Annotated in this window: 137 protein-coding genes (1 of these 137 only partly in view); 55 read left to right on the top strand and 82 right to left on the bottom strand. The window is 50.3% G+C overall.

Annotated features, from left to right (window positions below; translation table 11 throughout):
* Positions 1-221: 221 nt before the first annotated feature.
* The 5 genes from FPG75_RS24140 (at position 222) to FPG75_RS24120 (ending at position 8,403) form a co-directional block, all read left to right on the top strand.
* A complete protein-coding gene (locus tag FPG75_RS24140) occupies positions 222-2,309 on the top strand; it encodes a hypothetical protein (protein ID WP_201748005.1) in 2,088 nt (695 codons plus the stop codon).
* Between the two features lie 111 nt (positions 2,310-2,420).
* Positions 2,421-3,899: a cytochrome c family protein gene (locus FPG75_RS24135; protein WP_143310614.1), complete on the top strand. Its 1,479-nt coding sequence runs from the start codon at positions 2,421-2,423 to the stop codon at positions 3,897-3,899.
* A 196-nt stretch (positions 3,900-4,095) separates the two neighbouring features.
* A complete protein-coding gene (locus tag FPG75_RS24130; protein WP_143310613.1) occupies positions 4,096-4,596 on the top strand; it encodes a hypothetical protein in 501 nt (166 codons plus the stop codon).
* Positions 4,562-7,657, top strand: a complete 3,096-nt coding sequence (locus FPG75_RS24125; protein ID WP_161596912.1) for a ligand-binding sensor domain-containing protein — start codon at positions 4,562-4,564, stop codon at positions 7,655-7,657. The genes FPG75_RS24130 and FPG75_RS24125 overlap by 35 nt, the downstream gene beginning before the upstream one ends.
* On the top strand, positions 7,657-8,403 hold the full coding sequence (locus FPG75_RS24120; protein ID WP_161596911.1) for a LytR/AlgR family response regulator transcription factor: 747 nt from the start codon (positions 7,657-7,659) through the stop codon (positions 8,401-8,403). Before FPG75_RS24125 ends, FPG75_RS24120 begins: the two co-directional genes overlap by 1 nt.
* A 3-nt stretch (positions 8,404-8,406) precedes the next feature.
* Here FPG75_RS24120 and FPG75_RS24115 read toward each other — a convergent pair whose 3' ends face one another.
* Entirely contained in the window at positions 8,407-9,372 is a 966-nt protein-coding gene (locus tag FPG75_RS24115) for a peroxiredoxin family protein (protein ID WP_143310610.1), read from the bottom strand.
* A gap of 150 nt (positions 9,373-9,522) precedes the next feature.
* Here FPG75_RS24115 and FPG75_RS24110 point away from each other — a divergent pair, with 150 nt between their 5' ends.
* The 4 genes from FPG75_RS24110 (at position 9,523) to FPG75_RS24095 (ending at position 15,408) form a co-directional block, all read left to right on the top strand.
* Positions 9,523-11,577, top strand: a complete 2,055-nt coding sequence (locus FPG75_RS24110) for a TPR end-of-group domain-containing protein (RefSeq protein ID WP_161596910.1) — start codon at positions 9,523-9,525, stop codon at positions 11,575-11,577.
* Between the two features lie 39 nt (positions 11,578-11,616).
* On the top strand, positions 11,617-12,477 hold the full coding sequence (locus FPG75_RS24105) for a helix-turn-helix domain-containing protein (protein WP_143310608.1): 861 nt from the start codon (positions 11,617-11,619) through the stop codon (positions 12,475-12,477).
* Between the two features lie 95 nt (positions 12,478-12,572).
* Positions 12,573-13,349 carry an alpha/beta hydrolase gene (locus FPG75_RS24100; RefSeq protein WP_143310607.1) on the top strand — a complete coding sequence of 259 codons (777 nt, stop codon included), beginning with the start codon at positions 12,573-12,575 and terminating at the stop codon, positions 13,347-13,349.
* 607 nt (positions 13,350-13,956) lie between these two features.
* The gene (locus FPG75_RS24095) at positions 13,957-15,408 is read left to right on the top strand and encodes a LamG domain-containing protein (protein ID WP_143310606.1); all 1,452 of its coding nucleotides are present in this window, start codon (positions 13,957-13,959) and stop codon (positions 15,406-15,408) included.
* A gap of 75 nt (positions 15,409-15,483) precedes the next feature.
* Here the strand turns inward: FPG75_RS24095 and FPG75_RS24090 are convergent, their stop codons facing one another.
* From FPG75_RS24090 to FPG75_RS24045, 10 genes are all read right to left on the bottom strand, one after another.
* Positions 15,484-16,959 carry a S41 family peptidase gene (locus tag FPG75_RS24090; protein ID WP_143310605.1) on the bottom strand — a complete coding sequence of 492 codons (1,476 nt, stop codon included), beginning with the start codon at positions 16,957-16,959 and terminating at the stop codon, positions 15,484-15,486.
* Positions 16,960-16,988: 29 nt separating this feature from the next.
* Positions 16,989-18,305 carry a MutS-related protein gene (locus tag FPG75_RS24085; protein ID WP_143310604.1) on the bottom strand — a complete coding sequence of 439 codons (1,317 nt, stop codon included), beginning with the start codon at positions 18,303-18,305 and terminating at the stop codon, positions 16,989-16,991.
* A gap of 9 nt (positions 18,306-18,314) precedes the next feature.
* Entirely contained in the window at positions 18,315-19,622 is a 1,308-nt protein-coding gene (locus FPG75_RS24080; RefSeq protein ID WP_143310603.1) for a MutS-related protein, read from the bottom strand.
* Positions 19,623-19,633: 11 nt separating this feature from the next.
* Positions 19,634-21,955: a Gldg family protein gene (locus FPG75_RS24075; RefSeq protein WP_143310602.1), complete on the bottom strand. Its 2,322-nt coding sequence runs from the start codon at positions 21,953-21,955 to the stop codon at positions 19,634-19,636.
* Between the two features lie 9 nt (positions 21,956-21,964).
* The gene (locus FPG75_RS24070; RefSeq protein WP_143310601.1) at positions 21,965-22,891 is read right to left on the bottom strand and encodes an ABC transporter ATP-binding protein; all 927 of its coding nucleotides are present in this window, start codon (positions 22,889-22,891) and stop codon (positions 21,965-21,967) included.
* A 12-nt stretch (positions 22,892-22,903) separates the two neighbouring features.
* Positions 22,904-23,650, bottom strand: coding sequence for a DUF4397 domain-containing protein (locus FPG75_RS24065; protein WP_143310600.1), 747 nt, complete (start codon positions 23,648-23,650; stop codon positions 22,904-22,906).
* Position 23,651: 1 nt separating this feature from the next.
* Complete coding sequence (locus FPG75_RS24060) at positions 23,652-25,145, bottom strand: RagB/SusD family nutrient uptake outer membrane protein (RefSeq protein ID WP_161596909.1); 1,494 nt, start codon at positions 25,143-25,145, stop codon at positions 23,652-23,654.
* 10 nt (positions 25,146-25,155) lie between these two features.
* Complete coding sequence (locus FPG75_RS24055; RefSeq protein ID WP_143310598.1) at positions 25,156-28,488, bottom strand: SusC/RagA family TonB-linked outer membrane protein; 3,333 nt, start codon at positions 28,486-28,488, stop codon at positions 25,156-25,158.
* Between the two features lie 93 nt (positions 28,489-28,581).
* Positions 28,582-29,703 carry a FecR family protein gene (locus tag FPG75_RS24050; RefSeq protein ID WP_161596908.1) on the bottom strand — a complete coding sequence of 374 codons (1,122 nt, stop codon included), beginning with the start codon at positions 29,701-29,703 and terminating at the stop codon, positions 28,582-28,584.
* A 93-nt stretch (positions 29,704-29,796) separates the two neighbouring features.
* A complete protein-coding gene (locus FPG75_RS24045) occupies positions 29,797-30,375 on the bottom strand; it encodes an RNA polymerase sigma factor (RefSeq protein WP_143310596.1) in 579 nt (192 codons plus the stop codon).
* Between the two features lie 230 nt (positions 30,376-30,605).
* Here FPG75_RS24045 and FPG75_RS24040 point away from each other — a divergent pair, with 230 nt between their 5' ends.
* The 3 genes from FPG75_RS24040 to FPG75_RS24030 all read left to right on the top strand — a co-directional run bounded on the left by FPG75_RS24040 (position 30,606) and on the right by FPG75_RS24030 (position 34,634).
* Positions 30,606-32,585 (top strand): KUP/HAK/KT family potassium transporter, encoded by a 1,980-nt coding sequence (locus FPG75_RS24040; RefSeq protein ID WP_143310595.1) that lies wholly within the window; start codon positions 30,606-30,608, stop codon positions 32,583-32,585.
* Between the two features lie 135 nt (positions 32,586-32,720).
* Positions 32,721-33,614: a lysophospholipid acyltransferase family protein gene (locus FPG75_RS24035; protein ID WP_143310594.1), complete on the top strand. Its 894-nt coding sequence runs from the start codon at positions 32,721-32,723 to the stop codon at positions 33,612-33,614.
* A gap of 21 nt (positions 33,615-33,635) precedes the next feature.
* Positions 33,636-34,634, top strand: coding sequence for a fatty acid desaturase family protein (locus tag FPG75_RS24030; protein ID WP_143310593.1), 999 nt, complete (start codon positions 33,636-33,638; stop codon positions 34,632-34,634).
* Between the two features lie 229 nt (positions 34,635-34,863).
* Here the strand turns inward: FPG75_RS24030 and FPG75_RS24025 are convergent, their stop codons facing one another.
* Positions 34,864-35,616 (bottom strand): SDR family NAD(P)-dependent oxidoreductase, encoded by a 753-nt coding sequence (locus tag FPG75_RS24025; RefSeq protein ID WP_143310592.1) that lies wholly within the window; start codon positions 35,614-35,616, stop codon positions 34,864-34,866.
* Positions 35,617-35,798: 182 nt separating this feature from the next.
* On the opposite strand from FPG75_RS24025, the gene FPG75_RS24020 reads away from it, so the two are divergent.
* The 4 genes from FPG75_RS24020 to FPG75_RS24005 all read left to right on the top strand — a co-directional run bounded on the left by FPG75_RS24020 (position 35,799) and on the right by FPG75_RS24005 (position 39,783).
* A complete protein-coding gene (locus FPG75_RS24020; protein WP_143310591.1) occupies positions 35,799-36,179 on the top strand; it encodes a hypothetical protein in 381 nt (126 codons plus the stop codon).
* Between the two features lie 9 nt (positions 36,180-36,188).
* Positions 36,189-37,403, top strand: coding sequence for a hypothetical protein (locus FPG75_RS24015; RefSeq protein ID WP_143310590.1), 1,215 nt, complete (start codon positions 36,189-36,191; stop codon positions 37,401-37,403).
* 19 nt (positions 37,404-37,422) lie between these two features.
* On the top strand, positions 37,423-38,712 hold the full coding sequence (locus FPG75_RS24010; RefSeq protein ID WP_143310589.1) for a hypothetical protein: 1,290 nt from the start codon (positions 37,423-37,425) through the stop codon (positions 38,710-38,712).
* Between the two features lie 294 nt (positions 38,713-39,006).
* Entirely contained in the window at positions 39,007-39,783 is a 777-nt protein-coding gene (locus FPG75_RS24005; protein ID WP_161596906.1) for a matrixin family metalloprotease, read from the top strand.
* A 413-nt stretch (positions 39,784-40,196) separates the two neighbouring features.
* On the opposite strand, the gene FPG75_RS24000 is transcribed toward FPG75_RS24005, so the two are convergent.
* From FPG75_RS24000 to FPG75_RS23925, 17 genes are all read right to left on the bottom strand, one after another.
* On the bottom strand, positions 40,197-40,808 hold the full coding sequence (locus FPG75_RS24000; RefSeq protein ID WP_143310587.1) for a hypothetical protein: 612 nt from the start codon (positions 40,806-40,808) through the stop codon (positions 40,197-40,199).
* A gap of 18 nt (positions 40,809-40,826) precedes the next feature.
* Positions 40,827-41,441 carry a hypothetical protein gene (locus FPG75_RS23995; protein ID WP_143310586.1) on the bottom strand — a complete coding sequence of 205 codons (615 nt, stop codon included), beginning with the start codon at positions 41,439-41,441 and terminating at the stop codon, positions 40,827-40,829.
* Between the two features lie 21 nt (positions 41,442-41,462).
* The gene (locus FPG75_RS23990; protein WP_143310585.1) at positions 41,463-42,083 is read right to left on the bottom strand and encodes a hypothetical protein; all 621 of its coding nucleotides are present in this window, start codon (positions 42,081-42,083) and stop codon (positions 41,463-41,465) included.
* A 19-nt stretch (positions 42,084-42,102) separates the two neighbouring features.
* Positions 42,103-43,791, bottom strand: coding sequence for a gliding motility-associated C-terminal domain-containing protein (locus FPG75_RS23985; protein WP_143310584.1), 1,689 nt, complete (start codon positions 43,789-43,791; stop codon positions 42,103-42,105).
* Between the two features lie 17 nt (positions 43,792-43,808).
* Positions 43,809-50,123 carry a hypothetical protein gene (locus FPG75_RS23980; protein WP_143310583.1) on the bottom strand — a complete coding sequence of 2,105 codons (6,315 nt, stop codon included), beginning with the start codon at positions 50,121-50,123 and terminating at the stop codon, positions 43,809-43,811.
* A 32-nt stretch (positions 50,124-50,155) separates the two neighbouring features.
* Positions 50,156-52,282: an OmpA family protein gene (locus FPG75_RS23975; protein ID WP_143310582.1), complete on the bottom strand. Its 2,127-nt coding sequence runs from the start codon at positions 52,280-52,282 to the stop codon at positions 50,156-50,158.
* Positions 52,283-52,293: 11 nt separating this feature from the next.
* On the bottom strand, positions 52,294-53,253 hold the full coding sequence (locus FPG75_RS23970; protein ID WP_143310581.1) for a PorP/SprF family type IX secretion system membrane protein: 960 nt from the start codon (positions 53,251-53,253) through the stop codon (positions 52,294-52,296).
* A gap of 501 nt (positions 53,254-53,754) precedes the next feature.
* A complete protein-coding gene (locus FPG75_RS23965; RefSeq protein WP_143310580.1) occupies positions 53,755-54,597 on the bottom strand; it encodes a hypothetical protein in 843 nt (280 codons plus the stop codon).
* A gap of 31 nt (positions 54,598-54,628) precedes the next feature.
* Entirely contained in the window at positions 54,629-55,189 is a 561-nt protein-coding gene (locus tag FPG75_RS23960) for an RNA polymerase sigma-70 factor (RefSeq protein WP_143310579.1), read from the bottom strand.
* Between the two features lie 430 nt (positions 55,190-55,619).
* Complete coding sequence (locus FPG75_RS23955; protein ID WP_143310578.1) at positions 55,620-56,126, bottom strand: hypothetical protein; 507 nt, start codon at positions 56,124-56,126, stop codon at positions 55,620-55,622.
* Between the two features lie 6 nt (positions 56,127-56,132).
* Positions 56,133-58,328 carry a peptidase domain-containing ABC transporter gene (locus FPG75_RS23950; protein ID WP_143310577.1) on the bottom strand — a complete coding sequence of 732 codons (2,196 nt, stop codon included), beginning with the start codon at positions 58,326-58,328 and terminating at the stop codon, positions 56,133-56,135.
* A complete protein-coding gene (locus tag FPG75_RS23945) occupies positions 58,328-61,459 on the bottom strand; it encodes a lantibiotic dehydratase (protein WP_143310576.1) in 3,132 nt (1,043 codons plus the stop codon). The genes FPG75_RS23950 and FPG75_RS23945 overlap by 1 nt, the downstream gene beginning before the upstream one ends.
* 13 nt (positions 61,460-61,472) lie before the next feature.
* Positions 61,473-62,678, bottom strand: a complete 1,206-nt coding sequence (locus tag FPG75_RS23940) for a lanthionine synthetase LanC family protein (RefSeq protein ID WP_161596905.1) — start codon at positions 62,676-62,678, stop codon at positions 61,473-61,475.
* A 78-nt stretch (positions 62,679-62,756) separates the two neighbouring features.
* Positions 62,757-62,954 (bottom strand): class I lanthipeptide, encoded by a 198-nt coding sequence (locus FPG75_RS23935; RefSeq protein ID WP_143310574.1) that lies wholly within the window; start codon positions 62,952-62,954, stop codon positions 62,757-62,759.
* A 10-nt stretch (positions 62,955-62,964) separates the two neighbouring features.
* Positions 62,965-63,147 carry a class I lanthipeptide gene (locus FPG75_RS23930; RefSeq protein ID WP_143310573.1) on the bottom strand — a complete coding sequence of 61 codons (183 nt, stop codon included), beginning with the start codon at positions 63,145-63,147 and terminating at the stop codon, positions 62,965-62,967.
* A gap of 32 nt (positions 63,148-63,179) precedes the next feature.
* The gene (locus FPG75_RS26095) at positions 63,180-63,353 is read right to left on the bottom strand and encodes a class I lanthipeptide (protein WP_161596904.1); all 174 of its coding nucleotides are present in this window, start codon (positions 63,351-63,353) and stop codon (positions 63,180-63,182) included.
* Positions 63,354-64,095: 742 nt separating this feature from the next.
* A complete protein-coding gene (locus FPG75_RS23925) occupies positions 64,096-64,296 on the bottom strand; it encodes a class I lanthipeptide (RefSeq protein WP_143310572.1) in 201 nt (66 codons plus the stop codon).
* Positions 64,297-64,630: 334 nt separating this feature from the next.
* On the opposite strand from FPG75_RS23925, the gene FPG75_RS23920 reads away from it, so the two are divergent.
* Positions 64,631-67,060 carry an ABC transporter permease gene (locus FPG75_RS23920; RefSeq protein ID WP_143310571.1) on the top strand — a complete coding sequence of 810 codons (2,430 nt, stop codon included), beginning with the start codon at positions 64,631-64,633 and terminating at the stop codon, positions 67,058-67,060.
* 4 nt (positions 67,061-67,064) lie between these two features.
* Here FPG75_RS23920 and FPG75_RS23915 read toward each other — a convergent pair whose 3' ends face one another.
* The 4 genes from FPG75_RS23915 to FPG75_RS23900 all read right to left on the bottom strand — a co-directional run bounded on the left by FPG75_RS23915 (position 67,065) and on the right by FPG75_RS23900 (position 70,250).
* Positions 67,065-68,618, bottom strand: coding sequence for a DHA2 family efflux MFS transporter permease subunit (locus FPG75_RS23915; protein ID WP_143310570.1), 1,554 nt, complete (start codon positions 68,616-68,618; stop codon positions 67,065-67,067).
* Positions 68,619-68,770: 152 nt separating this feature from the next.
* A complete protein-coding gene (locus tag FPG75_RS23910; protein WP_143310569.1) occupies positions 68,771-69,361 on the bottom strand; it encodes a TetR/AcrR family transcriptional regulator in 591 nt (196 codons plus the stop codon).
* Between the two features lie 47 nt (positions 69,362-69,408).
* On the bottom strand, positions 69,409-69,696 hold the full coding sequence (locus FPG75_RS23905) for a DUF3175 domain-containing protein (protein WP_201748003.1): 288 nt from the start codon (positions 69,694-69,696) through the stop codon (positions 69,409-69,411).
* 281 nt (positions 69,697-69,977) lie between these two features.
* On the bottom strand, positions 69,978-70,250 hold the full coding sequence (locus tag FPG75_RS23900; RefSeq protein ID WP_143310567.1) for a hypothetical protein: 273 nt from the start codon (positions 70,248-70,250) through the stop codon (positions 69,978-69,980).
* Between the two features lie 97 nt (positions 70,251-70,347).
* On the opposite strand from FPG75_RS23900, the gene ligD reads away from it, so the two are divergent.
* A complete protein-coding gene (ligD, locus tag FPG75_RS23895; RefSeq protein ID WP_143310566.1) occupies positions 70,348-72,888 on the top strand; it encodes a DNA ligase D in 2,541 nt (846 codons plus the stop codon).
* 63 nt (positions 72,889-72,951) lie between these two features.
* Here the strand turns inward: ligD and FPG75_RS23890 are convergent, their stop codons facing one another.
* Together FPG75_RS23890 and FPG75_RS23885 are read right to left on the bottom strand one after the other, a co-directional pair.
* Positions 72,952-73,215, bottom strand: a complete 264-nt coding sequence (locus FPG75_RS23890) for a hypothetical protein (RefSeq protein WP_143310565.1) — start codon at positions 73,213-73,215, stop codon at positions 72,952-72,954.
* A 324-nt stretch (positions 73,216-73,539) separates the two neighbouring features.
* Positions 73,540-74,484 carry an endo-beta-N-acetylglucosaminidase H gene (locus FPG75_RS23885; protein ID WP_143310564.1) on the bottom strand — a complete coding sequence of 315 codons (945 nt, stop codon included), beginning with the start codon at positions 74,482-74,484 and terminating at the stop codon, positions 73,540-73,542.
* Positions 74,485-74,663: 179 nt separating this feature from the next.
* On the opposite strand from FPG75_RS23885, the gene FPG75_RS23880 reads away from it, so the two are divergent.
* Both FPG75_RS23880 and FPG75_RS23875 read left to right on the top strand, forming a co-directional pair.
* Positions 74,664-75,242 (top strand): Crp/Fnr family transcriptional regulator, encoded by a 579-nt coding sequence (locus tag FPG75_RS23880; protein WP_143310563.1) that lies wholly within the window; start codon positions 74,664-74,666, stop codon positions 75,240-75,242.
* Between the two features lie 72 nt (positions 75,243-75,314).
* Positions 75,315-75,746: an ester cyclase gene (locus tag FPG75_RS23875; RefSeq protein ID WP_143310562.1), complete on the top strand. Its 432-nt coding sequence runs from the start codon at positions 75,315-75,317 to the stop codon at positions 75,744-75,746.
* Between the two features lie 3 nt (positions 75,747-75,749).
* Here FPG75_RS23875 and FPG75_RS23870 read toward each other — a convergent pair whose 3' ends face one another.
* From FPG75_RS23870 to FPG75_RS23840, 7 genes are all read right to left on the bottom strand, one after another.
* A complete protein-coding gene (locus tag FPG75_RS23870; RefSeq protein WP_143310561.1) occupies positions 75,750-76,700 on the bottom strand; it encodes a glycoside hydrolase family 43 protein in 951 nt (316 codons plus the stop codon).
* 97 nt (positions 76,701-76,797) lie between these two features.
* Positions 76,798-77,439, bottom strand: coding sequence for an immunoglobulin-like domain-containing protein (locus FPG75_RS23865; RefSeq protein ID WP_161596903.1), 642 nt, complete (start codon positions 77,437-77,439; stop codon positions 76,798-76,800).
* Positions 77,440-77,468: 29 nt separating this feature from the next.
* A complete protein-coding gene (locus FPG75_RS23860) occupies positions 77,469-78,914 on the bottom strand; it encodes a SusD/RagB family nutrient-binding outer membrane lipoprotein (RefSeq protein ID WP_143310559.1) in 1,446 nt (481 codons plus the stop codon).
* A gap of 26 nt (positions 78,915-78,940) precedes the next feature.
* Complete coding sequence (locus tag FPG75_RS23855) at positions 78,941-82,135, bottom strand: SusC/RagA family TonB-linked outer membrane protein (RefSeq protein ID WP_143310558.1); 3,195 nt, start codon at positions 82,133-82,135, stop codon at positions 78,941-78,943.
* Positions 82,136-82,298: 163 nt separating this feature from the next.
* Positions 82,299-83,015: a LytR/AlgR family response regulator transcription factor gene (locus FPG75_RS23850; protein WP_143310557.1), complete on the bottom strand. Its 717-nt coding sequence runs from the start codon at positions 83,013-83,015 to the stop codon at positions 82,299-82,301.
* The gene (locus FPG75_RS23845) at positions 83,002-84,063 is read right to left on the bottom strand and encodes a sensor histidine kinase (RefSeq protein ID WP_143310556.1); all 1,062 of its coding nucleotides are present in this window, start codon (positions 84,061-84,063) and stop codon (positions 83,002-83,004) included. Before FPG75_RS23845 ends, FPG75_RS23850 begins: the two co-directional genes overlap by 14 nt.
* A 144-nt stretch (positions 84,064-84,207) precedes the next feature.
* Entirely contained in the window at positions 84,208-85,665 is a 1,458-nt protein-coding gene (locus tag FPG75_RS23840; RefSeq protein WP_143310555.1) for a hydrolase, read from the bottom strand.
* Between the two features lie 66 nt (positions 85,666-85,731).
* Here FPG75_RS23840 and FPG75_RS23835 point away from each other — a divergent pair, with 66 nt between their 5' ends.
* Positions 85,732-86,517 carry an acetolactate decarboxylase gene (locus FPG75_RS23835; protein WP_143310554.1) on the top strand — a complete coding sequence of 262 codons (786 nt, stop codon included), beginning with the start codon at positions 85,732-85,734 and terminating at the stop codon, positions 86,515-86,517.
* A gap of 2 nt (positions 86,518-86,519) precedes the next feature.
* Here the strand turns inward: FPG75_RS23835 and FPG75_RS23830 are convergent, their stop codons facing one another.
* Complete coding sequence (locus tag FPG75_RS23830; RefSeq protein WP_236652887.1) at positions 86,520-88,223, bottom strand: Na+/H+ antiporter; 1,704 nt, start codon at positions 88,221-88,223, stop codon at positions 86,520-86,522.
* Positions 88,224-88,329: 106 nt separating this feature from the next.
* The gene (locus tag FPG75_RS23825) at positions 88,330-89,346 is read right to left on the bottom strand and encodes an ATP-grasp domain-containing protein (protein WP_143310553.1); all 1,017 of its coding nucleotides are present in this window, start codon (positions 89,344-89,346) and stop codon (positions 88,330-88,332) included.
* A 297-nt stretch (positions 89,347-89,643) separates the two neighbouring features.
* On the opposite strand from FPG75_RS23825, the gene mgtE reads away from it, so the two are divergent.
* Complete coding sequence (gene mgtE, locus FPG75_RS23820; protein ID WP_143310552.1) at positions 89,644-91,023, top strand: magnesium transporter; 1,380 nt, start codon at positions 89,644-89,646, stop codon at positions 91,021-91,023.
* Positions 91,024-91,109: 86 nt separating this feature from the next.
* Complete coding sequence (locus tag FPG75_RS23815; protein ID WP_143310551.1) at positions 91,110-91,916, top strand: SDR family oxidoreductase; 807 nt, start codon at positions 91,110-91,112, stop codon at positions 91,914-91,916.
* A gap of 40 nt (positions 91,917-91,956) precedes the next feature.
* Here the strand turns inward: FPG75_RS23815 and FPG75_RS23810 are convergent, their stop codons facing one another.
* The 5 genes from FPG75_RS23810 to FPG75_RS23790 all read right to left on the bottom strand — a co-directional run bounded on the left by FPG75_RS23810 (position 91,957) and on the right by FPG75_RS23790 (position 94,811).
* Positions 91,957-92,766: a class I SAM-dependent methyltransferase gene (locus FPG75_RS23810; protein ID WP_143310550.1), complete on the bottom strand. Its 810-nt coding sequence runs from the start codon at positions 92,764-92,766 to the stop codon at positions 91,957-91,959.
* Between the two features lie 25 nt (positions 92,767-92,791).
* The gene (locus FPG75_RS23805) at positions 92,792-93,100 is read right to left on the bottom strand and encodes a DUF3817 domain-containing protein (protein ID WP_143310549.1); all 309 of its coding nucleotides are present in this window, start codon (positions 93,098-93,100) and stop codon (positions 92,792-92,794) included.
* A 2-nt stretch (positions 93,101-93,102) separates the two neighbouring features.
* Positions 93,103-93,567: a hypothetical protein gene (locus tag FPG75_RS23800; protein WP_143310548.1), complete on the bottom strand. Its 465-nt coding sequence runs from the start codon at positions 93,565-93,567 to the stop codon at positions 93,103-93,105.
* 73 nt (positions 93,568-93,640) lie between these two features.
* On the bottom strand, positions 93,641-94,228 hold the full coding sequence (locus FPG75_RS23795) for a TetR/AcrR family transcriptional regulator (protein ID WP_143310547.1): 588 nt from the start codon (positions 94,226-94,228) through the stop codon (positions 93,641-93,643).
* A 292-nt stretch (positions 94,229-94,520) separates the two neighbouring features.
* Positions 94,521-94,811, bottom strand: a complete 291-nt coding sequence (locus FPG75_RS23790) for a hypothetical protein (RefSeq protein WP_143310546.1) — start codon at positions 94,809-94,811, stop codon at positions 94,521-94,523.
* Between the two features lie 51 nt (positions 94,812-94,862).
* On the opposite strand from FPG75_RS23790, the gene FPG75_RS23785 reads away from it, so the two are divergent.
* From FPG75_RS23785 to FPG75_RS23770, 4 genes are all read left to right on the top strand, one after another.
* Positions 94,863-95,369 (top strand): GNAT family N-acetyltransferase, encoded by a 507-nt coding sequence (locus tag FPG75_RS23785; RefSeq protein ID WP_161596902.1) that lies wholly within the window; start codon positions 94,863-94,865, stop codon positions 95,367-95,369.
* Between the two features lie 149 nt (positions 95,370-95,518).
* On the top strand, positions 95,519-95,818 hold the full coding sequence (locus tag FPG75_RS23780; RefSeq protein WP_143310544.1) for a DUF2089 family protein: 300 nt from the start codon (positions 95,519-95,521) through the stop codon (positions 95,816-95,818).
* Complete coding sequence (locus FPG75_RS23775) at positions 95,815-96,360, top strand: hypothetical protein (RefSeq protein WP_143310543.1); 546 nt, start codon at positions 95,815-95,817, stop codon at positions 96,358-96,360. The genes FPG75_RS23780 and FPG75_RS23775 overlap by 4 nt, the downstream gene beginning before the upstream one ends.
* Positions 96,357-97,298: an alpha/beta hydrolase gene (locus FPG75_RS23770; protein ID WP_143310542.1), complete on the top strand. Its 942-nt coding sequence runs from the start codon at positions 96,357-96,359 to the stop codon at positions 97,296-97,298. Before FPG75_RS23775 ends, FPG75_RS23770 begins: the two co-directional genes overlap by 4 nt.
* A gap of 166 nt (positions 97,299-97,464) precedes the next feature.
* On the opposite strand, the gene FPG75_RS23765 is transcribed toward FPG75_RS23770, so the two are convergent.
* From FPG75_RS23765 to FPG75_RS23745, 5 genes are read right to left on the bottom strand one after another with little or no spacing between them, the layout of a single operon-like run.
* Complete coding sequence (locus FPG75_RS23765) at positions 97,465-98,721, bottom strand: MFS transporter (RefSeq protein ID WP_143310541.1); 1,257 nt, start codon at positions 98,719-98,721, stop codon at positions 97,465-97,467.
* 46 nt (positions 98,722-98,767) lie between these two features.
* On the bottom strand, positions 98,768-99,361 hold the full coding sequence (locus FPG75_RS23760) for a TetR/AcrR family transcriptional regulator (RefSeq protein WP_161596901.1): 594 nt from the start codon (positions 99,359-99,361) through the stop codon (positions 98,768-98,770).
* A 39-nt stretch (positions 99,362-99,400) separates the two neighbouring features.
* On the bottom strand, positions 99,401-100,570 hold the full coding sequence (locus FPG75_RS23755; RefSeq protein WP_143310539.1) for a glycoside hydrolase 100 family protein: 1,170 nt from the start codon (positions 100,568-100,570) through the stop codon (positions 99,401-99,403).
* Positions 100,567-101,688, bottom strand: a complete 1,122-nt coding sequence (locus FPG75_RS23750) for a glycosyltransferase family 4 protein (protein WP_143310538.1) — start codon at positions 101,686-101,688, stop codon at positions 100,567-100,569. The genes FPG75_RS23755 and FPG75_RS23750 overlap by 4 nt, the downstream gene beginning before the upstream one ends.
* Complete coding sequence (locus FPG75_RS23745; protein WP_143310537.1) at positions 101,685-102,323, bottom strand: PIG-L deacetylase family protein; 639 nt, start codon at positions 102,321-102,323, stop codon at positions 101,685-101,687. The genes FPG75_RS23750 and FPG75_RS23745 overlap by 4 nt, the downstream gene beginning before the upstream one ends.
* A gap of 154 nt (positions 102,324-102,477) precedes the next feature.
* On the opposite strand from FPG75_RS23745, the gene FPG75_RS23740 reads away from it, so the two are divergent.
* Together FPG75_RS23740 and FPG75_RS23735 are read left to right on the top strand one after the other, a co-directional pair.
* Positions 102,478-104,091, top strand: a complete 1,614-nt coding sequence (locus tag FPG75_RS23740) for a Na+/H+ antiporter (RefSeq protein ID WP_143310536.1) — start codon at positions 102,478-102,480, stop codon at positions 104,089-104,091.
* A gap of 72 nt (positions 104,092-104,163) precedes the next feature.
* On the top strand, positions 104,164-104,922 hold the full coding sequence (locus FPG75_RS23735; RefSeq protein ID WP_143310535.1) for an SDR family NAD(P)-dependent oxidoreductase: 759 nt from the start codon (positions 104,164-104,166) through the stop codon (positions 104,920-104,922).
* A 48-nt stretch (positions 104,923-104,970) separates the two neighbouring features.
* On the opposite strand, the gene FPG75_RS23730 is transcribed toward FPG75_RS23735, so the two are convergent.
* From FPG75_RS23730 to FPG75_RS23710, 5 genes are all read right to left on the bottom strand, one after another.
* A complete protein-coding gene (locus FPG75_RS23730) occupies positions 104,971-105,630 on the bottom strand; it encodes a hypothetical protein (RefSeq protein ID WP_143310534.1) in 660 nt (219 codons plus the stop codon).
* A 68-nt stretch (positions 105,631-105,698) separates the two neighbouring features.
* Positions 105,699-106,886 carry a M20 metallopeptidase family protein gene (locus tag FPG75_RS23725; protein WP_143310533.1) on the bottom strand — a complete coding sequence of 396 codons (1,188 nt, stop codon included), beginning with the start codon at positions 106,884-106,886 and terminating at the stop codon, positions 105,699-105,701.
* Between the two features lie 181 nt (positions 106,887-107,067).
* Complete coding sequence (locus tag FPG75_RS23720) at positions 107,068-108,594, bottom strand: RagB/SusD family nutrient uptake outer membrane protein (protein ID WP_201748002.1); 1,527 nt, start codon at positions 108,592-108,594, stop codon at positions 107,068-107,070.
* 12 nt (positions 108,595-108,606) lie between these two features.
* Entirely contained in the window at positions 108,607-111,978 is a 3,372-nt protein-coding gene (locus FPG75_RS23715; protein ID WP_143310531.1) for a SusC/RagA family TonB-linked outer membrane protein, read from the bottom strand.
* Positions 111,979-112,047: 69 nt separating this feature from the next.
* Positions 112,048-113,205, bottom strand: coding sequence for a FecR family protein (locus tag FPG75_RS23710; RefSeq protein ID WP_143310530.1), 1,158 nt, complete (start codon positions 113,203-113,205; stop codon positions 112,048-112,050).
* A gap of 434 nt (positions 113,206-113,639) precedes the next feature.
* Here FPG75_RS23710 and FPG75_RS23705 point away from each other — a divergent pair, with 434 nt between their 5' ends.
* Positions 113,640-114,203, top strand: a complete 564-nt coding sequence (locus tag FPG75_RS23705) for an RNA polymerase sigma-70 factor (RefSeq protein ID WP_143310529.1) — start codon at positions 113,640-113,642, stop codon at positions 114,201-114,203.
* On the opposite strand, the gene FPG75_RS23700 is transcribed toward FPG75_RS23705, so the two are convergent.
* A complete protein-coding gene (locus tag FPG75_RS23700) occupies positions 114,204-115,346 on the bottom strand; it encodes a sialidase family protein (protein ID WP_143310528.1) in 1,143 nt (380 codons plus the stop codon). It lies immediately after the preceding gene.
* 82 nt (positions 115,347-115,428) lie between these two features.
* Here FPG75_RS23700 and FPG75_RS23695 point away from each other — a divergent pair, with 82 nt between their 5' ends.
* A complete protein-coding gene (locus FPG75_RS23695; RefSeq protein ID WP_143310527.1) occupies positions 115,429-116,709 on the top strand; it encodes a cell division protein CrgA in 1,281 nt (426 codons plus the stop codon).
* On the opposite strand, the gene FPG75_RS23690 is transcribed toward FPG75_RS23695, so the two are convergent.
* From FPG75_RS23690 to FPG75_RS23675, 4 genes are all read right to left on the bottom strand, one after another.
* Entirely contained in the window at positions 116,706-118,133 is a 1,428-nt protein-coding gene (locus tag FPG75_RS23690; protein ID WP_143310526.1) for a DNA/RNA non-specific endonuclease, read from the bottom strand. The two genes, FPG75_RS23695 and FPG75_RS23690, sit on opposite strands and share 4 nt — an antisense overlap.
* 175 nt (positions 118,134-118,308) lie before the next feature.
* Positions 118,309-118,722, bottom strand: a complete 414-nt coding sequence (locus tag FPG75_RS23685) for a hypothetical protein (RefSeq protein ID WP_143310525.1) — start codon at positions 118,720-118,722, stop codon at positions 118,309-118,311.
* Positions 118,723-118,839: 117 nt separating this feature from the next.
* A complete protein-coding gene (locus FPG75_RS23680) occupies positions 118,840-119,304 on the bottom strand; it encodes a GNAT family N-acetyltransferase (protein ID WP_143310524.1) in 465 nt (154 codons plus the stop codon).
* A 140-nt stretch (positions 119,305-119,444) separates the two neighbouring features.
* The gene (locus tag FPG75_RS23675; protein ID WP_161596900.1) at positions 119,445-123,044 is read right to left on the bottom strand and encodes a T9SS type B sorting domain-containing protein; all 3,600 of its coding nucleotides are present in this window, start codon (positions 123,042-123,044) and stop codon (positions 119,445-119,447) included.
* A gap of 190 nt (positions 123,045-123,234) precedes the next feature.
* Here FPG75_RS23675 and FPG75_RS23670 point away from each other — a divergent pair, with 190 nt between their 5' ends.
* Both FPG75_RS23670 and FPG75_RS23665 read left to right on the top strand, forming a co-directional pair.
* Positions 123,235-124,473: a multidrug effflux MFS transporter gene (locus FPG75_RS23670; RefSeq protein ID WP_236652886.1), complete on the top strand. Its 1,239-nt coding sequence runs from the start codon at positions 123,235-123,237 to the stop codon at positions 124,471-124,473.
* A 133-nt stretch (positions 124,474-124,606) separates the two neighbouring features.
* On the top strand, positions 124,607-126,985 hold the full coding sequence (locus tag FPG75_RS23665; RefSeq protein WP_143310522.1) for an ABC transporter permease: 2,379 nt from the start codon (positions 124,607-124,609) through the stop codon (positions 126,983-126,985).
* On the opposite strand, the gene FPG75_RS23660 is transcribed toward FPG75_RS23665, so the two are convergent.
* A complete protein-coding gene (locus FPG75_RS23660) occupies positions 126,986-128,824 on the bottom strand; it encodes a glycoside hydrolase family 9 protein (RefSeq protein WP_143310521.1) in 1,839 nt (612 codons plus the stop codon).
* Between the two features lie 142 nt (positions 128,825-128,966).
* Here FPG75_RS23660 and FPG75_RS23655 point away from each other — a divergent pair, with 142 nt between their 5' ends.
* A complete protein-coding gene (locus FPG75_RS23655) occupies positions 128,967-130,199 on the top strand; it encodes a cation:proton antiporter (protein WP_143310520.1) in 1,233 nt (410 codons plus the stop codon).
* A 253-nt stretch (positions 130,200-130,452) separates the two neighbouring features.
* Here FPG75_RS23655 and FPG75_RS23650 read toward each other — a convergent pair whose 3' ends face one another.
* Complete coding sequence (locus FPG75_RS23650) at positions 130,453-132,609, bottom strand: glycoside hydrolase family 3 N-terminal domain-containing protein (RefSeq protein ID WP_143310519.1); 2,157 nt, start codon at positions 132,607-132,609, stop codon at positions 130,453-130,455.
* An 86-nt stretch (positions 132,610-132,695) separates the two neighbouring features.
* Between FPG75_RS23650 and FPG75_RS23645 the strand changes: the two genes are divergently transcribed.
* Entirely contained in the window at positions 132,696-133,826 is a 1,131-nt protein-coding gene (locus tag FPG75_RS23645) for an aminotransferase class V-fold PLP-dependent enzyme (RefSeq protein WP_143310518.1), read from the top strand.
* Between the two features lie 168 nt (positions 133,827-133,994).
* Here the strand turns inward: FPG75_RS23645 and FPG75_RS23640 are convergent, their stop codons facing one another.
* The 3 genes from FPG75_RS23640 to dusB form a co-directional block, all read right to left on the bottom strand.
* Positions 133,995-134,828 carry an aldo/keto reductase gene (locus FPG75_RS23640; protein WP_143310517.1) on the bottom strand — a complete coding sequence of 278 codons (834 nt, stop codon included), beginning with the start codon at positions 134,826-134,828 and terminating at the stop codon, positions 133,995-133,997.
* 27 nt (positions 134,829-134,855) lie between these two features.
* Positions 134,856-135,443 carry a nuclear transport factor 2 family protein gene (locus tag FPG75_RS23635; protein WP_143310516.1) on the bottom strand — a complete coding sequence of 196 codons (588 nt, stop codon included), beginning with the start codon at positions 135,441-135,443 and terminating at the stop codon, positions 134,856-134,858.
* 83 nt (positions 135,444-135,526) lie between these two features.
* The gene (gene dusB / locus FPG75_RS23630) at positions 135,527-136,564 is read right to left on the bottom strand and encodes a tRNA dihydrouridine synthase DusB (protein ID WP_143310515.1); all 1,038 of its coding nucleotides are present in this window, start codon (positions 136,562-136,564) and stop codon (positions 135,527-135,529) included.
* 136 nt (positions 136,565-136,700) lie between these two features.
* Here dusB and FPG75_RS23625 point away from each other — a divergent pair, with 136 nt between their 5' ends.
* Genes FPG75_RS23625 through egtD form a run of 5 tightly spaced genes read left to right on the top strand, consistent with a single transcriptional unit; the run spans position 136,701 to position 142,815 of the window.
* Positions 136,701-138,086 (top strand): mercuric reductase, encoded by a 1,386-nt coding sequence (locus FPG75_RS23625; protein WP_143310514.1) that lies wholly within the window; start codon positions 136,701-136,703, stop codon positions 138,084-138,086.
* 42 nt (positions 138,087-138,128) lie between these two features.
* Positions 138,129-139,070, top strand: a complete 942-nt coding sequence (locus FPG75_RS23620; protein ID WP_143310513.1) for an ABC transporter ATP-binding protein — start codon at positions 138,129-138,131, stop codon at positions 139,068-139,070.
* Positions 139,071-140,639, top strand: coding sequence for an ABC transporter permease/substrate-binding protein (locus FPG75_RS23615; RefSeq protein ID WP_143310512.1), 1,569 nt, complete (start codon positions 139,071-139,073; stop codon positions 140,637-140,639).
* Positions 140,640-140,643: 4 nt separating this feature from the next.
* Positions 140,644-141,795 (top strand): ergothioneine biosynthesis protein EgtB, encoded by a 1,152-nt coding sequence (gene egtB, locus FPG75_RS23610; RefSeq protein ID WP_143310511.1) that lies wholly within the window; start codon positions 140,644-140,646, stop codon positions 141,793-141,795.
* 24 nt (positions 141,796-141,819) lie between these two features.
* Entirely contained in the window at positions 141,820-142,815 is a 996-nt protein-coding gene (egtD, locus tag FPG75_RS23605; protein ID WP_143310510.1) for an L-histidine N(alpha)-methyltransferase, read from the top strand.
* Here egtD and FPG75_RS23600 read toward each other — a convergent pair.
* Positions 142,812-143,288: a DinB family protein gene (locus tag FPG75_RS23600; RefSeq protein ID WP_143310509.1), complete on the bottom strand. Its 477-nt coding sequence runs from the start codon at positions 143,286-143,288 to the stop codon at positions 142,812-142,814. The genes egtD and FPG75_RS23600 overlap by 4 nt on opposite strands.
* A 207-nt stretch (positions 143,289-143,495) precedes the next feature.
* On the opposite strand from FPG75_RS23600, the gene FPG75_RS23595 reads away from it, so the two are divergent.
* Positions 143,496-146,150: an outer membrane beta-barrel protein gene (locus FPG75_RS23595; RefSeq protein ID WP_143310508.1), complete on the top strand. Its 2,655-nt coding sequence runs from the start codon at positions 143,496-143,498 to the stop codon at positions 146,148-146,150.
* A 53-nt stretch (positions 146,151-146,203) separates the two neighbouring features.
* Here FPG75_RS23595 and FPG75_RS23590 read toward each other — a convergent pair whose 3' ends face one another.
* Together FPG75_RS23590 and FPG75_RS23585 are read right to left on the bottom strand one after the other, a co-directional pair.
* Complete coding sequence (locus tag FPG75_RS23590) at positions 146,204-147,064, bottom strand: OmpA/MotB family protein (RefSeq protein ID WP_143310507.1); 861 nt, start codon at positions 147,062-147,064, stop codon at positions 146,204-146,206.
* Between the two features lie 205 nt (positions 147,065-147,269).
* The gene (locus FPG75_RS23585; protein WP_143310506.1) at positions 147,270-147,476 is read right to left on the bottom strand and encodes a hypothetical protein; all 207 of its coding nucleotides are present in this window, start codon (positions 147,474-147,476) and stop codon (positions 147,270-147,272) included.
* A gap of 212 nt (positions 147,477-147,688) precedes the next feature.
* Here FPG75_RS23585 and FPG75_RS23580 point away from each other — a divergent pair, with 212 nt between their 5' ends.
* Positions 147,689-148,708 (top strand): LacI family DNA-binding transcriptional regulator, encoded by a 1,020-nt coding sequence (locus FPG75_RS23580; RefSeq protein WP_143310505.1) that lies wholly within the window; start codon positions 147,689-147,691, stop codon positions 148,706-148,708.
* Positions 148,709-148,932: 224 nt separating this feature from the next.
* Positions 148,933-149,586 carry a DUF1349 domain-containing protein gene (locus FPG75_RS23575; protein WP_143310504.1) on the top strand — a complete coding sequence of 218 codons (654 nt, stop codon included), beginning with the start codon at positions 148,933-148,935 and terminating at the stop codon, positions 149,584-149,586.
* 38 nt (positions 149,587-149,624) lie between these two features.
* On the opposite strand, the gene FPG75_RS23570 is transcribed toward FPG75_RS23575, so the two are convergent.
* A complete protein-coding gene (locus FPG75_RS23570) occupies positions 149,625-151,775 on the bottom strand; it encodes a S9 family peptidase (protein ID WP_143310503.1) in 2,151 nt (716 codons plus the stop codon).
* Positions 151,776-151,813: 38 nt separating this feature from the next.
* Positions 151,814-152,767 (bottom strand): HEAT repeat domain-containing protein, encoded by a 954-nt coding sequence (locus FPG75_RS23565; protein WP_143310502.1) that lies wholly within the window; start codon positions 152,765-152,767, stop codon positions 151,814-151,816.
* Between the two features lie 163 nt (positions 152,768-152,930).
* On the opposite strand from FPG75_RS23565, the gene FPG75_RS23560 reads away from it, so the two are divergent.
* From FPG75_RS23560 to FPG75_RS23520, 9 genes are all read left to right on the top strand, one after another.
* Positions 152,931-154,190 (top strand): dihydroorotase, encoded by a 1,260-nt coding sequence (locus FPG75_RS23560; RefSeq protein ID WP_143310501.1) that lies wholly within the window; start codon positions 152,931-152,933, stop codon positions 154,188-154,190.
* 48 nt (positions 154,191-154,238) lie between these two features.
* Entirely contained in the window at positions 154,239-154,739 is a 501-nt protein-coding gene (locus FPG75_RS23555) for a DUF4199 domain-containing protein (protein ID WP_143310500.1), read from the top strand.
* Between the two features lie 25 nt (positions 154,740-154,764).
* Complete coding sequence (locus FPG75_RS23550) at positions 154,765-155,718, top strand: glycosyltransferase family 2 protein (protein ID WP_143310499.1); 954 nt, start codon at positions 154,765-154,767, stop codon at positions 155,716-155,718.
* A gap of 65 nt (positions 155,719-155,783) precedes the next feature.
* Positions 155,784-156,917 (top strand): glycosyltransferase, encoded by a 1,134-nt coding sequence (locus FPG75_RS23545; protein ID WP_143310498.1) that lies wholly within the window; start codon positions 155,784-155,786, stop codon positions 156,915-156,917.
* Positions 156,918-156,961: 44 nt separating this feature from the next.
* Positions 156,962-157,984, top strand: coding sequence for a GHMP family kinase ATP-binding protein (locus FPG75_RS23540; protein WP_143310497.1), 1,023 nt, complete (start codon positions 156,962-156,964; stop codon positions 157,982-157,984).
* 14 nt (positions 157,985-157,998) lie between these two features.
* Positions 157,999-158,577 carry a D-sedoheptulose-7-phosphate isomerase gene (locus FPG75_RS23535; protein WP_143310496.1) on the top strand — a complete coding sequence of 193 codons (579 nt, stop codon included), beginning with the start codon at positions 157,999-158,001 and terminating at the stop codon, positions 158,575-158,577.
* On the top strand, positions 158,574-159,272 hold the full coding sequence (locus FPG75_RS23530) for a nucleotidyltransferase family protein (protein WP_143310495.1): 699 nt from the start codon (positions 158,574-158,576) through the stop codon (positions 159,270-159,272). The genes FPG75_RS23535 and FPG75_RS23530 overlap by 4 nt, the downstream gene beginning before the upstream one ends.
* A gap of 4 nt (positions 159,273-159,276) precedes the next feature.
* Positions 159,277-159,798 carry a D-glycero-alpha-D-manno-heptose-1,7-bisphosphate 7-phosphatase gene (locus FPG75_RS23525; RefSeq protein WP_143310494.1) on the top strand — a complete coding sequence of 174 codons (522 nt, stop codon included), beginning with the start codon at positions 159,277-159,279 and terminating at the stop codon, positions 159,796-159,798.
* 28 nt (positions 159,799-159,826) lie between these two features.
* Positions 159,827-160,789 (top strand): hypothetical protein, encoded by a 963-nt coding sequence (locus FPG75_RS23520; RefSeq protein ID WP_143310493.1) that lies wholly within the window; start codon positions 159,827-159,829, stop codon positions 160,787-160,789.
* 109 nt (positions 160,790-160,898) lie between these two features.
* On the opposite strand, the gene FPG75_RS23515 is transcribed toward FPG75_RS23520, so the two are convergent.
* The 4 genes from FPG75_RS23515 to FPG75_RS23500 all read right to left on the bottom strand — a co-directional run bounded on the left by FPG75_RS23515 (position 160,899) and on the right by FPG75_RS23500 (position 166,724).
* Positions 160,899-163,430: a DNA gyrase/topoisomerase IV subunit A gene (locus tag FPG75_RS23515; RefSeq protein WP_143310492.1), complete on the bottom strand. Its 2,532-nt coding sequence runs from the start codon at positions 163,428-163,430 to the stop codon at positions 160,899-160,901.
* A gap of 13 nt (positions 163,431-163,443) precedes the next feature.
* On the bottom strand, positions 163,444-163,848 hold the full coding sequence (locus tag FPG75_RS23510) for a cupin domain-containing protein (RefSeq protein WP_143310491.1): 405 nt from the start codon (positions 163,846-163,848) through the stop codon (positions 163,444-163,446).
* 1 nt (position 163,849) lies between these two features.
* Complete coding sequence (locus FPG75_RS23505; RefSeq protein WP_143310490.1) at positions 163,850-164,746, bottom strand: DUF1835 domain-containing protein; 897 nt, start codon at positions 164,744-164,746, stop codon at positions 163,850-163,852.
* Between the two features lie 70 nt (positions 164,747-164,816).
* Positions 164,817-166,724 carry a DNA topoisomerase IV subunit B gene (locus FPG75_RS23500; protein ID WP_143310489.1) on the bottom strand — a complete coding sequence of 636 codons (1,908 nt, stop codon included), beginning with the start codon at positions 166,722-166,724 and terminating at the stop codon, positions 164,817-164,819.
* A gap of 237 nt (positions 166,725-166,961) precedes the next feature.
* Here FPG75_RS23500 and FPG75_RS26090 point away from each other — a divergent pair, with 237 nt between their 5' ends.
* Positions 166,962-167,111, top strand: coding sequence for a hypothetical protein (locus FPG75_RS26090; RefSeq protein WP_161596899.1), 150 nt, complete (start codon positions 166,962-166,964; stop codon positions 167,109-167,111).
* 318 nt (positions 167,112-167,429) lie between these two features.
* Here FPG75_RS26090 and FPG75_RS23495 read toward each other — a convergent pair whose 3' ends face one another.
* Positions 167,430-168,098 (bottom strand): response regulator transcription factor, encoded by a 669-nt coding sequence (locus tag FPG75_RS23495; RefSeq protein ID WP_143310488.1) that lies wholly within the window; start codon positions 168,096-168,098, stop codon positions 167,430-167,432.
* Between the two features lie 48 nt (positions 168,099-168,146).
* On the bottom strand, positions 168,147-171,275 hold the full coding sequence (locus FPG75_RS23490) for a ligand-binding sensor domain-containing protein (RefSeq protein WP_143310487.1): 3,129 nt from the start codon (positions 171,273-171,275) through the stop codon (positions 168,147-168,149).
* A gap of 252 nt (positions 171,276-171,527) precedes the next feature.
* On the opposite strand from FPG75_RS23490, the gene FPG75_RS23485 reads away from it, so the two are divergent.
* Positions 171,528-172,514 carry a WD40/YVTN/BNR-like repeat-containing protein gene (locus FPG75_RS23485; protein WP_143310486.1) on the top strand — a complete coding sequence of 329 codons (987 nt, stop codon included), beginning with the start codon at positions 171,528-171,530 and terminating at the stop codon, positions 172,512-172,514.
* Positions 172,515-172,758: 244 nt separating this feature from the next.
* Positions 172,759-175,158 (top strand): glycoside hydrolase family 31 protein, encoded by a 2,400-nt coding sequence (locus FPG75_RS23480; RefSeq protein WP_143310485.1) that lies wholly within the window; start codon positions 172,759-172,761, stop codon positions 175,156-175,158.
* Between the two features lie 640 nt (positions 175,159-175,798).
* Here FPG75_RS23480 and FPG75_RS23475 read toward each other — a convergent pair.
* Positions 175,799-176,395, bottom strand: a complete 597-nt coding sequence (locus FPG75_RS23475) for a toxin-antitoxin system YwqK family antitoxin (RefSeq protein ID WP_143310484.1) — start codon at positions 176,393-176,395, stop codon at positions 175,799-175,801.
* Between the two features lie 109 nt (positions 176,396-176,504).
* Positions 176,505-176,777, bottom strand: the final stretch of a protein-coding gene (locus FPG75_RS23470; RefSeq protein WP_143310483.1) for a DUF4382 domain-containing protein. The gene runs 633 nt beyond the window's last position; 273 of the gene's 906 nt are visible here — the last part of the coding sequence; its start codon lies off the right edge, out of view; it ends in the stop codon at positions 176,505-176,507.

Here is a 176,777-nt window from a genome sequence, read left to right as displayed (position 1 = left end):
CGATATCGCGAGGCCTGCCCCTTTATACATTCTCCTAAGATACTAAAAATACACATCCCCAAAAAAGGTATTTTTCACCTTGTGATTAACCCGCCAATGCTACAACTTTGCAGCTACAGTTGCGTACCCTCAAACGCATCTTACCTCGATTAGTCGGAGCCCTAACATACGCACACCAGTTTCTCCCGCAATTTTGAATAACCATTTAAAACTTAAATGCAATGCAAACCGTAGAAAAAATTGCCCCGGACAAGAAAGCCCCTTCTACTGCTTCCAGGTTTCAATTCCGCACCCCTGCAAACATCCAGGATTTTTCAGGCGAGCCATCCAAACAGGAAATGATGAACAGCTTATGGAGCAACAATCTCGATGGATTCACACAACAGGGCATGTTGAACAATGCATGGAACTCTACCAACACGCCCCCTACCACTAATTACTACAATCCCGTCGACAGCAATCCGCCAAGTAGTACAGCTGTTATTCAATGGAAGGCTTTCCCGGGCAGGCTGGCATATAATTTCCCCGAGGCCAACCAAGATCAGCTGAACGAGATGGCCGATACAGGAGCCATATCCGGACAAATATCAAATGATCCCTGCGGTACAGGGCAAAATGTGCCTTACTTCCCTTATGGCCCCAGAGGATGGCAAGACGAATACTGCGAATGGGCCGTTACGCAGAATGCGGCAGGAAAAATCACACGTATTGACTTCACCTGCGAAAACCCGGAATACTGGAACACCCTGTGGCTGGTAGATCCTAACAAGGTGCTGGCATTGTATCAATCTATCCTGAATAAACCTCAGATCACCTTGCAGGACCTGTCGGTACCGGGGATCGTGAATCCTGTTACCAACCAGCCGATATACAACCCCTTGAACAAATGGAACAGCGGAACGGTATCCAACGACAGCGTTGGAGGCGCTATACATCTCACCAGTACACCCAATACACTACAAACCGAAATAGGTTTGGCCACCTCCTCCACCATCCAGCGTTTCAACCCGAATCCCCTTCCACCTCCCAATCCCCCTACGATGTGGTCATCCGGACAATTCAACGATTTAATTTGCGTGGGGCAGTTTGGTCAGCGCTACCGCAACAGCGATCCCAATATCGGAGGCAACGTCAATAATCTCGTTACAAATGGAAATATACTTACCCTCGCAGATCCGCCGGGGCTCTACATTCAAATGCCAGGCTTCTCCAGCTACGTGACGCCGGATGGCACTGATGCATCTACCTTCTGGACCATTACACGCGGCAGCGAAACACTGACTGATCAGGATGGCAACAACTTGCCCGGTAACTTCATTCTGCATGCCGTATTTGAAGTACCGGCCAGCAAGGGTTACACCGTGAGCGACATTACTATTGGAGGAGAAAATATCAAGTGGGGATCACAGGTGGCATCCACTTTCGATATGCAAATCGTAGCCAGCGCCTATGCGGGTTCCACTCCGGACGGATATGGACCGGTAGGCGATACCAGTCCTGAAAATACATTTGCACAACCGCTTCAACTCTTCTACCAGGACTATTTTGATACTTTGTATAACATCCAGGTGCCTAACCCGGTGAACCATCCGATCCCCTTGTTGAGCAACAGTACATATGTTCCTTCTTTCATCAATGTGGGCACCACGGCGGCTAATATGGTAGTGGTGGCGGCCACCTGCACCGCGAAAGAGAATCAGCCCGCCACCTATCCTACGGTCCTTTTTGATGATCCCAATATCAAGGCCAGGGTAACTGCTGTAAAAGAGAATGTTACCTATGCAATACCGGGTAACAGCCAACCCAGCGCCAATACAGCGTTATACATTACCGTGGCTGTTGGCGCCAATGCCACGCCGGGGCAGCATGGCGTGTACGTGATCAATGTAGGGCAGCAGCGCCAGGCCGCCATGCCCGCGCTGTTTATGGTGTCGCCCGTAACTGTACAGGCCAATATCGCATGGCAGAATACGGGCGTAGTGCTCACCGCAGCCAATACAGCTTCCATCAGTTATGTATCGGGCTTATGGACCGCTAACCCGCAGGATAATGGCGGACAGCTATACAATGCCGCAGGTAATCCCGTCTTCATTTCTGCCAAGCAAGGTTATGCAATGCCCAACCAGGACGAAGGTGCGCTCATCGGTAAAGTGGGCAATACTGTTTTCCTCGTAGGTATGGGCACTACTCTTCCGCCCAAGCTCAGCGGCGAAATACAATTATGCATCAATGATGACCTCACCGGACAATACGGCTCCGGCTTAGCTGATAACATAGGAGCGATCATCGTCAGCATTGACGTGCGCTGAATAACGCGAAACATCCGTTCGGGAGAATGTTGTTGTAGGAATCTATCACTCCGCAGGGGCGATAGATTCCTACAACAACATTCTTTCGAATGATCATTAAAATATTGTCACATGAACAGATCTGCTACCATCTTCATTATCTCCTGTACGGCTTTATTCCTCAATCAATTCATCATAACAGCGTTCAAGCCGGATAACAGGGATCATCAGTTGCCACGGTCAACAAACACCTGCGACTGTTACGCTGGCGCTGGTTCTTCTCTCTATAAAATCGTCATTCAATTCAACAATCAGGTACCGGGAGATCTCGCCAGCTTTAACGTTCAATCGCAGGCGGATTGCTTTGCCTGGCAGGAATTCATCAGTTTGAACTGGCCGGTTGATTCATCGGGGTATTTCGGGCCTCCCGGAGATTATACGCCTGTAAGCTGGGAAAACTATATGCCGATAGATGTGATGTTTCCTCCCGGCGGAGCGCGGCCGCCAGCCTGGGGCACGCTGGTTTCGCCGCAATTTGCAGCGAAGTTTAAAACACAAAAGCTGTTGATGAATCCAACTAAAACGAAGCTTTTAACTTTCACCACCAAGTTTGCCGCAGACACTACGTTTGGCATGATTCCTGACCAGGCGGCCCCTTTCGGCAAGCCCAACTGGCTTGGTGCGCAAAACAATACCAACGTGTGGTATGAGATCAAACTGAATAAAGACTACTATGATTTTGTAGTCAGGAACGGTTACTACAATGCCGTTACACAGCACGATTCAGTGAAAAACAATGTCCCGATCAGCTTTCCGCCAGGCGGGTATACCGGCCCGGTAGGCGCCATAGAAGTGAAAGCCGCATGGATGGAAGTTGATAATATCAACTCCCCAAAGTGGCAGCGCTACAAACTCTCCAGGGCTACTGTATTTGATTCTGCTTCCGGGAAACTGAGGGAAACTGCTGTGGCGCTGGTAGGTTTGCATATCCTGCATAAAACGCAAAATCAGCCCACCTGGGTATGGGCTACTTTTGAACAGGTAGATAATGTGCCAGACGCCAATAACGAAACGCCGCCATATGGATACAATTTTTACGGCGCTAATTGCACCTCGCGACAGGTAACGCTGAATGGAGGCGGTACCGTAACGGTAGGCTGCACGCCGAATACATCGCCACCATACAACTTGTCGCAGGCTGCGCCAGTGCCGATACAGGTTACCCGCCTAAACCTGCTTGATGCGTCAAATGCTGTACCGATCAACGACAGCATGCGCAATTATATCCGGAAATTTTATCCGCAATCTGTTTTCCAGTATTATGAACTGGTAGATGTGATCTGGTCGAACGGCTCGCAGCAGCATCCGACAAAGCCCATCCCGGTGCCGTTCCCGCTTAATACAGCCGGGATGGCGAGTGGTACGCCGATAGTGGCCAATACTACTTTGGAGAGCTATGTGCAAAATACCAACACCTGCTTCAGTTGTCATAAATTCAGCACCATTGCACCTCTCCCCAGCGATTCAGCCCGTAATAATATTTTCGGCGATTTCAGTTTCGCGATATCTGCGGCGCAATACCCGGCGTCAATGGTGAAGAAAAAAAGATGATGCCTGTTAATAGCACAGTACAACCAGGTTGCAGGAAACTAAAAAGACGGTATCAATGATACCGTCTTTTTAGTTTCCTGCAACCTGTAATTTTCTGCCATTGGCTCATCCATCTCTGTAAATAGCTCAACAGTGCTTGTCTCATCACATTTTATCCTGAAATTTTGTTGGAGAAATAACCTCGAAAATCACTCTTATGAAAAACTATCTTCTGGCGTGTATGCTGCTCGCCTTCGTCGCCTGCAAGAAGGGCGACATAGGCCCTCAGGGGCCACAAGGCAATGCAAATATCACGATGTACACTTTCGATTCGCAGACATTTACCGGGATGTTGAATCTTGTCCTGAATAATATTACATCCAATAAAATGGACTCCAGTCTTATCCTCGTGTATTACAACCCTGTTCCGGAAGATGGTACAAGCTGGTATGCCATACCGGGTGCAGGTCCCGGCAACCTGTACCAGACACGCTTTTTCACGTATCAGGTCAATGTCAATCCCAGTAACTACCTGTTGAGTATCAGAACCTTTAATTCAGACGGAAGCACCTACGGGAGCAAGCTGCTATTCAGGAGGATCAGGGTTATCATTGCACCTGCAACGGCGATCCTGTCGGGAGGAAGGATGAGCAGCCATCAACCAGTTGATTATAATGATTACCATGCGGTCATGCGGTATTATCATCTTCCTGAATAGTAGTAAATTCGGGAAAAGAACGGGTTTGAATGATATCTCCCGATATTGCCTGCTCCTGTTGATGGTATTGAGTTGTCGGTTAGCGGCCGCTCAATCCAGGGGACTATATTTCGAAAACTATACTTCACAGAACGGACTTTCTCAAAACAGTTGTTTTGCTATTGCGCAAGATGCCGATGGGTTCATGTGGTTTGGCACGCAGGACGGGCTTAACCGCTATGATGGCAAACAGTTCAAAATATTTTTACCACAAAATGAACGTGGTAAAAAATTACCATCCAACTATATTTCATCTCTTTTTTTTGACCCCTATAAAAAACTGTTGTGGGTGGGAACAGTCCGTGGCGCCTGTATCTATCATCCGGGAAAAGACTCGCTGCTGAAGGTTACAGACCTGTTCCCTTTCGCAGCCCAGCTGGAAAAAGTGCCGGTAAAGGAAATTGTCAGCTTCCGGGAAAATGAATACTGGATCATCACCTATAATAAAGGACTGTTGCTGCTCAATACACAAACGAAAAGTATACAATATTTTTTTGACGACGGAGAGAACCGGTCTGTAGTAAGCAGCATCGTTATGTATAAAGGAAGGATCATCGTAGCACTATTGCATCAGCTGTTCTACCTGCTGCCACACAATGGGCAGTACGCATTGCAGGCATTGCACATACAGCATTCATTTTCGGAGATAAGAACGCTGTTTCCTCATCAGGATGCCTTATGGATCGGCACTTCCACGGAAGGTTGTTTTTATGTAAACGATCCGCTGGATGCGGCCGGAAGCGTTCATTCATTTCCCGCTGCAAAGGGCGGTGTTGGCTGCTTTGCGGCAGACAGCGCCGGTAACCTGTGGATCGGCACCAGGGGCAATGGTATTGTACGCCAGGATGCCCGTTCATTACAAATACAAACAGCAGTTTACAACCGATATGATGACCGCACTCCCGGGAAAGACTTTGTATTATCCCTGTTCCACGACCGGCAAAATATGATGTGGTGCGGCCTTAGTGGCGGAGGCATTGCCAAATACGACCCGCTGAAATACCAGTTTGATAATTTCAGTAATGAACCGCTAAACGCCGCGTCGCTGCCGGATAACATGATCTTTGATCTCTATAAAAGTAAAGATGGTCAGCGCTATGCCGGTACGCAGAATAAGGGACTGGTTGCCTGGAATACAGCCACCAACCAGTTCTTCCGCCATCCTGCATTTGTCGCCTTTAATGCCGCCGGCAACACCGTTTATGATATGACTGAAGATGATGAGGGACGGCTCTGGATAGCCACCTGGGGCGGATTAATCTGTTCCGACCCTAAAAAACAACAGTTCACTTTTCAACGCAACGATCAATTACTAAGCACGCAAAAATTATATTGCGTACATAAACTTCAACATGCAGACAGCCTCTTTATCACCGGGGAAAATGGCCCGGTATTCTTTTCACTGAAAGATAAACGCTGGAAACCCTGTTCCGACAGCCTTCTCCAGTTAAACGCCTACATTGGCAGGTATATCTATGAAGATGAAAAAAATATCCTGTGGATCTGTACCACCGGCGGCGGCCTTGTAAAGTACGATTACCGGAAGGGACAGTTCTGCATCCAGGAGGCGGTGAAGCAATATTCTCCCTACACCAGGCATCTCCTGAAAGATGGCCGTCTGTTCTGGATTGCCACAGACAATGGCATTGTACAATATGATCCGGAAAAGAAGACAGTAACGCAACACATCACCATCAACCCGGCCAATAGCTCCGGTGTATGCTATGCCATTCAGAAAGACCGCAAAGGATGCCTGTGGGTAAGCACCAACACCGGCTTGTGCAAGATAGATCCCGGTAGCAGGCAGGTACAGCAATATGATCTGGGCGATGGCCTCGCCTTCCTGGAATACAATACCGCCTGCACCCTCACAGATGATGACAGCGCCCTGCTATTCGGCGGCGTGGGCGGCATTACAAGATTTGATCCTGCTGCATTGCAGACAAATACTTTCAGCCCCGATCCACTTATCACCGATATGCAGGTGAATGGAACGCCCCTGAATATTTCAGCAGGCAAGCGAAACGAGATCGTATTGCATTACAAAGAAAATTTCGTCCGGCTTTTATTCACCACGAATAACTTCTCCAATGAAGCCAGGAATCAGTATGCTTACCGTTTACTCGGATTAAGCGACAGCTGGGTAGACAGCCGCAATAACAATGAAGCCAGCTATACCAGCCTGCCGCCGGGTAAATACAGCTTCCAGCTGAGATCGGCCAATAGCGCCGGGCAATGGAGCAAAGGGATCACCACGCTGGCATTCACCATCTTGCCGCCCTGGTGGCAATCCTGGTGGCTTCGTATAGCCGGCATCGTTATTACAGCAGGTATTGTCCTGTTAGTGGTGCGCAGGCATATCAACAATATCCGTTACGATGCCGCCATGAAACAAAAGATCGCCGAAACAGAAATGATGGCGCTGAGAGCACAAATGAATCCTCATTTCATCTTCAATTGTATCAACAGCATCGATGCGCTGATACAAAGCAATGATAAATACTACGCCACCGTATACCTGAATAAATTTGCGAAATTGCTCCGCAATATTCTCGACAGCTCCAAACAAAATACCGTCACGCTGGCCAGAGACCTGGAAACATTACAACTGTATATCGACCTGGAAAAACTCCGTTATGAGAATAAGTTCACCGTAGAGATAAAGGCCGATGAAACATTGCTGCAAGATGATTACAAAGTGCCTCCCCTGATCGTACAGCCATATGTGGAAAATGCCATTTTACACGGGTTGAAGAACCGGCCCGACAACAACGGGAAACTGACCATCAGCGTGAGCAAACAGCAGGAGCATATTGAATATATCATTGAAGATAATGGCGTGGGCAGAGATGCGCTCAAAAACGGCGCTCCCAGAGGCGCCCATTCCTATGGTATGGAGATGAGCCAGGACAGAGTACGTTTCTTCAATAGCGAAGACAATGCCTCCGTGGTGGTCACCGACCTGAAACACAATGGCGAAGCGGCTGGCACCAAAATACAGGTACGTTTAAAAATACAATGATGCTAACAGCAATTATTATCGATGATGAAAAAAAAGGCCGCATTGCCCTCCGGGAAAAACTCCTGAATTACTGTCCCGAAGTAATGCTCACCGGCGAAGCAGTAGATGGGGCAGGCGGGCTGCAACTCATTAAAGAGCAGCAACCAGACATCGTTTTCCTGGATATAGAAATGCCGCGCATGGACGGTTTTGAAATGTTGAATCAATTACCGCATAAAAAATTCAGCCTCATTTTTACTACCGCCTATGATCAATATGCGATCAAAGCCATCAAGTATGCCGCTTTCGACTACCTGCTCAAACCCATCGATATTGAAGAATTGCGGTCTGCCGTAAAAAGGATCAACGAGCAATCGCAGGATACCACAGAAAAGAAACTGGAAGCATTACAGCAAAACCTCCAGGCCAAACCCCATCTGAGCAAGATCGCCATTCCTACCCTTGAGGGGCTCCTCTTCTTCAACACCACCGACATCATACACCTGGAAGCCCGCAGCAACTATACCTACATCTATTTTGCCAACTGTCCCGGATTGTTGGCCAGTCGTACCTTGAAAGATTTTGAAGAACTATTGCCCACCGATACTTTTTTCCGTACCCACCATTCCCATATCATCAACCTGAACTATATTAAACGCTATATTAAAGGCGACGGCGGACAGATTGAAATGCAGGATGGCAGCTGTGTGATGGTTTCCCGGCGCAAGAAAGAGGAATTTCTGAAAACGTTTGGTCATGGCGCATAAGGGTCAATGCGCTCCATCTTCCAGCAGTGATTTGATCTTTTGATCTATCTCTACATTCAGTATATCATCAATGCGCAGCAATATCTTCCCGTCTCTGTCCAGCAGGAATTTTGTTGGATAAGCGCTCACCAGGTAGGCATTTGCGATATCCCTGTCGCCGCTGCCTTCATCGTTGAGTACATGCACCCAGTTCACATCATCTTTTTTGATGGCCGCCAGCCAGGCTGCTTTGGCCTTGCTCAATGCCGTTTTCTCTCCATGAACATTTTCGTTTGCCACGGCAATGATCTCGAGGCCTTTATCTTTATAGGCTTCATAGAGTTCTTTTAAATGCGGATGGCTTTGCCGGCAGGCGCCGCACCAGCTGCCCCAGAAATCGAGGATCACCAGTTTGCCCCTGTAATCACTCAGTTTGATGGTTTCTCCATACTGATCTTTCCGGGTAAAGTCCGGCGCCAGCGTGCCTTTGGGGTCCGCCCGTTTCCAGATGGCGATGCTGTCGCGGATACGTTGAGCCGCATGCATCTTTTTCAGCCGGTTACTCAGTTTCGCATAGGCCGCCTCATAGCTGCCTGCACTGTACATGCCATGATTATCGTCCAACGCATACAGGCTGATATACGAATCCGGATGGGTAGCTACAAATTGTTGTTTCAGGATCAGCTTCTTCCGATAGATTGCCGCGGGTTTTGTAGTCACCAGCTTATAGTATGCAATGCTGTCTCTGACCATATCCAATGCGTTGAGCTCTTCCTTCATTGCTTTTTCTCCCACATCTTTTCGTAATATGGTATTTAAAGCGTTGAAGTCGCGCATCAATTCCGTTTTATTGACGCTGTCTTTTGAGAAGAAGGCCATCACCGCATCCAGGTGCAGGTCCCAGAAACCGGTAGTATCATTTGTTTCCTGTTGCTGACAGATCCCGGTTAGCGGGAATAAAAGCAGCGCGCATATTAATATCTTTTTCATGACATTATATAGGCATTCATGATCATGAAAAGGGTGAAGGCAAACATAATTAATATTACTATCTTCGGCGCTTCATTGTTTATCATCATGTCACAACCCGTAGCCATATTCGCGAAAATACCCCTCACTGAAAAATCATTCAAATCCTTCATGAGAACGGCGCCTGTAAAGCAGCTGGCCGCCTTCATCTTCGACACATTAAACCAGCCGGGCAAGAATTTTTATGTGTTCAGGTATTTAAAAAAAGAACAGGTATTGTTTGCCTATTTTTATTTTAACTATGGTCCTTTGCCTGCCGCTTCACCGGTAATGGCGGCTCTGCAGCGGGCGGTCACCTTTGCCGATCTGCCCGGTGTGGGTTATATTGCCGGTATGCATGATGCGCTCAATTTCGATCAGGCCGACCTGCGGGATATTTATCAGATCAACGGTCAGCAATGCATGCCGGTAAAAGAGATCCCGGCGGCCGACTGGCAGCAGCTGGAGAAAGATATCCGGCAGCAGTTCTTTAAAAAAGTTACAGGCGATTTCGCCAACGAATTTTATAAGGGGAAGATCGTAGACAGCGCCATCGTCAGGAAATGTAAGGCCCTGGCGGAAAAACACCGGCAGGAAGGAGTGCTGAAAAACCTGGATACTGCCAGCTTCTCACAGCCTCTCTTCTTTTTTGATGAGTATTTTTTTAATGGGCAATATATCTACCGTCCCGGCGGCCATGTATCCGTATTCAAACAGCTCGATGCAGCCCGGTTCCGGCAAACGCCCTATGGCGGCACAGATGGCCGCTATGTAGTGACAGGCGGCAAGATACTGCTGACGGATACCGCTTCTTTCAAAAAGATGCAACAGACAGAACTCATTTATTATAAATCCGCCATCGGCGTATACAACGAAGAGCTGCAACTGATACCCGAAGCCGATCCCGTTACTTTTAAAGTGGTAGACGATCATCATGCGGTAGATGCCAACAATATTTATTTCAATCATCTCGTAATTGCCAAAGCAAGTATCGGCGCTTACCAATTTGATACAAGGGGCTATTTCTGGCATTGCATCATTTTAACAGGCGAGCGGGCAGTATATGTAGGGAGAGAGCAGATAGCGGTAGATCCGGCCACGTTCAGGGTGCTGCGGTTCCCGGCCAACATTCATTACAACCATTGCCTGCTGGCCATTGCAGCCGACAAGAACGGTACCATGATCCTGTATAAACCATCGCCCTTCGATGGCCCCGTACAGATCATCCGCAACGAAGATCCGGACACTTTCATCCAAAAAATTGCAGCCGAAATCAATAACAGGCGCTTCGAAAATAACCAGCCTCCCACCCCCAGCGCATACGACCGGGCTTTCTATGAATCCTTTCAAACGTGGTTGCGTAGCCACTTTGACACCTACTACCCTGCCCATCAACTGAAGCGGGATTTTTATATCGCCATCAACAACTATATGCATGCCTGTTTTCAGGAACAGCAATACGAGGCCTTGCTGGATATCTATGAAAAAGTGAAAGGCTATGCCTGGCTTAATCCTTATATCTTCCATCATACGGCTTGCACGTATGTAAAGCTCGGCCAGCTGGATGCCGCCGTGGCAGAGGTGCGCAAAGCCCTGGTGTATGGCTACGACAAGCTAAAAGATATATGGACCGACACTGACCTGGAACCCATCTGGCAACATGCGCACTTTATTGAACTGCGGCGCTTCGCGGAAGCCAACACCTACCCTTTTGTGACCCTCGAAATGCTGGAAGCCATCGCGCAACTGGAGCCAGGTACAGCTACCACCGCCAACATCATCAGCCACGTTGCGGATATCATGTATTTCCCGGACCTGCCACAGGTCCCCGATTCCGTTGAGGATGCAGCGCTCGCCGCCCGATATGCCCGCTACCGGGAATTACTGGCACGGATATACGAAGATTATTTTATGCGCGGCCAGTCATTCGGCAAAGAGCGGCTCTACCGCGTTTACCGCCACCATACCGCGCTTTCGCCCCATGTACATGCCGATATGCTCCTTTATACGTTCAAAGATGCGCATATGTTTGGCCGGGTCGATGAAACCAAACTGACCGAATGCCTTAATATGGCTGCTGCGTTGAAGGATTCGCTTGCGCGTATCGCGGATGTGGATAAGCGGGAGGCGGTGCAGAAAGAACTGGAACGCAATACCTTTTTCTCATTTGTGCTGCATGATATCTAAAGGATTTATCATTAAATTAAGGTAACCAACAAACTACTCATGAAACTCCACCTCCGGGAAGAAAATACAGGCGGGGAAATATTCCTCTTCAAAGAAGATGCAGGCTTCGACCGGCTATGCTTCACGAAAGACCGCTTCAATAAATATTTTACCATCGCCTGGAACACCGGCCCCAATCAAACCGTTACCATCGATGGCGCGGAATATGAATTTCCTGCTGATTCCTTGCTCACCCTGCTGTTTAACCAGTCATTCAGTTTTGAAGATGCCGCCAGCATTGTGGCCTGGCAATTTAACCGGGAGTTCTATTGCATCATTGACCACGACAGTGAAGTGAGCTGCGTAGGTTTCCTGTTCAGCAGCACGGATCATTTGTTTGTGCGGCTGGACGAAGCATCCCGGCAGAAGTTGCAGTTGCTGTCCGACATTTTCATTGAAGAATTTAATACCTCGGATCATATCCAGAATGAGATGCTGCTGGTACTGTTGAAACGGCTCATCATCTATGTAACGCGACTGGCCAAGTCGGGCTATGTGCCTGCCAAAAAGCAGCAGGACGAGCGTTTCCATATTATCAGGAAATTCAATTTACTCGTAGAGGCCAATTTCAAGTCGGAGCACGCCGTCAGTTTCTACGCGCAGCAGCTTTGCAAATCACCCAAAACTTTATCCAACCTCTTCGCCCTCTTTAACCAGAAGCCGCCCTCACAGGTGATCCAGGAGCGGATAACGGTAGAGGCTAAACGACTTTTATATTATACCGATAAATCCATCAAGCATATCACCTTTGAGCTGGGCTTTGAAGATGTCGCTTATTTCTCCAGTTTCTTCAAGAAAAATGCGGGTTTGTCGCCATCAGAATTCAGGAATTCGCCTGCAACTGCCAAAGAAGGGAAATAACCACAAGTAACCGGGAAATATGCCCTGCCGCTACGCCTGCTTTTCGTAGCACCTTTGTATCGTTGATTCAAACAAACACTTCAACGACAAAAAATATGAAAAAGCAAACATTAAAGCACAGCGTCATTGCCCTGGCTACCGTTCTTTCCACTGCAGGCGCCGCCACCAGCGCCGATGCACAAGCCGTAAAAAATGTAGTATTGGTACATGGCGCCTTCGCCGATGGTTCCGGTTACAAAGGCGTTTATGAAGAACTGACCAAACAAGGCTATCATGTTACCGTTGTACAAAATCCGTTAACTTCCCTGGAAGATGATGTAACAGCTACCAAACTTGCACTGGATGCGCAGGATGGCCCGGCGATCCTGGCCGGCCACTCCTGGGGTGGCGCGGTGATCACAGAAGCGGGCAATCATCCGAAAGTAGCCGCACTGGTGTATATCGCCGCCTTCCAGCCCGACAATGGCGAAACAGCCCTGAAATGGTTCCAGACAGCTCCGCCAGCTCCGGAAAACGGCGTATTGCCCCCCGATGAAAAAGGGATCGTATACTACGATAAAGCAAAGTACCATGCCGGTTTCTGTGCGGATGTCAGCAAAGAAGAAGCCGAGTTTATGTATGCCTCACAGGGCGCCTTCTATGGCAAATGTTTCGTGAGCCCCATCACCAACGCCGCCTGGAGAAACAAGCCCACATTCGGTATCATCGCCACAGAAGATAAAAGTATCAACCCCGACATACAACGCAATATGTACAAACGCTCCAATACAAAAGTAACCGAGATCAAAGGCAGTCATGCCGTGTATATTTCCCAGCCAAAGAAAGTAGCCGCTGTGATTATGCAGGCAGCGCAGGAAGTATCGCATAGATAATTTTTGGATTTCTTGATTTACGGATTTCTTGATTTAAGAAATCCGTAAATTATTTCAAACTTTACAAGACATTTTTTTCTCTGCTTCTACCCGCACCGTTTCTATATCTTCACCGCCTTTTTTATTTTAAACTAAATAACCTAACTGAATTATCCTGCCATCTATGACCGTAACAAAAATGCTCAGAAACGTCAGCCTGTTTGGCCTGGCAGAATACTAAGGATTAGAAAGATTTTCCTGATTTAACGGGAAGATCAACAAGGCTCCAGCCCTTGAAGCGCTTTGAGCGCTTCAAGGGCTTCTTCGCTTAAATCTCCTATTTTTAAATCTTTCCAATCCGTTTAATTCTTGTCATAACGCTATCGGTTATACGAAAAAATAAACTTGTCATCCTCAACTTTCTTAATCCCCTGTCATCCACTGTACTTAGGGCCTGCGCGCTTATCAACCATCCTGCATTTCAACTTTGCATGTTACTTTTTTTCATCAGCAGCATGTATGCTTTCTTTATTTTTACAGCAGTTAATCTATCTGTTTATTGTTATTTCTGTACCAGTAAAAAACCCTCATCAATTCAGAAAACCCAAATTGAATTATCCCATTTATTATGAAAGCAACACAAATCCTGAAGAATGTTAGCCTCTGCGGCTTAACAATGGCAGCCCTGTTTTCCTGCTCGAAAACAGCGATCAACGAGCCTGCCATGGCTCCCAAAGCGCATACTGAACTGCTCAGCGATACCGCAGGCCTGATCGCCTGGTGGCCGCTGGACAGCCTCTCCTATGCCAACGACCGCTCCGGCCACTTCCACCACGGTGTTGCGTATAATACCGGCTTCACCACGGACAGGTTCGGCACCAAAAATGGCGCGTTCTACTTCAACGGAAGCAGCAGCTATATTTCCGTAGATGATCAGGCAGACCTGCGTTTAACGAATACCGATTTTACCATCAACGCATGGGTGAAACTGGATTCATACAACTCATCTTATGGCTCTGAAATCGTCACCAAGCGCGACAACGGGCCTGGTGGCTACTGCTACTCGATCAGAGGTTATGCCGCCAATCCTTATGGCGTAATAGGTTTCGGCCCTGGCGGTAACGATCCGAACGCATTCGGCTCCAAAACCGTTACCACCGGCGCCTGGCACATGACCACCACCGTGTACAACCTAGCGCAACAGAAAATTACTTTGTATGTAGACGGCGTACTGGATAACGTTACCACCGGCATATTGCCCGCTAATGCACCCGCCACCGCCAAACTGTACATCGGCCGTGATGAAGTTACTTCGCCTACCAACGGCTATTTCCTGCAAGGCGCACTGAATGATATCCGCATCTATAACAGGGCACTCAGCGCCGCTGAAATACAGAACCTCTACAATCCAAATACGCTGAACAATGGCCTGATCGCTTACTGGCCGCTGGACGGCGCCAGAGGCGCCACCGATATCTCCGGCAACAACCACAATGGCGTAGCTACCAGCATCTCCTATACAACGGACAGCCGCGGTAAAACAAATGGCGCTTCCTATTTCAATGGCAGCAGCAGCTTTATCGCAGTAAATGATTCTGCCGACCTTCGCCTCACCAATACCGATTTCACACTGAATGCCTGGGTGAAACTGGACGACTACAACGCCTCTTATGGCTCCGAAATCCTTACCAAACGTGACAACGGACCTGGTGGCTTCTGCTATGCCGTTAGAGGTTATGCCGCTTCTCCTTATGCCGTAGCAGGCTTCGGCCCCGGTGGCAATGATCCCAATGCTTTCGGCACCAAAATAATTGGTCTCAATGGCTGGCACATGGTTACCTGCATCTACAGCTATGCATTTCAGCAGGTTTCCTTCTACGTCGATGGTGTGCTCGACAACGTTACTTCCGGCATACTGCCTGCCAACGCGCCAGCTACAGTTAAAATGTACCTCGGCCGCGATGAGATCACTTCTCCTACCAATGGCTACTTCCTGAAAGGCGCCATGGAAGAAGTACGTATCTATGGCAGACAGATCACCGCTAACGAGGTACAGCAGCTGTACAACTACGGCAACTAATTTGATTATTTGTTTATTTAAATATTTAGCCCCCGTAGCATGCTGCGGGGGCTAAATATTTAAATAAACAAATAATCAAATAACCAAATATTCAAGGGTGTAGCTTAGTTCGGGATCCTTACCTGCCTGTATATACGAAACAAATTTATCCATCGGCACCTCTTTATCCGGCATAATGCCATGGCCTTCATCGGTGGCGGCATTAAAGAAATACAATTCCGACATCGGTACATTTAGCACAGATTTCGTACGTGGCAGCAGGTATTTCATGAACCATGCTGCCGTAGTAGCAGCCGCGCCACTACCCGTTTCCTTGCCAATCACCAGCCCGCGTTTGTTCTTCTGCACCAGGGATGCAAAATAAGTAGCGGCGGATACGGTTCCACCACCGGTGAGCACATATACCTTGCCATGAAAAGCATCTTTATCCGGCGGGAAATTTTCGAGCAGACCATCACGCAGACGGGCATTGCCTACGTAGAAACCGCTGCTATCGCGGTCGAAACGCTGATAAAGGAAATTCCTCTGGCTTTGCAGGTCTTCGTCAGATAATCTTCTGCCGTTGTCAGCTACCGCATATTCAGGGAAAGCAATACCGATGGTGCGGGTGCGGTAATTATAGACATTGCGGAATGGTGCATCCGTAAGGAAGGAATACAGCAGCGCCGAGATAGCCGGATTACCGCCACCATTGCTGCGTACATCGATCACCACCTGTTTGTATTGCCGCCTGTTCACCTCCCGGAAAAATTCGCTGAACTCTTTATAAGCATCCGATTCGTTGATGGCAAAGGTATTGACGGTTAGCACGCCTGTTTTCGTATCATCGTAATAGTTATTATAGATGTAATAGGCGCGCTGCAAGAGGTTTACCGGGAATACCGCCATCTTGCTGGCATGGAAGGCCGCAGTAGGATCTGCAAAAGGCAGCGTTACTTTCTTTGTTTCCTTACTGCCCGGCATCAGATAACTAACCTGGTAAGATGATTGATGCGGCGACAACAAACTATACATCACCTGGAAATTCGGATAGAGGCGGTCCATACCGCTGGTGATGTAACCATCGCTGTAAGCGGGCGTAGACAATGCCTGCAACAGGTCTTTCGCCGGCACACCGTTGATACTGATCACTTCCGCACCAAAAGGAATGCTGCCTCCCTTGATGTTGATGAGTATCTTGCCACGCTCTATCACCACCGGAAACGGGAAAAAGTTGATCATACTGTACAACTCTTTCGCATTGTCGTTGCTCACACTCAAACTGGTATGTACATCTCTCACGAGATAAACAGGAGAATATTGCAGACAGGAAAGCACATCGGGCGCTGTGGCCGCTTTTGTCATCAGCGAATCCACCTTGCGTTGAAAGGTAACGGAGTCGATGAACTTGTACGGATTCGGATGCTGCTGCTTCAATATCTCTACCGCGAGTTTGAAGTCTGCAATAAAATCTTCCCTGGTCAGATTAGCTAATTTTTTCTCCTGCGCCGAAACCCGCATGCTGCAAAGCGCGAGCAGGGCGGCGGCGCCGGAAATCATCCATCTCTTCATGTGGTTAGTTTTTGAAATTTTAAAAAACGTCAGGAACCGATCAGCTCCAGGATGCCTTCGTTACGGATGATCATCATCCCTTGCCTGTCTTCCGTAATACCTTCCTGCAAGCGGTAGGTATAACGCGGCCTTGTGCCTTCCATCACGGTAGGCAGGAACGCAAAGCGGATATTGTGATGGCCTTTCAATGCCTCTCCTACTTCAATGATGTGCGTGGATACGATAAAGAGACAGTCCTGGTATTCGGCAAAGGCAGATGTAACAGCCAATGTGCCATCATAAGCATCTTTCACATTGGTACCTTTGAACAGTTCATCAAACATCAGCAGGAGGCGATTGCCGCTAGCAGCCGCTTCTGCGGCCTGTTTCACGCGCACCACCTCTGCATAGAAATGGCTGTAGCCGAGATGAATATTATCAGCCACGTTGATGGAAGAATAGATGCCTTCCCTTACGGAGAAGGTCATGGCATCTGCTGCCACAGGGAATCCCATATGAGCGAGATACATGGAGATGCCTACAGACTTCATCAGCGTGGATTTACCAGCCATATTAGCACCGGTGAGAAAAAGCACGTTGCTGTTTTCCTGCATAATAACATCATTGCCTACAGCGCCCTGCAGACAAGGATGACGCATTGAGGTCAGCGATAAGATATTCTTTCCTTTCGGCAGCGCTGATGCATAAGCGAATTTTTTCTCGCGCGCCACATCGCTCACCGCGATGTTCACATCCAGTTCGTAGATGAATGTCAATACCTGCTCCATCGCCTCCCGCAGCGGTCCTTTCAGCAGATGATCATAGGAAGCCATCGTGCTCACAGAGAGCGGCTGGTAGATATCTATGTTCATGAGCTTGTCCACCTGGCTGTCTGCCAGTATACCCCTGATCAGCGCGATGCGCGCTGCATGCATACTGGTAGCAGGTTGCAGCGTTTGTAAAAACAGGTGGCAGCGTTTCAGCGTTACGATGGTAGCTTGTAAGCCCTGCACGGCGCGGCGGTATCTTTCATCGCGGGTGAGGGTAGCCAGTCCTTTTTTGATCAGCATGTCTATCATGATCACGGCAGCGCTGCGCTGAGCGCCGCCATCGAGGTATTCACGCATCAGGTGCAGCTGCGATACATCGAAAGGAAAGGCCAGCTTCGCCTGCTGGAAGGAACGGAAAATGGCGGCACGCTCGTTGATAGCGGTATCATCTTCGAGCGGATGGCGGAACATATCGTCCAGCAATTGCTCTCCTCCCCTCGTCTTCACCTGGTTGAACAGGTGGTATACAGAACCGTTCCGGTATTTACCCATCAGGTTCAGTTCATCTACGGTCTGTTTGTCGATATTGAAGCTCATAAAGTTCTTTTATTGTTCCTGTGCGCGTTTGCGGCCGTTTTTCAGGATATCGAGGATGCCTTCATTGCGGATGATGATCATACCATGACGGTCGTCCGTGATACCACGTTCAAGCCTATACGTATATTCCGGCATATGTCCTTTCATGCGGGTGGGCAGGTAAAGGAAGCCGGCGCCGGGATATTGCTGAAGGTCTTCACCCGCCTCCACAATATGGGAGGAGATGATAAAGAGACTGTCTTTCTTCCGTGTGAAAGCGCCGGTAATGGCCACGGTGGCCTCATGCGCGTCTTTTACATTGGTGCCGCGAAAAAGTTCGTCGAAGATCACGAGCAGCGATTTGCCGGCGTTCAGCTCCGCTGCGATCTTCTTCACCCTCAATACCTCTGCATAAAAATGGCTGGCGCCCATGCCGAGGTTATCGGGCAGGTTGATAGTAGTGTAGATGCCATCCAGCACTACGAACTCCATGCGCCTGGCCGCTACCGGAAATCCCATATGCGCCAGGTATACGGCCGTGCTCAGGGAGCGCAGGAAGGTGGATTTACCCGCCATATTTGCGCCGGTGAGGAAGATCACATGTTCGGCTGTATGCAGCCGGATATCGTTGCCCACAGCGTTTTTCAGGCCGGGATGATATACGCCCTCCAGCAGCAGCAGGTCATGGCCTTTTTCTAGTGCTTTGGGAAACACGAACTGTTGTTCGTTGGCCACTTTCGCAACCGAGAGGTACACATCGAGGTAATACACATGCTGCAACAGCTTTTCTATCCTGCTGCGTTCGCGGGTGCGGAACAGCAGGTCGAAAGCCGTTACCGCGGCGTACGACAGCTTGCCTTTGCCTGTTTCCTGGCGTACCGGCTCCAATGCCGGATCGCCCAGCAGCCAGGCGATATCCTGCCTTTCACGGGCATAGGCGGCAATGCTTTTTACGGCATCCTGCTGAATAAAGGCCGCCACCTGCTGGATCAGCGCTATCACGGCGGATACGCCGTTGTTTACATCCTTTTCGCTCAGCATCGCATTTCGGGTGGCATTCTTCGTTTGTGCGTCCGCGTTAGCGAGGTACTTTTCTGCCATATCGAAGAGCGAGGCATTGAAAGGGAAGCTCAGCTGCTGCCGCGCAAAGTGCTCAATGATGCTGCTTCTACGGTTGATCTCCTCCCGGTCCGACAAAGGGCGGCGGAACATATCTCCCAGTATCGCCTCGCCGCCACGGGTGCGGGTTTGGTTATACAGGTCGTAGATGCCGCTGCTATCGCGCTTTCCGAATATCCGGAGGTCTTCTATGGTCTGGTCATCTGTATGCAAGATCATGTTCATCAGTTTTATTTTCTTTTTCGCCTGATCAGTAATACGGTTCCTGTGAGCAATACCAGCCCGGGTAACACCCACACATATACGATTTTCAGGATGCCCGCGCCGGTGGTGCCGATAGTCAGCAAAGTATCCCTGGCCCTTACTTTGGGCGTATAGATCGGGAATTTGTTGTAGTCGAGCCAGGAGTAGAACGCACGGCTCAGGAAACTGCCGCCCTGCCTCATGTTACTCATAAAATCTGCATCTGCGCTGATGATGATACGCTGCTCCTTCTTGTTCACAACACGGGAAAGCGAGATGGCGGTAGTATAGCTGGCAGCGCGGGTATCGCCTTCGGCAGGACTGAACACCGGCGGCACAGAATCAGTAACCAGGGTACCGGCTTTCAGCCAGTCTTTGTTAGTGCCCGTAACGAGCAAAGGAGATACCGTATAGCCGCTACCGTTAGACCACTCCAAAGCGGTAACGCCAGGCATCAGCATGCTCATGCCGCTGCCGGGGTCTTCTTTTGCCAGTTGCAATACCGGATCCTGTGCCAGATCGCAAGCCTGCCGGGTAAGGAAGGGCTTCACCATATGCGGCATCTCATCTTTAGACAGCTCTATCAAAGTGCCATCTTTCATATGCACGCCCAACTGTTGCAGCAGGGGGTTGAGCATCTGTTGTTTGCCGGGCTCGCCGAGTATGAGCATGTTGCCGCCTTTGTTGATATAACGTTGCAACTTGTCCATCGTACTGGCGTCCAGCGCGGTTTTCGGATCGGCCAGCACCAGGGTGGCAATATCATCCGGGATATCCTGCGCAGTGGCAGAAAGTGTGTCGGAATCAAAGCCCATATTGATCAGGGCATAGCGGTTATCTTTCGCTATAGAATGATAATTATATTCCCGCTCTCCCTTCTTGTAAATATCACGTTCAAGATTTCCGGTGAGGAAGAGGTTTTTCGGCATCGTTGGTTGCAGCAGGCGTTTGAAAGCCGCGGCCACCTGCTCTTCTTCGGGCCAGAACACCGCATCATCGAAGGTGCGGAGGAAAGTGGTTTTGCCTTTGTATTTCAATTGCATCACCAGGCGGTAGTTTTCCGGCTGCAGATTGATCGTTTTGCGCACTGCTGTGCCAGGCACAAACAGCGATGGTTTGATATCGTATCCTTCGCACATCTTTTCCGCGATCTCTTTCGGCGGCTTGCCGCCCCATGCCTGGTAAAGCGAATGATCGTTATCGTCTACATCATAATAATACACGTAGTTGAATGTCACATCCGGTTTGAAACGCAGGTAGGGCTCCCACAGGTTCCACAGGTAATCATTGCGGTTCTCCGGTAAGCCGCGCGCCACGCCGCCTCCGAAGAGATTGCAGTAGAGCGTTATCTCCAATGGCGCTCCCTTCATCTCCCGGATGATCTCCTGCGTATGGGGATGCAGGGTGTTACTGTTGGCCGCGGTAGTATCCCAGTAGCCGATGTATCCCGGCCTGGAGCTGCAATAGCCGATCACCAGCGCGGTTGCCGCAATGGCCACATACCGTGCGGCCTTTACATACCAGGGCCTGGATTCACGGCCGGCCTTCAGTTTGATCAGCGTGAAACCAACAAACATGTACACGATCACGATGAAGTAGATGACATCTTTCGTGGTGATCAGCCCCTTCAGCATTTTGGTGGTGCGGCCGGAGAGCGACAGGAAATAGGTCAGGTCCCTTACAAAGTCATACTTCTGCCAGAGGCCACCAATGCGGCTCAGCACAAAGATGATGATGAAGCTGCCGATAGCTGATACAATCTGATAAGTGGTGAGGCTGGACATGAACAAACCGATGGCAGTATAGGCGCATACGAGCAGATAGAAGCCCAGTGAGGCTGACAGCAACACGCCATAATCTGCATGTTGGATATTGATAATTCCCGTAACGATGAAAACGCCTACGATCCCCAGCAGCAGCAGGTTGTAGATCATGATGGCCAGATATTTGCCCAGTACGATCTCACGGATTTTTACGGGAGAGGAATACAATAGTTTGATGGTGCCGTTATTGATCTCGCGGCTGATCAGGCCCATGGTGAGCAGTGGTACGAAGAGGTAGAGATTCTGCAATACATTGGAGAAAATACCATCTCCCGCCAGGAATACGCCGTTGGTGATAGAGATGCCAAAGTCCTTGAAGGCTGGCGAATTTTGCTGCAATACCTCCTGCCATTTGGCCATCGGATACAGTGCGCCTGTATAATATACGGCGCATTGCACCATAAAAGCAATCGTTAAAAACCACGCTACCGGAGAATAGAAGAGGTTACGCAATTCTGTTCTCGCGATCTTGAATATCATCTTCATGTAAGAATATTATTGGAGAGATTGAATGGATAATTGCTTGAAAATATCGTCCAGCAGGCCTTTATCGAGGTTGATCTCCCGCAGCCGCCAGCCTTGTTGTACGCTGGCGTTCACGATCCTTTCAGTAATGTCCTGGTCGCCATCAAAGTAGATCCTTATCTGGCGGTCGCTCAGAAATTCTACTTTGGTGGCCCCGGGGATCTTCATCAGTTCCGTGGCGGAAGGAGGATTCTCCATATGCGTTAGTACGCTATGCGGCTGTACGTAGTTGTTAAAGGCATCCATGGTATCGGAGAAGATCACGCGGCCGCCTTCGATCATCACTACTTCCCGGCAGAGCAGGTGCACTTCGGAGAGGATATGGGAAGAAAGCAATACGGTATGGTCCTGTCCTATTTCGCGGATCAGTTTCCTCGCTTCGATGAGCTGATTGGGATCGAGGCCGTTGGTGGGCTCGTCCATCACTACAAGGCGCGGCTGGTGGATGATGGCCTGCGCAATGCCTACACGCTGGCGGTAGCCGCCGGAGAGGTTACGTATCAGGCGGGTGCTGAAATGCGCGATGCCACAGCGTTCTTTGGCATCTTCCACCGATTTTTTAATCCTGCTTTTCTCTATCCTGCGCAATTGTGCGCAATAGATGAGATATTCATCTACGGTGAGGTCGGTATATACCGGCGGGTTTTGCGGGAGAAAGCCAATGGCTTTCTTGGCTTCTTCCGGCTGTTCTCTCAGGTTGATGCCGTTCACCCACACTTCGCCCTCTGTGGGATTCAGCACACCGCAAAGGATGTTCATGGTGGTGGATTTGCCGGCGCCGTTGGAGCCGAGCAGTCCTACCACGCCCGTCTGGCTGATCTCCAGGTTGATATCGCGTATCGCCCAGGCACTGCTATAGCGGTGCGAGAGCCGCTCAATTTTCAGTATCGTACTCATTGCTAGTTTTTATCAATATTGTATAGGCATCACTTTCTGCGCCCAGGCGCCGCTCTGGCCCGGCGCTCCTATCAGCGCCAGCGTTACGTTCTGATTGGGCCAGTTGACTGGGTCTATCGGATCAGGTACGTCGCTGACGGTATAAGTGGCGATCAATGCATCTGAAGCGGCATCGCGGAACTCGAACACAAAGTTTTTGTTGCCGCTTTTAAATGGATAGGCGATAAAACCGCTAGCTGTTTTATAGGCCATGCTGGCCACTTCCGGGCTGCTCTTGCCGCGCATCACTACTTTTATCGGCTGACTGCCAGGTGAAAGGTTCACGAACCTGATTCCGGTGGTACTGTCGCTCAATGCATGATAGGGCAGCTGATCTTGCGTGAGCAGACTGTCCGGCTTGGCCAGGGTGCCGGTTACAAACAGTGTTTGCATGGAACCTACGGGCATGTGCAGTTGCAGTTTGAGCAGGGGCTGGTCTTTGCTGGTAGTATCGGGATAGTTGTATATCCATAGTGGCTGCTCGCCGCGGAAAGAACTGTAATGACTGGAATTAGCAATGTAGTGGCCATATTCCGCCAGCAGCACGCGGTAAAAGTCATAAGAGGCACTGCCGCTGAAGTTGGGCGCCAGCTGGCTGCTGCCTACTACCGCATTCACGATATTGAGTGAAGCGGTACCGGAAGGCGGAGTGGATTCCTTGCCACAGGCGGCTAACAGGCATGATAACAGTAACGCGTATACGAAATTATATCGTTTCATTTTAGTAACCCGGATTTTGAATGAGGAAATGGTTGGTAGTGATCTCTGTTACCGGTATCGGGTATAATGCCTGGTAATCGCCGATCCATGGCTGCTTGAGCGGTATTGCGGAGAGCACGTCGTGCATCCGTTTGGTACGTTTCAGGTCCAGCCAGCGGTGGCCCCATTCTGCGAACAGCTCTATCTGCCGCTCTTTGGCTACAGCTGCCAGCAGCTGCTCTTTGCCGAGCGTAGCCGGCAGCGATGGCAGGCCGGCCCTGTTGCGGATCATGTTGAGATCAGCGATAGCGGTGGCGCTGCCGCCAGGACCGCCGTTGGCAGCGGCTTCTGCGCGGATGAGGTATACCTCTGCCAGGCGCAGCACTACGTAATATTCTGTTGGCGGCATGCCAGCCATGCCATTATCACTTCCTACTTTGTACTTCGCGGGATAATAGGTGATACCGGCACTACCGGCATTGCCATAAGAGTTGTCGGTGCTGTCGATCCATTTTTTCAGGCGTTGGTCGCCTGGCTCGAAAGCCGCCAGCAGCGCGGGCGTAAGGCAGAAAGGCGCACTGGCGACACGCCTGTTCAAAGGCAACAGTTCGTAACCTTCCGGCGTAGCATTTTTGCTGGAGAAGTCGTGCGAGGACTGCGACAGCTGCCAGATGGCTTCCCTGCTGCCGGTGAGGAATACGTTGTTAAGATCATTCTCCAGCGTATAGTCGGCAGCGTTATTGATCACCGTAGTGGCCGTGGCCGCCGCATTGGCATAATCGCCCATGTACAGGTACACTCTTGCCAACAAGGCGGCAGCGGCAAATTTGTTGGGCCTTGTCCTTTCATTGTTGGTGGTAGGATATGCGGCCGGCATGTTGGCCACCGCATCTTGCAGGTCCTGCAAGATCTGCTGATACACCTGTGCCTGCGGGGCGCGCGACAGGTGTGCGGTCTGGTTAAAATCTGCCGTCAGCGCCAGCGGTACATCGCCGAAAAAATTCACGAGATAGAAATAAGAAAAGGCGCGCACAAATTTTGCCTCTCCCGTCAAAGCTTTGCGTGCACTATCTTTGAGCATAGCTGATTTTGAACCGGCAATCCCTTCAATGATGGAATTGGCGGTGTAGATGGCATTGTAAGCGCTCCCCCAGGCGCCCCAGGCGACGGTGCTGTTATAGATCGTGAGCTTGTTGCTGGCGAGCGCGTAATAGGATTGCTCCTGTGTTCCGCGGTAGTTATACAATTCATCCGACGACAAGCCACCAAGAATGGTGGAGAGGCCGGCAGCAAAGTTACTTCTGCCTATGCCCGTTGCCATCGGGTTATCTCCGTTGATCATACGGCTGTAAATGCTCACCATGGCACTGTTGGCCTGTTTCTCTGTACTGAACACCTGCCCGGTTGAAATGGTATTGATCGGGTCGGGCACGGTCACCAGTTTTTTGCAGGCGCCGAAGATGCCCAACAGGAGGCAGCTGGCAGCCATTACAATATTTCTCTGATATCTCTGCATGATCATCGGTTTAAAAGTTGAAGGATAAGCCGCCGCTGATAGTCCTGGATGGCGGAACGCTGGAAAGGTCCTGTACCTCGGGATCGATACCGGGATAGTTGGTGATGGTGAACACATTCTGTGTTCTGATGAAAGCGCGGCAGGCTGTCATGTGCGCTTGCTGCACCAGTTTGTCCGACAAGCTATAGCTCAATGTAACGGTGCGCAGGCGCAGGTAAGATGCATTGACATACTGCGCATCCGAGCTGCCGATGGAAGTGCCGAGGTGAGTGGAATAGCCCGGATAAGTGGCGATATCGCCCGGCTTCTGCCAATGATCTTTCAATGCGTCTATGGGCAGGTTAGTGAGGCTGCCCGGCACTACTATGTAGGGGTTCAGCCCTATCTGCCGTTTGTAATCGAAGAACAGGCTGAGGCTCCAGCTTTTATAGGTGAGGTCCGTGCTGAAGCCGCCATAAAATTTCGGATTGGTATCCATGATGATGTAGCGATCATCGTCAGCTGTACCCGGCCGCACGCTGTTGTTCACATTGATGCGGCCATCCTTGTTACGGTCTTCAAATGCATAACGTCCTGTTTGCGGATCTACCCCGAGGTAATGCAGCAGGTACACGGTGCTGAGCGAGCGGCCCACCTGGTAAGTGGTGTAGTCGGGCGATTGCTCAATACCCGGATAAGATACCAGGCGGTTTTTATTGGTAGAGATATTGAAGTTGACGGACCAACGGAGATCTTTTTTCTCGATCAGTCGTGCGCGTATATCTGCCTCCCATCCGGTGTTTTCGATCACGGCATTCCAGTTGCCCACTACTGATGGAAAGCCGGTGTAAATCGGTGTAGGGATGCCCGTTACCTGGTTACCGGATCTGTATCTGTAATAAGCGCCTTCAACGTTGATGCGATCGTTGAGGAAGCTGATGCTCAGCGCTCCTTCATATTTTTTGTTAGACTCCCACTGGTATTGCTGGTTCACGGCATGTATCGGCATGAGCGGCCGTATTCCGCCATAGGAGAACAATCCGTAGCCCGGCATGCCGCTGCCCCATTGTGAGAGGTATTGATAGTCGCCAATGGAAGCATCGCCTCCCGTGATACCATAGCTGGTGCGGAGTTTCACGAAGCTGATCCATGAAGGCAACAGTTTTTTCATCCAGGGTTCTTCAGAAGCATTCCAGGCGAGACCCACAGAGCCGAAGTTACCGAACTGCCTGCCCGGCGCAAAGCGTGAAGAGCCGTCCCTTCTGGCGTTCAGGTTCAGGATATATTTATCTTTCCAGTTGTAGTTGATACGGCTAAATACCCCTGCATATTTGTAGTGGGCATTGTCTTCCGATGTCATCTGGAAAGATGCATTATTGATACTATGCAGGAGGTTATCATCGGTATAACCGCTGCCTATCGTTCTGATACCATCTGTGATGGCGGATTGCAGCGAGCCGCCCACCTGTATTTTCAGGTCGCCTTTTCCAATCAAACGGCTATAGGCCACTTGCGGTTCGATGATCCAGTTGGTGTTTTTGGTAGTACTGAAATAAGCAGTGCCGACAGGATTGAGTAGCGGATTCTGTGAGGCAATAGGCGTATAAAAATCGCTGGAGCCCTGCATATTCGTATAGCCGGCACTGGTAGATATGGTCAATCCTTTCAGCAGTTCATAGCTGATGCCTAAATGGCTGCTGAACTGGTTGGTCTGGATAACATTATTCTGTAAGAGGCCGCTGAAGGGAAAGAGATCGCCATTGTTACTAGCATTCCATTCCTCCCAGTTGAGCTCTCCTTTCTTGTTATAGATGCCTGGCGCATTGGGCGGCAGCATGAAGGTGCTGGTGGGCATAGAGATCGCATCTACATTCGTATAGGCGTAGGTGGTACCCAGTGAAACAGATAGCTTCTGGTTCCTGCTGCGGTGGCCGATGTTGGCGCTCAGGGTGGCTTGCTGGCTGGCGCCGCCTTTGCTGAGCACATCCACCTGCCGGCCATAGTTACCGCTGATACGGAAAGTGTTGTTGGCATCGCCACCGGAAAGGCTGGTATTAACCGTTGTTTGACTGCCGGTGCCCAGCAATACTTTTTGCCAGTCGGTATAACGGGTGGTATCCCATACCATCAGGTCGGGCGCATTGGCGGCGGTAGGCGTGATACCATCGTTCTTGAAGGCCTCACGGCGCATTTGCAGGTACTGCTGTGTGTTGAGCATCTGGCGGCGGTGTGGCACATCGATATATCCCTGGTTGATATCGAGCGAGAAATTTGTTTTACCTGGCTTACCTTTTTTAGTGGTGATGAGGATCACGCCATTGGCGGCGCGGGAGCCGTAAATAGCGGTGGCGTCGGCATCTTTCAGTATTTCGATGCTTTCGATATCGCGCGGGTTCATGCTGAACAGCGGGCTTTGACCGCCGGTGGCGGAGATGCCCTGCGCATAGCCGCCGGATACGCCGTTGGCGCGATAGGTGTTGGGAAGGTCCAGTACTGTCAGCGGCACGCCGTCGATCACATAAAGCGGATCGCCCACGAAGTTTGTGCCCAGTGAGTTACGGCCCCTGATCTCTACTTTCACCGGCGCGTTGGCATAGCCGCTCATCTGCGTGATCAGCAGGCCCGGCGCATGGCCTTGCAGCGCCAGCAGCGGGTTGAGCACGGGCTGCCTTTCGATTTCGGCAGCCGTTACTTTGGTGATGTTGCCGGTAGCGAGGCGTTTGCTGGTGATGCCGTAAGCCTGTACCACGGCCTGATCCAGCTCGCTGGTAGCGGCTTTCATCTTCACGTTGAAATTACTCAGCAGCCTGGATACGGGGATGGATAATTTCTGATAGCCGATGCAGGTGAAGATGGCGATATCATCATCGTTCACTTTCTTCAAAGTAAAAAATCCTTTCTCGTCGGTCTGTGCGCCTTTGCTGGTACCGTTGACCACTACGTTCACCGCGATGACGGGCGTATTGGTCCTTTCATCGGACACCACGCCCGAAACATCGCGCGTGGGCGCTTTGTTGTCGGGCGCAGCTTCCGGCTGATTGCCTGTTTTCCGGAATACGACAATGGTGGTGCCTACGATGGTATAGCTCACCGGCATGCCGGACAGGGCGCTCCTGAGGAACGCTTCTAATGGCTGTTTTTTGGCATTGACTGGAATAGTTACAGTGACATCTATTTGTTCCGGATTAAAGATCACGGTATAGTTTGTCTGTTTCTTGATCTCTGCAAATACCTGTTGCAGCGATACTTTCTTGCTGTTGTACGTGATCGTCTGCGCCCCTGCCATCGCGGATATTCCGAGGCAGAAGGCCATCAGCAGCACTACGCTCAACTTTTTAAAACTCGATGCTGGATTCATCATCATTCTGGTTGATTAAATAATTTGTTTTTGTCAGGACAAAGCTCCGCCTATAGCTTTCCAGCTTTGTTCGCGTAATCACATGACGGGCGGAATATATTATGGCATAATGATCAGTTTTCTGCCATCGACCTTGCAATGTACGCCCATGGTGCCTAGCACGGTGAGAGTCTGCGGAAGGTCGAGGTTTCTTTTAATTTCGCCGCTGAAAGCGATGTGTGGTACGCCTTGTTCATACACGATCTCTACGTTGTACCAGCGTGCCAGCTGTCGCAGCACTTCATCGAGCGGTGTGTGATCGAAGCGGAACAGTCCATCTTTCCAGGCGACGGCCATTTCGGTATCGGTGTTATCGGCTATTTGCAGCTGGTGGCGGCTGATCACAGCCTGTTGTCCGGGCCGCAGCACTGCGGAATTGCCCTGATGCGTCATCTTCACGCTGCCCTGCAGCAAGGTGGTACGGATGGTTGGTTCGTCCGTATAGGCGTTGACGTTAAATACCGTACCTAACACTTCTACTGCGGCTTTGCCGTCTATGTCTACCATAAACGGGTTGTTGGCCTGTTGTTTCACATCAAAATAAACTTCGCCGGTCATTTTCACCTGGCGGTATTTTCCATTGAAGGCGGTCGGGAAGGTGATGCTGGAGCCTGCATTGAGCCATGCTGCCGTGCCATCAGGCAGGAGCAGTTTGTATTGGCCGCCGGGAGGCGTGGTAAGGGTGTGGTATTCCGTGCTACCAGCCTTACCATTATAATCCAGCTCACCGCTGTTATTGTTCACTTGTAATCCGCCGCTTTGTATGATATTACCATGGGCGCTATCCAGTTGTATCTCACGGCCATTGGCCAGTGTGAGCATTGCATGGTTGCCTTGTTTCACCGTGGCGGCGATACCTGCCAGCGGCTTTTCTTTCGGATGGCGCAGCCATAAAAATGTGGCGCCCGCAGCGGCCAGCAACAAGGCCACAGCGGCGGCATAGCGGCGCCAGGGCCGGCGCAGCGACACAACAGGAGCAGCTGTACTCTCCATCAACCTGTTGAGGATGCGTGCACTGGCAGCCGGCGAAAGCGCCGGAGGCTCCCCGAAAGAACGGCGGTAGGCCGCTTCCAGCAAGGGTTCCAGGTCTGTATCTTCCCCTACAGGATTTTCCTTCAGCCATGCAAACAATACTTCTCCTTCTCCATCGGTAATGGTACCGTCCAGATACTTTTGAAGCAAGTCAGCAACAGGAAAATTTTTTGGCTCCATATCAATAAGACTAATGAATAAAACAAATGGGTGGATGCAACAGCAAAAAAATCTGAATTTTTTTTATTTCAGCGATACCAGCAGGATCAACAGAGAGATATTACCATGTTCGAGCAGGTATTCGCGGATCGATTTAACGGCGAGCGACAGGTGTTGTTTGAAAGTATTACGGGAGATGTTCATGATAGCTGCGGCCTCTTCGTAGCTCCTTCCCTGCTGGCGGCAGAGGATAAACGCTTCGCGGCGCTGCGGCGGCAGGTGGTTGATGGCCTTGTGCAGCAGCTCTTCGTATTGCCTGGCCTCTACAGCATTCATGAGCGACTGATCGCTGGCATCGAGGGAGATGCGGTGCATCACTTCATCGCGGATGGTATCGAACAGGGAGATGCGGTTCAGCTGCGTGAGCGCTGTATTACGCGCCAGCCGGTACAGGTAGGCGGCGAAAGAAGTCCTGATTTCCAGCTGCGCCCTGATCTCCCATATCTTCAGGAAAACGTCATGCACCAGGTCTTCCGTTAATACGGGGTTCTTGGTGAATTTGAGCAGATAGTTATAGATACCGCTGTGGTATTGCTGATATACAGTCGTAAACGCCTCGCGGTTGCCGAGGGCTAGTTGTTGTAGTAGTTCCTGTTCATTCATCCCTGTAATGCCCACAGCACTCCCTCCTGCTGCGGCAGGGGTAAATTTAATATTAATTGTCAGAATTTAATAGCGGGGGATTTTCAAGAGATTCATAACAGGACGGCTTAAAATACCCTTAAAATCCCTCATTTCCCTCCCCCTGCGCCAACAGCACACACCTGCTTATCGTAGCTTTGCGGAAAATATAGTCGGCGTGGTTACACCCCGGCACTTTTTCAACCTACGACATGGAGGCAAATCAACATCACCACCACTTTAAGAGGATCACTACCGCAGGTCTGCTCATTGCATTAGGAATCATTTATGGCGATATCGGTACCTCGCCTCTCTATACTTTCCAGACCATTATGAACGATGGCGGCGTGATCGACGAACAACTCGTTTTTGGCGCTATCTCCTGTATCTTCTGGACGCTGACCCTGCAAACCACCTTCAAATATGTGTTCATCACCTTACAGGCGGACAACAAAGGAGAAGGCGGCGTATTCTCGCTCTATGCGCTGGTACGGCGTTTCGGGCCCAAGCTGGTATTCCCGGCCATCATCGGTGCAGGCACTTTGCTCGCAGATGGTATCATCACACCTCCTATCACCGTTACCTCCGCTATTGAGGGCCTGAACATGGTGAAAGGGCTGGAAAATGTGATCGTGCCCGGCAACAGCCTGGTAGTGGAAATCGTGCTCGTCATATTACTGCTGCTCTTCATATTCCAGCGCTTCGGCACCAAAGTGGTGGGTGGCGCATTCGGTCCGGTGATGTTCCTCTGGTTCATGATGCTGGGCGTGCTCGGTATCAGCCAGATCATTCATTATCCGCATATCTTCCTGGCATTGAATCCAAAATATGCGATCTCCCTGCTCACCCAACACCCTAAAGGCTTCTGGCTCTTAGGCGCCGTATTCCTTTGTACCACCGGCGCAGAGGCACTGTATTCCGACCTCGGGCACTGCGGCAAAAAGAATATACAAACGACCTGGATATTTGTAAAGACCACGCTGATATTGAACTACCTGGGACAAGGCGCCTGGACCCTGCTGCAACACAAAAGCACGCTGGGAGGCGCCAATCCTTTCTTTGCGATCGTGCCTCACTGGTTCCTGCTGCCGGCGATCCTGATCGCTACCGCGGCCTCTATCATCGCCAGCCAGGCCTTGATCAGCGGCTCTTTCACACTGATCAGTGAAGCCATCAGCCTCAACTTCTGGCCCAAAGTAACGGTGAAGTTCCCAACCAATATCCGCGGCCAGATCTATATCCCGAGCATCAACTGGATATTATGTACCGGCTGCTTCATGGTGGTACTCTATTTCCGCACCAGCGAATCGATGACGGCCGCCTATGGCTTCTCCATCACCATCGCCATGCTGATGACCACCATCCTCATGTTCTACTTCCTCCGTTACGTAAAACATTATCCGCTGTGGATCGTATCACTGATCATGGTATTGTTCATCGCGGTGGAATCATCTTTCTTTGTCGCCAATGCGGTGAAGATCGTGAAACGCTTGTTCTTCCTGGTATTTGAAGTGGGCCTGATCTCCACCATGTACATCTGGTTCAATGCCCGCAAGATCACCAACCGCTTCCTGAGCTTCATCAACCTCAATAAACATCTCAACGAAATAACAGCGCTGAGCAAAGATACCACCACTCCCAAGATCGCGGCCAACCTCATCTATCTCACCAAAGCTGATCATCCCCACCAGATCGAGAAGCGGATACTCACCTCGATGTTCCAGCATACGCCCAAGCGGGCAGATATGTACTGGCTGGTCCATATCGAGCGCACAGACGAACCCTTTACCATGGAATATGGTGTAGAAGAAATAAGCGATAAGGTGATACGGATAGATTTCATGCTGGGCTTCCGCGTACAACCCAGGATAGGCCTCATGTTCCGCAATGTGGTAAAAGATATGCTGCACAACAAAGAGCTGAACATCCTGCAACGCTATCCCGCTATGGCAGCGGAAAATCTGCAAAATTACAAGTTCGTCATCTTTGAAAATGTATTGTCTTACGACAACGAGTTTTCCGTACAGGAAGGCTTTATCCTCAACAGTTATTTTGCCATCAACAAGCTCGCAACGTCCGACAGTAAAGCATTCGGGCTGGATGTAAACCAGACGCTGGTAGAAAAAATACCGCTGGTAGTGACACCCAAATCATGTGATGGCCTCAGGCAGGTCTTCTATAAAAAGATTTAGGGATTTCTTGATTTACGAATTTAGGGATTTAGTTTCCGGGAGAATTTTCCTGGAACCTAAATCCCTAAATCCGTAAATCAAAAAATCCCTAAATATTTAGTAGGGGTAAGCGCCAGCTTAGGTGTCATGTACTTGATGAAAAGAAAACTATCTGCCTTTGCTTATTATTTGCTGCTGCCGCTGATTTATGGGTTGTCATTGCTGCCGTTCCCGGTGCTTTATCTCGTGTCCGATACGATGTATGTATTATTATACTATGTTATCGGGTACCGGAGAAAGGTAGTATTGCAGAATCTGCGGAACGCCTTTCCGGGAAAAAGCGAACAGGATATCCGGCGTATCTGCAAAGATTTCTATCGTTATCTCTGTGATCTCTTCCTGGAGACCTTCAAAACGCTGACCATCAGCAAAAGCGCCATGGTGAAGCATTGCAGCTTTACGCCGGAAACGCTGGAACTGTTTATGCGACTGAAGGCCGAAGGCAAGAGCGTGATCCTGGTGATGGGACACAAAGGCAATTGGGAATGGGCCGGTAATACTTTCAGCATCCTTTGCCAACAACCGCTGTACGTAGTTTATCATCCGCTGGCCAATCCGCACTTCAATCAGCTGATGTATCACATGCGCACCCGCTTCGGCACCCGGCTGATCGCGATGCAGGATACGCTCCGCGAGATGCTGCGGCAACGCCAGGAAGTGAATGCCACCGCCTTTATCGCCGATCAGGCGCCCCCGCCCGGCAACGCACACTGGATGCCATTCCTGCAACAAGACACGCCTGTATTCAAAGGCGCTGAAAAAATCGCACAGAAGCTGAACTATCCGGTGGTATATGTCAGCGTTCAACGCCTGAAAAGAGGCTACTACGCGGTATCGGCAGCCCTGCTGACCACTACGCCTGTAACTGAAAAAGAGGGGGACATAACAGTTGCGCATACACGCAAACTGGAAGAAGACATCGTTGCGCAACCAGCCACCTGGCTCTGGTCGCACAAACGCTGGAAACACAAAAGGCCCGCCACTATTTAATCATCTTCACAAGACTTTATTATGCTGCAAGGAAAAGAACTGATCCTGGCTACGAAACCGTATGCATGCGAAAACAGGACCAAGAGCTGGCTGCTGGCCATTTCTACATTATTATTGCTGATGGCGGCGCTCAGTGGCGCCTTGCTCGCCCCCTGGCTCCTGTTGCGGCTCTGCTTCAGTATCCTCTCCGGCCTGCTCATCGTACGCATGTTCGTGATCTACCACGATCATCAACATCATACCATCCTGCATCGCTCCCCTGCCGCCGATGTGATCATGACCATTTTCGGCATCTATATACTGGCGCCTTCCAGTATCTGGAAACGTTCGCACGACCATCATCACAAGCACAATTCAAAATTGTTCAGCGCCAGTATTGGCTCCTATCCTATTATTACCAGAAAAAAATTTGCGGCCATTACGCCGGCAGAAAGGCGCCGCTACCTGTTCAGCCGCCACCCGCTTACGATTGCGGCCGGTTACCTGTCGATGTTCATGCTCGGTATGTGCGTACAATCCTTCCTCAGCAGCCCGCGCAAGCACATGGATGCCGCACTGGCGCTGCTGATACACCTCGGCGGCTCTGCCGTCATGATATATTTTCTCGGCTGGCAAAGCTGGCTGCTGTTCATCGGGCTGCCCTTCAGCATTGCATGCGGGCTGGGCGCCTATCTCTTTTATGCGCAACATAATTTCCCCGATGTTTCCTTCAACGTAAACCAGGAATGGTGCTATGATAAAGCGGCATTGCTATCGTCCAGCTATATGACCATGAACCCGGTGATGGCCTGGTTTACAGCCAATATCGGTTATCATCATATCCATCACCTGAATGCGCGCATACCTTTTTACCGGCTGCCGGAAGCCATGCAGCAGCTGCCTGAATTGCAAAGGCCGAAAACCACTTCCCTGCGCCTCCGCGATGTATGGGCCTGTTTGCGGCTCAAGGTATGGGACCCGGAAAAGAATTGTATGATTGGATTGAAGGAGGCGCGGAGGTTGTCTTACTCAGGATTATAATGATTGAAAGGATTACCAGGATTTTTTTTACAGGATTAATAAAGATTAAAAAAAGATTTGCGGAGAAGATTTTCGCGATAGAAGCCCTTGAAGCGCTCAAAGCGCTTCAAGGGCTGGAACCTTGTTGATCTTCCCGCAAATCTTTTTTTAATCTTTATTAATCCTGTAAAAAAAATCCTGGTAATCCTTTCAATCATTATAATCCTGAGTAAGACAACCTCCGCGCTTCTCAAAAGGCATGGTAACGCAAACCGCCGTCCACTACGGCTACGGAGCCGGTCACATAGCCTGCGCGCGGCGATGCCAGGAATACGGCCATGTTGGCGATATCCTGTGATACGCCGAAATCGCCGAGCGGGATTTGCGCAGCGGCAAAATCGGTACGTTGATCGGGCGTAAAAATACGGCGTGTATTTTCGGTGTCTATCAGTCCGGGCTGCAGCATATTCACCCGGATATTATAGCGGCCCAGCTCTCCTGCCAGTTGCTTGGACCAGGCCGCCAGCGCGGCTTTGTTTACTGCTGAAGCATTGATGGTACGCAATTCGTAAGTACTGCCTACATTGAGTATCACGCCTTCTTTGCGTTCTATCATCTGCGGCAGGAACTGTTGTGTGAGCTGGCGATGATGATCGAAGTCCAGTACAAAGGCAGCATGCCATTCTTCATCAGGGCCTGTTACCGACAGGGCGCGACTGCGGCCAGCATTGTTGACGAGAATATCGACATGACCCAGCGCGGCCAGTGCAGCTGCCGCAATTTTTTGCGGCCCTTCCGGCGCTACGAAATCATATGAGAAAGTGATGGGCGCCACGCCGCCGGCGGCAGCCACTTCTGCTTTCAAACTATCGAGTAATACTTCATTTCTTGCGGTCGCAAAAACCTGTACGCCTTCCAATGCCAGTTCTTTGGTGATGGCACGACCAAATCCTTGACTGGCGCCACTTACAACCGCTGTTTTTCCTTTCAGATGCAGATCCATAATATTGATTTTTGTTGTACAAATGTAGGCGGTGTTTTGATACGGCAACTCCGTTCAATCGATTGTGCGAAGCGTACAAAAATGTAAGTAAGGGATTGCCATTCCCGCATTTAAATGTTATCTTTACTATATGTGTTGTAGAACGTCCCTATTATGCTCAAATAACTTTTAACCCCAGAATTATGAAAGAAATATTTTTCAATCCCGACGGCGGAGCGCTGATTGCAAAAGCGATCTTTCCTCCCAGCGCTGCAGCTCCTGCCAGTTATGAATTGCTGTTACGCGAATCCGGCAGCAATATCACCACCAGCTTGCTGAAGGGCGACAACCTGAATCCACAGGATGATATCGTCACCTTGCCAATACCAGTGGATCAGAACAACGGCCGCCGCATCATCCTGGAAACAGGCTTCGTAGGTCTCGATATCACCCACACGCCCGACTATACCATCCAGCTGGAAATATGGCAGGATGGCGCCCGGCTGGGCTTTGAACAGGACAACGGCGCCTTTACCGGCAAGGCACAGTATTCCATTATCTTTATCCGGCTCACTGCCAATTAACCTGCTGAAATGATGAAACAATTATTTACAGGCCTCCTGTTGTTGCTCGCCATCGCAACATATGGCCAGGGCCTTGACTCTATAGCACTGAGCAAAATGAAGCTCAACTTCATTGTACCGGATATGCCGGCCTTCAAGAGTTTAGGCACGGAGCCTTCCAACCTGCTGCGCCCCTCTACCCCCATGCCATTGGCGGTAGCGATATCCGAATTTTACAAGGGCGATAAATTCATTATCCCGCGGGCCTTTGCGCTGGAGGTAACACCCGCGCAACTGCTGAATGCCAAAAGGAATATGGCTGATCCCAATTCACGCTATGTGAAAAACAAAGTGTGGAACAGTTTCCGGGTATCGCTGGGCAGTGCGCGCGACAGCGCCTTTGCTGCCGGCGGCCGCAAACTGGCGCTAGGCTTCCGTATCAACGTGATCAACAATGGCGAGATGGCCACCGATCCGGAAGCGCTCAAAGCCATCGTGGCCAAGCTCGCTGAATTCAGGGTGGCCACCCGCGGCCTGCGCCGCGCCTTCGCCACCAAATACCTGGAAACCGTGCGCAGCTGGGCCTTGCAGGCCAATCCCTCCGATTCTGTGCGGATACTTAAAGCCAGTCAGCTCGATGATATCACCGATTGGGACTTTATGCTCGATACCAAACTGAAATCCGATGCATCGGTACAGCAATCGTACAATACCTTCGCCGCCGCTTACCAGCAACCGGAATTTGATACCTGGTTCAGCGCCTTCAAAACTGCCTATAAAAAACAAAACTGGAATGCTACGAAACTGGATATCGCGCTGGCCATTATGGGCGCCGCGAAAGACAGCATGGTGGGCAATATCAAATTTGCGCAGGTAGCCTTCTGGGGCACCTATGCCCTCAAAACGGGCGACAACGGCCAGACGCTGATCGGCCTCAATGCAGGCATCGGCAAGGATACGATCAGTTTGACCAACGACAACAACTATTTCCGTTTATCCGTTCCCGTGAGGTACCTGATCGGCACCAACCGTGTGAAAGGATTTTGCGAACTGCAATATCAATATCTTGGCCAATACAAAACCCATAACGGTTTGCTCAATTTCGGCGCGGAACTCAATCCGCTTGATGGCGTGTGGCTTAACTTTTATGGCGGCGTGAACTATAATACCACGGCGGGTAACACTACTTTCGTGACCAGCCTGAATATCAAAGTGACCTTGCCGGAGAAATTTAGTTTCTTCTAAACGCTACATACCTGTATATATGCAAAAAACTCGTCCTTTACTATTCCCACTACTGCTGGTAGTGGCTGGTATTGCTACCTTTAAGTTTGCGTTCGAATTTATTCTTAACGGCAAGGATGAGAAAAAACAATTTCATGAGATCCGATGGGAGCCAAGAGAAGTGATCAACACGGTGATCGACAGCGCACTGATTGACACGGTTCCTATCCACCTGCTGGCCGAAGAGCGCCAGCACTTCGCCTTGATACCGGCCGGAAAAAAATCCATCGACAGTCTGCTGGTAAAACAACGAACTGCGTTGATACATGCCCGTGAGTATGTAGCCGCGATGAGCAATAGCGCTGTGGAGGCGTACGCCGATAAAAGTATACGCCTGGCGTCTTCCTTTAATCTCCGAGACCTGGTAAAGATTGATTCCAACCATAGCAGCTACAGACAACCAGTAGCAGTGATATATGCCGACAGCTCCCTCATTACCAAAAGCGTCACCTGTACTGTTTTGCTCCCGCTCAAAGATATGGACTCCGATCGTTTCTTCCTGAAATATCCCAACTTCGGCTTTTGGGCATTATCACTGCTGATACAGACAGTTCTCTACGTACTGCTGATACTTTTCCTTCTCTATAAAACCTTCTCTCACACAGAGAACTTTCCGCTGAAATGGAAAATACCATATGCAATATTGATTACCGTCGTATGTATTGCCTTCTATCGCTGGCTACTAAAATATAACGATGATACCGCTATTGTAAAACCCGAATTATTCATGAGTAATATGAATAGTATATTCAAGGTGATAAATCCGCTGGGATACATTACAGTTGCGCTTTGCTTCGCCGGCATGCTATTCTGTTCCGGTGCAGCTGCACGGATACTCAAAAACAATGCGATCGCCGCACACAAAGACGAATTATTGGAGATTAATAACAATTTCAAAATTTATTTTCTCATTGCCGCGCTTACGATGACCTTTGCGGTGATCGCCACCGGCCAGTTCTATACGGCTCTTAACTCACTCGATCTTGTGAAGGCTTATAACGCCACCATCGGCCACGATTACTTCCGCATGGAAATAGTATACCTCTATGGTATCCTGCATACATTTGTACTGATGGCATTCTACTTGCCCGCGCAATTACAGTTAAATGCTTCCAACCAGGCCATGCTGGCCGCTTTACCACCGGAAGAAGCAAAGGTAAAAGTGTTTGAGCCAGTGCCTATGATCAAGAAAGTGATGGACCTGCTGGTGATGGGCGCCCCTTTGCTCGCAGCTTTTGTGAAGTCGCTGATAGATGTACTGGCCGGGTAACAGCATTTCAAAGTGCCCGCCCATGGCGTAGTAGTGCTGAAGCTGGAAGGAACTATCCGCCCGCTCAATTCCTTCATGAAAGATATTACCCGCGGCTTTGATCAGCAAGTAATCCGTTAAAAATAGTCAGGACAGCGAATCATATCATCCATTGTTTTATTCTCCCCAAAAAATTATCCCGCTGCGATCTCCCGATAACATTTTCCTTTATCTTTGATGAAACCCAATATCTGCCTGAGCAAGGAAACCTATTTTGTACAACCCAAATCTATCACCCTTTTTAAAAAGCAGATCATGAAAACGAAGCACTTAACCTATTCTGTATGCCTGGCTGTGGCCATCATTACAGGATGCAACAAATCGTCTGAGGTACCCGCCCCCGCTGCTACCAGCGTATCCAAAGCAAAAGTATGTATCGACAAACCCGTGAACAAAGCCGGCAAACCCTTGACGGAAGGCGTTCTCGTAAAAGCCTCCCGCTGGGCCAATGGCAAAACGATCCGGGTGAAATTCCTCAATGGCAGCACTTTCCTGCGCAGCAAAGTACAAACGTATGCGAAGGTGTGGGAAAACTACGCCAACATCAAGTTCTCTTTCGTAGCCGACAACCAGGCCGCCGACCTCAAAGTGAACTTCGCCAGCGATAACAGCTCCTGGTCGTACATCGGAACTGATGCCCTGACCTACGCCCCGGGCAATGATGAATCTATTCACTTCGGCTGGTTCGACAGCAGCACTTCCGACTGGGAATTTTCCCGTACCGTTACCCACGAATTTGGCCATGCTATTGGCCTGGCGCATGAACAATCCAGTCCTGCCGCCAACATTCAATGGAACAAACCGGTAGTATATGCTTACTATGCGCAGCAAGGCTGGTCGCAATCAGATGTAGACTACAACGTATTCTACAAATACAGCGCACAGGTAACCCAATACAGCGCCTACGATCCGGCCTCCATCATGCAATACCCGATTGACGCCAGCTTCACCACCAACGGCTTCTCTGTTGGCTGGAACGCTGTATTATCCGCCACCGACAAAAGCTTCATAGCTTCCGTATATCCGAAATAGCGAAGGTTTTCCTTGCTCAGGATGATAATGATTTTCGGATTTTTTGATTTTGGGATTTTTTGATTTAATAGGAGATTGTCTGGACCAGGATTAAACGGATTAATAAGATTTTCCTGATTTAATGAGAAGATCAACGGTGGCGGATTTAAGCGAAGAAGCCCTTGAAGCGCTCAAAGCGCTTCAAGGGCTGGAACCTCGTTGATCTTCGCGTTAAATCATGAAAATCTTATTAATCCGTTTAATCCTGGTCCAGACAATCTCCCATTAAATCAAAAATCCCAAAATCAATAAATCCGAAAATAAAAAAATAACTCCGCCAGGAATGGCGGAGTAGCTGTTAAGTCCCCTTGAGTCTATCTACTAGACTTCAGCCTAAAGGACTTTGTATTTGGGGGTATCTGCCAATAAGTACTTTACATACCCGCGGGCGGCGAGGCCGAGCCTGTGGTGCCGCCGTTGAACGGTACGCTGATCAGCGGAAAAGCTGAGGCAATATTTTTACTGATGACCAACAATTGTATTTTCCAGTTGCCATTACCGCCATCGTCCGTAGTGGCGCCGCTGTAGTCCATATTCAGGTGCCAGGTGTTAGTGGATGTTGCAAAAACATTGGCGATGATGGGCGGCTCCACCATTGCGCCAGCCACTGTAGGCAGCCGCACATATTTACTGAATACCAATCCCACAATCGCGACAATGTATTTGGAGGTGTCGATCTTTGTATCATAATCGCGGATCCTGGCGCCTGCTACATTATTGAGGTTATAGGTGATGAGGCTGATGGTAGAAGCATTGTTCACTGTCGCGATCTTTACGATCTCTCCGGTAGAGAGCATGCCTAATGATCCAACGCTGCCGGTGGCCACCGGCATGCTATCAACATAAAATTTATTTTTCGTATATACGTTTCCGTTAACATCCCAGGTGCCGCGTGGCGTGCGGGCGCCTAGTCCCACTTTGGGCGCCTGCGCCCAGGCGGCGCTCATGGCGATACTCATCAAAAACAGTAATAATATCCTTTTCATCTGCAATACACTTTACATTCAAATACCACTGGGCGGCCCGGGGGCGCTACCTGAATTTCTTCCTCCCAGGTCTACCGACACCGGGCTGAGCATGCTGGCAACGATCTTGTTAACCGCCAGGATACTGATTTGCCAGGTGCCGTTACCTTCTGCCGAGCTGCCTCCTACATAATCGAGGTTGATATGCCAGGTGCTGCCGCTCGGGAACAGGCGTATCTTCAGCGGTGGTACTTTGTTATCGGTGGTGAGCGTGATCTTTTTGTTGAACGTATACCCGGCGATGGACAGTACGAAATCGGTAGTATCGATGCCGGTATCGAAGTCGGTGACGTTGTCTCCTTGTCCGCCGATATTCGATAAGGAATACGTCAGGAAGTTGAAGGAGGTGGTGTTGCCGCTGCGGGTCAATATCTTTACGATCTCGTTGTTCTGGCTGATGCCCAGCAAAGGCACACGGCTGTTGGTGGTAGCGATGCTGTCTATTTGTAAGATATCTTTGATATAGGTATCGCCGTTGATATCGAGTTCCTGCCGCGGGTTCATCTTGCCCACGCCCACCGCAGGCTTGCTTTGGGCCTGCAAACCATGAGTGATGGCAAGGAAGATGATCAATAGTATATAATATCTTTTCATATCGGTCAAGCGTTTTAATGATCAAAGGCCGCTGGGCGATGCCGCCGCGGTGAGGGTATCTTTGCCGTTAAAATTTTCTGTGATGGCGGGCAATGTTTTCGCGATGCTTTTGTTCATCACCAGCAGAAACAGTGTCCAGGTGCTGTTTACGGTAGGCGCCGTACCTACGTAATCGGCCGCCAGGTGCCAGGTGTTGGTATTATTATCCTGCCAGGTTTCAATACGGAGGGGCGCCATAGCCCTGCCATAAGCCAGTAATACAGGGTCTTTCAGATCATACGCTGCAATCGTTACCACGTAGTCCGTACTGGATATTTTTGTATCGAAATCATTCACCCAATCGAGGTTCACATTTTTCAGTTCATAAGAGACCATATTGATGGGCGTTACGTTACGGCCGCTTTGTGGCGCCACCTTTACGATCTGGTTATTGCTGGTGATACCGATCAATGGTGTTTGTCTGTCGGCGCTGCCCATGTTCTCTACGAACAGTTTACCTGAAATGAACAGGCTGCCGTTGATATCCATGGCGCCGCGTGCCGGCGTTTTCTTGCCAGTGGCCACTTTCACGTTGGCGGGCACTGGCGACTGTGCACGGAGTAGCACCGGTATCAACATAAACAGAAAAAAAATCGCTCTCATCTCTTCTATCATTTAAACATTAACGCATCAGTGTCAGGAAGCCTACGAAACGTTGTATCTTGTTAGACTGGGTTCTGTCGCTGATGGTGATCACGTAATAGTAAGTACCATCGGGCAGTTGGTCGCCAATGCGGAGCCCGCGGTTACAGCGGCCATCCCAGTCGTTTTGATAATCTGCATTTTCATATACTGCATCGCCCCAGCGGTTGAATATTTTCATATCCACTTTGGCATTGGGATCGAGGCCTTCGATCACGAAGCGGTCGTTGCGGCCATCACCGTTGGGCGAGATACCTTCCGGTATCTTCAGTTTCAAGGGTTGCAGGGTGATGGGCGTAGGATCGTTATAAGCCGTTGGGTCGCCGTTGTTATTCGGCGGCAGGATGGTTTTATCATTCGAAATATCTTTCACCACTACGTCGCCGTTTTTACCAGACACCTGTGCAGAACTGTAGAAGGTGCCATAGCGGCCTTCCGGCGAGATATTGAGCGTGAAGCTCACGGTATCCTGTTGTTGTGGCGCGATGGTACTAAGTGCTTTGAGTAGCTGTATATCTGCATTACCATCGAAGCCATCGTTCTGCACCAGGTCGCCGCTTTGGGAGATCTGCCCCGATCTTCTGAACTTCATCGGATATGGGAAGGTGTTAGCGAGATTATGGGTGAGCATCACGCTGTCCAGCGGCACATTGCCCATGTTACGTAGTATGAGCGTGATGGTGACGGTATACGTTTGATCCGGCTGCAATTGCGGTTCGCTGGCGATCTGCGCGAGGCCGATAAGCGCCTGGCGGAGCAGTTCGGAGAAAGTGAGCGGGCCTAGAGTGGCGAGTGCATGGCCGCTGTTGAGCGATCCGGCGCGTTCGTTGCCGCTCGCGTCTTTCCCGCCTTCGCTCACCCATTGTTGTCCGTCCCAGCGGGCCATCAGCAGTGCTGGCAGCGAGGTTACAATGGTATGTGTTTTATCTGCGTTCCAGGTGAGGGTAACGGTTACGGGCGTGCTGCCAGCTTCGCGGTCCATCACCCAATATTCCCCTATGTTCACTTTTCCGGTTTTACCATCGGTGATGCGGGGATCATAGGGAGAAAAATTACCATCCCGGTAGAAGTAAGCGGCAGCAATGGTTTCCGTGGCGCTGGCGGGCGCGCTGATGCCGGCAGGGCGATAGTACTGATCGTTACCAATCGGGTACATGAATGGCTCGTTACCGGTTTTCTTCACTTTACCGGAAACGTGGCTATTGTCTGATGCGCCGAGGGCGCGGGCGCCGTTGAAGAAGGTGACCCAGCCTTTGTCGGTCGTTTTTACCACGCCATTATTAAAATACATATTCTTGCGGATGCCCATCTCATCATCCAGTTCGTAGGATATGCCCTGCATGCTGTTGCTCATCCACGCATTGAAAAGGGATACCGGCGCGGCGCCGTTGATCAGTTGCAGGTTCTTGCCCCTGAAGAAGGTGGTGCCGGTATCGGCAGTTGACATACTTCCGTTGTTGGTAAGATTGGCAGAGAAGGTGACCTGGCCATCGTTATAGTAATTACCATCATTCGAGAAATGATCCCCGAAATACACGATGGTATTCGGGTTCACGTGCAACGTGCCTTTGTTGACAGCAGTCTGGGCAGAAGCGCTGAGCGCTCCTGCCAGTAATGCGACTGCTGTTATTGTGTGCCTGCGTTGCCTGCTGAATAATAGTTTGATCATGTTCATGCTTTTCCTTGTTAGAACGTGTAGCTTACAACATACCAGGTGGTACCGTCGGATACCAGCGTTACTTTGAGTGCGCCGCCGGTGGCTCCTCCCGCGAACGACGAGAGCAGCGAATTGGATTGCGTACCGTCCGAGTACTGGATGTTCTGGTCGAACTGCAATGTTTGCGACGGCGAGAACTGGTTGATGATAAGCATTCGGTTCGTGCTGGATGCTACCGGTGGCAGCGTGATCGTACGGGTGGCGGTCATGCCTTTGACGATGATGATATAGTCATTGCTGGCTACGGTGTAGTTTTGATCCGTGATCACTTTCAGGTTGGTGAATACCGGGTTATTTCTCACGATGGAGAGGATGGTATCTTTCACCGGTGTAGTGACCAGGGTTTGGGCCAGCGTTTGCCTTACCTGCTGGCTGCCGAGGCTGTCGATGATCACTTGTTTGGTACTGTCGCGATAGGTTTTGCTGTTCACACCGATCTTGAAATGCTTGAACACGCTGCTATCGGCTTTGGACAGGACGTTACCATTGATATCATAGAGATCGATGAAACCGCGCTTGCCAACACTATCCGCTTTACCTCGGAGGTTATTGAAGATACTATCGCGAATGACTTTATTGTTTGTCACCATGTTGATGATGCTATCTCTCACGCGGCCTTTGTTGAGGCTGTCCAGCACTACGGTGCTTACGCTATCACGGAAAGCTTTGCTGTTCACTCCGATTTTGAAGTGCTTGAATACACTGCTATCGGACTTCGCCAGTACATTACCATTGATATCATAGAGATCAATGAAGCCGCGTTTACCAACGCTATCCGCTTTGCCACGGAGGTTATTGAAGATGCTATCGCGGATGACTTTATTATTGGTCACCATGTTGATGATGCTATCTCTCACGCGGCCTTTGTTGAGGCTGTCCAGTACTACGGTGCTTACGCTATCACGGAAAGCAAGCGAGTTCACACCGATCTTAAAGTGCTTAAATACACTACTATCGGATTTTGCCAATACGTTGCCATTGATATCATAGAGATCAATGAAACCGCGCTTGCCAACGCTATCCGCTTTACCTCGGAGGTTATTGAAGATGCTATCGCGGATCACTTTATTATTGGTCACCATGTTAACGATGCTATCTCTCACACGGCCTTTGTTAAGGCTGTCCAGCACTACGGTGCTTACACTATCGCGGAAAGCAAGGGAATTCACACCAATCTTGAAATGCTTAAATACACTACTATCAGACTTCGCCAGCACATTACCATTGATATCATAGAGATCAATGAAACCGCGCTTGCCAACACTATCCGCCTTACTGCGAAGGTTTACAAACATGCTATCACGGAACGTGGTGCTTTTGATCAAGCTATCTTTAATGCTACGGCTGGTCATCTGCAATACACTATCTCTCACACGGCCTTTGTTAAGACTATCCAGCACTACGGTACTTACGCTATCACGGAAAGCAAGGGAATTCACACCAATCTTGAAATGCTTGAACACACTGCTATCGGACTTCGCCAGCACATTACCATTAAGATCATAGAGATCAATGAAGCCACGCTTACCAACGCTATCCGCTTTACCTCGGAGGTTATTGAAGATACTATCGCGGATCACTTTATTATTGGTCACCATGTTAACGATACTATCTCTCACGCGGCCTTTATTGAGGCTGTCCAGTACTACGGTGCTTACACTATCACGGAAAGCAAGGGAGTTTACGCCTATCTTGAAGTGTTTAAATACACTGCTATCAGACTTCGCCAGCACATTACCATTGATATCATAGAGATCAATGAAACCACGTTTGCCAACGCTATCCGCCTTGCTGCGAAGGTTTACAAACATGCTATCACGGAACGTGGTGCTTTTGATCAAACTATCTTTAATGCTACGGCTGGTCATCTGCAATACGCTATCTCTCACGCGGCCTTTGTTGAGACTGTCCAGCACTACGGTGCTTACGCTATCGCGGAAAGCCAAAGAGTTCACACCGATCTTGAAGTGCTTGAACACACTACTATCAGACTTCGCCAACACATTACCATTGATATCATAGAGATCAATGAAGCCACGTTTCCCAACGCTATCCGCCTTGCTGCGGAGGTTTACAAACATGCTATCTCGGAACGTGGTGCTTTTGATCAAACTATCTTTAATGCTACGACTGGTCATCTGCAATACACTATCTCTCACGCGGCCTTTATTGAGGCTGTCCAGCACTACCGTGCTTACGCTGTCACGGAAGCCTTGGGAGTTCACACCGATCTTAAAGTGCTTAAATACACTACTATCGGACTTCGCCAGTACATTACCATTGATATCATAAAGATCAATGAAACCACGTTTGCCAACGCTGTCCGCCTTACCTCGGAGGTTATTGAAGATACTATCGCGGATGACTTTATTGTTGGTCACCATGTTGATGATGCTATCTCTCACGCGGCCTTTGTTGAGGCTATCCAGCACTACGGTGCTTACGCTGTCGCGGAAAGCAAGGGAGTTCACACCGATCTTGAAGTGCTTAAACACGCTGCTATCGGATTTCGCCAGCACATTGCCATTGATATCATAGAGATCAATGAAGCCACGCTTACCAACACTATCCGCTTTACCTCGGAGGTTTACAAACATGCTATCTCGGAACGTGGTGCTTTTGATCAAGCTATCTTTAATACTACGGCTGGTCATCTGTAATACACTATCTCTTACACGACCTTTGTTAAGACTATCCAATACTACGGTGCTTACGCTATCACGGAAAGCAAGGGAGTTCACACCGATTTTGAAGTGCTTAAATACACTACTATCGGACTTCGCCAGCACATTACCATTGATATCATAGAGATCAATGAAGCCACGTTTGCCAACGCTATCCGCTTTGCTGCGAAGGTTTACAAACATACTATCACGGAACGTGGTGCTCTTGATCAAACTATCCTTAATACTACGGCTGGTCATCTGTAATACACTATCTCTCACACGGCCTTTGTTTAGGCTGTCCAGCACTACGGTGCTTACGCTATCACGGAAAGCTAGGGAGTTTACGCCGATCTTGAAGTGCTTAAACACGCTGCTATCGGACTTCGCCAGCACATTACCATTGATATCATAAAGATCAATGAAACCACGTTTGCCAACGCTATCCGCCTTGCTGCGAAGGTTTACAAACATGCTATCACGGAACGTGGTGCTTTTGATCAAACTATCTTTAATGCTACGACTGGTCATCTGTAATACACTATCTCTCACGCGGCCTCTATTCAAACTATCCAGCACTACGGTACTTACGCTATCACGGAAGCCTTGGGAGTTCACACCAATCTTAAAGTGCTTGAATACACTGCTATCGGACTTCGCCAGCACATTACCATTAATATCATAGAGATCAATGAAACCACGTTTACCAACGCTATCCGCTTTACCTCGGAGATTATTGAAGATGCTATCGCGAATGACTTTATTATTGGTCACCATGTTCACGATACTGTCTCTCACACGGCCTTTGTTAAGGCTATCCAGCACTACGGTGCTTACGCTATCACGGAAGCCTTGGGAATTCACACCAATCTTGAAATGCTTGAACACACTGCTATCAGACTTCGCCAGCACATTACCATTGATATCATAGAGATCAATGAAGCCACGTTTACCTACACTATCCGCTTTTCCTCGGAGGTTATTGAAAATGCTATCACGGATCACTTTATTATTGGTCACCATGTTCACGATACTATCTCTCACACGACCTTTGTTGAGGCTATCTAGCACTACGGTGCTTACGCTATCACGGAAGCCTTGGGAATTCACACCAATCTTGAAATGCTTGAACACACTACTGTCAGACTTCGCCAGCACATTGCCATTGATATCATAGAGATCAATGAAACCACGTTTACCAACGCTATCCGCTTTGCCTCGGAGGTTTACAAACATGCTATCACGGAACGTGGTGCTTTTGATCAAACTATCTTTAATGCTACGGCTGGTCATCTGCAATACACTATCTCTCACACGGCCTCTATTCAAACTATCCAGCACTACGGTGCTTACGCTATCACGGAAAGCAAGGGAATTCACACCAATCTTGAAATGCTTGAAAACACTACTATCAGACTTCGCCAGCACATTGCCATTGATGTCATAGAGATCAATGAAGCCACGTTTACCAACACTATCCGCTTTTCCTCGGAGGTTATTGAAGATACTATCGCGGATGACTTTATTATTGGTCACCATGTTAACGATACTATCTCTCACACGGCCTTTGTTGAGGCTATCCAGCACGACGGTACTTACACTATCACGGAAAGCAAGTGAATTCACACCGATTTTAAAGTGCTTGAACACACTGCTATCAGACTTCGCCAGCACATTACCATTGATATCATAGAGATCAATGAAGCCACGCTTCCCAACGCTATCCGCCTTGCTGCGGAGGTTTACAAACATGCTATCACGGAACGTGGTGCTTTTGATCAAACTATCTTTAATGCTACGGCTGGTCATCTGCAATACACTATCTCTCACACGGCCTCTATTCAAACTATCTAGCACCACTGTACTCACGCTATCACGGAAGCCTTGGGAGTTCACACCAATCTTAAAGTGCTTGAACACACTACTATCAGACTTCGCCAGCACATTGCCATTGATGTCATAGAGATCAATGAAGCCACGTTTGCCAACACTATCCGCTTTGCCGCGAAGGTTTACAAACATGCTATCACGGAACGTGTTGCTTTTGATCAAGCTATCTTTAATACTACGGCTGGTCATCTGCAAGACGCTATCTCTCACACGGCCTCTATTCAAACTATCCAGCACTACGGTGCTTACACTGTCCCGGAAGCCTTGGGAATTCACACCAATCTTAAAGTGTTTAAATACACTACTATCAGACTTCGCCAGCACATTACCATTGATATCATAGAGATCAATGAAACCGCGCTTCCCAACGCTATCCGCTTTGCCACGGAGGTTTACAAACATGCTATCTCGGAACGTGTTGCTTTTGATCAAGCTATCTTTAATACTACGGCTGGTCATCTGCAAGACACTATCTCTCACGCGGCCTTTGTTGAGGCTATCCAGCACTACAGTGCTTACGCTATCACGGAAAGCAAGCGAGTTCACACCGATCTTAAAGTGCTTAAATACACTGCTATCGGACTTCGCCAACACATTACCATTGATATCATAGAGATCAATGAAACCTCGTTTACCAACACTATCCGCCTTGCCGCGAAGGTTTACAAACATACTATCACGGAACGTGTTGCTTTTGATCAAACTATCTTTAATATTACGGCTGGTCATCTGCAAGACGCTATCTCTCACACGGCCCTTATTCAAACTATCCAACACTACGGTGCTTACGCTGTCACGGAAACCCTGGGAATTCACACCGATTTTAAAATGCTTGAATACACTACTGTCCGCCCGCGACAGCACATTGCCATTGGCATCATACAAATCAATGAAGCCACGTTTGCCAACGCTATCCGCTTTGCCACGAAGGTTTACAAACATACTATCACGGAACGTGGTGCTCTTGATCAAACTATCTTTAATATTACGGCTGGTCATCTGCAATACACTATCTCTCACACGGCCTCTATTCAAACTATCCAGCACCACAGTGCTCACACTATCGCGCAACCCGCGGGAGTTCACCCCTATCCTGAAATATTTCAATACACTGCTATCGGCCCTCGACAACACATTGCCATTGCTATCATACAAGTCAATAAACCCGGACTTACCTACGCTGTCTTTCCTGATATCCCGGCTGCGGATCAGGCTGATCACCGTATCCCGGAAAAGCGAATCCGTCAGCAAGGCCTTCATATCAATATCCAGCCATACCGGCTTCAGCACGCTGCTATCTCCGCCAGCTATCACCAGCTTGTTGCTTTTCGAGCGCATATTCTGCCCGGAACTTTTGATGAGGTTGATGATAGAATCACGCAATACCTTGTTATTGGTGATCTCCGTAAGAAAATCACCGCCAACATAGATCCATTTGTTAGCCGGATTGCCATCAGCGCCGCTCCAATAATAGAAGCCGGCTCCGTTGCCGCCCTTTACGCCCGCAGCTGTGTTGAATACCAGCAAACCCTTTGCCGGCGCCACCGCCACGGGATAAGGATCCATTACATCCCGCAGCGCTATCCGCGGCACCAACACCCCCTTGTCGGCCGCCGTCACATCCAGGGCTGCCGAAGCATCAGGCGTAGTGGTACCAACGCCCACCTGCGCCTTAGCCGTCAGCGCAAGTAAAAAGAAGCAAGTCAGTAACAGGTAAAGTTTCCGTATCATATAGCGATCTTTATTCAGTAATCAGTAATTTTTTATTGATGCACACATTCCTGTGTAATATTGATGCCGTCTTTCACGAAATAAAATTCCGACCGGCGGTTCTGCTGATGCAGGTATTCCGGACAAGGCACATTATCCTTACACCCATTCCGCAAACGCGTTTCCCCGAAATATTGAACCGTCAGGCGCGCGGGCGCTATGCCCGCGTTTTCCAGCCAGGCGGCGACCGACCTCGAACGGCGCTCGGATAAACGGTTATTGTAAGCCACACTCGCACGCGCATCGGTATAAGAGGCAATCACGAGCGACAAAGCCGTATCCTGACGCAGCATCGCCGCCAACTTATTCAGCACCGGCAAAGCATCCGGCCGGATGGCATAGCTGTCGAGATCGAAGAAGATATCCGGCATCGCATACAGGCGCCTGAGCGAATCACAGTTCTTTGGCCAGCGCAAAGCGCCATCCGGCAAAGGTTCCAGGAAAAGGTCATGATGTATCAGGCTGTCTGTGTCGATACCCTTGGTAGAAAAAGGCAGCACCACTTTCTTCATCCCCTTCATCTCTGCCCTGATCTCATAATCCGTATTGGGCAACAAAGGCCATCCGAAATTGCCCGTAAGAGAGGTAAGCGTATCCCTGCTTTCTCCATTTCGTATAAGCGACACCGTTACCCCCTGCTGCCGCAGGCTGGTGATACGGTTGAACACCGTGCCGCTTAGTCGCAGCTGCAGCGGATTTGAACGGAAACGGAACACATCATCATCTCCATACCTGTTGGAACTGAAGAAGCCATGCAGCCCGCTCTCGTCTTCCGTACACCAGATACCAAAATCATCTTTGGAAGTATTCATGGGATAACCCAGATTCTCCGCCACGCCGCTGGCGGCGCCCTGCGCCCAGCGTACCCGGTAGATATCAAGGCCGCCCAGGCCCATGCGGCCATTGGAAGAGAAGTAAAGGTTGTTGCGCGCATCGATGAAAGGAAAAAGCTCATCGCCGCTGGTATTTACCTGCGGGCCCGCATTCACCGGCTTGTTCCAGCTGCCGTCTGCTGCTTTGGTAACATAGTAGATGTCTTTGCCGCCATAACCGCCAGGCATGTCCGACACAAAGAAGAGCGTGCTGCCGTCTTTCGACAAGGCAGGATGCGCAGTGGAATAATCGTCGCTGTCGAAAGGAAACTCTTTGATCTGCTCCCAGCCACCACTGCGGTATACGGCGCTGTACACCTTCAGGCGGTTGATGCCCTGCTTGTCGGTCCGGTACCTGCCCGGCACATAATTGTTACGCGTAAAGTAAAGGGTATCAAACAAGGATGAGAAGGTTACAGGGCCTTCATGATATTTTGTATTTACATGATTGTCGAAAACATTGACGCCATTATTCCATCCCGGACGTTTCACACCTTTCCAGTCCTGGTAACGGAAACGGTATAAACCCGCTACCTTGCTGTCGTTGCTGGTGGGATAAGTATCATCGTCGTTGAACACATAACGGAACACCACATCGTCGTTACGTATAAAACTCATTTTTCGTATATCCGTATACTTTATACCGGCGGTATCAGTGACCATGCGCAATTGCAGGAAAGGTTTTTCATCGCGTGCATATACTCGTTTGATACCGGTAGACAAATACTGGTTAGTCACAAACACCAGGTTATGGCCGAATAGCGCCGGGGAAAACTCGTCCAGCGTGGAATTGAGCGATGCATATTGTATCTGCCATTGCGACGAATCACGGAACAACTGATCTACCTGTGAGAAATTGTAGGGCGCCTCCTGCTGTGTTCTCATGCGGTACACGCGCAGGCAGCTGTCGGCGCGCTCATACTGCTCATTGCTGGAAAGCGCCTGTACGTATAGCAACAGCCATGATGGCGCTTCTTTGTCGTAATTGATCTGCGCAAACCAGGGCAGGCATTCTTTATAATGTTGCAGTTCCTGCTCCAGCAAGGCGATGTGTTTGATCGTATGCGGATCGCCGCCTTGTTGTGCATTGGCCTGGTGGTACAGTTCCAATGCGGCCGCAAACCGGAGCTGCGCATAGGCACGATCTGCCTGCTTCACCAGTTTGGCGGCCGATTGAGCAATAGCCGGGATTCCGGGGGATAAAACGAGATACAGTAAAAAGATAAAGACGTAAAATTTCCGCTTCATTGGCTGCTGCTTTAGAAATACCGGGGTGATAATATCTTCCCTTTCTCAAAACCAAACTCGTACCGCAGCATGATCTCATGCGATCCGCGGTTATATGCAGCCAGGGACTTATTCGAAAAATCATAGGAGTAGCCCAGCCGGAACTGAGGCGTACATTGTATTTCCGTGAGGAGTGCGCCGCTCTTGTCGGTACGGTAGGAACCGCCGAGGCTCACTACATCTTTCAACCATACCTGCGCATTGATATCAGCCTGTATGGGCGCGCCCTTCACGTATTTCACGAGAAAAGAAGGTTTCAGTTTTACATCGTTATTCATATCAAACACATAGCCTGCCATGAAGAACATATGTTCAAACTTCTGCGCAATCAGCTCGGAAGAATACAAGTACACATCCTTGCGCAGATAACTCTTGATAATATTTGGTGCAGAAAAACCAACATAGAATTTATCCGTGTTATAATACACGCCCGCGCCGAAGGTGGGCAGGAAAGAATTGATGTTGTTGGCAAACACATGATCATTCTGATCGATCAGGCTCACCTGCGTGAGATCGGCTTTATAGTTGGTAACGCCTCCTTGCAGGCCGATGGCCAGCGTGCCGCTGTTGGAAAAGCGGATACGATAGGTATACACGCCGAAAAAGCCGGTGGATTTGGTAACGCCGATCTGATCGTTGAATGCCATGATACCCAGTCCCAGCTTATTATTCCAGGTAGGCATATCCGCAGAGAAAGTAAAAGTTTTAGGTGCTCCCTTCAAACCTACCCATTGATCACGGTATAGTGCTGTAAGGCTCAGTACATTGCGACTACCTGCATATGCCGGGTTCACGGCAAGCGGGTTAAACATGTACTGGGTAAACATGGCATCCTGCTGCGCGTTGACGACAACGGGGCGCAGCAGCGGTATACACAGAATGGTTAACAGACGAAGGAATAAAGTTGATTTTTGTAAAATTTTACACTCCATATCCGCAACGTTTTAAGACACAAAAGGCATGGCAGGTCCGGTCCGCCATTGGCAGACAGTTTCCGGACAAGAAGTTTTTCATCTATTAATTATACTTGATAAGGACTCCTGACGATTAAAACAAACAACACTTTTTACTGGCGATAAAAGTCCCTCTGCCAGATAGTTAGGAACCACTGGTCAAGTCATAATAAAGAGGATATGGGCAAAATCTCCGTTTTACGGAAGGTACGTTGGCTTAGCTGGCACTGTAAAAAGAAATCTAATGACTCTCTGATAACCGCTGTAAATATGGGCAACGACCCTGAAAAAACGTTTAGTTACACAAACATATTCGTACTTAAGTCGGCGGCTATATGAAAAAGGGTGAACCAATTTTTAATTTTTTTTCGGGTCGCACCCTTTTAGCATAGCCTTAAACTATTATACAATATTAAGTATCGCAAATAACGCGAAGGGGTGAATGAAGAACAGATTTTTTTAAAGAGAAGAAAAGCAAGATTATTTATGAGAGATGAATACGGTATCACTGCACATCCTCAGTTTCAGTCCTGTGGCCTGCTCCAGCGGATGCAACAATGCATGCGGCGCCGGTGTGAGCGTAACAATACCATTGAGTAATATTCTTTTGCTATCATCGTCGAGGAAGTGATAATTGAGATCGTAGTGCATAGCGAAAGCTTTCATTACATCTTCCAGGCTGGAATGTGTGAACAGTAATTTATCTTTTTTCCTGGTAACGGGGCGACAGGAAGCCAGGCGGATGCAGCTGTTTGTTTCCCTGATGAAACAATTGGGAACGGTGATCACGCTACTGTCGTCGCCATCGCCATCCAGCAGGATATGATCCATGAGGTTACCTCTCTGTGGGCAGGAGGGAGCACAACAGCAGTTGCAAGGCAATTCGGAACCGTCTGCGTGAATATGATCGAAGCTGGCATTGGTGTTGTACAGCAGGGAAGGATCGGATTCCGGCCTCAGGGCGGGCCTGGCTTCTCTCCTTCCGAGCAACCAAACGGCCATAGCTCCCGCTGCTATCATCACTAGCAGCACGGCGGCCTTAAGGCGGGCCAATTTCAGCAAAGGGATAAATCTGCCTGTTGTGTTTTCCGGTTTCTTTTCAACAGCCGGGGCTTGTAATCCGGCCCTGGCCGCCACTTTCCAGAAATCTTCTTCAACTGGTAACAACAACGACTCGGTAAGAAAGGGCGTTTGTCCTAATTCCCGGAACGTCTCCACCCAACGTGCTTCTTCCTCTGTCAGCGGTATCTCCGCACCACTCTCCTCGTTCTCCAATGCTGCTAAAATTGCGTCCCAATTGATATGGCTATTTTCAGACGACATTGAGTTATTTCAATATTAAGTTGGTCTATCGCTAAAAAGGGGTGAATATAATCATAATAATTTTTAAATTTTCCCTTAAAATGCGATACGCCAGTTTCAAGTGCGTTTTAACGGTATTCTTGCTCACGCCCATTTTATCGGCGATCTCGGTATATTTCATTTTGCCAAACTGGTGCAGGATAAGGATCTTGCGCCTTTGGGCGGGTAAACTGCCAATGGCATCAAACAGCTTGCTGCTGCGCGCCTCATACTCCCGCTCCGCATGCCGTTGCCCGAAGCTGTCTTCCCATTCGTCCGAAGGTAATTGCGAATAATGCTGTTCCCGGGTACGGTCTTTCCGCACATACGATGCAGCCAGGTTCAATACCGCCCGCGTAGCATACGATTTAAAAGTGCCGGTGATCCTGATCTGTTCACGATTGGCCCAATAATACACAAAAAAATCCTGTACCAGGTCCCTCGCAATATCCATATCACGTGTCACCCTTGCTGCACAATAACATAACCAACTGTATTGCTGAGTAAAAAGATCTTTAAAAGAAATGCTGCTCAGCTCATTTCCTTCACTGTCATTTGTAGCATTCACATTCATGCAATCAAAGTTCAAAACATACAATCAATATCCCTTGGCACAATGGGCCGCTCCCTCCATTGGCATAACAATAACATCCCGTCCGCATCGCGGGAATACAAACTACCTAAAGGCTGGTGTAAAACGTTTTAGCGGAATCATCAGTGGTAAACGGGTTACTGGGAATGACAACGTCTCTTGGCATCGATACAATATTTATTTTTTAAATGAATCTGCATCTCCTCGTCATTACAAACAATCAGGGTCTGTTGTAATTAAAGCATGTTCACTTTTTTCAAATTGGGATATGGAAAAATTTGCGCAAAGGTAATACATCTCAGCAGATGTTTATCATATGTTTCGTTTTTCCTGATTAGTCTGGACAGATATTACGCTCTCTATTATTACTCAAGTTAGTAAATCATTTATGATTCTGCATCCTTACCGTTTGTTAATTACTGGTTAAGAAATGCCTTGATAAGCGGTACAACAAGCTCTTTTCACTGATTACAATCTCCGCATCAGCCACCAGCAAGGGTTGCAGAGGGATCACCTTTCCCGTAGCCGTAGTCCTCCCCTGTTTCAATTTTATCCTGCAGGTGAAAGTAGTATCAGAAATTGCGAATGGAATCGTTTGCACCATCCCCTGTAATACGCCATACTGCTCATATGGATAGGCATCCAACCGGATCACCACCGCCTGGCCCGGACGTACTTTCCATACATCTTTTGACGGCACCACCGCCTGCACCTCACTACCTCTCACGGATACACGCACCGCCACCACCTCCGGGAAACGCAGGCAGGCGGCCATCACCAGAGTACATAACAATACAATACCGATCATCGTAATACCGCTGCGCACAATCCACGGCGGCATCTTGCCCATGAGCTCCTGCACCTCTTCACTGCGCACCTCTTCCAGCGAGGCATGTGTAAATGTTTTTTGTTCCGGCATATTTTATCAGGCGCCCAGCTCCAGCTGGTTTTTTACAAGTTCAAAATAATTACCACGATTGGCCGTGAGCGCGGCATGCGTGCCCCGCTCCACAATACGGCCCTTATCCAGCACAATGATCTGGTCCGCATGCCGCACCGTACTTAAACGATGCGCAATCACCACCACCGTCTTCCCCCGGAAGAAATGTTCCAGGTTATGCATGATCACCCGCTCATTATTGGCATCCAGCGCGCTCGTCGCCTCATCAAAGAAAAGATAAGATGGATCCTTATAGATCGCCCGCGCGATCTGGATACGTTGCCGCTGCCCTGCACTGATGCCATTGCCAGCCGTACCAATACGCGTTTGATACCCCGCCGGCAAAGCCTCGATGAAATCCCTGATATTGGCCGCTTCCGCCGCTTTTATCAACTTCTCCTGATCGATCTTTTCATCGCTGATCGCAATATTCTTTGCAATACTGGCCGAAAAAATAAATCCATCCTGCATCACATTGCCGCATTGCCTCCTCCACCACTTCGGTGAAATGCTTTGCAGTGGCTGACCGCCAACGGTGATAGTGCCTTCATCCGGCGCATAGAATTGCAACAACAATTTCATCAGGGTAGTTTTACCACTGCCACTGGTACCCACAATAGCGGTCACCTTGCCTTCCGGAATGGTAAGGTTGATATCCTGCAACACATAGGCGGATTGCCGCGCGCCATAACGGAAGGATACATGATGCAGATGAATATCCCCGCCACTCAGCCGGGAAGGCACGCCCGGCGCGCGTTCCGGCGCCTCCTCTTCTTCCCGCTCATGGATCTCCCCCAATCTGTCTAAACTGATCTTGGCGTCCTGCGCAGATTGAATGAAGGTCAGCAACTGATCCAGCGGACTATTCATCTGCCCGATAATGTAACTCACGGATAACATCATCCCCAGCGTTAGATGCCCGTTCATCACTTCTGTTGCGGTGATAAACGAGATAAGGATATTTTTAAGCTGATGAAAAAAAACCGCCCCCAGCTGCTGATACTGCCCCAGGGCCAGGCCCTTCACATTGATGCGGTACAGGCCCGCCTGCACATGCTCCCACTCCCAGCGGCGCGCTGTTTCACAATTATTCAGTTTAATCTCCTGCATACCGGTGATCATTTCGAACAGCACGTTCTCATTTTCGCTCATCCGCTGAAAACGTTTGTAGTCGAGCGCCTTGCGGCGGCGCAGGAAAAACAATATCCACGTAATAGCCGCCGCACTGAAAAATACAAACACCAATAATATCTTCCAGCTGTATACCGCCAGCACCGCGGCAAATACGAGGAGGTTCACAAATGAAAAAAGTGTAGACAAAGTAGTACCGGTTAAAAAAGCTTGTATGCGGGTATGATCGTTGATGCGCTGACGGATATCACCGATCATCTTCGTATCAAAAAAACGGATCGGCAATTTCATCAGCTTGATGAGAAAATCAGAGATGATGTTAATATTGATACGGCTGTTCATATGCAACAATATCCAGCTGCGGATCATTTCGATAGCGGTAGCACCGGCAAACAGCAATAGCTGCGAAAACAGCACCAGGTATACAAAACCGATATGATGCCGGTTGATGCCATCATCCACCAGGCTCTGTGTGAGAAAGGGCGCGATGAGCGATAACAAACTGGCGAGCAGCAGGCTAAGCATCAGTTGCACTACCTGCCTGCGGTAAGGTTTCAGGTAGCGGAACAGGAAGCGAAAGCCGCTACGGGCGGGCTTCTCCGACTTCAGGGCAAAAAAATTTTCGCCGGGCTCCAACATCAGCGCCACCCCGCGGTTCCGGTTACCTTGCCAGCAACGCTGAAAGGTGGCCCTGTCTACCTTTACCATGCCATGTGCAGGATCTGCCACAAGTATCTTGTCATTTTTTTTATGCCGGTCGTAATTCTGTGGGGGCAGCACCACGAAATGCTGCTGGTTCCAATGCAGGATGCAAGGCAGTTCCACCAGCTCGTCCAGCTCTTCAAAGGTGACCTGCACGGCGTTGGTGCGCATACCGATCTTCTCCGCCGCCTCACTGATGCCGAGCAGGGTAACGCCTTCGCGCGTAATGCCCGACTGCTGCCGCAGATATTCCAGCGGATAGTCGCGGCCGTGATATTTTGCTATCATCTTCAGGCAGGTAGGGCCGCAGTCCATCGCATCCAGCTGTTTGAAAAAAGTGAATCCCATCATCGTATAGTAGCGGCCATGGCCAGTTGTGACAAATAGTATTTTTCGAGGAAGAAGTAAATGACCAGTTCGTGCTTGCGTTGTTTAGCCACGAAGATGCGGTTGAGGAACATATGAAGATGACTGGCTACGATATCGCGATAGCGGTTTTCATCTCTGCAAAGCGATTGTATCTTCTCCGCCAAAGGTGCCGTCACGGCGCTTCTCGCCTGGAACATTTCAATTGCTTCTGTGATCTCGTTCTTCTCATCATCCGCTGCCTGCATAAATGATTGTATCTCCTGCTGATGCTTGCGGTATTTATCGTTGAGTGCTTTGTGCTGCAATTTAGCGCCGCCAAATTCGGTGATGAAGCTCTCCCGCAGCGCGGCCAGCAGGTTTTTGCGTTCGGAGATGCTCAGCCCGAAATCTTCCAGCAGCATGCCCGCGCCGCGCAGGGCCAGTTTCCAGCGGAAGGCCTCGCCCTCGGCGCCATCCAGCATGCTGATGATGCCCAATACCGCCTGGCTGTCGGCCATGAACAATTGCTCGCAATACATTATGGTCTCCGCGCCATATCTTTCTATCTCCCTTACGTAAGTATCGCATTGCACCTTGCTCACCTGCCCCGACGCAATGAAAGGCTGCATGGCGGCGGCGATGCGGTGCAGTATCACATCATTGTTCGCCGGATGCGCGCTGTTCAGAAAACGGATGCGGATATGCGGCTGCGGATCGCCGAAGCGCAGAAAGAAAAACTGCTCAAAGAGGCCATCCTCCTGCCATTCCGGAAGCTGCGCGGCAAAATAACCGGCCAGCAATTCTTCTCCAGTTTTAAATCCACAATAGATCTTTACAAATAGCCATTCGCTGCCGGGCGTAAAAGAACGCATGGGTCCATCCAGGATCATGCGCCGCGGAGCAGCCATCGTAGCCGTTTTGGCGGCAGCAGGCATGCAGGTGAGCGGCAGTAATAACTCGTGCGCATATACGTTGTTTTGCGCATCGCGCACCAGGCCTTCTGTTTCGCCATTGATAAATTCTTTCAGCTTTGCATGGCCTTTACTCCGCAGATGTTCCATCAACACCTGTATAGACGCGGGTTGTGTGAGATCGATCAGTAGTTCATTATCTGCTTCTGCCAGCAATACCAGCGCCGGCATGGCATGCCGTGAACGGTATTCCGTGAAAAAGGACAGTAGTGCGGCCTCTGCTTCTCCCAGCTGCTCTACCTCTTTAAAAGTAAGCGTCCATCCTGCCCTGGCGAGGATAATATTTTTATACACTACACGCGGCAATCGCTGCCGGGAAGCCAGCACGCCCCAGTCCCAGGACAGATGCGATACCACCGACTGATGTTGCAGATCGCAGAGGAACTTATACACCGGCAGGCTATTGAAACTGTAATTATGCGCAGAGCTGAGGCGCGGCATCACGCGCTTGTTGAGCCTTTTGCTGCGGAGGATCACATCATTGCCCCGCACGCTCACCAGCAGGTCGGATACCGGTATCTGATGATCTGCCGTGGCGGCAGGCACGCTGATATACGGTATTTCATAAGGCCGCAAAGCGGGCCTGATCAATACATTGGCGGCACGCGCTTCAGGATAATGCACTACCTCCGCGAGTATGGCATCGGGATGCGCAGCAGCCTCCTCTTCCAGTGTGGCAGCCAGTTTGGCGGCCAACACGGGATCGCCGCTACAGAAGCGGCCGAGCAGGTTGGCGGCGGAAGGGCCGCCCATCGACTGCATCGCAAACTGGTAGTCGCCATTATCTGCCGCCTCCGCAGATGCGGCCAGCACCGTACCAAAGAGATAGCAGCTGTTGGCCATGTTCACCGTTTCCGGGTCGCCCAGTTTTTGAAGGTCTTCATCGGTGATGTACACCGTACCTCCTCCTTCCTTCAGGAATGTTTCGTATTTATCCAGGCATAACTGTTGCAGGGCAGACCAGCTCACCGTCGCGTTTTCTGTAGCGGGGCCATTGGACACGTCTTCCACGAAAGGCGTATGTACCGTTTGTTCCGTAGCGCCGCCATAGCCGATGCCGGTTTCCGCGTCCAGCACAAAGCTGAGCGGCATCTCCCGCGATTCATATTGCTCACGGAAACGGGCCGCAAAGTTGCTCATCTCCGATTGTGATTTCGTATAGCCGTGGCAGATAGATAACAAACGGTTCACCTGCGTGGTAATATCGCTCACGAGTTTTTCGCTCAGGGTGCAGGTATGGGCCGTTTTAAAAAGATCTACCTGCAGCAGGTCTTTCGGCGCTTCCAAAGGAAAAAGCGTTTCGCACATTTGCTGGATGCTATTGAGCCGCGTGCGCGCAAAGTCTTGCTGGCGCAACAATTGCTGCAGGCCGCATAAAGACTGGTACAGGACCTCCGCCTCTGCCACCGACGACAAACGGCTGATCAGCGCCTGTAGCTGATCGGGGCCTGTGATCTGCGGTGAAATATCCGGTATCAGCAATTGTGATTGTATCAGTTCTTCCACAAAAGCTTCCGCCTCTTCCTGCGCGATGGTATCATCTTCCGACAATATCATTTGAACGATCTCCGCTACAGTTGATCCCGCGCGGGTTTCCCCTAATATCTTCTCCATAAATACAGAGTCCTCCACGGAAGTAAGCAGGTACTTGCGGTAGTTATGCTGAATAGTATATTCTGCATAACGGTATTTGTTGCCCGCCGGGTATATGCTGTTGTTCGGGCTGTAACGCAGTACCGGCTTCACTTCCGGGAGTTGCTGTATGTGGTCGCAGATTTTGGTGAAATAATCCATGTCCAGTCGCACATGCTGATGTGCGGCGGTAATATCTTGCAATTGTATCACTGTGTTGCCGGCGATGGCGCCGGTGGTGCATCCGGCGAAAATGCCGTAGGGCGTGCTGCGCGTGCAGGCGCGTACCCAATATTTATAAAGAGAGCGGCGTAATTTATCGAGCTTCTTCTGGTTAAACGCCGCAGGATCGGCGATGGCGCGTTCCAGTTCCCGCAGCAGGTCTTTGGAAGCAATGCACAGCGCATACAGGAACAGCGGATGTGCGGCGGCCAGCTCAGACAGGCTGTCCTGTAACACCTCCCTGTAGCGGGTTACAGGGTATAGCGGAGTTCTCAACAGGAAAAACCCTTTATGCGAAAGTGCCATTTTCAATTATTTTTTATGACAACAAGAAACATTCATCCCAGGCCAGTGGCGTATCATGCAGGTGCGACAACATCGACAATCCCACGCCGGCCCCGCCATCCAGCAGGTCCCAGGCATAGTCCCATTGTTTGTCTTTTCCCTGCCATACTTTGATGCCGTGTTTGCGGCCTTCTTCATCAAAAGAAATTTTCTCCACCGCTTGCCGCTGCCAGTGGCTGGCGCAGTGGTAGAAAGCAATATCTCCCGTCTCGAACCAGAACTTCCGGTAAAAGGCGGCGATGCCGCCAGAACCATGACAGATACAATTATCGAGGATACCTGCCGCTTCATCCGTATTGCGGCAAATATTATAATGCATGATCGCTTTGGCTTCTTCCTGCCAGGCAGGCATGTTGATAGCCTGGCCACAACGCCAGAGCGCCAGCGCTACGTTGAGATCACCATAGCACCATGAAAGACGACTGTTGATCGAATGACCGTCCAGTATGGCTGGAAACAGCGCCTGGAAGCTGCCTTCCGCCGGTGTATTTTTATGATGGAGGATGAAAGGAAAACTTTCGAGCAGCAGTTGCCGGCATTGCTCCTGCGCGATGCCCGCCTGGTAGATCTTTGCCAGTATAATGAGGATGGAGCAGGAACCATGAGCCAGACTGAAAGCATCCACGAAAGTGCCCACCGGCTTTTCATGCGTATAGAAGAGCGGCAGACTGCGGCCGTGGGCGGTCATTTTGCTGTGGAGCATCATCGCATTTACAAACTCCTGCAAGTGTGCCGCTACATCGGGGCGGGCACTGTAATGCAGCAGGAAATTGCACATGCCGGAGCTGCCATGCAGGAAATCGAAATTGAGATGATCGAGATGATCACGGCTTTGTACAATCGTAGCTGTCACGAAATCATCCGCGAGGTATTGCATATCCATCTCCAGGAACCCATGCCTGTTGAGATGATCCAACAGCCAGAAAGGGCCGGTATGGCCGGAACAGAAGGCATAGCTGCTATCTTCCTCGATCGAGTATTGCTCGTATATCTTTTCCAGCAGGGCGGTGGCATTATCTGCCGTAGGATCGGCATACTGCTCATAGTAGAACATAAACAGGAGCGCTCCCCAGGGCCCTTTAAAGAGGCTGTTGGCGTAGTCCGCATCAAAACGCTCTTCGCGGAGCAGCTGGACCAGGTCGTGATAAAGTTGTTGCAGCGGTAATGGAACAGGATTCATTTGCCAGGAGGTTGATGATATACAACCGGGAAAACAGGACATCTTCCCGGTTGTAAAAAAATAAACAGTCCGGTGCTATCAAGGTATCTGGCAGCAGGGACGGCCAGTGCCAGGGCTGGTAGCGCGGCAGCTGGAGATCTGACGGGTGTCGTCTGTACAGAGCACAGATACGCCGAAACCACCCAGCAATTGCTGCTGTTGGTCGGTGTTCAAGGAAGCCACTGTTGATTTGTTCAACAGCAGTTTTTTGCTGAGGTCAATTTTTTTCTTTTTCATAAATGGTGTTTTAAAAGTGAGTTCTTACGCAGTCATCGGGGCAGGTAGCCTCATTGGTTTTTACGCAGCAGACGCTCCAGGTGGTAACAGGCATACCACCAGCGATGCTGGCTTGTTGCGCTTCATTCAGGTTAGCGATGGCATCTTTTTTCAGCAGGAGTTTCTTGCTGAGTAAAGGCTTTTTCTTTTTCATGTGGGTGGAATGAAGGTGAATAATGGGAGAACTTATCTGTGACAGCCAGCAGGGCAGGTCACCTCATCAGTTTCAACACAGCAAGCGCTCCACCAGGTGATAGGCGCGCCGCCATTGATTTTGGCTTGTTCCTGTGCGTTCAGGTTAACAATGGCTTCTTTTTTCAGCACGAGTTTTTTGCTGAGGGATACTTTTTTCTTTTTCATAAACTGGGTTTTAATAGACATACCTTTCCCTCTGGCTGGTGTGACAGCGGGGATAAAGCGGGTCTGGGTTAAGAAATAAAAATAATAGCCGGTTTCATGTTGCCCATATGGCGGCTACCAATATGGCGCCCCTACGGGGCGCAGGAAGCGTAGGTATATCATTTGAGCTACCAATATGCCGCCCCTGCGGGGCGCATGGCGGGGATACATATTGTGCGATCTACCTGTTCATCGCTCCGGAGGAGCGCTATATTGGTAGCCATACAATGCAATCTACCCGTACATCGCTCCGGAGGAGCGTTATATTGGTAGCCATACAACGCAATCTACCCATACATCGCTCCTCCGGAGCGCAATATTGGTATCCATACAATGTGGTCTACCCTACATCGCTCCGAAGGAGCGCAATATTGGTAGCCCTGCGATGCAATCTACCCGTACGCTCCGCAGGAGCGTTATATTGGTAGCCATACAATGCAATCTACCCATACATCTCCGCAGGACCGCAATATTGGTATCCATACAATGTGGTCTACCCATACATCGCTCCGGAGGAGCGCAATATTGGTAGCCATACAATGCAATCTACCCGTACATCGCTCCGGAGGAGCGTTATATTGGTAGCCGTGCAATGCAATCTACCCGTACATCGCTCCGGAGGAGCGTTAATTGGTAGCCATACAATGCAATCTACCCGTACGCTCCGGAGGAGCGCTATATTGGTAGCGTTATATGGATGCGCCTAGCAGGCAACGCATAGATCTTGACCAGGAGGAATGGTTGAACAGGTTTCTACCGCAGTTTGAGTAGTAGTGCAAATGGTAAAGCGGGTAAGGAAGGCTGCGCCACCATTTATGGCTGATTGTTGTTGTGTGTTCAAAGAAGCGATGTGCGCTTTTCCCAGGAAAAGCTTTTTCTCTAAAGGCAGTCTTTTCTTTTTCATAATGAGGGTTTACGGGTTAAATTAAAAGGAGGTAACCATTATCGTTGTAACTGTGCCGTCGATCGTCGGGAAAAGCCAGCGCTGGCCCTCACTGACACATCGTTTCATAGCACAAGGGTTATATTGAGTATTTGTTATTTTGAAGATAAGTATTTTATTAAAAAAAAAAAATTGTTTTTGGCGCCCCTTGCCGATTGTCCGCCTTCGGACAGATACGTATCAAAAGCGGACGTTTGGCGATCGCAGCAACCCGTGAAAAGCCCGCCCGTATTGATCGCTGGATTATGGCATCCCTTTGGCGCTCCTCCTGGCAGCCACTTCTAAATCATTGCTCATGTCAGGTAACTACATTAAAATAGCCATACGTAACCTGCTTAAAAGTCCGGCCTTTTCATTGATCAATATATGCGGACTGGCAGCAGGTCTTACTGCCTGTATTTTACTGGCGCTGTATGTCCGCAGCGAACTATCGTACGACCAGCACCAGCAACATGCCGCCAGCCTGTACCTGGTGAACAGCGAAGCGATGATCGCTTCCGGCGCTAAAGAAGAATATCCGATGCTCTCGGCATCTTACGGGCCGGCTCTCAGCAACGCCTTGCCGGAAGTGCAACAGAGCGCACGCCTTTTTGTGACGGAAGATAAAACGCTGTTGCAGGTACAGCCCGCAGGACAAGCGCCACGCGCCTTTTACGAAACAAGAGGCTGCCAGGCCGATCCCTCCTTCTTCCAGTTGTTCAGCTATCATTTCCTGGAAGGCGACAGCACACATGCCTTGCAGGAAACCAATTCCATTGTGATCACCGATATCCTCGCCAAAAAACTGTTTGGCGAAAATGCAGCGCTCAACCAGGTGATCACCCTTGGCGGTAACAGCGCTTTCAAAGTCACGGGGGTGGTGCGCGATGAAAGCTATCACTCACATATCGACGCGCATTTCTTCCTGCCGCTCAATGCAGGATGGCTGGGCGATTTCCTCCGTACGTCCACATCTTTCGCCACCAACAATATGTTCTATACCTATGTGCGCCTGCAACCCGGCGCTGATCCAAAATTGGTGGACCGCAAGCTGGCAGTATTCATGAAAGACGTGGCAGGCAAGGATTTGCAGCAGGCGGGCTTCAGCAAAAGGATCTTCCTCGTGCCGGTTACAGATCTGCATCTTTATGACGGTCTCAATACGATCGTAACCGCCGTGAGCAGCCGCTCCTATCTTTATATCATGGCTTCTATCGCTTTGTTCATACTCGTGATCGGCTGTGTGAACTTCATGAATCTCTCCACCGCACGCTCTATTCGGAGGGCAACGGAAGTGGGTATACGAAAAGCGCTGGGCGCACGTAAACAGGAGCTGATCCGTCAGTTCCTCGGCGAATCCTTTATCCTTACTTTCTTTGCACTGCTGCTGGCCGCTGGCCTCACGGCCTTGCTACTGCCGCTTTTCAGCCGTCTTAGCGGAAAAGATATGAACAGTCTCCTGCCGTCGCTCCCCTATCTCGCGGCCGCTTTCATCGGGCTGGCGCTGGTCACCGGTTTTGTGGCAGGCAGCTATCCCGCCTTCTACCTGGCCGCCTTCAAACCGCTCGATACGCTCAAAGGCCGCTTCAACAACAGCATTCCCGCCATTGCCTTGCGTAAAGGACTGGTAGTGTTCCAGTTTGTGATCGCCTGCACATTGATACTGGCTACCCTCACGGTACGCCATCAGCTGGATTTCCTGCGCAAACAACCCCTGGGATTTGAACAGGAGCAACAGATCGTGATACCGCTGCGCAGCAATGCCGCACAACATGCCTATACGGTTCTTTGCGAAAATTTCATGCATAACAGCCAGGTGAAAAGCGCCGCCGGCACTACGTTCTATCCAGGCATACCTAACCCCACTACGTTTAGCCTTTACCGTGCCGATCAAACCGTGAACGATATTCAACAGGTAAATGTGAATTGGGTAGCGCCCGGCTTCCTCGAGTCTATGGACTTCAAACTGGCTGCAGGCCGCTTCTTCCGGGCAGGCAGCAGTGATACCAGCAACCGCCTGGTGGTGAATGAAGCCACCCTGCGGAAGTTCGGCGTGCCGCTCAGCAAAGCTGTTGGCCAACAGCTCCATTTTAATTTCCAGGGAAAATTACGGGTGTATGAGATCACCGGCGTGGTGAAAGATTTTCATTTTGAAGACCTGCGCAAACCAATTGCCCCCTATGCCTTCCTGTTGAATGCCAGTACTGCTTACAGTTACATCGTGGTACATGCCAATACCGCCGATATGCGGCAAACCATTGCTGCGCTGGAAAGCAAGTGGAAAGCGCAACTGCCGGGCGAACCCTTTGAATATACTTTTCTGAGCGATGATTTCCAGCGTAACTATAATGCGGAACAACGCACCTTCAGCATATTGAATTACTTCACGCTCATCGCCATCCTGATCTCTGTATTAGGCCTCTTCGGCCTCGCTACTTTCGATGTACAGCAACGCACCAGGGAAATCGGTATCCGGAAAACGCTGGGCGCTACTACGATGCACATCGCCGGGCAGCTATCGGGTAATTTTATCCGGCTGGTGTTGCTGGCCTTTGTGATGGCAGGACCGCTCGCCTATTTCGCTATGCAGCAATGGCTGCAACATTTTGCCTATCACACGCAGATGAGCTGGCAGCTGTTTGCAGCAGCAGGCATTGGCGCATTGTTGCTGGCCCTCGCGGCCACCGGCTACCAGGCATTGAAGGCGGCAGCAGCCAACCCGGTAAAATGCCTGCGTACGGAATAGTGTATCAGTGATCCGACATCACCCGCGCAGGCGCCAGCGCACCTTTCTTTTTGCGCCGTACCAACAGCAATAAAGGGATCATGACCACAAACAGTGCCCCTATCATCAGGAAGGCATCCAGGTAACTGAGCATCATGGATTGCTTTCCCACCGCATATTCCAGCGCGGCAAGCGACCGCTGTTTGGCAACAGGCAGCGTAGCGCCATGTTGCATAAAATAACGTGTGTATTGCTGCAAACGTTCGGCGATGAGCGGATCGCTCTTGTTCAGATGACTCACCAGGTCCACACGATGTACCGCCATGCGCCGCGCCGTATAGGTGTTGACGATAGAAATACCGAAAGAACCACCGAGCTGCCGCATCATGTTATTGAGCGCCGCCCCTTGCGGAATATCTTTCACATCCAATGACGATACCGCCAGCATGGTAAGCGGCGCGGTGAGCAAAGCCACGCCCAGCGCACGATACACGAGATAAGTGCTCAAGGTTCCTGCAGACACATCTCCATTAATGCGCGACATACACCAGCAGAAATAAATGAACAACAGGTAACCACCAACGGTGATGATCACCGGCGATACGCCTCTTTGCAGCATCGCGCCGGAAATGACCAATGCCAGTACCGCGAAGAGCGCGCCGGGCAATAGTAACAGCCCCGTTTGCGTAGGCGTGAAATTTAACAGTCGCTGCGCCAATACCGGCGTAAGGAATACCGATGTGTACAATCCCAACCCCGTCACAAAAGTGAGTGCAGCCGATATCATGAGCGTACGGCTTTTCAGCACCCGCAGGTTCACCACCGGATCAGGGATCGATAGCTCCCACATCACAAACATGAGAAGCGCCAGCACCGCGATCACTGTAAACACTGTGATGTAGCGCGTTTCGAACCAGTCTTCCGTTTGCCCGCGCTCCAACACGGTTTGCAGGGTGCTGACGCCGATCACCAGCAAGGCAATGCCCGTCCAGTCGATCTTGTTCGCCCGCTGTTTGATCAAAGGTTCCTGCAAAAGGAAATAGCAGGAAATAACCGCGGCAATACCAATCGGTATGTTGATATAAAATATCCAGGGCCAGTTATAATTCTCTGTAATAATACCGCCAAGAGTAGGGCCGATCGTAGGCCCTATGAATACGCCGATACCAAATATCGCGCTGGCTACTCCCTGCTTCTCTTTCGGGAATAGTTCAAACATGATCGCCTGTGATACCGACAGCAGCGAGCCCCCGCCGATGCCTTGCAAAAAACGGAATGCTACCAGCTCCCAGATGTTGCCGGCATTGCCGCACATAAAAGAACAAACGGTGAAGAGCACAATGGAGCCGATATAATAATTGCGGCGCCCCAGTTTGTTGCTGAGAAAACTGGTGATCGGTATCACGATCACGTTAGCGATGGCGTATGAAGTGACCACCCAGCTGATGTCTTCCAATGTGGCGCCCAGGTTGCCACTCATCTGCGATAAGGCTACGTTTACGATAGAGGTATCTATCAATTCCATGATGGCGGCCGCGATGACCGTGATGATCAGGAGCTGTCGTTTTAACGGATGCATAGGTGAGCATAATGGAAGATGAGAAAAAGAAGGGCGCCATTGCTGTCGCGGGCAACGGCCCTCCCTTCATCGCAAATCAAAAAAACAGGAAAGCTAAATCAGGTTCTTCTTAAAAAGACCGATCGGTCTTTTTTATCGCAAAAAAAAGGGCGCTATGCGCAGAAGCTTTCAATTTCTGTTTTGAGCGCCCGGGCAATGACTTTCATCTGCCTGGTGTTGCCTTGTACGCGGCCGATCAGGATACTGCCTTCTATCATGGCGAACATTTTTATGGCAAACGTTTGTTCATCTATATCTGCTATAAATTCTCCGGTCTCCTTACCTTTCTGCACGATCTGGCTGATACGTTTCTCAAAGCGGGTAATGGTTTCCGCTACCCTCGCACGCATGGCAGGATTGGTATCATCCGCCTCAATGCCGAAATTGAGGATCGGGCATCCGCCTTTGTCGTGCAAGGCATGCGAGCTCATATAAAAATCCAGCAAGGCAAAGAGCTTGCCTTTCGCGGTTTGCTGGGCGGCCAGCAATTGTCCTATTTGCGCTGTGAGTACGCCGATCAGGTGCGTGAACGCCTCGCTACAAATGGCTTCCTTGCTTTCAAAATTGCCATAGATGCCGCCTTTGGCCATATCGGTCGCCTCCATGATATCACTGATCGCCGTGCCGGCCATCCCCTTCCGGTTGATGATCGGCGCCGCACGCTCAATAATGAATTGTTTCGTTCTCTCCGACTTCGATAGCATAGCCCAAAACTAGACCGATCGGTCGAAATAAACAAATTTATTTTTTATTACGCGTGGTGAAACACTTCTTTCAGTTTCACCTTGGCTTCTTCGAGCGTATGCTTTTTACTGGCCGACAGGTTCTTCCCTGCCCGGTTGATATAGAAATTCAGCATAGACATGGCAGACTGATACGGCGTGCCTTTTCTGTTATGACTCTTGCTGGACGAGCGTTTCAACGATCTCGCAATCTCCTCCGGATCATCTGATCTGAAGATATCTTTTTTCAGGTCCATCGCATGACTGGTAGCCGTCACCTTTGCAGACCATTTCTTTTTTCCGTTTGTCTTCTTCATCACACATGTTTTTTTAATGAAATCTCCAAAGAATATACCGCAGCAAATGAAAAGAGAGAAGACAGGCAATGCACGCCACCAATAGTTGAAGAATGACGGCATAATGATGATAAAAGACCACAGTGCCGGTGGAGAGATCATATACAATAAAAACGGAAAGGATTTTGATCAGGTTCATAAGGGGAAATATTTCACATCATTTGTGAATGTTCAAAGCACACCGTGCCGGACGGCGTTTCCGGTTTAATAAAGAAAAGGGCCGCTTCATTCTCGCGGCCCTTTTATTCTTTTTGATGATAGATCCCGAACAATAGTAAAGGCGCTACCAACTGGCCGGTAAAAAGCCCCAGGTGTTTTTTACCTGCGCAAAACAAAATAGCGGATACGCCCAAGAGGCCCATCGCTGCCAACATGCAGCTGTCTGCTATTTTCTTTGTCTTCACAGCCTCTGTAGTGCCGGGGCTGGTAAAAGAGCCTTCCAGTTCGGCTGGTTCAGATTGCTCCTGTTTACCCAGCAGATCATTCTTGGTAAATTTTGCTTCTTCCTGTACCATAGCTTTCTTTTTTGAAAAACACGCACAAAACCATGCCAGTGGCATCATTCATGAGAGGGCATTAATTGCGTAAATTTGTGACACAAAACCGATCTACATGGGGCTGCAAAAATACCGGCAGAAACGGTCGTTCGATAAAACGCCCGAGCCCACAGGAGGCGCCGGCAGCAAGGGCAAGCTGCTATTTGTTGTACAGATACACGATGCCTCCCGTCTGCATTACGACTTCCGCCTCGAAATGCAGGGCGTGCTCAAAAGCTGGGCTGTTCCCAAAGGCCCGTCTATGGACCCTAATGTGAAACGCCTTGCTATGATGGTAGAAGATCATCCTTACGATTACAAGGATTTTGAAGGCGTCATCCCCAAAGGTAATTATGGCGCCGGCACAGTGATCGTATGGGATGAAGGCGTCTATATCCCGCAGGACCATCATACCGGTGAATCGCTCAGCGAAAAAGCCGCCCTGCAGCATTTGAATAAAGGCAAGCTCACCTTCACCCTGCAAGGGAAAAAACTCAAAGGCGCTTTCGCCCTCATCAAATCTACCGGTCGTGGCGATAATGCCTGGCTCCTCATGAAGCTCAAAGACCGCTACGCCAGCACCACTGATATCCTCTCCAAAAATAAATCAGCGAAATCAGGTAAAACGATTGCACAGATCGCACAACATCCTGATGCTACCTGGCACAGCAAACGGACGAAAAAAAATACACCGAAAACAAAAGCCACACCGCTGGACGAGCTATTACAGCCAGCCCGGAAAAGCGCCATGCCAAAGGCTGTAGCGCCCATGCTGGCTACCCTCACCGACAAACCGTTCGATAACGCCAACTGGCTATACGAAATTAAATGGGATGGCTACCGCGCGGTCGCATATCTCAACAATGGCAAAGCAGATATCCTCTCCCGCAACCAGCTTTCTTTCAATGAAAAGTTCGCGGTGATCAGGGAAGCCCTGCAACAATGGAAGGTACGCGCCGTAACAGATGGAGAGATCGTAGCTATCAACGACGCCGGCAGCCCCGATTTCCAGACATTGCAGAATTATTTCAAACATGGTAAAAGCGCACGCCTCATCTACTACCTGTTTGACCTGCTCTGGTATGAAGGTAAAGACCTCACCCATCTGCCGCTGCTCGCCAGGAAAACCATTCTGCAACAAGTGCTGCCCGCTGATATCCCGCAACTCGCCTATAGCCATCATGTTACAGAACAAGGGATCTCTTTCTATAAAGCCGCCATCAGCAAGGGTTTGGAAGGCGTTATCGCCAAAGACTGCAACAGCCCGTATGTGACGGGACGCCGCACGGGCAACTGGCTGAAAGTAAAACACCACCAACATACCGAGGCTATCATTTGCGGCTATACGAAAGGACGCAACAGCCGCAAACATTTTGGCGCGGTAATACTCGGCAAATACAAAGGCAACACATTGCAATACATCGGCCACACGGGCAGCGGCTTCGATGAAAAAACGCTGAAAACACTCTACCAGCAATTTCAGCCGCTGATCACCAACCGCAGCCCCTTCAAAGTAACGCCGGCCACCAATATGCCCGCCACCTGGCTCAAACCCGAACTGGTGTGCGAAGTGAAATTTGCGGAAATCACAGCGGAAGGTATCTTGCGACAAGCAATTTTCCTGGGCCTGCGGGAAGATAAACACGCTGCCAACGAAAAGAACGTAGCCGTGAAACCCGCTCCTGTTACCAGTTTGCCGGAAGACGAAAAACAAGCCACGCTGAAGGTCAATCACCATCTCCTTAAATTCACCCATCTCGATAAAGTATACTGGCCCGGCGAAGGCATCACCAAAGGCGATATGATCAACTACTATGCAAGCATCGCCGATTACATCCTGCCCTATCTCAAAAACAGGCCGCAATCCCTCAACCGGCACCCGGATGGCATCAAAGGCTCCAGCTTCTACCAGAAAAATGTGGAAGATAAAGTAGCCTCCTGGATCACCACCTTCCCTTATACCAGCGAAAACGACCGTAGCACCAAAGAGTTCCTGGTGTGCAAAGACAAAGCCACCCTGCTGTACATGGCCAACCTGGGCTGCATTGAGCTGCACCCCTGGCATAGCCGCATCAGCAAACCCGATTACCCCGATTACTGCCTGATCGATCTCGACCCCGATGGCAACTCATTTAACCAGGTGATAGATACTGCGCTGGTATTGAAAGAAGTGCTCGACAGCATCGGCGCTGCTTCCTTTGTCAAAACATCCGGCGCTACGGGCATGCATATACTATTACCATTGGGCGCACGCTACACCTTTGAACAGTCGCGCATGCTGGCCGAATTGATCGTACACGTGGTACAAAAACGCCTGCCCAACCTCACCAGCACAGTGCGCACACCCGCCAAACGCAAAGGCAAGATCTACCTCGACTACCTCCAAAACAGACAGATACAAACCATGGCAGCCGCTTACTCCCTGCGGCCCAGGCCGGGCGCGCCGGTATCTGCACCGCTGCGCTGGGACGAAGTAAAACATGGTCTCAAGCCCGCACATTTCAATATCCATAACATGGCCGCCCGGCTGGCCACGGAGGGCGACCTGTTGAAAGGCTTGCTGGGAAAGGGTATCAACATGCGCAGTGTATTAAAGCAATTGAAAGAACTCCTGTAATCAAAACGGGTGCATGTACCTGCATGCACCCGTTTAAGGATATTATCAGCATGGCGCTACAGCTCACCTGCCTGCGATGTATTGCTGTCTGATCGCATTCCATACTTGTTGTGCAATATAACCACCTTCCATTTCCGACAATTTCGGGGAGCAGACAAAGCCGTCGCCCTTGTCCATCAGTATCAGGTGATCGGGAAGCGCATGGTGGAACATTTCTTCGAGGTCATCATCCAGCAGGTAATACAGGGTGTGCCCATTGTATTCCGTTGCTTCCACCTGCAAGGCGTATGGGTGGCCGTTTACAGACAATTTTATTTCCTGGGCCATAACAGGTTTTTTAATAAAAAAAGCCACAAGGATCGCACCAGTTTGAAAATTTTCGGATTTATTGATTTTCGGATTTATTGATTTGATTGGAGATTGTCTTAACCAGGATTAAACGGATTTATAAGATTTTCCTGATTTAGCGCGAAGATCAAAGCGAAGAGCATTTAAGCAAAGAAGCCCTTGAAGCGCTCAAAGCGCTTCAAGGGCTGGAACCGCTTTGATCTTCGCGCTAAATCAGGAAAATCTTATAAATCCGTTTAATCCTGGTTCAGACAATCTCCAATCAAATCAATAAATCCGAAAATCAATAAATCCCAAAATTTCTCACGGTGTGTAGGTTACCTTGCTGCCGTATAGTATCTGCGATACGCCGGAGAAGTAAGTGGCTTTATTGGTGCTGGTGAGGTTGTACCAGAGATAAACGCCATATCCGTTGTTTTTTGTTTGTGTAGCCAGTGAATTGGCGGTGGTTTGGCTGGTGCTCTGGATATCTACTGCCGCGGGCGCCAGGTTGCTCTTGGGCAGGCCGGCTACATTGGGTACGGAGTAAGAGCCATAGATGGCATTCCAGCTGTAGTTGATCAGGTTGCCCACCTGCGTGCCGTTCCAGCTGGTGCGGGATGCGGCCGGGCCATAGTAGTAGAAAGAGATGAGCTTGCCGGGCATCAGCTTGCGCAGCTCATCCACCAGCATCACAAAAGAGCTGTCGTTCGGCTGTGGGAGGCCATTGTTGCCATAATCAGCATATTCATCGTCGAAGTCGATACCATCGAGGTTGTAATAGCTGGCGGTATCGGCGAGTTGCTGCGCAAAGGCTCTGGCAGCGGTCCTGCTGGTGAAGTTGCAGAAGCCGGCGCCCTGGTGGTTGCCCAGGATGGAAAGCATGACCTTCATACCCTTGTTCTGCAAAGGCACGATCTGTGTAGCGCGGTTCACCAGCACATTGCTTACGTTAGGGTTGTTGTACAATACCGCCTGCTGGGTAGTAGTATTGTAATTAATGTTAGCAGCGAAGATGATCGCAATATCGAACAACTGCTGGCCGCCGGTAGTCAGCGTGTATTTGCCGGTGTTCAATAAGCTGTTACTGTTCACTTCTACATAACAAACGGATTTACCGCCTGCCTTGGTAACGGATTCGGTGCTTACATTTCGTTTATCCGTTGGCGTAGTTTCCTTGTCTGTTTTGTTACAGGCTGCCATCGATAATAGAAATGAAATGGGAAGTGCCAGCAGGAATGCCTGCCGAACGTGGACAGATTGCTTCATAAACGGGTTTTTGAGTTTAATAATAACATGGACTCCCTGCCGTCATTAACAGGGAACGGGTTACATCCTGGGTTAATGATAAATGCCTGCCTGGGTATAAAAACGTACTATCGTTGCTCAATAAATTTAAATAATTATTTCAGTATTGCCGGGCAAAATGATTTATTATCTTTACCATCATGAGCCATGCCCCCGGAACCCTTATCCACCACATCATGCAGGTAATGACATTGCCAGCGCCCGCGCTGGACCTCTTTGTGAGCGCAGCGCACACCGCTACGCTTAAAAAAGGTGCGATGCTGCTGGTAGAAGGTAATCGATGCCGCGACATCTGGTATATCGAATCAGGCGCCTGCAAAGTTTTTCATCTGAAGGGCGGCAAAGAGATCAATACCAATTTCTATTTCGAAAATACTTTCTTCACCAACCTCGCCAGTCTGCGCGGACAAACGCCTTCTCTCTATAATATTCAAACGATAGCACCCAGCGTGATATGGCGATGGCAGGAAGATGACCTGCGCCGCATCTATCAGCAATCGCCGGAGATCGTGGCGTTTGGCAAGCTATGGCTGGAACAGATGCTCATGGCGCAGGAGGCGCAAGCCCACTGGCTTCAGGTACATACGCCGGAAGAGCGCTACCAATTGTTACTGGAAAATCATCCCGAACTACTACAGCGGGTATCCCTCACCCAGCTCAGCTCCTACATCGGCATCTCCCGGGAAACCCTCAGCCGCATCCGGAAAAAAAGACAATAAATTTTTGTGACGTTTGACGCAGGTCGTGCATAAGGCCAGGGCATACTTTTGCCTTACTAAAATTTTAAACTTATGAACACGACGGCAAACAAAGCACTGGTACGCCAGTTTATGCAACAGGTATGGAACGAGTCCGACACCAGCCGGCTGGAAACCTTTCTGCATCCGGCTTTCAGGGATCATTCCCTGCCCGCTCCTCTCCCGCCCGACGCCGACGGGCTGCGGCAATGGGTAGCGATCAACAAGTCCTCTTTCCGGTCAAATACCGAAATCGTTGATGCGGTGGCCGAAGCGGATAAGGTGATCCTGAAAATAAAAATGATACTGGAACATACCGGCATCTGGCGCGGCATCCCCGCTACCGGCAAAACCGTAAGCACCGTAGGTTACCGCAGCTTCCGCCTGGAAGATGGCCGCATTGCAGAACATTGGGCACTGATAGATGGCAACGCACTGGAACAGGCGCTGCGTGGTGAAAGTCATGGTTGCAAGATAGCAGAATAGCCATCATTTGAGGGCCTGTGCAGCCACCCCTTCAAAGGTGATCTTCACAGGTTTTATCTTTCCATCTTCATCAAAATATAGCTTGTCTATGCAGGTAACGCGGTGATTCGCATCGGTTTCGCCAAGCGGCCGGCGATGATATACAATGTACCACCGGTCCTTGCCAGGCAGCTGTATCACAGAGTGGTGGCCGGCTCCAGTGGCTACGGTGCTGTCTTGTTGCAGAATGGTGCCAATACGTTCAAAAGGACCGGTAGCCTTATCAGCGATCGCGTAGGCCACGCGGTAGTGGGGGCCGCCCCAGCCGCCTTCCGACCACATGAAATAATATTTGCCCTTGCGGGTGAATAGCACCGGTCCTTCTACATATCCTTTGGGCGTGATCTCCTTCATCGTAGCGGGCAGGATGCCGGTGAAATCATCTTTCAGCTGCACGATATTACAATGTCCCCAACCGCCATAGATCATATACCAGGCGCCATCTTTATCGTGGAACACAAATTGGTCGATCGGCTGCGCGCCGTTCTCGATGCGGTCCAGCAGCGGCTTGCCCAGCAGGTCGCGGTAAGGCCCCTGCGGCCGATCGCTCACCGCCACGCCGATACCACCAGTTTCGCCATTGTGTTGTATATCATTGGCGGAGAAGAAAAGAAAATACTGCTGCCCCTTTTTTACGATGGCTGGCGCCCACATGGCGCGGTGCGCCCATTTCACCGCAGCGGTATCGATGATACGCGGATGCTTTTGCCAATGTATGAGATCGGGAGAAGAAAAAGCGTCGAGGAATACCTGCTCGTTATAAGGTGCGGAATAGGTAGGATAGATCCAGTATTGCTTATCGAAAACGGCGGCTTCAGGATCTGCATACCAGCCCTGGAATACAGGATTACCAGACGTTTGCGCCGATACGGTGGTGCTGCCCATTAACAATATCGCGAGCAGGAAATTTCTCATACCTGGAATATTTTTACCAGCACAAGATAATACCTGCAAGATAAAATACAAGGCCAGATATATAAATATCCAGGCCGTCAAGATATTGGTAGTTTAGTCAATTCTTTACAAACGTGCGCACGCTCGCGCCGAAGTTAGGGTTGATCACCTGCCACTTCAGCGTGATGGTAGCGCCATTGCGAATAATAACGGGGCCGGCTATACTAAGATCGCCGATAGGGGTAGACTGTGTAGGACCCTGAAAATTGTTAAGGTCCGTGAAGCCTATATAGAACGGGAATATAAAAGCAGGATTGTTGGGCACTCCGCCTACATTGTCTACTTTATAAGCCCCGGTGCCAACTTTGGTGATGTTTACCACTGCGCCGTTGGGAACGCGGTGATAGGTGCCGCTGATATCATCGCTGGCAGGCACGGTGGTGGCCAGCACCAGGCGCGAAGCATAGGTGCGGTAACCATAGGCATTTTTGGCGATGAAATTCACGGAGTAAAAACCGGCCTGGCTGAGATCTACGTTGTTGGCGTAGGGCGTCAGCTGCGTGCTTTGGCCGGTAAGACTATCATACGCCACGGCGCCGGGGTCCGTGTAAGTGCCGCCCACGCCTGACGAGAGCAGCGGCGCGCCATTGAGGGTGATCACCGGGTACACCGGCGTCACGATGCGGGTCACTACATTATCCGTTTTCTTGCAGGAAGAGAATAACCATGCTGTAGCCAATAAGATATAAAGCATCTTCATAAGATGGAGAGATTTTATGTGAACAGAGATCAAAGCGCCCACCATACTTTGTCGTATATGTTGTGTTGCGGCGGCGTTTTCGGATTGCGGGTAGTTTCGGATCCAGGATACAGAAAGATGCCCGGAAAGCGCTGCCCGATGATGGAAGCCTGTGAGATAACGAAGAAAGAAGGATAGCCGGTACGACGCCATTCTGTCCAGCTCTCAATGCATTGGTTACCGCACATGGCCGCCCATTTCTGCGTGATGATGGCTTCCACCTGCGCCTCTGTGGTACCACTAACGGGAAAGGCTACACTGGGCTGCGCCATATAGGCATCGCCGCCGGCGATACCATAAGCCGCAAAGCTGTTGGCGATGCCCGCTTTGTACAGGGCGGCTGCATCGCCTGTGAGCCAGCCGCGTACCACAGCTTCCGCCTGCAGGAATCTCGACTCATAATCGGAGATCAGGATCACCGGTGCAGATGCGGAAGCGGGGTTGTTGGCATTACCACCCGTTTTGGCCGAAGGGATACTGATAGGTCCCTGTCCGGCAGTACCGAAACTGCCCTGCGGGATGCCTATGAAGTTGCCACCAGGCAAAGGATCGTAAAAGGCGCGAATACGCGGATCATTATGCGAGGAAAAGAAGTTAATAGTGGTACTGCTGGCCACCAGGTTCTGCACCTTATTCAGTACAGAGCCTGCAATAGCGCCATAGAGCGGGTTTTGCTGGCCGCCGGTAGCATTGAACTGCTGCCCGGCCGTTTCGCCATCCTGCAGAAAATCTTTGCCCGCCAGGCTTTTCACAATCGCCATCGCCCGCGCTGGATCTTTCTTCGCCAAGCGCAAGCCTATCTTCAGTTTCAGCGTATTGGCAAAACGTAGCCACTTGCCCATATCTCCCTGATAGATCAGGTCATCATTGCCCGGCGCATTGGGATCATTAGGATTGATAAGCACTACAGCGGAATCGATCAGCTTCACCAAACCATCATAGATATCAGATTGCTTGTCGTAAGCTGGCGTAAGATTGGCCGTGCCTTGCAAAGCCTGTGAAAATGGAATATCTCCCCACAGATCTGTCGACAACTGAAACGTATATGCTTTCAGGATAGAAGCAATGGCAATATATTGCAGGCGGTTGCCGGCTTTGCCCTTGTCGATCACCTGCTGCATATCTTCGAGCGCATCGGAATTGAGGGTGGCCCATACATTCCCGAAACTGCCGGCATCCGGCACGTACTGGTCCAGCGGACGGTATTGGGAAGAAGAGGGATTCTGGGTCCAGTACTGGCTCCATATGCCGCCATCGATCGTGAGGGTATTGCCCAGTGCATAAGACAGCTCCCCCTGCGCTGATGGCAGCAGGTACGAGATGGGCACATCGGCAGCATTATTAGGATCAGCGTTGATGTCGAGGAATTTCTTGCAGCCGGCAAACAGCAAGGTTCCCGTGAACAGCAATGCAATGATGCGTAAGGTCGTTTTCATCTGGTAAAAATATTTTTATGAGCAAATCATAATGTAGCAGTCACCTTGATACCATAGTTGCGCAAAGACAGGTTCGAAAGGAATTCGTATCCCTGTACATTGGAAGCGCCCTGCGCATTGATCTCCGGATCGGCAAACTTGTTGGACGATGGCGTCCAGATGAAGAGGTTGTTGCCATAGAGCGTCAGGCTCAATCCCGTGAAACCCAGGCGCCGCGTGGTATTGAGGGGCAGGCTATATTGCAGCGACGCCTCGCGGAATTTGATATAAGACGCATCTGTGAGAAATGCCGACGATGGCGCAACGGAAGTCCAGTAAGTGTAAGGATGGAACTTCACACTGGTATTGGGCACGTACTTCCCGTTTTCTTCATACACCGAATTAGGCCATACATAATCTTTGCGGTCGTTGTACGCGGTTTCTTCGGTATATCCGCCAAAAGAGATCAGGCTTTTGGTATTGGAATAGAACATGCCTCCCTGCTTGGTATCGAAGAGCAGGCGCATATTGAAGCCTTTCCAGGAAATATTGGCGCCTAATGAAGCCATATAATCCGGCAGGTAAGTGCCATAGTAATTGGTGGCATTGTTCACTGGCAGACCTGTGTTTTTGTCTACCACCACCTTGCCTGTAGCCGGGTCTGTCACAAAGCCCTGCCCGTAGAACACGCCATAAGTTTTGCCTACCGCAGCTACCTGCGTCATGGTGGTGATAGCTGAAATACCGGTACTGATGGCGATCTGGTCGAGCCCCGGCGAAATGCTGATCACTTTATTATTCACTTTATTGAAAGTGCCGAACACTTCTATTTTAAGGCCATAGCTGGTATTCACCGGGATGCCGCGCAGGCTTATTTCTACGCCCTTGTTACGCATCTCCCCGGTGTTGATGATAGCAGAGGTATAACCCGTGGCGGGCGCAATCGGCACACGCACGATCTGGTTGGTAGATTTAGTAGTATAATAGGAAACATCCAGCCCGAGGCGGTCGTTGAAGAAGGAAAGCTCCGTACCTACTTCCAGCGACTGCGTAAATTCCGGTTTGATATGAGGATTGCCGATCCGGTCATTGCGGGTGAAACCCGGCACCAGCGCACCATTGCTGGTGAGTGGAAAAGTAAGCGACCCGAAGTCAACCGTCAGATTGGTTTGGGAAAAATTGGTCGACAAAAGATAGGGATCAGCATCGGCGCCCACTTTGGCGAAACCGGCGCGCACCTTACCGAAACTGAGCACATGTCCTGCGGCCTTGTCTTTCAATAGCTCCGTGAAAACAAAGGCGCCATTCACACTGGAATAAAAGTAAGAGTTGTTATCGACCGGCAAGGTGGAAGAGATATCATTACGCCCGGTGAAACCGAGGAACAACATGCTCTTGTAATCGAAGTCCGCAGCGCCATAGAAGCCATACAACCTTTTATTGTACAATAAATTCGTACTGTTCAGCGGGCCATTGGAATTGGTGAAGCTGTAGAACCCGGGAATATTAAGGCCGCCGGTAGTATTGGTGCTGGTCATGGTACGGGTACGTTTTTCCATACGTACGTTGTTACCCGCCAGCAGCTTCATGTTGAGGGCTTTCGCCAGCTCATGTGTCCAGGTAATGATCACATCGTGATTGATCTGGCTGTAGTTGATCAGGTCTTCTGAATAGCGGCCGTTATCCGTCCAGTTATTACCGGCATAGAAAGGATCGGCGGGCACATAATTGTATTTCGCGCCCCTTTCATAACGGCGGTCGGAGTAGATATCCGCACCGATACGTTCTGTGATATCCAGTTCTGTAATGGGTTTATACGACAGGGAGAAATCGCCCGTGATGCGATCCACCGCATTGTTGTTCGTATAATTCTGCAAGAGAAAATAGGGGTTCTTTGAATAGGCGCCGTAGTAGCCGTAATACTGCGTACCATCGGGGCCGGTGAAGGTGCCGTTATAGGGATTGCTAAGGTCTTTGAAACTAATGATTGAAATATCCCTCGGCTGCTGGAACACCGAAGAATATACGGAGTTGGATTGCCCGCCCAGCGGCAGTTTACCGGAAAGGTTGGAATAGGCTATGGTAGCGCTGCTGGAGAACTTCTCGGAAAATTCGGAAGTGCCGCTGAGGCGCACGTTATACTTGTTGAAATTAGTTCCCGGTACTACGCCTTTGTTATTGAGCGCTGCGATGGACAGGAAGTAGGTAGATTTATCCGTTCCTCCTGTTATGGAAATATTGTTGTTCCAGGTCTGGCCATGGTCAAAGAAATCCCGCACATTGTTGGGTATCGCTTCATATTTTTTCAGCTGTTGTTTGCCATTGATGATCTGTCCGAAAGGCCGTTCTTTTCCGTCGAAAGGCTCGCCCCAGCTGAAGTTTTCCCGCCTGTCGTCTACGATGGCGTCCAGGTTGCCTTCACCGAACTTGTTCTGAAAGGTAGGCAGTTTCAGGATGTTGGACAGCTGGTAACTGCTGGTAACGTTGATCTGTGCGCGGCTGTTCTTTTTTCCTTTTTTGGTGGTGATGAGAATAGCGCCGTTGGAAGCGATGCTGCCGTACAATGCAGCAGCGGCGGGGCCTTTGAGCACGGTCACGCTTTCAATTTCAGCGGGATTGAGGTCATTGCCACGGTTGCCATAATCTACCTGGTCGTTGAGGAAGTCGGTGTTACGCATGTTGTCGTTGCTCACAGGCACGCCATCGATGATGAATACGGGCTGATTATTGCCGGAGAACGAGGTGGGGCCGCGCAATACAATGCGTGAAGAAGATCCTGGCGCATATCCCGAAGTGATATTGAGGCCGGCCACCTTTCCCTGCAAGGCATTGATAGGACTGACGTTTTCGCCTATCTCGCTGCTGGTGATAGTGGATACGGCATAGCCAAGACTTCTTTTTTCTTTCCTGATGCCCTGGCTGGTAACAATGATTTCGGTGAGGGCGGTTTCCGAAGTGGCGAGTACAATGTTATACTCGCTGCTGTTGTCGACCCGCCGGGTTTGTGTAGCGAATCCAACGGAGGTTATTTCCAGTATAGCGCCGGGACTGGCTTTCAGGCTGAAACGCCCCTGGGCGTCTGTTTGTGTGCCGGTACTGGTATTTTGTATGCGAACAGTGGCGCCGGGGATGGGTTGTTGATTGTCTTTGGCGGTCACTCTTCCGGTGATGGTCTGCTGTGCAACGCCAAGCAGCGGCAATAGCAGTAACATCAAAAACAGGGTGTAGCATTGCGATTTCATCAGGCAAGATTTTGGTCTGTGCCTGTGAAATTAATCTACCCGCGCTTGCGGCCGCCGGCGGATCAACGAAGAACAGCGCTATAGCTACACACGGCCATCAAGGGGCATACGGGAGGTTTTCGTAGATGCATATACGTTGTTCGTACGCAGCAAACAGCAGGGACTAATACGGCGGCGGAGCCAATACGCTTAATACCAGCTCTTTATAACTTCTGCCGATAGGGATCGACTTGTTACTGATCTCCACATCCGTTGCCGTAAATGCATCGATCTTGTCTTTCGCAATGATAAACGAGCGGTGTATGCGCAGGAAATTATTGCGCGCCAGCAGCTCCTCAATCTCTCCCAGCGGGAATTTGGTAAGAATGGTCTTGTCTTTCGTGGTGATACTGATGTATTCTTTCAGGCTTTCTATATATAATATCTCATCTAAAAACACTTTCACTTTTTTCTTGCTCACATTAAAAAAGAGATAGGGCCTTTCGGCAATGGGTCGCATCATTTCTACCGGCTCCTGCCGCATCAGCGGCTGCCGCAATTTGTTCACCGCCATCAGGAAACGGCTGAACTCTATAGGTTTCAGCAGGTAATCCACTACGTTGTACTCATAGCCTTGCAAGGCATATTCCTGGTAAGCGGTGGTGATGATGATCTGTGGCGGTTGTTTGAGGGAGCGGATAAAAGCGAGCCCTTTGAGTTTAGGGAGATGGATATCAAGAAAGATCAGGTCGATGGGCTCCTGTTGCAACATCTCCATGGCATAGATGGCATCGGCGCATACGCCTTTGAAATGCAGGAAGGGTACCTGCCGGATATAGTCGCTGAGCATTTCAGCGGCCAGTGGCTCATCTTCTACGATGATACAACTATATTTTTGCATGACTGTTGAGATTGATGTGCAGGTGAACTTTGAACACACTGGCTTCATTGTCTACCTGTAGATGATAGTCCTTGTACATCAGTTCCAGTTGACGCCTTACATTCCCCAGGCCAATATTATCGGTAATGGCGCCCGGCGTACCATTCTCTTTGGTGTTTTCCACCCTGAAGTTAAGCTGTCCGGTCTTCAATTGCAGCGCGATATGGATAAATGATTCAAAACGGGTTTCGCTCACGCCATGTTTAAAGGCATTTTCGATGAAAGGCAGCAGCAGCAAGGGCGCGATGAGCTGTTGCCCGTTATCCACCTGCTTTTCAAAGGTGATAGTGAGGCGTTCATTGTAGCGGATACGTTCCAGTTCCAGGCAGTCGTTCAGCATTTTGATCTCTTCTGCAATAGGGATCAGGTCTTTACGGGATTCATAGAGCATGAAACGCAGCAGCTTGGAGAGCTTCATCACAATTTCGGGCGTATTGTCCGATTTCTTCCTGGCCAGCGCATAAATATTATTGAGTGTATTGAACAGGAAATGCGGATTGATCTGGTTACGCAGGAATTTCAATTCTGTTTCCAGTTTTTCTTTTACCAGCAGCTTCTCCTTCTCTTCCTTCTGCACCTGCACCCGCAACAGTTTGAGCATGGCGGCGATACCGGCTACAAAGCCCACATCCATCACGGTGAGCAACAAACGGCTCGTTTCAAGCAAGGGATACACCGGGAGTGTTCCCTTATACAACACCGGGATGATGAAATAATTGGAGATCACGCGGTTCAGCAGCACCGCCACCAGGAAGGCTGCCAGCGCCTCTGTACCGATACGCCAGAAATTACGCGGGTACGTCAATGCCTGCTTTACTGTTACCTCTAACAGAAAATACGTAAATAACAACTTGGGAAGCAGGATGCACAAGGTCGTTTCCACCGATACCCAGACCTGCTGCTCGGGCGTAAAACCCCGTAACGATGGCACAATCCACTTGTATTCCAGCAAAGTGTCCTGCAACAGGTATACGACCCAGAAAAGAATATGTAACAGCGCTCGCCTCATGCAACTCAAAAATCGTAAAAAAGAAAAGAACACAAAGAAAAAAATTACCGATAACCGGTAAAGAAGGCCAAACAGCAGCTTAACAAATATTAAGGGCTTTCCCACGGCCGGGTGGCCGTGGGAAAGCCCTTAATATTTGTTAAGCTATTGAAGCTTCGCCAGCCAGTAGGAAGCGTTCATGAACAAAGCTGTATGGCTGTAAGTGCTCCAGCTTACATACAGGTTGTTGCCCGGCGCGCCGGTACCATCGTCCATGGGAGAGCTGTCGGTTACTACGTATACGCGGCCAGCGCCAAAGGTAGAAGAAGCGCTCATCAGGTGCGTATAGCCCTGAGCGTAGCCGTTCTGCCAGATGAGGCCCTGCACGGTGGCATTCACGCTGGGATCGATAGTAATGGTGGCCCCATTATGAAAATCCAGCTGTGACACCGAGCCCTGTGATCCGTTGAGGATAGGATTGCTGCTGCTGTTGGTGAGCACATTGCTGCTCAATTCCGTGATATTGGTGAGATCAATGCTGAAACCAAACGGGTTCGCCTGTACGCTGTTGTTGGTCATCAGGTCGTTCCAGATAACAGGCGAATCGTAGCCGTCGTTGTTACGGTCGCTGATAGTATGATCAGAGATCATGAACAGGCCGCCGCCGTGGCTTACGAAATTGAGGATCGCCGTTTTCTCTGCTGCGGTGAACAGGATGTTCGGTTCATCCACTACAAATACATCGTAGTTGGAAAGGTCCTGCGGATTGGAAGCATTGCCATAGGTGATGGCGCCGCCGGCAGGCAGCGTTTCTACGGTGTGGCCGCCTTTCACCAGCGCGATGCCCCAGCTGGAAAGTGCGCCGGTCCAGTAAGTTTCAGGGGTACTGGCGGTAACCATTGATTGTGCCGGCGTGGGGAAACGTTGCGGAATGTTGTTGTCTTCATCGATCACCCAATCCGCATTACCGGCGGTTTCTGCTTTGGTGGCGTCGAAGAGGAAACGTTTGCCCTTGGCGCCGCCGCCAGGATTGGTAACCGTGTCGGTGCCATTGTTGTACACAACGAAATCATCAAAATTGATGCGGTTGGAAGTGCCATCTGTTTTACGGATCTCGAAGCGGATATTACCTGCCTGGTTGATCGTAAAGGTAGCGGTCTGGAAGGTGCTGCTGCTGGTGGTGATGGTGCCGCCAGCCTGCGAGTAGCTGCTGCCGCCGTTGGTGCTGTACCACAGCTGCCAGGTGCTGTTGCCATCGGAACCGAATTTCGCATGCTGTACGGTCACGGTAGATGCGCCGTTGGCATTGTCGAAATTCATGGTCAGCTTGCCGCTGTTACGCACGCGGGCCGACTGCGTACCGTTTTTCACATCGGTGGCGAGGTTGCCCAGCAAGGCGTCTGTGAAAGTCCAGGAGCCGCTGCTCAGGTTCACCGTACCTGTTGCATAAGCGCCTTTGGTGCCGGTGTCGAAATTTTCTGATACCCCGATAGTAGATTCGGTTGCTACTTTTTGCTGCTGTGAGGACGGGTTAACAGCAGGCGCCTGCTCTTTGCTACAGGACGCAAAAACCAGCATGCTGGCCACTGCCAGCAGGAAGTTGGTGCTCGACAAAATTTTCATAGAAGTGATTTAAATTTAAACTAAAAATTACCCCTTTTTAGGATATCATTGTATTAACTTTAAGTTATGAAGAAATCCCTGTTTTATATACTGATCGTCATCGCGCTATCTCCGCTTTTATCATCTGCCCAACAAAAAAATAAAGGTGGCACCTTCTTCCAGACCGGCGTGGCCAGCGGCTTTATCGGCGGCCTTTACGACGGATGGTACCCTAACCGCGAACTGAAAAAACATGGGGATTTCGGGCTCGGCGCACCCGATAAACTCGATGGGGAAATGCTGATGCTCAAAGGAAAAATATACCAGACGCGCGCTGACGGACATACTTCTGTGATGACAGACGACGCCAGCACTTCACTGGCCCTCGTCACTTTCTTTCATGCACAAAAAATTTTCCGGCTGCCGCATGCGATGGATAAACAAACATTCTATCATTATCTCGACAGTCTCCTCTCCAATCCCAACGCTATCTATGCCATTCATATATATGGCTCCTTCGACAGCGCCACCACCAGGGCTTTTCCGCCGCCGCCCCTGCCCTACAGGCCACTGGCGGAGTTATTGCCACTGCAACATTTCTTCCACTATCAGCACATCAATGGCGACCTCGTAGGATATCGCCTGCCTCTCTACCTGGAATCACTCAGCATCCATGGTTATCATTTTCATTTTCTTTCTGCTGATAAAAATAATGGCGGACATATCATTGACCTGGGCGTAAAAGATGTGACGATCGAGATCGCAGAACTGCCGCACTTTGCCATGACACTCCCTGACAGCAAGGGTTTCCGCGAATTCAATTTCGGGAAAGACCGGAAAGCAGAACTGAAGAGCGTGGAAAATGGCAAGTGATCTCAATGCTCCTCACTTGCGCCGAGTATGTCCTGCAGGCGCTCTTCGTCCATATCGATGCGCACCTCGTGCTGGCGTATCACTTCATCATCGTAGTTGATATCTTTGCGAAGTACGTTTAGCCGTTCCCGTTGTAAATGGATCATCTCTTTTGCAATACGTAAATATGCCGCCGCCGGTCCACTGGAGAGATTGGTAAGGGGCTCGTCGCCCTGTAATTGTTCTATTTCATTTTTCAGGTGCAGTAGCTTGTTACGCAGGATGGGATTATGTTCCAGCTCATCGGGATATTTTTGTTCCAATGCTGCAACGGCCTGCGACAACAGGTCCACATGCAGCTCAATCCGCTGTAAGGACGGCGACTTGCGGTGATCAGGGTCTTCTACGTTCAGCCACTTCACCAAAGCCGGCAGCGAAAACCCCTGTACCACCAGCGTAATCAATATCACTACAAAAGTGATGAACAGAATAAGGTTGCGATGCGGAAAGGCTTCCCCCGATTTGGTGAGCAGCGGGATCGCCAATGCAGAAGCCAGCGACACCACCCCTCTCATGCCCGCCCAGCTTGCGATCAACGACGTGCGGAAACCAGGCCGCCTGTCTTCTACATAAATGAAATGCCCCGCCACCCAGGTGAAGGCCGTCGTGGCCATACTGCTCAGCAACCGCACCAGTATCACCACCGCCGTGATCACCAGCGCATAACCCAAAGCCTGCGTTACGGAGTATTCTTTCAACCCCTCCATCACCACCGGTAATTCCAGTCCGATCATGAGGAACACCAGTCCGTTGAGGACAAAGATAACGGCAGACCATACCGCCGTGCCATGCAAGCGGGCCGTATTGGAGAAGAATTTATGATTGTGGTAAGACAGGAACATGCCACCCGCCACTACGGCCATCACACCGGAACTGTGTATCTGCTCCGCGCTCAGGTACATGAGATAAGGCGCAACAAAAGATAATACAATGGAGATATTCGACGACATCGGCACCCACCTGAATATCGCAAAGAACAATAGCCCGAAAAGCAATCCCACAGCGATACCCGCTATGCTTACATAAAAAAAGCTCAGGGTGGCCTGCTGCCATGCAAAGCTGTTATCCAGCACCGCAGCCAATGCAAAACGGAAGATGATCAAACTGGCCGCGTCATTCACAAGGCTCTCGCCTTCCAGCACAGATATTATCCGCTTGGGAATGCGCACGCCTTTCAGCACAGAAGTAGCGGCCACCGCATCCGGCGGCGAAATGATCGCACCCAGCAAAAAGCCCAGCGACAAAGTAATCCCCGGTATCATCCAGTGCGATACCAGCGCCACCGCCGAAGACGTGATCAGCACAAAGCCGAAAGCCAGCATCAATATAATTCTGCGCCAGCGCCAGAACTCTTTCCAGGAAGTAAACCAGGCCGCCTCAAAAAGAATAGGCGGTAACAGTATCAGGAACACAAGATCAGGATTGATACGTATAGACGGTACGCCCGGCACAAAACTGGCGGCCAGTCCGCCCAGCACCAGGAAAATAGGTGTGGAGATACGCAGGCGCTGCGCCAGTATCACCAGGAAGGCTACGCCGGTGATCAGGGATAGTACTAATAACAAAGTCTCATGCATCAGGAGCTGGTTGAATGGTTTAATACGTGTATGCGTTGCCGTTAATAACGGTTCCGCCCCTACGGGGCGGAAGGTTTTCATCACCGGCATTGCTACCAATATGCCGCCCTACGGGGCGATGTATTATCAATCTCCCGTCCCGTAGGGACGATATATTGGTAGGGGCTAAGATATAAAACTCCCTGCATATCCTGCACTAGCCGGCGGCCACCAATGCTTCTACCATGAAGTACTGGGGAATATACGGGCTGGCATGCCATTGCAGCTGCCGGTCCCAGTAGCCGGGGCAGTTATCGAGCACTTTGGTGAAGCCATAACTCATTTCCACGATCAGCGGTTCTTTTTTTTCGTTGAAGATAAAATCGAGGGCGAGGCTTTGGGTTTTCATTTTCTCTGCAAGGCGGAAAGCGATCTGCAAACAACGTTCATCGCAGAGGGCTTTATCGTAGCCAAAGAGACCGCTCCCCGATGCGCGGAAATCGCCCTCCCGGTTGTAACGCCTGATGGCGCTGGCTTTGCCATCCACTACATTGACGCGGGTATCATAAGTGTTGCCGGGAAGGAAATCCTGGAAATAAACATAGCCTCTTTCGCGGCCACGCATTTTTTCAAACCTGGAAGGCACAATGGTGCGCGCCAGGCCACCGCAGAAGTCTTTGAAGGCTTGCAGACTTTTATCGCGCCGCAGGCGCCACCAGAGGTCCTGGATACGGTTGGCATGACTGTTAGCCGGAAAGCCGCGGCCAAAGGCCCTGTTGATAAGACGGCCAGCATGCCGCGCATTTTTCACCAATATCACATTGGAAGATCCGGCGCCGCCACGCAGCTTGAACACTTTCGGGAAAGTGGTGCGGGCCGCCCACTGGCGCGCCTCCTGTGGATCATAGAATACGTAGGAGGGCACGAGCGGCGCGCCCAGGGCTTCCAGCAAATACTTCTGCCCTACCTTGTCGTCGAAATGCCAGCAGGTGCGGGCATCGGGAAATACGCGCTTGCCCATCGCCTCCAGTGAATAGATCAGCTGCCGCGCAAACAATACCGCCTTGGGATCAGCGTGATGCCAATGCCACATCAGGGCATCGCAATCCGCCAGCTGTGAAATGATGTCGGTATGATAACAGTTAACTTTCGTATAGTCTATACCGTTAGATTCGCAATAAGCAATCCAGCGATCGCTGAATGAGCCGGGGGTGTGATGAATCGCAATTTTCATTGTCTGGTCTTTCGGTTAACAGGATGACACGACGAATTAGCCTCGTTGGCAGGTCGCTCCAGGGTGAAAAAATAATGATAAAATAATGCTACACACTATAAGGGGCTTGACATAGATAGTAATGGCCTCGAGAGGGAGAAGAACGGGCGGCAGCAACCAAGAGAGGTGTTTAACAAACATTTCTGCCTTACCCGGCCCCGATAAAACAAACACTATACCAACTTGATCCTTTCTTACTAAATTAGCCTACATTTGCACGCTCGAAATTAATATCAACACCAATAACAGGGCTCAACAATGGAGGCTAAAATCAAACAGGAACTGTTAGCACTGATAGAGAAAAGAGAGCTGTACGCCATCAAAAATATCCTGAAAGAAAGCCACCCCAGCGATCTTGCAGAATTGTTTGATGACATTCAGCCGGAAGACAGTGCCCTGCTGTTCCGCATCCTGCCAAGGGAGCTGGCGCATGAAACCTTCGAATACCTGGATATCAAGATCCAGAAAGAACTGCTCCGGTCGCTCGGACACGAGAAAGTAGCAGAAGTGCTCAACGATATGTCCGACGATGACCGTACCACGCTGTTCGAAGAACTTCCCGCACCCGTTGTACAACAGCTGCTGGAGCTGCTGACCGACAAAGAACGCCAGATCGCCAACACCCTGCTGGGCTACTCGCAGGACAGCGTAGGCCGCATGATGACAACTGAATACCTGCGCACACGGGAATACTGGCCCGTGAGCAAAGCCCTGGACCATATACGCCGCTATGCCTATAAAGTTGATAACGTAGATGTGATCTTCGTAGTCGGCGCCGATAAAAAACTCAAAGACGCCATCAAGATCAAAGACCTGCTGATGGCCAGTCCGGAACAAACCGTAAAATCACTGATGCGCGAAGACCTCATCTGCCTCAATGCCCACGACGACCGGGCCTTTGCGGTAGACATCTTCAAACAATACGATAAAACCACCCTGCCGGTAGTAGATTCCCATAACCACCTGCTGGGCGTAGTAACAGTGGATGATGTGCTGGATGTGGTGGTAGAAGAAGATACAGAAGATATACAGAAATTCGGTGGTCTGGAAGCCCTCAACTACCCTTACCTCACCACTGTTTCTTTTGAACTGATCCGCAAACGCGCCGGCTGGCTCGTGATCCTCTTCCTCAGCGAGATGCTGACCGCTTCTGCCATGACGCATTTCCAGTACGAACTGGAAAAGGCCATCGTGCTTAATCTTTTTGTACCCCTGATCATTTCCAGCGGCGGCAACTCCGGCTCGCAGGCCGCCACCCTCGTGATCAGGGCGCTGGCGCTGAATGAAATCGGTATCCGCGACTGGTGGAAGGTGGTACAGAAAGAAGTGATTTCCGGCGTTATACTGGGCGTGATACTCGGCACGCTGGGCTTTGTGCGCATCAGTTTGTGGGCCAGCCTCTTCCCCGGCATCTATGGCACGCACTGGCTGCTGGTAGCTACCACCGTAGGTGTAGCGCTCATCGGCATTGTGCTCTGGGGCACGCTTTCCGGCTCCATGCTGCCCATTGTGCTGAAGCGTCTCGGATTTGACCCCGCCACCTCTTCTGCGCCATTTGTGGCGACGCTGGTGGATGTTACGGGGCTCATCATCTACTTTACCATCGCCGCTATTATTCTTAAAGGAACATTACTATAATTGCATCTCCGCGCCCATCCGCCCTTCCGGCGGTGAATCGCAAAAATCAATAAATCCAGAAATCAATAAATCCGAAAATCCATCACATGCCTAATAAAGTCATTCTTATCACCGGCGCTTCTGCCGGACTGGGGAACGCCCTCGCCACTTACTTGTCTGGCAAGGGTTTCACGGTATATGGCGTTTCCAGGAATATACAACGGGAAGGTCATAACTTCCATGCTTTAAAGATGGATGTTAGTGATGAAGCCAGCATCCGGCAGGCGGTGGATACTATTATCCGCGAGCAGGGCCGCATCGATGTGCTGATCAACAATGCAGGACTGGGATTTGCCGGTCCGGTGGAATACTTGTCTGTAGCCGATCTCGCGCGTGTGCTCGATACCAATGTGCTGGGCGTGCTGCGCCTGGTGCAGGCCGTGCTGCCACAGATGCGGCAGCAGCGTTCCGGCAAGATCATCAACATCAGCTCCATCGCCTCGGAGAACGGACTGCCCTATCGTGCCGGCTATAGCGCCAGCAAAGCGGCGCTGGACCGCCTTACCGAAGCATTGCGGACAGAGCTGGTGCCCTTTGGCGTACAAGCCTGCTATGTGCAGCCAGGCGGCATCGTCACCGATATCAATGCCAACCGCGTACTGGCAACGCTGCCGGCAGGTTCGCCCTACCAGGATAGCTGGGAGAAATGTATGACGGTGGTCAATAACAGCGTGAGCAAAGGCCTGCCCACTTCCAGGTTCGGGCCTGCCATTGAGAAGATCATACTGTCGCCGGTGCTGAAGCGCTGCTACCGCATTGGCAAGCCATTGGAGAAATTATCCGTACTGCTGAAGAAAATACTACCTGCACGGACCTACGAAAATATGGTCCGCAATCATTTTAATATGAATTAAGGGAGATGATCACCGCGGGTATGTAGTACCGGCGGTGATTTTATCCGAATGTAGCATGTGTTGCTACAACATGTAGCCGCATGCTTTGCGCCGTATCCCTGATCCATTGGGCATATGCCGCGATGGCCGCCTGCCGCTCCTCTTCTGTGATATATCCATCCTGCACCAATTGCACCCCTCTTGTTTCCGCCACTTTCTGCCAGATACCGATATGCGTTTCAAATCCGGGCATGCCCTTTTCAACATATTCGTGTTGAGGCGTCACGGTTACGGTGCTGGCATGTAAGCGATGGAACAGGTCCGCTACATGATCCCCGATGGCATTGTCCATATGCGCATCTGCGCGCCATTTCAGGAAGGCGTCGTAAAAGTGTTGCATAGCGGCGGGCGCCTGCGGTTGCCATTCCAGCAGGAGATGATTATAATCCAGCACGCAGATGACGCCCCCGGGCCGGAGCAGGGTGATCAGCCGCTGTAGCACCTGTTCCGGTGCTTCGATCCATTGCAGGGTGCGCGCGATGGTGATCACATCAAAAGTGCGGCCGGGCTGGAAGTCCAGCACATCGGCCACAGCAAAAGACAGGTTAGTTGCCGGGCCGGATAGTTCCTGTGCCAGTTGGATCAACTCGGCGCTTCTGTCGATTCCCATTACAAAGCCCTGTGCGCCCACATAAGGCACAATGCCGCGTGTGATGGCGCCGGAGCCGCAGCCCACGTCCAGCACGGATTGGCCGGGTTGCAATACGGCCAGCAGGTTGGCATTGGAATTTTCCAGTGTGCGCGTTTCCAGTACGGCCACGGCGCCGGAAGGCATGGCCGCGCGTTGATAGGCATCTGTTGTCTTCTTCATATGAGAAAGATAATCGTTCTTTCTCTTATTTGGAAGTCAGCTTGCTCAAAATGTGATGGTCGATATAAAACGTACCAAATGGTATGATGCAGGCCAGCAGCACCTTGCCGGTGGTAGCTGCTTTCCAGCGCTGCGCCACGCTTACGCTGAAAGTGTTGATCACAAACAGGAGGAACAAAGCGCCGTGAACGGGCCCCAGCAGGCGTGTCACCGCAGGATCATGGGCCAGGTATTTCATCGGCACGGCTATAAATACCAGCGCCAGCAGGGAAATACCTTCCAGGAGCGCCAGCAACCGCAGGCGCCCGATGTTAGTATTGAAGAACTGTTTCATCGTTAGAATGTTCTGAGATAAGGCCGGTGCGCAAACGGCGAAAACGGCCATGGCACTGCAATCAGGATGATCAGCAAAGCGATCGCATACCATAGCAGCATTTTACTGAAACGGGTATGATCATCTGTGCTGCGCTGACTCACACCTGCGCCGGTACTGATCACGCCTACGGCGGCAATCATCAGCAAGGCATGTATGCATCCGAAAAAGAGTGTACCCGTGTCCGTTATAGCCGCTTTAAAGTGCATGAGAAAGTAACGGCTTACGGGGCTTACAAAGTACAGCACCATGCCGATCGTAAATTGCAGCTGTGCAAAGTTCACGGCCATCTGCCGGGCAGTGGCATCTGTTTTGGTGAACGGGCGCCGCTGGCTGTATCCGCGGAAAGCCCTGATGATGGCATAGATCAGGCTGATCAACACCAGCCATCGGCATACAGAATGCAGGAACAAAAGAACGGCATACATATCCGGCTGAATTATTTCCAGACAAAGGTAGATAAAAAAACATACCAATTGGTATGTTTTTGAAGAAAAAAAATTATCGCAGTGATTGCAGGTAGGTTTTCAATTCCTTGAGGTAATTGTTGTAACAACTCTTGCCATATATCTTACCGAGGTTACGGATGCCGCCATAGCCGGACATAATAAAGAATGCGGTTTGTTGCACAGATACATCTTTCCTGATCTGCCCTGCGGCCTTGCCTTTCTTCAACGCTTTTTCTATGGCCTCCTGCCATTGCAGCACGAGGGTGGTCAGCGCATCGTGGAAAGGTTTGTTCAACGGCGCCATCTCATCAATCAGGTTAATGGCCGGGCAACCATACTTCACTTCAAAACGGGGGTCCAGCAGCAGGTTTCTCATCATCGTATAAATCTCTTTCACGGGATCGGCGGCCTCCAGCAAAGGCGCTACCATCGCGTGATACATGCCAGGGTACATTACATCCCGGATCATGGCCAGCCCCATCTCTTCCTTATTGGCAAAGTGGTAAAAGAAAGCCCCCTTCGTTACCTTCGTGGTAGCAATGATATCATCGATACTGGTAGCCTGGTAACCTTGCCCGTAGATCAATCCAAAAGCCTTCTCCAAAATAGCCAGCCTTGTTGATTCTGCCTTCTTAGACATAACATACTAATTGGTATCTTACAAAAGTAAGATATATTACCTACGTAGTTGTACGGATTTTTATCATACTGTGGTTTCTACTTAGAAAAAACAGCGCGAGGCTTATTACATTTGTGCCACATCGTACATTAGTGTGTGTTGGTAGCAACACTTTGCTCAATATCCCCAAATCAACAGAAGGTCGCCCGAAAGGCGGCCTTCTTTGATTTACGGATTTTTTGATTTACGGATTTTTTGATTGGTGAAAACTCCGCACCAATCAATAAATCCGAAAATCCCTAAATCCGTAAATTCAAACATTCAAAAATCTCCCCACCAGCTGCTGCCATTCTTCTTCCAATGTAAGGGCAGGCTTCTTTTCGGCGGCACGGTCGTACCAGTAGCCGGCATTCCACTCGTCGCCTTCTACGCGGTGCAGGTAGGCATGTACCCGGGCGGCTTCCCGGCCAGGTAAACTATCTACCAGGTCATGCGCCTTTTTCCAGTCGCCCTTTTTATCATACCACAATGATTGCAGGAAAACGGAGCTGCCTTCCGGCGGCTGCGCCGCAGCCAGCGAGGCCATAAATGTATCCAGGTTCATATGTTTACTTTATCGTTAACAAGTTATATCTTCATATGGAAACTTACAAAAATGAAAAACTTGGTCCAGCAACAACTCTTCACCTCTCGCCTTATCCTGCGTTCCTTGCGGCTTTCCGACGATCAGGACATACTTGCGCTGCGTACTGATCCGGAAGTGAACCGTTTTGTGGACCGCACCCCTTATACCACGCTGGACCAAAGCCGGCAATTCATTTCTCATATCGAAGCGGAAGTTGGTCAGCAACGCAGCTGCTATTGGGCTATCACACGGCGTAACAGCGACCGCCTGATCGGTTGCATCTGCCTCTGGAATTTTTCGGCCGACCGCCTGGTGGCGGAAGTCGGTTTTGAGCTGATGCCATCACACCAGGGCGCCGGCTACATGACGGAAGCCCTGAAAGCCGTTACCACCTTCGCTTTCGAACAATGCGGGCTCAAAGCCATCGAAGGTTATGTGAAGCCCGGCAACCAACGTTCTATCGCCGTGCTGGAAAAACAAGGATTCCGGAAAATACAGGAAGGCGATGAGATCGTGCTGGCATTGAACCAGGATTAAATGGATTAAAAAGATTTCCCAACAAGGTTCCAGCCCTTGAAGCGCTTCAAGGGCTTCTTCGCTTAAATGACCTTCTCATAAATCAATAAAATAAACAAAATTAAATTTGTTTTGAATTTTATTAAAAGTTTACTTACTTTTATTAAAGCATGAAACAAGTAAAAAAATCATTGCCGCATCTTTGTCCGGCATGTGCTTCGCCGCTGAAAGTAACTTCACTGAGTTGCGAAGCCTGTGATACAGCGGTAACAGGATCATTTGAAATGCCGCTGCTGGCAAGGCTTTCAGGGGAGGACCTCCAATTCGTGATCGACTTTGTAAAAAGCAGTGGCAGTTTGAAAGACATGGCGCAACAACTGGGATTGAGCTATCCTACTGTGCGCAACCTGCTGGATGATATTATACAGAAGATCATTTCAGAAGAAAAGAAAATAAAATCAACTAAATGAAAAAATGGTTGTTTGAGCCCTTTACTTACGTGGCGGGCGCCAAGGCCCTGCTGATCGGCTGGGCGCTGATGCTGATCACCACCGGCATCGCCATCACGAACCACACCCACTTCGACGGCGCTATTGACGTTCACACGAATCGGATCACCCCCCTGAAATATTATTTCATTGAACCGCCGATCGCCTGGGGCAGTGTAGTGCTGGTATTCTATCTTGCCGGCCTGTTCTTTTCGCGTTCCTCCATCCGCTGGATCGACGTAGCCGGCACCTTCGCCATGGCGCGCTGGCCGCTGATCTTCGTCACATTGCTTTATTTTCTGCTGCCGCATATCAATAGCCTGAAAGAGATTGGCCCAAGCTATATCACCATCGTGTTGATAAGCCTCATTTTTGTGATCTGGATGATACAGCTGATGTGGCAGGCCTTCCGGGTATCGTGCAATATCAGCGGCGCCAATGGTGTGATCATTTTCATCGCCGGGCTCATACTCGCAGAAGGTATCTCCTACGGAATTATCAATTTTATATATACAATCATATGAAAAAGTTCATCCTCATCACCCTGCTACTTGCAAACTCGCTGTGGATGCTGGCGCAAGCCGCCGACACTTCCACCGCCGTGTTGCACACCCCTACGGGCGATATCTATGGTACGCTCACCGTTCCCTCACATCACCAACAAGTGCCTGTAGTATTGATCATTTCCGGCTCCGGCCCTACTGACCGGGATTGTAACACCCCGCCGATGACGCACACAGATGCTTTCCGCATGCTGGCCGACTCGCTTAGCGCCCATGGCATCGCCTCCCTGCGCTACGACAAACGCGGCATAGCGCAAAGCCGATCTGCTATGCCAAAGGAATCCGACATCCGCTTTGATGATTACGTGAACGACGCCGCCGGCCTGCTACAATTGCTGAAAGCCGACAAACGTTTCTCCAAAGTATATGTTGCCGGCCATAGCGAAGGCTCCCTCATCGGTATGCTGGCCGCGCAAAAAACGCCGGTTAACGGTTACATCTCCATTGCCGGCGCCGGAGAAAGTGCCGACCTCATTCTCAAAAAACAATTTGCACAACAACCGCCGCAGGTAAGGGAAGCCGTTATTCCATTAATCGACTCTCTCCACCAGGGCCACATGGTGCACGCTGCGCCCTCACTGCAAATGTTCCTCCGCTCTTCCGTACAACCCTACCTGATCAGCTGGATGCGATACGACCCACAACAGGAAATCAAAAAGCTACAAATACCCGTTCTCATCATTCAAGGCAGCAACGATATACAAATAAGTGAAAATGATGCACAGCTGCTAAAACAAGCCCACCCTGCTGCGCAGCTCGTGATCATCCCGGAGATGAGCCACATCCTGAAAGCAGCGCCTGCAGACAGAGACGCCAACTTCAAAACCTACAAGGACCCCACACTCCCGCTCAAGCCTGAACTGGTAACGACTTTGGTGCAGTTCATTGACCACGATTAAACGGATTAAAAAGATTACCCTGATTTAACGAGAAGATCATTTAAGCGAAGAAGCCCTTGAAGCGCTTTGAGCGCTTCAAGGGCTACCATCGCGAATATCTCCCCCATCCATCTCCTTTCATCTTTTTTAATCCTGTAAAAAAATCCTGCTAATCCTTTCAATCATTCTAATCCTGAGCAACAGCCATCCGCGCGGAAGCCTTGGCGGTTCTCGCTTTCAGCATTTTGCTCACGCGGCCCAGGGCCAGGATGCTGACCATGCTCACGGCAACCACTACCCAGCCCAGTGTGTCGTAATGTTCGAGTGGACTGGCTTTCGTTTTTTGTGTAACGATCACGCCGGCAACTGCGGCGGCCACGCCGCCGGCGATCTGTTGCAGGGAGGAGTTGATGCTCATAAATGCGCCACGGTCTACCATGTCGGGAACGCCCGTTGTGAGAGCTACGCCGGGCACTACGCGGCTCATGATACCCACCATCATCAGTACGTTGAAGATCATGATCACCCACAGGGGATGCGGTGTGAGGTTCGTATATACCACTACCATAATCATCAGGTATAAAGTAGCTGCGCTGAACACTGCGAATTTGTCGACCTTATCACTAACACGGCCAATGGTGGGCATGATGAACAGGGAGCTCACACCGGATACCATGAAAAGCAGCGGCAGCTGTTCGGCGGTGATATGCAGGTTGTTGATCGCAAAGGCGCTACCGAAGGGCATCATCATAAATCCGCCGATAGACATCAACGCGGTAGCTGCAAAGGCAATGCGGTATTCTTTTTTAGAGATCGCATGCCACAGGTGCAGGAAGGCGTTACGGTCGTGTTGCAGGGCGAGATGTTTATTGACCGGCTCCATCTTCAGCTGGATGAGCGTTACCACGATCAACGCGATGGCTACCACCATGAAGAAAGGCGCTTCCCATCCCCAGCGGTTAGCCAGGTACAGGCTGATAGGAATACCTAACACCTGGCTGGCGCCAAAGCCCATCTGTAAGAAGCCCATCACACGGCCACGCAACTCTATGGCGAACAGGTCGGTGATGATGGCCATCGAGATAGAACCAATCACGCCACCAAAGAGGCCCGTGATGATACGGGCCGCTACCAGCACGGGATACGACTGCGCCATCCCGCAGCAGAGCGTACCTAAAATAAATCCGCTATAAAAAAATACCAGCAGTTTCTTACGGTCGAAACGATCGGCAAAACCCGCCGTGAGCAGGCCGGAAGCCCCGGCGCTAAAGGCATAGGCAGATACTACCAGGCCAAAAGGCCCGGGTTTGATATTCATCGATTTCATCAGCATATCCCCCAGCGGCGACATCACCATGAAGTCGAGTATAACGGTAAACTGTGTCAACGCCAACATGGCGATCAACAGTTTTTGATGTGATGTAAAAGTGGTTTCCTGTTTCATAAGATTAAAAATAAGCAAGCGTTCATTTATAAAATAGAGAAAAAAATTATTTGAGCAATATACCTTTCATTGCGAGGTCGAAAGTTTCTTTCATCACTTTATCAGAGAAGACGAATTTCTGGCCGGCAATATTTTTTCCTTCGTGATGAAAACGTAATAAAGTATATAAGGGAGAAAAACCGATAGACCAGAAAGCCTCTACAGACAACGGCGCTATCTCGCCCCGGTCAATGGCGCCTTGCACAAAGGTATGCATGCGTTCATTCATCTCTCCCCGGATGAGCGCCATCATCTCGCCGGCATAAGTAGAGAAACGTATCTTTTCAAAGAAGATGCTGGACAGCCTGTTCTGCAGGGTATAGTCGGCACGGTTCCGCCATTGCACCCACATCCCTTCCCGGAACTTCATCGTGGCCTTGAAATCACGGAAAATAAAATCCAGCATGCGCGAGATCTCTTCCACGCTCACACTTTTGATCAGGTCATCCTTATCTTTATGATAGATGTAGATCGTAGCGGGAGACACTCCCGCCGTTTTCGCCAAGCGGTTGATGCTGAAATTTTCCAGCCCTTCGATCGCTACCATCTCTACCGCTTTTTCCTTGACGGCCTGCATTTTATTTTCATCTCTGTATCTCATGCGGCACAAAGATAAGTAAGCGATCATTCATTTAAAAAATTATTTTTGACTTTCGGCCCTGATCTTGTCGAAGAAAGGCGTGTAACCGAGTTCTACACATTTTACGGCATAGAGGTATAGTGCGGCCGACCAGGTTTGCCAGTTCTGCCCCATCGGGCGGCCATCCTGGGCTTTGATCCATTCATTGAAACCATAGTCCAGCGGCTGGTTACGGGACAGCTTTATCAGCGCAGTAAGCACCTCGAGCTTTTCTGTGGCCAGCTTCATTTTTTTTGCCGCTACCAGGGCCGCTATATAAAGACTGCAGATGAACGGCCAGATGCCGCCATTGTGGTAGTTACCAGGTTGATTGAATATTTCATAACGCTCATGCCAGTCGGGATCACCGGGCCGGACATAAGGAAAAAAATTAGGCGGCAGGTTCATGGCCAGCTCTCCCTTCGCGCGCATGGCCCTGCACTCTTCCTCGATCCAGTCCACCATCTCCACCGCCCTCGCCGGAGAGGCAATACCAGCAAGGATCGCAAGGGAATTACCTAACAGGTCGAAACGTTCGCTGCTATATATTTTATACGACCAGAAAGCATAATACGGTTTATGCTTCACCGTTAGTCCTTCGTGTACATGCCGGTGCTGAATGCCAGCGGTGATCGTGAAGTGGCGCATTTCATGGCGCAGGTCATCCGCTGCGCGATGATGCCCCAGCAGCCGGAGATAACTATATACCAGCGTATTCACATACAAAGCATACCCGATGGTCCACTGTTCATCGCGCCAGTCGGTAGTAGGCAGCTGTGCAACCAGGCAGCGGTCGGACGGGCTTTGATAGCGCATCCAGGCGAGGCTTTTCTGTACGGCGTTTTCCAGGAAATCTTTCTCATCGGATAATTGACGGTAGATACCTGTGGCAAGCAGGAACAAGGGCGTGGTATCGCTGGCGCCACGGTCGTCCGGATCATGCACCAGCGAAGGGATGTGGCCATGCGACGATTGGTGCAGCGCCAGTGTTTCCAGCACTTTGCGCGCGCTTTTGTGGAGCAGTTTATTATCCGTTACGGCGATGCCCAATATGGCCAGCAGCAGGTCGCGCGTGTAGGGCTCAGGATAGCCCCACCCTGCCGTACGCGGTAGGCCGTGATAATTGCCTACCCTGTTATGCAACAGCACGGCTATGGCGGCTTCGCGCGCCTGTTCTATATAAGGTGTCATAGATCAAATCTTTCCCGGAGCAGCTGTACAAATTGCCTGGCCACGATGCGGTAATCGAAATGCTCCCGCACATGTTTCCTGGCGGCCCTGCCCAGATTGTACCGCAGCAGCTCACTGCTCAGCAACTGCCGCAAATGTGTAGCCAGATCGTCGACCTTGGCGCGGTACTCTACCGTACGTGGCACATCGAACACTACTTTCTCTGCGCGCGCGCCTACTGCTTCGTGGATGGTGATGTGTTTATCTACCCCCGCCAGCAGCGCCGTTTCGCCATGGACAAGCGTATCCAGCATGCCCATCGCTTTCATACTCACTACCGGCTTGCCGCAGGCGCCGGCTTCTACGAGCGGCATACCGAAACCTTCCAGCCGCGATGGCGCTGCATATATATCACAAGCGCCTATCAGGTAAGGCATGGCATTGCGGGATATCTGTTCCATTTTGAAGATGATACGGTCCGCAATACCCAGTTCACTGGCCAGTTTCAGGTCTTCTTTGTTCTGCCGTTCGGTACGGTCCTGCTTCCATACTTTGCATACATATTTCCAGGGCGGTACCTCATCGCCGAGTTGTGCGAGCGCCCGCATCACTTCGCGGGCGCCCTTGGAGGCCGCATCTCCGCCTACCGTCAGGATCATGAGCTCATCTCCCCTGATACCCATCATTTGACGGAGGGTATTTATTTTTTCATCATGCTGCGGGAAAGGGTGGAATGCATCTGTATTACAACCAACAGGCAACACTTCGATATTGCCGGATGTGATGCCATCGCGCTGGTACATCTCTTTCACCCAGCCGGAAGTAACGAGCAGCAGCGGCAGCTCGTTGAGTTCCTGCTGATAGCTGGCGATGAAGCCATCGGCCACCAGCCAGGGTACCGCCAGCATACCGTGGCGTTGCGGATGCAGCGCGATCTCCGGCACATGGCCCCAGTAGCCGATACCGGTGACCACATCCGGTTTGAACCAACGGTAATACCATTCTTTTTCGAGGTGACTGCCAGTATGTACGGCATGCACATCTATTCCAGTTTCCAATAGCCCTTTGTAGAGCAGGTCGCCTTGTGTAGAGAGGCCACCAGGGCTGGGCGGATAGTCGTATAACAACAATATTCTCATAATAGCGTACTTCCTTGTTGCAGGTAGCGGCAGGCCGCTGATGGATCAGTAAAACGCCAGAATGCTTCCGTAGCCGGTGTGGTGGCGGCTTCCCAGCTGCCGGGCGCAAAACCGTATGTTACTGTGATAAGCTGATATTTACGTTGCCAGGTGGCGGGCGACAATGGCGCCTGCAATGGCGCCTGGCTGTCGGCCTGGGGATAATAGGCGCCGTGGCCATCTTCATATGCGAACATCCACAACTCGCTGGCCTGTATCCGGCCTTCCTGCCAGCAATTGATGACCGCTTTGCTTACTTCCTCATGACGTTTATGACGGGTATATTCTCCCTTGGGATGATGGGTGATCAGCAGATCAAAATGTTGCTGAGGAATCAGCGACAACAGGTGATGGATGAGCACTTCCTGGCGGAGGGGCGTTTGCTCCGGGCCATCGTCCAGATCATCTATAGCACCGGTAGCGCCGAATAGCCGAAGCGCTGCAAAGAAACGTGGTGCGCGGTCGGGATCGCTCCCCCTGCAAATGCAGGCTACGAAGCAGTTCCAGCCGGGGTGATCCAGCAGGGTGCCTCCTGCCCACAACGTTTCGTCATCAGGATGTGCTACAATTACCAGTACGGATCTTGTTGCATGCATCGTGGTTGTTTTTCGTATAACCGTTGCTGTTAAAAGGAAAACCGGGGAAAATGTTCTCTTACAAATGTATGAAATTAATAAAAAACCAGTTGGATATCTGTTGTTTTCGTTTCATATTTATTTCCTAATTTATTGTGTACTTAATGTGAATGATATGCACCACACACTATTGTTGATCCTCTCTTTACTCTTTGGTATTTTCATGTTGGTGATGCTTGGGCAGAAGATGAAGATATCCTATCCCATCTTTCTCGTGCTCTCCGGACTCGCCATCAGCTTCGTTCCCGGCCTGCCGCATGCGGAAGTAGACCCCGAGCTGATCTTCATGATCTTCCTGCCGCCCTTGCTGTATGAGGCTGCCTGGTATACTTCCTGGAATGATTTCCGGAAATGGCTGCGGCCTATTTCGTTGCTGGCATTCGGGCTGGTGCTTTTCACCTCCTGCATTGTTGCTTATGTATCCAGCAATATGATTCCCGGATTCACGCTGGCGCTGGGCTTCCTGCTGGGCGGTATCATCTCTCCTCCTGATGCAGTGGCAGCCACATCTGTGCTGAAAAATATCAAAGTACCCAAAAGGGTGACCACCATACTGGAAGGCGAAAGTTTGATCAACGACGCCTCTTCATTGATCGTATTCCGCTTTGCGCTGGCGGCGGTATTAACCGGCCAGTTCTCCATGCACGAAGCAATGCAGCAGTTCTTTCTCGCCGCAGGCATGGGTATCGTGATAGGCCTGGTGATCGCGCATATCATGTATGCCATCCACCGCTTCCTCCCTACTACGCCCAGTATCGACGCTGCATTGACGGTAATGACGCCTTATTTTATGTACCTCGCCGCCGAGCAATTTCATTTTTCCGGTGTGATGGCCGTAGTGAGCGGCGGGCTTTTCCTCTCCTGGCGCTCGCATGAAATATTCAGCACCGGCGCCACCCGCCTGCAAATGCTGGGAGTGTGGAGCACGCTCATCTTCGTATTGAACGGGCTCGTGTTCATCCTCATCGGGCTGGAACTGCCGGTGATCGTGAATGGATTAGGGGATTATTCTATAGGACAAGCCATCACTTATGGCCTGGTGATCAGCGCACTCACCATCATCGTGCGCATTGCATGGATCTATCCTGCCGCCTTCATCCCGCGGATGTTGAGCAAAAGTATCCGCACGCGCGAATCATCGCCCGGCTGGCGCGGCCCGCTGGTAGTGGGCTGGGCTGGCATGCGCGGCGTGGTGTCGCTGGCATCTGCCTTGTCGGTCCCCTTTCTCTTACATGAGGGCGGCCCGGCATTTCCGCATCGCAATCTTGTTATCTTCATCACCTTCATCGTTATATTGGTAACGCTGGTATTCCAGGGCCTCACGCTGCCATTGATCATCAAACTCACCGGTATCAAAGAGATCGATGAGCTGATCCCTGAAGCCGAGCAGGAAGCAGGCATACAGCTCAGCCTGAAGCGCGTAGCACTGGCACGGCTAAACGAAAAATACCAGGAAGATATTAAAGAGAATGAACTGGTGGGCTTCCTGCACCAACAACTTGAGCATGATATCGACGTAACCCGCATGCGCCTCGATTCGCTGGAATGCGACGAAACAGAAGCGCACGAGGTGGCCCGGTATCACGAAGTGCTGGAAGATATTTATGCCGAACAACGCAAAGAGCTCTTCCGCCTGCGCAAGGCCAACACCTTCAGCGATGAGGAGATCCGCAAGCAGGAAATGCAGCTCGACCTCGACGAACTGAAGATAGCGCCATCAGGGCATTAAAAATACTGAAACTGTCACCATGCCCGTGAAGCGATGCCGGGCGAAATTTGTGTCATAAAAATTTCAACAACCATGGCAAAGAAAATAGCACTGATCACAGGCGGCAGCCGCGGTCTCGGCAGAAATGCCGCCCTGGCATTATCAAAGAAAGGTTTCGATGTGATCATCACCTATCACAGTAAAAAAGACGAAGCAGAGAAAGTAGTGAATGAGATCAGCAACGCCGGCAACCAGGCGGCAGCCCTGCAGCTGAACACCGCATCCATAGCTGGTTTCAGCGATTTCGCGCAGCGTTTAGGCGCGCTGCTGCAAGAGCAATGGCAACGCAATACCTTTGATTTCCTCATCAACAACGCCGGCACTAATGTAAAAGGCGCCTTCGGCACATTTACAGAAGCGCAGTTCGATGAGCTGCTGAACATACATTTCAAAGGGGTGTTCTTCCTCACACAAACATTGTTACCACTGCTGGCCGACAAAGGCGGCATCATCAATCTTTCCAGCGGCCTGGCGCGCTTTGCCCTGCCGGGATATGCGGCCTACGGGGCCATGAAAGGCGCAATAGAAGTGCTTTCCCGCTATATGGCCAAGGAGCTGGGCGCCAGGGGTATCCGTGTAAATGTGATTGCGCCGGGCGCTATCGATACGGATTTCAACAAGTCCGACTTCGATGCCCATCCGGGCAGCCGTGAAGCCATCGGCGCCAACACCGCCCTGGGCCGCATCGGCGTGGCTGATGATATCGGCGGCGTGATCGCCTCGCTGTGTACAGATGAAATGGCGTGGGTAAATGCGCAGCGGATTGAAGCGAGCGGCGGTATGTTTTTGTGATCATTTTTGTACCCCGGGTTGCACCCGGGGTACAAAAATGATCTTCGTTTATTTTCGTTTCTTGAGCACCATCACCACTTTCGCATCTACGTCCTGTATATACGTTGATCCCATTATTACTTTCTGGCGGCCTTTGACAGAGAGAACGCCGTTCAGGCGCAGGGTATCGCCCGCCCAGCTGATTTTGAAAGTAGTAGGAACGCTGGTGGTGTTCATATCAGGGATACCGGACGTTACCTGTCCAAACCCGGAACGGAGGGAATCTGTTCCGACCATGGTATAAGTACCTTCCGTGCTCATGGCAGGCAAGGTGAAATTGAACGGAACTATTTGTTCTCCCGCTTTCACGCTATCTATCCAGGTTTCTGCTGTCATCATTGTTTCAACAGTATAAGAAAAATCAACAGAAGTAGTTTTTCCATTCTGAAAGGTGACAATACCTGTGTTTTTCTTCGTTACATAATCACAATTGGATTTAGTAAGGTAGGTACTGCCCTCTTCGTTCAGCGTCATGGATGTTTTGGTATTGACTTCTTCCCAGAGGAAATCATAAGTACCTGTAACACCGCCGGAAATACCGCCGGTAGCGGGGTTGCCGCTATTATTATTTCCGGGGGCATTGGGCGCAACGCTCATTTCTTTACTGCAGGAGAACAGGGCTGTGGTCATCAGCGCTACAGCCAACATACGGGTATAGGTGCGTATCATAGTAAAAATATTGGCCGCAAGATAAATAATTTGCAGCAGGCGATATGTACTATTTACAGCTAGTAAAGTTAGTTGCCCAGCGATTTAAGCGCGAGATAGGTCATCAGTCCGGCGCCGGTTTCGATGGAGGTTTCATCTGCATCGAAGGTGGCGGTATGCAGGCCGGAAATGATGCCCCTGGCTTCATTGCGCACGCCGAGGCGATAGAAGCAGGCATCCGAGGCCTGCGAATAATAGGCAAAATCTTCTGCCGCCATCCAGATATCGAGATCAATCACATTTTCTGCACCGAGAAAATCAATGGCATGTTCACGGGCAAAAGCCGTGAGCTGATCATCATTGATGAGCACCGGATAGCCTTGCTGTATATCAATATCGCAGGTAGCTTCCATGCTGTCAGCGATGCCGACAGCCATCTTGCGGATCTTGGCAAGCGCCTCCTGGCGCCAGTCTTCATCCATAGACCGGAAAGTACCGGCGATCTGCACTTCATCGGGGATCACGTTGGTAGCGCCGTTGGCGGTCATCTTGCCGAATGACAATACCGATGGCATCAGCGGGTTAGCGCGGCGACTCACGATCTGTTGCAAAGCGATGATCATATGACAAGCCACCACCACGGGATCGATGCCCAGGTGAGGCATGGCGCCATGACTGCCTTTTCCTTTGATGGTAATAAATATTTCATCATTGCTGGCCATATAACGGCCGGGATGGAAACCTACTTTGCCCGCTGGCATCTCGGGCATGGTATGCTGCCCCAGGATGTAATGCGGACGCGGGTTTTCGAGCACGCCTTCTTTGATCAGCATGCTGGCGCCGCCTGGTATCAGTTCTTCCGCAGGTTGGAAAATCAGCTTCACCGTGCCGGCAAACTCTTCGCGCATCCGGCTGAGAATGCCCGCTGTGGCCAGCAGCGAGGAAGTATGCACATCATGGCCACAGGCATGCATCACGCCATTGTTGCGCGAGCGGTAGGTTACTTCGTTCTGTTCCAGTATCGGCAGTGCGTCGATATCGGCGCGCAGTGCCACCACGGCCTCCGAGGGCTGGCGGGCGCCGCTGAGCAAGCCCACCACGCCCGTATTGGCCATTCGTTTGAAAGGTATATCCAGCGCCCTTAGCTGTTCTTCGATGAACAGGGCGGTATTAAACTCTTTATAAGACAATTCCGGATTGGCATGCAGGTGCCTGCGGTTGGCAATAGCAGCAGAGTGCAGCTCACTGGCCAGCTGACGGATTCTTTCTTTAAGCATTGCAGAAGATTTCAATCACCAAGTTTAAGGTATTTCCCGCAAATTGGCTCAGGAAGGATTTTCGAATTTATTGATTTTCGGATTTATTGATTTAATTGAAGCGGAGATGAACAATATTGTTATCTCCGCTTCAATTAAATCAATAAATCCGAAAATCAATAAATTCGAAAATCCCGCGGGCCTAGTAGCCGGGATTCTGCACCAGGTTGTGATTGATGGAAATTTCATTATTGGAGATGGGCAGGAACTTCGACTTGTCGGTATAGCCGCTGGCGAATTTCGTTTCGATCAGGCCGCCATCGGCGCCACGCACTTCAACGGGATAGATATCTTTGCCGATGCCCCAGCGCCTTACATCATCCCAATAAAGCCCTTCGAGCGCAAACTCGATGCGGCGCTCGTGGCGCAACTGCTGGCGGGCCGCATCCTGCGGGAGGTTCAGCGGCAGCGCCTTGATCTTCACATCTGTACGTGAAGTACGTATCTGGTTGATCAGCTGGATAGCCTGCGGAATATTCACACCCTTTTCTATCATGGCCTCTGCCCGCGACAGGATCACATCGGCATAACGGTAGATGATGAAATTCAGGGGCTCCTGCCCTGCCACCACCTGCTGCGTTTCAATGGTATACTTACGGATACCGAAACCTACTTTCTGACCAGTGTGGTTTTTTATTTCCACGGGATAGAGCTGCCCCTGGAAATAAGCGCCCGGCCGCAGGATCGTGAAATCCAGCCGCGGATCACGGTTGGCGTAAGGATTACTTTTATCTACCGGCGATCCATCGATGGTTTCATAGGCATCCACCAGGTTCTGGATCGGCGCAACGGAGTTAGAACCATCGATGCCATATTTGATGTTCTGCGGTTGCCAGTGACGATCGAAATAACTGCCCTGCTGAAAAGGGCCATCCATATATTCCACATCAAAAAGTACTTCGGCGTTGTTTTCATTGGCGAGCTGAAACAGGCCATGGTAGCTGGGGAACAGGCTGTACTTGTTCAACGCATCAATTTTATCGGCATATTCCAGTACTTTGTCCCAATTACTTTTGTAGAGATATGCCCGCAGCTTCATGGCATAGGCGGCGCCCAGTGTAGCCCTTCCCGTTACAGGCGCTTCTTTCTGCAAACGTTTGATCGCTTCGTCGTAATCTGCATGTACCTGTGCCCATACTTCGTCTTCTGTATTGCGTTTCAGCGACCGCGCCTCCTCAGCGCTGATCGATCTGGTAAACACCGGCACGCCGCCATAGCTATTGGCGAGCAGCGCATAGTATACCCCGCGCAGGAAATAAATCTCTCCCTTCAACTGCACTTTCTTCAAACTATCCATCGGTACCTTATCTATATTTTCAAAAAAAGTATTGGCACGATTGATACCGGTATAACACTGCTGCCATCGCCCGCTGACGATACCGCCATCATTGGCAGAGATGGTGCCGTTACCCACCTGCTTCTCCATCCCTTCCCAGTAGGCCCATTGATAGGCGTTGGGCGAACAGGCGTCAAAACCGCCGCCATAGCCATATACGAAAGATTCATGTAAAACGTTGTACACGCCGTACAAAGCCAGCAAGGCATCGGATTCATTCTGCCAGAAATTTTCTGTAGTGATGCGGTCGTCGGGCTTTTTATCGAGGAATGATTTAGAGCAGCTGCTGACCAACAACATCAGGGCCATCATCAAAAAACATATATATCGCATAGTCATTTCTTTTTAAAGTTGCACATTGATACCAAAAGATGTGATCACCGGCGTGGGATAGATGGTTGCGCCGTTACCGAACGTGTTCTGCTCCGGATCAAAACCAATGTAACCCTTGCTGGTAAAGGATGGCAGGTTTTGTACGTTGGCATACACATTCGCGCTTCTGAAGCGGATAGTCTTCATCCAGGCTTCGGGCAGCTGGTAGGAGAGCTGGATATTCTTGATCTTCAGATAGCTCATATTTTGCACCCAGAAAGAAGATTCGTAACGGTTCCAGGTATCGTTCACCACGATCCTTGGCAGTGTGGCGCTGTGGTTCTCCGGCGTCCAGGCGTCGCGCCAGCGGGTCAGCAAGGTGCCTCCGGAAATGCCCAGCGGCGTGGTCCAGGCACTCTGGTTATAACCATATACGCCGGCCATACCCTGCGTTACTACGTTCAGGCTCCAACGTTTGTAATTGACATTGATGGTGAAGCCGTAAGTCCAGGATGGCAGCGTGTTTCCAAGGGCTTGCTTGTCTTTGTAATCGAGTTTGCCATCGCCGTTCACATCTTCATATTTGATATCTCCCGCCTTCGGCACATAGCCATTGGCATACATGTATTGAGACGCTTCTTTGTCTGTCTGGAAAATACCGATGGCCTTGAAACCATACAGCATTTTGTAAGGCTGTCCTTCGCGGATCAGCCATAGCTGGTCCGGCGCATCTTCGCGGAATCTGGTGACCATATTTTTGATATAGGAGACGTTGGCGCCGATGGCGTAACTGAAGCCCGACTTATATTCCGGCGAACGGTAGTTCACCGCAAATTCAAAGCCTTTGTTATTCATCTTACCAATATTCTGTATCGGTGCGCTCACTTCTCCCAAAGTGCTGGAGATAGGCAATTGCACCAATATCTTGTCGGTATTTTTATTGAAGTAGTCGAGCTCGAAAGAAAGGGCATTATCGAAGAAGCCGAGGTCTAATCCCACATCTGCGCTGGTAGTGGTTTCCCAGCTGATATTGCGATCCACCAGTTGCGTGATGGCGGCGCCGGGCGCCAGCTGGCCGCCCACCGTATAGCTGGTACCGTTAGTTTGCGTCACTGCACCGATGTACGGATAGTTGTTGTCGATATTCTGGTTGCCCAGCTGGCCCCAGGAGGCGCGTAATTTCAGCTGACTGATCGCAGGCAAACGTTTGATGAAATTTTCTTTCTCCATCGCCCAGCCTACTGATACAGATGGAAAATAGCCCCAGCGGTTGCCCTGCCGGAAACGGGAAGAAGCATCCGCACGCAGGTTGCCTTCCAACAGGTATTTTTCGCGGTAATTATAGTTCACACGACCGAAATAAGAGAGCATGCTCCATTCAGTAGTATTGCCGGAAGCCTGCACATTACTGGTACCTGCATCTACTTCATTCAGGCCGGACTTAGGCGGGTCGGACTTTTGCGCCGACATGTTCTTGAGCTGGTACGACTCTGCCTGCGTACCCAATATCGCGGAAAAGTTATGTACGTTGTTGATGGATTTCGTATAGTTGAGCGTGTTATAGAATACCCAATAGAACTCTTCATTATTGCTCCTGTATGGCGTAACCTGGGAAGGGTAATCGAGCACTTTGCCTTGCAGCCCCGTGGACGTATATACGTAGTTGAGCTGATTGTATCGATCCTGACGATTGTTGTTTGATTGCCCGGTGAACATTGTTTTGAAAGTAAGGTCTTTCGTGATGTTAGCCGTAGCGTTCAGGTTGGCCCGGAAAAAAGTATTCACATACTGGCTGTTGCCATTATACAGATCGGGCAGCGGGTTGCGGGAATCCACGATGGGCGAGCCATCCGGCTTGAGTGCCTGTGTAGCGCCGAAGCGGCCATCGCTGGTATAAGGCGCAATGAAGGGATAGCCGCCATTGGACAGGATGTAGTAGATGCGGTCGATACCATTGTAAGGGCTGTTAGTGACTTTACGCGTGATCTGCACGCGGCCGCCCACTTCCAGCCAGTCTTTTATTTTATTGTTCAAAGAAAAGTTGACGCCATAACGTTTGCTGTTGGTTTGTTTGATGATACCATCCTGGGAGAGATAATTGGCGGAGAGAAAAAAATTCTGTTTCGCAGAACCTCCTCTTACGGAGATGTTGTGTTCAGTGATCGGTGCAGTACGGAATATCTGTTTATAAAAATCAGTGTTGGGGTAGAGATAAGGATCATTATGTTTGGAGAAGCTGTCGATCACATTCGCCGGGAAGAGCGGATCGCCACCGCTGTTGACTACCGCGCTGTTCCAGAGGTTCATAAATTCCACGCTATTGTTGATGCGGTCGTATTTGCGGCCGAGCTGCTGGAAACCGTAATAGCCGTTGTAGGAGATCACCGGCTCTGAATTGTAGCTTCCTTTTTTAGTGGTAACCAACACGATGCCATTAGCTGCGCGGGAGCCATAGATGGAGGCTGAAGCCGCATCTTTCAGGATGGTGATGCTGGCGATATCGGCAGGATTGAGTTCTGCGAGGCGGCCTTCAATACCATCAATAAGTACCAGCGGATCGGTGTTATTGAGCGTACCATAGCCACGTACGCGGATGGTAGCGCCATCGCTGCCGGGAGAGCCGGAGTTCTGGCTTACAAAAACACCAGACACCTTACCAGCCAACGCCTGGCTGGGATTGGTGATAGGCCTGCTTTCCATCACTTTATCGTAGTTCACCGTAGCCACTGCGCCGGTGAGGTTAGCGCGCTTCTGTGTGCCGTAGCCAACTACCACTACTTCGGAAAGCTTGTCGGCAGCTGATTTCAGCGTAATACTCAAAGCGTCTTCAGAACGTATAGCCACTTCCGTAGTCTGAAAGCCGATATAGGAAAGTACCAGCACATCGCCCGGCGCCGCCTTGATGGAGAACTCGCCATTTTCGTTGGTGGTGGCGAAGGCTTTGTTATCTTTTGTTTTGATGGTAACGCCGATCAGCGGTTCGCCGCTTTCATTGACCACTTTACCTTTTACCACTATCGGCGGCGCATCCGCCAGCATGGCGGGTTTGGCATCGCTCTCCTTTTCCTTGATAGCAATGATATTGTTTACCACGCTATAGGTAAGCGGTTGTGATTTGAAGATCTGATCCACTACTACCAGCACATCTTCATTGATCGCTTTGATGGTAACGGGTCTGGCTTTTTTCAGTACATCCATTTTATACCAAAAAACATAGCCGGTTTTTTCTTCCATTTTTTTGAAGATCTTTTCCAGGGGCTGGTTGGTCACGTCCAGACTTACCTTTTGTGATTGGCGATCGGCATACGCGTGGCTCCAGCACAGCAACAGGCTGGATAGTAGCAGTAGCAAGGTTTTCCGGGCATAACGCCGGCGTGCAAGGGTTCTTTTTAAAGGTAACCTCATACATACGATTTTTAGGTTGTTAAAATGGTAGATGCTTGATAACAGGCAAGAGAATCCGCGTGTCAGGTTTTATTCAACAATAATGATATTTCCTTTGGTGGAAAAGCGTGCTCCATTGGCTTTGAGGCCGCTGAGGATTTCGGACAGTTGCATGTTCGGGTATATCTTCCCGTGGAAAGCTCCCTGGTGGGCATTTCCGGCGAAACGCACTTCAACGTCATACCAGCGTGCGATCTGGCGAAATACTTCTTCCAGTGGCGTGTTGTCGAATTGCAGGTAGCCTTTTTTCCAGGCCATTACTTCGTCTATATCTGGTTGTACAACGCTCAGGTTCCCGTGGCGGGTAGCGCGGGCCTGTTGTCCGGGCTGGATCAGCGTATGTTTACCTTTCACGTTCACTTGTACGCTTCCTTCCAGTAGCGTGGTTTTGATGACAGGCTCATTTTCATAGGCATTGATATTGAAATGCGTGCCCAGTACCTGTATGGTGGCGGCTCCCGCCTGCACGACAAAGGGCTGGCGCGCGCCTGCAAACGTTCGCTTGGCCACTTCAAAATAGGCCTCGCCGCGGATGCTCACCTGGCGTGCAGCGCTGGTGAATGCCGCCGGGAAAGTGATGGCCGACAGAGCATTGAGCCATACCTTGCTGCCATCGGGCAGCACTACGGTATAGCGCGATGCCTTGGGCAAACTGAGTGTATGCGTGGCCGTTATATTACCCCCTGCTGCATATTCAATTTCATGGCCGTTCGTTTTGGTAATGCGAACGTTTCCATCGGTGATCACAGCGTTCACCGGAACAGTGTCCAGGGCAATGTCGCGGCCGCCGGACAAATGCAGCAGGGCTTTGTGGCCGGCGCCGGAAGACATGGTTTCCTTTAACGATATCGCTTTCCGTTTATCCGTAGGGGTGATATGCCGGGCATGAAACACCCACGCGGTGATCAGGATTCCTGCCATAGCCGCCGCAGCAGCCCATCGCATCATCGTGATACGGCGGCGGGGGAAAGCGCCGGCAGCGTCCGGGTCAGCATTCATTTTCCCCAGTAGCGCTGCCTTTGCCTTGTCTTTAAACCTGATCGCCTCCGTGGAATGTTCATCATCAAATAACGGCGCATTCGCCTCGCTGGCAGCGAGCCAATCTTCTACCTGCTGCACTTCCTCCGGAGAAGCTGTGCCTGCCAGGTATCTTTCTAAAAGCCGTATGTCGAAATTGTGTTGTTCCATAAATCTGTCGGCCCGGCCGGCCCCGGGTTCCACCCGGGTCTACCGGGCTATCGCTACCGGGCGTTCGCTCCTACGGAGCTGAATGCGGCGTAACCTGCGCAATATCTACCGGGCTTTCGCCCCTACGGGGCGATATGTTATAGCAGGCGATATATCTACCAATATGCCGCCCCGTAGGGGCGATATATTGGTAGCCACGTTTGTCCAACAACATCGCGCTCCGTAGGAGCGACATATTGGTAGCAGGCGATACATCTATCAATATGCCGCCCCATAGGGGCGATATATCGGTAGCCGCGTTCGTTCAATAACATTGCGCCCCGTAGGGGCGGTAGATTATATCCCGATCTTTTTACCTCTTTATAAACGGGCAAAAAGAAAAGTACCGCTATTGTATTTCTAACTTTTTTTTAGTTTTTTTATTCGCCATTTGCATGCAGAAAATGAAGTTATCATATGCAAACGCTACCGACAGCGATCTGTTCCAGTTATTGAAAGAAGGGGACCCGCGTGCCTTTGAGGCGATCTATGACCGGTACTTTATCAGCCTGCTCAACATGGCCTACAAACGGATGGAGAACAGGGAAGATGCGCTGGAAGTGGTACAGGATGTGTTCATCCGGCTGCATGCCAATCGTGAAAGGATAGAACATACCACCTACCTGTTCGCTTATCTCCACACCTTACTAAAGAACGGCATCATCGACCGTTTCCGGCAGAAACTGGTGCAGCAAAAGCAATACGCTGCTATCCGCGAGCAGGTGCAATCCCACACCGAAGCCCGCAGCGATCAGTATATCGATAGTAAAAAACTGGAAGAAAAGATACAACAGGTGATCAACCAGTTGCCGGAGAAATGTAAGGAAGCCTTCCTGCTGAGCCGCGTGCAATACCTCTCCCATCAGGCCATTGCTTCCCGTATGAATATTTCCGTGAGCACAGTAGAAAAACACATTGTAAAAGCCCTGCATGCGCTGCGGAAGCAGCTGGCGGAATAATTACTTCGTCCAGTTCACTACTGTAAATACAATCTCTTTATATCCTTTACGTTCGTACAGGATGCCGATCTGTTGCCGGGAGATATTGGCTATATCAGAATAGGCGGCATAGTCCCCTTTCTTGTCGTTGCTGGCCTCTATCTCGTAAGACCTGCGCCAGTGGCGGCCGCCAGGCTCGCTGATGCGCAGGGTGAGGTGATTGCGTTGTAAGGTATCTGCCGCATTGCAGCAGGCCAGCACTGGCTGTCCTTTTTTCCAGGCGATATTGAGCAGGCTGCCCTGGTTCACAGGATCGGGCAATTGCGGGTCATAACTGTACTGATCCCAGGTAGCGCCGCCATCCTTGCTGATGGCTACAATGCGCGCTTTTACGTTACCCTGCTGGTTACGGGCATTCAGCATCAGTGCGCCGTTGGCCAGTTCGGCCGCCATACATTCATTGCTGCCGGGCACAGGCAAGGATTGTGCAAGATGAAAAGTTTTGCCATGATCATCAGTGTAATAACCATGCGAACAATAGTCCTTAAAATGTGGCTGCGGATTGCCTTGCGAGTGATTGGCTGCTACGTATAGGCGTCCCCGGTATTGCCCGCGGGAAAACTGTAGAGCGTGACCGGGCGTATTGGCGTAGCTGCGCCAGTCTTCCGGCTGATGCGGCCGGTGCACCTGCGCCGTAATATTCACGGGCGCCGACCAATGTTGGCCGCCATCGGAGGAAGTGATATACCATACTTCACGCAAACCTTTGCCCTTACGCACCTCTCCTTCATGATTATTACCGGTATTATAAAAGAGGAAGATCCTGCCGCCAGGATAATCAGGATCGGTAAGATCCACTACCGGCGCCGGATTGCCGGCCTGCAAGGAATCGTTGTCCACCACTTTTTCAAGGGGCTGCCAGCTGCGGCCATTGTCTTTACTGCGCTTCAGCACAATATCAATATCACCAAAATCCGCTGCATTGTGCAAACGTCCTTCTGCAAAAGCCAGCAGCTGCCCGTCGGGCAAGCGTATCAAAGCCGGGATACGGTAACTCGCATATCCTTCTGTACCGGCGGTAAATACCGGTGCTTTCGTTTGCTGTGCAAACAATACGAACGGGAAAAGCAATAGCGGTAATAATAACTGGCTGCGCGTCTTCATCGATAAGCATTTTCATAACGACAGCGACCAATATACGGCGGGATTTTGGTTATTTTTGCACCTTCTAAAAGAGGTAACCCGCATGTCTCGTGAAGTCATTTATCAATTCCGGATCTTCGATGCCGGCCGTACCGGCTGGATAATGTTGTTATTGTTCGTATGGATATTAGCCTGTATTATCGTCAACTTTGAACTCAGGCCGAGCGTAGGTTGGATGATAGCCATCTTTGTAACAGTAATTATGACAGGATTGATATTGTCAACACGATGGATTGTACGGAATGAGACAGTCACGGTAGATGATCACTTTGTATGCTCTGCCTTATATGGCACATTTGCATTGGAAGATATTATCGGCGTATCCCGTTCTTTCTGGGGCACCCAGCCATCGCTGCGGCTGAAGATCAGGAACCGCCGCGCGGTGACCTGGCATCTCAACAACAACTCAAAAGGATTTGTGTCGAACAAGGCCGAAGAGCTTGATGCATTTGCGCAATTAGTGGAAACCTTGGCACAACGGAGAAGCACCTACGAAAAGAAAACGGTAGCTACATCCGCACAACCAGTTTCCACGCAATTGGAAGAGGCCCGTAATAAAATTACGAAACCGCAGTTCGCCATTCCTGTAGGGCTGGCCGTGGGTGCGGTCATCCTCGTCAGAAGCTGCGCCGGTTCCTGGTTTCACCACAGCCCTGATTTATATGAGCTCACAGAGGCCTCACTGGAAACGTTCAATCACCACCTCGTGGAAGTAAGAAAAGTGCTCGACGAAAAAATGACTACCGCCGGCGAATGGTATCTCTACACCAATGATACCGCCGCTTTCGTGAAGTTACTGCCCGATGTCCCTCCACCCGGCGATGATCATCTTCCCCTGATGAAATATGCCTCCGCAAATAAAGCCATGGAAGCCTTCCTCGCGCATCCTGATTCCGTGCCGCTCCTCCTCTATGTGGCCAGTGGCGACAGCGTTCTGCGGCAATTGAACAAAGGCATTAACCGTTTCAGCGACAGCAGTGAAAAAGTACTTTATGCGCGGGCTTATGATCCATCCCATTACATCAAACCTTCACACGGCGATCCTAACGTCAACGACTCAACGGTTTTTGATGTGGTATGGAGCATTTCCCTGGCAGATACCACCGCTATCAGCAAAGCGATCAACAGCAGCATACCTGGCATGAACATGATGCTGAGCCAGATACGCCTGCGGCCGGGCTTTTGTTTTTATCTCGCTGCGCGCCAGCAAGACAGCGTGAGCAGCCAGCTTTTTGCTCAATCCGTACAGGCTTTGAACAAATTGCTGTTGAAATACCAGGTAGATACCAGCCGGTTTGTGATGAAAACATTTAACCGGCATTAGTATTCCGCATGATCGATCTTCTTCACCAGCTCCTGCCTTACTGCTTCCGGCACTTTGCTCAGTAATTTCAGGTGGGTGGCCTGTTCTATCTCGGCAATAGAGGTCAGATAGGCAGACCAACTTGTGTTCACGTCATTACTGTTAGGGGTGTTCACAGCAATGATGCGCGTATTTTTATTGATACGTTTCAAATCGTTATTGCCCTCCGGCAGCACTAAGATCACTTTCCAGATATGGTCCGGTACGGTGATGCGGTCGTGGTCTATCTTCTCCCGGAAACCTTTGCTGCCGGTACCGCCAACGCCGTAGCTGCCCATGATCACATACACTTCATTGCCTTTTTTCACCAGGCCGCGGGTATAATCTTCCAGGTAAGCCCAGAGATGCTGGTTATGCATGGGCGCCTGCGGAATCATGTTGGTCATGAGGAAGGTGGCTTCGTTGGCATCGCGGGTATTGGTACGGTCGCCGGAGGGGCAGTTATGGCCCCGGTCGAAGCCGCTGCCGATGTAGCTGGTCTGGGCTACGGCGTACCATGTGGAGGGCAGGTCCATATCTGCGCGGAAATCATTCGCACGGTTCATATTGCCCAGGTCGCGGCGGGAAATATGCCAGCACACCCAGTTAGGCGTACCACGGTCACGGTTATACGATAATTTATAGTAGCCTTTATCCATAAGGTAATTGTTGGCCATGGCCAGCGAAGCGCTGGCATTGCTGGGATTACCGAGCAGCAGATGATCATCGTCGCCGGCTACGGCGTCACCGGCGGGCATGTCATTGCGTTCAGGCGCAGGGCCGGCATATCTTACTACAAAAGCGTCGAAATTGAGGCGGGCGTCATCCCGTTCTGTTTTGCGTATCTGGAAGCGGATCGTATTTGTGGTGCTAACGGAAAAGGTAGCAGTTTGCAGTTGCCGGCTGCCGGTACTAACGGTGTTGCCTGCCTTAAAATAGCGCTGGCCTTTATTTACCGAAGCCCATAACTCCCATTCGGCGGCAGTGGTATCTTTGCCGTATAAAGCATGTTTTAGTGTAACCGTTACCGTGCCATTCACCACGATATCAAAATTCATGGCAGCGCTGCCGTTTGCACGAATGCGCAGGGCCTGACTGCCCTGCTTATGATCCAGTTCTCCCCCACCGGTTACAGCATCTTTAAATTCCCATGAACCGCTGCCGAGGTCAACGTCTCCGGAATTATAATTGGTTTTCGACCCTTGTTCAAAATCCTCCAGGAGCAAGGCTTTCGGCGCATGGCGCCGGGCAGTTTTTTTCTTATGATGAGATTTCTTCGGAAGTTCTTTTTGCGGTGCGTCCGTATTAAATTTACGGGAACAGAAAGTAACGATCAGGGCGATCACTATCAATACTATAATGAGGGAAAGCGAATTATCATCGCTCTTCTTTTTTTTCTTCGGCATGGCGCAGGTTACGAGCGCGCGAAGATAGTGAGGATTTACGGATTTATTGATTTACGGATTTAGGGATTTACGAATTTAGGGATTTACGAATTTAGGGATTTGGGGAAATGCTCCATAAATCAATAAATCCGTAAATCCCTAAATTCGTAAATCCGTAAATCCCTAAATCCGTCAATTAAAAAAATAATTGTGACAGTACGTTGGCGGCGTCGTTGGCTTTGGGTTTCAGCCCGAGGAACTTGGTGTACTGTGCTACGGTGAGCAGTGTTTGTAGTTTACCGAACAGTCCTTTTTGCAGACCGCCGAATTTTGACGTATAGGCGGCAGGGTTAGATTGCTGCAAAGGCAGGATGCTGGCTTTTTTGGTGAGGAAGCTGCTCACCAGGTTCAATACTTTGGGTTGCTGTGTTTGTGTGAGTGACAGCGCCGGCGTCAGCTGGCCCAGGATACTGCTGGCGATACCACCGCTATTGCCCAGCGGGCTTTCCGAGGTAGCCGCTTTTTTGGCCTGGTCAAGGATGCTTTGCGCTTTCACGCTCATTGTAGTAAAACAAACAGTAACAGCTGCAAGCAGAAAAACTTTCTTCATGTTCTTGATGAAATTTAAAATGATCATTAATAATGCCTCGACTATAACAGTCAGATGGCAAAATATGTTGCGGTAAGACAAAAAAAGCCCCACGCCAGCGCGTGGGGCTTTTTTGTATCAGGAGAGGATCAATCGTTTGCGCATGCAGATGCTGTTCTCCTGCCCGATATAAGGGCCATAGTTATCCATCTGCGTATAGCCGTTCTTTTCATAGAGGCTGATCGCCTCGGGCTGGCGGCGGCCCGTTTCCAGGATGGCATAGCTGTAATGCAGTTCCTTTGCCCATTGCTCCAGTTCCTGCAGCATACCGGCCGCAATGCCCTGCCCTCTTTGCTCGGGCACCACGAACAGGTTCCTGATCTCGATGGTATGATCGTTGAACACACTGAAACTGATGCAGCCCACCGCCGTATCGCCCATATAGGCCACCAGCGCAGTGTCCATCGCTTCGATCACCTCATGTGTGTCGTAAAGTCCGCGGGTATCCTGGTACCTTTCTTTCAGGTCGTTGTCCAGCGCAGTCATTAAGGCATTGAAATCTTCCTGCTCGTTGTTGGTCCGTAGGTAGGTCACTGTTTTCATTACTTCGTTTTTTTGAGTAGGTCGGTGTTTCACGCCCCAATGATAAACCCAAAATTCATCATAACAAAAAAAGAAAATGACAGGAAGATATCTTGCTATGACTTTAAAATAGAAACGTAGAATGATTGTTTAATATACATCTATCTCACCAGCACCAGCGAGCCTTTTATCATCTGTACCGTGCCATCCATAAATTCCAGTGTGGCGAAATACACATATGGCCCTGCAGCCGCTTCCCGGCCATTGACGCTACCATCCCAACCATAGGCGCGATCGTTGGCCGGCGTATTGTGTGCTTCAAACACCCGGCCACCCCAGCGGTCGAAGATGTTGAAATCCCTTACCAGCTTGATATCGCGGCTGCCGATCACATAAAAAATATCATTGTGCCCGTCGCCATTGGGCGTGAAAGCATTGGGCATACTGGTACTCACACCGGTGAAGGTTTTGATGACAGCCGCAGCAGTGTCGGTACAGAAATATTCATTCTTCACCAGCACCGTGTATTTCATAGACGAGGTGACCGATGCCACAGGCGCTGCACAGCTGGTACAAGACAGACCCAGCGCGGGTTCCCAGGCATAGCTGATGGGATGATCGCCCGCAACGGTACTATGCAACCATATGGAAGCCGGCCGGTATAATTCCTCATAAGGCGGGTCCACGCTTACACGGAATGGCGTATAATCTATATCTGCGCGGTTATTGAGATAATTGGTTTCGTTGAACTTTGCGGGCTGGTTCACCACCGCTACCAGGCTGGTGAGATCCCTTGCGGCCAGTATATGCGTATATTCCGCACAGGCGCCCGGTGCTATTAAAGGCGTAGCATAGGCCGGCGATAACAGATGCGTGTTGTCGTTACCCGGGTCGCCATCATAGAAAGATACCGGTACCTGCGCAAATACGCTATCGTAGCCGTTAGACATACATATCCTGAAGCGCGCAGTGATATGGCTATTATCGAAACAATGTACTTCCAGCAGTTCCACGGTCATGTCCGGCGGAAAGAGGTGTACATAGTTTTGCCCCTGCAAGGTACAACCATACTGATTCGTGACTTGCAGGCCAATAGCCGCGCTATCACGCATGGTCGCCTGCGGCGAAGCGCAATTGTAACAACTTAACGTATAGCCGTCACCGTGTTGCCAGGCAATTTGTACCGGAGAGAAGCCGGGAACGCTGTAATACAGCGGGAATGGCGCTTTCCGGTATACCGTCGTATCCAGCGGGAATACGGACAATACCGGCGCGTGGTAATCATAGCCGCTGGTATTATTGGCATAATTGGCTTCATTCAAACCACTGCCGGGGGGGAAGGTGGTGGTGAGGGCGGCTTTGTTCACGAGTGCATATACGCTGCCACTGACAGGTCTTTTAATGAACTGCTCATAATGCTCACAGGCGCCGGCGCTCTGCGCCAGCGTGACGAAAGTAGTTCCCAATGCCGTAGCGCCGCCACTGGCGGGTGGTGCATCATAAAAGTCCACCGACAGCCGAGACGGAATATTTCCTTTCGTGTAGGCGTTACAGATAGTAAAGGCGAGATGAAGGCTATCGCCTGCTGCGCAATCTGCCTGATCGGTCTTCACGGTATAGTCGTCTGCCGGTGGCAGATGGATCGTAGCAGTGGTACTGTCTACACAACCATATTTACTAAAGGCCATCACTTGTTCTTTCACCACGCTGTCCTGGCGGTAGGGCGCTGTGAAGGTGCTATTGATACAGTTGCTGCAATCGAGCCAGGGCGAAACCTGCCAGCTGGCATGATCGATCACACCGCCACTGGACAATGGTTTCAGCGTGATCTGCTGTTGCGGCGCGAGCGTATAATCGGCCGGCGTCAGCTTCACATGGAACTGGAAATTCTTGTGCGAACTGATGTTATTATTATAATCGCTTTCTATCAGGGAAGTATTCGGTAAGGCCAGTGGCAAGGTAGTACCGTTGTCATTGAATACGGCTACCAGCGTGTCGATGTCAGCGCGGCCGGCATCCAGGATAAAGGTGTACAGGGCAGAGGCGCATTTACCGGGCAATGCAGACGGCAGCTGGTACAGCCCTCCCACCCGGTGTGCGCCGGGTTTGCGCGGATCGGCATCATAGAAGGCCACCGGGGTATTTTTCGGAATGGTATCGTAGCCGTAGTTATAAAAGTAGAGGCTCACCCGCAGCTTGTCTTTATCATAGCATTGGATATCCGGAACAAATACGGCGCCGTTGGGCCTTGGATCATCTACCACAATATGCACCACATTGGTAGTGTCGTAACAATGCCCGTCGGTGGCCACAAGGCGCACATTATAGGTAGCTGGCTGTGTGAATACATAAGTGAGCTGCTGGCTGCTGCTGATGGCCGTTTCGGCCATGCCTGCATCATTGCTCATAAGCCAGGTCCAGGCCGTGGCATTGCGGGAACGATTGGTGAACTGTACGCTATCGAGCGAGAAGCCCGCTTTGGAAGCGATCTTCCGTTTGTCGGGATAGAAGCGCGCCGTTACGCCGCAGCCCACCGTGATCACATCAGTGAGCGTGGCGCTGCAATGCGCCGCGGTATTGGTAGCGCGCAGCCATACCGTATAGTTTCTTTTTTCGGTGACGGTGAGTGAAAAGTTGGTAGTGGTAGCTTGCGGCACGCCATCTACGATCCACTGATAAGTATCTGCGCCGGTGGAGGTATTGGTAAAGTTGATCACATCGCCGATCACGGGATAATCGATGCTGCGCGTGAAACCCGCGGTGATGGCGGCAGTACAGGGATCGTTGCAAACGGCGCTGGCTACCAGGCTGCCCAGTGCCGCTGCAATGAAGTTCTGCATGCGCTGGGCCTGGCCTGCGGTAAAAGAGAGGATGCAGCCGGCGCCCTGGCCGTAGTCCATGAAATTATCCGGCAGGTCGGGAACATCAGTAGTGAAACCGGAGAGGGTATCGGTATGGCAGGTATTGGGCGGGCTGCTGCAGGCGTACCCGCCGGTGATGCTTCTCTCCGGCGGCGTGTCGCATACCTTGTCTCCATCTACCGTACAATCATCATTCTTACAATCCCTGTTGGCAAACGTATGCAAGAGGTTGAGATAATGCCCCATCTCATGTGCTACCAGTCCTACGCCGAGGCCCGCTACCACTATATCTCCGCCGGCGCTGGCATAGCCGCCCATGTGCAGGCGCGTCCAGTTGCCGCATTCAAAGTCCTGCATGTACTCCGATTTAATCCCCTGTACCACCCAGATATTGATATAGCGATCGCCAGGCCAGCGGCCCAGCTTCAGGAGTTCGCCACCCTCCATGTCCACATCAAAATCGCTGAGGTATGATTTCGTACGTACGATGCCGTTAGTACGGCTGCCATCAGGTGCAGTTTTAGCGAGGCAAAAACGTATACGCGTATCCGTGCGGGCGCCGGTAAACGCGCCGGTAGCGCCATAGGCATCATTCAGATCATTCAAAGCCTGTATCACATTGGCGTCGGTGATGCTGCCGGTACCATCATCTATAATATGGAAAACTACCGGCAAGGTAACGATAGGCGGCGGTGCGATAACTGAAAACGGGGCGGTGTGATAGCTCCTGGCGAGGATAGCGCGCTCGATGGCCGCTTCCCGCGCCACATAGGCCGGATCCTTGCGCAGCCGCTGCTGTAGCACATCTGAGCCGCAAGGCCTCACTTGTATGGAACTAAATACCTGTGCATGCAAGGCATGACAAGAAAGACATAAAAAGATCACTAACAGGTTCCTCATATAAACCGATGGCATAGTAAGGCGTAAGGGGATTCGACTTGCTCATTGAACCGCACGAAGATATATTAAATTAAATTTATCTGATAAAGAAAAATTAATAGCCGGATAGATTTTGCTGATAGTATGCTGAGCGGATTCATTTTACCTTTGCGTCTTCACACACATTACGATCAACATTAAATCATTTAGCTTGGAAAAGACGATCACACCATCGAGGTATTTCTTCCTCATTTTAATCCTGGGTTCACTCACGGCATTGGGGCCGTTCTCCATAGATATGTATCTGCCGGGCTTTCCGGCCATGGCCAAAGATTTCGGCACTGATGTGGCGGCGGTGGGCTTTTCGCTCACTTCTTTCTTCATCGGCATATCTGCGGGACAATTGCTCTATGGCCCGCTGCTGGACCGTTTCGGCCGCAAGCGGCCGCTGTTCATCGGGCTGGCCTTGTATATCCTGGCCAGCATCGGATGTATGTATGCGCATACAATCAATACATTGATCATTGTGCGCTTTATACAAGCCATCGGCAGCTGTGCCGCCACTGTAGCGGCGATGGCCATGGTGCGCGACCTCTTCCCCGTGAAGGACAATGCCAAAGTATTTTCCCTGCTCCTGCTGGTGGTAGGCGCCTCTCCCATGATCGCACCTACTGTGGGCGGTTACGTGACCAGCGCCTTCGGATGGGCCTCTGTATTCCTCATCCTCACCATCATGGGCGCGGTATTGTTACTCAGCTGTATCCTGTGGCTGCCGGAAAGTTATGAACCGGATACTATGATGTCGCTGAAACCCAAACCGATCATCAACAACTTTTTATCGGTGGTGAGAGAACCGCAATTCTACACCTATGCCTTTACCGGCGGTGTGGCTTTCTCTTCATTGCTGGCTTATGTATCCGGTTCTCCACAGGTGTTCATGAAGATCTATCATGTGAACGACAAAACCTATGGCTGGATCTTCGCGCTGCTCGCCATGGGCTTCATTGGCTCCAGCCAGGTGAATAGCTTGCTGCTGCGCAGGTTCCGCAGCCAGGACATCATACCCGTGGCGCTTTGCGGGCAATTGCTTTTCGGCGTCCTGATGGTGTTGGGCACGATGAATAATATCATCGGGATGTATGGCCTGATTGCCTTGCTGTTCTTATACCTGTGCTGCCTGGGATTGGTGAACCCGAATGCAGCGGCCTTGTCGCTCGCACCTTTCGAGCGCAATGCAGGCAGCGCCTCCGCGCTCATGGGCGCATTGCAACTGGGCCTTGGCGCATTGACCTCTGCATTTGTGAGCTATTTCGATACGCCTACCGCACTGCCGCTCTCGGCCACCATGGCGGGTTCCGCACTGCTGGCAACATTGATCCTGTTTACCGGCCGCCGCAACATCCGCGGCGCCGTAACGCAAAGCAGCGCTGCCGCCGGCGTATTGCATTAAAGCTGTCCATAATCGAACAGTATTGCATTGAAAACGAACATTCCACCTGCTGAAAAAAAAGCTAACTTGCTTATTATCAGCAGGTGGATATCGTGGCATTGTGTTGGTCCATCTCTTCCAAAATCCGGCAACAATGTTCAGGAACTATTTTAAAACTACCTTCAGAAATCTCTGGAAAAACAAATCCTACAGCTTCCTCAATATCTTTGGCCTGTCTATCGGTATCGTATGCGCAGCCATGGTATTGTTATGGGTAGAAGATGAAGTGACGTTCAACAACAACCATCTCAAAAAAGATCATCTATATTTAGTGCAGGCGCATTGGTTCTTCGATGGCAGCAAGAGCACATTCTCCTCCACCTGCGGACCGATGGCCGCCGCCATGAGAGCCGAGATACCCGGCGTAGTCAATACCTGCCGCAGCAACGAATACAATCTCGGCATGCTCTTCGCCAATGGCAAAGACCGGCAATACGCCAACGGACGTTTCATCGACAGCTCCGTATTCAGCATGTTCACCCTGCCTTTCCTGGAAGGCAATCCCCATACAGCTTTTCAACAGGTCAACTCTATCGTGCTTTCGCAAACAGGCGCTAAAAAGATCTTTGGCACCGACCACCAGGTAGTAGGCAGAACCTTGACGATGGATAACAAGTACGCCTATACGGTAACAGGACTGATGAAAGATCTCCCCGAGAACTCATCCATGCGCATGGACTGGATGGCGCCATTTGACGGCTACCGCCAGTTCAACAATTCACTGGACGACTGGAGCAGCAATGGTATCAACACCTTCGTAGAGCTCTCTCCCACCGCCGATGTAGCCAAAATTGACCGGACACTTTTCAACTATATCCAACAACGTGTACCCAAGGCCGTTAACCATGCCTTCCTGTTCCCGATGAACGACTGGCGCCTGCGCGACAACTTCGTCGATGGCGTACAAACCGGCGGCAGGATCACTTTCGTGAAATTGTTCAGTACCATCGCCTGGATCATCCTGCTGGTGGCTTGCATCAACTTCATGAACCTGGCCACTGCGCGCAGCGAACAGCGCGCCCGCGAAGTAGGCGTGAGGAAAGTATTAGGCGCCGGCAAAGGGAAACTCGTTACGCAGTTCATCGGCGAATCCATGATCATGTCTTTGCTGGCCACGATGCTCGCCGTGCTCATCATCACTTTGCTGATGCCGGTTTTCAATACCCTTACAGAAAAACATCTGTCGCTGGGGCTCGACCGCCCAACGCATATTGCCGGGCTGCTGGCCCTCACGATTATCTGTGGCCTCATCGCCGGCAGCTATCCTGCCATGTATCTTTCTTCTTTCCAACCCATTGCCATCCTCAAAGGCTTCAAGCTGAAAAACGGTAGCGCCACCATGATCCGCAAAGGCCTGGTGATCGCGCAATTCAGCGTATCTATCATATTGATCATCGCCACGGTGATCATCTACCAACAAATACAACACGTAAAAAGCAGGGACCTGGGATTCAATAAAGACCGCTTGTTATCGATAGACATCAAGGGAGATGCCGTAGCGCATTTCCCCATGATCAAGCAGGAGCTCTTGAACACCAACATCGTTTCAAATGCAGCGCTGACCGACTACTCCGCGCTTTATGCCGGCAATAGCACCAGCGGCTTCCGCTGGAAAGGCAAACCCGCCAACAGCAATGTACTGGTATCTATCAGGATGGTAAGCCATGAGTACATGCGTACCGCAGGCTTGCAAATCATTGATGGCAGCGACTTCCAGCCGCACAACGATAATGATACTTCCACCGTGATCGTCACGGAATCATTCGCGAAAATTATCAGCAAAGGCAGTGTGATAGGCGAAAACCTGGAAATAGCCAGCCCCTATGGCCAAGGTATGCTCACACTTCGTATAGCCGGTGTCGTGAAGGATTATGTATACGGAAATATGTATGGCACACCTTCGCCGGTTGTGTTCTTTCCTATATTGGGAGAAACCAACAAGATCTATGCGCGCATCAAGCCCGGCATACCGCTGGACGAGGCAGTAAAGAAAATAGGTGAAGTGATGCAGAGAGATAATCCCGACTACCCCTTCACCTATGCATTTGTGGATGATCAGTTCAACCACTTATTCCAGGACGAAATGCTGATAGATAAATTATCGCGCATCTTTGCGGGATTGACTATCATCATCAGTTGCCTCGGACTGTTCGGACTGGCGGCCTATACCGCCGAGCGCCGCACCAAAGAAATAGGTATCCGCAAAACACTGGGCGCCAGCGTAGCCAATATCACCGCGATGCTGTCAGCAGATTTCCTGAAGCTCGTATGCTTCTCCATGCTGATCGCTTTTCCGCTGGCATGGTGGGCCATGAGCCGCTGGCTGCAACAATACCCCTACCGTACGCAGATACATATGTGGGTGTTCCTGCTGGCAGGCATACTGGCGATCATCATCACGCTCCTTACCATTAGTTATCAATCCATCAGAGCAGCGTTGACGGATCCTGTAAAAAGTCTGAAAACAGAATAGTTATTCGCCTGTTGCCACGGCCCAGAGATACCAGGCTGCATGTGGCAGCCACTGCTCGGCCCAGCGCCAGTCGTAATCTTTACCAGTAGTGGCATAAGGGATATTGAAAGCGATATCTTCTTCATCCTCCACACCGGAGGTGATGCCATTCACAATGCCGCCGGGCGCATTGGTATATTCAAATGTACCAAAGAAGCCATAGGCGGGATTGTTATGCCCCGTGCCCTGCATCATACAGGCATCGAATGGATTGAGGCCCAGTATCCAGTTGAGCTGATCGGCTGCAAATTGCAGCAGGCTGTCGGCAAAAGGCCGGTCGTGGCGGAACAGCGGCGCCGCCATCCTCGCAGCAGTAGCCATAGATGCCAGTCGCGCATTCTCTCCCTGCCACCACGGCGCAGCTTCGCTGCCATGCGGAAAGAAGAAAGCGCTATAGCGGCGTCCTGTCGTATCCTGCACCAGCTGGCGGCTGTAGCCGAAAGGGTTGTTCACTTCATGTGTGATGGCCAGTTCAAATTCAAACGATTCACGCACAGCCTTGCGGATAGCCGCCTGCTGCGCAGCATCCGCCACGGGGTAATAAGTAAGCAGACTTACCACCGGCAAACCCGCATCAGACGGGTGAAAGAACGGGCGGTCCTGCTCATCGGCACGCCAGTAATGATGATATCCCTTCCAAGAATGCAGGCGCGCTATTAATTGCGATGCCCTGCGTTGCGCCGCAGCAGCGTATTCCGGCTTGTGCGTGGCTTTGTATAATTCGGTGGCGGCACTCAAGGCGCAATAGTCATCTACAATATTCTCTTTACCATCATTGGTCATCTTCACATTATTCTTTTCGAGAAAAGCAAAAGCGTTTTCCGCTGCGTGGAGATAATCGGCATTGCTGTATTCGCCGCAGGTATCAAAGGTAGCGGCTTTGGCCAGGGCTGCGATAGCAATGCCGCCGCCCGCGCGGTAGCTGGATTGATAACTGTGTCGGCTATACGTTGTATTCGCATCTCCCCTGAGCGTCTGGTCCTTACTCTTTTTAATGATGTAGCCTTTATCTTCCGGTGCGATGATGCGGTCTACCGCTTTCTTGCCCGGCCCTGGCGCCGCTATGGATCGATATAATGAACCATCGGGAGCCAGCGTGCGGGTGAGATAATCCGCGCCATACATCGCTTCATCGAGCAGGCGGCGGTTGAACTGCCGGTAGTCTGTACCGCTGCGCCTGATCAGCAGATCGTAGCTGTTGATCAGGCTCCATACCGTCAGCGATAACTGTTGCGGATTGAAGTAAGTAGAGAAAGAAAGATGAGAGAGATGTTTACCGTAATCACCGGTGGCATCGTACCAGCCGCCATGTGCATCAGCGGTATCGCCGGGCCTGCCAGCCAGCGGCAGGTGGTGATCCGCCTGATCCAGCAGCCCGGAGCTGCGTTGTCCTTTGAAATAATAGATCACATCCGACAGCGTTTGCTGTTCGAGCAGATGCTGTCCGATGCGGAATGGAAAGGATTGTACTTCCTGCGAAGGCAATTTTACCACCAGCTTGTATTGCCCGGCAGTGCTGCATTTGCTGAAGTCCAGCACCCAGAAATATTTACCGGACCATTTTCCTACAGTACCTTTAAATACAGGCGTTCCCGTTAGTACGGGCTTGTTATTGCTAAGGTCCACCAGCTCGAAGGCTGTAGGCTTTAATTCCGTAGCAGCCACCATGATGGCCTGTTTGCTGCGTTGCTGTTCGTATCCTACATGGTTCGTAGCTATTTTTGTGGTTTGCGCAATGGCTAAGCAAGGGAGAAGGGCGCATGGAAGTAACCACCTCTTCTTTAATGATAAAGATGACATAAGAGGGCTTTTACTAAAGATAAAGCAGCGGCTTTATTTTCTGCTGTTAATTTTGATGAGATGAGAGGTAGATCAGCATTTCCCAAGTATTCCATATCTTTAAAGCCGCCCCTGATCATTTAATGGCTTTAATTTCTTGCTTATGGACACTTTTACTATCATTACGGCTTTAATCACCATCAGTGCGCTTATTTCGTTTATTAATCACCGTTATATCAAGCTGCCGGGCACTATCGGCGTGATTGTGGTATCCCTGTTCCTGTCGATGGCGATCCTGTTCACGGGCAAAATTTTTCCGGGTGCGCATCAGTTCATCCGCGATCTCACGCTGAGCATTGATTTTACAGGCGCCCTGCTTGATATTATGTTAGGATTCCTGCTATTTGCCAGCGCCCTGCATGTTGACCTCAACCAGCTGAAAGCGCAACGTTACCCGGTGCTGATACTAAGCACGGTGGGCGTAGTAGGCTCTACTTTTATTTTCGGGTTGCTGTTATACGGCGCTACCCGCCTGTTAGGGATCGACCTGCCGCTGATCTATTGCCTGCTCTTCGGCGCGCTCATCTCTCCTACTGATCCGGTGGCGGTATTATCTGTGCTCCGTAAATCGAAAGTGCCACCTGCGCTGGAAACCATCATCGGTGGCGAATCGCTGTTGAATGACGGTACCGGCATCCTCTTATTCATACTCCTCAAAGAGATCGCAGATAAAAGCAATGCGCACATCACCTTTGCGCATGCTGCAGCACTTTTCTCACAAGAAGTGCTGGGCGGCATATTGCTCGGCATTGTATCCGGCATCGTAGCCTACCGCACGATGAAACGCGTTGACGATTTCCAGATCATTGTGCTGGTATCACTTTCCATGGTGATGGTGATATCCGTAGTGGGGCATCTGCTGCACGTATCCATCCCGCTGGCCGCGGTTTCCGCCGGATTAATACTGGGCAACACTTCTCTCGGCGCCGGGCAATCCGCCGATATGCAGCGCTACTTCCACAATATCTGGAGCCTGATCGACGAACTGCTGAACACTATCCTCTTCGTGATGATAGGCCTGCAAATAGTGGTGATGCCTTTCCTTTCCAACTATTGGCTCACGGGCATCCTCTCTGCCATCTTCGTGATCATTGCACGCGCCCTCAGTATCACCATCCCCGCGTGGTTGCTGCGCCGTAACCTGCGCACCAACTACAAAAGTATTACCATACTCGTTTGGGCCGGCCTCAGAGGCGGCATCTCCGTAGCGTTGGCCTTGTCGCTGCCGGAATCTCCTTACAGAGAGCTGATCTTATCTGCAAGCTACTTCGTCGTACTCTTCTCCATCATCGTTCAGGGCCTGACGCTCAAACGCGTGGTGAATGCATTGAGCTAAGCGGATGTTGTCTTTGCTCAGGATTATACTGATTGAAAGGATTAACAGGATTTTTTTATAAGGATTAATAAAGATTAAAAAAAGGATTTGCGAGAAGAGTAACGAGGTTCCAGCCCTTGAAGCGCTTTGAGCGCTTCAAGGGCTACCTTCGCGAAAATCTTCGCAAATCCTTTTTTTAATCTTTATTAATCCTTATAAAAAAATCCTGTTAATCCTTTCAATCAGTATAATCCTGAGCAAAGACAACATCCGCCTACTTCACCGTTAACTCCTTCGTCAGTGCGAAATGCTCTGAATCCGGCCCCAGCTGGACCTTGTAGGTTCCTTTGTATAATTTCCACTGGTGCTTTTGCAGGTCCCATTTTTGTAGTTCGGCAACGGGGATACTGAGCTCGATGGTGTTGGTATTGCCTTTTTTGATGTGGGTGCGCTGGAATGCTTTCAGCTCTTTCAGGGGCATTCGTTCTATGCCGGGATAGCTGATGTAGGCCTGTACTACTTCGTCGCCGTCGTATGCGCCGGTATTGGTAACGTCAACGGATATACGAATGGTATCTTTGAGGGTGTAGCTGTCTGATGGCGCTTGTTTCCAGCTGTAGTGGAAACTGGTATAGCTCATGCCGAAACCAAAAGGATAGGCTACCTTGCCCGGAAAATAGCGATAGGTGCGGTTTTGCATGCTATAGCTTTTATAGTCGGGCAGGTCGTTCAGTGAGTTGTAGAAGGTTACAGGCAGTCGGCCGGCGGGGGAATAATCGCCGAAGATGATATCTGCGAGCGCATTCCCGCCTTGTTCGCCGGGGTACCAGGCGAGGATGACAGCGTCTGCATAAGGCTCGATGGCTTTGATATCTACCGCGCTGCCGGCGGTTACCACGGCAATGATGGGCTTCTTGTGTGCGGCGCGCAGCTTCTGCATGAACAGCACCTGCGAACGCGGGAGGCTCAGGGTGTTCTTGTCGCCACCGGAGGGCGAGAGGAATGCATCGCCTTCTTCACCTTCCAGCAGCGGTGTGAGGCCGATCACGGCCACCGTTACATCGCAGTTCTGCGAAGCCCAGATGCCACCGAAATGCGTGGTATCAGTGAAATCGCAGCCTTGGTCATATTGCATGGCCATGCCCGGGCCGGCGGCTTTACCAAGGCCGGCAGCAAAAGTGACCATATTACCGGATACGCCGTGATAGTTGCCCATCAAGGCTTCCAGCGAGGCGGAGTTGGAGCCCGCCACCAACATAGAAGCATATTTATCTTTTTGCAGGGGAAGGATGCCGTCATTCTTCAACAGCACCATGCTCTGCCGGGCCGCCTCCCGCGCGAGTTGCGCGTGATAGCTGTTATTGACGCTGTCGGCGGCATAACCTGCATAACGACTACTGGCAGGATCATTATACAAGCCCAGTTTCATTTGTGTGCGCAGAGAGGCCACGAGCGCGCTGTCTACATCAGCAGCTTTGAGCCGGCCATTCCTGATGGCTTTCAGCACATCGTCCTGCAGGATATTGGCGCAGTCGAGGTTCACGCCGGCTTTCACCGCGGCGGCAGCTACTTCTTCGCGGGTAGGGATGGCTTTGTGGCGCAGCCAGATATCATCCAGCGCCCAGCAATCCGTCACCACCTGCCCATGGAATTGCCATTCATGCCGCAGGATGTCCTGCAGCAGCGTGTTACCGGTACAGCAAGGCTGGCTGTTCACACGGTTATAGGCGCACATGATCGATTCCACGCCGCCATCTACCATCTTCTTAAAAGCATAGAGATAGGTTTCTCTCAGGTCTTTCTCGTCAATAATGGCATTGAAACTATGGCGGTCCGCTTCCGGGCCGCTGTGCACCGCGAAGTGCTTGGCACAGGCGGCAGTCTTCAGTGCGGCAGGATCATCGCCTTGTAAGCCGCGGACGAAAGCGCCCGCCATAGTGGCCGTCAGGAAAGGATCTTCGCCGTAAGTTTCTTGTCCGCGGCCCCAGCGCGGATCGCGGAAGATATTGATATTAGGCGTCCAGAAGTTAAGCCCCATGTACTGTACATGGCGGCCAGCCTGCACCGCCATATTGTATTTAGCGCGGGCCTCTGTAGAAATGGTGGTAGCCACTTCTTTCGCAAGTGGCGCATTGAAAGTGGCCGACAAACCAATCGCCTGCGGATATACCGTGGCTTCGCCTCCCCTTGCGATGCCATGCAACGCCTCATTCCACCAGTTGTAGGCAGGAATATTCAAACGCTGTACGGCAGGACTGTTATACCCCAGCAGCGAAATTTTTTCTTCCAGGGTAAGGGTATGCAACAGGTCATTGACGCGCGCTTCCAGCGGCGCGTCCTGCTGGCGGAACAGCGGCCGCTCCTGTGCTGCCAGTCGCTGTCCTGAAAATAAAATGATCGAAAAAAATAACAGGCTCCGTTTCCTCAACATGCTAAAAAATCCTTGAAATATGTATGAAAGATGTCATTGCAGGTTCGCAAGTTATCATTTAATATTGTCAATATAAAGCAGCGACTATGATCAATTGGGAAAAAATAAGGGAAGATTACCCGGCATCAGAAAATTATATCTATCTGGGCACCAATGGTGGCGGCCCTGTGAGCCGTTCGTATGTAGCGCATGCCACCGCCCTGCTGGAAGAGCAAAGCCGTAAAGGCCGGCTGGTAATGCCCTCCTGGGATAGCCAGACCAGCGAGGCCCGTGCGCTGCTGGCACGTATGATCAATGCCAGCCCCTCAGAGATCGCCTTCATCACCAATACTGCACAAGGTATCACCAACCTGCATGGTATGTTCCCGAAACATTACGAGATCATTACCATGCACGATGAATTTCCCACCAGCTTCGTCAACTGGATGCATAACGGCTACAAAGTGCACCTGGTAGGGCATTCGGGCAATGGCGTGATCAGTATCGAAGATATTGAAAAGCAAATCACACCTGCCACCCGCCTACTCATCACCAGTCATGTCATGTTCCGCACCGGCTTCAAACAAGACCTCAAAAAAATAGGCGAGCTATGCAAAAAACATGACCTGATCCATATCGTAGATGCCACACAATCCTTTGGCGTAGAGCCGGTGGATGTACAGGCCTGTCATGTCGATATTTATTTCTTCCATGCCTACAAATGGGTAACAGGGGGCTACGGCATCGGCGGCATGTATATCTCTCAAAAGATCCTCGATCAATATCCTCCGCAGGTGATGGGCTGGTACAATGTGGAATACTCGCAACCTGATTTCCACTCCGTGCAAGACCATACCGTGTTCCATCCTAAAAAGAATGCCCAGGTATTTGAAGGCGGCACCCTGCCCTACTTCAACATCCTGATGTTGAAGCATACCCTCGAATACCTCAACAACATCGGCCTTGATCATATTAACGCTTACGTACACACGCTGATCCGTTACCTGCACGAACAAGCCGCCAAACACAACATCCGCATCCTTTCCAACTTCCCGGCGCAGCACCTTTCCGCCATCCAGCGCCTGGATATTACGCCCGAGCAATTCGCCAACATAGAAAAAAGAAACATCGTAGCCCGCTACAAAAACAAGCAGCTCACAATCGGATTGAACTTTTATAATAATAGAAAAGACGTGGATACACTGCTAGGTTGTCTTACTCAGGATTATACTGATTGAAAGGATTACCAGGATTTTTTTACCAGAATTAATAAAGATTAAAAAAGATTCGCAAAGATCAATTCGAACTGATCTTCGCGAATCTTTTTTAATCTTTATTAATTCTGGTAAAAAAATCCTGGTAATCCTTTCAATCAGTATAATCCTGAGTAAGACAACCTTCGCGTGCTAAAAGTCAAATTTATCCGGATCGGGTCCTACGCGCAAACCTTGATCCAGGGCGTCGATCAGGGCGATGTCTTCGGCGCTGATGTTGAAGTGGAAGATGTTGGCATTGTCAACGATCCTTTTTTGTTGCACGCTTTTGGGGATGGTGACAACGCCCTTTTGCAGATCCCAGCGGAGTACGAGCTGCGCAACGGAAACCTGGTATTTGGCGGCAAGTGTTTTCAGCTCGGGGATATCGAATACCTGGCCTTGCATGAGCGGGCTCCAGGCTTCGTACTGGATGCCGTGCTGCTGACAGAACTGTAACAGCGACGGCTGTACGAGACGGGGATGAAACTCCAGCTGATCCACCATCGGCGCTACCTTGGCGGATTGCAGCACATCTTCGAGATGATGTTGCAGGAAATTGCTTACGCCAATGGCCTTCACACGGCCTTCTGCATAAAGTGTTTCCAATGCGCGCCAGGTTTCTTTGTATTTGCCTTTTACCGGCCAGTGGATAAGGTACAGATCGAGATAGTCAGTACCGAGTTTGGCGAGCGAGGTATCCAAAGCCTTTAAGGTGCTGTCATAGCCCTGGTCGGCATTCCAGACTTTGCTGGTGATGAAGATATCTTTCCTGTCTACTGCATGCCTGGCAACAGCCTGGCCTACACCTTCTTCATTCTGATAGATCGCGGCAGTGTCGATATGCCGGTAGCCCGCATCCAGTGCGTATGTAACCGCATCGATCACTTCCTGTCCTTCGTTGGATCTCCAAACCCCTAATCCGAAATAGGGCATTTGTACGCCGTTTGCTAATGTCACTGTTCCTTTAATGTCTGTAATCTTCATACACGATGTTTTTACTTTTAAACAAAATTACAGCTTGGCTGCATCTTCAGGTATGTCGTGATAGAATTCTTTCACCAGCCGGCTGTCGGGCAATGAATTCAGCACGGTGATATACCATTTACCATCTTCTTTCCTGACCACCTTCCCTTTATAATAACCGATGGACATCAGCTGTATCTGGCCGGTTTGCAGGTCTGTCCAGAACATGGAAGAATAGCAGCTGAGCTTTACTGTATCGTTGGTACCCGGCGTAAACTGCATGTTGGTGAGCAGGTGCCGGGGCTGATAATGTGTGTTCCTGGTGCTGGCGATCAGCTGTTCAATTTTAGCTTCGAAATTCTTTTTGCCGCGCAGCCTTACGCCGTCGATCTCTCCACGGATGCTGTCGTCCATGAAGTTCATACATTGCGTGAGCGTGCCGTTGTCGAAGTGCTCACAAAATCCCAGCACTACTTTCTCGATCTGTTGCTGATCGCGGTAGCGGATATCGGCATGAGCGGTGGCGCTGTCGGGCGGCGTGCTGCTGTGAGTAAGTGTTTTTTCGTGTTTGGATGCGTCGTTGCAAGCGATGATCATCAGCGCAATGATGGCTGTAACAAGGGGAAGTCTGAGCATACAGGGGATTTTACGGTGAACAAAACGCACATGTACAACGTCAACGAATATCCTGAAAATTTGCTGTATGAACAAACGTGATTTTAGAGCGGACAGTTCTGATGATAGTCGATCAGCTCAATGGGTGCGTGTTCCAGCTCGATGCCTTTGTAATAGGCTTCGATCTCGTCGAGCACAGCGCTCACCTCTTCCACTGTTTTCAGCGTGACGAGGCGGCTGCGGAACTGTTTGATATCCGGCAGGCCTTTGAGATAATTGGCGTAGCAACCGCGCATTTCGTTGATGCCGGCAACAGGGCCCTTCCACTTCACGGATTCCACGAGATGCTTTTTACTAACGGCGATGCGCTCTTCCAAAGTAGGGCCGTGCATCAGCTCTCCGGTTTGCACATAATGTTTGATCTCCCGGAATATCCAGGGGTAGCCGATGGCGGCGCGGCCGATCATGATGCCGTCAACGCCGTAGCGGTTTTTATATTCCAGTGCTTTCTGCGGGCTGTTGATATCGCCGTTGCCGAAGATGGGAATATGGATACGCGGATTATTTTTCACTTTGCCGATGAGGGTCCAGTCGGCCTCTCCTTTGTACATCTGGCAGCGCGTGCGGCCATGTATAGCCAGCGCTTTGATGCCAACATCCTGCAAACGTTCTGCTACTTCTTCAATATTTTTGCTGCCATCGTCCCACCCGAGGCGGGTTTTCACGGTAACGGGCAGTTTGGTGGCTTTCACACAGGCTTCGGTGAGGCGCACCATCAGGTCAATGTCTTTGAGCACGCCGGCGCCGGCGCCTCTTCCAGCCACCTTCTTCACCGGGCAGCCGAAATTGATATCGAGCAGGTCGGGATTGGTGGTTTCAACGATCTGCGCAGCCATGGCCATGCTGTCTTCATCGCCGCCAAATATCTGTATGCCGATCGGGCGCTCATAATCGAAGATATCCAGCTTACGCCGGCATTTGATGGCGTCGCGGATGAGACCTTCGCTGGAGATGAACTCCGTGTACATCAGGTCAGCGCCGGCATCTTTGCACACCACACGGAACGGCGGATCGCTCACGTCTTCCATGGGCGCCAGCAGCAGCGGAAAATCAGGCAATATGATATTATCGATCTTAACCAACTCGCAATTGTTTTCTGGAAACCGCAAAGATACTTCAAAACCGGCGAAATGCATTTCAATTTCGTATCAATAATTACTTTAATTTTAATGACTGTCGTGGTATAATATTTGGCCCGCTCACTGCAAATTCACCCGTATGGAAAAGTTTGATGCCATTATTATCGGCTCCGGACAGGCCGGTAATCCGCTCGCCAGGAAACTGGCGGCCAAAGGCTATAAAACTGCTGTCATCGAACAACGCCTCCTGGGTGGCACCTGCATCAACGACGGATGCACTCCCACCAAAGCCATGATCGCCTGCGCCCGCGTAGCCCACACCGTGGCTAACAGTATCTCCTGGGGCGTGCGCATCACTGGCCACCATGATATCGATCTGCCTTTTATCGTTGCCCGCAAAAATGAGATCGTACAACGCTTCCGCTATGGCGTACAAAAAGGACTGGAAGCGCAACCGGGGCTGAACATCATCTATGGCAGCGCCGCGTTCACCAGCCCCAAAACCTTGCTGGTGGAGGCCGCAGGCGGAAATGTACGCACCCTCAGCGCAGAAAAGATATTCATCAATACCGGCACAACGCCGCTCATCCCCGATATTCCCGGACTATCTACCCTGCCCTATTACACCTCCACCACCCTGCTCGATGAAACCATCGTACCACCTGAGCTGCTGGTGCTGGGCGGCAGCTATGTTGGCCTTGAACTGGGACAGCTATTTCAGCGTTTAGGCAGTAACGTTAGTATCATCGAAAGTTCGCCGCAATTGATGTCGCACGAAGATGAAGACGTAGCCGCTGTGATCAGGAATATTTTGGAAGATGAAGGCATGAAGATATATACCTCTTCGAAGGCCGACAAGATCACCAGAACCGCTGCCGGATTATCTTTGGATATCATCACCGGCACCGGCAGGCGCACCCTGACGTGCACGCATATACTGGTAGCTACGGGCCGTAAACCGCAAACCGCCACCTTACAGCTGAGTAAAGCCAATGTTACCACCGACGAACACGGATTCATTCAAGTGGACGACAAGCTCGAAACCAGCGCCCCCGGCATCTTTGCGCTGGGTGATGTGAAAGGCGGCCCGGCATTTACACACATCGCCTATCATGATCATCTTATCGTATACCGCAACCTGTTTGAACAGGGTAATATGACTGTCAAGACCCGGCAGGTGCCTTATTGTATGTTCACCGATCCGCAACTCGGGCGTATCGGGCTTTCAGAGAAAGAAGCCGTAAGGCAGGGGTATCCCATACAGGTAGCGCACCTCGGCATGGACAAAGTAGCGCGCGCCATCGAAACGGGCCATACCAGCGGCTTCCTGAAGGCCGTGGTACATGCCGCCACCGGAAAGATACTGGGCGCCGCCGTCGTAGGAGAAGAAGGCGGTGAACTGATGTCGCTGATACAAATGGCCATGGCCGCCGGCATCACCGCATCGCAATTGCGCGATATGGTTTTCGCACATCCACTGTATGCCGAATCACTGAACAATCTTTTTATGACACTGGATAAATAGGGGCAATATGAGTAAATAATTCCCCATTAATTTTGATATCGAATGATAAAAGTTGAGCACGTAAGTAAATTTTTTGGACCGGAAAAAAAAGCGGTAGACGATATATCCTTTGAAGTGCCACAAGGAGAAACCCTCGTGCTGCTCGGCACCAGCGGCTGCGGCAAAACCACTACCCTGCGCATGATCAACCGCCTGCTCGACGCCAGCAGCGGACGCATATACGTAAACGGACAGGATATTCAGCAACAGGATGTTGCCGCCCTCCGGCGCAACATCGGCTACGTGCTGCAAAACAATGGCCTCTTCCCGCACTATAGCGTGCAGGAGAACATTGCCATCGTACCGGAACTTCTGCGATGGAACAAACAACAGATCCGTGAACGCATCCTAACGCTCATGGATAAACTGCATTTACCTGCCGATACCTACGCCGCCATGTACCCGCAACAGCTCAGCGGCGGCCAGCAGCAGCGCGTAGGCCTGGCACGCGCGCTGGCAGCCGATCCGCCCGTACTGCTGATGGACGAGCCCTTCGGCGCCCTCGACCCGCTCACCCGCACGAGCGTACGAAAAGAGTTCCTGTCGCTGGATGAACTTAAAAGCAAAACTATCATCCTCGTCACGCATGATGTGGAAGAAGCCTTCGAACTCGGCGATCGCATCTGCCTGATGAACGAAGGACGCATCCAGCAGATAGGCAAAGGAACGGAACTGCTGTTCAAACCGGCTAACAGCGTCGTGCAACATTTCCTGGAACCACAACGCCTGCAACTGGAGCTCAAATCCCTGGTATTGCAGGATATCTGGCCGTTCCTGAGCAGCGGCAACGGCAACAGCGCCGCTACCCTGCCCGTCAGCGCCACCTGCTGGGAAGCGCTGGCAGCTCTCACCAAGGGGCAGGTATCAGTGGAATACCAGCAAACAACAAAACAACTCAACGGAAATAATGTGATGGAGGCCATCGCCACCTATAAAAAACAGTAAATGGAAACAGCAACAAACCTGTTCGCCTTCATGCAGCAACAGTCTAACAAACTGCTGGAGCAAACCCTTACCCACACCGGGCTTACCTTCATCTCGGTATTGCTGGCCATCATCATCGGCGTACCGCTCGGTATCCTCATCACCCGGCGGCAAGGCCTCGCGGGGCTGGTGCTGGGATTTGCCGGCATCATGCAAACCATTCCCAGCATCGCACTGCTGGGATTTATGATACCCCTGCTGGGCATCGGCGCCAAACCCGCCATCGTAGCGCTTTTTCTTTATGGACTGCTCCCCGTGATACGCAATACCTATACCGGCATCAATGGCGTGGACCCCGTAGTAATGGAAGCCGCCACCGGCATGGGCATGACCCCGTCGCAATTATTGTTCAAAGTACAATTGCCGCTCGCACTGCCCGTGATCATGGCCGGCATCCGCACCGCCACCGTTATCAACGTAGGCGTGGCTACGCTGGCGGCGTATATTGCAGCAGGCGGACTGGGAGAATTTATTTTTGGCGGTATCGCACTTAACAATACGAACATGCTGCTTGCAGGCGCCATACCGGCGGCTTTGCTGGCCATCCTCTTCGACTGGCTCCTGTCGCGCCTCCAACATATAAATATCAAACGTTCTAAATCCATTTTGTACACTTTACCGTTCATATTGCTGTTGCTCTCCTCATTTTACCTGTTACCAACAGGTGGCGGCGCCCGGCTCACAGCGGGCTTCACGCCAGAATTCATGGGCCGCAGAGATGGCGACGTAGGGCTGCAATCCGTATACGGCCTGCATATGCGCACCCTGGTGATCAGCGACATGATCATGTACAAAGCAGCATATGAAAAAAAGATCGACGTGATCAGCGGAAGCAGCACCGACGGGCGTGTGAAAGCATTTGATCTTACCGTACTGGAAGACGACAAGCACATCTTCCCCCCTTATTATGCTGCACCGATCGTAAGAATGGCTACCTTGCAACAATATCCGGAACTCGAAAACGTCCTCAATATATTGGCTGGTACAATTAATGATAGCACTATGACGGTCCTCAATTACCGTGTGGATTTTCTGAAAGAAAGCCCGGAAAAAGTGGCCCGCGATTATCTCGTAGCCATGCGTCTGTGGAAGCCTGCGCGCAACGGCAAAAAAGGCACGATCCGCATTGGCTCCAAAATATTCGGCGACGGATACATCCTCGCCAATATGTACCGCTACCTGATCGAAGGCAATACCGACCTCGCAGTGGTTACCAAAACAGGACTGGGCGGCACCAAAATATGTTTTGATGCCCTCAACAACGGTGAAATAGATATGTATCCGGAATATAGCGGCACCGGGCTGCTCGTCATACTACAGGCGCCCGCCACCGTAACCGATTCCATCATCAGCGACAACAAAAAAGTATATGACTATGTAAGCCAGGCATTCGAACAACAATACCGGATCAAATGGATGAAACCCATCGGATTTAACAATACCTACGCCCTGATGATGCGCCGGGAACAAGCCACCCGGCTGCATATCAACAGTATCTCATCGCTCAAGGAATATATCGGACAACAATAATCATATGGACCTTCGGGAAAAATATATTACCATCAGAAAAAGATCGGAAGACATTTGCGCTCCGCTTAAAACGGAAGACTATGTAGTGCAGCCAGTAGTGGATGTGAGCCCACCGAAATGGCACCTCGGGCATACCACCTGGTTTTTTGAGACCTTTTTGCTCAGCCCTAACGCCAAAGGCTATACGGAATTTGACCCGCAATATAATTTTGTATTCAACAGCTACTATGAATCCGTTGGCACGCGTGTGATCCGCACCGACCGGGGCAACCTGAGCCGCCCGGCTGTAGCCGATATCATGCGCTACCGCAGATATGTGGATGAAGCTATGCTCATCTTCCTGAACCAGGAACTGCCAGCCGATCTTCAGGCGCTGCTGGTACTCGGTCTTAACCATGAAGAGCAGCACCAGGAGCTGTTATATACAGATATCAAATATATCCTGGGCCACAATCCACTGATGCCGGCCTACGATCCGCACAAAACGCCTCCTGCCAATGATACCGCGAAAAGCGGTTGGCTGTCCATGCCCGCAGGGATGTATGAGATAGGATTTCAGGGAGATGGATTTTGTTTTGATAATGAGCTGGGCAGACATAAAGTATACCTGGGCGATTATCAGATCAGCCACACGCTGGTCACCAATAGCGAATACCTTGCCTTCATAAACGCCGGCGGCTACCGCGATTTCAGGCATTGGCATGCAGAAGGCTGGGATTGGGTTAAAAATAATCAGGTCGCAGCACCCATGTACTGGTATCATATCGATGGCCAGTGGATGCAATACACCTGGCAGGGCTTACAGCCACTGGCGCCGGAAGCGCCTGTTTGTCATATCAATTATTATGAAGCGGCCGCATACGCCGCCTGGAAAGGCCTGCGGCTGCCTACCGAATTTGAATGGGAAGCGGCGGCGGCGCAACTTAATTGGGGCCTGCGCTGGGAATGGACGGAGAGCGCTTATCTCCCCTATCCCGGATTCACCAAGGCCCCGGGCGCTATCGGCGAATACAATGGTAAATTTATGGTAAGCCAGATGGTGCTCAGAGGCGGCTCGGAGGTAACGCCGCCGCATCACAGCCGTATCACTTACCGCAATTTCTTTCATCCTTACCTGCGATGGCAATTTACGGGTATCAGATTGGCAAAAGGATAAGTTTCATTCACACAACCACGAGTTATGAGCATCAACACTGTAATTTCCACACTGGTCGCTGGCCGGCGGAACCGGCAAACAGACCTTTTCTACCAGGATGTAGTAAAAGGTCTCACCGCCCCCCAGAAGTACCTCGATCCCAAATATTTTTACGACGCCAATGGCGACGCGCTCTTTCAGCAGATCATGCAATGTCATGAATATTATCTTACTGATTGCGAGATGGAGATACTGACCACGCAATCGGCGGATATTGCTCAGGCTTTCAGCCGTTTTGCCGGTGATTACGACATCATAGAACTGGGCGCCGGCGATGCCACCAAATCTGTGCACCTGCTGCGGCAACTACTGGATAACGGTGTCGCCTATACGTATTTCCCGGTGGATATTTCCGCTAACGTGATCCGGCAGTTGCAGGAAGAATTACCACAACGCTTGCCGGCATTGCAGGTACATGGGTTGAACGGGGAGTACTTTGAGATGTTGAAAGAAGTAAATACGCTAAGTGATAAAAAGAAAGTAGTGCTGCTGATGGGCGCCAATATCGGCAATTTCAGTACGGTGGCGGCCACGGCCTTCTGCCAGCAGCTGCGCCGTTTGCTGCAATCTGGCGATCTGTTGCTCATCGGCTTCGATCTGAAAAAGCATCCGCAGCTGATATTGAACGCCTATAATGATAGCAGCGGTATTACCAAGGCATTCAACTTTAACCTGCTGCAGCGCATCAACCGGGAGCTACAAGCTGATTTCGATATTTCGAAATTCGAGCATTACCCTACTTACGATCCGATGAGCGGCGCCTGCAAAAGTTATCTGATCAGCCTTGTGGAGCAGGAAGTGCACATCGGTCAGGACGTGACGATACGTTTCCGCGAAAATGAACCTTTATATATGGAGATATCCCAGAAGTATGATCTGGATGAAACCGACGAACTGGCCGCCCGCAGCGGATTTAAGCCGGTGGCGCGCTTCCTTGATCAGCGGCACTGGTTCGCCGATTGCTTGTGGAAATGCATTTAATGCCAGGCCCCCAGCATGCGGCGCAGTGCCACGATCTCGCCGGTATGATAAGCTGTATGGTCCGCGATCAGTACCGCTTCCCGGAAAAGATGCTGGCCATCGCCATGTGGGAATGGCTCAAACAGTTGCGCACCGGGCGCTTCCAGCAGGTCAATGAATGCCTGTGTATCGCTTTTGATGCGCGCAATGCTTTGTTTCCATTCTTCTTCACTGGCGGGCGCTGTGGCTTTGGTCCAGTAACCTTCCGGCCATGATGGGGATTCATAATCAGGGTTACGTGAAAACTCCAGGATATCATATTGCGTGATGCGGATATGCTCCACAAGTTGCCAGATACTATATGGCATATGAGGTGGCACCACACCACGCAGATGGGTTGGTACATTTTTTACGGCATCGGCGAAAGTCACGTGGGCATTAGCTTTGAGCAGTAGCTCTTTCAGTGTGTGAATGATGGCAGTCTGGTCTTTCATGTAGAAATTTTGTTTGATAACAAATGCATAACAATTAAACAAAGATACTTACATTAAGATATAAAATATTATATATCTAGCTGGCTTTCTATTTATGAGAATTCAATTTTCACAATGATTTATTTTCCCCCAAATTAATCACATTAAGATGCATTTCAGTTAAACAGGTTTTATAAATAATAATATTACAGTATAACCATCGCTGTAATGATAAAACCTTTACTGTTAACCATACTGTTATTTACTTTCCTGCAATCATCTGCACAAACGGAGATCAAAGGTAAGCTATACGACCGGGATACCCATCAACCGCTGATTGGCGCCAGTATCCTGCTTTACAACGATCATTCCGTTATCAAGGCGCAGGCGCTGTCGGATGAATCCGGAAACTTTGTGATTGCCAAACCGCCCAAAGGCGACTTCAACATGGTGATCAACTATCTCGGTTATCAGGGTGATCATAAACGTATAACCGTCACCGATAGGAAGTCTACTTTGTTCCTGGGCAATATCTCTCTCGCAAAATATGGTATTACCCTCAACAAAGTAGAGATCAAGGCGGAGCGGCCCTTGTATACGGTGCGCAAAGATACCATTGAATTTGACGCCGGGCAGTTCACGGTTCATGAAAATGCTTCACTGAAAAATCTCTTGCAAAAAATACCGGGATTATCCGTTGATATGGAAGGCAATTTCACCTACATGGGAAAACCCATCAAAGAGCTGTACGTAGATGGCAGACCATTGTTCCAGCAAGGGCCTAACACTTCTTCCTCTCCCAACCAGGTAGCACAATTGCTCACCGCAAACCTTGTAGATAAAATTCAACTGACGGATAAAAAGAATTTCGTTGGCGTTACTGATCCCGCGAACAATGAAAAGGTTATCAACCTGGTTATCAAAAAGGAGCAGAAGCAAGGCGTGAAAGGCGCTATCACGGCGGGTTACGGTACTGATGATACTAAACAGGCGGCGGCCAATGCTAACATATTGCGAGATGACAGGCAGTTTTATTTGGTGCTGCAACACAATAATATCAATGGCAACAGGGCTCCCGGCTCTAGTGATGAAAACCCCATCGGCTTGAGCCCTCCGGGCCTGATGAAAACGACCACCTTAGATGGCAGTCTTAACAAAGACTTCTCAAAAAAACTGAATGGATCGTCTTATATTAATCAGATATTTGTATCACAAACAGGCGACAATCAAGATCAACGGCAAAACATTCTTCCCGGAGATAATACCTTCTACTCATCTGCTCAGCATACACAAAGCACTGTTGATAATAAAGCGGGGGCCATCAACCTAACTGCTACTGTAGATCCCCACAGCAAAATAACGGTTGGTGGGTTCGTAAGACAAAGCAATCAACGGAGTTTAAGCAATAGCTCATTCTCCACTATCAGTAAGAATGATACCTTGAATCACGGAGCTACAAATAATAACGACAGATTAAGTAACATCAGCTATAATGCAACCGTACAATATATTCACCAATTCGAAAAACAAGGTAGGACCTTGGGGGTATCTGCAGGATATGTCAGCGAAATACAAAACGAGCAACAATTAAACAAATCCATCAGCTATTTTCAGTCGGGGAGCCATGATTCTATTGATCAAGATGTTAGTCAGTATGTAAACACGCGGACTATTAACGCAAACGTGAGCTATAACGACCAGTTCTCTGATTTCGTTAGATTTGCCATCGCCTACAATCTTTCTAAACAGAATTCCAATAACGACCGTGAAACACGAAATTTTAACCCGGTCAAACAATGCTACAATATTCCAGACGACTCGCTGTCAAATGATACTCACAATATGCAATTAAATCAATCATTGCAGACCAATATTGACATCAGCGCAGATAAGCTAAGACTTATTTGCGGTGGAACTTTCAATATCAACAATATACAGAGCCACAATATCACAAAAGGCTATTTCTTTAAACAACCAGCTTATACCTTCTCACCTGTTTTCAATTTGAATTATGCGTTCAATAAGTTCAAGAATCTCAGCTTCCTTTATTCAAGCTCTCCCGGTATTATACAAATAACAATGCTGGCACCCATAAATAGCACAGCCGATCCAATATATACGCAATTGGGGAACCCCAACCTTAAAACATCGTTCACTCATATGGGCCGGTTCGTTTATAGTTCCACCAGTATCAACGGCCTTAATTTTAATCTAACATTAACAGGCACCGTTATAAAAAATGCCTTTGGCATAGCTGTTATAACAGATGGTACTGGCAAGCAAACAAGCAAGCCTGTAAATGCTGGCGATGCGTATCACTACTCGCTGGAAAGCTCTCTGGGAAAGTATTTCAAAAGATGTGGAATTAGCGTTAACTATGAGGGCGGGATATTTTCCGGCAGCCGCCTGTCTTACATCAACAACGTGGAAAGCAAGACCATAGACTATACAACCAAACACGCACTTACTATTTCTTATACGAAAAAACTATTTGAATTAACATCTAACACCACCATGGTGTACACAGGCAATAAATACTCAATCCAGAATACTTACTACGACTATATCCAATACCTCTTCTTCTTCAACTGCGCCGTTTACCTTCCACTCAATTTCACCGTCAGCACCGCTGTGAACACCCAGATCAACACCGGTTCACAACAACACTTTACCCTGCTCAATGCCTCACTATCCAAAACCTTCCTGAAAAACAAAAGCATGGTGGCCAAACTCTATGCTTTCGACCTGCTAAAAGAAAACCAATCCATACGCCGCGTACAAAACGAAACTTATATAGAAAACACCACTGCTAACGTCCTTTCCCGCTACTTCATGTTCAGCCTCATCTACTACCTCGGAAAAAAAGGCCCCGACCGGAAATAAAAAGTGTCCGGCCTTTGTAAAGACCGGACGCTCCATCATTAAACTTATTGCTATCAGCTGGCTGGCTTTTCCAGCAGTTTGAAGAACTGATCCAGCTGCGGCAGGATCACAATCCTCGTTCTGCGGTTGGCAGCGCGGCCTTCCGGCGTATCGTTAGACGATACCGGCAGGAACTCGCTGCGGCCGGCAGCCGTCATGCGGGCAGGCGGAATATTATACTGGTTCTGCAAGATGCGCACCACAGAGGTAGCTCTCTTCACACTCAGATCCCAGTTGTCGAGCAACACATTCGGACGGTAAGGCACATTATCCGTATGGCCTTCCACCATAAACTCGATATCCGGCTGATTGAGCAACACCTTGGCCACTTTACCCAGCACTTCTTTCGCACGGTCTGTTACTTCATAGCTACCGCTCTTGAACAGCAGCTTGTCGGAAATATCGATATACACTACGCCTTTCTCCACTTTGATATTGATGTCCTTATCATCCAGGTTGCCGATAGCGCCTTTCAGATTCAATACCAGCTGCATATTCAGCGAGTCTTTACGGGCAATCGCTCCCTGAAGGTCTTTGATATAGGCGTCTTTCGCGCCGATATTATCCAACGACTTCTTGATACTTTCTGCCTGTGCGTTAGAGATCACAGATAACTCCTTCAGATGCTCCAACATCTGCGAGTTGTTGTTCTTGAGTTGCGTTTGCTGTTCCTGCATGTTCTCCATCCGGTCTTTGTAAGCGGCAGCAGCACGCGCAGCATCTTCCTCACATCTTCTTAACTGGGCTGTCGTGTTACGGTAAAGACTGTCGAGACGTGCATTCCTCGCTTCCGACTCCCTCAGTTTCCGCGGTGCGGAACAGGACGCAAAAACCGCGACCAGGAGTACCGGCAAGGCCAATCGTTCTGGTTTCATACTATACGTTTTTTAATGATCTGATAAAAATTATAAATGTGCTAACGGAACAATGGGCAAGTTAACACAGCCGCTGCAAATAGCACGCCTGAATACACCGCTTTTAACAAATAGTTATGGAAGATTAGGAAGAGATTATAAAAAACAAGCCCCGCTGAAGCGGGGCCTGTTTTTACCAATCGTATATGCAGTAAACATGAACTCATTAATTCGCTGCCACATGCAGCGGCGCATCAGTTGTTTGCATCAAAGGATGTGTGCTCCGGTAAGCATCTATCTTCCTCGCTTCTTCTTCATAGCGCACATTACGACGCACCTCAGCAGGTGTTAAACGCTGCGTAGTACCACAGGCCGCCAACACCCCAAAACCTGCCAGCATAAGGCAATAACGGAAAGCGTAAAAAGTCTGCATGATGTAAAAGTTTGATGGTGATTCAAGTTCCATCATACCACATTTAAAATTGTGTAGCAGACGTTAACGAACATATATTAATTTTAATAAATTATTAAAAAGATGTTGTACATTCACCTGTAACCATAAAAAAATAGCTGATATTATTTAATATCTAAGTAACTTACCCGCCAGCTTATGCTGTTACTATTTTCCATTAATTGCTGAAATGTATGAGAAAGGTGGTTTCTTCGGGTCAACCAACAATAAAGGAAATTGCAAAAAGGCTGAATATCTCTGTATCTACGGTATCAAGAGCGCTGCACGATCATCACAGTATTGGATTGAGGACCAAGATGAGGGTACAGCAACTGGCAGCAGAAATGGGCTATGAACGTAATCAAACGGCCATCTTCTTTCAGCAGGGCAAAACATTTACAATAGGTATACTCCTGCCGGAATTATCGGAAGCCTTTTTCTCCAGCGCGATCAGTGGTATCGAAGATGCGGCATACAGCAACAATTACACCGTGTTACTGGGACAGTCGCACGACGACGAGGCCCGTGAGAAACAGATCATCCAGAGCATGAAACATCACCGGGTAGATGGCTGCATCGTGTCTATCGGAAAAAATACCAGTAACTACGAACACTTTGAAATGCTGCAACAGGCCAGAATACCCGTGGTATTCTTCGACCGTGTGCCCGATCTGCCCAATATCCATTCGGTATCCTGCAACCTCGAATCAGGCACCGTACAAGCCGTGGATTTCCTGCTGAAAAAAGGACACCGCGTGATCGGCATGATCAACGGGCCGGAACAACTGGTCGCCAGCAAAGAAAGAGCCGCCGGCTATATCAAAGCATTGCGCAAACACCGCCTCAAATACGATCCGGAACTGATCGTCAACTCCGACCTCACCGTTGCCGGCACCGGCAATGCCATGAAATATCTCCTGTCGCTCCGCCGCAAAGTAACGGCAGTCGTCACTTTCAACGACTACGTAGCCATGGACGCCGTACAATACGCCCGCAAACAAAATCTTGAAATAAATAAAGACATAACTTTTGTATCTTACGCCAACACACCGGTAAGCAGCTATACCGCTTTCCCACCGGTAGCCTCGGTAGAACAATTTCCCTACGAACAGGGACAGGCAGCTACCAACATGCTGATGTCGCTCCTCAGCGGAGAACACGCCTTAAATGATTATCAACAGATGATCATGGAATCACAGCTCGTGATCCACTAATGTGATGGTGGGGCTTCTCCCGACAACCTTGCCACAGCTGGGAACCGTGGCAAAGGTTTCGGACTCATTGTTCGCTGTTCTAAAAATGGCTGCTTTTCAAGCCTAAAACTATTTTCCTGATTAATTGCACTACGAGTTTAAACAAATCTTTTTACATTCTGTGTACGCAAACGCTTGCGTTAACCACGCAAGCGTTTGCGTAACCCGCTTGAAAAACTATCATAATGAAAAACAGACTATCATTTCTTTTTATCTGGCTGATAACTTGCATCCCCGCCATGGCAGCCACTCCCGGCGATACGGTGCATATCAGCGCCGTCCCGTCCCCCTGCCAGTGGATCAACGCACCGCAGTCTTTCCGCGTTACAGGGCCTAACAGCCTTAGCATCACCGCAGGCCCTCACACAGACTACTACCATTATCCCGGCGGCGGCTACAACACCTCCACAGCGCCTATCCTCGCCTTCACGCCACCGGATCCCGATTTTTCCCTCACCGCAAAGATCAAAGTGGATTTCCGGAAAACCTTCGACGGCGCCGCGCTTTTCGTGCTCACCGATTCTACCCAATACATCAAATTCCTGTTCGAAAAGAGCCACGATGGCCCTTTATCCGTATGCTCCGGCGTCACGAATATTTATACGGACGATAGCAATAACGCCATCGCCTATACGAATGAAATGTATTACCGCATCACCAAAGCGGGTAATTTACTAAGCTTGTATTATTCGGTGGATGGAAAGAAATGGAAAGTGGCAAGGCAGGTATTCTTTCAGCCGAAAGGCAGGCTGCTGCTGGGTTTCTCGTCGCAATCGCCGCTGGGTACTTCCTGTACGGGCGCCTTCAGCGACATTCGCTATTCCGCCGGCGCGAAGTGATAAATTTACGGCCTCGCCAAAAGGCGGGGCCGTAAATATTACTTGAGATAACTGTCGAAATAATCCGTCACCTTTTGCATCAGGTGTACCCGGTCTTTCCCGATCACATTATGCGGGTGCCCCGGATATACGAAATAGTCCACCTGCGTTTGCGTATCCACGCAGGCTTTCAGAAATTTGATGGAATGCTGCCACACCACTACGTCGTCATTGGTGCCATGTATCAGCATGAGATGGCCTTTGAGGTTGCCCGTTTTGCTAAGCAGGTTTGCTTCTTCATACCCCTCCGGATTCTCCTGCGGCGTGTCCATATAACGTTCGGTGTACATCACTTCATACATGCTCCAGTCGATCACCGGCCCGCCGGCTACCGCCGCCTGGAACACGCCAGGGTGGCGCAACATCAGGGAAGTGGTCATAAAACCGCCGAAGCTCCAGCCATGTACGCCCATTTTATCTGCATTCACAAAAGGCAATGATTTCAGATAGGCCACACCTTGCAACTGGTCGTCCATCTCCACCGTACCCAGATGACGGAAAGTAGCCTGCTCAAAGGCCATCCCGCGATTAGCGCTACCACGGCCGTCCATCGTGAATATCACATAGCCATGTTGCGCCATATACTCATACCAGAGATTACCGCTATACGGGAAAGTATTGCGGATCAGCTGCACATTGGGACCGTTATAAAGATAGACGATCACCGGGTATTTACGGGTGGAGTCAAAATCAACAGGGAGGATCAATTTACCATAGAGCGACGTGCCATCCGCTGCTTTCAGCGTCACCTGGCGAACCTGCGGACGTTTGAAATCTCTCAGCGGGTTGGCGCTGCTCACGATATTTTGTTTCCAGCTCCCTTTCAACGCAATAATATCCGCGGCCGATGGGGTTTCCGCAGCGCTATAAGCATCATAAAGATAGCCGCCATCGCCGCTGAGCATTATATCATGCCAGCCCGGCGCCTGATCCAGCCTGCGGATAGCGCTGTTCTTCAGGTTCACGGCATACGCATGTTTTTCCATCGGGCTCTCTTTCGCTGCGGTGATCACCACTTCGTTTGCCGCCGTGTGGAAACCGCTAAGCTCATTCACCACCCATGCACCTTTGGTTAACTGGCGTTGCAACTGGCCGTTGGTATTGTAAAGGTAGAGATGCGTGTATCCGTCACGGTCGCTATACCAGATGAACTGATCGGGCTTGCCCGGCACAAAGGTCAGCGGGTGCGACGGATGTACATATTTGCTGTCTGTTTCTTCAAATAATGTTTTGATCAGCGCGCCGCTGTTCACATCATACTGGTTTAACCAGAGGTGGTTCTGCTCACGGTTCAGCAGCGCGATATAAACAGATTGCTGATCAGGCGCCCAGGTAACGCAGGTGAGATAATGATCTGCGGGGCCTTCTGTTTTCAGGAACACGGTTTTACGGGTAGATGGCTGATAGATGCCCAATGTTACTTCATGGGATTTCCCGCCGGCCATGGGGTACTTGATGATATCCGCATGGGCGGGCGTTACGGCCCAGTTGATAAGGGGATAATCGTTTACCATGCGCTGGTCCATGCGGTAGAAGGCCAGCAGGTCGCCTTTCGGAGAAAAGAAGATGCCTTTGTCGATACCAAATTCTTCGCGATGCACGCTCTTGCCATTCACGATATTGATATCCTCATCATTGGTCACCGGCTGTACATCGCCATTGGCGCTGCGTATAAAGAGATTGTTCTTCGATGTAAAGGCGATCTGGCGGCTTTGCGGCTGCACAGTGATATTCTCTGCATCCAGCGGCAAAGTGCACCAGCTGGCGCATTGGGCTTGTCCGTTCGTGATATTGACGGTGTAAAGATTATTAGCGATAGCAAACCAGGCGGTATTGTCTGAAAGCCAGTGCAGGGGCGGAAGACCACGCAGGGGTTTTGCGGAAAAGAGCTGCTGGTTGAGGGTAGCAGCGGTGAGTAAGGTATCGGCCTTGAGGGCAGGCACCGTATATTTTATCCATGCTCCGTTCACCACGCGGGTAAAGGCTGTTTCGCCGGGCAGCCATTCAAACTGTTTCACCCGTTCGGGCGCCAGCTCCATGCGAAGCCCGTTAACCGCTTCAGACATGGTAAACATACGCTGCTGGGCATACGAAAATTGCAGCCCGCTCATCACACATCCTGTCAAAAGCACTAAGAACGCTTTTTTCATCCTTGATCTTTTTTAGGATGCGAATATAGTAAATTGAACTACGAAGTGCTGGTGAGCAGGTTGCGTTGAATCCATTCCCTTTCTTCCGGGAGGAGATAGTCGGCTCTTTTTTCAGTGATCCAGGAGAAGATCTTTTTTACTTCTGCTTTGGCGCTGCGGAACCGGGAGAGAAACTCCATGCCCAACATCAGGTCAGTGAAGCCATTCTTGAATGTTTCGATGGTCAGGCGGGTGCTGGAGCGCCTTTTTGATAGCAGTTCTGTAATCCTGGTGATCACTGCCTGTACGGCGTTTTCGTCGGCATATTTATAGATGGCTTCCATGGCTTCGTACTTCAGCTGGCCGCGCAGCAGGCAGCGGGTATAGAACATGGATTCCTTTTCTTTTTCGATATCGGCGATGGTGGCGAAAGCGAGGCTTTTCACATCCTGGCGCGGGTGGTCGAGCAGGCGGCGCAATGCCGGAAGGCTGCGCTGGGAGCCTGTTTTATGCAGCAGCAGCGTGATATAATATACGTCGTACTCATTGACTGTACGTTTGAGCAGATTGAGCGCCCAATCTTCCACCGCGGGGTTATTGGTGCCGCGAAGGGCCAGCAGGGCGGATCTACGGACATTATTATTAACCGAGAGGGTATTTTGCAGCAGGGGCTCGATATTGATATAGCTCGGAATGGGCAGCCCGCGCTCCAGATCCTGCTGGATGGCGGTGATCATATCGGCATCCTGCTCCATACGCAGGCGGTCCATCATAAAACGGATTACCTCGGGGTCGTTCGTGTTCCTGGATACTTGTGTCAGAATATAGCCTGCTGCTCTTCTCTTTTCTTTATCGGGCTCTTGTCCGATGTATTGGGTCAGAATGGGAATATAAGCATGGTTAGCAATTTGCTCCGCTTCGCGGAGCGCCTGCCAGCTCAATGTTTGGGAGTCGTTCAGCTGATCCGAGCGGTCGCATATCCGTGTGACAAGATTTGTGAGATAGTCAATCATCTTTGTTATTTTGATCTGCTACCCCTGCATTTTCAATTATCATACCAACCTGATCATATACCCGCAAAAGAGGCTGCGGACGGGTTGTTTCAATTAACAGTTTTATATTACATTTGCCCCTGTATTTTCGGACAGGTTTTGATATTTGAATAGAACGTAAAGCATGCACATATTACTCAAAAACGTAAAGATTATAGCGCCTTCCTCTCCCTTCCACGGGCAGCAAAAAGACATTTCCATTCAGAACGGTATTATCCAGCAGGTAGCGGACCAACTCGAAGATGGCCATGCCACGGTGATTTCCGGTAACAATCTGCATGTATCTGCAGGCTGGATGGATATCTTCTCGCATTTCTGCGATCCCGGCCAGGAGCACAAAGAAGACCTGTATAGCGGTATCAAAGCTGCTGCTACCGGTGGCTTCACAACGGTAATGATCGTGCCGAACACCCAACCGGCCCTGCATACCAAACCCCAGATCGAATACGTATTGAGCCGCACACGCCATGCTGCGGTTACTGTGCTGCCTATCGGCGCCGCCACCAAAAACGCCGAAGGCGCCGGCCTCGCCGAAATGTACGAAATGCAGCAAGCCGGCGCTGTAGCCTTCTCCGACGGCTGGAAACCGGTACAATCCCCCGGCCTCCTGCTCAAGGCCCTGCAATATATCAAAGCTTTCAACGGTACGCTGATACAACTGCCCGACGATACCAGTATTTCCGCACATGGCCTGATGAATGAAGGCATCCACTCCACCTTGCTGGGCATGCCCGGCAAACCCGCGCTGGCAGAGGAACTCATCATACAACGCGATCTGGAGCTGGCCAAATACACCGACTCCCGCCTGCATATCACCGGCATCAGCACCCGCAAATCCGTGGAGCTCATCGCTGCTGCCAAAGCTGCCGGCATCAAAGTCACCTGCTCCGTAACACCGTATCACCTCTCCCTCACCGACGCTCAGCTGGTGAACTACGATACCAACCTGAAAGTAAATCCGCCCCTGCGCAACGCCGACGATGTGCAAGCCTTGCAGGACGCGGTGAAACACGGCATCATCGATTGCTTCGCCACCCATCACCTGCCGCAGGACTGGGACGCGAAACAACTGGAATTTGAATACGCCAGAAATGGCATGATAGGATTGGAGAGCTGCTTTGGCGTACTCCGCAAACATCTCCCGGAAATCGCGCTGGATCAGTTGATCACCATGCTCACGGAACACCCGAGGCAGATATTCGGCCTCAGCAAACCTTCCCTGCAGGAAGGCGCCATGGCCAACCTCACCGTATTCGACCCGGATATGGAATGGCAGTTCGAAACCGGGCACATTGCATCCAGGTCCAAAAATTCAGCGTATATTGGCGCGCAGCTCAAAGGGAAACCGGTAGCTGTGATCAATAACGGGCAGGTATTTAAATAAACATCCGGCCCACACTGTGTTTATTCCTATCATTCAAAATTTGTTACTATGACAAAAAAGAATCATCTCCTGTACGGGATCATTACCGGCATTGCGCTGATCCTCATCTCTATTGTACTCTATGTCACTAAACTCAACCAGCAATCATGGGCCGGCTGGATCAGCCTGGTGGTGCTGATGGCAGGGGTGATACTTTCCTGCATCGACTACGGTAAAAATAACGAAGGACTTACCTTCGGCAACATTTTTGCGAACGGTTTCCGCACCACCGCCGTGATCACCGTATTGAGCGTGCTCTTTACCATCTTGTTTATCACCATCTTCCCGGATGTAAAAGACCAGGCGCTGGAAGCGGCCAGACAGAAAATGGAAGCCCAGCACCAGTCGGAAGAAACGATCGAGAAGGCTTTAGAGATCACCAAAAAGATGTTCATTCCGTTCGTGATCGGCGGCTCGCTCCTTTCCAATGTGTTCTTCGGCGCTATCGCTGCCCTGATCGGCGCTGCAGTAGCCAGGAAAGCGAAACCCGGACAACCACCCGTTCAATAAAATTATATACCAAGCAAAAACTGTAATGAGTTTAAACATATCCGTCATCGTTCCTTTAAAAAACGAAGAAGAATCATTGCCAGAACTGTCTGCCTGGATCGCACGCGTGATGCAGGCCCACCATTTCACCTACGAAGTATGGATGGTGGATGATGGCAGCACCGACAACTCATGGCAGGTGATTCAACAACTCGGCGTTGAAAATCCATGTATCAAAGGCATCAAATTCCAACGTAATTATGGTAAGTCGGCCGCCCTCAACGAAGGCTTCGCGGCAGCGCAGGGCGACGTGGTGATCACCATGGACGCTGACCTGCAAGACAGTCCTGATGAAATACCGGAACTCTACCGCATGATCGTGGAAGACGGATACGACCTGGTGAGTGGCTGGAAGAAAAAACGTTACGACAACGCCGTGACCAAAAACCTGCCCTCCAAACTGTACAACTACACCACCACCCGCATGAGCGGCGTGAAGCTGCATGATATGAACTGCGGCCTCAAATCCTACAGCCGGAAAGTGGTGAAATCAATAGAAGTATATGGCGAAATGCACCGCTACATACCGGTGATCGCCAAGTGGAACGGCTTCCGTAACATCGGTGAAAAAGTGGTGGAACATCGCGCCCGCAAATACGGCGTGAGCAAGTTCGGGCTGGAACGCTTCATCAACGGCTTCCTCGACCTCGCCTCCATCATGTTCATCGGCAAATTCGGCAAACGCCCCATGCACCTCTTTGGCGCACTGGGCGTACTGTCGTTCTTCCTCGGCTTCTGCATTGCCTTCTATCTTACCTTTGCCAAATTCTTCTACGACAAATATAACATGACCGACAGGCCTATCTTTTTCCTGGCGCTCCTGTTCATGATCATTGGTTCTCAGCTGTTCCTCACCGGCTTCATCGGTGAACTGGTAACCCGCAATTCCGCCGAACGCAATGCATACCTGGTAGAAGAAAGAATGGATAACTCTAATTAAGAATTACGAATTAAGAATTACGAATTAGTCCGTAATTCTTAATTCGTAATTCGTAATTCTTAATAATGGCACCTAGAAAAAAGATATTGATCCTCGGCACAGCCTACCCTTACAGGGGTGGGCTGGCTGCTTATAATGAACGCCTGGCCGAAGAACTGCAACTGACGGACGATGTAGAGATATTTACCTTTACCGTTCAGTATCCTAACTTTCTCTTCCCCGGCAAAAGCCAATACTCTACTGACCCGGCGCCCGCGCACCTGCGCATCCGCCGCCTGATCAATGCCGTGAACCCGCTCAACTGGTGGGTCACCGGCCGCAAGATACGCCGCATGCAGCCTGATATCATTATCAGCAAATACTGGCTGCCCTTTATGGGCCCGGCTTTGGGCACCTTGCTGCGCCTCGGCAAAAGCCGTAATACTAAAGTGATCGCCGTGCTGGACAATGTAGTGCCACATGAAAAACGCCCCGGCGACGTGGCTTTCACCAGGTATTTCCTCAAACCGGTAGATGCTTTCATCGCGATGAGCCAATCGGTGCTCAACGACCTGCGCGTATTTGAGCCCAACAAAAAAGCGTCGCTGATACCGCACCCCATCTACGACAACTATGGCGCCCTCATCTCCAAAGAGGCTGCCAGGGCTCATCTTCAGCTTGATCCCAACAAACGCTATATCCTCTTCTTCGGTTTCATCCGGCAGTATAAAGGGCTCGACCTCCTGCTGAAAGCTATGGCCGACGAGCGCATGAAAAAAATGGATATACATGCGATCGTAGCGGGTGAATTTTATGAAGATGCCACGCCCTACCTGCAACTGTTACAGGAGCTACAGCTGGGCGACCGTGTGCTGATGCACACCGACTTCATCCCGAACGAAGCAGTAAAAAATTATTTCTGTGCCGCCGACCTGGTGGTACAACCTTATAAAAGCGCCACCCAGAGCGGCATTTCACAGATCGCCTACCATTTTGAAAAACCGATGGTCGTTACCAATGTAGGCGGCCTCACCGAAATGGTGCCCGACGGGAAAGTAGGCTTCCAATGCGAGCCCGAACCCGCCGCCATCGCTGCCGCCATCGAAAAATATTTCGCAGATAACCGCGAAGCCGATATGGTGGCCGCCCTCCGCGTGGAAAAATTACAGTACTCCTGGGCGCGACTGGCAAAAGAAATCCATAAATTAGCGGCAGACTGAAACCCTGCATAGCAGCAGATAATGTCATATGCCAAACTCAAGATATGATCTACAGAAGTAAAGCACCTCTTCGTATAGGCCTTGCCGGTGGCGGCACAGACGTGAGCCCGTATTCGGACCTCTATGGCGGCGCCATCCTCAATGCTACCATCTCCCTGTATGCGCGCGCTTCTATCGAACCGCTCACAAACGGGAAAGTTATTTTTGAATCTGCCGACAGAAAGGAAACACTGAGCTACGACGCCGTATATCCCTTACCGTTAGATGGTAAACTGGATATCCTCAAAGGTGTAGTGAACCGTATTCATAAAGACTATGGCCAGCTGCCTTCCGGCTTCAAGCTGACCACCTATGTGGATGCCCCTCCCGGCTCCGGGCTTGGCACCTCCTCCACCCTGGTAGTGGCCGTACTGGGCGCTTTCGCCGAATGGCTCAAACTGCCCCTCGGTGAATACGACCTTGCACACCTCGCCTACTCCGTGGAAAGAGAAGACCTCCAACAGGCCGGCGGCAAGCAGGATCAATACGCGGCTACCTTCGGCGGTGTGAACTTCATGGAGTTCTATAAAGGCGACAAAGTGATCGTAAACCCGCTGCGCATCAAGGAAGTGTACCTGCATGAACTGGAAAATAATCTCGTGCTCTTCTACACCTCTACCAGCCGTTTATCTTCCACCATCATCTCTGAACAACAAAAAAATGTAACCGATAAAAACGATGACTCCATCGCAGCGATGCACCACCTGAAAGAACAGGCGGTGATGATGAAAGAAGCCTTGTTGCGCGGCAGCATAGACCTGATCGGCGATATCCTCAACTACGGCTTTGAACACAAGAAGCAGATGGCCAAAGGTATCTCCAACCCGCAACTGGATGAGATCTACGAAGCGGCCCGACAGGCGGGCGCCAGCGGCGGCAAGATATCCGGCGCCGGCGGCGGCGGATTCATGATCTTCTACTGCCCGAAAAATACCCGCTTCGCTGTAGTGGACGCCCTCAGCCGCTTTGGCGGCGATGTGAAGCGCTACCATTTTACCAACAACGGTGTTCAAACGTGGAGCATCTGATTTATCTTTAACACATGAAGCAACAAATAGCGAATACCATACGCGCCAGCATCAACGTAAAGGAGGCCATCTGCCAGGACGAACAGCTCCTGCACACCATTGCACAGGTGGCCGAGGTGATCACCCAAAGCCTCAAAGATGGCCACAAGGTCCTCTTCTGCGGCAATGGCGGCAGTGCTGCCGACGCGCAACATCTTGCAGCTGAATTTTCCGGAAGATTTTATAAAGACCGCACACCACTCTATGCCGAAGCTTTGCATTGCAACTCTTCGTATATGACAGCCGTGGGCAACGACTATGGCTATGACCAGGTGTATGCCCGTATCCTGCGCGGCATCGGGCAGGCCGGCGATGTACTCGTAGGCATCTCCACCTCCGGCAACTCCGCCAATATCCTCGAAGCCATGAAAGTGGCCAAGGCACAGGGTATGACGATTGTGAGCATGACCGGTCAAACCGGCGGCAAGATGAAAGAAGGCAGCGATTTCCTGCTCAATATGCCGTCTGCCGACACGCCACGCATCCAGGAAGCGCATATCACCGTGGGCCATATCATCTGTGAGATCGTAGAAAACAATTTGTTCGGCGCATGAGTGAATGTATAGTGCTCGCCGGCGGCCTCGGCACCCGCCTCCGCAGCGTAGTGGCCGACAAACCCAAGTGCATGGCCCCTATCGGCGACCAGCCTTTCCTGCATTACCTATTATATTACCTGCATCAACAGGGCATTACGCATGCTGTCCTCTCCCTCGGGTATAAATCAGAACAAGTGATCAGTTGGTGCGAAAGCCAACAGCTGCCACTTCGTATATCCTTCACCGTAGAACCGGAGCCGCTGGGCACCGGCGGCGGCATCGTTTACGCCATGCAAAAAGTAAACGGCAACAAAGTGTTCATCGTAAACGGCGATACGTACTTTGACGTAGACCTCCGCGCTTTCGACGCCTTTCACAACAGCCGCAAAAGCCGGCTGTCGCTCGCTTTGAAGCCCATGCAACATTTCGATCGCTACGGCACTGTTACGCTCAACGCACAACAACAGATCACCGCTTTCCATGAAAAACAGTTCTGTGAAGCAGGGCTGATCAATGGCGGTATCTATCTCACCCATAAAGATTATTTACATCAGTTGTTATTACCAGCGCAATTTTCCTTTGAGAAAGCCGTACTGGAACCACAGGCCGCTGCCGGGGATATATATGGTTTTACCAGCGATACCTATTTCATAGATATCGGTATCCCGGAAGACTACGCCGCCGCTCAACAACATTTTTCACATAGCCATTGACGTTATGACGCTTTTTCTTGACCGCGACGGAGTTATCAACGACGAGATACACAACGGTTACGTATTGCATCCGGATATGTTCCGGTTCAGCGATGGCGTACTGGCCGCCATGCCCTTACTGGCAAAGCATTTCAGCCGTATCGTTATCGTTACCAACCAGCGTTGCATCGGCAAAGGATTGCTCACCACCGCCGGACTTGAAGAGATACACGCCCGCATGCTGGCTGAAATCCAGCGCCATGGCGGCCGGATAGATGGCATCTATTTCTGCCCCGATGTGGAAAGCAACAGCCCTTGCCGCAAACCGCAATCTGGTATGGCAATGCAGGCACAGCGGGACTTTCCCGAGATCGACTTCCATCAGTCGGTCATGGTAGGCAACACCCTCAGCGATATGCAGTTCGGGAAGCAACTGGGTATGCAAACAGTGTTCATCCCTTCTACCCTGCCCGATACGCCCATGCCGCACCCCTTGATAGACCAACGTTACAATAACCTGCTGGCCTTTGCGCAGCAAATACAATAATTTCAAGCCGGAACCGTATTATATAGGTATGGTAAAAAAATTACTACTGTCACTATTGCCATTGATGGCATGCTGCGCAGCCCTGGCGCAACGCCCGGATGCCGCCGGACTCAAGGCCCTGCGCCATTCCCAGGATACCCTGCGGAAACTGAGCCAGGACATTTTCGCCGGTAAAGGCGACGATGGCCGCCAGCGCGCCTGCGATGAATTTATCCCCGTACTGGTGCGCGCCCTGAAAACAAAATATTCTTTCAAATACACTTTCGACTCCCTGCATACGGTGTCTGTCCTCTATCCGGGCGATAGTACCTTCCGCATTTTCACCTGGGCGCTGGAACATGAAAACGGCTTCTTCCGCCACTATGGCGCCATCCAGATGAATACGCCCGACGGGCAGCTGAAGCTGTTCCCGCTCTTTGATGCGTCGGACTATCTCACCAACACAGATACGATCGCCAGCAATAAATCCTGGTACGGCTGCCTGTACTACAACATCATCCAGCGGCATTACTTTAACCAGGAATTTTATACGCTCTTCGGCTGGGATGCCAACAACCCGCGCAGCCAAAAGAAGATCATCGAAATGCTGACCTTCAAGAATGGCCAACCGGTTTTTGGCGGCCCCTATTTCAGCTATGCAGAAGACAGCATCCCACAGCCTACCCGCAACCGCTTCGTGATGGAATACAAGAAAGAAGGCACGGCCACGCTCAATTACAACAAGGAACTGGACATGATCGTATTTGACCATCTCGTTTCAGAAAGCAATGATCCCGGGAAAAAGTATACGTATGTGTCGGATATGGACTACGAAGGTTTTAAATGGAAAGCCGGTAAATGGGTGCATGTCAACAAAGTATTCCACGATGCCATCCCGCTGGGCAAAGGCGCACCGGCCCCAATACCAATAGATGTGAAGAAGAAAAGCATGACCAAGCCACGCAGTGCGGAAGATATTGAGAAAGAGGAAGCACCGAAGAAGAAACAGTAATATTTACGGATTTCCCGATTTACGGATTTTTTGATTTAATCAGAGCGGAGATGAACAATGTTATCATCTCCGCTCTGATTAAATCAAAAAATCCGTAAATCAAGCAATTCTAAAATAGTTCCCCTTGTATATTCGACTCCTCTTCCGGGTCCGGATCTTCATCTTCAGATAACAACTCTGCGCTGATCAGGTCATCCCCGGCGATCCTTGTTCCTACTGCTTTCCAGCCGGTTACTTCGATAAATTCAGCGAGGTTGATCTCTTCTTCTTCAGGGCTGCGTTTCTTGCCGGTTTTGAGTAAAACCACCGGTTGTGTGTGCGTAGTTACCATTTCCAGGTAATTGCCCGCACCTTCTTTGATGAAGAGGAATTTGTTATTCAGGGTTTGTGTTTCAATCCGGAAGCGCTTTACATTGAATTGCTTTTTATCGGCATCGAAATAGATAGCCGTTACAATTTTGTCGGGATTGAATTTTTCGATGTAGACGACATCATTGGATTCGTAGCGGTTGGTGAGCTCATAATTGGTGAGCTCATAGGTACCGTTCTTGAACGCTACAAATATTTTATCTTCTCCTTCGAAGCTGCCGATGTACACGCCACGTTCTTCCGTATTAAGGCGGCCCGTTTCTGTATCATACCAGATCTTCTGGCCGGCCAGTGTGGATACGCCTTTCTCTTTGAACTTCACGCTGCGGATAGGATATTTTGTTACCTGGTTACCCATCGAGTTACGGCCTTTGATGGCGATGGTCTCGAAGTACAGGTCAAACTCCTTGTTACGTGCGGAGCAGTTAGGGCTCAGTTTGATGGTCACCACTTCCGCTTCACCGTTAGGGTTGGCGGAGAAGTAATGCACTTTGGAATTTTTCTCGCCCTTGTGTGCGAGATCGTATTCTTTGTCGCGGGTAACACCGGTAACGTTGAAGCGTTTTGCATAGCTCACGCCGGTCTTACCTTCTACATAGATCATGTTGTAAGTGGTGCGTTCGTCGTTCTTCCTGAATATATCCACGTGGATGATATCCTTGCCCACAAAGGTTTTGTCGGCCACCTTGGTTACCAGCATCTTGCCATCGCGGCGGAAGATGATGATATTGTCGAGGTCGGAGCAATCAGCTACAAATTCGTCTTTCTTGAGCGAAGTACCGATGAAGCCATCTGCACGGTTAACGTACAGTTTTGTGTTGGCGATGGCCACCTGCGCTACCTGGATGGTATCGAAGATCTTGATTTCGGTGGTACGTTCGCGGCCTTTGCCATACTTTTTAAGCAGGCCTTCGTAGTAGCTTACTGCATAGTCTACGAGGTTGGCGAGATCGTTCTTCACCTGTTTGATGTCGCCTTCGATGCCTTTGATCTGTTCATTCAGTTCATTGATATCGAGGCGATAGATCCTGCGCACCGGTTTTTCGGTGAGCTTCAGGATGTCTTCACGGGTGATGGCCCGTTTCAGATTCTTTTTATAGGGCGCAAAAGCCTTGTCTATGGCGGCGATCACGGCTTCCCAATCTTTGTGTTTCTGCTCCAGCTCTTTATAAATACCTTTTTCGAAGAAGATCTTTTCGAGGGAGGTATAGTGCCATTTCTCTTCGAGTTCGGCCAGCCTGATCTCCAGTTCCTGACGCAGCAGGTCTTTGGAGAAATCGGTAGATGCTTTCAGCAGATCGGAGGCGGAGAGGAAATGAGGTTTGTCTTCCACGATCACGCAGGCATTCGGAGAGATGGATATTTCACAATCGGTAAACGCATAGAGCGCATCGATGGTGATATCCGGCGAGATGCCCGGCGCCAGATGCACTTCGATCTCCACATCTTTGGCGGTATTATCTACCACCTTGCGTATCTTGATCTTGCCGCTGTCGTTCGCTTTCACGATGGATTCCATCAGCTGGGTGGTGGTGATGCCATAAGGTACATCTTTCACCAGCAGTGTCTTCTTGTCTTTCTCTTCGATATGTGCGCGCACTCTCACTTTACCGCCACGTTTACCGTCGTTGTAGTTGGTAACATCTATCATACCGGCGGTGGCGAAATCGGGATACAGTTCGAATTTTTTTCCGCGGAGATATTTGATAGAAGCGTCTATCAGCTCGCAGAAGTTATGTGGTAATATTTTGGTGGAGAGGCCTACGGCGATACCTTCTGCGCCTTGTGCAAGCAGCAGCGGGAATTTCATGGGCAGTACGAGCGGCTCGTTCTTACGACCGTCGTAGCTGAGTTGCCAGGAAGTAGTTTTGTTATTGAAAGCCACGTCCAGCGCGAACTTCGAGAGGCGTGCCTCGATATACCTGGCGGCGGCTGCATCATCACCGGTTCTTACATCGCCCCAGTTACCCTGGGTTTCTATCAGCAGGTCTTTTTGTCCGAGGTTTACAATGGCATCGCTGATGGAAGCATCACCGTGCGGGTGGTACTGCATCGTTTGTCCGATCACGTTAGCCACTTTGTTGAAGCGGCCATCGTCCATTTCTTTCATGGCGTGGAGGATACGGCGCTGCACGGGTTTGAGCCCGTCTTCGATGCTGGGCACCGCACGCTCCAGGATTACATAGGAGGCATAATCCAGAAACCAGCTCTCATACATGCCACCCACATGGGTTACATTATGCAGAGATTCGTCTGATGTTTGATTTTCCATATCCATTATTACACTACGATTTTACTTTGATCAAATTTTCGAAATCTTCTCTCCATACGCGCACGCTGTCTTTCTGCACATCTTCCATGGAGTTCAGTTCTATAAAGCAGCAATCGGTCACGGCGATCAGCTGGTGCCATATATTGATGGGCACTTCCACCCTGGCAGGCGCGCTTACTTCGGTTACGATGATCTCTGAACCGCCGAGGGGGCACCAGTGTATGGCGGCGGTACCACTGAAGAGGTACATGATTTCGGGGTTCTTGTTGGCGCTGATACCTTCATGGTAATGCTGGCCGCTGCTGCTGCCCGCATTGCGGTAGCATAGCATGAAGTCGCCCGTGCGCTGACAGTTCCACATGTAGTTGCTTCCCCTGTCGTCTTGTCCTTGTAATGTTATCGGTGTTACCTTGATCATCTTATTCGGCTTGCGCTGTTACAATTGTTTCTTCTGTGGTTTCGCCAGGCAGCTTCACTTCAAAATCGCGGATGGTTTTAAGCTCGCCGCGGCTTTCCAGTTTGCCTTCGCGGATCAGCTCTTTGAGGCGCCATCCCAGGAACTGGTCCATCACCGCGTATTTCAGCTTGCCGGTTACCTGGTTCACTACGCGCCACGCTTTCGCAAATTCTTTACCCGACTGGTTCACCAGCTCTTTATCGTAAAAGGTGGCTGGTTCGCCTTTGAGTTTTTTCCCGCCTTCAAGCAGGCGTATGCCGGCATTTTCATTCATGAGGCGGTGCCATTCATCGCCATCCAGTTCAAATTCTGCGAGTGATACCGGGCGCGCCAGTTTCTTCGCTTTCAGAAATTCTTTCGGCAATATCTGGTGCAGATGTGTTGGATAAAATACGGCGCCTTTCTCATTGAGGAAAGGGAGATTATTAAGGTAGATGATGTGAATGCGGCCGGCGAAGTCATACAGCTGGCTCACGAGCCAGTAGTAGCCGCACACATCACGGCTGTTCTGTCCTGCCCATATCCATATCTCCAGTGCTACGTCTTCTTTGAGCATGGCTTTCAGCTCCCTGAAGCGGTCTTCATCGCCGGGCGTTTCTTCTGCTGGCGGCGGCGGTGCAGGGGCTGCTTCAAACAGGTGCTGTGCTGTTGCTTCAGGTACAGGCATGGCGCTTGCCACCTGCGCCCACCACTGCTTGCGGCCGGCCTGTCCTTCCTTTGTGTCCAGGATGAACAAGGGGCCTATGGACAGGTCGTCTTCAAAACAAAGTACTTCTCCCTCCATCTTCTCATCCATACCGATGGCTTCTTGCAGCACCGGCACGGAAGCCTGACCGAAAACAATATGCTTAAGACTCATATAATGTCAATTGCGAATTACAGCTTTTCAAGCCCTTGAAGCGCTTCGGGCGCTTCAAGGGCTTCGAGCTTTATACTGCTTCTTCTATAATGTCTTTTTCGTACCGCAGGTTGTTGATGATGAACTCCTGCCTTGCCTGGGTGTTCTTGCCCATATAGTATTCCAGGAGTTTCTGGATATGTACATCTTTCGACAAGATGATCGGCTCGATGCGGATATCTTCTCCGATAAAGCGGCCAAATTCTTCCGGCGATATCTCACCCAATCCTTTAAAGCGTGTGATCTCGGGCTTGTTACCCAGTTTCTTCACGGCTTTTTGTTTTTCCTCTTCGCTGTAACAATAAATTGTTTCCTGTTTGTTACGCACACGGAACAGCGGCGTTTCGAGGATATATACGTGCCCGTTCTTCACCAGGTCGGGGAAGAATTGCAGGAAGAAGGTGAGCAGAAGCAGACGGATGTGCATTCCATCCACATCGGCATCGGTGGCCACCACGATGTTGTTGTAGCGCAGGCCTTCGAGCCCTTCTTCTATATTGAGGGCGTGTTGTAACAAGTTAAACTCTTCGTTTTCGTATACGATCTTTTTCGTGAGGCCGAAGCTGTTCAGCGGCTTGCCCCGCAAGCTGAACACCGCCTGGGTTTCCACGTTGCGCGATTTGGTGATGGAACCGCTCGCAGAGTCGCCTTCGGTGATGAAGATAGTGGTATCTAGGCGGCGGGCTTCATTCTCCACTTTGTCTTTACCGGTGTATTCTTCATTCAGGTGAATGCGGCAGTCGCGCAGTTTGCGGTTGTGCAGGTTCGCTTTTTTGGCTCTTTCGTTTGCCAGTTTTTTGATACCTGCCAGCTCTTTACGTTCCCTTTCACTTTGCTCGATGCGTTTTTTCATCGCCTCTGCCACAGCGGGATTGCGGTGGAGAAAATCATCGAGGTGTTTGGAGAGGAAGTCGAGCACAAACGCTTTCATAGACGGGCCGCCTTCAAATACGGTCAGCGAGCCCAGTTTCGTTTTGGTTTGCGATTCAAACACCGGCTCCTGCACACGTACAGAGATGGCGGCGCAGATGGAAGCGCGGATATCGGTAGCGTCGTAATCTTTCTTGTAAAAGTCGCGCACCGTTTTCACGAAGGCCTCGCGGAAGGCTGCCAGGTGCGTACCGCCCTGGGTGGTGTGCTGGCCGTTCACGAAAGAATAATATTCTTCACCATATTGGTTCTCGTGTGTGATGGCCACTTCTATATCCTCTCCTTTGAGATGGATGATGGGATAGCGCAGCTCTTCCTCATTGGTTTTGCGTTGCAGCAGGTCGAGCAGGCCATTTTTCGAAAGATATTTTTTCCCGTTGAAGTTGATGGTCAGTCCTGCATTGAGGAAGCAATAGTTCCATATCTGGTTTTCGAGGAACTCCGGGATGTAACGGTAGTTCTTGAAAACGGTATCGTCCGGCGTGAAGGTGACCAGGGTGCCATTCTCTTCCGTGGTGCTTGTTTCTTTATGTTCTTTCACCAGTACGCCGCGTTCGAACTCGGCTACCTTGCTGCGGCCGTCCCGGATGGATTGTACGCGGAAAGCGCTGGATAGCGCATTCACCGCTTTGGTACCCACCCCGTTAAGGCCCACCGATTTCTGAAAGGCTTTGCTGTCGTACTTTGCGCCGGTATTGATCTTGCTCACTACGTCCACTACCTTGCCCAGCGGGATGCCGCGGCCATAGTCGCGTACCGTTACGTGGTGCTCGGTCACTTTAATATCTATCTGTTTACCAAAGCCCATGGTGTGTTCATCGATACAGTTGTCCGTCACCTCCTTGAGCAGGATGTAAATGCCGTCATCCATACTGGAGCCGTCTCCCAGCTTCCCGATGTACATACCAGGCCGGAGGCGGATATGCTCCCGCCAGTCGAGCGACCGTATGGAGTCTTCCGTATAGGAAGCGAAAAGATCCTTGTTATCCGTTTTGTCCGTATTTACCATAATATATTAAAGTTTCCTGAATACCTATGTGATTTGGGTTCATTACCAGTCTGCCGTCTCTACTAAATCTTTTAGCAAAACCGGAATGCTGGCAAAAATAATGGATTCAGGCAATCATCCCAAGTATAATTTATTCACGTGCCCGTTATAAATTTTTATTGCATGGCTATTGTTTTATATAAATATTTTAATATATTTACATTAACAACTATTTTAACGATCCTAACCTATGTCCTTATGAAAACACTTTGCCTTATTATCTTTTCCATCTTGCTGGTGGGCGCTATCCTCGCCACTTGGTTCATTAAAAAAGAACAGAACAACCGGATCGGGAACAAATTCCTGCAAATGATCAGGAAATTTGATTCCTGGCAAATGATGCGCTGAGTATCCATCACCATATCCTTTTACATACGGCTCTTAACAATACTTCAATTTGTGATCATCCGACTGGCTATAGACGATTAAATCACCTTTAATCCCTATTCCTATGAAAACAGGTTTATTGTTCAGACTTGCATGTTTGCTGATCGCCGCCGTGGTATTGTTTGTGCACCTAATCCGCAAACGCGTGAGCGCTTAAAAACATTTAGGGATTTATTTATTTTGATATTTTGGTATTTAGTTGCGGTGAAGATTTTCATCGATCCTAAATATCAAAATATCAAAATAAATAAATCCCTAATTTTTTTGTGCAAGTAACTTTTAACGGTTGTAATATTTATTTACAGCATCTGTTCTGCTGCGTACATGCAGTTTCTCGTAAATGTTGTGAACGTGCCTTCTCACTGTTTCAATACTGATAAACAGGTTACTGGCAATTTCTTTGTACAGGAATCCTTTGGATAACTGGTCCAGTATCTCTTTCTCACGGGTGGTCAATGCTTCCAGCGCCGGATTGGGCTTGGCTTGTTTTTGGAAAAATGCCACTACCCTTCTTGCAATCTGTGAACTCATCGGCGAGCCACCTTCGTGCAGGTCGCGGATCGCTTCCAACAATTCTCCCGGAGAGGTTTTTTTGAGGATGTAGCCGCTGGCTCCCGCTTCCAGCGCCATGAAGATCTTGTCGTCATCTTCATATACTGTCAGCATCATGAACTGCATATCCTGGTATTCTGCTTTCAGCCGCGCAATACATTCAATGCCGTTCATACCACCGGGCAAATTGAAATCCATCAGCACTACATTCGGCAACAGGTGAGGGATCTGTTCCAGTGCAGTTTCTGCATTGTTGAAAGTGCCAACACAGGCATATCCATCAGAACCATTAATCAGCAATTCCATAGCCGTGCGAATGTCATGGTTATCTTCTACAATCGCAATAGAGATGATATCCATGTTATCCTGCGACTTCTTCTTTGAGTATACCGTCATGTTTTGAAATAATTATAACACTTATATGTTATTAAGAACAAATGTATGTCAATTTAGCGGGATATCGAGAAAAACTATTGTCCCGTTGTTGGAAGTAATATCTGCATTACCGCCTACTGCCATCATACGCTTCTGAATATTCTTCAAGCCGTTTCCAAACAAGCGCACCTTCTCCTGATCGAAACCTTTCCCGTTATCTTTGATCATGATCGTCATGTTCTTGTGCGTTTTCACTTCGATGATCACCTCCGTAGCCTTTGCATGCTTCACTACATTATGCAGGGATTCTTTCACCGCCAGGTAAATATTTCGCCGCGTGCCGCCACTCAGTTTAATGTTCGGAATCGTTTCCGGGAAATAGAACTGGTGTGTGATATGCGCATGCTCCAGAAAATCAGCGGCAAAGCTGCGCATATACGCAATCAGGTTGGCCAGCGAATCATTGGAAGAGTTCATCGCCCAGATGATCTCGCTCATTTTATCTACCATCTCTCCCGCTGTCTCCGATATTCTTTCAATCTCCCTCGTCTGGTTCGTATCAGAGATCTTGCGCTTGGCGATCTCACTCAACAAACGAATGGTAGACAAACCCGAACCAAGATCATCATGCATATCGCTGGAAATACGCGCCCGCTCCTGATCTACGGCCTGCTCTTTTTCCAGCTTCAGTTTTTCATGTCGTATTTTATAGTCGAGATACAAGGTAGAAAAATAATACGCAATGCCAAGCAGCAACAGCAGTAACAGAAAACGGAACCACAAAGATTGCCAGAATGGTATCTTGATCACGATCTCCAAAGTAGTGGGCGTGGTGTTCCAGATATCATCGTTGTTAGAAGCACGCACCTTGAAAGTATAATCGCCGGGGTGCAGATTGGTATAACGCGCCATGCGGAAGGTACCGCCTTCTACCCAATCTTCATCGGCTCCTTCCAGCTTGTATTGCACTTTATTTTTTGCGGGATTCGTATACTCCAAAGGCACAAACTCAATAGCGATCGTATTCTGATTATAAGGTAGCTCTACCCGCTTGAGCAATGATATCGCCGTATCAGATTCATAGGGCTTGTCCAGCACTTCCATCCTGCGGATGATTACCTTGGGATAGAAAGGATTGTTACGGAAATTTTTCGGATAGAATCCGTTCACGCCACGGATACCGCCGAAGAATAATTCTCCGTCGATAGACTTGTAAAAGGCGCCGCTGTTGAACTCGTTCGACTGCAAACCATCTTCATGATTGAACGTTGTGATCTCGTTTGTCAGCGTATTGATCTGCGACAGCCCTTTATTATGGCTCACCCATATTTTGTCTTTATCATCCAGCAACACGCCGTACATGTAATCGTTGATGAGGCGCGGATAATCAAAACTGTTATAGTGTTGTTTGATATTATCATTCACATCCAGGATGAAGAGGCCCCGTGTAGTGGCCACCAGCAGCTCTTTGTGCGGGTTCTTGTTGATAGATTTCACCGTGGTGCCTTCGGGCAGCTGCACATTTTTCCAACGCGAGCTGCCGGTATGCCGGATATAAAGCGATGATTTGGTGCCCACGTACTGATTGCCCATAAAATCTTCGAAGTAGGTGGTCAGAAGTTCTTCGCCGAAATCATGCACCACAGATACGGCAAAACCGGGATGCTTTTCATCGAACATCAACAGGAAACGGCCATAATTGAAATAGACCTGCCCATTCGTGCGCTTGAACAGGAAAGGGAACTGGTCTGGTTGATCGGGCAAGCCAAGTTCTTTCACATTCCTGGTAAGGTCGGTATAACTTTTATTGAGCACATTGAACAAGCCGATATGCATACCACGGAAATGCAGCCAGAGACGTTCGTAATCTTCGCGGCAAATGGCGCTCACATCATTCGATGGGAAGCGGCCGGGATACAGTTCGTTGGAGATCCGTTCCAGGAATTTCCCGCCATCTTCATAAATGTTCAATCCGTCGCGCAGCAAGCCCACATAGAGTTTGCCATCATCGTGCTTGTACACGGCAGTGACCATGTTATGCGTAATGAAAGGAGAACGGTACAGGTTGAAGACTTTTTTATGGGGAGAGTATTTCTTGATACCGTCGCCGTCGGTGCCTACCCACATATTGTCAGCGCCATCGCGGAAGAGATAATATACCGCATTGTAAGAACGTGTTTCAAAAGTGTTGAAGCTCACGATATGACGGATGATCTCATTGCGTACGATGGAATACACGATCACGCCGTCGTTGCCGCCGATCCAGGCATTACCGTCCTGGTCCATCTCCACTACATAGGGCAGAAAAGGTTCTTCTCTTTCATTATGTATATCGAAGGCAAGATCGCTGAATTTATTTCTTTTTTTATTGAAGATGGTGATGTGACCACTGCTCACGATGAGCATGGAATCCTTGTTGAGATTGCGCATCACGGGGCGGGTGCCTACGCCCGGCACACAGTAGGTAAACAGGCGGAGGTTGCGGATATTCAATGCCAGCAGTTCTCCCGGCTCACAGTTCATCCAGATGTTATCGCCGTCTTTGATCACCGCATTGGGAATGATGCCTCTTTGCTGGAACTGCAAGGGATAGGTGATGATACGTTTGGTGGGATACATCCCGTTGCTTTTCTCCGGGCTGCTTTTATCCAGCACATACACGCCTCTCATGGGGCGCCATACCCAGAGGGTATTGGTGGCGGAATCTTCTCCCAATATCTTGAACTTCATATTGGCATCCCGCTCTTTCGCATTCACATAAGTGGTATCTTCCATCAGTGAGCGGAAGCTGTTGCGATATTTGTCGTAGATGCTGATACCGTTGTTATGCGCCAGCAGCAATTGCCGGCGGCTGTCTTTGAAGAAAGAATAGCCTTTATAACCTTTGAGGTCGAAACGGTTGATCACCGCACGGTTGCCCGTAGTGCTCCTGGGTACCAGTTCGCCTTTGCCTTCGCCGGTGCGCGGTTGCGAGCTGGGCTTGTAACGGTATTCATTGAAAGTATAGCCATCGAAGCGGTTGATGCCGTCGCGGGTAGCGATCCACATAAAGCCTTGCTCATCCTGCGTGATATCGGAAACAGAGCTCTGGGAAAGGCCTTCATTGACACTATAGCTGTCGAAAATATATGGCTTATCCTGTGCACATAACCCTAGCCCCCAGAAGGCGCATAGGCAGTGCAGGACAAGTATTTTCAAATGACGCGGTAGATGCACGCTTAATTTAGTGTTAATGACAGTAAGCAGGTTTAAGGCTGATTTGCAAATATATAAATCTGCATCACACTTTATAGCTATTTTGTAATTTTCTTGTCGCTAACAGATTGGGAATAAATCTTATAACTTATGAACAAACGATACGCATCCTTCCGATCCCTCCCCGCAAATACAATACAGGCCCGCATTACAGGCCGCTGGTACTTAGTGTCACTTTGCCGTTTATTTTTTTGTTTGCTGCCTTTGCTCGCCATCGATAAGGAGTCGCAGGCACAAAGCGGATACCATATCAATATCATATCTCCCACACCGGTGAAAAGCATTCGCGGGCTTAGCGTAGTAAGCGATGATGTGCTGTGGGCTTCCGGCACCGGCGGCATGGTAGGGCGCAGCACAGACGGCGGCCATGAATGGCAATGGACGCGCATCACCGCCTGCGATAGCTGCGACTGGCGTTCGCTCTATGCCTTCAACGCACAGCAGGCCATTGTGATCAATGCCGGCGAGCCGGCACATGTGTTCCGCACGCAGGATGGCGGCCAATCCTGGCAGGAAGTATATACCGACACCACGCACGGCGTGTTCTTTGATGCCATCGACTTCTTCGATGACCAGGAAGGTATCGCCATCGGCGATCCGCTACAGCAGCGGTTTTCCATCATACGCACGCACGATGGTGGCCTCAGCTGGCGCCGGGATGATCCCTCGAAACTCCCGTCCGCAGCAGAAGGCGAAGCCCTCTTCGCCGCCAGCGGCACCAGCCTCTTAGCCATGCCCTGGCACAAAGTGTACTTTGCCACCGGCGGCGCCGTATCCCGTTTCTTCACCGGCGATGATACCTGGCAATCCATTCCCCTGCCTATGATCCAAGGGAAAAGCAGCACCGGCGCGTTTTCCATCGCCTTCTACAATACGAAGACCGGCATTGCTGTGGGCGGCGATTACCGCAACGATACGATCCGCAGCGGCAACTGCCTGCTCACCCGCAACGGCGGCAAAAGCTGGACCGCGCCGCATACTGCGCCCGGCGGCTACAAATCAGGCGTAGCCTATATTACAAAGGATATCCTCATCTGCACCGGCACCTCCGGCACTGATATCTCCCTCAACGGAGGCAACGACTGGCAAAAGATCGGCAACGGTTTTAATGTGGTGAAAAAAGCCAGGGACGGGAAAAGCGTCTTCCTCGCCGGAAAAGACATTGCGGTACTGTCGCGGTAACCACTATAAATGTAAAGGTGCTCCTGGAAAGGCGCACCGGTAAAATAGGTTAAAGCAAAAAGTACATTTATAACTATGAAGTTACTGCGTAATTTCCTTACTTTTCTCTCTTTTTTGTCAAGAAAGTAAATTAGATCGTAAACGCAACGATAGGGATGTCAAACGTGATTTAATCCCCTCACGCAGATTTTTTTATGTAATTTGAGCGCATTGTTTTACGCACCAGGATCCTGAAATTGAGATTATGCAAGTTGAAACCTCGTCAAGTAAATATTCGGCCAAACATTATCCGGACAGTATCCGGGCATGGAAAAAGGAAGGTAACTACTTTTGTTTTTATACAACTGAAACGATCCTGGAAGTAAGGGTGATCTCCGACAAGATTATCCGTTTCAGGTATGCCGCAGATGGCACTTTCCAGCGCGATTTCTCCTACGCTACCAGCGATACCCTGGAAGAATCGCCCATCTCTTTTGGCATCCGTGAGTTTGAAGAAACCTTTGAGATCTATACTGCCGCCCTGAAAGTGTTCATCGCGCGCGATAACCTGCGTCTCACCATCACCGACCCCGAAGGCCGCGTGATCAACCAGGACGAGATGGGCTTCCACTGGCAACATTACCTGCAAAAAGGCGGCAAGATCGTGTATTGCAGCAAACTGGTTCAGGAAGATGAATGCTTCTACGGACTGGGCGACAAACCCACAGAGCTGAACCTTCGCGGCAAACGCCTCGAGAACTATGGCACCGATGCTTATGGCTATCAGAAAGATACCGACCCGCTGTACCGCAACATCCCCTTCTATTACGGATTGCACAAGGGTGTGGGCTATGGCATCTTCTTCGATAATACTTTCCGCACCATCTTCGACTTCGGCAAGGAACGCCCCGATGCCTGCAGCTTCTGGGCGCGCGGCGGAGAGATGAACTACTACTTCATCTATGGTCCCGAACTGTTGCAGGTGGCAGAAGCCTATACGAAGATCACCGGTACGCCCGAACTCCCGCCACTGTGGGCGCTCGGCTATCATCAATGCCGCTGGAGCTATTTCCCCGACAAACGTGTTAAAGAAGTAGCCGCAGAATTCCGCCAGCGCAAAATTCCCTGCGATGTCATCTACCTCGACATCGATTATATGGAAGGCTTCCGCTGCTTCACCTGGAGCAAGGAATACTTCCCCGATCCGGCAGGCCTGATCAAAGATCTCGCCGCGCAAGGCTTCAAGGTGGTCGTGATCATCGACCCGGGCATCAAAGTGGACCCGGATTACGCCATCTACCAGGATGGGCTCAAGAACAACTATTTCTGTAAACGTGCCGATGGCGCCCTTATGGAAGGCGATGTATGGCCCGGCAAATGCGTATTCCCGGATTTCACCAATCCTGTGGTGCGCGAGTGGTGGGCCTCCCTCTTCAAAGGGCTCGCCGAAACCGGCGTGCGCGGTGTATGGAACGATATGAACGAACCTGCCGTTTTTGAAATGGGCACCTTCCCCGAAGATGTGCGCCACGACTACGACGGCGAGGAAGTGAGCCACCGCAAAGCGCATAATATCTACGGCCACCTGATGAGCAAGGCCACCTCCGCAGGCCTCAAGAAATACCTGATGCCCAACCGGCCCTTCGTGATCACCCGCTCCGCCTATGCAGGCGCACAGCGCTGGTCCTCTGTTTGGACCGGCGACAACGTATCCAGCTGGGAGCACCTATGGCTGGCCGCTGTACAGTGTCAGCGTTTATCCGTTTCCGGTATATCCTTTACCGGCAGCGATATCGGGGGCTTCATCGGCGAGCCTGATGGGGAACTGTACACCCGCTGGATCCAGCTGGCTACCTTCCACCCGCTCATGCGCACCCACTCCGCCAGCAACGAAACAGGCTTTAACCAGGAACCCTGGAGCTTCGGTGAAAAATATGAACAGGTATGCAACAAGTTCATCTCTTTGAGATACCGCCTGCTGCCCTACCTCTACACCACTTTCTGGCAATATGCCGCCAAAGGTACGCCCATGCTGCGCCCGCTGGCATTCGTTGCACAACACGACGAAGCCACGCATAACTGCACGCACGAGTTCATGTTCGGCGATGCCCTGCTGATCAGCCATGTGAGCGAAGCCGGCATGAAAGAAAAAGAAGTATACCTGCCCGCCGGCCAGTGGTATTATTTCTGGAACGACAAACCCTATGCTGGTGGCCAGATGACAACAGTCGGCACGCCGCTGGAAGAAATGCCGCTCTTCGTAAAGGCCGGCGCCGTAGTGCCGCATTACCCGGATATGCAATATACCCAGGAGAAAACCATTGAAGAGATGATCCTGCACGTATATTACGGCGTAGAAACAGTGAAGAGCGTACTGTATGAAGATGCCGGCGATCATTACGGATACAAGAACGGACAATATAATATCATCCGCTTCAAACAACAGTCTACCACCGATCAGCTGCACCTGAAAAAGAAGTTCTATATTAACTATGAAGCTTCGTATACCCGTCACCGTGTGATCGTGCATGGTCTGCCCTTCAAACCGGCCACTGTAACGGTAGACGGCAAAGCGCTGGTACTGGCGGCCGATAGCTTCCTGGCAGACAATACAATTTCATTTGTGGTAGACAAAGACTTTGAAGACCTGGTAATGGCTAGGTAACAAGGCAGTTGGGAAAGAAATTAGGCATTCAGATAGAGATCCGGCGCCGTTTTCATAACCTATGCCAACTTTAGAGTACATCAAAAGTAATAGCTTGTATGCTTATCTCAAAGCCTTAAACCACAATGAACAAAATGAACAGATCCGTTAACATCTAATCAACAAATGTGGCGGCGTTCATTTTATTTTTATCGGCTCAAACTGGCTACAGTTGTACATTTGCAGTTAAAAAAACCATTTAGCATAAACAAAAAAGAAAACCGGGGATCCCCGGTTTTCTTTTTTGTAAATCTACTTTTTGCAAAATTTTCTTATCGTATACAGACGGAACGATGTGGGTCAGTAAAATATTGATAGAAAGAATATTGACATCAAAGCACAGAATACGAGAAAAATAAATACACCTCTGAAAAGTATCTCGATACGGTCTACGTTATAGTCAATGTTATTCAGTTCCTGACGGTTTTCAGCGTGATGGATGCTTAGGCTTTTCATACAAACAAATTAAAAGGATTATACAATAAAACAGTGCGGTCGCGTACCGGGGCTATAAGGTTACATCCTCTTAAATGAAAGTACAACAAAAAAAGCTAAAATGGATAAATCTTTTTATTCATTTTGCCAGCATCCCCGTTCATTTTCATCCTTTCTTCTTGCGCTTGGCCGCTTCTTCATGTGGCAGATGCACCGGCGCCGGCTTGCTGGCCGGGGCTGCAGTAGTATCGGTATCCCCCATTTCCGCTGCGGTAGACACTTCCCCGCGGTTGTAGTACTCCTTCACCATCTGCCCTGTTTCTTCATCGTACATTTTCCAGAGACCATGTTTGACGGAATTACCCATCCTGACGATCTCTGTTGGCGTTTCCTTATCAGTAACCGGATCGATCACCATCACCGTATCCCGTTGCCCTTCTATCTCGGTAGCTATGTAACGGCCTTCTGCACTGCGTTTCCCGTTAGGGTAATAATATTTGCAGTAGCCGTCCAGCACATTGTTCTTATACGTTTCTTCCGCAATCACGAAACCCGCCGTGGTCGTCTTTTTCCAGACGCCTTCCTTGCGGCCGTTCTTATAAGTGCCCTCCCAGGTGTAGCCTGGTTCCCCTCTCAACTCTCCCACTTCTTCTATCCAATATCCCTGCTTGCGATGCTGCGCATCCCGCTGGTTGCTCTTTTGCTGGGCCATCGCCGGTATGATCATCCCCAACAGTAATAAGAGGAAAATAAGTTTTTTCATTTGATCCGCTTTTGTCACAAGTTATATATTTTAAACATATATCCGGACAAAAAACAGCCGGCTCCAAGGTACAATGGGCCGGCTGTTTATAATAAAACGTTTTATTCAGCTATTTATGCAGCTTGATATCACCGAGGTTGGTATCTTTTCCTCTGTCGATAGTTACGTTGCTGATAGTAGTGTCTTTATAACCGCCGGATGCATTTACAAATACATTCCAGGTACCTACTTTCAGGCCGCGAACTTTGAAGTAACCTTCTCTCCAGGGCAGTGCATACAATGTATCTTTGTTAGCATTGTAAACAGATACTACCGGGAAAGCTTCTGCCGGCGTGATGCGGCCAGACAGGCTACCCATTTTCACGATAGTGAATACATTGAT

The sequence above is a fragment of the Chitinophaga vietnamensis genome (assembly GCF_902167635.1).
Taxonomy (GTDB): domain Bacteria; phylum Bacteroidota; class Bacteroidia; order Chitinophagales; family Chitinophagaceae; genus Chitinophaga; species Chitinophaga vietnamensis.
This window is presented reverse-complemented; position numbering and strand designations above follow the sequence as displayed.

Excerpts from the sequence above, each read along its gene's own strand:
- FPG75_RS24140 (WP_201748005.1), top strand. The coding sequence starts at position 222 with ATGCAAACCGTAGAAAAAATTGCCCCGGACAAGAAAGCCCCTTCTACT.
- FPG75_RS24135 (WP_143310614.1), top strand. The coding sequence starts at position 2,421 with ATGAACAGATCTGCTACCATCTTCATTATCTCCTGTACGGCTTTATTC.
- FPG75_RS24130 (WP_143310613.1), top strand. The coding sequence starts at position 4,096 with ATGAAAAACTATCTTCTGGCGTGTATGCTGCTCGCCTTCGTCGCCTGC.
- FPG75_RS24125 (WP_161596912.1), top strand. The coding sequence starts at position 4,562 with ATGCGGTCATGCGGTATTATCATCTTCCTGAATAGTAGTAAATTCGGG.
- FPG75_RS24120 (WP_161596911.1), top strand. The coding sequence starts at position 7,657 with ATGCTAACAGCAATTATTATCGATGATGAAAAAAAAGGCCGCATTGCC.
- FPG75_RS24115 (WP_143310610.1), bottom strand. The coding sequence starts at position 9,372 with ATGAAAAAGATATTAATATGCGCGCTGCTTTTATTCCCGCTAACCGGG.
- FPG75_RS24110 (WP_161596910.1), top strand. The coding sequence starts at position 9,523 with ATGAGAACGGCGCCTGTAAAGCAGCTGGCCGCCTTCATCTTCGACACA.
- FPG75_RS24105 (WP_143310608.1), top strand. The coding sequence starts at position 11,617 with ATGAAACTCCACCTCCGGGAAGAAAATACAGGCGGGGAAATATTCCTC.
- FPG75_RS24100 (WP_143310607.1), top strand. The coding sequence starts at position 12,573 with ATGAAAAAGCAAACATTAAAGCACAGCGTCATTGCCCTGGCTACCGTT.
- FPG75_RS24095 (WP_143310606.1), top strand. The coding sequence starts at position 13,957 with ATGAAAGCAACACAAATCCTGAAGAATGTTAGCCTCTGCGGCTTAACA.
- FPG75_RS24090 (WP_143310605.1), bottom strand. The coding sequence starts at position 16,959 with ATGAAGAGATGGATGATTTCCGGCGCCGCCGCCCTGCTCGCGCTTTGC.
- FPG75_RS24085 (WP_143310604.1), bottom strand. The coding sequence starts at position 18,305 with ATGAGCTTCAATATCGACAAACAGACCGTAGATGAACTGAACCTGATG.
- FPG75_RS24080 (WP_143310603.1), bottom strand. The coding sequence starts at position 19,622 with ATGATCTTGCATACAGATGACCAGACCATAGAAGACCTCCGGATATTC.
- FPG75_RS24075 (WP_143310602.1), bottom strand. The coding sequence starts at position 21,955 with ATGAAGATGATATTCAAGATCGCGAGAACAGAATTGCGTAACCTCTTC.
- FPG75_RS24070 (WP_143310601.1), bottom strand. The coding sequence starts at position 22,891 with ATGAGTACGATACTGAAAATTGAGCGGCTCTCGCACCGCTATAGCAGT.
- FPG75_RS24065 (WP_143310600.1), bottom strand. The coding sequence starts at position 23,650 with ATGAAACGATATAATTTCGTATACGCGTTACTGTTATCATGCCTGTTA.
- FPG75_RS24060 (WP_161596909.1), bottom strand. The coding sequence starts at position 25,145 with ATGCAGAGATATCAGAGAAATATTGTAATGGCTGCCAGCTGCCTCCTG.
- FPG75_RS24055 (WP_143310598.1), bottom strand. The coding sequence starts at position 28,488 with ATGATGATGAATCCAGCATCGAGTTTTAAAAAGTTGAGCGTAGTGCTG.
- FPG75_RS24045 (WP_143310596.1), bottom strand. The coding sequence starts at position 30,375 with ATGAATGAACAGGAACTACTACAACAACTAGCCCTCGGCAACCGCGAG.
- FPG75_RS24040 (WP_143310595.1), top strand. The coding sequence starts at position 30,606 with ATGGAGGCAAATCAACATCACCACCACTTTAAGAGGATCACTACCGCA.
- FPG75_RS24035 (WP_143310594.1), top strand. The coding sequence starts at position 32,721 with ATGAAAAGAAAACTATCTGCCTTTGCTTATTATTTGCTGCTGCCGCTG.
- FPG75_RS24030 (WP_143310593.1), top strand. The coding sequence starts at position 33,636 with ATGCTGCAAGGAAAAGAACTGATCCTGGCTACGAAACCGTATGCATGC.
- FPG75_RS24025 (WP_143310592.1), bottom strand. The coding sequence starts at position 35,616 with ATGGATCTGCATCTGAAAGGAAAAACAGCGGTTGTAAGTGGCGCCAGT.
- FPG75_RS24020 (WP_143310591.1), top strand. The coding sequence starts at position 35,799 with ATGAAAGAAATATTTTTCAATCCCGACGGCGGAGCGCTGATTGCAAAA.
- FPG75_RS24015 (WP_143310590.1), top strand. The coding sequence starts at position 36,189 with ATGATGAAACAATTATTTACAGGCCTCCTGTTGTTGCTCGCCATCGCA.
- FPG75_RS24010 (WP_143310589.1), top strand. The coding sequence starts at position 37,423 with ATGCAAAAAACTCGTCCTTTACTATTCCCACTACTGCTGGTAGTGGCT.
- FPG75_RS24005 (WP_161596906.1), top strand. The coding sequence starts at position 39,007 with ATGAAAACGAAGCACTTAACCTATTCTGTATGCCTGGCTGTGGCCATC.
- FPG75_RS24000 (WP_143310587.1), bottom strand. The coding sequence starts at position 40,808 with ATGAAAAGGATATTATTACTGTTTTTGATGAGTATCGCCATGAGCGCC.
- FPG75_RS23995 (WP_143310586.1), bottom strand. The coding sequence starts at position 41,441 with ATGAAAAGATATTATATACTATTGATCATCTTCCTTGCCATCACTCAT.
- FPG75_RS23990 (WP_143310585.1), bottom strand. The coding sequence starts at position 42,083 with ATGAGAGCGATTTTTTTTCTGTTTATGTTGATACCGGTGCTACTCCGT.
- FPG75_RS23985 (WP_143310584.1), bottom strand. The coding sequence starts at position 43,791 with ATGATCAAACTATTATTCAGCAGGCAACGCAGGCACACAATAACAGCA.
- FPG75_RS23980 (WP_143310583.1), bottom strand. The coding sequence starts at position 50,123 with ATGATACGGAAACTTTACCTGTTACTGACTTGCTTCTTTTTACTTGCG.
- FPG75_RS23975 (WP_143310582.1), bottom strand. The coding sequence starts at position 52,282 with ATGAAGCGGAAATTTTACGTCTTTATCTTTTTACTGTATCTCGTTTTA.
- FPG75_RS23970 (WP_143310581.1), bottom strand. The coding sequence starts at position 53,253 with ATGGAGTGTAAAATTTTACAAAAATCAACTTTATTCCTTCGTCTGTTA.
- FPG75_RS23965 (WP_143310580.1), bottom strand. The coding sequence starts at position 54,597 with ATGTCGTCTGAAAATAGCCATATCAATTGGGACGCAATTTTAGCAGCA.
- FPG75_RS23960 (WP_143310579.1), bottom strand. The coding sequence starts at position 55,189 with ATGAATGTGAATGCTACAAATGACAGTGAAGGAAATGAGCTGAGCAGC.
- FPG75_RS23955 (WP_143310578.1), bottom strand. The coding sequence starts at position 56,126 with ATGCCGGAACAAAAAACATTTACACATGCCTCGCTGGAAGAGGTGCGC.
- FPG75_RS23950 (WP_143310577.1), bottom strand. The coding sequence starts at position 58,328 with ATGGGATTCACTTTTTTCAAACAGCTGGATGCGATGGACTGCGGCCCT.
- FPG75_RS23945 (WP_143310576.1), bottom strand. The coding sequence starts at position 61,459 with ATGGCACTTTCGCATAAAGGGTTTTTCCTGTTGAGAACTCCGCTATAC.
- FPG75_RS23940 (WP_161596905.1), bottom strand. The coding sequence starts at position 62,678 with ATGAATCCTGTTCCATTACCGCTGCAACAACTTTATCACGACCTGGTC.
- FPG75_RS23935 (WP_143310574.1), bottom strand. The coding sequence starts at position 62,954 with ATGAAAAAGAAAAAAATTGACCTCAGCAAAAAACTGCTGTTGAACAAA.
- FPG75_RS23930 (WP_143310573.1), bottom strand. The coding sequence starts at position 63,147 with ATGAAAAAGAAAAAGCCTTTACTCAGCAAGAAACTCCTGCTGAAAAAA.
- FPG75_RS26095 (WP_161596904.1), bottom strand. The coding sequence starts at position 63,353 with ATGAAAAAGAAAAAAGTATCCCTCAGCAAAAAACTCGTGCTGAAAAAA.
- FPG75_RS23925 (WP_143310572.1), bottom strand. The coding sequence starts at position 64,296 with ATGAAAAAGAAAAGACTGCCTTTAGAGAAAAAGCTTTTCCTGGGAAAA.
- FPG75_RS23920 (WP_143310571.1), top strand. The coding sequence starts at position 64,631 with ATGTCAGGTAACTACATTAAAATAGCCATACGTAACCTGCTTAAAAGT.
- FPG75_RS23915 (WP_143310570.1), bottom strand. The coding sequence starts at position 68,618 with ATGCATCCGTTAAAACGACAGCTCCTGATCATCACGGTCATCGCGGCC.
- FPG75_RS23910 (WP_143310569.1), bottom strand. The coding sequence starts at position 69,361 with ATGCTATCGAAGTCGGAGAGAACGAAACAATTCATTATTGAGCGTGCG.
- FPG75_RS23905 (WP_201748003.1), bottom strand. The coding sequence starts at position 69,696 with ATGAAGAAGACAAACGGAAAAAAGAAATGGTCTGCAAAGGTGACGGCT.
- FPG75_RS23900 (WP_143310567.1), bottom strand. The coding sequence starts at position 70,250 with ATGGTACAGGAAGAAGCAAAATTTACCAAGAATGATCTGCTGGGTAAA.
- ligD (WP_143310566.1), top strand. The coding sequence starts at position 70,348 with ATGGGGCTGCAAAAATACCGGCAGAAACGGTCGTTCGATAAAACGCCC.
- FPG75_RS23890 (WP_143310565.1), bottom strand. The coding sequence starts at position 73,215 with ATGGCCCAGGAAATAAAATTGTCTGTAAACGGCCACCCATACGCCTTG.
- FPG75_RS23885 (WP_143310564.1), bottom strand. The coding sequence starts at position 74,484 with ATGAAGCAATCTGTCCACGTTCGGCAGGCATTCCTGCTGGCACTTCCC.
- FPG75_RS23880 (WP_143310563.1), top strand. The coding sequence starts at position 74,664 with ATGAGCCATGCCCCCGGAACCCTTATCCACCACATCATGCAGGTAATG.
- FPG75_RS23875 (WP_143310562.1), top strand. The coding sequence starts at position 75,315 with ATGAACACGACGGCAAACAAAGCACTGGTACGCCAGTTTATGCAACAG.
- FPG75_RS23870 (WP_143310561.1), bottom strand. The coding sequence starts at position 76,700 with ATGAGAAATTTCCTGCTCGCGATATTGTTAATGGGCAGCACCACCGTA.
- FPG75_RS23865 (WP_161596903.1), bottom strand. The coding sequence starts at position 77,439 with ATGAAGATGCTTTATATCTTATTGGCTACAGCATGGTTATTCTCTTCC.
- FPG75_RS23860 (WP_143310559.1), bottom strand. The coding sequence starts at position 78,914 with ATGAAAACGACCTTACGCATCATTGCATTGCTGTTCACGGGAACCTTG.
- FPG75_RS23855 (WP_143310558.1), bottom strand. The coding sequence starts at position 82,135 with ATGAAATCGCAATGCTACACCCTGTTTTTGATGTTACTGCTATTGCCG.
- FPG75_RS23850 (WP_143310557.1), bottom strand. The coding sequence starts at position 83,015 with ATGCAAAAATATAGTTGTATCATCGTAGAAGATGAGCCACTGGCCGCT.
- FPG75_RS23845 (WP_143310556.1), bottom strand. The coding sequence starts at position 84,063 with ATGAGGCGAGCGCTGTTACATATTCTTTTCTGGGTCGTATACCTGTTG.
- FPG75_RS23840 (WP_143310555.1), bottom strand. The coding sequence starts at position 85,665 with ATGAAAATTTTGTCGAGCACCAACTTCCTGCTGGCAGTGGCCAGCATG.
- FPG75_RS23835 (WP_143310554.1), top strand. The coding sequence starts at position 85,732 with ATGAAGAAATCCCTGTTTTATATACTGATCGTCATCGCGCTATCTCCG.
- FPG75_RS23830 (WP_236652887.1), bottom strand. The coding sequence starts at position 88,223 with ATGCCGGTGATGAAAACCTTCCGCCCCGTAGGGGCGGAACCGTTATTA.
- FPG75_RS23825 (WP_143310553.1), bottom strand. The coding sequence starts at position 89,346 with ATGAAAATTGCGATTCATCACACCCCCGGCTCATTCAGCGATCGCTGG.
- mgtE (WP_143310552.1), top strand. The coding sequence starts at position 89,644 with ATGGAGGCTAAAATCAAACAGGAACTGTTAGCACTGATAGAGAAAAGA.
- FPG75_RS23815 (WP_143310551.1), top strand. The coding sequence starts at position 91,110 with ATGCCTAATAAAGTCATTCTTATCACCGGCGCTTCTGCCGGACTGGGG.
- FPG75_RS23810 (WP_143310550.1), bottom strand. The coding sequence starts at position 92,766 with ATGAAGAAGACAACAGATGCCTATCAACGCGCGGCCATGCCTTCCGGC.
- FPG75_RS23805 (WP_143310549.1), bottom strand. The coding sequence starts at position 93,100 with ATGAAACAGTTCTTCAATACTAACATCGGGCGCCTGCGGTTGCTGGCG.
- FPG75_RS23800 (WP_143310548.1), bottom strand. The coding sequence starts at position 93,567 with ATGTATGCCGTTCTTTTGTTCCTGCATTCTGTATGCCGATGGCTGGTG.
- FPG75_RS23795 (WP_143310547.1), bottom strand. The coding sequence starts at position 94,228 with ATGTCTAAGAAGGCAGAATCAACAAGGCTGGCTATTTTGGAGAAGGCT.
- FPG75_RS23790 (WP_143310546.1), bottom strand. The coding sequence starts at position 94,811 with ATGAACCTGGATACATTTATGGCCTCGCTGGCTGCGGCGCAGCCGCCG.
- FPG75_RS23785 (WP_161596902.1), top strand. The coding sequence starts at position 94,863 with ATGAAAAACTTGGTCCAGCAACAACTCTTCACCTCTCGCCTTATCCTG.
- FPG75_RS23780 (WP_143310544.1), top strand. The coding sequence starts at position 95,519 with ATGAAACAAGTAAAAAAATCATTGCCGCATCTTTGTCCGGCATGTGCT.
- FPG75_RS23775 (WP_143310543.1), top strand. The coding sequence starts at position 95,815 with ATGAAAAAATGGTTGTTTGAGCCCTTTACTTACGTGGCGGGCGCCAAG.
- FPG75_RS23770 (WP_143310542.1), top strand. The coding sequence starts at position 96,357 with ATGAAAAAGTTCATCCTCATCACCCTGCTACTTGCAAACTCGCTGTGG.
- FPG75_RS23765 (WP_143310541.1), bottom strand. The coding sequence starts at position 98,721 with ATGAAACAGGAAACCACTTTTACATCACATCAAAAACTGTTGATCGCC.
- FPG75_RS23760 (WP_161596901.1), bottom strand. The coding sequence starts at position 99,361 with ATGAGATACAGAGATGAAAATAAAATGCAGGCCGTCAAGGAAAAAGCG.
- FPG75_RS23755 (WP_143310539.1), bottom strand. The coding sequence starts at position 100,570 with ATGACACCTTATATAGAACAGGCGCGCGAAGCCGCCATAGCCGTGCTG.
- FPG75_RS23750 (WP_143310538.1), bottom strand. The coding sequence starts at position 101,688 with ATGAGAATATTGTTGTTATACGACTATCCGCCCAGCCCTGGTGGCCTC.
- FPG75_RS23745 (WP_143310537.1), bottom strand. The coding sequence starts at position 102,323 with ATGCATGCAACAAGATCCGTACTGGTAATTGTAGCACATCCTGATGAC.
- FPG75_RS23740 (WP_143310536.1), top strand. The coding sequence starts at position 102,478 with ATGCACCACACACTATTGTTGATCCTCTCTTTACTCTTTGGTATTTTC.
- FPG75_RS23735 (WP_143310535.1), top strand. The coding sequence starts at position 104,164 with ATGGCAAAGAAAATAGCACTGATCACAGGCGGCAGCCGCGGTCTCGGC.
- FPG75_RS23730 (WP_143310534.1), bottom strand. The coding sequence starts at position 105,630 with ATGATACGCACCTATACCCGTATGTTGGCTGTAGCGCTGATGACCACA.
- FPG75_RS23725 (WP_143310533.1), bottom strand. The coding sequence starts at position 106,886 with ATGCTTAAAGAAAGAATCCGTCAGCTGGCCAGTGAGCTGCACTCTGCT.
- FPG75_RS23720 (WP_201748002.1), bottom strand. The coding sequence starts at position 108,594 with ATGCGATATATATGTTTTTTGATGATGGCCCTGATGTTGTTGGTCAGC.
- FPG75_RS23715 (WP_143310531.1), bottom strand. The coding sequence starts at position 111,978 with ATGAGGTTACCTTTAAAAAGAACCCTTGCACGCCGGCGTTATGCCCGG.
- FPG75_RS23710 (WP_143310530.1), bottom strand. The coding sequence starts at position 113,205 with ATGGAACAACACAATTTCGACATACGGCTTTTAGAAAGATACCTGGCA.
- FPG75_RS23705 (WP_143310529.1), top strand. The coding sequence starts at position 113,640 with ATGCAGAAAATGAAGTTATCATATGCAAACGCTACCGACAGCGATCTG.
- FPG75_RS23700 (WP_143310528.1), bottom strand. The coding sequence starts at position 115,346 with ATGAAGACGCGCAGCCAGTTATTATTACCGCTATTGCTTTTCCCGTTC.
- FPG75_RS23695 (WP_143310527.1), top strand. The coding sequence starts at position 115,429 with ATGTCTCGTGAAGTCATTTATCAATTCCGGATCTTCGATGCCGGCCGT.
- FPG75_RS23690 (WP_143310526.1), bottom strand. The coding sequence starts at position 118,133 with ATGCCGAAGAAAAAAAAGAAGAGCGATGATAATTCGCTTTCCCTCATT.
- FPG75_RS23685 (WP_143310525.1), bottom strand. The coding sequence starts at position 118,722 with ATGAAGAAAGTTTTTCTGCTTGCAGCTGTTACTGTTTGTTTTACTACA.
- FPG75_RS23680 (WP_143310524.1), bottom strand. The coding sequence starts at position 119,304 with ATGAAAACAGTGACCTACCTACGGACCAACAACGAGCAGGAAGATTTC.
- FPG75_RS23675 (WP_161596900.1), bottom strand. The coding sequence starts at position 123,044 with ATGAGGAACCTGTTAGTGATCTTTTTATGTCTTTCTTGTCATGCCTTG.
- FPG75_RS23665 (WP_143310522.1), top strand. The coding sequence starts at position 124,607 with ATGTTCAGGAACTATTTTAAAACTACCTTCAGAAATCTCTGGAAAAAC.
- FPG75_RS23660 (WP_143310521.1), bottom strand. The coding sequence starts at position 128,824 with ATGTCATCTTTATCATTAAAGAAGAGGTGGTTACTTCCATGCGCCCTT.
- FPG75_RS23655 (WP_143310520.1), top strand. The coding sequence starts at position 128,967 with ATGGACACTTTTACTATCATTACGGCTTTAATCACCATCAGTGCGCTT.
- FPG75_RS23650 (WP_143310519.1), bottom strand. The coding sequence starts at position 132,609 with ATGTTGAGGAAACGGAGCCTGTTATTTTTTTCGATCATTTTATTTTCA.
- FPG75_RS23645 (WP_143310518.1), top strand. The coding sequence starts at position 132,696 with ATGATCAATTGGGAAAAAATAAGGGAAGATTACCCGGCATCAGAAAAT.
- FPG75_RS23640 (WP_143310517.1), bottom strand. The coding sequence starts at position 134,828 with ATGAAGATTACAGACATTAAAGGAACAGTGACATTAGCAAACGGCGTA.
- FPG75_RS23635 (WP_143310516.1), bottom strand. The coding sequence starts at position 135,443 with ATGCTCAGACTTCCCCTTGTTACAGCCATCATTGCGCTGATGATCATC.
- FPG75_RS23625 (WP_143310514.1), top strand. The coding sequence starts at position 136,701 with ATGGAAAAGTTTGATGCCATTATTATCGGCTCCGGACAGGCCGGTAAT.
- FPG75_RS23620 (WP_143310513.1), top strand. The coding sequence starts at position 138,129 with ATGATAAAAGTTGAGCACGTAAGTAAATTTTTTGGACCGGAAAAAAAA.
- FPG75_RS23615 (WP_143310512.1), top strand. The coding sequence starts at position 139,071 with ATGGAAACAGCAACAAACCTGTTCGCCTTCATGCAGCAACAGTCTAAC.
- egtB (WP_143310511.1), top strand. The coding sequence starts at position 140,644 with ATGGACCTTCGGGAAAAATATATTACCATCAGAAAAAGATCGGAAGAC.
- egtD (WP_143310510.1), top strand. The coding sequence starts at position 141,820 with ATGAGCATCAACACTGTAATTTCCACACTGGTCGCTGGCCGGCGGAAC.
- FPG75_RS23600 (WP_143310509.1), bottom strand. The coding sequence starts at position 143,288 with ATGAAAGACCAGACTGCCATCATTCACACACTGAAAGAGCTACTGCTC.
- FPG75_RS23595 (WP_143310508.1), top strand. The coding sequence starts at position 143,496 with ATGATAAAACCTTTACTGTTAACCATACTGTTATTTACTTTCCTGCAA.
- FPG75_RS23590 (WP_143310507.1), bottom strand. The coding sequence starts at position 147,064 with ATGAAACCAGAACGATTGGCCTTGCCGGTACTCCTGGTCGCGGTTTTT.
- FPG75_RS23585 (WP_143310506.1), bottom strand. The coding sequence starts at position 147,476 with ATGCAGACTTTTTACGCTTTCCGTTATTGCCTTATGCTGGCAGGTTTT.
- FPG75_RS23580 (WP_143310505.1), top strand. The coding sequence starts at position 147,689 with ATGAGAAAGGTGGTTTCTTCGGGTCAACCAACAATAAAGGAAATTGCA.
- FPG75_RS23575 (WP_143310504.1), top strand. The coding sequence starts at position 148,933 with ATGAAAAACAGACTATCATTTCTTTTTATCTGGCTGATAACTTGCATC.
- FPG75_RS23570 (WP_143310503.1), bottom strand. The coding sequence starts at position 151,775 with ATGAAAAAAGCGTTCTTAGTGCTTTTGACAGGATGTGTGATGAGCGGG.
- FPG75_RS23565 (WP_143310502.1), bottom strand. The coding sequence starts at position 152,767 with ATGATTGACTATCTCACAAATCTTGTCACACGGATATGCGACCGCTCG.
- FPG75_RS23560 (WP_143310501.1), top strand. The coding sequence starts at position 152,931 with ATGCACATATTACTCAAAAACGTAAAGATTATAGCGCCTTCCTCTCCC.
- FPG75_RS23555 (WP_143310500.1), top strand. The coding sequence starts at position 154,239 with ATGACAAAAAAGAATCATCTCCTGTACGGGATCATTACCGGCATTGCG.
- FPG75_RS23550 (WP_143310499.1), top strand. The coding sequence starts at position 154,765 with ATGAGTTTAAACATATCCGTCATCGTTCCTTTAAAAAACGAAGAAGAA.
- FPG75_RS23545 (WP_143310498.1), top strand. The coding sequence starts at position 155,784 with ATGGCACCTAGAAAAAAGATATTGATCCTCGGCACAGCCTACCCTTAC.
- FPG75_RS23540 (WP_143310497.1), top strand. The coding sequence starts at position 156,962 with ATGATCTACAGAAGTAAAGCACCTCTTCGTATAGGCCTTGCCGGTGGC.
- FPG75_RS23535 (WP_143310496.1), top strand. The coding sequence starts at position 157,999 with ATGAAGCAACAAATAGCGAATACCATACGCGCCAGCATCAACGTAAAG.
- FPG75_RS23530 (WP_143310495.1), top strand. The coding sequence starts at position 158,574 with ATGAGTGAATGTATAGTGCTCGCCGGCGGCCTCGGCACCCGCCTCCGC.
- FPG75_RS23525 (WP_143310494.1), top strand. The coding sequence starts at position 159,277 with ATGACGCTTTTTCTTGACCGCGACGGAGTTATCAACGACGAGATACAC.
- FPG75_RS23520 (WP_143310493.1), top strand. The coding sequence starts at position 159,827 with ATGGTAAAAAAATTACTACTGTCACTATTGCCATTGATGGCATGCTGC.
- FPG75_RS23515 (WP_143310492.1), bottom strand. The coding sequence starts at position 163,430 with ATGGAAAATCAAACATCAGACGAATCTCTGCATAATGTAACCCATGTG.
- FPG75_RS23510 (WP_143310491.1), bottom strand. The coding sequence starts at position 163,848 with ATGATCAAGGTAACACCGATAACATTACAAGGACAAGACGACAGGGGA.
- FPG75_RS23505 (WP_143310490.1), bottom strand. The coding sequence starts at position 164,746 with ATGAGTCTTAAGCATATTGTTTTCGGTCAGGCTTCCGTGCCGGTGCTG.
- FPG75_RS23500 (WP_143310489.1), bottom strand. The coding sequence starts at position 166,724 with ATGGTAAATACGGACAAAACGGATAACAAGGATCTTTTCGCTTCCTAT.
- FPG75_RS26090 (WP_161596899.1), top strand. The coding sequence starts at position 166,962 with ATGAAAACACTTTGCCTTATTATCTTTTCCATCTTGCTGGTGGGCGCT.
- FPG75_RS23495 (WP_143310488.1), bottom strand. The coding sequence starts at position 168,098 with ATGACGGTATACTCAAAGAAGAAGTCGCAGGATAACATGGATATCATC.
- FPG75_RS23480 (WP_143310485.1), top strand. The coding sequence starts at position 172,759 with ATGCAAGTTGAAACCTCGTCAAGTAAATATTCGGCCAAACATTATCCG.
- FPG75_RS23475 (WP_143310484.1), bottom strand. The coding sequence starts at position 176,395 with ATGAAAAAACTTATTTTCCTCTTATTACTGTTGGGGATGATCATACCG.